Raw genomic sequence first — 227,352 nt, 5'->3', positions numbered from 1 at the left:
CTGCGACTCGGCTCGGTGGCCGACGACGTCGACGCTCTGCGCGCGCTGCTGGAGCGGGCCGCGCGCGAGGCCGACGCGATCGTGCTCTCGGGGGGCGTGAGCGTCGGCGCCTACGACGTCGTGAAAGAGCTGCTCGCGCCGCTGGGCGTGCGCTTCGGCAGCGTGCGCATGCAGCCGGGCAAGCCGCAGGGCTTCGGGCACTGGCTCGACGGCACTCCGCTCTTCGCGCTGCCCGGCAACCCGGTGAGCGCGGCGGTCTCGTTCGAGGTCTTCGTGCGGCCGGCGCTGCGGCGCCTGCAGGGACTCGCCGAGGTGCAGCGCCCGCGGGTCGACGGCACCGCCGAGGTCGGCTGGCGCACGCCGCAGGGCCGCCGGCAGTACATCCCGGTGACCATCGTGCGGGATGCCGCGGGCGCGGTGCGCGTGCGCCCCGCGACCGCGGGCGGCTCGGGTTCGCACCTCGTGGCGAGTCTCGCACTCGCCGACGGCCTCGCGGTCGTCGACGCGGAGGTCGAGGAGGTCTCCCCCGGAGACGTCGTCGAGGTGCTCGACTGGCGGGATCAGCCGCCTACCGCGTGAGCGACGGCTCCGTGTCGGGCCGAGACGCGGGCTCGGGCGCGCGATCGGTGTCTGGCGCATCGGTGTCTGGCGCATCAGCGCGATGCGGCTCGAGCCGCACGACGACCGCCTTCGAGACAGGCGTGTTGCTGCCCTCGGCGACGCTCTCGAGCGGGACGAGAACGTTGGCCTCCGGGAAGTAGGCTGCGGCGCACCCTCTCGCCGTCGGGTAGGCGACCACGCGCCAATCGCTGAGGAAGCCGTGGTCGGCGCCGCGCCACTCGCTCACGATGTCGACTCGCTGGCCGTCCTCGAGGCCGAGCTCGGCGAGGTCGTCGGGGTTCACGAACACGACCCTGCGACCCTTCTTGATGCCCCGGTAGCGGTCGTTGAGCCCGTAGATGGTCGTGTTGAACTGGTCGTGCGAGCGCAGGGTCTGCAGCAGCAGGCGACCGGCGGGCCGCTCGACGGCCTCGAGCGCGTTGACGGTGAGCATGGCGCGCCCCGTCGCGGTCGCGAAGCTGCGGGAGTCGCGCGGGCCGTTGGGCAGCACGAAGCCCTCGGGTCGCCGCGCGCGCGCCGAGTAGTCGTCGAAGCCCGGCACCACGCGGCTGATGCGGTCGCGGATGAGGTCGTAATCGCCCTCGAAGTCGCGCCACGGGATGCTCACGCGGTCGCCGAGCACGGCCTCGGCCATGCGGCACACGATCGCGACCTCCGAGAGCAGGCGCTCGTCGACGGGTTGCACCGCGCCGTAGGAGGCGTGCACGGCGCACACCGTGTCCTCGACCGTCACGAACTGCTCGCCGGAGGCCTGACGGTCGATCTCGGTGCGGCCGAGCGTGGGAAGGATGATCGCCTCGCGCCCCGTGACGACGTGGGAGCGGTTGAGCTTGGTCGAGATCTGCACGGTGAGGTCGGTGCCGCGCATGGCCGCCTCCGCGGCGGCGGTGTCGGAGATCGCGCCGACGAAGTTGCCGCCGAGCGAGACCCACGCGCGAATCTCGCCGCGCCGCATCGCCTGCACGCCGTGCACCGAGTCGACGCCCTCTTCGCGCGGCGGGGCGAAGCCGAACTCCCTCTCGAGCGCGTCGAGGAACCACGCCGGCATCTTCTCCCACACGCCCATCGTGCGGTCGCCCTGCACGTTGCTGTGGCCGCGCACGGGGCACGCTCCCGCGCCGGGCTTGCCCATGTTGCCGCGCAGCAGGAGCAGGTTGACGATCTCGCGGATCGTCGCGACGGCTCTCCTATGCTGCGTGATGCCCATCGCCCAGGTGATGATGACGCGGTCGGCGCGCAGATAGCGCTGCCCGAGCTCGTCGATCTCCTGCGAGGTCAGGCCTGTCGCGGCGAGCACCTCGGCCTCGTCGACCGCGCTCAGGTGGGCGATGGTCTCCTCGACACCGCTCGCGTGCTCGGCGAGGAAGGCGTGGTCGAGCACCGTGCCCGGTGCTGCCGCCTCGGCCTCGAGCACGCGGCGGGAGAGCGCCTGCAGGAGCGCCATGTCGCCGCCCGAGCGGATCTGCAGGTACTGGTCGGCGATGCTCGACCCTCGGCCCACGACGCCGCGCACGGTCTGCGGGTTCTTGTAGCGCTTGAGGCCTGCCTCGACGAGCGGGTTGACGGCGACGACGCTCGCACCGTTGCTCTTCGCCTCCTCGAGGGCGGTGAGCATGCGGGGGTGGTTGGTGCCGGGGTTCTGGCCCATCACGATGATGAGGTCGGCCTGCGCGAAGTCGTCGTAGGCGACCGTGGCCTTGCCGATGCCGAGCGTCTCCGTGAGCGCTGCGCCCGTCGACTCGTGGCACATGTTGGAGCAGTCGGGCAGATTGTTGGTGCCGTAGGCGCGCACGAACAGCTGGTAGAGGAAGGCTGCCTCATTGGATGCACGCCCGCTCGTGTAGAAGGCCGCTTGGTCGGGCGACTCGAGCGAGGCGAGCCGCTCGCCGATGATCGAGAACGCCTCGTCCCAGCTCACCGGGTGGTAGTGGTCGCTGTCGGCGGGCTTGTGCACGGGCTCGACGAGGCGCCCTTGCTGACCGAGCCAGTACTCGTCACGCTCGAGGAGGTCGGTGAGCGAGTTCTCGGCCCAGAAGCTCGACGGCACCGTGAGGGGCGTCGCCTCCCACGTGACCGCCTTCGCGCCGTTCTCGCAGAACTCGGCGGCCTTGCGGTGCGCGGGGTCGGGCCACGCGCAGCTCATGCAGTCGAGGCCCTGCTGCTGGTTGAGCTTCGTGAGGAGCGTGAGCGAGCGCCCCAGCCCCATCTCGGCGAGCGCCGGCCCCATCGCGTGCAGCACGCCGGGGACACCCGCGGCCCACTCCTTCGGCGCGGTCACGACGAGGTCGGGCTCGGGGCTCGCGGGTACGGGGCTGGCTGGGAGGCCTCTGCGGTCGGTCACGGGACGAGTTCCTCCTGAGGGAGCGTGAGCTGAGCATCCGTGATGCGCTCGATGCCCGTGTAGACGACCATCGACTCGCCGCGCAGGAAGCCCACGAGGGTCATGCCGTGCTCCTCGGCGAGCTCGACCGCGAGCGACGACGGCGCCGAGACGGCCGCGAGCATCGGAATGCCCGCCATCGACGCCTTCTGCGTGAGCTCGAAGCTCGCGCGGCCCGAGACCATGAGCACGGTGCCGGTGAGCGGCAGCCGGTCGTTCATGAGTGCCCAGCCGACCACCTTGTCGACGGCGTTGTGCCGCCCGACGTCCTCGCGCAGCACGAGCAGCTCGCCTGTCGCACCGTCGACGAGCGCGGCCGCGTGCAGCCCACCCGTCTTCTCGAACACCGCCTGCTGCTCGCGCAGGCGATCGGGCAGCGTCGTCAGCAGCTGCGCGCTCACGACGAGCGGATCGTCCGCGACGGGGTGCCGCGAGCTCGTGCGCACCGCCTCGATGCTGTCCTTGCCGCACAGCCCGCACGAGCTCGTCGTGAAGAACGTGCGCGCGAGGCTCGGGTCGGGTGCCGGAACCCCGGGAGCGAGCGCGACGTCGAGCACGTTGTACGTGTTGCTCACCTGCCCGGTCGCGCGATCCTCCGCAGTCGCGTCGACACAGTACCGTGCTGCCGAGAACTGCTCGCCGCGCGCGACAACGCCCTCCGAGACGAGGAAGCCGGCAGCGAGCTCGACGTCGCTGCCCGGGGTGCGCATCGTGATGGCGAGGGGCAGGCCGCCGACGCGGATCTCGAGCGGCTCCTCGACGGCGAGCACGTCGGCGCGCTCGCTCGGCGCGTGACCGAGCGTGATCCGCGTGACGCGGCGGCGTTGCGTGATGCGTCCCACCCTCCGATCGTCGCACATGCCGCCCCACTAGCGTGGAGCCGTGATCGTCGACGCTCTCGTGCTCAGCGGCGGCCGGGGTGCGCGACTCGGCGGCGTGGCCAAGGCCGGGTTGCTGGTCGACGGCGCGACGCTCCTCGAGCGCACGGTCGGCGCCCTCGGCGCGGCGCGCTCCCTCGTCATCGTCGGCGACGCTCCCCCGCGGCTGCTCGACGCCCGCGTGAGCGCAGCGCGCGAGCACCCCGCGTACGGCGGCCCGGTCGCGGCGCTCGGTGCCGGCCTCGCGGCCCTGGATGCTCGGCGCGAGCCCGCCGCCGATGCCGTCCTCCTGCTCGCCGTCGACATGCCGCACGTCGCCCCGCTCGTGCCCGAGCTGCTGGCCGTCCTCGCCGCGCTGCCCGCGGCCGAGGCCGTGCTCGCGCTCGACGAGTCGCAGCGCCTGCAGCCGCTCGCGGGCGTCTACCGCACGGTTCCCCTGCGTCGCGTGCTCGCCGAGCTCGAGGCGGGCAGTGGTGACGCGGAGGGCGCACGGCGCGCGGTCGAGCATCGCGCACCGCACCCGCTCGCCTCCCTGCCCCTGCGGGCGATCACCGCGAGGATGGTCGTCGAGACGGTCGCGGCGCCCCCGGGGTCGACGGCCGACGTCGACACGCTCGACGATGCGGCGGCGCTCGGCGTCACCGTGCCCCGCGTGACCGAAGGAGACCGCTCGCCATGACCGACGATCGAGACGCCCTGCTCGCCGACTGGGTGGACGAACTGTGCGCCGCCCTCGGGCTCGAGCAGCCCCCCGCCGACATCGACACCGTGCTCGCGCTCGCCGGACGCGTCGCGCACGGCGTCGTGCGTCCCGCCGCGCCGCTCGCGACCTTCCTCGCCGGGTACGCCGCCGGCCGACGGGCCGGGAGCGAGGATGCTGCGCTCACGCCCGGAACCGGCGCCGGCATCGATCCGGAGCTCGCGACCATCGACCGGTTGCTCGCCGAGCGCGGCGCCGCATCGAACGAGGAGGGTGCCTCGTGACCGTCGAGCTCGCGCTCGACCTTGCGCGCATCATCACGGCCGTCGTGTTCGTGGGCATCGGCATCACCCACTTCGTGCCGAGCGTCGTGCGCACGATGGCCGCGATGGTGCCCGCCGTCTTCCACGGCCGCCCGTTCAGCCCGCGCGGCTGGGTCTGGGTCACGGGCGTCGCGGAGATCGCGGGAGGGATAGGCCTGCTCGTGCCGGTGACGCGGCCCGCGGCGGGCATCCTGCTCGCGGTGTTCCTCGTGTGCGTGTTCCCGGCCAACGCCTACGCGGCGCGCCATCGCGACCGCTTCGGCGTCGTCGCGGTGCCGCTCGTGCCGAGACTGCTCCTGCAGCTCGCGCTCATCGCCCTCGTGCTCTGGGTCGGCCTCGCCTGACTCGCCTAGCCGAGGACGGCATGCGCTACAGAACCACGAGAGTGCCGGTCGCGACGGCGATGAGGCTCAGCCTTGTCGCCGCGATCGCCGCGAGGCTGGCGATGAGCACGAGAGTCAAGCGCGCGAGACTCAGGCGCACCCCGATGACGACCGCGGCCGCGTAGTACACGACGGGCATGGCGACGCCGAGGACGAGCGCCGGCCACGGCACGCTCTCGGCGAGCCCCAGGTCGGTGAGCAGCTCGGGGAGGGCGATGAGGTTGCCGACGGCGTCCCACGTGAACCAGGCGACGACGAGGCCCAGGAGCAGGATGACGCCGAGACGCGCGGCACGGGAGCCGCGGTCGACGGGGGCGGTGCCTGCCGGATCGGTGCGGGGAGGGGTGAGGTCGCGCGCGTCGGTCACGTGAGCACCCCCAGCACGAAGGGCCAGGGCATCAGGACGAGGGAGCCGAGCGCGAGCCACCCAGCGCGTCGACCGACTCGACCGGCCGTGAGCATGACCGCTGCGACGAACCAGAGGGCGCTCGCGATGATCGCGAGGAACTCGGCGAACTGGTACAGCACTTCGAGCACGAGCGTCGGCCCGCTCAGCGGGAGGCCGCTCACGCCGACGATCCACGCGATCGAGTAGGCGAGGTACAGCACGGCACCGACCGCGGTGATGAGCGTCATGGCGAGCGCGCCGCGCGACGGCTCCGGCGATGCCGGCACGCCCCCCTCGCGCTCGCCGACGCCGTCAGAGCCCGCCTCGGCTCCGCCGTGCGACGCCGTGCACTGCGCCTCGACCCAGCTCGGGTCGTCGACGTCGTCCCACCGCAGGGCGGCGTCGTCGTCGGGCGGTGTACGAGGCATGGTCGAGAGCCTAGCGAGGGCCCCTGCGCGGATTCTGCCCGGTGCGCCGGTCAGCTCGGGCCGGCAGGCGGGGTGCTCGCCGTGAACCGCCGCACGAAGTCGGTCGCAGGGTGCGCCGTGAGCTCCGCGAGGGTGCCGCGCTGCACGACGCGCCCGCCCTCGACGACGAGCACCTGCTCGGCGAGCGCCGCGACATCGTCGCGGTCGTGGGCGACGACGACGGTGACGCCGCCGAAGGCGCCCACGTGCGCGGAGAGGTCGGCACGCACCGCGTCGCGCACCTCGACGTCGAGGGCGGCGAGCGGCTCGTCCAGCAGCAGCAGGCGCGGGGCGACCGCGAGAGCGCGTGCGAGCGCGGCCCGCTGCGCCTCTCCCCCCGAGAGACCGCCAGGCCGACGGTGCGCGAGATGCGCGATGCCGAGCCGGTCGAGCCACGAGCGCGCCAGCGACCGTGCGGCGACCCGGGTCTGCCCCCGTTCGCGCGGCCCGAAGGCGACGTTGTCGAGCACGCTCAGGTGCGGAAAGAGCAGCGCGTCCTGGAAGACGACGCCGACCCCGCGGCGCTCGGGCGCGGTGTCGAGCTCGACGCCGTCGATCGACACGGCTCCCCCCTCGAGCTCGATCGCCCCGGCGAGGGCGAGCAGCAGAGTCGACTTGCCCGCGCCGTTCGGCCCGATCACACCGAGCACGCCCCCGGTCGGCACGGCGAACTCCACGTCGAGGGCGAACTCCTCGCGCCGCACGCGCAGCGCGGCCGAGAGCCCGGTCATCGCGCCACCTGCGGCACCCACCGGTCGCGGAACGCGAGCAGCACGACCACCGAGACGGCGATGAGCACGAGGGAGAGCGCGATGGCCGCATCCCGGTCTCCGAGGGCGAGCTCGCCGTAGATCGCCATCGGGAGGGTCTGCGTGATGCCCGGGATGCTCGTGGCGAACGTCACCGTCGCCCCGTACTCGCCCAGCGCCCGGGCGAAGCACAGCGCGGCTCCCGCCGCGATGCCGGGCGCGATGAGCGGCAACGTCACCCGCATGAGACGGCGACTCGGCGTCGACCCGAGGGTCGCGGCGACGAGGTCGAAACGTCGGTCGGCACCGCGGACGGCACCCTCGATCGCGAAGACGAGAAACGGCATGGCGACGAAGGTCTGCGCGAGCACGACGGCGGCGGCGCTCGTCGGCGGCGCGAAGCCGAACCAGTCGGCGAGCGGCTGGGAGACGAGCCCGCCCTCGCCGAGCAGGGCGACGAGCGCGACACCGCCGACGACGGGCGGCAGCACGACGGGCACGGTCACGAAGGATCGCACGATGCGCACGCTCAGCGACGAGCGTCCGCTCGGCGCACCGGCGAGGAGCAGGGCGAGCGGCAGCCCGAGCAGGAGGCTGAGCCCCGTCGCCGCCGCGGCGGTGCCGAGGGAGATGCCGAGGGCGTTCAGCGCGCTCTCGCGCGATACGATCTCGAGAATGCGCGGCCACGGTGCGCGCAGGACGATCGCGAGGAGCGGGCCGACGAGCAGGAGGAGACCCGCGACGGCGAGAACCACGAGGGGGCGCGGAGTGCGCGTGACCGGCGCGAGACTGCTGCGGCTCATCTCCTCCTCCTCTCGGTCATGCCTGCGACAATCTCACCATGCCCGACGCCTCCCGCCACGCGCGCCAGCTCGCTCTGCCCGGCTTCGGCACCGCCGCGCAGGACGCGCTCGCCCGTGCGCGCGTGCTCGTCATCGGCGCGGGAGGGCTCGGCAGCGTGCTGCTGCCGCAGCTCGTCGGCGCGGGGCTCGCGACCGGCCCCGGGGGGCGTCTCGGCATCGTCGACGACGACGTCGTCGAGCTCAGCAACCTGCACCGCCAGCACCTGCACGGCACCGCCGACGTGGGGCGCCCGAAGGTCGACTCCGCCGCGGAGCGCCTGCGCGCTCTCGACCCCGCCGTGACGGTCATGACCCACCGGCAGCGGTTCACGAGCGAGAACGCGCTCGAGCTTCTCGCCGACTACGACCTCCTCGTGGACGGCAGCGACGGCTTCGCCACGCGCTACCTCGCCGCCGATGCCGCCACCCTGCGCGGCATCCCTCTCGTGTGGGGAGCCGTGCTGCAGTACGGCGGGCAGACCGGCGTGTGCCCGGTGGGCGGCCCCGGCTACCGCGACCTCTTCCCCGCTCCTCCCGCGCCCGATGCCGTGCTCGACTGCGCGACGGGCGGCGTGCTGCCCTCCGTGTGCGGAGTCATCGGCGCGATCATGGCGGGCCAGGTCGTCACCCTGCTCACGGGTGTCGGCGATGCGCTCATCGGCCGCGTCACGACCTACGACGCGCGCACTGGCCGCTTTCGCGAGCTGCCCTTCGGCCACGACCCGCAGGCCGCCCCCGTGACCGAGCTCATCGACTACGAACAGTTCTGCGGCACAGCGCCCGCGCCCGCCGCCACGGGCGACTCTGGCCGATCGCTCGAGGTGAGCGCCCGCGAGCTCGCCCAACTTCTCGAGACCGTCTTCGCCGATGGAACCGAACGGGATGCCCGGCCGCTGCTGCTCGACGTGCGCGAGCCGTGGGAGCACGAGCTCACCGCCCTGCCCGGCTCGGCCCTCGTGCCCCTCGGGCAGCTGCCCGCCGCGATCGGTGCCCTCCCCCGCGATCGGGAGACGATCGTCTACTGCCACCACGGCATCCGGTCGCAGGATGCCCTGCGCCAGCTGCTCGCGGCCGGCATCCCTGCTCGCCACCTCGCGGGCGGCATCGACGCCTGGTCGCGCGACGTCGACCCGGCCGTCGCGCGGTACTAGGGAGCGGCTCAGCCGTCGACCTGCACGGTCACGGCGTGGTACCCCTCGGCGCCGTCCGGGGCGACGGGCACGTACTGCGCACGCTGGGTGAAGCCCGAGGCGTCGGTCGCCCGAGCCTCGATGACGTGGGTGCCGCTCGTGGCCTCCCACATCCACACCCACTGCCGCCAGGTGTCGACGGAGATCGCCTCGGCGAGACGCGCCTCGTTCCACGCACCGCCGTCGACGCGCACCTCGACGCGCTCGATACCGGTCTGCTGGGCCCACGCGATGCCCGCGACGGGCACGGTGCCGGCCGAGACGCGGGCGCGCTCGCGCGGCACATCGATGCGGCTGTGCGTCTTGACCGGCCCCAGCGCTGACCACCCGCGCGGCGTCCAGTAGCCCTGCTCGCGGTCGAAGCGCGTCACCCGCAGCTCGACGACCCACTTCGTCGCGGAGACGTAGCCGTAGAGCCCCGGCACGACCATCCGCACGGGGAACCCGTGCTCGAGCGGCAGCGGCTCGCCGTTCATGCCGATCGCGAGCAGGGCATCCCGTTCATCCTGCAGCACCTGCAGGGGCGTGCCCGCCGTCCAGCCGTCCTGGCTGACCGAGAGCACCATGTCGGCCTCCGGTAGCGGGCGGGCCCGTGCGAGAACCTCCCTGATCGGATGCCCAAGCCACAGCGCATTGCCCGTCAGGTCGCCCCCCACGTCGTTGGAGACGCACATGAGCGTGACGTAGCTCTCCTGCAGCGGAAGGGACGACAGCGCGTCCCAGTCGAGCTCGATCTCCTGCTCGACCAGCCCCGTCACGCGCAGCCGCCACTGGCCGGCGTCGATGCGCGGCACCTGCAGGGCGGTGTCGATGCGGTAGAAGTCGCGGTTGGCGGTCACGAGCGGGGTGATGCCGGCCACGTCGAGGCTCGCCCCCGCGGGGATGGGCGCAGCCGCCGTGGCCGGCGCGGGCAGGGTCAGGGCCTCCCGCACGGCGGTGACGGCCGACGTTGCCGAGTTGGCCACGCGCGCCGCAATGCCCGCGATCGCCGCGCCGGCGGCGGTGCCCACGAGGCCGCCGAAGAAGGTGCGCCGGGCGAGCGCCGTCGCGGGCTCGGGCGTCCGGGCGGGGGCGGCGCTGTCGAGGCCAGTGCTGTCGGGGGCAGCGCGCGCCTGGTCGCGCGCTCGCGCCACGAGCCACGCGGCGAGCCGCGCCGAGAGTCGGCGCAGCGCGACCACGCCGACGAGGGTTCCCACGAGTGTGGGCACTGCCCAGAGCGGCGAAGCCTCGGCACGCGTCACGACCGCGACGACCGCGACGGCCCCCACGACGCCGAGCAGTGCGGCACCGGTGGGCGGGCGGCGGCGCTCGAGCATCCCGCTCGCAATCGCGAGGATCGCGACGAGGAGGATGACCATGGTGAGCAGGAAGGCCTTGTTGTCGGTGCCGAACACGGCGATCGTCGCGTCCTTGAGCCACGGCGGCGTCAGGTCGATCACGAGCGAGCCGACGGCAAGAACGGGGCTGCTTGCCGGCGCAAGGAGGAGCGCGACGACCTCGGCCGACGCGAGGGTCGCCGCGGCGGCGACGAGGCCGACTGCGGCGCTCCAGACGAGGGGGCCTCGAGCGCGCGGCAACGACGCGGGAGCGACCGTGCGCGCCGCCGTACCCGTGCTCGCCATGCTCGCCGCCTCTCTGCAGGGTCGCCGTCGTGGTGGGGTCGCCGTCACGCTGCGCGGCCCTGTGCACAGGTTAGGCCGCGAGCCTCCACGTCGCCCCTGGCAGACCTTTCCGAATCCTTACAGGGGCGCGGGCCGGTCATCGGCGCGGCTCGCCTACGTGGGACGATGGAATCGTGACGGATTCCACCGAGGGCCGCGGGCTGAGCCACCTCGACAGCGACGGGCGCGCGCGCATGGTCGACGTGGGTGGCAAGGACGTGACCGCTCGCCGGGCGGTCGCGGCGGCGCGGTACGTGACCCGGCCGGACGTCATCGCCCTCCTGCGCGACGACGGCCTGCCGAAGGCCGACGTGCTCACGACCGCCCGGCTCGCCGGCATCGGGGCGGCGAAGCGCACGAGCGAGCTCATCCCGCTGTGCCACCCGCTGCCGCTCGACGCGGTGAGCATCGACCTCGACCTGACCGACGACGCCGTGCTCATCACCGCTACGGCCTCGACGAGCAGCCGGACGGGCGTCGAGATGGAGGCGCTCACGGCCGCGACGGTCGCGGGGCTCACCCTGCACGACATGATCAAAGCCGTCGACCCCGAGGGCGCCCTCACCGACGTGCGCCTGCTCGAGAAGACCGGCGGCAAGCGCGGTGACTGGCGGCGCCAGGGCGGTGCTGGTGAGGCCAGGGCCGAGTCCGCAGCGCGTGAGCCGCACGCGCAGGGCAGTACCGGGCGTGGCGGCCCCCCTCGCGGCACTGTGCGCCCGGGGACGGCCATCGTGCTCGTCGCCTCCACCCGTGCGGCGGCAGGCACGCGCGCCGACGATACCGGCCCCACGATCGCGCACTGGCTCGCCGACCGCGGGCTCACCATCGACGAGCCCGTCGTCGTCCCCGACGCTGAGATCGGCCCGGCACTCGCGAGCGCGCTCGCAGACTCCCCGGCGCTCATCATCATCACGGGCGGCACGGGAGTGAGTCCGAGCGACCTCACTCCGGAGGCCGTGCGGGCCGTCCTCGACACCGAGCTGCCCGGCATCGCCGAGGCCGTGCGCGAGCGCGGGCGGGCGGCGACCCCGACCGCCGTGCTCAGCCGCGCGGTCGCCGGAATCGCCCGGGGCACCGTCGTCGTCGCCCTCCCGGGCTCCCCCGGGGCGGTGCGCGACGGCCTCGCCGTGCTCGAGGGCAGCCTCGAGCACCTGCTCGCCCAAATCGCGGGTGGTGGCGGGCATGAGTGAAGCCGTGCGGGCGACCGTCAGTGAGGGCACTCTCGACGCAGCTGACCTCGAGTCGTGGGTCGCCACGAGGGCCGACGGTGCCGTCGTGACGTTCCGCGGTGTCGTGCGGGATCACGACCACGGCGTCACCGTGCGGGGGCTCGACTACCGCGCGCACCCTGACGCCGAGAGCATGCTGCGCGCCGCCTGCGCGCGCCTGCACGAGCGCACCGGCCTGCGGGTCGCGGCGGCTCACCGCACCGGTTCCCTCGCCGTCGGCGACGTCGCCCTCGTCGCCGTCGTCGCCTCCCCCCACCGCGCCGAGGCGTTCGCCGCCATCGAGGCGCTCGTGGCGGAGATCAAGGCGAGCGTGCCGATCTGGAAGCGCCAGCACCTCGCCGACGGCTCGACGGAGTGGGTCGGGCTCTAGCTCACGCTCTGTCAGCCCCCCGCGAAGGGCGGCAGCACGTCGACGCGCGCCCCGATCGGCGTCGCGTCATCACGCTGCACGACGCCATCGACGAGGAACGAGCCGTTCTCGAGCACGCGCGCCATCGGCTCGCCGTACCGGACGATGAGGTGCGCGCGCACGGCGCCGACCGTCGTGAGGGTCGCGGACCGCTCGGCGTCGAGCACCTCCTCCTCGCACCCGGCGGCCTCGGCCGCCGCCGCGAAGTAGCGCACGAGCAGCTCAGCCACCGATGGCCCCCATCGTCCGCTCGGGGCGGCGGAACCCGGCCAGGGACATCCCGTGACCGGCTTGCTTGCCCCACATCGCCGCGCGCCACCGCTCGGCGAGCTCGTCGTCGTTCGCACCGCCGCGCAGCAGGCCGCGCAGGTCGGTCTCGTCGTCGCCGAACAGGCACGAGCGCACCGTGCCCTCGGCCGTCAGGCGCGTGCGATCGCACGCCTCGCAGAACGACCGCGTGACGGAGGCGATGATGCCGATCGTGGCGGGGCCGCCGTCGACGAGCCAGGTCTCGGCGGGAGCGTGCGGGTCGTCGCGGTGCGGGTGGCTGAGCGCGAAGCGGGGCGCGAGGGACGCGACGAGCTCCGCCGCGTCGACCATGTTCTCGCGCACCCAGGTCTCGTCGGCGTCGAGCGGCATCTGCTCGATGAAGCGCAGCTCCACCCCGTGCTCGAGCGCCCAGGCCACGAGATCGCCCGCGCCGTCGAGCGTGTCGCGCATGAGCACGGCGTTGATCTTGAGCGGCGTCACGCCCGCCCGGCGAGCCGCCTCGATGCCCCGTAGCACGGCCGGCAGACGGTCGCGGCGCGTGAGGCGCGCGAAGTGGTCGCGGTCGATCGTGTCGAGCGAGATGTTGAGGCGGGTGAGCCCGGCCGCGAGGAGCGCATCGATGCGTCTCTCGAGGCCGATGCCGTTAGTCGTGAGAGACAGGGATGCTCCTGCCGCCACCCGCGCGCTGCGCTCGACGATCTCCACGAGGTCGGGGCGCAGCAGCGGCTCGCCCCCCGTGAAGCGGATGTCGCGCACGCCGAGGTCGTGCACCGCTAGAGCTACGAGCCGCGCGATTTCCTCAGCGCTCAGCAGCTCGTCCCGCGGCACGACCGGCAGCCCCTCGGCCGGCATGCAGTAGGTGCACCGCAGCGAGCACGCACTCGTGAGCGAGATGCGCAGGTCGCGCGCGACGCGACCGAACCGGTCGACGAGGGCCGGCGTGTCGGGGCGCCCCGAGGTGTCGAGCGCGGCGTCGGGTTCCGCGCGGCGCACGCCGGGCATCCCGAGAGCAATCATCGACATGACGTCACCCTAACCGCCGCGACCGAGTACCCCGTTGTCGCTCTCGACCGACCATGCCCGCCCCGTACGATCGAGGAGGAGGTTCCCTCATGCCGTTTCTCACCGCCGCGGGCGAGCCGCTCGACGCGCTGCCGCTCGTGTACCGGCGCGGTCGCGACTTCCAGGTCGCGGAGGACTTCCTCTACCTCAACCCGCGCGACGGCACCAGCACGCTCGTGCGCGCGCACGAGCTCGACCTGCCGCCGCGCGACGGCAACAGCACCGACTTCGCCTCGGTGCCGCCGTTCCTGTGGGGGCTCATCGCCAACTACGGCACGCAGACGCTGCCCGCGATCATGCACGACGCGCTCGTCGGGCAGCTGCTGCGGGAGCCCGAGGAGCAGCGGCTGGGGCTACGGCGCGATGCGGACGAGCTGTTCCGCGTCGCCCTCATCGACAACGGCGTGCATCGCTTGCGAGCGCGGGTGATGTGGGCGGCGGTCGGCCTCGAGAGCTGGGGACGGCACGGTGGAGCGCTCGGGCGCCTGCTCATCGGGCAGGTCGCCGCGGGCGTGCTCGCGATCGTCGCCGCGGTCGCACTGGGCGCATCGGTGTCACCGTGGTGGTTCGGGCTCGCGCTCGCTCCGCTGACCCTCGCCGTGCTCTGGGGGTCCAGGTTCGGTCTCGTCAGTTCGGCGACCTACCTGGCGGCGCTCTACGCCCCGCTCATCCTCGGTGCGTTCCTCGCCTCGCACGTCGAGAACGCGATCGCGATGATCGTGTGGCTCGCGACCGGGTGCAAGGGTCCCCGGCCGCGCGCCGAGCCGACGGTCGCCTGGAAAGAGGAGTACGCGCCCGAGTCGGCGGCCCCGAGGGCGCGCTGACCCGGGCGCGCCCGGTCATGCTGTGGTGCTGCTAGCGCGCAGCGCTGCCGTCCGTGTAGTCCGAGTCCTGCTGCTTCCACGCGAAGAGCGAGCGCAGCTTCTTGCCGGTCGCCTCGATGGGGTGCGCGGCACCCTGGTCGCGAAGCTTCTGGAACTCGACCGCACCGTTGTCCTGGTCGTCGATGAAGCGCTGCGCGAAGGCACCGGACTGGATGTCGGCGAGAACAGCCTTCATGTTCTCCTTGACGTTCGGGTCGATGACGCGCGGGCCGGAGACGTAGTCGCCGTACTCGGCGGTATCGCTGATGCTCCAGCGCTGCTTGGCGATGCCGCCCTCCCACATGAGGTCGACGATGAGCTTGAGCTCGTGCAGCACCTCGAAGTAGGCGATCTCGGGCTGGTAGCCGGCCTCGGTGAGGACTTCGAACCCGTACTGGACGAGCTGCGAGGTGCCGCCGCAGAGCACGGCCTGCTCGCCGAAGAGGTCGGTCTCGGTCTCCTCGGTGAAGGTCGTCTTGATGCCGCCGGCGCGCAGGCCGCCGATGCCCTTGGAGTACGACCACGCGAGGTCCCACGCCGAACCGGTCGCATCCTTCTCGACGGCGACGATGACCGGCACGCCACGGCCTGCCTCGTACTCGCGACGGACGGTGTGGCCGGGGCCCTTGGGTGCGACGAGCACGACGTCGACGCCCTCGGGCGCCTTGATGTAGCCGAAGCGGATGTTGAACCCGTGGCTGAAGAGCAGCGTCTTGCCCTCGGTCAGGTTGTCCTTGACGTCGGCCGCGTAGAGACCGCGCTGGTGCTGGTCGGGGGCGAGGATGACGATGACGTCGCCCCACGCCGCAGCTTCGGCGGGCGTGTGCACGGTGAAGCCGGCCTCTTCCGCCTTGGCGCGGCTCTTGGAGCCCTCCTTGAGGCCGATGCGCACCTCGACGCCCGAGTCGCGCAGGTTGAGCGCGTGGGCGTGGCCCTGCGAGCCGTAGCCGATGACGGCGACCTTCTTGCCCTGGATGAGGCTCAGATCGGCATCCTTGTCGTAGATGACGTCAGTCATGCGTGTGATTCTCCTTGTACTCGGGGTGGATGGGCGGGGCCGACCGGTGGGCCGGCGCTAGTTCTTGAGGACGCGCTCGCTGATGCTCTTCGAGCCTCGACCGATCGCGAGGAGACCCGACTGCGCGATCTCCTTGATGCCGTAGGGCTCGAGAACGCGCAGGAAGGCTTCCACCTTGGGGGTGTCGCCCGTGACTTCGATCACGAGGGAGTCGGGGGCGACGTCGACGACGCGGGCGCGGAAGAGGTTGACGGCCTCGAGCACCTGCGAGCGCGTCGCGTTGTCGACGCGCACCTTGACGAGCATGTGCTCGCGCTCGACCGCCTGCGAGGAGTCGAGCTCGACGATCTTGAGCACGTTGATGAGCTTGTTGAGCTGCTTCGTGATCTGCTCGAGCGGCAGGCCGGAGACCTGCACGACGACGGTGATGCGCGAGAGGCCCTCGACCTCGGTGGTGCCGACGGCGAGTGACGAGATGTTGAACCCGCGGCGCGCGAAGAGCCCGGCGACGCGCGTGAGGAGGCCTGGCTTGTCTTCGACGAGCAGGGAGAGCACGTGGTAGGTCATCGGTCTACTCCTCGTACCAGTCGGGGGCGTGGTCGCGGGCGTACTGCACCTGCGAGTTGCCGACGCCCTGCGGAACCATGGGCCACACCATCGCGTCGCGGCTCACGATGAAGTCGATGACGACGGGGCGGTCGTTGGTCTCCATTGCGAGGCGGATGGCCGGCTCGACCTCCTCGGGCGTCGTGACGCGGATGCCGAGTGCGCCGTAGGCGTCGGCCATCTTCACGAAGTCGGGGATCATGACCGTGTCGTGCCCCGTGTTGAGGTCGGTGAACGAGTGCCGGCCCTCGTAGAAGAGGGTCTGCCACTGACGCACCATGCCGAGCGAGGAGTTGTTGATGATGGCGACCTTGATGGGGATGTTGTTGATCGTGCAGGTCGCGAGCTCCTGATTGGTCATCTGGAAGCAGCCGTCGCCGTCGATGGCCCAGACGAGCCGGTCGGGCTGCGCCACCTTCGCGCCCATGGCGGCGGGCACCGCGTAGCCCATCGTTCCCGCGCCGCCCGAGTTGAGCCACGCGCCGGGGCGCTCGTACTTGACGAACTGGGCCGACCACATCTGGTGCTGACCCACGCCCGCGGCGTAGACGGCCTCGGGGCCGGAGAGCTCCCCGATCTTCTCGATGACCCACTGTGGCGACAGCTGGCCGTCCTCCGGCAGGGTGTAGCCGAGCGGGTACTGCGACTTGAGGGTCTTCAGTCGAGTCCACCAGTCGGCGGTGTCGCTCGGGTGCGCGGCGACCGCCTCGTCGTAGGCGGGCAGGAGGTCGAGCAGCACTTCGCGCACGTCGCCGACGATCGGCACATCGGCGTGGCGGATCTTGCCGATCTCCGCAGGGTCGATGTCGACGTGGATGACCTTGGCGCCGGGAGCGAACTCGCTCACCTTGCCGGTCACGCGGTCGTCGAATCGTGCTCCGAGGGCGATGAGCAGATCGCTCTCCTGGAGTCCCAGCACCGCCGGCACGGTGCCGTGCATGCCGGGCATGCCGAGTTGCTGGGGGTGGCTGTCGGGGAAGGCACCGCGCGCCATGAGGGTCGTGACGACGGGCGCCCCGGTCTTCTCGGCGAACTCGAGCAGCTCGCGGTGCGCACCGGCGCGCACGACGCCGCCGCCGACGTAGAGCACAGGTTTGCGGGCCTCGGCGATGAGCTGCGCGGCGGCCTGGATCTGCTTGCCGTGCGCCTTGGTGACGGGGCGGTACCCGGGCAGGTCGATCTTGGGGGGCCAGATGAACGGCGCGCTCTTCTGCTGGGCATCCTTCGTGACGTCCACGAGCACGGGGCCGGGGCGCCCCGTCGTGGCGATGTGGACCGCCGCGGCGATCACCCCGGGCACGTCCTCGGGCTTGGTCACGAGGAAGGAGTGCTTCGTGATGGGCATCGTGATGCCCGTGATGTCGACCTCCTGGAAGGCGTCCGTGCCCATCGAGGTGGAGAACACCTGGCCGGTGATGGCGAGCATGGGCACGGAGTCCATGTGAGCATCCGCGATCGCCGTCACGAGGTTCGTCGCGCCGGGCCCGGAGGTCGCGATGCAGACGCCGAGCCGGCCGCTTGAGGAGGCGTAGCCCTCGGCCGCGTGACCGGCGCCCTGCTCGTGGCGGACGAGGATGTGCCGGATGGCGGTGGACGCCATGAGCTCGTCGTAGAACGGCATGATGGCACCGCCGGGCAGGCCGAAGACGTCGGTGACGCCGAGACGCTCGAGCGAGGCGAGAATCGCACCAGACCCGGTGAGGATGGGAGGCTCAGCGGCGGCCTTCGCGGACGCCGCCGACGCGGTCTTGCCCGTAGCGGCACGCGCGGGCGGGTTCGGCACGGGAGTCGATTCCGTGGTCATGAAGTTGCACGTCCTTGCAGAGTGTCGGCGATCGTGGGCGGGCGCACCGCGCGCATCACCCGGTGACCGCTCCCTGTGCGGCGGACCGCACGAGCTTGGAGTACTTGGCGAGAACGCCACGGGTGTAACGCGGGGGCAGGGGCGCCCAGTGGGTGCGGCGCGCATCCAGCTCGGCCTCGTCGACCAGTAGGTCGAGTGAGCGAGCAGCGATATCGACCCGTATGAGATCACCATCGCGCACGAAGGCGATGGGACCAGCGTCCACCGCTTCGGGAGCTATGTGGCCGATGCACAGCCCGGTTGTGCCGCCTGAGAATCGACCGTCGGTCAAGAGTAATACATCCTTGCCGAGTCCCGCGCCCTTGATGGCGGCCGTGATGGCGAGCATCTCGCGCATGCCGGGGCCGCCCTTGGGGCCTTCGTAGCGGATGACGACGACATCGCCCGCGGTGATCTCACCGTTGGTGAGGGCGTCCATGGCGGCGCGCTCGCGCTCGAAGACGCGCGCGGGCCCCTCGAAGACGGCGGCGTCGAAGCCCGCGGTCTTGACGACGGCCCCCTCGGGAGCGAGGGAGCCCTTGAGGATCGTGAGGCCGCCGGTCGCGTGGATCGGGTTGTCGAGAGTGCGCAGCACTTCGCCGTCGAGCGGGTCGGGGTCGAGCTCGGCGAGGTTCTCGGCCATCGTCTTGCCGGTGACGGTGAGCGCGTCACCGTGCAGGAGCCCCGCGTCGAGCAGCGCCTTGAGCAGCACCGGCAGTCCGCCCTGCCGGTCGACGTCGTTCATGACGTAGTTGCCGAAGGGCTTGAGGTCGCCGATGTGGGGCACCCTGCTGCCGATGCGGTTGAAGTCGTCGAGGGTGAGCTCGACCTCGGCCTCGTGCGCGATCGCGAGCAGGTGCAGCACGACGTTGGTGGAGCCACCGAGGGCCATCGCGACCGTGATCGCGTTCTCGAAGGCCTCCTTGGTGAGGATCTGCCGCGCCGTGATGCCCTTCTTGAGCAGGTTCACGACGGCCTCGCCGCTGCGGTGGGCGTACATGTCGCGACGGCGATCGTAGGATGCTGGGCTCGCCGACCCCGGAAGGCTCAGGCCGAGCGCCTCAGCGACGGAGGCCATCGTGTTCGCGGTGTACATGCCGCCGCAGGCACCTTCACCGGGGGCGAAGGCGCACTCGATGCGATGAGCGTCCTCTGCCGACATCTTGCCGGCCTTCACGGCGCCGACGGCCTCGAAGGAGTCGATGATCGTGATGGGCTTTTCGGTGCCGTCGCTGAGCTTGACCCAGCCTGGCGCGATCGAGCCGGCGTAGAGGAAGACGCTCGCGAGGTCGAGGCGTGCCGCGGCCATGAGCATGCCGGGGATCGACTTGTCGCAGCCGGCGAGCAGCACCGAGCCGTCGAGGCGCTCCGCCTGCATGACCGTCTCGACGCTGTCGGCGATGACCTCGCGGCTGACGAGGGAGAAGTGCATCCCCTCGTGGCCCATCGAGATGCCGTCGCTCACGCTCACGGTGCCGAACTGGAGGGGGTAGCCGCCTCCAGCGTGCACGCCCTCCTTGGCACCCTGCGCGAGACGACCGAGCGAGAGGTTGCACGGCGTGATCTCGTTCCACGAGCTCGCGATGCCGATCTGCGCCTTGTCCCAGTCGTCATCGCCCATCCCGACGGCGCGCAGCATGCCGCGCGATGTCGTCGCTTCGATGCCGTCGGTGACGACGCGGGAACGGGGCTTGTGATCGACCTCGGTCATGCCCTCGAGTCTAGGACGTGCGGCTGATGCTCGCCGACCTGCGCCCGACTCAGTCCTCGTCGTCGTCGCTCGAGACGATCCTCGAGCGCGAGGCCTCCTCGATGTCCGGCGCGAGCTCGTCGGCGACGAGCCCGTCGGGATCGTAGGCGCCCGTGCGATATCCAGAGCGGCCGACCATGTGGGCCGAGATGGGCGAGGTCAGCATCTGGAAGACGATGACGGGCAGCAGGAGCAGGAGCGCGACCCAGCTGCGGACGCTCAGGGCGAGCGCGATGACGATGAGGATCAGACCGAGGATCTGCGGCTTCGTCGCCGCGTGCAACCGTGCGAGAGCATCCGGAAAGCGGATGAGGCCGACCGCGGCGGCCAGCGAGAGCGCCGCTCCCACGACGAGGAGGACGGCCGAGGAGATGTCGAGGATCGTGTCCCAGGGTTCGAGCTCGACCATCACGGCACGTCCTTCCGCCACGGGCTGCCCTCGGTCTTCGTCACGAAGCGCGCGACCGCAACGGTGCCGAAGATCGCGGTCGCCGCGAGGATGACCATGAGCGGGATCGTGCGCGTGTGGGCGTTGATGACCATCTCCGTCGCGACCACGAGGATGAGCGTCGTGAGCAGTACATCGGAGGCGATCACGCGATCGAGGATCGTCGGGCCCACGATGACGCGGTACATCGAGATGATCGCCGTCGCGGCGAGCAGGGCGGCGGCAACGCCGTACAGGATCTCGAACATCAGCGCACCAGCTCCCACTCCGCCTTCGACCCGATCGCGGCGATGATGAGTCGCTCCATGCTCAGGGTGTGCTGCCGCGCTTCCTCGACATCGTCGGCGTTCGAGGCGCCGAGGACATGCACGTAGAGCACGGCGTGCCGTCGATCGACCTCGATGACGAGAGACCCGGGAACGAGCGAGATCGTGATGGAGGTGAGGGTCATGATGATGTCGGCTCGTGTGCGCAGCTGCACGCGCACGATCGCACTGCGGGTTCGACCCTTCGGGGCGAACGCGAGCGCCGCCACCTGGAAGGACGCGATGAAGAGCTCGCTGAAGAACTGGGCGAGGAAGGCGATCGCCCAGAAGGGGTTGAAACGGCGCGAGAGCTCGACAGGCGGCAGGTAGAAGACGCGCGTGACGAGCAGAGCGACGACGATGCCCGTGAGGATGGTCAGCACGGAGACGGAGCCCCACAGCATCATCCAGAGGAGCACGAGTGCCACGAGCAGCGGTAGCTGCTGCAGGAAGGTGGCGTGGGCGCGCTCCTCCGACATGGTCGGGAGGTCGCCTTCCGCGGTGTCGTTCCGGGATGCGCCGTCGTTGACGGTGTCGTCGATCATGGCTCCACCCCCTGCGGGAACACGATCTGGATGTACTGCTCGGGCCCGTCGAGGTTGTCGGCGGCGCGATCGGCGAGACCGTAGAGCGGCCCGGCGAAGACCGTGAGCGCGATACCGACGACCACCATGAGGACGGTGCTCACGGTCATCAGTCGTGAGGTCGCACGGGTCGCGGCGATCGTCGTCGTGGAGTGCGGGGCCTCCTCGACCGTGCGCAGGAGCCGCGTCTCGTCGCCCTCGACCTCACCCGCCGGGCGCCAGAACGCGAGGTTCCAGACGCGCACGAGGGCGTAGAGGGTGAGGAGCGAGACGAGAGCACCCGCACCGATGAGGACGTAGGCGAGAGCATCCCCCTGCTCAGCAGCGGCCTGGAAGAGCCCCAGCTTGCCGATGAAGCCGGAGAACGGCGGAATGCCGCCGAGGTTGAGAGCGGGCACGAAGAACAGCACGGCGACGAGCGGCGCACTCGCGAGCAGACCTCCGATGCGCGTGATGGAGGTGCTGCCGGCCTCGCGCTCGACCAGGCCCGCCGCGAGGAAGAGCGTGGTCTGGATGACGATGTGGTGGGCGATGTAGTAGATCGCGGCCGCCGTGCCCGCCGCTGTGCCGAGCGCGACACCGAGGATCATGTAGCCGATGTGGCTCACGAGCGTGAAGGAGAGGATGCGCTTGATGTCCGCCTGGGCGACGGCACCGAGCGCGCCCACGACCATCGTGAGCAGTGCCACGACCATGAGCGCCGCATTGAGCTCAGGGCCGGGGAAGATGACAGTCTCGACCCGGATGATCGCGTACACGCCGATCTTCGTGAGCAGACCCGCGAACGCCGCGGTCACGGGCGCGGGAGCGCTCGGATACGAGTCGGGCAACCAGAACGAGAGCGGGAAGACTGCGGCCTTGATGCCGAAGGCGACAAGGAGCATGAGGTGCAGCAGCACCTGGACGTCGGCAGGCAGGTCTTGCATGCGGGCGGCGACCTGCGCAAGGTTCACGGTTCCGAGAGCACCGTAGACCATCGCGATCGAGGCCAGGAAGAGCAGGGACGACAGGAGGCTCACGATGACGTACGTGACGCCGGCGCGGATGCGCGCCTCCGTGCCGCCGAGCGTGATGAGCACGTAGCTCGCGACGAGGAGGATCTCGAAGCCCACGTAGAGGTTGAAGAGGTCGCCGGAGACGAAGGCGACCATGACACCGGTCGTGAGGATGAGATACGTGGGGTTGTAGATCGAGACCGGCGTCTCCTCGTCGCCGTCGGCGATGCCCTGACCGACCGAGAAGAGCAGCACGGCGAGCAGCACCACGGCCGAGACGAGCACCATGACGGCCGACAGGCGATCGACGACGAGGACGATGCCGAACGGCGCGGACCACCCGCCGAGCTCCATGGCGAGCGGGCCGCCGGCGTCGACCGCGACGAGGAGGGCGATGCCGAGGCCGAGCTCGATGACGAGGGCGACGATCGCGACGATGCGCTGCGCCTGGGGCCGGAAGCCGAGCGCGAGCGTGACCGCCGCGCCGAGCAGCGGCACGAGGACGACGAGGGGTACGAGGGCGGTCATACACGACTCCCCTGATCGCCCGTCGGAAACTCGGTGTCCTCGGCGTCCGGCGCGGTCTCCTCGACCGGCATCTCCACAGCACCCTCGCGCAGGGCGACATCGTCGGCGTCGTCGGAGACGTCGTCAGCGTTCGCGAGGCGCCACGAGCGGTAGATGAGGGCGAGGAGGAAGGCGGAGACCGCGAAGGTGATCACGATCGCCGTGAGGATGAGCGCCTGCGGCAGGGGGTCGGTGTAGGCGTCGTCGGCGACGCCCTCCTCGACGATCGGGGCGATGCCCGCCTCCCCCGCCATGATGAGCAGGAGCAGGTTCACGGCGTTGCCCAGCAGGAGGAAGCCCAGCACGACGCGCGTGAGACTGCGCTCGAGCAGCATGTACACCCCTGCGGCGAAGAGCGCACCCATGGTGATGACGAGGATCAGCGAGATGCTCACGAGCGGCCCTCCGTCATCGAGTCGGGCTTCATCGAGTCGGGCTTCACCGAGTCGGGCTTCACCGAGTCGCCGCGGCGGGCGTTCGCCCGGTCAGAGGCGTCGTCGCCCTGGCGGTCGACCTCGGCGCCGAGGCTGCGCAGCACGTCGAGCACGAGCCCGACGACGACGAGGTAGACGCCGATGTCGAAGATCGTCGATGTCACGAAGGAGACCTCGCCCAGAAGCCAGAGCTCTGCCTCCCAGTAGGTCGAGGTGAGGGCATCCGCGCCGAACAGGAGGGGCACGATCGCGGCGCCCGCGGCGATGGCGATTCCCGTGCCGAGCACTGCACCCGCTCCCAGGGGCACGGCAGCGGTGAGCTCGTGCCGACCGCCCGCGAGGTAGCGCGCGACGAGCGCGAGCCCCGCGATGAGTCCGCCCGCGAAGCCGCCGCCTGGCAGATTGTGCCCTGTGAAAAGCACATAGAGCGACAGCACGATGACGGCGTGGAAGATGAGGCGCACGACGACCTCGAGAAGGATCGACCGATGACGCGGGTCGAGCGTCGGTCCAGCGAGGATCCAGGCATTGCGGCGCTCGCCGGGGATCGACTCGACGCGCGACTGCTGCACACGGGCACGCGCACGCTGCCGCATCGTGACACGCTGCGCCCGCGAGGTGGAGTCGACGCGGCCCCGGATGAAGAGCAGGCTAGCGACGCCGGTCGCCGCCGCGATGACGACGGCGAGCTCTCCCATCGTGTCCCACCCGCGGATGTCGACGAGGGCGACGTTGACGATGTTGCTGCCGTGACCATCGACGAAGGCGAGTTCGGGCCAGGCGAGGGAGATGCGCTCGGTCGTGCGCGCGCCGGCCGCGACGAGTGCGATGAGCACCATGACGACGCCCGCGGCGATCGCGATCACGGCGCGCAGCAGTCGATGATGGCTGCCGTGCCGGTCACCGAGCTTGGCCGGGAGACGGCGCAGCACGAGCACGAACGCGATGAGCGTCACGAGCTCGACCAGAATCTGCGTGATCGCGAGGTCGGGTGCGCCCTGCAGCGCGAACAGCGCTGACATCCCGAATCCCGTGACGCCGACCGTGACGAGCGCGGCGAAGCGCTTCTGCACCTGCGTCGCCGCGATCGCGGCCGCGATCATGACGACGGCGATCGCGAGCTGCGCGGGGTAGTCCCACACCCGCACATCGGTGCGCCAGGTCGAGCCCGCGACGAGGCCCGCGGTCGTGACGGCGATGAAGACGAGCAGGATGACGCCGAGATAGAACGAGAGGGAGCCGCGCTGCGTGAGACTCGTGATCCGCGCGGAGACGCGGTCGACGCCCGACATGACGTCCCAGTACGCCTCGCTCGCGCTCAGCCCCGTCGAGAGCCGCTTCTGCACGGCTGCGACCCGAGTGCGAGCGGCGAAGAGGGCGGCACCGAGCACGATCGTGAGCGCCGAGAGACCGAGCGCGGGCTCGAAGCCGTGCCAGAGGGCGAGCGTGTACGGCTTGCCCTCCGGCGCCTCGAACAGGGCGGGATAGCCCGCGAGGGCACGATCGGCGAGACCTGCGAGCGGCCCGAGGGCGAGCGAGGTGACGGCCAGGACGGTGGGCGCGAGCAGGAAGCCGCGGCGCACGTGCTCGAGCGAGGTGACGTCGTCCACGCCGGCCTTGCGCGCGAACGCACCCCAGAAGAAGCGCAGGCTGTAGGCGACCGTGAAGACCGAGCCGAGAACGACCCCGACCACGGCGACGACGGCGATCGGGTCGCCCGACTCGACGCCCACGAGCAACCCGTGAAGCGCGGTCTCCTTGGCGACGAAGCCGAAGAGCGGGGGGACGCCCGACATCGAGGCGAGCGAGAGGGCCGCGATCGTCGCGAGGATCGGCGAGCGTCGACCGAGCCCGGAGAGCTTGCGCAGGTCGCGAGTGCCCGCCTCGTGGTCGATGATGCCCACGATGAGGAAGAGCGCGCCCTTGAACAGGGCGTGGGCGAGCAGCAGGGCGAGAGCCGCGAGCGCCGTGTCGCGCGTGCCGTAGCCCGCGACGATCGTGAGGAAGCCCAGCTGACTCACTGTCCCGTAGGCGAGGAGGAGCTTGAGGTCGGTCTGCTTGAGCGCGATGTAGCCGCCGAGCAGCATCGTCGCGACCCCGAGCCCGACGAGCACTTCACGCCAGCCCGGCATATCGAAGAACGCCGGCGCGAAGCGGGCGATGAGGTAGATGCCGGCCTTGACCATCGCGGCGGCGTGCAGGTACGCGCTCACGGGCGTGGGCGCGGCCATGGCACCGGGCAGCCAGAAGTGCACGGGCACGATCGCAGACTTCGACAGGGCGCCGACGAGCACGAGGAAGACCGCCGTGGTAGTGAGGGCACCCGCGGGCGAGGAGGAGAGGATCACGTCGAGGGAGGACGACCGAGCCTGCACCGAGAGCAGAACGAGGCCCACGAGCATGACGAGCCCGCCCAGGGTTGTCGTGATGAGAGCCTGCAGGGCGGCACCGCGGCTCGCCCTCCGACCGGTGTAGTGGCCGATGAGCAGGTAGGAGAAGACGCTCGTGGCCTCCCAGAACACGAAGAGCAGGTAGACGTCGTTGGCCGTGACGAGACCGTACATCGCCCCCGCGAACGCCAGCAGTACGGCGGCGAAGCGCCCGAGGCCCGGCTCGTCGTCAGCGAAGTACCAGGAGCAGTAGACGAGCACGAGGCTGCCGATGCCCGTGATGACGAGAGCGAGCACCCAGGAGAGCGGATCCATGCTCAGGTCGAGGGTGAGCTGCAGCTGCGCGACCCACGCGAGACGCTCGATCGGATACCCCTCCGGATCGCCGTCGAGGATCGCGGGCGCCTGCAGCAGGGTGTGCACGAAGGCGCCGAAGGAGACGAGTCCTGCGACGAGGAAGACCCGACGGCCGAGGACGCGCACGAGGGCCGGAAGAATGATCGCGGCCACGCCGAACACCGCTAGGACGAGGAGCAAGCGTCCTCCCTCGGTGTCGGTGCGGCACGAACGGGATGAGGCGCCGCATCGAGCGGAGCTGTGGCTCTAGCCTATCGAGCCGAAGCCGAGAGAATCCCGCGACGGCGCACGGCGAGCTCGGCGAGCAGAGCGGCCATGGCGGCAGGGTCGGGAACGCGGTGCTCGGCGACGGTCGCGGCGGCGCCGACCTTGACGCCGAGGTCGCACTCGCCGAGCGTGCTCAGAGCATCCTCATCGGTCACATCGTCTCCCGCGAAGAGCACGGCGTCGACGCCGAGCCGCTCGCGCAGGATGCGCAGCCCGTCGCCCTTGGTCGCGTCGCGCACGGCGAACTCGACGACGTTCTTGCCGTCGCGCACCGTGAGGCCGGTATCGAGAGAGGATGCCCGCTCGCGCGCGTCGCGCTGGAGCGCGGCCGCGGCATCCTGCTCGACAACGCGCGTGTGCACGGCGAACCCCGCTGGCTTGTCCTCGATCCAGGCGCCGTCGACGGCATCCACGAGCGGGGCGAGCGCAGCACGGAGCGCGTCGACGCGCTCACGATCGGCGGCGTCCACCGCGGGTTCGGGTGCGCCGGCGCCGAGCCTCACCTCGAGACCGTGGGAGCCCACGAGCGGAGTCTCGGGCGCCAGCTGGCCGACGTGGGCGAGACTCTCGAGCGATCGCCCGGAGACGAGGGCGACGACGGTCTCGGGCAGCGCGCGGAGGGCCTCGAGCGCGGCCGCCGCCTCGGGGAGCGCGCGCGCCGAGAGCGGGTCGTCGACCTCGGGCGCGAGGGTGCCGTCGAAGTCGAGCGCGACGAGCAGTCGGGGCGCAGCCGCGACGCGATCGAGAGCGGCGTCGAGTGACGGGGCGAACGGGTCAGCGGGCGTCACATCGACCTCGCCGCGTCGGCGCTCTGCCGCAGCGTGGTGAGGAAGGAGTCAGACCACGAAGAGACATCGTTGTCGCGCACGCGCCTGCGGAGAGAGCGCATGCGTGAGGCACGCTCCTTCTTCGGCATGCGCAGCGCCTTCACCATGGACTCCTTGAGCCCGTCGATGTCGTGCGGGTTGATCAGCAGAGCGTTCTTGAGCTCGTCGGCGGCACCGGCGAACTCGCTCAGCAGCAGCACACCATCGTCGTCGTGGCGGCACGCGACGTACTCCTTCGCCACGAGGTTCATGCCGTCGCGCAGCGCGGTGACGAGCATGATGTCGGCGGCGAGGTAGAGCGCGGCCATCTCCTCGCGCGGGTAGCCGTGGTGCAGGTAGGCGATCGCGCTGTGGCTGATCGTCGAGTACGTGCCGTTGAGGCGCCCGACCGTGAGCTCGATCTCGTCGCGCAGCTGCATGTACGCGGCGACGCGTTCGCGGCTGGGGCTCGCGACCTGCACGAGCACGGCGTCGCCGACCTCGATGTCGCCGTCCCGCAGCAGCTCGCCGTACGCCTTCAGACGGTGGCGGATGCCCTTCGTGTAGTCGAGCCGGTCGACGCCGAGCATGATCGTCGTGGGGTTGCCGAGCTCCTCGCGAATCTGCCGCGCGCGCTCGATCGTCTCGGGGCGGCGCGCGAGCTCCTCGAAGCTCGCGACGTCGATGGAGATGGGGAATGCCTTCGCGATCGCGATGCGCTCCGGCCCGCCGTCGGGGCTCGGTACGCGGATGCTCGTGCCCTTCGTCGTCGTCGGCCCGTACAGTCGGCGCACGGCGCGCGTGAAGTTGCCCGCGTCGGCGACGCGCTGGAAGCCGATGAGGTCCGCACCGAGCAGCCCTTCGACGATCTGACGGCGCCACGGCAGCTGCGCGTAGATGCCGTACGGCGGGAAGGGGATGTGGTTGAAGAACCCGATGACGAGGTCGGGGCGCTGCGCCCGCAGCATCGCGGGCACGAGCTGCAGCTGGTAGTCCTGCACCCACACCGTCGCGCCCGGCGCAGCGACCTCCGCCGCTGCATCGGTGAAGCGCTGGTTGACGACCTGGTAGGCCTCCCACCACTCGCGGTGGTAGCTCGGCGCGGCGATCACGTCGTGGTACAGCGGCCACAGCGTGTCGTTGCTGAAGCCCTCGTAGTAGCGCTGCACCTCGAGCGCGCTCAGCGGAACGGGCACGAGATCGATGCCGTCCTCTGTGAACGGCTCGAGCTCGAGGTCGGGCTTCCCGGCCCAGCCGACCCAGGCGCCTTCGGAGGCGCGCATGACGGGTTCGAGCGCGGTGACGAGCCCGCCCGGCGAGCGCCGCCAGTGGGCGGTGCCGTCGGGCTCGACGACGCGATCGACGGGAAGTCGGTTGGAGACGACGATGAAGTCGTTCTGGCTGGAGTCGGTCATGGCGCGCGTGCGTCTCCTCGTGGGGATGCGTCGAAATGGCGGGGGCCGGCGGTCGTCACCGTATCAGCCGAAGGTCAGAGACCTCCCAGAGTCCCGATGGCCGGCGTGCGCGGTTCGCCCGCGCGTCACCGAGAGTTCACGGGTCGCTCCCGCGCCGCCGCCCGGGTCGCGACGTACAGTGACGGTGTGACTCAGATCGGCATGGGTACGACGAGCGTCCTCCCCCGACGCCTGCGCGACGCCTTCCGCCTCGCGGCGGAGGCCGGCTTCGACGGCATCGAGGTCATGATCACGAGCGACCGCGGCACGCACGACCCCTCGCGATTGACCGCTCTCAGCGAAGAATTCGGGATGCCCGTGCTGAGCATCCACGCACCGGTACTGCTCTTCAGCAGCCACGTCTTCGGCCGCAACCCTCTCGTCAAGCTGCGCCGCAGCGTCGAACTGGCCGACGCCCTGGGCGCGACGACCGTCGTCGTGCACCCGCCCTACCGCTGGCAGCGCCGCAGCGCCGCGCTCTTCGTCGAGACCGTGCGGCGGCTCTCCGAGCGGTACGGCATGCGCATCGCGGTGGAGAACATGTTCCCCGTCACGCGAGGCGGCATCGAGCACGACCCCTTCGCCCCCGGCTGGAACCCCGGCGCGCTCGACGTCGACGCGCTCACCCTCGACTTCTCGCACGCGGGCATGAGCGGGCGGTCGGCTGCGGACCTCGCGCACGAGTGGGGCTCGCGCCTGCAGCACGTGCACCTGTGCGATGCGGCGTGCACCGAACCAGGGGGCGCATTGCTCGACGAGCACCTCGTGCCCGGGCGCGGCGCCCAGCCGGTCGCGGAGGTGCTGCAGGGTCTCGCCGACTCGGGGTTCGCTGGCCACATCATCGCCGAGATCAACACGCGCGCGTGCGGTCGCGATGACGAGCAGCGTGTCGCCTGGCTGCGGGAGACGCTCGAGTTCGCCCGCTCTCACACGCGCGTGCTGCACTAGCTCGCTCCCCCGGCCTCCGCACTGCTCACGCCATCGACGGCGCGAACCTCCTCAGCACCGCCCGGCGTCGCGCCCGACCCGCGGCCAGGCGCGCGACGATGAGCGAGATCGCCGTGAGGATCACGAGGCTCACGGCCGCGGAGAGCGCCCGGTCCGCCGAGCCGCCCGCAATGATCGCCGTGAGGCCGTCGGTCGCGTGCGAGAGCGGCAGCACGGCGCTCAGAGCCGGGAAGGGCGCGGCGAGCGCCTCGATGGGGACGACGCCGCCCACGACGATGACCTGCACGGCGAGCGCGAGAAGCGACACGACCAGGCCGCCACGACCCAGCCACTGGGCGAGGGCGACGTGGAGCGCGGTGAAGGCGAGCGCGATGAGCGTCGTCAGGCCGAGGACGGCGGGGGCGAGCGCCCACGAGACTCCCGCGACGGTGTGCGCGAGCAGAGTGACGAGGCCTGCTTGCGCGAGGGAGACCCCGGCGAGCAGCAGCAGTCGGCGCCGCAGCAGGGCTCCCGCCCCGAGCGGAGACCCCACGATCGCGGCACCGCGGGCGGGCAGCGCGAGGGTCACGGCCATGGCCCCGAACCACAGGCCGAGCGGGCCGAGGACGGCGATGATGAGCCCGCCGATCCCCTCGAGCGGATTCGCACGGTTGGTCTCGAGCGCGATGGGCTCGGTGACGGCATCGGGCACGGTCGCGACATCGTCGGGTACGGATGCTGCGCCCTCGTCGAGGCCAGCCGCGAGTTCCTCCGTGCCGGCCGCGAGCTCGCTCGCGCCGGCGGCGAGCTCGGCGTTGCCGGTGGCGAGCTGCGCAGCGCCGTCGGCGAGCGTGTAGGCGCCATCCCTCGACTGGCCGAGCCCGTCGGCGAGCTCGCCGAGCCCAGCCGCGAGGCCTCGGGCTCCCCCGCGCAGCGCGGCGCTCTCGCTCGAGAGAGCTGCGGCACCGCTCGCGCTGTCGCTCACGCCCGCCTGGATGCCGGCGAGCGCCGGAGTGACCTGCGCGCTCGTGCCGATAGCCGTCGCGGCGAGGGTCTGCGCCTCGACGAGCGTCGCCTGCGCCTCTGCGATGGTCTGAGCGCTCGCGCCAGACGTCTGCGCCTCGTCCACGGCCGCTTGGGCCTGCACGACGAGAGAGTTGGCGAGGCTCGACACGTTCGCGACGGCACCGCTGAGCGCGCCGAGCGCGCCTGCGGCCGTGTCGAGCTGGCCGAGCCCGGAGGCCAGGGCGTCCACGCCCTGCGTATACCCGCTGATGCCGGAGGAGAGCGCCGCGGCGCCGTCGGCCGACTCGCGCGCGCCCGCCGTCGCCGAGCCCAGCCCGCTGCCGAGCGCACTCGCGCCGCTCCCGAGGCCGGAGACGCCGTCTCCGATCTCCCGCACGCCACCCGCGATCTCGCGGGAGCCTTCGGCGAGATCGCTCGCGCCACCCGCGGCGGTCTCCAGCGACTCGCCGAGCTCGCCGAGCCCGCCCGCGAGCTCGTCGATGTAGAGGGCGGTGATCTCGGAGCCGAACTGTGCGACGAGGCCGCTGCCGATGGCCTGCATGACCGAGCCGGCCAGGTAGCTGTGGGCGTCGTCGGTCGCGACGCGGATGGACGCCGGCTGGGCATCCGTCTCCGAAATCGTCGTGAGCGACGCGGAGAAGTCGGAGGGGATCGTGACGACGGCGTAGACCTCGCCCGCCTCGAGGGCTCGCGCCGCCTCCTCCTCGCCCGTGGGGGTCCAGTCGAAGCCCACCGAGTCGGGGCCGGTGAGCTCGGTGACCAGCTGACGGCCCGCGAGGAAGAGCTGCTCCTCGCCGTCGGCGCCCACCGTCGTGACCAGTTCGTCGTTGTTGACGATCGCCGCGGGGATGCGGTCGAGCGCCTCGTCGCCGTCGCCGACCGCGGCGAGCGCGAGCCCCACCAGGCTGAGCGGCACGAGCACGGCGCCGACGACCGTCGCGATGCGGCGCCGGGAGCGCCGGGCGGGCTGGGGTGCGGAGCTGTCGGTCATGAGAGGAGGGCCTCCGGGGTTCGGGCGTCGTGGGCGCCGGCGGGCGCGAGGGGGTCGAGCGTGAGCGCTGCGGCGTCCTCGCTCGCAGCGTCGCCCGTGACGAGGCGGGCTGGCTGCGGCTCGGCGAGGGCGACGATGAGGGCGTCGGCGGCGTCGACGGTCGGGCGTGCGAGACCTCCCGCATCGATGAGGTGCACGGTGGAGCCGTGCGATGCGGCGAGGGCGGCGAGGCCGAGCGCACGGCGTTCGGGCGACAGCGACACGAGGGTGTCGTCGAGCTCGACGGTCGCGAGCGGGGCGGCGGCGCCGCCCAGCCGTCGAGCGGTCGCCGTGACTCCCCGCCACCAGCGCTCGATCTCGCGCTGCCCCATGCGCCCGGGGCGTGCCGCACGATGCTCGGTCGCGAGCTCGCGCACCGTGAGGGTCGGGTCGAGACGATGGGGCTCGAGCTCGAGCAGGCTCACGCGCTCGCTCGCGGCACCCGCCTCGGAGGGCAGAAGGGCACCGGCGACGCGCGCGCGTCCGCTCGGTGCGGCGAGATAGCCGGCGAGGGTCGCGAGCACGAGACCGCGCTCGGCAGGTGCCGCATCGACGAGGACCCCCGCACCCGATTCGACCCGCAGGCTGAGGGTCTTCTCCGTGCCGGCGATCTCGAGCCGGTCGGCGACGACCTCGGCGTCTCCTGCCGCGACCGCCCACCGGGCCGTATCGCGATGGTGCCGCAAGCGGGCGCCTTCGACGTCGAGATCGGGCAGCAACCGGTCGAGGAAGCGCGGGAACCACCAGCCCGCGCGACCGAAGAGCGTCATGAGCGCGGGGCCGAGAAGCATGCGCACGACGAACGCGTCGACGGCGATGCCGACGGCGAGTCCGAGGGCGATGGGCTTGATGAGCCCCGCACCCTCGGGCACGAAGGCGGCGAAGACGAAGAACATGATGAGCGCCGCGGCCGTGACAACGCGGGCTCCGGTCGTGAAGCCCTCCTCGATCGCCTCTCGCGGGGTCGCGCCGTGCACGTGCTCTTCGCGCATGCCCGAGACGAGGAAGACCTCGTAGTCCATCGCGAGGCCGAAGAGCACCGCCATGAGGATGATCGGCATGAAGCTCAGGATGGGGCCGGGCTCGGCGTGGAGCAGCTCGGCGCCCCATCCCCATTGGAAGACCGCGACGGTCACGCCGATCGCGCTGCCGACCGTGAGGAGGAAGCCGAGAGCGGCCTTGACGGGCACAAGCACGGAGCGGAAGACGGCCATGAGGAGCACGATCGAGAGGCCGACGACGATGATGCCGAAGGGCACGAGGGCCCCCGTGAGGCGCGTCGAGATGTCGATGCCGACCGCGGTCACGCCCGTCACCGCGAGAGGCGTGCCGTAGTCCTCCTCGACCTGCTGACCGAGCTCGCGCAGCTCGGCGACGAGCGCCTTCGTCTCGGGCGCATCGGGCGCGGTCGTCGGGGCGACGCGGAAGATCGCGAGCTCCAGGCCCGGCGACGGGATGCCCTGGCTCACGCTCGCGACGCCGGGGAGCGCCTCGAGCTCCGCCCCGATGTCCTCCAGGTCGTCGACGATGTCGGTGGTCTGCGTGATGTCGAGGGTCACGAGGAGCGGCCCCGCGGTGCCCGGCCCGAAGGACTCGGCGATGAGGTCGTAGGCGATGCGCTGCGTCGAGCCCTCGGGCTCCTTGCCGCCGTCGGGCAGATTGAGGTCGAGGGAGAACGCGGGGATCGAGATCGTGCCGAGCACGAGTACGACGCCGACGGTCGAGAGGATCGGGCGGCGCATGACGCCGCGCACCCAGCGGCGCCCCATCGTCGGGCGGCTCGCCGCCGTGGGGTGCGAGCGCTTCCAGGCGCGCGAGCCCTCTCGCGGGATGAGCCGATCGCCCGCGAGCCCCATGAACGCCGGGAGCAGCGTTGTCGCTGCGAGCATCGCGACGGTCACCGCGACCGCAGCGCCGATGCCCATGACGGAGAGGAACGGCACGCCGACCACCAGGAGCCCGAGCAGGGCGATGATGACCGTCACGCCCGCGAACACGACGGCACTGCCCGCGGTGCCCACAGCGATGCCGGCCGACTCGAGTGGCCGCTCGCCTCGGGCGAGCTGGGTGCGGTGTCGGGACAGGATGAAGAGCGAGTAGTCGATGCCGACCGCGAGCCCGATCATGAGGGCGAGCAGGGGCGCGGAGCTCGAGACGGGCACGAAGGCCGCCACGCCGAGGATGCCGCCGAGCGAGATGCCGATGCCGATGAGGGCGGCCGCGAGCGGCATGCCTGCGGCGAGGAGCGACCCGAAGGTCACGATGAGGACGGCTCCGGCGACGAGCACGCCGATGACCTCGATGATCGTGATGCCGACCGTGGTGTTCTGGAACACCTGCCCGGCGAACTCGACCCGCACATCGCGCGCATCGGCGGTCGCGGTGATCGCGTCGAGGGTCTCGGTCGAGATCGACTGGGAGGTGCCCTCCAGGCTCGCCTGCACGATCGCGACCGACTCGTCGTCGCTCACCTGGTTGCTCGCGAACTCGTCGAACGGGCCGAGGACGGTCTCGACGCCGGGGATCGACTCGAGGTCGGCCATGAGCGCGTCGATCTCGCCGCGGATGTCGGCGTCCGTCACGAGGGAGTCGTCCTCGGGCGCGACGACGGCCTGCACCGTGGTGCCGGCGGCCTCGGGGAAGAGCTGGTCGAGCTGGTCGAGCGCCTCCTGCGACTCGGTGCCAGGAATCGAGAAGCTCTCGTCGGTCTGGCCGCCGAGGCTGAGGCCCACGCCGAGTGCCGCCGCGAGGGCGATGACCCACACGGTGATGACGAGCGCGGCGCGGCGGAAGGCGAAGCGCCCGAGACGGTAGAGGAGGGTGGCCACGTCAGTCCTTGGGGGTCGAGTCGGCGAGGGAGGCGGGGGCGAGCGAGTGCTCGGAGGGCACGAGCAGTTCGTGCAGGATGACCAGGAGTGCGCCGCGCAGGTCGACGACGTCGATCTCGCCGCTGAGGCCGAGACGCTCGGCGGCCGCGAGCGTGTAGGCGACTCCGCCGAATGCGACGCCGAAGCGCAGCTTCTCCATGGTCGAGCCGCTCGCGAGCCGGAAGAGTTCGGCGACGCGGCGCATGATCTCGGTCGAGCGGTGCATGACGGGAACGTCGTCGAGCGTCGCGCCCTGGTTGATGATGAGGGGCACGACCTCGCGGTGCCGCAGCAGCAGGTCGACGAAGCTCTCGACGAAGTCTGCGTGGTGCAGGCCGCTCGCCGTGTCGATCGAGTCAAGCAGGCGATCGAGGTCGTCGACCGCGGGGCTCACGATGTCGGCGAGCAGGAGCTCCTTCGACGCGAAGTGGTAGAGCACGCTCGCCTTCGACGTGCCGGCGAGATCGGCGATGCGCTGCAGCGAGGTGGCCGCATACCCGGAGGTCGCGAACTCGGCAAGCGCGATCGCGCGCAGTTCGTCATGGAGAGTCACGGCGGCCACGTTAGTTGACCGATCGGTCAGGAACTGACCATTCGGTCAGATGCCAAGGTTGCGCTGGGCGACTTCCCAGCCCCGCGCAACAGCCTGGACACGAACTGGACGCTGGCGGCATCCGCACCGGGTAGGGGCGATAGCGTGGAGCACACACGACGAGGGAAGGTCACCGCATGCGCAAGTACATCCTCAACGGTGCCGTGGTGAGCGCCGTGTTCTCCGCCTGGAATGTCATCTCGACCACTCGGCACGGCCCGCGCGACTGGCGCCTCGCCCTCATGTGGGCCAGTTGGGGCATTAGCGTCGCAATCGCCGTCGGCACCGTGATGGAAGAGAACAAGGCGATCGACGCCCCCGGCATCGACGACTAGAGCGTCGCCAGGCACGAAAAAACCCCGGCAGCTGGCGAGAGCGAACCGGGGTTTTCGTACACCCCCCGGGACTTGAACCCGGAACCCACTGATTAAGAGTCAGTTGCTCTGCCAATTGAGCTAGAGGTGCGTAGGCCTTGACGGCCGAGAGGAAACACTACCACCGCGGCGGGGCGGCCTCCACTCGGGCGGCATTCAGCGAGCATCCGGCCCGCATTCATACACTGAGACCCTCACCGCGGAGCCGACCTGCGCCGCGCATCCCGTTCACGCAAGGAGCCCCCCATGGCCAGCACGCGCCTCGAGGCGGGAACCCCCGCCCCCACCTTCAGCCTCCCCGACAAGGATGGCAACCCCGTCTCGCTCGGCGACTTCGCCGGCCAAAAGGTCGTGCTCTACTTCTACCCCGCGGCCTCGACGCCCGGCTGCACGACGCAGGCGTGCGACTTCCGCGACAACCTCGCCTCGCTCGCGAGCGCCGGCTACCAGGTGCTCGGCGTCTCGAAGGACGAGGGGGATGCCCTGCGGCAGTTCGCCGACGAGCAGAACCTGACCTTCCCGCTCCTGAGCGACCCCGGCCTGGCCGTGCATCACGCCTACGGCACCTACGGCGAGAAGTCGATGTACGGCAAGACCGTGACGGGAGTCATTCGCTCGACCTTCGTGATCGACGAGCAGGGCATGCTCGAGCACGCGCTCTACAACGTCAAGGCGACCGGCCACGTCGCGAGCCTGCGCAAGAAGCTCGGGCTCGACTGAGGTCGCCGCCCGTCAGCCGCGGCGGGAGAGGTGCTCGGTCACGCTCGGCGTGAGCGCGAGAATGATCCCCAGCACCGAGGGGATGATGATCCACGACGCGATGTCGGGCCGCGGCACGAAGCCCTGAAGGCTGCCGACGCCGATCGCGAGCTGCAGGAAGTGGTAGACGAGGATGCTGCCGCGCGTCCACGCCCGGGCCCGCCACACGCCCACCGTCATCGCCACCAGCCACACGACCACGAGCGCGGTGAGGCCGACGAGTGCGAGCGCCGTCACCGGGAAGTCTGCCTGCTGCCCCACGAGCTCGATCGTCAGAGCGACCGTCACGACCGCGAGAAAGACCGCCTCCAGCGCCAGGATGGTGACGAGCAGGATGACGAGAGGTGTCCGCCGGGTGTCCGACACGAGAACCGTCCTATACAAAGCTATTGATTTGACTCAGGCCCTGTGAGAGCCTATATGCGGTTGATCTGACGCCTACAGTGACGTGGGCGGCATCCCTCTCAGTCTCACTCGCCCCAACTTTCGTCGGTGAGTTCACGGATGTAGCGCGTCCCCAACCTCACTCGACGTGCTACGGCAATGCACAAAGGAGCACGTCCCATGGATTGGCGCGACAAAGCAGCCTGCCTCACCGCTGACCCGGAGCTCTTCTTCCCGGTCGGCAACACTGGTCCCGCTGTGGACCAGATCGAGAAGGCCAAGACCGTCTGCGGCCGCTGCTCGGTCACCGAGACCTGCCTGCAGTACGCCCTCGAGACCAACCAGGACTCCGGCGTGTGGGGCGGCCTCAGCGAAGACGAGCGCCGCGCCCTCAAGCGCCGCGCCGCCCGCGCGCGCCGCGCCTCCTGACCGTCTAGCGCTCAGCCCGTCTCGGGCTCAGCCGGCTCCGCCGCTCCACTCGTCGAACGAGTCCCATCCGCCGCGCGCGGAGAAGACCCGACCCCCGACGAGCAGAGCCGGTCCGTCGTCTCCCGCCTCGACGACGCGCCCGATCACCCGGAACCCTCCGGGCAGCGACTGCCCAGGGCCCGTCGCCGGCGGGAACGTCGCGAGCAGCGAGTGGTCCTCCCCGCCCACGATCACGTGCGGCAGACGGGAAGCATCCACCCCCGCCGCCATGCACACGGCGGCCGCGTCGAGGTCGAGGCTCACGCCGCTCGCGCGTGCAATGCGCCGGGCGTCGAGGGCGAGGCCGTCGCTTAGGTCGAGCATCGAGGTGGCTCCCGCGAGCGCGGCGGCAACGCCGTCCGCGATCGGGGGGCGCGGCGTGAGCTGGTCGGCTACGGCGCCGGGATGCTCGGAGCGCAGTCGCGCGGCGGCCCCAGCATCCGGCACCCCCTCGTTGTCGACCGCGTGCTCGAACAGCAGCGCGAGCCCCTCAGCGGCCGAACCCAGTGAGCCGGAGACCGCAACCACGTCTCCCACGCGCGCGCCGTCGCGCCGCACGGGCTCGCGCCCCTCGAGGTCGCCGAACGCGGTCACGGCGATCGTGAGGGTCGGCGAGACGCTCAGGTCTCCCCCGACGACACCGCATCCCGGCGCGAGCTCGGCGCACGCCTCGCGCAGCCCGTCGGCCAGGGCCTCGAGGTCACTCACGGGCGTTTCGGCCGGTGCTGCGAGCGCCACGACGAGTGCCGTCGGTCGCGCGCCCATCGCTGCGACATCGCTGAGGTTCGTCGCCGCAGCCTTGAACCCCAGGTCGTGCAGGCTCGACCAGGCCAGCCGGAAGTCGGGGCCGTGGATCATCATGTCGGTCGTCACCACGTAGCGGCCGTCGGCAGCCGCGAGCACCGCCGCGTCGTCGCCGGGGCCCAGCACGGTCGCCGCGCTCGGCGGCAGGCGCGGGATGATGCGGGCGAGGGCGTCGAGCTCGCCGACGGAACCGAGAGTGTCGGCCCCGCGGCTCGACTCTGCAGCGGCCCGCGTGCCCGCGCCCTCGGGAGGGCTCGACTCGGCTTCGCTCATGCGCTCAACGGTAGCCTGAACGACGATGACTACCCGCTCCCCCCTCCTGGCCCTCGGCGTCGCCACCCTCGCCATCGTGCCCCTCGCCGGCTGCGCTCCGACCGTGCCGCTCGAGGCGGCGCCCGAGGCGAATGCTGTGGCGTGCGCCGAGATCTCGGTGCGGCTGCCGCAGACGATCGGCGAGCTCGACCGCCGCAGCACGAACGCGCAGGCCACTGCCGCCTGGGGCGAGCCCACGGCTGTGATCTACCGGTGCGGGCTGCCCGATCTCGGCCCGAGCGACCTGCCGTGCTTCGACGTCGACGGCGTCGACTGGCTGCTCGACGAGAGCGATGCCCCGCAGTACGTCTTCACGACCTACGGCCGCACGCCCACGACCGAGGTCATCGTCGACATCACCTACATCGCCGGCGCGGACGCGGTGCGCGCCATCAGCGGAGCGGTCGCCGCCACTCCGGCCGAGGCCCGGTGCCTCGCCGCCACCGACGTCTTCGGCGGCGGCAGGGTAGCACCCTCCACCGACTAGCGCCCCGCGCATCCCCGCTCGCCCCGCCCGCCCCGGCACCTCCCTCACCGCACGCACCTCGCTCAGCCGAGCACCCCAGCCACCCCGCGCACCTCGCTCAGCCGCGCAGATTCGCCGCATATCGGGAGCATCACGCACCGCGAGCGCCCATTCGTGCCAGATCTGGCACGAGATAGCGCGCGGGTTTGCGCTCGCGCGCCGCAGTCAACGCCGCAGATTCGCCACATAGTGTCGGAATCTCGGGCGACGAGCGTCCATCTGCGCCAGATCTGGCACCAACGCGGGCGCGCGAGGCGCGCGGGCGCGCGTGCGGCGCCGCTACGCGCGGGGGCCGTCGAGGCCGACGAGCTTGCCGGCGATGCCGCCCGCGGCTCGCAGCGCGGCGCCGCCGCCGAACCCGGCCTGGGGAAACACGACGCGGCGGTCGCGAGCCTCGGTGAGAGCATCCACGAGAACGGTCGCGGCAGGCTGCTGCGGCGCCCACAGGTACAGCGAGAGCGCGCCGGGAATCGTGTTGACCTCGTTGACGTAGAGCTCGCCGCCCGCCTCGTCGAGCAGCAGGTCGACGCGCACGATGCCCGTGAGCCGGGTGACGTCGGCGACGCGCTCGGCGAGTTCGCGCGCCCGCGCGTGCACCGCGTCAGGCACCTCGGCCGGGAACTCGCGGGGAGCGCTCGTGAGGCCAGCATCGGCACCGGCCCCGCCCGCGAGGTACTTCTCGGCATAGCTGTAGAGCGCACTGCCGGCGGGCCCGCGCAGCGGCTTCTCGAGCTGCGTGATCTCGAGGGTCGGGAAGGTGCGGAAGGCGATGTTGAGGTCGACGAGCTCGGGGCGGTACGGCTCGACCACGGCGCCCGTGCGCAAGTGCACGCTGCTGGCCGCGAGAGCGCGGGCCGCCGCCACGTCCTCGGCGATCTCGATGCCGATCGAGGAGCCGCCGAAGCGCGGCTTGACGATGTAGGGGCCCTCGAAGGCGGGCTCGGTGAGCGTCGACACCGCTTCGCGGGGAAGGCTCGGGATGCCCGCGGCCGACATGAGGCCGCCGAACGCGAGCTTGTCCATGCCCACGGCGCCGGCGAACAGCGTGGACCCGGTCGCCGGAATGCCGAGGAGCGAGAACACCGCTGCAGCGCCGCCGCCCTCGCCGACGCCGCCGTGCAGGCACAGCAGGGCCGCCTCGAGGTCGAGTCGCTCGGCGCCGAACGTCTTGCGGCGGTACAGGCCGGGGTCCCCGGAGACGCGCGCCTCGAGCGGCATCGAGTCGCGCGGCGCGCCCTCGAGGTAGTCCTTCGCCTCGGTGCCCGCGGGCACGCGGAACCAGTCCCCCGTCGGCGACCAGTAGATCGGCACGACGTCGTGACCGGCAGCGGTCAGGACGCGTTCTGCCTGGAGACCCGTGAGGATCGAGATCTCATGCTCGGGGCTCGGACCGCCGAAGACGACGGCCCAGGGGGCGGTTCCAGCCATGTGCACCTTAATCAGTGGGTTCTGAGATCACGGATAGTGATCGGGCAAGTCGTTCTCATAGAGGATAACGCCCCGCTCCCCCGCGACCGTGACCGCCTCGGCGACCGCGTGCTCGCGCGAGCGCACGGCGTCCGCCCCGAGCGCCTCCGCCGTCGCCGTGCTCGCGTACCCGGCGAGGAGGGCGGCCCGGTTGGTGCGCGCGACCGCGAACAGTCGCGCTCCGACAGCACCGATCGCGGCACCGAACGCGTGGTTGCGCTCAGCCTGCACGGGGCCGAGCTCGACCATGCCGGGCGTCACGACCACGAGAGGGCCTCCGCGCTCGGCGGCCAGCGCCGCCGCGCTCTCGAGCGCGCGCAGCGACCCGACGGGGTTCGCATTGTAGGTGTCGTCGATCACGAGCGCTCCGCCCGGCGCCTGCTGCACCTCCGCGCGGTGCTGCGAGCCCGGCAGTGCGTCGAGGCGCGATGCGATGACGGGGGCGGGCACACCCGCGGCAAGCGCGATGCCCGACGCGACCGCGACGTTGACCGCGTGGCCCGTGCTCGCGACGGTTACGGGCACCGGGTCGGCACCCCGGCCGAGAGCGATCGTCGCCCCCGCATCGCCCGATGCAGGAGACAGCACGACGTCGGCGTCGGTTCCCGCCACGCAGCTCACCGTGACGACCCGCTTCCCGTTCATGCGGTCGGACGCGGCAAGAGCGGCGAGGCGCGCATCGTCGATCGGCAGCACGACCGTGCGCGCGCGATCGGTGATCGTCGACTTCTCCTGCAGAATCGCCTCCGTCGTGCGCATGCGCTGCAGGTGGCCCTCACCGATGACCGTGATGGCCGCGATGTCTGGTGGGAAGTGCTCGCAGAGCTCCGCGATCTGGCCGGGAGCATCCATGCCCATCTCCGCGACGAACATCTCGGTGCCCGGCACGAGCTTGTCATTCACCGAGCGGGCGAGCCCCAAGCGATTGTTGAAGGATGCTGGGCTCGCGACCGTCGTGAACGTGGCGCTCAGCAGGTGGGCCACGTAGTTCTTCGTGCTCGTCTTGCCGTACGACCCGGTGATCGCCACGACCGTCGGCCGCACCTGGGCGAGCCGCTTCTTCGCCGCGGCCACGTACCGCTGCGATGCGGACTTCTCGATGGGCGCCATGATCGCGAGCGCGAGATCGGTGAGCGGCGCGCTCAGCAGGAGCGTCAGGGCTGGGCCTGCGGGGCCGAGGAGGAGAGTCAGTACCACGCCGACCGCGAGGTGCAGAACTATCCACACTACGAGCAGTCGCTTCACGCGCGACGTGACCGCGAGAGGCTTCGAGGTGCCCCGGAAGCTCAGCCCGAAGGGGAGCAGCCCCAGCAGCACGATGGCAGGGAGCGGCAGCGCCTGCAGGGCGGGAACCGGCACGATGACCGCCACCGCGATCGCCACGAGCACGACGGCCGTCGCGGGGCCGGACCCCGGCTCGCGGCGCAGCCACAGCCAGGCCATGCGCGTCACCGAGCCGGGCACGTAGTGCTCCCGCTGCGCGACGCGCACCCAGCGAGCCGCGATAGGGATCGCCGCGAGCGCCGCGAGCACGCTCGCCGAGACAACGAACGGCACGTACAGGGCGGCTGCCAGGGCGCCGGCCATCAGCCCTGCCCCGCCGTCTCGGCGATGAGCGCGAGAAGCTCCTCGCGCACGGCCAACTCGAGGTCACCCTCGAGCAGGTGGGCACTGCCCGGCACGACGCGGAACGGCGAACCGACGCGCTCGGCAGCCAGCCGCCCAGCCTCCGTCGGCGCCGCCGTGTCGTGCTCGCCCCACACGAAGCGCACGGGCACCGTTCCCGCGGCGAGCTCGTCGAGCTCCTCGTCGTACGTCTCGTTGACGACGCGCACGAGCACGCCGCGCAGCACGCCCTCGGCGGCGCGATAGTCGGCGGATCCGCGCGCGTTGCGCAGGGCATCCATGCGCTCGTCGCTCAGCAGGCCGCGCTGATTCGCCCAACGCGCCACGCGGTAGCCCAGCGGTGGCGCGGTCGGCGCCTGCAGCCTCAGCAGCGGCACGCCCGTGAGGACGAGCCCGCGCACGAGCTCGGGGCGACGAGCGGTCAGCCGTGCTGCGACGCGACCGCCGAAGGAGTGGCCGACGATGATGACCGGCGCGTAGGCGGCGACCGCTTCGGCGACGAGCTCGGCGTAGTCCTCGCTGCCCCACACCTCATCGGGCGCCGGAGCCGGGCCGAAGCCGGGAAGGTGCAGGCACACCGCATCGAGGCCTGAGACGATCGTGCCGAAGTCGGTGCCGTCGCGTGCCCAGCCGTGCAAGGCGACGACCGTCGGAGGGGTCGCCCCGTGCTTCTCGGCGAGGACGCGGCCGCCAGCGAGGGTCGTGATCACGAGAGCCAGCCTACCGAGGCGTCACTCGCCGTGAGGCTCGACGCGGCCTACCGCCTACTCGCCCTGAGGCTCGTCGGAATCCGTGGCGAGGTGCGGGGCGAGCTCGCGCGGGTCGAGGGTTCCTTCGAGCACGCGCGCGACCTGCGCGACGATCGGCATCGAGACGCCCTTGGTCGATGCCAGTTCGAGAATCGGGCCGACGGAGGAGAGACCCTCCGCTGTCTGGTTCATCTGCGCGATCACCTGCGCGAAGGCGTAGCCCTGACCGAGCAGCCGGCCCGCCGTGTTGTTGCGCGAGAGCGGGGATTCGCACGTCGCGATGAGGTCGCCGAGACCCGCGAGCCCCGTCATGGTCTCGGAGCGGCCGCCGAACGCGACCGCGAAGTCGGTGATCTCGACGAGCCCGCGGGTGATGATCGATGCCTTCGTGTTCTCGCCGTAGCCCACGCCGTCGGTGATGCCCACGGCCACGGCGATGAGGTTCTTGAGCACTCCCCCGAACTCGGTGCCGACGACGTCGGTGTTGACGAAGCAGCGGAAGTACTCGTTCGACGCCACCTGCGCGACGGCGACGGCGGTGTCGCGGTGGGCGCTCGAGACGACGGCCGCGGTCGGCTGGCGCTTCGCGATCTCGAGGGCCAGGTTGGGGCCGCTCACGACGGCGATGCGCTCCTCGTCGATGCGCAGCTCGTCGCGGATCACCTCGCTCATGCGCAGCCCGCTGCCCTTCTCGACCCCCTTCATGAGGCTCACGACGGGCACGTCGGCGGGCACGATGTCGCGGATCGAGGCGAGGTTGGCGCGCAAGCTCTGGCTCGGCACCGAGAGGTACACCTGCTCGGCACCCGCGAGCACGTGCTCGAGCGAGTCGTGGCCGCGCAGATTGCCGGGCAGGTTGATGCCGGGCAGGTAACCGCTGTTGCGGTGGGTCTCGGTGATCTCGTGCGCGACCTCGCGCCGGCGTGCCCACATGACGACGTCGGCACCGCCGTCGGCGAGGATCTTCGCGAAAGTCGTGCCCCACGAGCCGGCGCCGAGCACGGCGACGCGCGGCGCATCAGCATCGAGGTTCGGCAGCGGCAATCGCACCGCTTCCGTCAGAGGCGGATGCTCGCGCGCAGCGTCCGCGTCACTCAAAGCGGCCCGTCTCGGCCTGGTTGTTCTTCGCGGGATCCCAGCGCTCCGCCGGCGGCTGCTCGTCGCGCAGGTCGCCGAGCAGATCGGCGATCGCCGTCATCACGCGACGCGTGCCCTCGGCCAGCGTCGCCGAGTCGAGCGGACGCCCCTCGAGGTCGCTCAGGTCGACGGGATCGCCGATCTTGCAGTAGATGGTCTTGCGGGGGAAGAAGCTGATCTTCTTCGAGTAGCGCGCCATGATCTGCTGCGTGCCCCAGTGCGCGGCGGGAATGATCGGCACGCCCGCGGTGAGCGCCATGCGCACCGCGCCGCTCTTGCCCCGCATGGGCCACAGGTCGGGGTCGCGCGTGAGGGTGCCCTCGGGGTAGATGATGATCGCGAGCTCGCGATCGACGAGCTGCTGCGCCGCCTTGAGCGGAGCATCCGACCGCCCTCGCCCTTCACGCTCCACCGGAATCTGGCCGGACCAGCGCAGGATCGCTCCCACGACCGGAATGCGGAAGACGGAGGCTTTCGCAAGAAAGCGCGGAACCCGCCCAAGCTTCCACATGAAGCGGCCCATGATGACGGGGTCGATCTCGCTGTAGTGGTTGGGGGCGAGGATGAAGGCGCCCTGACGGGGAAGCTTGTGGCCGTCGATGACGGGGAACCGCGCCATGAGGGTCAGGAGCGGGAGGCACAGGGCCGCGATCGCGTACCAGAGTGCGGTCTTCTCCCGACGTCGACGGCGCGCGGGGCGGCCGTCGTCGTCGACGGTCGCGGGGGTGGCGTCAGTCACGGGTACAGGCTAGTGCGTGACGAATGCCGGCGCAGGAATGGAGTCGGCCATGACGGTGCGAGCAGCTCAGGAGGGCAGCTCGAAGTCGGCGCCGAGCTGCCGCAGCTTGTCGATGAACAGCTCATAGCCGCGGCTGATGATGCCCACGTTGCTCACCGTCGACGTGCCCTCCGCCGCGAGCGCGGCGATGAGGTGGCTGAAGCCGCCGCGCAGGTCGGGCACACGCACGTCGGCGCCGTGCAACGGGGTCGGCCCCGTGATGACAGCGGCCTGCTCGAGCGGTCGGCGCGGCACGCGGCGCGTGATGGAGGCGAGCCCCGACTGGTGCACGACGATGTTCGCGCCCATCTCGTTGAGAGCCTCCGTGAAGCCGAACCGGTTCTCGTACACCGTCTCGTGCACGACCGACTCGCCCACCGCCTGGGTGAGGGCCACGATGAGCGGCTGCTGCCAGTCCGTCATGAAGCCGGGGTGCACATCCGTCTCGATCATGACGGGCTTGAGCGGTCCTCCAGGGTGCCAGAAGCGGATGCCGTCCTCGAGCACGTCGAATTCGCCGCCGACCTTGCGGTAGACGTTGAGGAAGGTCATGAGCTCTTGCTGCGTGGCACCGCCGACGGTGATGTCGCCGCCCGTCGCCAGTGCCGCCGCCGCCCAGCTCGCGGCCTCGTTGCGGTCGAAGATCGCGGTGTGGTTGTAGCCGCGCAGCGTCTCCACGCCCTCGATGACGATGACGCGGTTGGGCTCGACCGAGATGATCGCGCCCATCTTCTGCAGGATCGCGATGAGGTCCATGATCTCGGGCTCGATCGCGGCGTTCTTGAGCTCGGTCGTGCCTTCCGCCCGCACGGCGGTGAGGAGCACCTGCTCGGTCGCCCCGACGCTCGGGAACGGCAGGTCGATATCGGCGCCGACGAGCTTGTGGGGCGCCGTGAGGTGGATGCCCTGGTACGACTTCTCGACGACCGCCCCGAAGGCGCGAAGGGCGTTGAGGTGGAAGTCGATGGGCCGGTCGCCGATGCGGCAGCCGCCGAGGTCGGGGATGAAGGCCTCGCCGAGCTGGTGCAGGAGGGGGCCGCAGAACAGGATCGGGATGCGGCTCGAGCCGGCGTGCGCGTCGATCTCGGCGAAGTGCGCGCCGACCACGTTGCTCGGGTCGAGCGTGAGCACGCCGGGCGCGGAGGAGTCGATCGCGACCCCGTGCGCCTTGAGCAGCCCGCTCACGACGGCGACGTCGCTGATCTCGGGCACGCCCTTGAGCGTGCTGGGGGTGTCGGCGAGCAGAGAGGCGACCATCGCCTTGGTGACGAGGTTCTTCGCGCCGCGGACCTCCACGCGACCCTTCAACGGCTTGCCGCCGTGGATGGTGATGCTGTCGGAGATGAGGCCGACGCGTGCGGCGGCCTTCTGCGAATCCTGGGTGAGCGAGTTCATGCGCCCTTTCCTGGTGCGTTGTCTCTGCGAACCCGCGTCAGCGAGCGGGCAGAGTCGTCGGCCGCCAGCTTTCACGGCGGGCTTCGAAATCGGTGATCGCCTGCTCGTCGCGCAGCGTGAGCGCGATGTCGTCGAGCCCTTCGAGCAGGCGCCAGCGCGTGTAGTCGTCAATCTCGAACGAGGCAGTGATATTCCCCACCGTCACGGTGCGGGCCTCGAGGTCGACCGTCGCCTCCATGCCGGGGCTCGCCTCGAGCTCGGCCCAGAACTGCTCGACCGTCGCCTCGTCGACCTGGCCGGCGAGCAGCCCCTGCTTGCCGGCGTTGCCGCGGAAGATGTCGGCGAACTTGGGGCTGATCACGGCGGCGAAGCCGAAGTCGCGCAGGGCCCACACGGCGTGCTCGCGGCTCGAGCCGGTGCCGAAGTCGGAGCCCGTGATGAGGATGCGGGCGCCGGCGTACTCGGGGCGGTTGAGGATGAACTGCGGGTCCTTCCGCCACTCGTGGAAGAGCCCGTCGTCGTAGCCGGTCTTCGTGACGCGCTTGAGGAAGACGGCGGGGATGATCTGATCGGTGTCGACGTTGGAGCGCCGCAGGGGCACGGCGACGCCGGTGACGGTCGTGACCTTGTCCACTACGCACTCACCCCCTCGACGCCGGTGTACTCGGTATCGACGGCAATGCCGTCCGCGAGCAGGTCGGCCGGGCTCGAGAGCGTGCCCCGGATGGCCGTGGCTGCCGCGACGAGCGGGCTCACGAGGTGGGTGCGACCGCCCTTGCCCTGCCGACCCTCGAAGTTGCGGTTGCTCGTGGAGGCGCAGCGCTCCCCGGGTGCGAGCTGGTCGGGGTTCATGCCCAGGCACATGGAGCAGCCCGCGAAGCGCCATTCAGCACCGAACTCCTCGACGATCTTGTCGAGCCCTTCGGCCTCCGCTTCGAGACGCACGCGCGCAGAGCCGGGAACGACCATGACGCGAACACCCTCGGCCTTCTTCTGGCCCTTGATGATCGAGGTGAACGCGCGCAGGTCGTCGAGCCGGCTGTTGGTGCAGGAGCCCATGAACACGGCGTCGACGGGAATCTGCTTCATGGGCGTGCCCGCGGCGAGGTCCATGTACTCGAGGGCGCGCTCGGCCGCGGCACGCTCGTTGGCGTCGATGATCGTCGCGGGGTCGGGAACACTCTCGCTCAGCGAGACTCCCTGGCCGGGGTTGGTGCCCCACGTGACGAAGGGCTCGAGCTCGCCCGCGTCGAGGTACACCTCGGCGTCGAACACGGCGTCGTCATCGGTGCGCAACGTGTCCCAGTACTCGACCGCTGCATCCCAGTCGGCTCCTTCCGGAGCGTGCGGGCGGCCCTTGAGGTAGGCGTAGGTCGTCTCGTCGGGGGCGACCATGCCTGCCCGCGCACCCGCCTCGATCGACATGTTGCAGATCGTCATGCGGCCATCCATGGAGAGGGCGCGAATCGCCGAGCCGCGGTATTCGAGCACGTAGCCCTGCCCGCCGCCCGTGCCGATCTTAGCGATGACGGCGAGGATGATGTCTTTCGCCGTCACGCCGGGCTTGAGCTCGCCCTCGACCGTGATCGCCATGGTCTTGAACGGCTTGAGGGGCAGCGTCTGGGTGGCGAGCACGTGCTCGACCTCGCTCGTGCCGATGCCCATGGCGAGGGCGCCGAAAGCACCGTGCGTGGAGGTGTGGCTGTCGCCGCACACGACCGTGATGCCCGGCATCGTGAGGCCCAGCTGCGGGCCGACGACGTGCACAATGCCCTGCTCGACGTCGCCGAGCGAGTGCAGGCGAATCCCGAACTCTTTCGCGTTGGCGCGCAGCGTCTCGATCTGCTTGCGGCTCGTCGGCTCCGCGATGGGCTTGTCGATCGCGAGCGTCGGCGTGTTGTGGTCTTCCGTCGCGATCGTCAGGTCGGGGCGGCGCACAGGACGGCCGGCGAGACGGAGGCCGTCGAAGGCCTGCGGGCTCGTGACCTCGTGCACGAGGTGCAGGTCGATGTAGAGCAGGTCTGGCTCGCCCCTCGCGCCTTCGGCGACGAGGTGGGAGGCCCAGACCTTCTCGGCGAGAGTGCGGGGCCGGTCAGTCGTCGTGCTCACGGAATCGGTCGTCATGGGTGGTCACCCTTCTAGCAGTTCGAATCGAAGCGGCCGCGTCGAGACTCCGCGGCGAGAATGCGACCTGGGGTGATCAGGACTCGCCGCGGCGACGAAGGAGAAGGAACCGCTCGCGCTGCATGGAGCCAGGTTACCACCGGGGGATGCTCGGCTCAGCGCTCGCTGCGAGTCTCGGTGCTCTCGACCTCCGCCGCGGCCGTCGCGGCAGCAGCGACCTCCTTATCGTCGTCGCCGCCGCCACCGATGATCGCGGTCGGCAGGTAGCGGCCCTCGCGGCGGATCTTGAGCAGGCTCAGCACGACCGCCACCGCCATGGCGACGAGGATGACGATGAGCGACGTCCAGGTATCGATCTCGGGCACGGGCACGTGCTCGCCGCCGTTGATGAAGGGCAGCTCGTTCTCGTGGAGGGCGTGCAGCACGAGCTTCACGCCGATGAAGGCGAGGATGAACGCGATGCCGTACTTGAGGTACTCGAGCTTGTCCACGAGGTGCCCGAGCAGGAAGTACAGCTGCCGCAGCCCCATGAGGGCGAAGACGTTCGCCGTGAAGACGATGAACGGGCTCTGAGTGATGCCGAAGATCGCGGGAATCGAGTCGAGGGCGAAGATCACATCGGTCGTGCCGATGGCGATGAGCACGATGAGCAAAGGCGTGAAGAAGACCTTGCCGTCGATGCGCGTGCGCATCTTCATGCCGTCGTACTCGTCCGTGATCGGGATGCGCTTGCGCAGGAACCCGATGAGCTTGCTCTCGCGCTCCTCGTCGTCCTCGCGGCCGCTGAAGGCCTGCTGCGCGGCGGTGACGAGCAGGAACGCTCCGAAGATGTAGAAGACCCAGCTGAAGTTCGCGATGAGCGCTGCTCCGAGCAGGATGAAGATGCCGCGGAACAGCAGCGCCAGGATGATGCCGATCATGAGCACGCGCTGCTGCATGCGCCGAGGAACACTGAACTGCGCCATGATCAGCACGAACACGAACAGGTTGTCGATCGAGAGGCTGTACTCGGTGAGCCAGCCGGCCACGAACTCGCCACCAGCGTCGGCGCCCGCGATGAGGAACATGAGCCCGGCGAAGATGAGCGCGAGCGTCACGTAGAACCCGACCCACAGCCCCGACTCCTTCGGGCTCGGAACGTGCGGCCGCTTGATCACGAGGAGCAGATCGGCGATGAGGATGGCGCTCAGCACCATCAGAGAGCCGATCTCGAACCACACGGGAATGACGACGTCGCTCACGGGAGCCTTTCGATGGGAGGGGTCAGAGGAACTCGACGGTCTCTCCCCCACCGCAGTACGGTGGCGCCGCGCCCGGACCGGACTGCAGAGTCGGGTCGTGATGACGATCGCGGCGAATCGGGATACTCCCCCTCGCGCGTGACAGCCTAGCGACTCTGGGCGCGTGCGCCCGACACGAGCCCCGCGCCCGTGTTATTGCGGCGAGAGGGTGAGAGTCCAGAGCGCGTCGTCCTGCTCGCCGTCGAGGTCGATCGTGGAGTCACCAGCCTCGTACGGCCCGCTCATCGTGGCGATGCCGTCGTTGAACACGATGGAGACCGTGAGAGTCGACCCAGCCACACCCCAGGTGTCGCTCGCATCGTCGTAACTCGCGCCGTTGAAGGTGAACCCGAGCGTGCGATCCTCCTGGAACTCGAGCACCCAGCTGTCTCCGTCCGAGTCCACGCCATCCCAGGTCGTGCCGGCGAGCGCGTCTTCGGCGCTCGCGTTGCCGCCCGCCGCCGGGTCGGCAGAACCCTGGTTGAGGAGGCCGCCGGGAAAGCCGAAGCAGCCGCTCAGGCCGACGACGAGCGCGGCGGTGAGCGACACGAGAGACACACTCCTAAGCATTGTCATGTGCCACACAGTAGACCCCCTGGAACCCCAAAGGAAGAGCGGGTTCGCAGCATCGCGTCGCGGGTTAACTGACGAAACCGCCCGGACGATTCCGGGCGGTCTCAGACACGTGACCCCAGCGGGATTCGAACCCGCGTTACCGCCGTGAGAGGGCGGCGTACTAGGCCGCTATACGATGGGGCCGTCACGCAACCAGTCGAGTATGCCATAGGGCGAACACCCCGACCAAACCGGTGCCGCGACCGCTATGCGAGCACTCGCAGCGAGCCTTCCTGCATGTGGATCTCGACGGGCAGCGGAGCGATGCGCTCCCCGTCGGCGTAGGCGACGACGCCGTCCGCCTCGATGCGCACCTGGCGGGCGCGATGGACGACGACGCGGCTGTCGGTCACGTGGGTTCCGGCGAAGACGCGCGGGTAGATGCGCAGGAACGCGAGCCGCCCGAGGGGCCGCACGAGCACGACGTCGAAGAGCCCGTCGTAGAGCGAGGCGTCGGGGGCGACCTTCATGCCCCCGCCGAAGGAGAGGTTGTTGGCGACGGCGACGAGCAGCGCACGCTCGACGTGCTCGACGCCGTCGAGCGTGAGCCGGTACTCGATCGGGCGCAGCCGTGCGAGCTCCACGAGCAGCGCGATCGTGTACCGGCTGCGGCCGCGCGGCCAGCGCATGCGGTTGGCGCGCTCGTTGACGAGGGCATCGAAGCCGGCCGAGAGGATGCACGCGAACCGCGCCCGGCTGCCGTCGAACGCGATGCGTCCAGCGTCGATGACGCGCGGCGGCCGATGCAGCGCCGCGGCGAGCGCCGTGATCGCCGCCTCGGTGTCCCCGATCGGGATGCTCAGCCCGCGCGCCATGTCATTGCCGGTGCCGCTCGGCACGATCCCGAGCGGAATACGTGTGCCCTCGAGCGCGGTGACGCCGAGGTTCACCATGCCGTCGCCGCCGACGACGACGAGCGCATCGGGCTTGTCGCCGAGCGCCGCGCGCGTCGCGTCGAGCAGTTGCGCGAAGTCAGGCTCGGTGAGGCTTGTCACCTCGTGGCCCAGTCCGCGCAGCGTGGTGACGACGGCCGGCCCGACCTCGCTGCCGCGGCCGAAGGATGCTGCCGGGTTGATGGCGACGACCACGCGACGCGACGACGATGTCATCCGCTGATTATGGCGCGAAACCGCGTCACGATCCGCCCGACGGCTGCTGACGACTCCGCGCGTCAGCCGCGGCGCAGCAGCTGCGCGTTGAGGGCGACGACGATCGTCGACACGCTCATGAGCACGGCGCCGAGCGCGGGCGAGGGCAGGAAGCCGACGCCCGCGAGCACGCCGGCGGCGAGCGGGATGCCGACGACGTTGTAGCCGGCCGCCCACACGAGGTTCTGCTGCATCTTCGCGTACGTGCGGCGGCTGAGCTGAATCGCCTCGTCGACGCCGCGCGGGTCACTCGAGGCGAGCACGATGCCCGCCGACTCGATGGCGACGTCCGTTCCCGCTCCGATCGCGACGCCCACGTCGGCGCGGGCCAGGGCGGGGGCGTCGTTGACGCCGTCGCCGACCATCATGACGCTCGTACCGCCGCGCTGCAGCTCGGCGACGACGTCGGACTTCTGGCCGGGCAGCACTTCGGCGTGCACCTCGTCGATGCCGAGCTCGCGCCCGACCCACTCGGCGACGGGCTGCGAGTCGCCCGTGAGCAGCGCGACCCGCACGCCGCGCTTCTGCAGAGCCGTGACGGCTTCACGCGACTCGGGGCGGATCACGTCGGCGATCGCGAAGAGCGCGAGCACGGTATCCCCCTCGAGAAGATAGACGACCGTCTGGCCTGCCTCGCCCGCCTCGCGGGCCGCCGCGACGAGGGCGCCCGGCACCTCGATGCTCTGCTCGGTGACCCAACGGCCGCTCGCGACCGAGTACTCCGTCTCGCCGACGCGCGCGGTCACGCCCTTGCCGGAGACCGCGGTGAACCGCGCGCTGCGGCGCTTCTTCAGGTCGCGATCGGCGGCCTCGGCGATGATCGCGCGGGCGATGGGATGCTCGCTCTTGGCTTCGACGGCGGCGGCGAGCGCCACAGCCTCGTCCTCGTCGACTCCGTCGGCGACGACGACCGTCTCGACGCCCTGACGGCCCTCGGTGAGGGTGCCCGTCTTGTCGAACAGCACGACGTCGATCGAGCGCGCCGCCTCGAGCGCCGCACGTGAGCGGATGAGCAGCCCGCGCTTGGCGCCGCGGGAGGTGGAGATCTGCGCGACGAGCGGGATGGCGAGACCGAGGGCGTGCGGGCACGCGATGACGAGCACGGTCACGACGCGCGCGAGCACGAAGTCGGGCTCGCCGGGGCGCACGATCACCCACACGATCGCCGTGATGATCGCCGCGGCGAGGGCGAGGTAGAACAGGAGCGCCGCGGCGCGATCGGCGAGCAGCTGCGTGCCCGACTTGGAGCTCTGGGCGTCGGCGACGAGCTTCATGACGCCCGCGAGGGCCGTGTCCTCGCCCGTCTTGGTCACCTCGACGGTGAGAGAGCCGCCCCCGACGACGGAGCCGGCGACGACCGAATCGCCCGTCTGCTTGCCGATCGGCTCGGACTCGCCCGTGAGGAGCGACTCATCGACGTCGCTCTCGCCGTCGACGACCGTGCCATCGGCGGGGATCGCCGACCCGGGGCGCACGATCACACGGTCGCCGACCGCGAGCTCGGAGGCTGCGACCGTGCGGGTGTCGTCGCCGTCGACGAGTTCGGCCTCATCGGGGATGAGGGCGGCGAGCTCACCGAGCGCGTTCTGCGCTCCCATGACAGCCGACATCTCGAGCCAGTGGCCGAGCAGCATGATCGTGATGAGCGTCGCGAGCTCCCACCAGAAGTCCATGCCGTCGAGGCCCAGCGTGACGGCGGCGCTGTAGCCGAAGGCGACGACGATCGCGAGGGAGATGAGGGTCATCATGCCGGGCTGCTTCTGCCGCAGCTCGACCCAGGCGCCGCGGAGGAAGACCCAGCCGCCGTAGAAGAAGAGGAATGCACCGAGCCCCGCGGAGATGAACTCGCTGCCGGGGAACCGCGGCCCGTCGAGGCCGAGGAGACTCTGCAGGCCGGGCGAGAAGACGAGGATCGGGACGGTGAGCGCGAGGCTCAGCCAGAACTTGCGCCGGAACTGCGCAGGGTCGTGACCGGTGTGGTCGCCGTGGGCGCCGTGCCCGTGCGGTGCCTCCCTCGTCGCGACTGCGCCGTCCTGCTCCGCGGCGTCGTGGCCTGCGTGGTCGTGGTGTGCGTGATCGTGCGCCATGGTCACTCCCCCCTGTTGTTCTTGAGCTCGAAGACGGCGAGCAGCTCGGCCATCGCCTTCTCGCGCTCGTCGCCGCCCACGTCGAACATGTCGGTCACGTGCGTGCGCAAGTGGTTCTCGACGAGCAGCTTGTTGAGGCTGCGCAGGCTCTTCTGCACGGCGAGGGACTGCGTGATGATGTCGACGCAGTAGTCCTCGTTCTCGATCATCTTCTCGATGCCGCGCAATTGGCCCTGCAGGATGCGCGAACGGTGCAGGGCTCGCTTCTTGATGTCGTCGATCACGCGGTCGACGATACCCCCCTGGGGTATAGAACGTCAAGGGACTGCGCACGATCGGTGAGTACAGTGTGCCCATGATTCTCACCAACAGTGTGCCCATGATTCTCACCAAGCGCGAGCACGCGTGCCTCGTCGTCGAGCACGAGGGAGCGAGTCTCGTCATCGACCCGGGCAGCTACACAGCCCCCTTCTCCGCCGAACATCTCGCCGCGATCGTCGTCACGCACGAGCACGCCGACCACATCACGCGCGAGCACCTCGACCGATTGCTGGGTGCCGCGGAGGGTGCCGTGCACCTGTTCGCTCCCGCGGGAGTCGCCGCCGCGCATCCCGACTACGACTGGACCGTCGTGGATGCGGGAGATGTGCGCGCAGCCGGGCCTTTCGCGCTCGCCTTCTCGGGCGGTCGGCACGCGACCATCCACCGCAGCATCCCCGTCATCGACAACGTGGGCGTCTTCGTCAACGAGACCCTCTACTATCCCGGCGACTCGTTCACGGTGCCGGAGCGCTCCGTCGACGTGCTCGCGGTGCCCTCGAGCGCGCCGTGGCTCAAGATCGGCGAGGTCATGGACTACGTCGACGCCGTGCGCCCCCGCCGCTCGTTCCCGACTCACGAACGGATCAACTCGGAGATCGGGCAGAAGATGGCCAACGCGCGCATCCAGCACGTGACCGAGCTGCACGGCGGCACCTTCGTGGCCCTCGAGGCCGGAGACTCGCTCGAGCTCGACTAGCGCCCCGGCCTACCAGCCGCGACCGATGCCGAGTGCGGGCAGCCGGTGCAGGCCGAACTCGTGCCTGAGAGCGCTGCGGGCGGCGTACGCGCCGCCGAGGCCGTGAACCCCGGGCCCGGGCGGGGTCGCTGAGGAGCACAGGTAGAGGCCGGGCACGGGCGTTCGCCATGGCTCGGGCGAGAGCGTCGGGCGGGCGATGAGCTGCCGCAGCGTCGCCGCGCCGGCCGCGATGTCGCCGCCGATGTAGTTGGGGTTCTCGATCTCCATCTGGGCGGCCGTGGCGCTCGAGGCGGCGAGGATCAGGTCGCGGAAGCCCGGGGCCCAGCGCTCGATCTGGCGCGTGATCGCCTCCGTCTGGTCCACGGTCGACCCGCTCGGCACGTGCGTGTATGCCCACAGCACGTGGTGCCCGGCGGGTGCCCGCGAGTCGTCGACGATCGACGGCTGCGAGAGCAGCACGTACGGGTCGGCGGAGTGCTGACCGCGCGCGACCGTCGCCTCGGAGGCGGCGATGGCCTGTCGCGTTCCCCCGAGGTGCAGTGTTGGCGTCTTCTCCAGTTCGGGGTCGGCCCAGGGCACGGGGCCGCTCAGCGCGAAGTCGACCTTCGCGATGCCCGGGCCGTATCGGTAGTCGAGCAGCAGGCGCCGGTAGCGATCGGGCAGCGCGTCCCCCGCGAGTCGCTCGAGCGCACGAGGGGTCAGGTCGAGGAGCACGACGTCGGAGGGCGGCAGGTCGGCGAGCGAGGTGATCTCGGCCCCGGCCTCGATCGTGCCGCCGTGGGCGAGCAGGTCGTCGACGAGGGCGTCGGTGATCGCCTGACTGCCGCCCACCGGTATCGGCCAGCCGCCGGCGTGACCGGCGGTCGCGAGCGAGAGGGCCGTGCCGGCCGTGCCGAGCGAGGGCATGGGCTGCACGGAGTGCGCCGCGACACCCGCGAGGAGTGCCGGCGCGGCCTCGCCGCGCCACCGCAGGTCCCAGGCCGCACTGCCCTGCTCGAGGGCGCGCAGCCCGAACAGGGCCGCCGCGATCGGATGGTCGGGCACGCGCACGAGGCTCGAGCCCGTGAACTGCGCAATGTCGGCCGCGCGGTCCACGAGGGGTGCGAAGAACCGCGTCCACGCCGGACCGTCGACCCCGAGGCCGTGAGCGGTGCGCTCGAGGCTGCGGTAGGCGATCGCCGCCGGGCGGCCATCGAGAGGATGCCCGTACGAGCGCTCGGGAGTGCGCAGCTCGACGCGCTTGTCGAGCTGGAAGCGGCGGAAGAAGCCGGAGGAGACCGCGAGGGGGTGCACCGCCGACCCGACGTCGTGCCGGTAGCCGGGCAGTGTCAGCTCGGCCGTGCGCGCCCCGCCGCCCACGTGGGTGGACCGCTCGTAGACCGTGGTCTGGATGCCCGCCCTGGCCAGGATGACGGCGGCCGCGAGCCCGTTCGGGCCCGAGCCGACGATCGACGCGGCATGAGGTGCCATGCCTCGAACCTAGGGCGCGGGCATGCGCTCCGTCGACTCGCTCACAGCGGGCACCCGGCCGCGGCGGGCGCCCGGGGTGAGCACGGTCGCTGCGGCGACCAGTGCCAGCGCGGCGATGGCGCCCCCGATCGACAGAGTGAGAGCATCCGGAGCGATGATCGACTGCCCCCGCAGCGCCTGCATCGTGACGAGACCGACGACGGCGAGGAAGGTGCCAGCACCCGAGAGGACGAGGCCGCGGCGCACCGCGGAATCGCGGAGGAGCGAGAAGCGGCGCGCGCCGACTTCGAGGAGCAGCGCGAGCAGCGGGATCGCCTGAAGCGCGTGCATGCCGATGAAGTGCGGGATGCGCAGATCGCCAGCCACCGTGCTCCAGCCGAGGACGGGCAGACCAGGGCCGCCGTCGGCGACCCCGACAGCATGGGCTCCCGCGATGCCCTGGAAGTCGTTCAGCTGGTCGGCATTCGGCCCCGTCATGAGGAAGGCGAGCCCCATGCCGAGGAGAGAGATCGCGACACCCGAGCGGATCGCAGCGCGCCGTGCAGGGTCGGCGCCCGGATTGCGCCACAGCGCGACCGCGGCGACGAACGTCGCGACCCAGAGTGTGGTGATCGCCGTCGCCATGATCGACCACGCCGTCGTCGTGAGGGGGCTGGAGACGTTGAAGTGACTCGTCATGCCGACCGCGGCGAACCCGACGATGATGACGAGCTCGATCGCGAGGGTGACCGCGATGATCGTGCCCGCCCACCATGCGGCGCGGCGCAAACGCGCGAAGTGACCGATGAGCCACGCCCAGGTGACGGAGTAGATCACGCCCGAGATCGCGAACTTGAACGGCTTCTCCCACACGCTGACGCCGAGCAGCTGCCGGTCGTCGATCGCCCAACCGACGAGGGTCGCGAGCGTGAGCACCCCGAGCGCGGCGGCGAGGACGAGCAGGGGCCGATGCCACCGGCTCGGCGGGAGGTCGAGGCGCCAGTCTCGAGGGTCGAGGACATTGTCGCTGCGGTTCTGGGCGGTGTTCAGCACGAGGGATCCGTTTCGAGAAGGGTGGGCGCGGGCGTGCCCGCAGGGAGGGGGAAGCGGCGGAAGGACTCCGCCTCCTGGGCGATGCGACGCAGCCCCGCGAGGAGCGCGTCACCGAGAACGGTGCCGACGATGACGACGTTGGTCATCTCGTCGCGGTCGGGGACGGATGCCACGGCCGCGAGGTCCGCGCCGGCAACGCGGTCGGCGGCCTCCGCGTAGTCGTCGAGCACGGCGTGCAGACGGTCGTGACCGAGCGCGGAGTAGGTGTCGAGCACGCGGGCCGCCTGCGCGAGCCCGGGGTTGTTGCTGTGCACACTCCAGCCGCGCCGACGACACAGGTCGAGGATGAGCCTGCCGCCCGGGGTGCCGGCGGTGAAAGCGGTGAAGGCCGCCTCCTCGGTCGGGTCGCTCAGAGCGCCGGCCGGTGGCGTGACCGCGCGCTGCGCGACGCCGAACACCGAGCTGAGCGGCATCGCGTCGTCCTCGAGGGCCGCGACGATGTCGCGCGCTCGAGCGACGCTCACGTCCCCGACGTCGATGAGTGCGCGCACGAGGCGCACGCGTTCGACGTGCGTCTCGTCGTAGCGGGCCTGGTTGGGGCTCGTGCGCTCGCCCGCATGCAGGAGCTGCTCGCGCAGGTAGAACTTGAGCGTGGGCACGGTGACACCGGTCGCGGCGCTGAGCTCGGACATCCTCATGACCAGATAGTACCACTATCGATAGTGTCACTGTCTATAGGGCGCGACGCCGTCGCCAGACTGAGCCCCGTTAACGAACTCAGGGCCCGCATCTGCGGGCCCTGCGAGTCACGAGTGGCTGGGGTACCTGGACTCGAACCAAGAACAACTGAACCAGAATCAGCCGTGTTGCCAATTACACCATACCCCACCGGTTCCAGCCGGAGCCGGACCGAGTTGCGAGTTTACCCTACCGCCGGAGTGACGAGATACGACACCTGGCAGAAGCCGGCCCCGAAGCACGTCACCTCGGCGACGACGTCCATGCCCGCCGCCGATCCCGTGTCGGACCTCACGACCTCGGGGCGCCCGGTCTCGCGCGCATCCGAGATCGCCTGCGCGAGATCGCGAGCGGGCGGAGCGGTGAAGCCCAGATCAGGCACGCGCTCACTCACCTCGAGGAAGGCGTTGGTGAAGGTGAGCGAGCCCCGCTCCTCCACGCGCACCGAGGCGAGCTGACCCCCTGCCGTCGTCACCGTGAACTGCGGTGTCGTGAAGAGCGCGCCGTTCGGCTCGCCTTCGGTCGCGATGAGCACGAGTCGGTAGTCGAGACCCGTCGGATGCGGGCCGACCGTGAGGGAGCCGTCCTCGGGCAATCCGAGCTCGGCGGCGTCGACCGGCGGCGAGCTCAGGTCGATGCGCGGGGTTCGCGCGTCATCGATGAAGCGCAGACCCTGCTCGGTGAACACCGACCAGTTGAGGTCGGTCACCTGGTCCTCGCCGGCGGGACCCGGTCCCGCTGCGAGTCGCGGCCCCATGATCGCGGCCACGAGCACCGCGCCGACAATGATGACCAGAAGGATCGCGGCCGGGATCCAGCGCACCCACTCGGGGCGGTGCGGGTTCAGGGTGGCCATGCGTCATTCTCCCACCGCGACTCCCCCTGCTGCGACGAACGCTCGCGCGTCGACACGGTGCCGGATGCCCGGCCGCCGCTCACCGCGCCCCCACTCGTCGACGACTACCGTAGAGGGGTGCCCGACGCGAGACCCCGCCGCCGACGCGTCCTCGTGGTCGCAGCCGCTGCCGCACTGCTCGCGCTCGCGGCGGCCGTGCTGCTCGCCCGCTGGTGGCGGGACACGACGACCGGAGCCGCCTTCCTCACCGACTACCCCGGCACGGTCGCGCCGCCGCCCGGCACCCCCGAGGGATTCCCGGCTTGGCTGAGCTGGACCCACTACCTGAATGCGTTCTTCCTGCTCTTCATCGTGAGCTCGGGCCTGCACATCCGCTCCCGCACGCGACCGATCGCCTTCGTCACGCGGCGCAACCGCGGCCTGCTGCGCACGGCACGAGCGCCTCAGCGGCTCGGCATCCACACCTGGTGGCACCTGGCCGTCGTCGCCCTGTGGGTCGTGACGGGCCTCGTGTACCTCGTGCTGCTGCTCGCGAGCGGGCACTGGGCGCGCCTGCTGCCGACTGAATGGGCAGTCGTACCGAACGCCGTCTCGGCGGGCGTGCAGTATCTCTCGCTCGACTGGCCGGCGCACGACAGCTGGCGCAGCTACAACAGCCTGCAGGTGCTGTTCTACTCCGCGACGGTGTTCGTCGCCGCGCCTCTCGCGCTCCTCACCGGGCTGCGCCTCTCGCCCGTCTGGCCCCGCGGCTGGATGCGCGCCACGGGCCTCCTCGGCGACGTCACCGCTCGGCGCACCCACGCCTGGGTTCTCTGGTACTACCTGGCCTTCACGGTCGTGCACGTCGGTCTCGTGCTGCTCACGGGCATGCGCGAGAACCTCAACGGCATGTACGCGGGCGTCGAGGACTCGGAGAGCTGGCTCGGCTTCGCCGTCTTCGCCGCCTCGACCATCGTCATAGCCGTCGCCTGGGTGCTGCTGCGCCCGCCCGCGCAGGCGTCCATCGCCGAGCGCGTCGCCGACGTGCGCCGCCTCCCCGCCCCACCCGCGTAGCCCTTTCGCGCCAGATCTGGCGCGAAAGGGCGCTCGGCTCTGAGCGCACGCGCCCCTCTGCGCCAGATCTGGCCCACAGTGGGGTCGAGGGGCGTGACGACCCGGGGGAGGAGCTGCTAGAGGGTTGCTCGGAGGGCGCGCAGGCGTGCGAGGGTCGACTCGCGGCCAAGCAGCTCCATCGACTCGAAGAGCGGCGGGCTCACGCGGCGCCCCGACACGGCGACGCGCAACGGCCCGAACGCGAGGCGCGGCTTGAGGCCGAGCCCGTCGACGAGAGCTGCGCGCAGGGCCTCCTCGATGGCCGCGGTCGTGAAGTCGTCGAGCGGCTCGAGCGCCGCAACGCCCGCGTCGAGCACGGCGGCCGCGTCGTCCTTGAGGCTCGCGGCGGCGTCCGGCTCGATCTCGAGCGCGTCGTCGGCGGTGAAGAGGAACGCGACCATGCCGGGCACCTCACCGAGCAGCCCGACGCGCTCCTGCACGAGCGGCGCGGCCGCCGTGAGCAGCTCGCGCTCGGCCGGGCGCGGCACCTCGTTGAAGAGGCCTGCATCGGCGCAGTACGGGATGCTGCGCTCGACGAAGTCGTCGAGACCGAGCATCCTCACGTGGTCGCCGTTGATCGATTCCGCCTTGGCGAGGTCGAAGCGCGCCGGATTGGGGTTGACGTCGGCGATGTCGAACGCGGCGACCATCTCGTCCATCGTGAACACGTCGCGGTCGTGCGTGAGCGACCAGCCGAGCAGCGACAGGTAGTTGAGCAGTCCCTCGCGGATGAAGCCGCGCTCGCGGTGGTGGAACAGGTTCGAGGCGGGGTCGCGCTTGGAGAGCTTCTTGTTGCCCTCCCCCATGACGTACGGCAGGTGGCCGAACTGCGGGATCGCCTGCGCGATGCCGATCTCGATGAGCGCGTGGTACAGCGCGATCTGGCGCGGCGTCGACGACAGCAGGTCCTCCCCGCGCAGCACGTGGGTGATGCCCATGAGCGCGTCGTCGACGGGGTTGACGAAGGTGTACAGCGGGGCTCCGTTGGGGCGCACGACGACGAAGTCGGTGAAGCTGCCGGCGGGGAAGGTGATCTCGCCGCGCACGAGGTCGGTGAAGCTCAGCTCGCTGTCGGGTACGCGCAAGCGCATCGCGGGCTCGCGGCCCTCGGCCCGGTAGGCGGCCTTCTGCTCGTCGGTGAGGTCGCGCTCCGAGTTGTCGTAGCCCATCTTCGGGTCGCGACCGGCGGCGACGTTGCGGGCCTCGATCTCCTCGCCCGTGAGGTAGCTCTCGTACAGGTGGCCCGAGGCGGTGAGCTGCTCGATGATGGCGCGGTAGATGCTCGAGCGCTCCGACTGCCGGTATGGCGCGTGCGGCCCGCCCGTCTCGACGCCCTCGTCCCACTCGATGCCGAGCCAGCGCAGGCCGTCGAGCAGCTGGTGGTAGCTCTCCTCGCTGTCGCGTGCCGCGTCGGTGTCCTCGATGCGGAACACCATCGTGCCGCCCGTGTGGCGCGCGTACGCCCAGTTGAACAGGGCGGTGCGGATGAGCCCGACGTGCGGGGTTCCGGTCGGCGACGGGCAGAAGCGCACGCGAACGTCGGCGCCGGTGGCGGTGGAGAAGGCGGGGCTGGTCACGGGGAGCCAGTCTAGGCGGTGCGGGATGCCCGGCCGTCGATCGACCGCGCGCGAGAGCCCCGGCTCAGCAGCGGTAGAACCCCGCCACGCGCGGCGAGAGCGCGCCGAGACCGCCGAGCAGCACGAGGTCGTCGGGGTTCTGGGCGCGCAGCGCGGAGTGCGCCTGCGACGGCACGCACCCCGGTCGCACGGTGAACAGGGGTGCTCCGAGTGCGCCGGCGGCGGCACCGCCGGAGAGTGCGTCGGCGAAGCCCGTGCCGGTCGCGAGGTACCCGCGCGGGGCATCCGGGAAGTGCGCGGCACCGATCAGCGCCGCCGTCGTGTAGCGGTCAGCGCCCGCGATGCGCGCGACGCCCAGCCCCGCCGCGGAGAGCGACTGCTGGATGCCCGACGAGACGGCGCCCGTACCGCCGACGATCACGACCCGGTCCGTGCCCAGGTGGCGCAGCAGCGCGAGAGTCGCGGAGTCGGCGGACCGGGATGCGCCGGGCACGAGCACGACGGGTGCGTCCACGGAGGCGGCCGCGGGGCCGGCGGCGAGAGCGTCCGCGTACCCGGACCCCGTGGCCAGGTAGACGACGGGCGCGCCCGCGCCACCGTAGGAGTCGAGAGCGAGCCTGCGAGAGGTGTCATACCGGTTCGCACCGGCAACCCGGTCGACGCGCGGAGCCACGCCGCGCAGAGTCGAGATGACGGAGGAGGTCACGACACCGGACCCCCCGGCGACCACGATGCGGTCGGGGTCGAGGCGCCGCAGCTCGCGCAGGATCGCCGACGGCACGGAGGAGCGCGAGACGAGCAGCAGGGGCGCGTCGGCCGCCCCGGCGAGGGCCGCCGCGCTCAGGGCATCCGGGAAGTCGAGACCCGACGCGATGTAGACCGTGTGCGCCCCAGACGGGAAGGTGCGGGAGGAGATCTGGGCCGAGGTCGCGAAGCGGTCGCTGCCCGAGAGGCGGTAGACGTCACCCGGAGGGGTCGGCGGCGCGCTCGAGTATCGGCCGAAGTTCTGCGTGTAATAGAGGCGCCCGGTCGAGCTGACGGCGACGCCGATGCCGATGTCGGTGTGGTTGGCCAGCATGTTGGCGCGGTGGCCGGACGAGCCGGCCCACGCACCCACGACCGCGCCGGGGCTGTAGCCAGCGGCGACATTCTCCGCCGCGCGCGACCACCCGGAGGGGTACAGGAGGTGGAAGCCGGGCCGGTGCGACATGCTGGAGGTGCGCGCCTGCTGCACCGACCAGTCCTGCGCAATGTCGTTGAGGGCCGCGTTGAGGCGCAACGGCGGCAGACCCCGCGTCGCGCGCAGGTCATTCGTCTGCTGGAGGATGAGGGCGCGCTCCGACTCGTAGACACCCGCGGTGGGCAGCAGGCCCGAGGTCGGCGTGATCGTGCGCGCGGCCGGCTCGCGCTCGCGGTGCTCCTCCGGCGCTGGGGACAGCAGGCCCGGTTCGACGGTGTCGACCTCGGCGGCGGTCGCGCTCACGGGGGCGGCCATGAGCACCGCTGACATCACGATGGTGACGACGACACGCACTCTCACGGTTCCCCCCGAACCCGCTGCAGCACCCTCGACTCCCTGGTCAGCCGCCACCAGGTCGCGCGGTGCCGCATCGCGGCCCCCTGCCGCAGCGTGCCCTCAGTCTAGGCGGAGCGATCGAGGAAGCCGAGGGGCCGCGCTACCCCCTGTTCGCGGGGCGAACACCGCGGGGAGACACGAGCAGCGCGGCGAGCACGACGCCGACGAGCGCCATCGTCACGAACGACAGCCCCGAGTAGCCCAGCCCGGCGAGCAACGGGCCCGCGAGCGCCCCGCCGATGGCCCCGCTGCCGCTCATGAGCAGGTCGCTACGCCCCTGGACGATGGGGCGCCGCGCCGGTGCCGCCGACTCGGTGAGCAGTGCGGACCCCGCGACGGTGCTCGCACTCCACCCGAGGCCGAGGAAGATGAGCCCGGCGACGACCCAGCCCTCGCTCTCGGCTCCGATTCCGGTCATGACGAGGCTCGCGAGCAGCATCCCCTGGCCCAGGAGGATCGTCGGGCGTCGGCCGAGGCGGTCGGAGAGGATGCCGAAGAGGGGTGCCAGCGCGTACATGCCCGCGATGTGCAGGCTGATCGTGAAGCCCACGATCACGAGGCTCGCGCCGTGATCGGTGAGGTGCACGGGCGTCATCGCCATGACGGCGACCATCGTCGCGTGACTGAGCGCGATCGACAGGAGAGCGAGCCGCACTCCCGCGCGGTCCTCCGACAGCGCGGCCGGCACGGGGGCTGCGACCCCGGAGCGGGCTGCCTCGGCCGCCGTGGCGCGATCCTGCTCGTCCTGCCAGGCGGCCGCGAGGGCGAGCGGGTCGGGTCGGAGCCCGACGAGGTAGAGCGCGGCCGCCAAGCACTGGGCGAGCACGGTGAAGAGAAAGGGCCCGCTGAGCTCGGGCAGGCCCAACACCGCGCCGAGGCTCTCGCCCGGCCCGATGAGGTTCGGGCCGCTCACCGCGCCGACCGTCGTCGCCCAGACGACGAGGGAGAGGTCGCGCCCGCGCGTGGCGGGAGCCGCGAGATCCGCTGCAGCGAAGCGCGACTGAAGATTGACGGCGGTGCCCGTTCCGATGAGCAGGATGCCCAGCAAGAGCAGCGGGAAGCTGCTGATACCCGCGGAGACCATGGCGAGCACGGCGCCGAGAGCCGCCGTCACGGCGCCCGTCGCGAGCGCGGGTGCGCGGCCCGAGCGCCGGGCGAGCCGCGCGAGCGGCACGGCCGCGAGGGCGGCGCCGAGGGTCGACATCGTGGCGGCCATGCCGCTGAAGGCGGGCGAGCCGGAGATCTGCGCCGCGAGGATCGCGCCGATGGAGAGCGTGGACCCCATGCCCAGGCCGGCGAGCACCTGACCGGCCATGAGCACGCGCCGGGTGCGGCGCTGCGCCGCCGCTACCGTCTCTGCGGTCACCGGCACGGTGGTGGTCATGCCGGGTCGAGCCGATCGTCGCGGTTCTTGGCGGGATTGCTCAGCACGCCGAGCCCTTCGATGTGGATCTCCACCGTCTGGCCGTCCACGAACCCGCCGAGACCGTTGGGGGTGCCGGTCATGATGATGTCGCCGGGCAGGAGGGTCCACGCATCGGTGATGAACGCGATGATGTCGGGGATCGAGTGGATGAAGTCGTTCGTGTTGCCTTTGCGCCGCAGCTCGCCGTCGACGAAGGTCTCGATCTCGAGGTTGGTCGGGTCGAGGTCGGTCTCGATGTACGGTCCGATGGGCGCGAACGTGTCGTACCCCTTGGCGCGCGCCCACTGCCCGTCGGCAAACATGACGTCGCGCGCGGAGACGTCGTTGCCGATCGTGTATCCGAAGACGACGTCTTTCCAGTCCTCGGGCTTGACGCGCTTGGCGATCGCCCCGATGACGATGACGAGCTCGCCCTCGTGCGTGATGCGGCCCTCGACGGGCGGCAGGATGATGGGCTCACCCGGCCCGATCACGGCGGTGTTGGGCTTCATGAAGATGAGGGGCGTCTCGGCCACCTCGTGGCCCATCTCGGCGGCGTGCGCCGCGTAGTTCATGCCGACGCACACGACCTTGGAGCGCGGGATGACCGGTGCGAGGATGCGCGCCTGGGCGAGCGGCACGCGCTCCCCCGTCGTGGCGAACCCGTGATACATGGGGTCCCCCGTGAGCACGACGAGGTGGTTGTCGTCCACGATGCCGAACTGCGGGGCCTCTCCCTCGGTGCTGAAACGCGCGATCTTCACCGCATCAGCCTACTGCCGGGCTTCGCGTGGATTCGAGGTGACGGCATCACTGGCGGGATGCTCGGCTCACGCATTCTGCTTCTTGAGACGCGAGGCGGCGCGGGCGCGCAGCGTCTGGTCGAGCTCGACCTTGCGGATGCGCACCTTCTCGGGGGTCACCTCGACGCACTCGTCCTCCCGGGCGAACTCGAGGCACTCCTCGAGCGTGAGCTGACGGGGCGGGGTGAGTCGCTCGAGCTCTTCCGCCGTGGAGGAGCGGATGTTGTTGAGCTTCTTCTCCTTGGTGATGTTGACGTCCATGTCGTCGGCCCGCGAGTTCTCGCCGACGACCATTCCCTCGTAGACCTCTTCGGTCGGGTTGACGAAGAACGTCATGCGCTCCTGGAGCGTCATCATCGCGTTGCTCGTCACGACACCCGAACGGTCGGCGACGATCGAGCCGTTGTTCCGCGAGACGATCGACCCCGCCCACGGCTCGTAGCCGTGGAAGATCGCGTTCGCGATGCCCGTGCCTCGTGTGGTCGTGAGGAACTCGGTGCGGAAGCCGATGAGCCCGCGGCTCGGCACGAGGAACTCCATGCGCACCCAGCCCGTGCCGTGGTTCGTCATGCCCTCCATGCGGCCGCGGCGCGCGGCGAGCAGCTGCGTGATGGCGCCGAGGTACTCCTCGGGAGCATCGATCGTGAGCTCCTCGAAGGGCTCGTGAAGCTTGCCGTCGACCTGCTTGGTGACGACCTGCGGCTTGCCGACCGTGAGCTCGAAGCCCTCGCGGCGCATGTTCTCGACGAGGATCGCGAGGGCGAGCTCGCCGCGGCCCTGCACCTCCCATGCGTCGGGGCGCCCGATGTCGACGACGCGGATCGACACGTTGCCGATGAGCTCGCGGTCGAGGCGGTCCTTGACCATGCGAGCGGTGAGCTTGTGCCCCTTGACCTTGCCGACGAGCGGGGAGGTGTTGGTACCGATCGTCATCGAGATGGCGGGGTCGTCGACGGTGATCGCCGGGAGGGGGCGGATGTCGTCGGGGTCGGCGATCGTCTCACCGATCGTGATCTCGTCCATGCCTGCGACGGCGACGATGTCGCCCGCGTAGCCGGACTCGGCCGGGTAGCGCTCGAGGGCACGCGTCTTGAGCAGCTCGGTGATGCGAACGTTCGTGTGGCTGCCGTCGTGGCGCACCCACGCGACCGTCTGGCCCTTCTTGAGCGTGCCGTTGAAGATGCGCAGGAGCGCGATGCGGCCGAGGAACGGGCTCGCGTCGAGGTTCGTGACGTGCGCCTGCAGGGGGTGCTCGTCGTCGTAGCTCGGCGCCGGAACGTGCTGCAGGATCGCCTCGAAGAGCGGCTCGAGGTCGTCGTTGTCGGGCAGCTCGCCGTCAGCGGGACGGTTGCGGCTCGCAGCGCCGGCGCGACCCGAGGCGTAGATGACGGGCAGGTCGAGGATGGCGTCGACGTCGAGATCGGGCACCTCGTCCTGCAGGTCGCTCGCGAGCCCCAGGAGCAGGTCGTGCGTCTCCTCCTCGACGGCCTCGATGCGCGCGTCGGGGCGGTCGGTCTTGTTGACGAGCAGGATGACCGGCAGCTTCGCGGCGAGGGCCTTGCGCAGCACGAAGCGGGTCTGCGGCAGCGGACCCTCGCTCGCGTCGACGAGGAGCACGACGCCGTCGACCATGCTCAGGCCGCGCTCGACCTCGCCGCCGAAGTCGGCGTGGCCCGGGGTGTCGATCACGTTGATCGTGATCTCCTGGCCGCCGGCGTGCTTGCCCTTGTAGGTGACCGCGGTGTTCTTGGCGAGAATGGTGATGCCCTTCTCGCGCTCGAGGTCGTTCGAGTCCATCGCCCGATCCTCGAGGTGGGCGTGCGCGGCGAAGGAGTCGGTCTGGCGCAGCATGGCGTCGACGAGGGTGGTCTTGCCGTGGTCGACGTGGGCGACGATCGCCACGTTGCGCAGGTCGGTGCGGGTGGCGAGTGCCATGGTGAATCAGTCCTTGGTTGCTGCGCGCTGCTCTCGACGCTCCCGCTGCGCCACTGGATCGGGCAGGGGAACAGCGGCGATGAGGCGCTGAGTGTAGGGGTCCTGGGGATTGCGCAGAATCTGATCGCGCGAACCCTGCTCCACGAGTCTACCGCGATGCATGACCGCGATACGGTGCGCGAGGATATCGACGACTGCGAGGTCGTGGCTGATGAACAGGCAGGCGAACTGCAGGCGCTGCTGAAGCTCCTGCAGCAGGTCGAGGAAGCGTGCCTGCACCGAGACGTCGAGGGCGCTCGTCGGCTCGTCCGCGACGAGAAGCTCGGGAGTCAGCGCGAGGGCGCGGGCGATGCCGACGCGCTGCCGCTGACCACCGGAGAGCTCGTGCGGGTAGCGGTTGCGGTAGCTGCGGGGCAGCTCGACGGAGTCGAGCAGGTCCTCGACGCGCGTGTTGAGCTCGGAGCCCTTCGCCTCCCCCGCGAGGTAGAGCGGCTCGCCGATGCTCTCGCCGATCGGCATGCGCGGGTTGAGGCTCGACCCGGGGTCCTGGAAGACGATCCCTGCCTTGCGGCGCAGCGGCTTCAGGTCGCGGGCGTTTGCGGTCGAGATGTCGAGGCCCGCCGAGACGAGTCGACCCTGCTTGATGGGCAGCAGGCCGACGGCCGCGCGCCCGAGCGTCGTCTTGCCGGACCCCGACTCGCCCACGAGCCCGACGATCTCGCCGGGGAAGACCTCGAGGTTGATCTCGTCGGCGGCGAGGAAGGCGGGCACTCGACCGCGCTTCGGGTACTCGATCGAGACGCTCTGGAAAGAGAGCGCGGGCTCCGCCGTGCGCGTCGTGCCCGCGCGGGATCCCTCCTCCGTGAGGTTGACGCCCAGGTGCGGGACGGACGCGAGAAGCGACTGCGTGTAGGGGTGCTGCGGCGTCTGGAAGATATCGAGAGCCGTGCCCTGCTCGACTGCCTCGCCGTCCTTCATCACCATGATCGAATCCGCGAGGTCGGCGACGACGCCCATGTCGTGCGTGATGAGCACGATGGCCGAGTCGAGGCGCGTGCGCAGACTGCGCAGCAGTTCGAGGATCTCGGCCTGGACGGTCACGTCGAGCGCGGTGGTCGGCTCGTCGGCGATGAGCAGCACCGGGTCGCACGAGATCGCCTGGGCGATCATGGCACGCTGCCGCTGGCCGCCGGAGAGCTGGTGCGGGTACTTGTGGAACGCCGTGCCCGGGTCGGGCATGTCGACCTTGTCGAGAAGCTCGATCGCCCGCTCCTTCGCTTGCGCGGGGGTGAGGTCGAAGTGGGTGCGCAGCGTCTCGACGATCTGGAAACCGACCGTGTAGACGGGGTTCAGGGCCGTCATGGGCTCCTGGAAGATCACGGCGATCTCGCTGCCGCGCACCTTGCGCAGCTCGTTGGCGCCAAGCCCGGCGAGCTCCCGTCCCAGCAGCTGGATCGAGCCGGTGACCCGCGCGGTGGGCGGCAGAAGGCCGAGGAGCGCCATCGAGCTCGAACTCTTGCCCGAGCCGGACTCACCGACGATCGCGAGCACTTCACCGCGGCGTACCCGGTAGGTGAGTCCGACCGCAGCGGGGTAGTACTCGCCGTCCACCCAGAAGTCGACACCGAGGTCGGCGACCTCGAGAACGGTCTCGACAGCAGTCGAAGCTGTGGGGGTCACGAGTGATCCTTCCGTGCAGTGTGGAGCGGGGAATCTGCGAAGCTGACAGCATGCGCTTTCAGCCCGCGAGCTTCCGCCCGGCGTTCGGTCGCGGCCTCACGGTCGTCGTCATCGCGATCGCCGTGGCCGGCATCGCGGGCTTCGTCACGGTCGGCGATGTGCTCGGTCTCGTGCGCTACGGCTGGTGGTTCGCCGTGCTCGCGGTACTCGCCGTAGCCCTGTTCTGGCTGCCTCGCGTCGACGTCCTCGAGCACGCTGTTCTCGTGCGCAACCCCCTGAGCACGTGGCAGGTTCCGTGGAACGCGATTCAGATCGTCGACACGAAGTACGCGCTCACTCTCACGACCCCTCGAGGCCGCATCGAGGCCTGGGCGGCGCCGGCGTCGGGCCGGTACACGGTCTTCACGCTCAGCCCCGAGGACACGCGGGTGAGCGAATCGGCTCGCGTGGCCGGCGCAATTCGCCCCGGCGACACGCTCTCGAGCCAGAGCGGCGCGGCCGCGAACCACATCCGGCGGCACTGGGAGCAGCTGCGCGACGATGGCATGCTCGACGGGCCGCTCGAGCCGGGCGCGCTGCGGCGCACGTGGCATCCGACGACGATCGTCGTCCTGGCCGCGCTCACGGCCGCGGGCGTGCTCGGCCTCGTGCTCTAGAAGCATCTCGGCACGCATCTACGAGTTCCTCGTCGGGCCGCCGTCGGCGCCCCCGCCCGTGGAGCCCGAGCCGCGATCTGACTCATCGGGGGCATCGGCGTAGAACCCTCGCCCGGCGCCGCCTACGGCCGTGCCGCCCGCCTGCATGCCTGCACCGCGCGACGACACGATCGTCGAGGCACGATTGAGGGTCTCGGTGCGCATCTTGGCGAGCTTGCGCGCGTTCGGCAGTCGCTTCTGCCGAGGGTCGAAAGCGTCGCGCAGACCGTCACCGATGAAGTTGATGCACAGCGCGATCGCGATGATGAAGACACCCGGCCACCAGAACAGCCACGGGCGCGTGGCGAACGCCGCCTGGTTCTGGCTGATGATGACGCCGAGGGAGGTGTCGGGGGCCTGCACCCCGTAGCCCAGGAAGCTCAGGCCCGTCTCGAGCAGAATCGCCGCGGCCATGAGCAGTGTCGTGTTGACGATGATCACGCCGACCGCGTTGGGCAGGATGTGCTTGAAGATGATGCGGCGGTCGCTCGCGCCGGCCACGCGAGCCGCGTCGACGAACTCGCGCTCCCGCAGACTCAGCACCTCCGCGCGCACGAGTCTCGCGAGACCGGTCCAGGTGAAGAGACCGATGATGATCGCGAGCACGAAAGCGCCCAGGCGCCCGAACGCGAGACCCAGAACCGCACCGATGACGATGAGCGGGATGGTGATGATGATGTCGGTGAAGCGCATGAGCACCGAGTCGACCCAGCCGCGGTAGTAGCCGGCGATCGCCCCGATCACCGTGCCGATCGCCGTCGCGATGAGGCCGACGACGATCATGATGACGATCGACTGCTGCGTACCGCGCATGACGACCGCGAAGGTGTCTCGCCCGATCTCGTCCTGCCCGAAGGGATGGTCGCCGAAGCGGATGCCGTCACCGCCCAGGAACTCGGGGATCAGGCTCAGAGTCGGTGCGCCGCCGTTCTGCGGCGTCGGGATCGACGTCCACGTCCACTGCCACCAGCCGGCGGTCTTGATCGTGAGGTCGAAGACCGCGAAGTCGAAGCCGACGGCGCTGAAGGCGAGCACGACGATGATCGCGAGCACCACCATGGAGACGACGGCGCCGCGGTGGCGGAAGAACCGGCGCCGGACGATCTGCCCCTGGCTGAGGCCCTCGACCTCCTTGAGCTCGATCGAGTTCTCGGCATCGGCGACGCCGGAGTTGGCGTCACCCGGCTGAAGGGAGGATGGAGTAGTCATCAGGACACCCGGATTCGCGGATCGAGAGCGGCATAGGCGAGGTCGGCGATGAGGTTGAAGAGGATCGCGAGCCCTCCGACGACGACGAAGAAGGCCATGACGGGGTTCGGGTCGACCTGGTTCAGGCCATTGATGAACAGCTGTCCCATGCCCGTCCAGCCGAACACCGTCTCGGTGATGACGGCACCGCCCACGATGCCGCCGACGTCGAAGGCCACGATCGTGGCGATGGGGATGAGGGCGTTGCGGAAGGCGTGTCGGACCACGACCGTGCGCTCGTTGAGGCCCTTGGCTCGAGCGGTGCGGATGTAGTCCTGGTTCATCACTTCGAGCAGGCTCGAGCGCGAGTAGCGCGTGTAGGTCGCGAACGAGATGAGGATGAGCGCGATCGTCGGCAGCAGGAGGTGCGTGTAGATGTCGACCCCCTCGACCCAGAGCGAGCCCTCGAGCCCGGGAGTGGACGACCCGATGGTCGCGATCGGTCTGCCGCGGATGCGGCCGGAGCTGGCGTAGTCGTCCCACACGATCATGAAGCGGTCGAGCAGGATCGCCAGTGCCGTCACGACGCCCGTGAACGCGGTGATGCGCATGATCGGGCCGCGGTCGTGCCCGCCCATGAGCCGGCCCACGAGCAGGCTGACTCCTACGGTCGCGAGACCCAGGAGGATGAGCATCCACCATTCGGTGATGAAGAACGAGACGTAGTACTGGAACGGGAAGTAGACCGCGAGGCCGATGCCCGCCGTCACGAGCGCCGCGCGCAGTGCCCGACGGTTCTGCAGGCCCGTGATGAGGAGGGTGAAGCCCACCGCGGCGCCGATCGCGGCGATGGACACACCGATGATCGTGAGACCGGGCACCGTGAACCAGTCGACGAGATTCATGATCGCGAGGATCGAGACGGTCGCGCCGACGGCGATCACGAAGGTGGTGATCTTGCGCTTCATGGCGCCCGGGATGATCGACGCCCACAGAAGCCCGGAAGCGGCACTCAGCAGAGCGATGAGCCAGACCGGCAGCTGCGGGTCGTCCTGGAGGAAGTCGTTGAAGCCGATGGCGATGTACTGCTTGAGCAGCACGGCGACCCAGAAGATCGGCAGGGAGAAGAACAGGAACGAGATGAAGGTGACCGTGTAGTCGTACCCGCTGTACTGGCGCAGCGCGGTCGTGATGCCGACGATGAGGCCGAGGATGATGGCGAGGACCGTGGCGATCGTGACGAGCTGCAGGGTCGAGCCGATGGCCTGCTCGAGCATGGCATTGACGTCGCGCCCTTGCACGCTGATGCCGAAGTCGAGTCGCAGAACGCCGAAGAACCAGATGAAGTAGCGCAGCGGAGGCGCGACATCGAGATTGAGGAGTCGCGTTCGCGACTCGATGAGCTGCTCCTTGTTGGGAGCGTTGCTCGTGCGCAGATCTTCGAGCGGATCGCCGGAGAATGCGACGAGGTTGTACATGAGGAACGTCGCTGCAAGCAGGACGAAGACGGAGGCGATGAGTCGCCTGACGACGAACGTGGCCATCGAGAATGGCGCCCTTCTGTGAACGGGGAGTCTCAGCGGGAGGCGCTGGGGCCGCTATCGCGGCCCCAGCGCCCTCTCACTGAGTCGAACTGACGCGAGTCAGTCGGTGAAGAACCTACCGACTAGTTGTTCTCGGTCGGCTCCCAGTCCCAGACGTTCCAGAAGATCGTCGGCGACAGCGGGCCCGGGTTCACGTTCGTCACGCGGTCCGAGAACGCGGTGACGGCCGGGAACTGGAAGATGGTCAGACCGTAGAAGTCGTCCATCAGCAGCTTGTCGATCTCGATCTGGATCTCGATCTGGCGCTCGGGGTCGATCGTGACATCGAGCTCGTCGAGGAGAGCGTCAACCTCGGTGTTGCTGTAGTAGCTGAGGTTGTTGATGCCACCCGTGCGGAACGTCGGCGAGCTGTTGGTCACGCCGAGGCTCGTCGACTGCCACCCGAAGAAGGTCGCGTCGTAGGCGCCCGGCGTACCGAGCAGACCGCCCCACTCGGGGCTGCCGCAGTCCTCGACGACGAAGCCCGCCTCGGTGGCCGAAGCCTGGATGAGGGCGAACTCGTTGACGCGGCGAGGGTTGTTCGACGCGTAGAGGATGCAGACGGCAGGGTCGGTGACGCCGGCCTCGGCGATGAGCGCCTGAGCGCCCTCGATGTCGACCTCGCCGAAGTTGGCCGCCATGCCGTTGTTCTCGACGGTCTCGTCGTAGCCCGGAGCACCCTGGAGGAACAGCTGCGAGTTGCGCACCGTGGCCTCGGGGTTCAGCGGCACGATGAGCGTGTCGACGATCTGCTGGCGCGGCACCGTCTTGAGGAAGGCCTCACGCAGGAGCGGGTCGTCGAACGTGCCGTTCTTCGAGTTCTCGAACGTCAGGTCGATGTGCTCGTAGACACCCTCTTCGCCACCGAGCACGGTCACGCCGTCGAGCGCGTTGAGCGCGTCGGCGACGTCGGCCGTGGCCTGGGGGCTGATGATGTCGACCTCGCCGTTGGCGAGCGCCTGCACAGCCGCGAGCGGGTCGTCGATGAAGCGCACCGTGACCTCCTCGATGGCGGGGAGGTTGTCACCGGTGTAGTTCTCGTTCGCGGTCATCGTGATGAACTGGTCAGCGACGAAGTCCGTGATGAGGTACGGGCCGCTGCCGACGACGAGGTCGGTGTCCTCGGGCATCTCGGAGAAGTTGAAGCCCGAGTTCCAGAAGCTCGAGATCGCTGCGAGCGCCTCGGTGTCCTCGTTCACGACGGCGTCGATGAGCGCCTGCTTGGCCTCAGCGGGGTCCTCGATGCCGAGCGCCTTCTCGGCGACGATGTGCGCCGGCAGGCCCACACCGAAGACGAGCTCCCAGTCGACGAAGAACTCGTCGTAGGTGAGGGTCAGCGTCTTGCCGTCGAACTCGGGGAAGGCGGTGAGGTCGAGGCCGGTGCCGAGCGAGCCGTCGAAGTAGACGACGTCGGTCGGGTAGTCATCGGTGAACTCGCCCGTGTCGGGGTCGGTGAACTCGCCCGGCTCGAAGTCGGGGGTGTTGAGGCGACCGGTGTTCGCAACCCAGGCGAGCAGCATGTCGGCGGCATCGACGGCCACGCCGTCGGACCACTCGGTGTCCTCGTTGATCGTGTACTCGACCGTGAGCGGGTCCTCCGAGATGACCTCGTAGGTGCCGAACGACTCGTCACGCACGAGCGCAGGCTCGTTGTTGTAGTAGTTGAAGCCCGCGTTGGTCATGTAGATGATGTTGGCGTTCGCCGTGGCGTTGCCGAACGAAGTGTCGTCGTTGTACGAGTAGAACGCCTGGTTCCACGCGACCGTGATCGAGCTTCCCTCGACGACCTCGGACTGCGGCGCTGCGCAAGCCGAGAGTACGAGAGCGCTCGCCGCGACCGTGGCCACAGAGGCCCCGATTCTGCTGATTCGCAATTTTCCTCCTGTGCAAGATGGATACGTGCAGCACCGACTTGCGGTCGGCCGCGCACGCGTATTGGATCTGACCCTAGAGAGGCTGAGTCATCGGAGCCAAACTGGCGCGGCATTCGTTACACACCAGTAACGATGTGCGCGGGAAAACGTCGTGGCCAGTGTTTTCATGCGCGAAAGCGCCGTTGAATGCATTTATCTTGCGTTTGATGGCGCATCCTTGATGAATTCGGCGATACCTGCCGACCCGGTGCCCAGTGAGCGAGGAGATGCCCTGGTGGTTTGCGCCAAAGAACAGACCGTTTTGTCCACCCCACGTTGGGGGAAGTCCACAAAGTGCGCGTTCGCGCGCTCGCTCGTCGGCGTGGTTGCCCACGCGAACGCGCCCTCGAACACATGACTGATCAGCCCCGCCCCGTCGGTCTCGAGATCGCGCCGCTCACCGCGGCTCGCGTGCGCCTCGAGATCCTGCTCGTGCTCGGGCTCTCCCTCGGTGCGAGCGCGGTCTACTCGGTCGTCGCGATCACCAACCGGCTCACGCGGGAGGTGCCTCTCTCGCAGCAGACCGCCACGATCAACGCATCCCGAGACGACCGCGAGATCTTCGACCTCGTCTACCAGCTGCTGAGCATCGCCTTCGGGCTCGTGCCCGTCGCCCTCGTCGCATGGTTGCTGTGGAGCGCCGCGCGACCCCACCTCCACCGCCTGGGGCTCGACGGCACGCGGCCCTGGCACGACGTGCGCGACGGGCTGGGGCTCGCCCTCCTCGTGGGCGTGCCCGGGCTCGGGCTCTATCTCGCCGGTCGCGGCCTGGGTCTGACCGTGACGGTCGTGCCCACCGCACTCGACGAGTACTGGTGGACGGTCCCCGTGCTGCTGCTCGCGGCGCTGCGCGCGGGCCTGGTCGAAGAGGTCATCGCCGTCGGGTACCTGTGCGCCCGACTGCGCGACCTGCGCTGGAGCCCCTGGGCGATCATCCTCACGAGCGCCCTGCTGCGCGGCACCTACCACCTCTACCAGGGCTTCGGTGCGTTCGTCGGCAACGTGGCCATGGGCATCCTCTTCGGATGGCTGTACACGCGCACCGGTCGCGTGGCTCCGCTCATCGTCGCCCACACCGCGATCGACGCTGCGGTATTCGTGGGATACCCGGCCTCCGCGGCGGCCTTCCCCGACCTGTTCGGCATCCCCGCCTAGGCGAATGCGTCGTGTCGCGCCGCAGGCGCGCCAGACAAGCACGGTGGGATGCCGGTGGAGGCAATCGCCTCTATGCGAATGCCTCCACCGGCGGACAGGAGCAGACGACGTTGCGGTCACCGTACGCCTGGTCGACGCGGCGCACGGGCGGCCAGTACTTGTCGGCCCGCGTCGCCCCGAACCCCCCGTCGACGGTCGAACCGGCGAGGGTGGCTGGGTAGGCGGCAAGCTCGCGCGAGTACGCGTGCTCCCACTGCCCGACGATGACACTCTCGGCCGTGTGCGGGGCGTTCACGAGGGGGTTGTCGTCGGCGGGCCACTCCCCCGCGGCGACGGCGTCGGCCTCGTGGCGAATGGCGATCATGGCCTGGATGAACCGCTCGAGCTCGGCGAGATCCTCCGACTCGGTCGGCTCGACCATGAGGGTGCCCGCGACGGGGAACGACATGGTCGGCGCGTGGAAGCCGTAGTCGATGAGGCGCTTGGCGACATCGTCGTTCGAGATGCCGGTCGCCTCCTTGAGCGGCCGGAGGTCGAGGATGCACTCGTGCGCGACGAGCCCGTTCTCGCCCGCGTAGAGGACGGGAAAGTGCTCGCGCAGGCGCAGGGCGATGTAGTTCGCGGCGAGGACGGCGGTCGCGGTGGCCTCGGTGAGCCCCTCGGCTCCCATGAGGCGGGCGTAGGCCCACGAGATCGGCAGGATGCTCGCACTGCCGTAGGGAGCGGCGGACACGGGCGCGCCGCGGTGCACGACGGTGCCGACGGTTCCCGTGCGCATGTCGAACGGCGGGTGCGCCTCCATCTGGGCCAGCGGATGCCCGGGCAGGAACTCGGCCAGGTGCGCCTTGGCGGCGACCGGGCCCACGCCGGGACCTCCGCCACCGTGGGGGATGCAGAAGGTCTTGTGCAGGTTCAGGTGGCTCACGTCGCCGCCGATGTCGCCGTAGCGGGCGTAGCCGAGAAGGGCGTTGAGGTTCGCGCCATCGATGTAGACCTGGCCGCCGGCCTCGTGCACGGCGGCGGTGACGTCCATGACACCGTGCTCGTAGACCCCGTGCGTCGAGGGGTAGGTGATCATGAGGGCCGCGAGGTTCTCGCCGTGCTCGGCGATCTTCGCGCGCAGGTCGACCAGGTCGACGTCGCCGGTCTCGGTCGTCGCGATGACGACCACGCGCATGCCGGCGAGGACGGCCGAGGCCGCATTCGTGCCGTGCGCGCTCGAGGGGATGAGGCAGACCGTGCGGTGGTCGTCGCCGCGTGACCGGTGGTAGCCGCGGATGGCGAGCAGGCCGGCGAGCTCGCCCTGGCTGCCGGCGTTGGGCTGCAGCGAGACGGCGTCGTAGCCCGTGAGCTCGGCGAGCCAATCCTCGAGCATGCCGATCATGACGAGCGAGCCCTGCACGTCGTCGACGGGAGCGAAGGGGTGCAGGCCGTTGAACTCGGGCCAGCTCACGGCGGCCATCTCGGTCGCAGCGTTGAGCTTCATGGTGCACGACCCGAGCGGGATCATGCCGCGATCGAGCGCGTAGTCGCGGTCGGCGAGGCGCTTGAGGTAGCGCATCATCGCCGTCTCGCTGCGGTGGGCGTGGAACACCGGGTGCGTCATGAACTCGGATGCCCGGCGCAGGTTCGCGGGAATCGGGCTTTCGAACACCATGGCCCAGTCGGATTCGAGACCGAAGATCGCGACGATCGCCGACCCGATCTGCCCCCCGCCCAGGGTCGTGCCGCGCACGGGCGAGACAGCGGTCGTCTCGTCGAAGCTCAGCCGCACCGTATCGTCGTCGACCTGCCAGAGCAGCACGTCGTGCTCGAGTGCGGCTGCGACGAGCTCGGCGGCGCGGCCCGGCGCGATGACCTCGAGAGTGTCGAAGAACGCGTCGTGCGCGACCTCGTAGCCCGCGCCCTGGAGCTGCGCAGCGATGCTCGCGGCCTGCTGGTGCACGCGCTCGGCGATCCGGTGAAGGCCATCGGGCCCGTGGTAGACGCCGTACATCGACGCCATGACGGCGAGCAGCACTTGCGCCGTGCAGATGTTGCTGGTGGCCTTGTCGCGGCGGATGTGCTGCTCGCGCGTCTGCAGGGTGAGCCGGTAGGCGGGGCGACCATCGGCATCCTTCGAGACGCCGACGAGACGGCCGGGCAGCTGACGCTCGAGGCCTGCGCGCACGGCCAGATAGCCGGCGTGCGGCCCGCCGAAGCCCATGGGGATGCCGAAGCGCTGCGTCGTGCCGACCGCGACGTCGGCGCCGAGCTCGCCGGGTGGGGTCAGAAGCGTGAGAGCGAGCAGGTCGGCCGCCACGACCGCGAGCCCGCCCTGCTCGTGCACCTGGGCGATGACCGCGGACGGATCCCACACGCGACCGGATGCGGCCGGGTACTGCACGAAGACGCCGAACGCCTCGGGCAGGTCGGCCGGGTCGGTCTCGGCGAGCGGCAGGTAGGCCAGGTCGAGCCCGAGCGCCTCCGCACGCCCGTCGAGCACGGCGCGCGTCTGCGCGAAGAGGTCGCTATCGACGAGGAAGAGGTTGGAGGTGCTCTTCGAGGCGCGGCGGGCGAGCAGCATGCCCTCGACGACGGCCGTCGCCTCGTCGAGCATCGAGGCGTTGGCCGTGTGCAGCCCCGTGAGGTCGGCGACCATCGTCTGGAAGTTCAGCAGTGCCTCGAGGCGACCCTGGGAGATCTCCGGCTGGTACGGCGTGTACGCCGTGTACCAACTGGGGTTCTCGAAGACGTTGCGCTGAATCACCGCGGGGGTGACGGTGCCGTAGTAGCCCTGCCCGATGAGCGAGCGGCGCACGGTGTTGTGGTCGGCGATCGCGCGCAGCTCGGCGAGCACCTCCGCCTCCGATGCCGGTTCGGGCAGCGTGCGCAGCGGGCTCGACTGACGGATGGCGGCGGGTACGGCCGCATCCATCATCGATGCGAGATCGGGGTACCCGAGGGCGTCGAGCATGAGCTGGCGGGCGTCGGAGTCGAGGCCGATGTGACGGTCGGCGAAGGCGTGGCTCACGGGTGTCGAGGCTCCCAGGGGTCGAATGCGGAAAGGCGGGTGCGGTGCGCCGGTCAGGCGCTGATGAGGGTGCGGTAGTCGTCGGCGGTCATCAGAGCGGGCGGCTCGCTCACACGAAGCTTGACGAGCCAACCCTCGCCGTACGGATCCGCGTTGATCGTCTCGGGCGCATCGACGACACCCTGATTGGCCTCGACGACCTCGCCGGCGAGCGGGGCATACAGCTCGCCGACCGACTTGGTCGACTCGACCTCGCCGACGATCGCACCTGCGGCGAGCGCCGCACCGACGGCGGGCAGCTCGACGTAGACGACATCGCCGAGGGAGTCGGCCGCGTACTGGGTGATGCCGACCGTCGCGATGTCGCCCTCGAGGCGCACCCACTCGTGCTCGGCGGTGTACTGCAGGTCGTCGGGAACGCTCATGACTCAGTCCTCTTTTCGGTAGAACGGGAGGGGGACGACGGTCGCGGGCACACGCGTGCCGCGCACGTCGACGTCGAGCACGGTGCCCGGCGCGCGGTGGTCGGGGTGCACGAGCGCCATCGCGATCGGGTACCCGAGGGTGGGCGAGAGCGCCCCGCTCGTGACGGCGCCCACGGCGTCCTCGCCGTGCAGAACGGAGTACTCGGCGCGCGGAGCACGCCGGCCTTCGGCGCGCAGGCCCACGAGCACGCGCGCGTCCCCGGCGGGTCCTGCCTCGATCGCCGCCTTGCCGACGAAGCGCGGCTTGTCGACGGCGACAGCGCGCCCGAGGCCCGCCTGCTCAGGAAGGATGTCTCGACTCAGCTCATGGCCGTACAGGGGCATACCCGCCTCGAGTCGCAGGGTGTCGCGCGCCGCGAGACCGCATGGCATGAGGCCGTGCGCCTCGCCCGCGGCGAGGAGTGCGCGCCACAGCGCGACGGCGTCGGACGCATCGACGTACAGCTCGAACCCGTCCTCGCCCGTGTAGCCGGTGCGGGCGACGAAGACCGGGCTGTCGCGCCAGGTCATGCCCATCGCCGCGTAGTACCCGAGCGTGTAGAGCGTGCGGCCCCGCGAGAGCTCGTCGCGGGTAGCGAGCCCCTCGGTCTGGTCGAGGATCGCGCGCGCCGCCGGGCCTTGCACGGCGATGAGCGCGAGCTGCTCGGTGAGGTCGGCGAGCTGCACCTCGAAGTCAGCCTGTCGGGCGAGGAGTGCTTCGACGACAGCGTGCCGGTTGCTCGCATTCGCGACGACGAGGTACTCGGCTTCTGCGCTCGCGTAGACGATGAGGTCGTCGATGATGCCGCCGCTCTCGTCGAGCAGCAGTGAGTACTTCGCCTTGAGCAGCGGCAGTGCCGACAGTCGGCCGGCGAGTGCGACATCGAGGAAGGCGCCGGCGTCAGCCCCGGTGACGGAGATCTCCGCCATGTGCGAGAGGTCGAACAGTCCCGCCGCTGTGCGCACGGCCGCGTGCTCCGCGAGGTCGCTGCTGTAGCGCACGGGCATCTGCCAGCCGGCGAACCCCGTGAAAGTCGCACCGAGTGCTGCATGCTCGTCGTGCAGCGGCGACCTCTGCATCGCCGCGAGGGGGGTGGTGTCTGACACGGAGTTCTCCTGACACGTCGGGTCGGTGGAACTCCCCCTCTGTCATGAGCCTGAGAGTTTCACGCGCCCGAGATGCGCGGGCGGCGCTTTCACCGTGGGCGAGGAGGCGCGGGCGCTCTCCTGCTTTTCAGAGCGGCCTGGTCGAGCGGTACGGATGACCTGAGAGATTGGCGGGGAGGCTTGCTCCTTCGGTGCGCGGCCGTGGTGCTGTGACTCGCGCTCTCCCGCCCGACGGTGACGGCCGAGTGTTCAGTTGAGAGTGATGCTGGGCGCCACTCTACTGCGTGCGATCGCCATCCGGGCCGTCATCGTCGTCGTGTTCGTCGCGGAAGTACCGCACGGCCTGCCAGATGAGCAGCGCGACGACCGTGAGCGCCATGAGCGCGAAGACCGGACCAGCCCAGGCGGCTGTCGCCGCATCGGTCGGGATGGGAAAGGCCGCCTCTGCGTTCATGCGATCAGCCTAGAAGGCCGCGCACCTCACTCGCCCGAGCCGTAGCGGAAGTCGTCGGGGCTCGGGAAGCCGTCGTCCTCGACCTGCAGGGTGAGCATCTCTGCAGCCCCCTCGGTCGCCTCGATGATGCCGCGCAAGAGTTCCTCGGTCGTCGACGAGCGCAGGAGCGTCACCTGGTCGAGCGGCCCCACCGGTGCGATGCCCGCGAGCTGCCAGACGGCCGCGATCGGATCGTCGTCGAGAACGATGTCAGCGGGCCACTGCTGCTCGACGAACTCGCTCGCCTGGGCGATCGTCCTGCGCACGAGTTGCTCGGCCTGCTCGCGCAGGGGCTGCAGGGAGTCCTGCCACTCGAGTTCGGGCAGCTCGCGCACCTCCGCCTGGGGGTGGGGGTCGTCGTCGAGCCACTCGACGATCTCGATGCGGCGCGAACCCTGCGCGACCAGCCCGATGAAGCCCTCGCTGGCCTCGACCTGGGTGATCTGCGCGACGGTTCCGATGGGGAACCGCTGCTCTCCCCCGCCGACCTCCGAGCCTCGCTCGATGAGCACGATGCCGAACTCGGAGGGCTCCTCGTCGAGCACCTTCGAGAGCATCACGATGTAGCGCTCCTCGAAGATGCGCAGTGCGGCGGGCATGGACGGGAACAGCACGCTGCCCAGCGGGAACATCGGCAGTACCGTCATGCCGCCAGGCTTCCACCCCTTCCTGCGGATCTCCCACCAGGGCATACCCCCTGGGGTATTGTTGCGGCATGACCTCCCCCCGCGCCGACCCCCGCCCTCAGCCCGTGATCGGTCAGTGGGTCGAGGGCATCGAGACTCCCGTCGTCAACGAGCGCGCCGTGCGCGGCTCCGCCGGCATCCTCTTCCTCGCCGGCTTCACCGCCTGGCTCATCGGCGTGATGACGGGAGACCTCTCGGCGATGCGCGCGTTCGGCGCCGTCTTCGCGCTCGAAATGTACCTTCGCCTCTTCCTCGGCACGCGGTTCACCCCCACCCTCCTTCTTGGCACGTTGCTCACCCGCCCCCAACGGCCCGAATGGGTCGAGGCGCGCAGCAAGCGGCTTGCCTGGGGACTGGGCTTCGGCATGGCCCTGGCCGGCTGCCTCGCTCTCGGCTGGCTGGGCCTTGCCGCGGTCATCGCCCAGACCGTGTGCGGGGTGTGCCTCGCGCTGCTGTTCGCCGAGGCCGCCTTCGGCTACTGCCTGGGGTGCGAGCTCGCCCGGCGTCTCAGTCGCACTCCGCCCACGCTGTGCTCGGGCGACACGTGCACGTACACGCCTCCGCGCCGCGGTGAGAGCCACCGGGTGGAGTAGCGGGACGTTCGACCCTGCCGATGGGCCGAGCCGCTGACTAGCCTGGCCATGCGCGTAGCCGCGCATCCCTCGATCAACGAGCATCATGCAGATCACCTCGAAGGTCTTCGTCGTCACGGGCGCCGGCAACGGCATCGGGCGCGAGGTCGCCCTCCAGCTCGTCGAGAAGGGGGCGAAGGTCGCCGCCGTCGACCTGAGCGAGGCGGGTCTCGCCGAGACCGTGAAGCTGGCGGGAGCGAAGGGCGATGCGATCTCGACGCACGTCGTCAGCATCACCGATCGGGATGCCGTGCTCGCGCTGCCCGCGGCCGTCACCGCCGCGCACGGCCAGGTCGATGGGCTGCTCAACATCGCCGGCATCATCCAGAAGTTCGTACCGGTCGCCGATCTCGGCTTCGACCAGATCGAGCGCGTCATCGACGTCAACCTGTACGGCACGATCAACACCATCAAGGCCTTCCTGCCCGAGCTTACGCAGCGGCCCGAAGCCGCGATCGTCAACGTTGCGAGCATGGGCGCCTACGCACCCGTGCCCGGCCAGTCGCTCTACGGCGCGACGAAGGCCGCCGTGGCTCAGCTGTCACGCGGACTGCACTCCGAGCTCATGGCGACGAACGTGCAGGTCACCGGAGTCTTCCCGGGAGCGATCGGCACGAACATCGCGGTGAACTCGGCGATCATGACGCCGGAGGAGATGGCGGCGATGAGCGCGGGCGCGGGCGGCAAGGAGCGCAAGACGACCCCCGCGCCCGAGGCGGGGCGGCAGATCGTCGCGGCCGTCGAGAAGGGCAGCTACGAGATCTTCATCGGCTCCGACGCTCGCTTCATGTCGCGCATGGCGCGCCTCTCCCCGAAGCGGGCGGCGGCACTCATCTACTGGCAGATGAAAGACCTGCTCGGGCACTAGGACGCGGCCAGGCCGTTCTCAGAGCTCGTCGGAGAGCGTGGCGAGCCAGGCGCGCATGATTCGTTCGAGTTCGGCGCGATCAGGCTCGGGGACGGCCTCGAGAAGCGTGCGCTCGTTCGCGAGGTGAGCCTCGATCGCCGCATCGATGAGCGTGCGCCCCTCCGCGGTCAGCCCGACCACGCGCGCGCGGCCGTCGCTGGAGACGCGCCGACGGCGCACAAGCCCGCTCCGCTCGAGCCGGTCGACGCGCTTGGTCAGGGCTCCCGCAGTGACCATGGTGCTCGCGGCGAGCTCGCTGGGGCTGCGCTCGCACGCACCTCCCGCTCGACGCAGCGTCGCCAGCACGTCGAACTCGCCCGCAGTGAGACCGTAGGCGCGGAAGACCCGATCAAGCTCCTGGTCGATCGCATCCGTCAGCCGAGCAAGACGGCCGAAGACGCCCTGAGGGGACGGGTCGAGGTCAGGTCGCGCACGACGCCACTCTTCCTGGATGCGTTCGACCCGATCGGCGATGCGGTGTGCGGAGATGTGCGGATCCATGGGGGAATAATACTTTCCTCGGAAGTCTTCTGCTTTCCATGGAAACTAAATGGCTCTGGCTCGCCGTTGCGGCGATCGCGCCGGTCGTGTGGGGGTCCACGTACGTCGTGACCGCCGAGACGATGCCGGCGGATGCGCCGCTCTGGGGCGCCGCCCTTCGTGCATTGCCCGCAGGTCTCGTCCTCCTCGCTCTCTCGCGTCGTTTTCCGCGTGGCGAGTGGTGGTGGCGTTCGATCGTGCTCGGCGTGCTCAACGTCGGTGCGTTCTTCGTGCTCGTCTACGTCGCCGCCCACCTCCTCCCGTCCTCGATCGCCGCGATGCTCATGGCCCTCGCGCCGCTCGTGATCCTCGTGCTCGCCTGGCCGCTCGCCGCCGAGCGGCCAGCGCCCCTGTCGCTCGGCGGTGCTGTGCTGGGCTTTGCGGGCGTAGTGCTGCTCGTGTCGGGGGCGGAGGATCGCGTCGAGCCCTGGGGGATCGCCGCATCGGTCGCCGCCATGCTCATGTCGTCGGTGGGCTTCGTGCTCGCGCGTCGCTGGCGGGATGCCACCCGCGCTCTCGACATGACCGCGTGGCAGCTCACGATCGGCGGACTCTCGCTCACCGCCGTCGCGGCTCTCGTCGAGGGTGCACCACCCGCGCTCGACGCGCAGGGCACTCTAGGCGCCGGATACCTCTCACTCGTGGCCACGGCGCTCGCGTTCGTGACCTGGTTCACCGCACTGAGGCACCTGCCCGCGGGTTCCGTCGGGCTCATCGGCCTCCTGAACCCCGTCGCGGGAGTGGCCCTCGGCGCCGCCGTTGCCGGCGAGAACATCACGCCCGCACAGCTGCTCGGCATGGGTGTGACCCTCGGCGGGGTGCTCCTCGGTCAGCGCTGGTCCCCCCAGCGGTCGCGAAGGAACTAGCCGGCGGCACGACCCCGGCGGTGGTCGGCGGTGTAGCGCTCGAACACCTCCGGCGCGGCCGGGGGATCCGTGCGCCGGCCGCCGAGAAACGCGCCGTGGAGGTACTGCGCCAGGTCGCGCAGGGCCGCGTCGAGCACCGCCCCCGAGTGTCGCACCTCGGCGTCGGGTGAGGCGAGCGCGGCTTCGGCGATGCGCCACGCCGCGTGCAGCGCGGAGGAGAGCGAGGCTCGCTCGTCGAGGTCGCGGAAGTAGTAGGTCTCCGTCGACTGCACGTAGTCCACGCGGGCGACCGCGATCTGCTCGGCGATCGACTCGATGATGACCGCCGCCGCGGTGCGCGGAGTCTGGGCGAGCGACTCGGCGAAGCCTGCCTCCTCGAGCTGCGAGACCCGCAGGGCGAGTGAGCGCCGCCGGGCGAGCGCCCCGTGCAACTGGAGGAACCAGGTTGCGCTCGCCGAGAGCAGCGCGAAGCCGGCGAGCGCCTCGACGGGGGCGAGCACGCGCAGCCACGGCTCGATGGGCACGGTGTCTCCGAAGCCGAGCGTGGTGAGCGTGGCGCCCGAGAAGTAGATCGCCTCCCAGAAGGCGACGAAGCTCGCGGGGTCGATGTCGTGCGAGTAGGCGAACCCCTCCGGAATGTGCGGCGTGTAGATGAGGGCCCATCCGACGACCTGCGTTGCCGCCCAGATCGCGATGACGGTGACGACCGATGCAGGGCCGACGGCGAGTCCCAGGCGGCGGGCCCGCCGTGTGATGCGCCAGGAGAGCGCGAAGATCAGCCGACTGATGGTGCCGCGCCCGCTCGGATTGAGGAGCGTGTGGAAGACGTCGTATGCGCCCGCGAGGACGAGCGCGGTGCCGAGGGCGGAGACGAGCCAGTCCATGCCGCCGAGGGTAGTCGAGTGCGTCAGCCTCCCGGCTGGGACCGTTCATCGCTCGCTTCGCGCGCGGCGAGCCGTTTGCCCCGGTGCAGCCCCGCCTCGTAGGTCGTGACGACGATGAGCGTGAGGGCGATGAGCGGCACCACGAACCACAGCATGACGTCGGTGAAGCCTTCCAGGGCATTGTGCTGGGTGGCCGCGAGCACGAGGTAGGCCGTGTAGGCGATGTAGATCGCCACGAAGAGACCGCCCTCCCAGCGCGCGATGATGAACCCCGTGAACGCGATCGGCAGGAGCGCGATCGCGGTGGCGAGCATGACCGGCAGGTCGAGCGCGATCGCGGCGGCGGGAACGGGGATGCCCTCGCCGAAGATGATCGCCGGCAGACCGAGCACCATGCCGATGTTGAAGATGTTGCTGCCGACGATGTTGCCCACCGCCATGTCGCGCTCACCGCGCCGCACGGCGATGATCGACGTCGCGAGCTCGGGCAGCGAGGTGCCGATCGCGACGACCGTCAGGCCGACGACGAGGCTGCTCACGCCGAGCCCGGTCGCGATGCTCACGGCTCCGGTCACGAGCAGCTGCGAGCCGAGCACGAGAAGCCCGATGCCGACGACGAGCAGCAGGAGCGAGAGCCAGACCGGCGTGGGGCTGCCGGGGGTGGGGATGGGCGCAGTGCCGGCACCCTCCGCCCCCACGCGCACCTCTCGACGCCCGATGAGGATGCTCAGCACCGCGTGCACGACGAGACCTGCGAGCAGCAGCACGCCGTCGAGCAGCCCGATCTGACCGTCGAGGCTCACGGCGACGAGGAGAATCGAGAGGCCCACCATGACGGGGATGTCGAACCGCACGAGCTGACGCTTGATGAGCAGCGGCATCACGAGGGCGGAGAGCCCGAGGATGAGCAGGATGTTGACGATGTTGCTGCCGATGACGTTGCCGACGGCGAGGCCGGGCTCGCCGCTGATGACCGAGCCGACCGTCACGGCCAGCTCGGGTGCCGATGTGGCCGCGGAGACGACGATGAGGCCGACGATGAGCGGCGACATGCCGATGCGGGTCGCGATGCTCGCCGCACCGCGCACGAGCGCCTCACCGCCGACGATGAGGAGCACGAGCCCGCCGATGACAAGGAGGACGTCGAGAATCTGCACCAGCCCAGCCTAGAGTTCGCGCGTGAGCGTGAGCCGGAAGAGTCGCACGACGCGGCCCGACTCGCGCTCGTAGGACCGGTACCCCGGCCACTGGTGCTCGATGCGACGCCAGGCTGCCTCCCGAGCATCCCCCTCGATGAGGGCGGCGCGTACCGCGAACCGCCGCCCGCGCACCGCGATCTCCGCGTCGGGATGGGCGAGCAGGTTGTACGTCCACGCTGGGTGCTTCTCGCGCGCGAAGCTCGTGCCGGCGACGATCGCGCAGCCGTGGCCGTCGGCCGTGTACATGAGGATCGAGTCGCGCGGTTGACCGCTGCGCGCCCCGGTGGTGCGCAGCACGAGCGAGGGCACGAGCAGCCCGCTCAGTTGGACCGAGCTGCCGGTGACGGTCGCGATGGCGCGCTCGATCGGCGGCATGACGCGCGGCGCGAGCCAGCGGAAGGTGCGCGTGCGCGTGATCGGCGCCACGACGGCGCGGACGGTGCGGACGATCGGGTCGCTCATGCCCCCAGTGTGGCGTAGGCGGTGCCGTGCGTGCTCGGCGCTCGAACCCTCAGCCCTGGGTGGGCATGGCCGGCAGGGGTCGCAGGGCGAGGGTCATGACGAGGCTGTCGTAGGCCTTGCCGGGCCACTGGATGACCTCGCGCTCGGCGAAACCCCAGTAGTGGTAGATCTCGACCAGGTCCTCGGCCGGCCGCGCCGTGTCGATTCCGAGGAACGCCGCGCGGCGGCGGATCGCCTCGTCGCGGATCTTCTCGAAGAGCGTGCGGGCATGGCCGTCACCGCGATGGTCGGGATGCACGGCCAACTGGTTGAGCCAGGCGGCGCGCCGCACGTTCGCGACCTCGCTGAGATTGCGCAGCACGCTGCTCGGCGGCATGCTCAGCGTTGCCATGCCGATGAGCTGGCCCTCGAGCTCGAGCACCCACGTGCTGCCCTGGAAGGAACGGCGGCGCGTCGTGGCGACGGTCTGATCGACGCCGGAGAAGTTGAGGCCCCGGTCGGCGAGTTCGGCGTGCGCGAGGTGCAAGAGGCTCGTCATCTCGACGACCTCGTCCCGGTCGGCCTTGCGCAGAATCGGACCGGTCATGCGGCCCTCGGGGAGATCATTCCCCCTAGCCTACCGAGGTCGCTCGCCGGCGGCTCGCGGGCTGCTGAGGTCGAGCCTCTCGTGCAGGTAGTCGCCGAGCGGTCGGAGCGCGCTGTCGGGTGCGGTGGGGATCCACCGGACCAGCACGCCGTCGTCGGTGAGGACGAGCGGGCCGGCCTCGGCGCGCATGGCCGACTCATCGTCGAGCGGGAGGGGGCGGGAGTCGAGCACGACGGTGGTTCCCTCGCGAAAGCCAGCGTCGAGCGCGGTCTGCCGCAGAGCCCGCCGCTCCTGGGCAGACGCGGCCTGATGGCCGGGGAGCACCTGGCGTGTCGCTCGCAGGATCGTACCCGGGTCGAAAGCCCCGCCGTCGACGGTGGCGAGGATCGCACCGAGGAGGAATCCTTCGCCGGCGCGCCGCATCGTCGCGGGTCGCGGGATGATTCCGAGCGCACGACGGAGCGGCACCGTGGTGGCGAGCTGCTCGGGCGGGATGCCGCGGGCGGCGAGCTCGGCGGCGGCCGCGGCGAGCGCCTCTCGGGCGTCGGTGAGCGCGCGCTGTGCATCCACGCCTCTATCGTGCCGGAGGCACCTGGGCGCTGCGCTATCACCTACCCTGCGAGCGGCGCTGTTGTCCACGAGGTCAACAACGGGTTAGCGTGCCAGAGCGGGCCGTTGCGTCGGCACCGCACCGGCGGGAGGAGACGAGGACGCTCATGGACAGGCTCGCTGATCGCACGCTCAGTGCCACGATCGTCACCGACACCGCTCACGACCCGCTGCCGCGCCGAGCCGGGACCATCGTCGTCGGCGGCGGCATCATCGGGGCGAGCATCGCGCTGCACCTTGCCGAGGCCGGGGTCGACGACGTGCTGCTGCTCGAGAGGGCCGTGCTCACGAGCGGCACGACCTGGCACGCCGCAGGGCTCGTCGCGGGAGCGCGCGGGTCGACCGCCATGACGGGGCTCTCGTCCTACGGGCTCGCGTTCTACGCAGACCTGCAGCAGCGCTCGGGGCTCGACGTCTCGTTCGAGCGATGCGGGTCGCTGAGCCTCGCGCGCCACTCGGGTCGCGTCGACGAGCTGGCGTACGCCCGCGACGTCGCCGTGCAGAACGGCATCGAGGCGCGCCTGGTCGACCCCGAGGAGATCGCGAAGCTCTGGCCGATCGCGTCGACCGAAGGCGTGCTGGCGGGCCTGCACTTCGCGAACGACGGGCACGTGAACCCCGGCTACGCCGCGCTCGCCATGGCGAAGCTCGCGCACGAGGCCGGCGTGAGCATCCGCGAGGGCGTCACCGTCACCGCGATTCTGCACGAGCACGGGAGCGCGACGGGCGTCGAGACCGAGCGGGGCACCGTGCTCGCCGACCGCGTCGTCATCGCGGGCGGACTCTGGAGCCGCGACCTCGCCGCCACCGCGGGCGTGCATCTGCCGCTCTATGCGACCGAGCACGTGCACGTGCGCTCCGAGCCGATCGAGGGCGCCGTCGCCTCGCTGCCCGTGCTGCGCGACGTCGACCACAGCTACTACATCCGCCATGAGGCCGGGCGGCTGCTCGTCGGCGCGTTCGAGCCGAACGGCATCCCTCGCGCGGTCGGCGACATCGCCACGACGGGATTCGCGACCTTTCCCGACGACTGGGCGCATTTCTCCCCCGTGCGCACAGCGGCCGAGCGCACGGTGCCCACCCTCGGCCCCGCCGGGTACGACCGCTTCCTCACCGCGCCCGAGAGCTTCACACCAGACACCTCGTTCCTGCTCGGCGAGACGGCCGAGGTCGAGCAGTTGTTCGTCTCGGCGGGACTCAACTCGCAGGGCATCATCTTCGCCCCCGGCATCGGGCGCGAGCTGGCACGCTGGATCGTCGAAGGGTCGCCTCAGTTCGACTCGGCCTCGGTCGACGTGCAGCGCTTCTCACGGCATCAGAGCAACCGCCGCTACCTGCACGCCCGCACCGTCGAGAGCCTCGGCAGGCTCTACGCGATGCACTGGCCGCACCTGCAGTCGGAGACCGCACGGAACGTGCGCCGGACCCCGTTGGACTCCCGGCTCGCCGAGCTCGGTGCGCGCTTCGGCGAGATCAACGGCGGTGAGCGCGCGAACTGGTACGGCGGCCCGACCGCGGCGGAAGGGTACAGCTACGGCAGGCCCGGCTGGTTCGAGCAGGTCGCGGCCGAGCATCGGGCCGCGCGCGAGGGCGTCGCCCTGTTCGATCTGAGCCCCTTCGCGAAGTTCGAGATCGTAGGGGCGGATGCTCTCGCCGTCGTTCAGCACGCCGCGACGAACAACGTCGACGTGGCCGTGGGGCAGGCCGTCTACACGCTATTCCTTAACCGCAACGGTGGCATCGAGCTCGACGGAACCGTCACCCGCCTCGCCCACGACCGGTTGCTGGTCGTGACGCCCTCGACGAGCCACCACAAGTCGCTGTGGCTGCTGCGGCGGGCTGCGCGCGGGCACGCGGCCGTGGTCGTCGACGTGACGGCGGCACTCGCGACGATCGGGGTCATGGGTCCGCTCAGCCGCGATCTGCTCTCGCGCGTGTCGCCGGACGACTGGTCCGATGCCGCGCAGCCCTACACGACGGGACGCGAGGTCGAGGTGGCCGACGGCTTCGCCTACAGCCTGCGCATGAGCTTCGTCGGCGAGCTCGGCTACGAGCTCTACCCGTCGGCCGATCTGGCGCTCAACGTGCTCGACGCGCTGTGGGATGCGGGCCAGCATCTCGGTGTGCGGCTTGCGGGCTATCACGCGCTCGACTCGCTGCGCAGCGAGAAGGGCTACCGGCACCTCGGCCATGACATCGGCGCGACCGACGACCCGTACTCGGCGGGCCTCGGATTCACGGTCGCCCTCGACAAGCCAGGCGGCTTCATGGGGCGCGACGCTGTTGCGGCGCTCGACCCGAAGGCGCCACGGCACCGCACCGTGCATGTGGCGCTCGACGACCCCGAGCCGGTGTTCGTGCACGACGAGACCGTCTTCGCGGACGGTATCGCAGTCGGGCGCATGACGAGCGGCGCCTACGGTCACACGCTCGGCCGTGCGGTGGGCATCGCGGCGATCTCACCAGCGGTCTCGCTCGACGCACCGTTCACGGTCGAGTGCAAGGGCGAGCGCCACCCGGCCACCGTGTCGCGGCGCCCCTTCTACGACGCTCGAGGAGAGCGGTTGCGAGGATGACGGTGGCAGTGGGACTCACGACGAGGAGGATGCGATGAGCACGCACGATGTGATCGTGGTGGGGGCGGGCCTGGCGGGCTTGAGCGCGGCGCGTGACCTTGCTGCCGCGGGGGCCGACGTACTCGTGCTGGAGGCGCGCGCCCGAGCAGGCGGACGGGTCGAGCAGACGACGACGGCGGATGGCCGGCTCGTGCAGCTCGGCGGGGAGGTCGTCGGCGCCTCGCACACCTCCTACCGCGCCCTCGTCGGCGAGCTCGGCCTCACGCTCGGCCCGAGCTTCACCGACATTCCGGGCGAGTCGACGTGGCTCATGAACGATGGGCGGTTCCTCGGCGACGAGATGCCGTGGATGTCGGCGCGCGATCGAGCCCTGTACGAGGAGATCGAGCGGCGCTTCTCGGCGCTCGCGGGCAGCGTCGACCCCGATGACCCGTGGGCGCATCCCGATGCTCGCGCCCTCGACCGGATCTCGGTCGGCGACTGGCTGCGGTCGGAGGGCGCGACGCCCGACGTCGTGCGCGCGATGGAGCTGCGTGCGATGGGCCTCGCCGACGCCTCCGTCGAGCGACGGTCACTGCTCGCCGATCTGCGCAAGGAGGCCTCGGCGGGCGCACTCGGCTTCTACGACTACGAGGCGTGGGAGAGCGAGAAGGTCGTGGAGGGCTCGGCGACGGTCGCGCTCCAGATGGCCGAGCAACTCGGTCACCGGGTGCGGTACTCGAGCCCCGTCGCATCGATCGACGTGGGTGGCGACGGAGTGCGGGTCTCGCTACATAGCGGCGAGCGCTTCCGCGCGGGGGACGTCGTGTGCGCGCTGCCGGCCGGGCCGCTACGGGACCTTCGCATCTCAGGGGTGAGCGCCGAGTACCGGGACTCGCTGCGGCGCCGGGAGCACGCCCCGACGGCGAAGCTCGTGTCCGTCTACGACTCGTCGTTCTGGGAGGCCAACGGCCAGAACGGCACCGGCTACTTCGAGCGGACTCTGCTGGGTGGCACGTGGGTGCAGAACACGGGCATGCTCTCGGCGCTTGTGCCCGTCGACCGGCTGGGGCCGTACCGCGCGCTGCCGGCGGATGCGCGGACGCGCGTGCTGCTGGGCGAGCTCGGCGAGGCGTACGGCCCGGAGGGGGCGTCGCCCGCTGCCGTGTTCGTGCGCGACTGGCACGCCGACACGTGGACGCAGGGCTACATCACCGCGTGGCGGCCCGGCGAGCTCACGGCAGTGGGGCCCCTGCACGGCTCGCACGAGCCGCCGTTCTGGGTGGTCGGCTCGGACCAGTGGGTGTGCGGCTACATGGAGGGCGCGGTGCGCACCGGTCGCGCAGCGGCCCAGCGGCTCATCTCGGGCTGAGCGGCGAACGTCGGCGCGGCGCCGCGGCCCCGCCGACTCGCGCCTCGCGCCTCGCGCCTCAGCCGATGAGGCCGACGACGAGGCCGGCGAGGGTGAGCCCGACGATGTCGCCGCCGACCTCGATCGCCCAGACGCGGAAGCCGTCACCGCCGAAGAGACGGTGCGAGAGCGAGCTCGCGGCGGCGAAGCCGATGCCGAGGAGGAGGCCGGCGAGCGCGCCGCCGAGCAGGCCGACGGGGCCCTGCACCTCGGCGACGAACCACAGCACGCTCGCGAGGGCGACGACCTGCACGAGAGCGCCGACCGCGGTCAGGCCGAAGAGCAGCGCCGGCCCGTGCAGGCCAGGAGGGTTCTCGGGGTCGTGGCCTTTCGCTCGCATCCATGCGGGGTAGAAGGTCTTCGGCCCGAACCAGATCGCGCCCGTGATGAAGTAGACGACGAACCCGGCGAGAACGCCGAGCCAGTTGAGCTCGAGAAGGAACATGCGCTGACGCTAGCGCGCGAGCAGTGCGCGCGTCCATGTTCGATTTCTGGGCGTCATGTGCGGGTGGTGTGTGCGGGTGCGGCGTGCGGGCTGTGTGTCGGCTCTGTGACGGCGCCGGTCGGAATGCCCGTGATCGCCATGTGCCTCTCGCGGCACATGCCTCGCAAGGCACACTCCCCCTCCGTGCGTGTCGGCTCCCACGGCGACATACGCTTGACCCATGGTCGTTCGACGTCTCGTCGCCCGCGTGTTCTGGGCCGTCAGCCGCTGGAAGCTCGTCTCGGAGCCCGCCCCGAATCGCCCCACCGTGCTCATCGGGGCCCCGCACACGTCGAACTGGGATTTCGTCTTCATGCTCGCGATCGCCTGGCGGCTTGACCTGCACTTTCGCTGGCTGGGAAAGAAGAGCCTGTTCCGCGGGTGGCGAGGGCCGATCATGCGTCGCCTCGGCGGCATCCCGGTCGACCGGGATGCTCCGGCTCTCGTCGTGTCGGAAGTGCTCGAGCGCATCTGCTCTGGTGACGTCTTCGGCCTCGTCGTCACCCCCGACGGCACCCGCAAGGGCCACAGTCACTGGAAGTCGGGCTTCTACCGGATCGCCCGCGAAGCCGACCTGCCGGTCACGCTCGGGTACGTCGACCGCACGACCATGACGACGGGCCTCGGCCCGACGATCGAGCTCTCGGGCGATGTGCCGAGCGACATGGACCGCATTCGCGCCTTCTACGCCGACAAGTCGGGGGCCCGACCCGCGCACCGCGTCGAGCCGCGGTTGCGCGAAGAGCTCGCGCCGTGAATCTGTGAGTCGCCGGCCTAGTGACTCTCGCCAACGAGCATGCTGACGACAAGCGCGATCATTAGCTCCTTCTCCTTCGGATCGCTCATCGCGACCATCAGGGTGATGGCGGCGAGAGCGTTGTTGGAGATGCGAGGCGTGTCGCCTCCGCCAGACAACGCGTCGTTTCGCTGAAGGAAGTGAACGAAGAGCGCGGCGGCGCTGCGCTTGTTTCCGTCGGTGAGCGGATGATCCTTGATGACCAGGTAGAGAAGGTTCGCCGCCTTCGACTGCACGGTCGGGTACAGCTCGACTCCCCCGAAACCCTGGTAGATCGTCGCGATGACGCCTCTCAATGCGTCGCCTCGTTCGCCTCCGAAGAGGGTGTCCGCCGGAAATTCAGCGCCGACCTGGTCGATTACTGCACGCGCTTCGTCGTACGACAGCACCCAGGTCGGTAGCGTGCCTGCCGCGTGCTCGATCTCGCCCTCGTCATACGCACGCAGCGCGCGCAGACTTGGCAGGTATCGTTCGACGACTTCGGCGACGCCCGCGACGAGTTCATCGGTGGAGCGAGAGAGCACGTGAACGATGGACCCTAGTTGCTCCAGCCGCCGCGCGTTGAGCGCCACTCCATTGAGCACGTATCGCCGCAGTACCTGTGTTGCCCACCGGCGAAAGTGGACGCCCTCAATTGACTTGACGCGGTAGCCGACCGAGATGACGACATCGAGGTTGTAGTGTGCGACCGCGTAGGTCTTGCCGTCCGCGGCAGTTGTTGCAATTTCTGCAACAACTGCTTCACGATCGAGTTCTCCGTCCCCAAATACGTTGCGAAGGTGTCGTGAGATAGTCGACTTGTCACGACCGAACAGCGAGACGAGTTGTTCAGCTGAGAGCCAGACGGTCTCCGAGTCTGTCTGCACCGCGAGCTCGAAGTCACCGCTCGACGAACGATACAACTCGACACTGTGCGCCGCGTTCATGCAGAACCTCGCTTCGATCGTCTCGATTCAACTGCTAGCCGGATCAGCGTTCGAGCCACCACACAGGTCAGGCTATCCGGCACCACGGACAGACCCGATCGTGTGAACTTTGATTCTTGGAGCGTGAAGGCGGGTCCCAACCTCTGCGCGACTCCATAGTCACTGCAGGGGCACACAACACCAGTTCTCGTGGTTGCGCGATCCGAGTGCCAGGATGGTCGAGTGAGCTTCGTGTTCAGCCTCCTCGGCGACTTCCTGGTCGGGTGGCTCTGGTGGCTCATTCCCGAAGAGGTCGACCGGCGCAACGACCGCAAACGGCTGCTTGCGCGGGAAGTGCGGTGCTCGATCCGTGCACTCGATCGACGCGTGCTGAACATTGGCACTGACTGGAGCGGCGGCGTCGCCACCGTGGAACCCGGCCTGTTGCGCTTCAGCCCGTCGATCGGGATCGTCGGTGATCGCGTCGTGCCCGTGCAGAGCATCCGCTCGGCCCCGTCGCCTAACGCGCTCTCCATCAGTGGCGCGCCACTCGGGGGCGCCTCAGGCGGAATCGGCACCGGCTTCATCATCACCACCACCGGTGGAGAACTGACGGCCACCTTTCCGACGGTGGTTGCCACGGAGGTCGCCGACCTCCTCTCGAGCGCACCCCGCGCGGCAGACGCTGCCGAGAACTGAGCCGTCGCGCCACCTCGGAGGCGGGCTGCTAGCGGAAGAGGGGAGCCTGGCTGATTCCGTACGTGAAGAGTGAGAGCCAGACGATGAAGAAGATCACCTGCACGGTCGTGCCGACGATTCCGACGATCAGGGCGGCTGTGGCGAGCCCCCGACCTCCCTCATGCGTCACGGCGATCTGGCGGCGAGCCATCACGCCGAGCACGATGCCGACGATCGGGAGCATGAAGCTGGCGATGAAGCCGACGAGTGCGAGCGTGTTGGTGCGGGGAGGGTAGGTCGTGGTCACGGCTCATTCTCACACGCCGTCGCGGCGCAGCATCGCGAAGACGTGAGCGCGCTCGCGACTATGCGTCGTCGAGGTCCGACTCCGCTCGAGCCGCGTCGGCGATCTCCTCCTCCGGTCGAGGGGCGATCGTCTCGTCGTCTTCGAGCTCGGGGATGCTCGACTCGTCGGGCGCGGGCACGCGGCCCTCCGAAGAACCCTCATTGTGGGAAGTCATCTCGGCTCCATGTCGTCGATGAACCGGTGGACGGTCTCACGAGCGAGTATCTCGGTGTGATGCTCAGGGACGTTGTTGTGTGAATCGTGTGTGATCTGATGGGCCAGTTCGCGCGCTGCGAGATACTCCCGTGCGCCGGTCAGGTCAGCTGTGAGATTTCGAACAAGTGGCCATCCGGGTCGCGGAAGAACGCCCGAATCTCGCCACCTCGATCAAGAGGTGCGCTCAGAAACTGGGCTCCCCGCGCGCTGAGCATGTCGTATGTGCCCTGACAGTCATCGACCCGAAAGATGAGCTGCGAGCTGACGTGATCAGCATCACCCGGGGCGGCCAACGTGACAGTCGGCTTCTCCGGGCTCGGTCCACCGCCGGTGACGAGCAACAGCCAGTTCCCCAGCAGATCCAGCACCACCGAGGTGCCTCCGTATTCGCCGTAGACGGAGGCACCCAAGACCTTGACGTACCAGTCACGACTGGCGGTCGCATCTTCCACAACCAGCATGTTCGTCATCACTCGGGCCTCGAATTGTTCCATGCCCGCAGGCTACTCCGACGGCCCGACTGCGGACACCTACGCGAACGCTTCGGTCAAGCACCTCGGCCGTTACGCGACCTGGAGCGGCGTGATCGCGGCGATCTGGTCAGCTGCTCGATCCTGCGCGCGATCGAGCTCGTAGTGCGTCTGCAGGTTCAGCCAGAACTCGGCCGACGTGCCGAAGTACTTCGACAGCCGAAGCGCGGTGTCTGCGCTGATTCCGCGCGTGCCATGCACGATCTCGTTGATGCGACGCGGAGGCACACCGATCGCGACGGCGAGGCGGTTCTGGGTAATGCCGAACCCCTTGATGAAGTCCTCCATGAGAACCTCACCCGGATGAATCGGGGGAATGTTGTCAGTGGTAGTCAACGATCTCCACCTCCTCTGGCCCAGCGTCGGTCCATACGAAGCAGATCCGCCACTGGTCGTTGATTCTGATGCTGTGTTGCCCGGCTCGATCGCCTTTCAGCGCCTCAAGTCGGTTGCCGGGTGGGATTCGCAAGTCGTCAAGAACGGTCGCGGCTCCCACTTGGCGAAGCTTTCGCAGCGCCACCGAATGTATCCGCGGATCGATCGACGGCACTCGTTCACGACGCCACAGTCGCTCAGTGTCCTTGTTGCCGAACGACCGGATCACTCAGTCAGTGTATAACGCTTCGCGTCAATAACGCTAGACGTTATAGTGCAACTCGGCGCCTCCAGCGACACATGATGAGTCTCTACAAGCGGACCGCCCTCGCCCCGTGGGGCCGTTAGGACTCACCGTTCTTCACGTCCGGCTCGACAACGGGCTACAAGCCGCGGCGAAGATCGTCCGAGCGCTCGAAGGGGTGACGGGCGCGGTCCCGGAAGTCAGCTACGCCCGTGCGTGTGAGCACGGTCACGACGCCTGGTCTCGCCACCAGGCGTGCACCTTCTCGATGAACGGCAGTTCGGCTTCTGAAGTCGCGGAGTCCAGACCGTACCTATCTCGCAACGCTGTGGCGAACACCGCACTGAGGTCAGCCGGTGACTGCCCCGACTCAAGGCCTTCGCGAAGCGTGCCGACAAGGTCGTCATACTCTTCGTCGTCTTCTGGACGGAAGACTGAATGATAGACGCCGAGCAAGTCGTACTCGAACAGTAGGTTTGCCAGACCCATCGAACGGTCATCGAAGTGCTCTCGAAGACTCATCCTTGACCCCTACACGTTGAAGCGGAACTCGACCACGTCGCCGTCCTGCATGACGTAGTCCTTGCCCTCGATGCGGGCCTTGCCCTTCGCGCGGGCCTCCGCGACCGAGCCGCACGCGACGAGGTCGTCGAAGCCGATGATCTCGGCCTTGATGAAGCCCTTCTCGAAGTCGGTGTGGATGACCCCGGCGGCCTGCGGTGCCTTCCAGCCCTTGCCGATCGTCCAGGCGCGCGACTCCTTCGGGCCCGCCGTGAGGTAGGTCTGCAGGCCGAGCGTGTCGAAGCCGATACGCGCGAGCTGCGAGAGCCCGCTCTCCGTCTGGCCCGTCGACTCCAGCAGCTCCGCCGCGTCGTCCGGGTCGAGCCCGATGAGCTCGCTCTCGATCTTCGCGTCGAGGAACACGGCTTGCGCGGGCGCGACGAGCGCAGCGAGCTCGTCCATGCGGGCTCGGTCGCCGAGCACGCCCTCGTCGACGTTGAACACGTAGATGAACGGCTTCGCGCTCAGCAGGCCGAGCTCGCGGATCGGGGAGGCGTCGAACCCGGCTGCGGAGAGCGTGCGCCCGGCCTCGAGGTGGGCCTTCGCGGCGAGGGCCGCATCCAGGACAGCCGGGTCGAGCTTCTTGCCACGCAGCTCCTTCTCATAGCGAGGAAGGGCCTTCTCGAGCGTCTGCAGGTCGGCGAGCATGAGCTCGGTGTTGATCGTCTCCATGTCGCTCGCCGGGTCGACGCCGCCCGCGACGTGCACGACGTCGCTGTCGGTGAAGGCGCGCACGACCTGCGCGATCGCGTCAGACTCGCGAATGTTCGCCAAGAACTGGTTGCCGAGACCCTCGCCCTCGCTCGCGCCCTTCACGATGCCCGCGATGTCGACGAACGACAGAGTGGCGGGCAGGATGCGCTCGCTGCCGAAGATCTCCGCGAGCACCGTGAGACGCTCGTCGGGCAGCTCGACGACACCCACGTTCGGGTCGATCGTGGCGAACGGGTAGTTCGCCGCGAGCACGTCGTTCTCGGTGAGCGCGTTGAAGAGGGTGGACTTGCCGACGTTGGGCAGGCCGACGATGCCGATAGTGAGAGCCACGGGGGTTCAGCCTACCGGCGACCGCTGAGCCGAGAGCGCCGATCGAGGGCGGGCCTGGAGAGCTGCCCTCGCCGTCGGTAGCATCGAGGGATGCTCGGCCTCCGCCCTCGCGCCGCCACAGCCCTCGCCCTCCTCGCCGGCGCGGGCATCGTGCTCGCGGCAGCCGCCCCCGCTCAGGCGGAGCGACCCGCCGTGCCGACCTCACTCGGCTCGACGCAGCCCATGACGTCGACCGTCTCGCCCGCCGCCGCGACGACCGAGCGCATCAGCGGCGCCGACCGCTACGCGACCTCCGTCGCGGCGAGCGTCGCGACCTTCCCCGGCCCCGACACCCCCGACGTCGTGTACCTCGTCTCGGGCGAGAACTTCCCCGACGCGATCGTCGCCGGGCCCGTCGCGGCGGCCGCCGGCGGGGGCCTGCTGCTCACCGCCTCGCGCAGCCTGCCGCGCGTCGTCGCCGACGAACTACGACGGCTCGACCCCGATCGCATCGTCGTCGTCGGCGGCACGAGCGCGATCTCGTCGTCGGTCGCCAGGGCCGCCGAGGCCATCGCGCCCGTCGAGCGCATCGGCGGCGCCGATCGCTACGCGACCGCTGAGCTGCTCGTGCGCTCCGTCTTCAGCAGTGCCGACACCGTGTTCGTCGCCACGGGCGCGAGCTTCCCCGACGCCCTCGCCGCCGGCCCCGCCGCGGGCTCCGCGGGAGCGCCGGTGCTCATCGTTCGCGGCAACGGCTCTCGTCTCGACCGCGCTGCTCTGCGGCTGCTGCGCGACCTCGGCACGACCTCGGTCGTGCTCGTCGGCGGCACGAGCGTCGTCTCCCGCGGCATCGCATCGCAGCTGAGTTCTGAGCTGGGCTCGAACCAGGTGCAGCGCGCCGCCGGCGCCGACCGTTACGCCACAGCACGCGCGATCTCCGAATCGGCGTTCGGCACGAGCGCGCCCCGCGTGCTCGTCGCCTCCGGCACGAGCTTCGCCGACGCCCTCTCCATCTCCGTGCTCGCGGCCCGCGAGGACCTGCCGCTGTACCTCTCGCTCCCCTACTGCACCCCCAGCTCCGTGCGCAGCGCCCTGGGCTCGAGCGCCATCACGACGCGCACCCTCGTCGGCGGGCCGGGCGCCCTGAGCCCCGGGGTGGAGCGACTCGAGGAGTGCCGAAGCGTGAGCTCAGCATCCTCGCTGTGGGTGCTCGTCAACAAGCGCAACGGCATCCCGACGAGCTACGTGCCGAGCAGTCTGCGTCGCCCCTCCCTTCCCAGCAGCGGCTCCTACGTGCTGCGGTCGGATGCGGCGACGGCCCTCGAGCGCATGTACGCGGGAGTGCGCGCGGCCGGCGCGGGGAGTGTCGGGCTCACGAGCGGCTACCGGCCCGCGTCATCGCAGGCGGCGATCTACAACAACGCCGTCCGCACGCGCGGCCAGACCTACGCCGACCTGTACGTCGCGCGACCGGGCCACAGCGAGCACCAGACGGGTCTCGCCGCCGACCTGTACCCCATCGGGGCGTCGAACTGCAGCTCGTACACGTGCCTCGGCGCGACCAGCCAGGGGCGGTGGCTCGCCGCCAACTCGTGGAAGTACGGCTACATCCTGCGCTACGAGCAGGGCGCCACGGCCGTCACCGGGTACGAGTACGAGTCATGGCACTTCCGCTACGTCGGGGAGACGCTCGCCGCCGACTACGCCGCGAGCGGCCGCCGCACGCTCGAGCAGTTCTACGGCCAGCCTGCCGCGCCGCGCTACTGAGCGCCTAGCGTGGGAGCATGACCGCCGACTCCCCCGCCCCCGCGTTCACCCCGGCGCCCTCCGACCGCACGCGCCCCGAGCTGCGGGGAACCTTCGGCATGGCGGCGAGCACGCACTGGCTCGCCACCGGCACCGCGCAGTCGGTGCTCGAGCGGGGCGGCACCGCCGTCGACGCCGCCGTGGCCGCAGCCTTCGTGCTGCACGTGGTCGAGCCGCACCTCAACGGGCCGGGCGGGGACCTCACCGCGCTCGTGGCGCCCGCGGGCGAGCATCCCTTCGTTCTCGCAGGACAGGGCGCCGCGCCGGCCGCCGCGACCATCGAGCACTACCGCTCGCTGGGGCTCGACGAGATTCCCGGTGCGGGGCCGCTCGCGGCCGCCGTGCCCGGCTCGGTAGTCGCGTGGCTTCACCTGCTCGAGACGCGCGGCACGTGGGAGCTGGACGACGTGCTCGCTCCCGCCCTCGGCTACGCGCGCGACGGGCACCCCGTGCACGAGAGCGTGGTGCGGGTGATCACCGCTGTGGCCCCGCTGTTCGAGGCGCACTGGCCGACCTCCGCTGCGCAGTGGATGCCCGGCGGCAAGATTCCCGAACCCGGCGACATGATCACCAACGAGCCGTGGGCCGCGGTGCTCGCGCGCCTCATGGGTGCGGGCGAGGCGCCCTCGTCGGGTGCCGGCAGCAGCCGCGAGTCGCGCGTGCGCGCCGCGATCGACTGGTGGAACCGGGAGGTCGGCGCCTCGGTCGAGGAGTTCGTGCGCGAGCCCGTGCAGCACTCGCTCGGCGGGGCGCTGCCCGGCGTGGTCACCGCGGCGGATCTCGCCGCCTACGCGCCCGCCGAGGAGGCGCCCGTCGCGCTGACCTTCCGCGGCGTCGAGGTGGTCAAGGCCGGCCCGTGGAGCCAGGGGCCCGTGCTGCTGCAGGCGCTCGCCATCCTCGAGGCGCGCGTCGCGACGCACGGCGACGCAGTGCTCGACCCCTCCACAGCGCTCGGCGTGCACACCATCACCGAGGCTCTCAAGCTCGCCCTCGCCGACCGCGACGCCTGGTACGGCGACCCCGCCCAGACGGACGTGCCACTCGCCGAACTGCTGAGCGCGTCGTACGCCGCCGAGCGCGCCGCGCTGATCGGCGAGACCGCGTCGCGCGAGGTGCGCCCCGGGCACCCCGGCGGCCGCTCGCCGTGGATGCCGCCCGTGCGATCGCCGGGCGACACTGCCGCCACTCCCCTGCCCGGCTCGGGCGAGCCGACGCTCGACCGCGCGGGGCGCCAGCGCGGCGACACGTGCCACCTCGACGTGGTCGACCGGTACGGCACGATGATCTCGGCCACGCCCTCGGGCGGCTGGCTGCAGTCGTCGCCCACGATTCCTGCGCTGGGCTTCTGCCTGGGCACGCGCCTGCAGATGGCGTGGCTCGACGAGGATGCTCCGTCTCGGCTGGAGCCGGGCATCCGGCCGCGCAGCACGCTGTCGCCGACCATGCTCGTGCGCGACGGGCGCGTGATCGAGGCGCTCGGCACGCCGGGCGGAGACCAGCAGGACCAGTGGCAGCTGCTCTACCTGCTGCGCCGACTCGTGGGCGGCTACGAGCCGCAGCAGGCCATCGACGCGCCCATGTTCCACACCGACGCGATGGTCGCGTCGTTCGAGCCGCGCACGGTGCAGCCGGCGTCGCTCACGGTCGAGGCGCGGCTCGGCGATTCGGTCATCGATGAGCTTCGGGGGCGCGGCCACGAGGTGACGGTCATGGGGCCGTGGAGCCTCGGCCGCCTGAGCTGCGTGGGTGTCGACCCCGAGCGCGGCTGGTTCTACGCTGCGGCGAACTCGCGCGGGGCGCAGGGGTACGCCGCCGGGCGCTGAGCGCGGCATCCGGGGTGGTCTGCGCTGCAACTTGAGACGCGGGCACGCGGCCCAGCGGCCTGCCTCGTCAGTCGGAACCATAGGAGGGACGCGTTCTTCCTGTGTGCCTCTCACGGCACATGCCTCGCGAGGCACACTGCCCCGTTGGGCGCTGCGGCCCGAGGGGCGCGGCGTCCCGAAGCACCCACCGTCCGTCCGCAGGGTGGCCAGCCGGGTCTCACCGTCCCGAACGCCCTGCTCGACGCAAACCCGAGGGTCAGCGGGGCGTCGGCACGAGGGTCACGTCGTGCAGCGCGCCGTCGGCGATGCGCGCGGTCATGACCGTGCCGACGGGCTGCCGCCGCCGGTCGGTCGGCGAGCCCGGGTTGAGGAGGCGCACGCCGCCGGGGGTCGTCGAATCCCACGGGATGTGCGAGTGGCCGAAGACGAGCACGTCGGCGGGGGCATCCGAGTCGGGGCCGAAGAGGGCATCGCACCGACGCTCCCGACCGGCGGCGGCACCCGTCTCGTGGGTGACGGCGATACGTACCCCCTCGACCTCGACGCGCGCGACCTCGCCGAGCCGAGCGTGCAGCTCGGCGCCGTCATTGTTTCCTGCGACGCCGACGAGGCGCGCGGCCCTCGACTCGAGCGCGTCGAGCGTCGCGACGTCGACCCAATCGCCCGCGTGGATGACGAGGTCGGCCTCGTCGACGAGGCTCCACACGTGCGGCTGCAGAGCCTTTGCGCGCGCCGGCAGGTGCGTGTCGCTCAGCAGCAGCAGTCTCACGCGAGTGAGGGTACGACCTCGGCGTCGACGATCGGCATGATGTCGCGCGTGATCGACTCGAGGATGCGCGCGTTGAACTCCGGCCCGAGCTGGTTCGGCACCGTCACGAGCAGCGTGTCGGCCGCCTGCACGGCGGCATCCTGCGCGAGCTCCGCGGCGATCACGTCCGGTGCTCCGATGTAGGAGCGGCCGAACCGCGAGCGCGAGCCGTCGAGCATGCCGACCTGGTCGCTCTGCGCGCCCTGCGCCTGAATGCCGAAGTAGTACTGCGTCTCCTCGTCGATGATCGGCAGGATGCTCCGACTCACCGACACCCGCGGCGTACGAGCATGACCGGCCGCCGCCCAGGCCTCGCGGTACATCGCGATCTGCTCCGCCTGCAGCTCGTCGAACGGAACCCCGGTGTCCTCCGTGAGGAGCGTCGAGCTCATGAGGTTCATGCCCTGCTCGGCCGTCCACACCGCGGTCGCGCGCGTGCCCGCGCCCCACCAGATGCGGTCGCTCAGCCCCGGCGCGTGCGGCTGGATCGGCTGCATCGCGGACGTGCCCGTCATGTGCGGGTTCGCGGGCGCGAAGCCCTCCCCCGCGATCGCGCGGCGGAAGACGTCGGTGTGGCGCCGCGCCATGTCGGCATCGGTCTCGCCCTCGGCAGGCTCGAAGCCGAACGCACGCCAGCCGTCGATGACCGTCTCGGGTGACCCGCGGCTGATGCCGAGCTGCAGTCGTCCACTCGCGATGAGGTCGGCCTGCGCCGCGAGCTCAGCCATCGCGAGGGGGTTCTCGTAGCGCAGGTCGATGACGCCCGTGCCGAGCTCGATGCGGCTCGTGCGCGCCCCCGCGGCGGCGAGCAGCGGCCACGGCGAGGCGTGCTGGCGGGCGAAGTGGTGCACGCGGAAGTACGCGCCGTCGACGCCGACCTCCTCGGCGGCGACCGCGAGCTCGATCGCCTGCTGCAGCACTTCAGCGCCCGTGCGCGTGCGCGAGCCGGGGACGTCCTGCCAGTGTCCGAAGGAGAGGAATCCGAGCTTCGTCATGCTGGGGTCAATGCGTCTGCATGCAGAACTATTCCCGGTGCGCGGGGTCGGCCGGAGCATCCGGGTCGAGCGGCTCCGGCAGAACGGGAATGCCGGGCTCGCTCGCCCTGCCCGGCCGCGTCGTCAGGTACACGCCGACTAGCACGACCGCGCCGCCGACGACCTGCCCGATCGTGAGGACGTCGCCGAACGCGAGAGCGATGACCGCCGTGAACACCGGCAGGAGGTTGAGGAACACGCCCGTCTTCGACGCGCCGAGCTGACCTACGGCGATGTTCCAGAACAGGTAGGCGAGGGCGGAGGGGAACACCATGATCCACACGAGCCCCCACCACGCGCCCGCGCTCGGCCCCGCGGCGATGCCGGGCGCGCCGAGCAGCGCGACGACGGGAACGAGCATCACGGCGCTCAACCCCGCCTGCACCGTCGTCGCCGTGATCGGCGGGGTCGACACGCGTCGGCTCGTGATGACGTACGCGGTCCACATGCTGATCGCGCCCAGCATGAGCAGATCGCCGGGCGAGAAGCTGAGCCCCTGATCGAGGCCCTGCCCGGTGAGGATCACGACGAGCACGCCGGCGAAGGACACGACGATGCCCACCACGCCGAGTCGTCGGATGCGCTCGTGCAGCACGATGACCGCCGCGACCGCGATGACCGCCGGGTTGAGCGCCGTGATGACGCTCGCCGTGACGGGCGACGTCGACTCGAGTGCCGAGTAGAGGAAGAGCGTGTACGCGACCATGCCGAGGAAGGCTTGCAGGAGGTGCAGGCGCCACTCGCGCAGGGCATCCCGCCACCGGGGCTTCTCCAGCCACCACGCGACGACGAGCAGAATCGGCAGCGCGCCCACCCAGCGCAGCCACGTCAGCTCGAGCGGCGAGAACTCGGCGACGACCCGGTCGGCGACGACGAAGTTGCTCGCCCAGAACAACTGCGCGAGCACGGCGGGGCTGAAGCGGCGGAGGGCGTTCACGGTCTCAGGCTAGGGCCGACCGGCGCGCCCGGAGCACGCGGTAGGGGGCGCATGCGAGCATCGAGACGTGCCCCTGAACTTCACAGCCATCGACTTCGAGACCGCCAACAACGCCGCGGCCTCCGCGTGCTCGGTGGGGCTCGTCAAGGTGCGCGAGGGCCGCGTCGTCGACAAGACCGGGTGGCTCATCCGCCCGCCGCTCGGCTTCGACCACATGCTCGAGTGGAACACGCGCATCCACGGCATCACCGCCGCCGACATCGTCGACGCGCCGCTGTGGTGCGATCAGGTGGATGCCCTGCTCGACTTCGTGGACGGCGACGTTCTCACCGCCCACAACGCGGGGTTCGACATGGGGGTGCTGCGCGCCGCCTGCGAGGCGAGCCGGCTCGAGACGCCCGACCTGCGATACCTGTGCAGCCTGCGGGTCGCCCGCAAGACCTACCACCTCGACTCGTACAAGCTGCCCGTCGCGGCGATGGCCGCCGGCTTCGAGGACTTCGCCCACCACGACGCGCTCGCCGACGCCGAGGCCTGCGCGGCGATCATCGTGCACGCCGCGAAGCGCCACGACGTCTCCACGATGGAGGACCTCGCGCGCATCACCGGCGGCGGGCTGGGCCTCATCGGGCCTTCCGCCGAAGCAGCAGCAGCCGACCGACGCCCGGCCGTGCTCGGCTAGGCGGAGTCGATCCGGCTCAGACCCGACGGACGGGCGCGGCTCAGCCCTTGCGCACCGAGGCGCTCACGGGCGTCGCGTTCGCGAAGAGGTCGAGCACCGGGCAGTGGGCGTCGACGGTGTCGCGCAGCTGCTCGTAGCGTTCCTGCGACTCGGGACCGGTGATCGTGATCGCGAGGCGCACGTCGCTGAAGCCGGCCCGCACGCCTTCGTCGATGCCGAACAGGCGGCGCGCATCCAGATCGCCTTCCGCGTCGATAGAGATGTCGTCGACCTGGATGCCGAGCGCCTGCGCGTACAGGCGGTAGACGACGACCTGGCACGAGATGAGGGCGCCGAGCGCGAACTCGACGGGGCTCGGTGCGACGTCGTCGCCCGCGAGCGCGGCCGGCTCGTCGACGACGAACGCGTGCTTGCCCGCGCGGATCGTCGTCGCAACCGAGCCCTCGCCGACGCCCGAGACGCGGTAGGTGAGCTGCGCGGAGGTGGCGTCGGCGGCGATGCGGTCGCCCCAGGCGGTGCCCGCCTCGGTGAGGCGCGCGGCCCGCTCGTCGGCGGTGGACGTGGGGACGGAGGGTGCGGTGAGAAGAGTCATGCGGGCGACGCTAGGCGGGATGCCCGGCGCGCGTCGAGGGCGGCCGTCACGCACCGCAACACGGCGTCACGCAGTGACGCGCGGCGTCACACCCCGCAACAAGCGCCAGATCTGGCGCACACGGGCGCGTCGGAGGCGCCGAGCGCCCTTTTGCGCCAGATCTGACGGGAACTGGCGCATCCGGAGGCGGCGAGCGCCTCTTTGCGCCAGATCTGGCAGTGGATGCGACGCTGCGGGTGGAGCCCCGCAGTGGCGGGCGCATCGTGCCCGAAGCTGGGAGGCGGCTCCCGCCGACGGGCTACCGTGGCGCGTGCTCGCGGCCCCCGACTGCCGCGCGCGGAAAGGGGAGCGTGATGTGGTTCGACTCGTGGGGAGACATCGCGCGGGTGCTGCTCGTAGGGAGTGCCGCGTATGCGACGCTCATCGTCGTACTGCGACTGAGTGGCAAGCGCACGCTGAGCCAGCTCAACGCCTTCGACTTCGTCATCACCGTCGCCATCGGCTCGACGCTCGCCACGATCCTGCTGAGCTCCGATGTGTCCTGGTCGGAGGGCCTCGCGGCGCTCGCCCTGCTGGTGGGCCTGCAGTTCGTCGTCGCGCTCGTGTCATCACGGTGGCCGCGCGCCCGGTCGCTCGTCTCGACGAAGCCTGTCGTGCTCGTACGGGACGGCGAACTGCAGCACACGGCGATCGCGCGCAACCGACTCACGGAGACCGAGGTCGAGCAGGCGGTGCGCTCAAGCGGCAGCGCGGACCTCGCGAGCATCGCCGCGGTCGTACTCGAGACCAACGGCACGCTCAGCGTCATCCCGCGCGAGAAGTACGGCGATGGCTCCGCGATGGGAACCATGCGCGAGCGGGACACCGCCGACGAGACCTAGTCGTGTGTCGTGCCCGCGCACGCGCCCGCGCCCGCGCCCAACCCGATCGCCGCCCCAAGCCCGTGCCTCTTGCCCCGAGCCCGTTCATTGTGCTTCCAGAATTGCCCCAGAAAGGCTGAACCGCGGGCGGCGAGCGCCCCTTTGCGCCAGATCTGGCACGAAGGGGCGCTCGCGCGGAGCGGAGCGGCGCGGCGCTCGCGCGGAGCGGAGCGGCGCGGCGCTCGCGCGGAGCGGAGCGGCGCGGCGTTCGCGCGGAGCGGCGCTAGTTCTGCGGGAAGCCCAGGTTGATGCCGCCGTGCGAGGGGTCGAGCCAGCGCGAGGTGATCGCCTTCTCGCGCGTGAAGAACGGGATCGCCTGCGTGCCGTACGCCTTCGCGTCGCCGAAGAGCGAGTTCTTCCAGCCGCCGAACGAGTAGTAGCCGACCGGCACGGGGATGGGCACGTTGATGCCGATCATGCCCACGGTGACCTCGTTCTGGAAGCGCCGCGCGGCTCCGCCGTCGTTGGTGAAGATCGCCGTGCCGTTGCCGTACTGCGAGCCGTTGATGAGGGCGAGCCCCTCCTCGTACGTCTTGACGCGCACGACGGAGAGCACGGGGCCGAAGATCTCGTCGGTGTAGACGCGCGAGGTCGTGGGCACCTTGTCGACGAGGGTCGGGCCGAGCCAGAAGCCGTTCGCGTCGCCGTCGACCTCGATGCCGCGCCCGTCGACGACGATCTCGGCGCCGTCCTCGGCGGCGACGTCGAGGTAGGAGGCGACCTTGTCGCGGTGCTCCTGCGTGATGAGCGGGCCCATGTCGCAGCTGCGCGTGCCGTCGCCGACCTTCAGGCCGCTCATGCGCGAGCGGATCTTGTCGATGAGCTCATCGGCGACGGGCTCGACGGCGACGACGACCGACACGGCCATGCAGCGCTCGCCGGCCGAGCCGAAGCCCGCGTTGACGGCGGAGTCGGCGACGAGGTCGAGGTCGGCGTCGGGCAGCACGAGCATGTGGTTCTTGGCGCCGCCGAGGGCCTGCACGCGCTTGCCGTTCTTGGAGGCGGTCTCGTAGATGTAGCGGGCGATCGGCGTCGACCCGACGAAGGAGATGCTGGCGATCTCGGGATGCTCGAGCAGAGCATCCACGGCCTCCTTGTCGCCGTTCACGACGTTGAGAACGCCGTCCGGCAGACCGCACTCCTTCATGACCTGCGCCATCCACAGCGACGCCGAGGGGTCCTTCTCGGAGGGCTTGAGCACGACCGTGTTACCTGCAGCGATCGCGAGCGGGAAGAACCACAGCGGCACCATGGCGGGAAAGTTGAAGGGGCTGATGATGCCGACGACGCCGAGAGGCTGCTTGAGCGAGTAGACGTCGACGCCGGTGGAGACGTTCTCGCTGTACTCGCCCTTGAGCAGCTGCGGGATCGAGCAGGCGAGCTCGACGATCTCGAGGCCGCGCGCGATCTCGCCGGCCGCGTCGCTGAGCACCTTGCCGTGCTCCTCGGTGAGGATCGCCGCGAGCTCGTCCTTGCGCGCGTTGAGCGCCTCGCGGAAGGCGAACATGATCTGCTGGCGCTTCGCGATCGACGTGCCAGCCCACCCGGGCTGCGCTACTGCGGCGACGGAGACGGCGTGGTCGACGTCGGCGGTCGAGGCGAGGGCGACCTCGCGGGCGACGGCGCCGCGAGCAGGGTTGTAGACCGGCGCGGTGCGCGTAGAGGTGCCGGCGAAGGCCTCGCCGCCGACCCAGTGCTGCACGAGCGAATTCTGGACATCGGTCATGGGGTGCTCCTTCACGCGGACGACGGTGGTCGACCCCAGTCTGCGCTCCCCACGCTCTGCGATCAAGCACCGAAGTCGCACACGCTATCTGCGAAAACGCACAGCACTAGCCACCCGGCATCAGCTCGGCGCGACGCCGGTCAACCTCATCGCGCAGCGCCTCGCGCACGATCGCGACGGCATCCACCGCGGGGCTGTCGGGGCGCGTGGAGAGCGTGAACGGCAGCCGGAAGTCGACCGCGCCGGGCAGCACCGGCACGAGCCCCTCGACGCCCTCGGCCATGAACGCGTGCAGCAGCCCGATGCCCGCCCCGGCGCGCGCCGCCTCGAGTTGCGCGAAGACGCTCGTCGAGCCGAAGCCGAGCCGCATGTCGCCGAGCACGGGGGCGAGGTCGAGTTCGTGCACCGTGAGCAGGGCATCCACGTAGAAGACGAGGTCGTGGCCGGCGAGGTCGGCGGGGTCGCGGATAGGCGGCCGCGCGGCCAGGTACTCGGGCGAGGCGTAGAGGCGCAGCGAGTACTCCGTGAGAAGCTCGGACTGCACGCGCGACCCCGCCGTCGACCCGATCGACACGACGAGATCGAAACCGGAGCCGCGCAAGGAGATCGGCTTCGTGGAGGTCACGAGCTCGACGGCGATTCCGGGATGCTCGGTGCGCACCCGCGCGAGCGCCGCAGCCGCGAACACCGCGCCGAAGCCGTCGGGCGTCGCGACCCGCACGGTGCCGCGCACGACGTCGCTGCCGGACGCCGCCGCGACGACCTGCTCGACGAGCCCCTCGAGGCCCGAGGCGCGCTCGACGACGTCGCGCCCGATCGCGGTGAGCTGCCACCCGTCGGCACCGCGGTCGAGCAGTCGCACGCCGAGCGCCGCCTCGAGGCGGTCGAGCCGCCGCCGCACGGTCGTGTGGTCGACGCCGAGGAGCGCCGCGGCCGACACCATGCGGCCGACGCGCGCGACGGCGACGAGGTAGCGCAGGTCATCGGTGCTCACGTCGAGGGAGCGCGGCGCCTGGGTCATGCCCTCACGATACGACCACGGCCACCGTCTCCTCGGGACGATCGCTGTCGGATGCTCCTGGCACACTGGCTCGTATGGACTTCCTGCTCCCGCTCCTGCTCGGCCTCGTCGTCGGCGCTGTGCTCGGCGTCATCATCGGCCTCCTCCTCTCGCGTCGCGGGGGCGCAGCGGCAGAGCTCGCCGCACTGCGCGAGCAGGCCACCGCTGCGGAGGTGCGCGTCGCCCAGGCGGAGTCGCGCGCGAGCGCCCTCGACGAGCAGCTCGCCCTCGCCCGGCATCGCGACCTCGAGCGGGAGGAGCGCGACAAGCAGGAGAGCCGCGTGCTGCAGGCCCTCGCGCCCGTGCAGGAGTCGCTGCGCACGATGCAGTCGAAGGTCACCGAGCTCGAGGCGCAGCGCAGCCAGCAGCACGGCCAGCTCGCGCAGCAGCTGCGCGCGGCGACCGAGTCGGAGGAGAGGCTGCGCAGCACGGCCGAGTCGCTCGCCTCGGCCCTGCGCTCGAACAGCGTGCGCGGCGTCTGGGGCGAGACGCAGCTGCGCAACGTCGTCGAGGCGGCGGGGCTCATCGAGCGCGTCGACTTCGACGTGCAGTCGCGCATCACCTCCGACGCCGGCGCGGGTCGCCCCGACATGGTCATCCACCTTCCCGGCGGCAAGAACATCGCCGTCGACGCCAAGGTGCCGTTCGAGGCGTACCTGCGCGCGAGCCAGATTCCCGTCACCGCGACGGGTGAGGAGGGCGCGCAGCGCGAGACCCTCATGAAGCAGCACGTGCGGCTCGTGCGCGGCCACATCGACACCCTCGCGAGCAAGGCCTACTGGGCGGGCCTCGAGGCCTCGCCCGAGCTCGTCATCGCCTTCATTCCGAGCGAGTCGCTCGTGTCGTCGGCCATGGAGGCCGACCCGGGCATCATGGACTACGCCTTCAGCAAGCGCGTGGCCCTCGCCTCCCCCGTCACCCTGTGGTCGGTGCTCAAGACCGTCGCGTTCTCCTGGCAGCAGGATGTCCTCACCGCCGATGCGAAGGTGCTCTTCGATCTGAGCCGCGAGCTCTACGGGCGCCTCGCGACGATGGCCGGGCACGTCGAGAAGCTCGGGCGCTCCATCGAGAGCACGATCAAGAACTACAACGGCTTCGTCGGGTCGATGGAGCGCCAGGTCTTCCCCACTGCGCGCAAGCTGCAGCGCCTCGACGAGTCGACCGTGCTCGGCACGCTCGACGCGATCGAGGAGGGGCCGCGCGAGCTCACGGCCATGGAGCTCGTCGCTGAGCTCGAGCAGGGCGAGGCGAGCACGGAGCGCGGCTCCGAAGCGAAGGGGTAGCGCCCCGGCGGGCGCGGTGCCATTCTGAGCGGCAGGGCGGCGATCGCTCCGCCGACACGAGAGGGGAGCATCCGATGCCCGACTACGTCTACGGATTCAGTGGGCTCGCCGTGCCCGACATCGACGCCGCTCGCACCTTCTACCGCGACACCCTCGGGCTCGACGTGACCGACGCGGAGATGGGCCAGCTCTCGCTCACCCTCCCGGGCGGCGGCTGGGTACTCGTGTACCCCAAGCCCGACCACTCCCCCGCCACCTACACGGTGCTGAACCTCGAGGTCTCCGACATCGACGACGCCGTCACCGACCTCATGGCACGCGGTGTCGAGATGACCCGCTACGAGGGTTTCGAGCAGGACGAGCTCGGCATCGCCCGCGGCATCGAGGGCGACTTCGGGCCCGATATCGCATGGTTCACAGACCCGGCGGGCAACATCCTCTCGGTGTTGGAGAATCCCACAAGCACCTAGCCGCAGGGCGACCACTGCTGGCTAGGATGAGCCGCACACACCAACGGCGGTGATCGATCGTCGTTGACCCTACGGCGAAAGATCAACGATGACCGAACGCCCCTGGCTCGCCCACTATCCGGCGGGACTGCTGAAGGTTCTGGTGACTCGTCTTCTTAGGCCGCGGATGCGGCCCGTGTGGTCATAATTGCTTCGAACTCGACCGGCGTCAATCTGCCCAGTACTCGTTGTTGGATCGCCATTCTGAGGGCCGCGACGGCGAGCTCCGAGGTCATCCGGTCAGCGATGGAGTATCCGACGATGCGGTTGGAAAACACATCCTTCATCGCGCACAGATAGACCTTCCCCTCGCTGGTGGGATGCTCGGTGATGTCCGTCAACCACAGCAGGTCAGGCCGATTCGCAGTGAACTCGCGTCGGACGAGGTCGTCGCGCACCGGCGGCCCGACCAGGCGGCTCTTGCCCCGCTTCTTGCGCACGAACGCGCTGGTGATGCCCATCTGGGAGCACAGCCGCCAGACGCGTCGCTCCGAAGCGGTGAAGTCGGCGTCAGCGAGCTCGTCGGCGATGAACCGATACCCGAACGCCGGATCGTCGACGTGGATATCGATCGCAGCGTTGATCAGGTGCGCTTCGTCCCAGTCCCGTTGCGAAACCGGGTCGGCAAGCCACCGGTAATAGGGCTGCTTGGCGATCTTCAACACCCGGCACGTCACCGCGACCGGCACCCTCACGGGAGCGCCGGGCGCGGCCAGCTCGCGGACGAGCGGGTAGATCATTTTGAGATAGCGCCCTGAGACAGATAGGCAGCCGCTCGACGGAGCACCTCGTTCTGAATCGGCCTGACTTTCGTTCCGTTCTTCAAGTAAGGATGGAACACGATGAACAGGAAGTATTCGCCGGAGATGCGTGAGCGGGCGTTGCGGATGCTCGCGGAGACGCGGCCGTCGCACCCCACGATGATGAGCGCCGTCCGCCACGTGGCAGGGCTGCTCGGGATGAGCCCCGAGACGCTGCGGCTGTGGCAACGCCGATACGAGGTCGACGCCGGGGTGACGACCGATGCAGCGGCTGAGATCAAGCGATTGCAGAAGGAGGTCTCGGAGTTGCGAAAGGCGAATGAGATCCTCAAGGCTGCGAGCATCTTTTTCGCGAAGGAGCTCGACCACCCCTCGACGAGATGATCCGGTTCATCAACGAGCATCGGGATCGTTTCGGGGTCGAGCTCATCTGCCAGGTCCTGCGGCCGGCAGTGAGAGGATTCCTGACCTCGCGCGGCTATCGCGCTGCGGCGGGCCGAGCGCCGTCCGCTCGGCAGTTGCGTGATGATCTGCTCGTGCCCGAGGTTGCGCGGCTGCACGCGGAGAACTACGGCGTTTATGGGCGACGGAAGATGCACGCGCTCCTGCGCCGGCAAGGGTGGGGCATCGGTCGCGATCAAACTGAACGGCTCATGCGGCTCGCCGGCGTGCGAGGCGTGAAGCGATCCAAGAAGGTGTTCACGACGAAGTCCGATCCGACGGTGGAGAAGCCGAAGGATCTCGTGCAGCGCCGGTTCACGGCCCCTGGCCCACGCCGTCTCTGGGTCGCCGACGTGACCTACGTTGCGACGTGGTCAGGGTTCGCCTACGTCGCGTTCGTCACCGATGTCTACTCGCGTCGCATCGTCGGCTGGAACGTCGCGTCGACACTGAGATCCGACATCCTGCCGTTGCAGGCGCTCGACATGGCCGCATGGGCCGCCGGTGGTCGACTCGACGGGCTGATCCACCATGCCGATCACAGGTCGAACTACCTCGCCGTGGTCTACACCGACCGGCATCGAAGAACTCGGCGCGAAACCCTCGACGGGGACCGTCGGCGATTCCTTTGATTGTCAGTCTGTTTCTGCCCGATCTCGCGAGGATGGGGTAGTCCTGGCCGTGACGGTCTGACCCATCTCTACGATTGGCCCGCATGGTGCCTTGGCGTTGATCTGTCGACCGTCCGGTCGGGCATGCAGTAACCGCTGCCGCCGGTCGGGCGTGACCTGATAGGAGCCTGGAGCAGTCTCGACAACGCGTCCCCATGACAGTCCTGTCCACCCGCCGACGTCAGCGTGACACCACGCTAACTGGCAAGGAGACAGCACACTATGACCCAGATAGAGCCCGTCCGTTCCGGACACGTCGTCATCGGCGTCGATACCCATAAGCACCTCCACGTCGCGGCGGTGATGGACTCTGTCGGTGGGATCCTCGCGACGCTGACGATCGCGACCGACACCGCCGGGTTCCGACAGATGCTGGAGTGGGCATCGTCTTTCGGGAAGATTGTCGCGTTCGGGATCGAAGGCACCGGCTCCTACGGTGCTGCGCTGACCTCGTTCGTTCGCCGACACGGGCACAAGGTCATCGAGGTCTCACGGCCAGACAGGCGGCTGCGCAGGCTGAACGGCAAGTCCGACACTCTCGACGCAGAGAACGCGGCACGAGCCGTGCTCGCTGGCATCGCGACCGCGATCCCGAAGGCCGCCGACGGGGCCGTCGAGATGATCCGGCAGCTGAAAGTCGCCCATGACACAGCGGTCAAGGACAGGTCAGCGGCGATGATTACGTTGAAGGCGATGCTCGTCCACGCGCCCGAACAACTCCGGGCAGAGACCGCACGCAAGACGCGGAAGATGATCGCGAGGCACTGCGCCGCGCTGCGACCACGCAGCCTCGAGACCCCGGACGACTCGATCCGTCACACGCTGCGCTCGATCGCGAAACGGTGGATCGCGCTCGACGAAGAAGTCCAAGAACTCGTGGCAATGATCGAGCAGCTCGTGATCAAGCGCGCGCCGCACCTGCTGGACGAGTTCGGCATCGGCGTCGATACCGCCGCGGAGATCCTGATCGTCGCCGGCGACAATCCTGAGCGGATCAAGAGCGAAGCCGCGTTCGCGAAACTCGCCGGGATTAGCCCTGTCCCGACCGGCTCGGGAATGACCAGCGGGAAGCACCGGATCAACCACGGCGGGCACCGGCAACTGAACGCCGCGATATACCGGACGGTAATCGTTCGCATGCAACATCACGAGCCAACGAAGGCCTACGTCCTCCGACGCACCGCCGAGGGCAAGAGCAAACGCGACATCATCCGATGCCTCAAGCGCTACGTCATCCGCGAGGTCTACCAGCTCATCAGAGTGAATGGCAGAACCGGAGAAATCACTAGTTGACAAACATAGGAGCATCAACGCCCTCGCTGAGGCCGTGAACGGACTCTACAAGACGGAACTGATCCGTCAGCGCGGGCCGTGGCGAACCGTCGAGCGGTCGAGCTCGCGACCCTCGAATACGTGTGGTGGTGGAACAACGCTCGCCTCCACGGCGAGCTCGACATGCGCACCCCACTTGAGGTCGAGCAGGCGTACTACGCTGACCTCGAATCAGCCCAACCGGCACCCGCCGGACAAGGCTCCCGATAGGAACGAAAGTCAGGCCGATTCAGTACTTCTTCGACTGCCTCACGGCGGAGGGTGTCCGCGAACTCGTCTGCGAGGCGCCCCCGCAATCCCGCGCCGACCTCGTTCACGGGGATGCGGTGGCATTCATTAGCGACGGTGCACCGTGCTGGTCGGAAAATCCGAACCATCGGACGACAAGTGCGTTCGACGACCCTCGCTCGGTAGTCGACGACGGAAATGCCTCAGCGCGACGGCTCCTGGGCTGACAGTTCCGAATGCATCCGTCCGTCGGGTTGCTGTTCAAGCTTGTGCCCTTCGATGTCGAGGTCGGGAAGGATCCGCTGGAGCCAGCGGGGTGCCCACCAGGTCGCCCGACCAAGGATCGCGAACGCCGCGGGGATGAGGGTCATGCGCACCAGGAACGCGTCGATGAGCACACCAATAGCGAGGGTGAAGCCGATCTGGGCGATCATCGTCTCCGGGGAGAAGATGAAGCCGGCGAAGACGGATGCCATGATGATCGCTGCGGCGACCACGACGCGCGAGGTGGCCGAGAACCCGTTGACTATGGCCTGCTGCGGGCTTTCGCCCCGGAGGAAATGGTCGCGCATCGACGAGGACAGGAACACCTGGTAGTCCATCGCCAGTCCGTACAGGATGCCGGTGCCGATAATGGGGATGACCGGCACAAGGGGAGTGCCGGGCTCCACATTGAACAAGCCGCCTAGCCAGCCGTCTTGGAATACCAGAGTCGTCAGGCCCAGGGTCGCCAGGATGGATAGCACGAAGCCGCCGGTAGCGAGTATTGGCAGCAGCACGGAGCGGAAGGCGAACAGCAGGATGATCATCGACAGGATCACGATGATGGCGATATAGATCGGGAAGACCTCAGCCATCTTCTCGGTCATGTCGATCATCACAGCAGTGAGCCCGGTGACTCCCAGCGTTGCGCCGTCGCCGGAACCGTCCACGGCCGTTTCACGCAGCTCGTCCACGAGGTGCGCGGTCCGCTCGTCGCCCGGCCCGGTCTCGGGGATGACCATGAAGGCGACGGTGGCGTTGTCGTCGCTGGTGCCGATCAGCTGGGCTAGCCGCACGCCGTCCGCGTCGGAGATCCGTGTCGTGATCTCTGTGATCTGTTCCTCGTCGAAGTTGGACCCGGCCTCGGCCTCGGCGACCGCAATGAGCGGCCCGTTGAAGCCGGCGCCGAACGAATCGCCGACCGCATCGTAGCTCTGCCGGGCGGATGAGTCCGGGCTCGAGTTGCCGCCGGTGGGCATCCCCAGGGTCATGTTCGTGGCGGGTAGGGCCGCAAGTACGATGATGACCGTGGTGCCCAGGAGCACTAGCCAGCGGCGCTTGACGATGAACCCGGACCATCCGCGTGCGATGCGGTGGTGTTGATCCGCGGTCGCGCCCGTGGCGCGTGCTTTGACGGAGACGACCCTTTCGCCGACAAGGCCGAGGACGGCGGGCAGCAGGGTCAGGGCCACCAGGACGGCGACGGTGACGGTTCCGGCCGCGACGAGGGCCATCGCGGTGAGCATCGAGACGCCCACGGCGGCGAGGCCGACGAGTGCGACGACAACGGTGAGTCCGGCAAACACGACGGACGAGCCTGCGCTGCCAACTGCACGGCCGGTGGCCTCGCGAGCGGTGAGCTGCTGGACCCTGATCAGGTTGCGTTGGCGGTTGACGATGAACAGTGAGTAGTCGATGCCGACCGCAAGCCCGATCATGACGGCGAGGATCGGGGTCATCAGGTTGATCGGCTCGCCAGCAGCGGACGCGATGGCAATTCCCACGCCCACGCCGACGCTGACGATGCCGGTCACCAAGGGCAGGGCGCCTGCCAAGAACGAGCCGAGAACGAGTACCAGCACGACAGCTGCGATCAAGACGCCCACGATCTCGGCGGCGCCCAGCGCGGGCAGCGCGAACTTGAGTGATTCGCCGGGCAGGACGGTCAGGCCGGCCTCTCCGTCGTAGGCCTCGCCGGCCGCGATGATCTTCTCGATGTCAGCGGATCCCATCGACTGCACCTGCTGATCGAGTGCGAACTGGAACAGAGCTGCACTCTTGTCCTCGGAGATCAGCACCTGCGGGATGGGAAGCCCGTCGACGATCAGCGGCGCGAACCCATAGTCGTCGATCTGCTGCTGGATCTGCGCGTCTGCCTGCTGCTGGATCTGCGCCAGGTATGCCGCCTGTTCCGCTGCGGGAAGCGCAGCGGCCTGGGACATGAGGGCTTCGAGCTGCTCGACGAACGGTTGCTGCGCCTCCTCGACGGACCCTACGACGTGCTCTGTGCCGTAGACCGATTCGACCACGTCCATAATCACCTCGACACGCTCCGGCTCGGCAACCGAGCTGCCGTCTTCGGCGGTAAGGATGAAGCTCCCTTGGCCACGCGCCGCGTCGGGCAGCTCATCGGCGAGCGTGTCGAGGACATCCTGGGACGGAGTGCCGTCAATAGACAGGTTCGATGTGAGCTGTACGCCTCCCACCGCAATTACGGCGCCGAGCACCCCCAGGACGAGAGCCCAGGCGCTGATCGCGATCCAAGGTCGATGGAACGAGGAAAGGCCGAGGCGGTAGAGAAGGCTTGACATATGTGAACTCCTGGGTTTGCCGGTGGCAGTTGTGTGTTACCGAGTGTTCGCGAAACCAGAGCGAAGTCTGGCGAACATCACGTTGATGAGCGGATCCATGTTGTGGGCGAGTGTGGGCAGCGCGTCGTCACCGCGCGCCGGGAGGGCGATCTCACCCAAAGTGATTGCGCTGAAGATCCCACAGCAGGCGTTCACCAATAGCAGGGTGTCAAGGTCAGCACCGACGCCGCCAGTGGTCATGCCGAGGGCGCTGAGGAGTGGTCGCATGACCTGGCCATAGGTGGCGAGCAAGTACGGGCGCAGAGCAGGGTGGTCGCGTGCCAAGTCCTGCAACTGTGTCAATCGCTCAACGTTGCCCTGATTCAATTGCGAGCGTATCGCCCGTTCAAGTGCGTCGATGGCCGTCTCGCCCGACTCGACGCGCATACCTTTCAGCACCTGGAGCGCATCGATCACCACTACCGCTGCAACCGCCTCCTCTTTGCAGGAGAAGTGGTTGGCGAACGTTCGCCGGGAGTAACCGGCGGCGGTAGTGACTTCGTCAATCACAAAACCGTCCATCCCACGCTCGACCGCCAGACGGAAACTCGACTCAGCAAGCAGCCGCGAGGTCACCGCACGCTTGTCTTCTCGTAGCCCAGTCATGCCCCAACCGCAAATTGCCCAAAATGCAACATTATTCTATGGGCAACTATGGCTGGATCCACGGAGCGCCTTGCGAGATACCTGGCGCGGGGCGTGAGCAGAGCGAAAGCGCGCCCGGCGTCCGCCAGAGGCGCCCTTCAATGATTACACTTGCGCAAAGTTGCATAACTGCATAGTTTATACCGGTGCAAGAGATCGCTCTGCCGCCGCTTAGGGAGCGGCACCGCGCCGCCACGTGGGCAGCCCTCCGCGAGGCCGCGGCGAACCTAGCCCTGGAACATGGCTTGACCGGTGCAACCATTGACGCAATCTCTGCCCGAGCGGGCGTCTCACCTCGCACCTTCTTCAACTATTTCTCGAGCAAGGAGGAAGCGGTGCTCGGCATCCAGTCGCCAGTCATGCCCGGCGGTGCCATCACCGCCTTCGATGCACGCGATACGGATCTCTTCACTCGCACTGTCCGGCTCTTCGCTGCGGTCTCGTCGACCACCGTTCGCGACCATTCGGATCTTGCGATTCGCCGCGACCTCGTCCAACGCTTCCCCGAACTGCGAGTCCACCTCACCCGGCACGTTGCCCAGGCAGAACACCTCGTCGAAGAACTCCTCGAGGACCGAGTCGCAACCGGGCGTATCAGCCTGGCGGGCGCTCCGGAGGCTCTCCCCGCCTCGCTTCGCGCACTCGTCGTGCTCGCCGGCACGACCATTCGCTTTGCGTTCGAGCGCGGCGGTTCGCTCGGCGGCATCCCATCTGACACCGACCTGGACGCTGCAATCGCACTGTTCCGCACCGTAATGGAAGAAGCAAAGTGACTCACCCAGCTGCATTGGCATCGCCGACCCAGACCGGCACATCCCGCAACATCACGCTCCTCTTTGGTGCGCTTCTTGTCACTATGCTGCTCGCTTCGCTCAGTCAGACTGTGCTGTCCAGCGCGCTCCCGACGATCGTTGGCGAGCTCGACGGCGTGGAGCACATGACCTGGGTCATCACTGCCTACCTGCTTGCGTCCACCATTGTCATGCCTGTCTACGGCAAGGTGAGCGACTCGTTCGGTCGAAGGCCGGTGCTACTCGTCGCCATCGTCTTGTTCGTCATCGGTTCGGTCCTAGGGGCTTTCGCGAGCGACATGGGAGCTCTCATCTTTGCCCGCGTCGTGCAGGGGCTCGGTGGTGGTGGCCTCATGATCCTCAGCCAGGCGGCGATCGCCGATGTCGTCCCTGCGCGGGACCGCGGTCGGTATATGGGCGTTCTCGGCGCGGTCTTCGCCGTGTCCTCCGTCGCCGGCCCGCTTCTTGGCGGTTGGTTTACCGAGGGGCCGGGATGGCGTTGGGCTTTCCTGATCAACATCCCTCTCGGCATCCTGGCCATCGTTGCCACTGCCCTGCTCCTGCGCCTTCCTGCCAAGAACAATCAGGAGCGACCGAAGGTCGACTACCTCGGCATGGCCACGCTAGGAGTTGCCACTACCGCGATCGTCCTCATTGCCACCTGGGGCGGGTCGACTTTCGACTGGAACTCGCCCACAATCATCGGCCTCATTGTCGGCGCGGTAGTGTGCGCGGGCATCTTCGTTCTTGTCGAGACACGTGTCTCCGAACCGGTTATGCCGCTCGCACTTTACCGCGACCGCAACTTCAACTTGACGACAGTCGCCGCCTTGCTCACCAGCATCGCGATGTTCGGTGCAATCGGCTACATGCCGACCTATCTTCAGATGGCCACCGGGGCGACCGCCACGGAGGCGGGGTTCCTGATGATCCCCATGATGGGGGCGTTGCTCGTGACGTCCATCGGCACCGGGCAACTGGTTTCGCGGACGGGAAAGTACAAGCTGCCCCCGATCATCGGCTCGGTGATTCTTGCCGTCGGTATGTGGCTGCTGTCCACGGTGAAAGTGCACACTCCGATCTTTGAGATCTGCGTCGCCCTTGCTGTGATCGGCCTCGGCCTCGGCTCGAGCATGCAGATTCTCACGCTCGTGGTGCAGAACTCCTTCCCGCACCGCATGGTCGGAACCGCGACCGCGTCGAACAACTATTTCCGCCAAGTCGGCGGCAGCCTCGGCTCCGCCGTGGTCGGTTCGGTGTTCGCCGCCCGGCTTACCTCGCTGCTTGCCGAGCGGCTGCCGCAAGCAGGAAGTGGAGGCGGGAGCGGCAACTCACTGACCCCTGCGGCTGTCAGCGACCTGCCTGACGCGCTCCGACTGCCGATCATACTTTCGTACAACGAGGCACTCATGCCGATCTTCATCTTCATGGTCCCCCTCGCCATCGCCGCCGCGATCGTCTTGTGCTTCATCGTCCAGAAGCCGCTCTCCACTCGCATTGAGCAGGAGATCCTCGCCGAGGCGCTCTCGGAGGGACAGCTCATGCCCCCGTACCTGGACGACGACCGGCGCTAGGGCATTGTTCCTATCCGGTCTGGTGCTTGTGGATGCGAGACGGCAAACCGGATTCCAGGTCGAACGCCGCGTTCATGTTTGAGCGGGCATGAACCGAGGCTTCGCGCTGACCAGCGTCGTGGTCGGCCGTGCGGCCGGGCGCGATTCAGCTCAAGAACGCTTTTCAGGACACGTGCGGGGTGGCGATGCTCGTTCCTACGTCGCTCCAGCCAGGTTGCCTATCTCCGCGGGCGTGAAAAACGAACTCTTGACAACCGATCTTTAGTGCCGGTTCGAGCGCACGAGAAAGAGACCATCATGCCCGGTCTTCCTCTTTATCGTCTGCGGCCTCACATCAGGATGGATGTACTCTCCTCAATTCGCTTTCGCCAAACCCTTCAATATTGACGTCTATCCCCTCTTGCAGATCACAACGCGTTTGCGATCACGAGACCGACGAGCACGGCGCTCGCCGCGGGACCACTCGTTGGCGTGGTCGGCAGGATGCCGAGGTCGGCGATGTGCAGACCTTCGATCCCGTGCACGGCACCGCGGCCATTGACGACCGACGTTGAAGGGTCGGTGCCCATGGGCGTCGTGCCGCAACTGTGCAGCGCTGTCGAAAGACGGCCGCGCATCCAATCGTCAAGGGCATCGTCGTCGAGACCACCTTCGAGCGATGGATACTCCGGCCGTACGCCGATCTGTAGGAGTGGCTCACTCGCGAGTAGGGCGGCAGCGAGTCGCGCGGCGACCCGTAAGCGCGCGCGATCGCCAGGGGTGCGAAGATATCTAAAGTCGAGCCGTGGTATCCCGCCACTGTCAAGCAATAGCTGGCCCGGTTGCTCTGTGCGCAGCGCAGAGACCAGCACGCTGAGGCTAGTGTCACCTGTGTCGCTGTCGAGCAGACGACCCATGGGACGCAGCACTGAGAGCACCTCGACGTCACCGGGCACGTCCTCCGCGCTCGTCCCGGGGTCACAACGGCTGGAGCCGTGCACTACCACCCCAAGCGTCGTCTCGGTCGGGTGGTCCAGCACCTCGGTCGGCACTCGAAAACGCAGCTCGAGCTGCGGGTGGTCGTGTAGTTGCGCCCCCACTGGCAGATCCCGCACGACGGTCGCGCCCGCTGCGCGCACCGCGCCCGGTGGGCCGACACCGCTGTGCACGAGTAGCTGTGGAGTGGCGATGGCACCGGCGCACAACACGACGCGGTCAGCCCTGATGGCCTCGACCGCGTCGTCGACGACGATTTCGACACCGGTCGTCTGCCCTCCTCGATTGAAGAGAACGCGCGTCACGGTGCATCCGCCCCGGATGGTGAGCCCTGAAGTTGGGGGCTCTAGCCAGGCGCGCGCCGTGCTCCAGCGCTGCCCGTCGCGAGTGTTTGTGGGCAACGCGCCGACTCCGGGCGGCGGGTCGGGGCTGGCGTTCTGGTCAGGGACAAACGGTAGACCGAGCTCTACTCCAGCGGTGAGCAGTGCGGCGCTGAGCGGATGGTCGAGGGAGCTGCGTGTGATGGGCATCGGGCCCGAGCCGCGATGCCCGTACTCGCGGTCACCTTCAATCTCGGCCCAGAGCGGCAGAGTAGCCGAGGCGCTCCAGCGGTGGTCGGCCGCGACGGCGGCCCAGCTATCAAGGTCGCGACTGCGCGGGCGCCTGAAGTAGGCGCCGTTGATCGCCGTCGAGCCGCCCGCGACGAGCCCGCGCACCACCGTGTGATCGCGACCCGGCGTGAGGGTGCCGCGGTAGCTGACCGCAAGTGGATGCCCGGGGACGGCCGCGGCGAGGCTCGAACCGTCCCGCGTCGAGTGGGGTGCGGGCACTGGGCCGGCCTCGAGCAGCAGCACGCGCTCGCCCCTTTCAGCGAGTCGAGCCGCGAGCGGAGCACCCGAGCCTCCCGCCCCGACCACAATCACATCGGGCGCGCGAGGGGTCATCAGCGCGGGCCGGGCTCGTCGAGCAGCATGAGGTCGCGAGCGGCGAGGAAGCCCTGGTCGAGCAAGTCGCTCAGTGATGCGTCTTCGTGCTTGAGCCATTGCTCGTAGGCGGCGATCGAGACACCGAGACACACCCAGCCAATTGTTTGGGGCAGGAGGCCGCTCGGCGAGGTGTCGAGTCGCTCGGCGACGAAATCGGCGATCACCTGGCGCCACGACTCGTAGCGGATGGTCGAGTGCGCGACGAGGGAGGGCACCGTGAGCAGTAGCGTCATCCGCTCGCGGTGATACTGCAGTTCTTCGGGAGGTGTGCGGTTGAAGACCACGATGGCGATGCGGAGGGTGTCCCTCAACGGGACACTGCGCGGCAGGGAGTCGAGGTGCTCGCGCATGCTTCGCAGCATGTCGTCGAACTGACCCCAGGGCAGGTCGTTCTTCGAGGGGAAGTATCGGAAGAAAGTGCGGCGTCCTATGCCGCAGGCCGCGGCGATCTCATCAACTGTGACCTGATCGAAGCCGCGCTCGATGAACAACCGCAGGCCCGTGTGGCTTATCTCGGCATGCGTTGTGGCGGGATGACGCCCGATGCGCACCACGGGGTTGGCCGCCGCGTCTACGAACTCACTCAACTCTCATCACCTGCCTCTTCCCTTCGGCACTGAGTGCCACTACAGTACTGAGCACTGGGAGAATCCGACACCGATGTCAGAAACCCTACGCGGAGGAGCATGCCATGAGCCACGCCGACAACCGACCTGAGGCCCCGATCGACGAACTTGTCGACGAGGAATCGCTCGTCGAAGAAGTCTCGATCGATGGAATGTGCGGGGTGTATTGAGCCCCTCATGGACTCCATCAGGCTCGACGCCACACTCACAGTTCACCCTCGCGTCTCGATTCGGCCCGAACCCTTCGGTGCCCTGCTGTACCACTTCGGCACCCGACAGCTGAGCTTTCTCAAAGATCGCGTGCTGCTCGATGCCGTAAGGGCCTGCGACGGCACCCGCACTCTGGCTCAGGCTCTCGCCGAGGCTGCCGTGCCCGATGCTCAGGTTGAGCGTTACCGGCGCGCCGTCGCGACGCTAGTGCACTCGACGATGCTCGAGAGCCGACCCGCGAACGAGGTGGCGGCATGACGCTCGTCGCCCCATCGCCAGTACAGACGTCGCCGGTCGCCCCCGCTCGCACCTCGAGCACCCTCATCGGCCACTTCGAGGCCGGTCTGGATGCTCCCATCTGCTTGACCTGGGAGCTCACGTACGCCTGCAACCTCTCCTGCAGCCACTGCCTCTCGAGCTCCGGTCGACGCGACCCGCGCGAGCTCACCACGGAGGAGTGCAAGGCCGTCATCGATGAGTTGCAGCGCATGCAGGTCTTCTACGTCAACATCGGCGGCGGCGAGCCGACCGTGCGCAGCGACTTCTGGGAGCTCGTCGACTACGCCACCGACCACCAGGTGGGCGTGAAGTTCTCCACCAACGGCATCAAGCTCACCCCCGAGATCGCCCAGCGCCTCGCCGCGAGCGACTACGTCGACGTGCAGATCTCCCTCGACGGTGCGACCGCCGAGGTCAACGACCACGTGCGGGGCCCCGGGTCGTACGACACCGCCATGCGCGCGATGCAGAACCTCGCCGACGCGGGCTTCCGCGGCTTCAAGATCTCCGTCGTGTGCACACGGGAGAACATTCCGCAGCTCGACGAGTTCAAGGCCATCGCGGATCGCTTCGACGCGCAGCTGCGGCTGACGCGCCTGCGCCCGAGCGGCCGCGGTGCGGACGTGTGGGACGACCTGCACCCCCTGCCCGAGCAGCAGCGCGAGCTGTACGACTGGCTCGTCGCCCACGGAGAGGGAGTGCTCACGGGCGACTCGTTCTTCCACCTGTCGGCTTTCGGCAGCGCCCTGCCCGGTCTCAACCTGTGCGGTGCCGGCCGCGTGGTGTGCCTCATCGATCCCATCGGCGATGTCTACGCCTGTCCTTTCGCGATCCACGACGAGTTCCTCGCCGGCAGCATCCGCGAGCCGGGCGGCTTCGAGGCGGTGTGGCGGGAGAGCGAGCTCTTCCAGCGGCTGCGCGAGCCGACCGGCGGCGGGGCGTGCGCGAGCTGCTCGTTCTACGACTCGTGCCGCGGCGGCTGCATGGCGGCGAAGTTCTTCACGGGCCTGCCGATCGACGGCCCCGACCCCGAGTGCGTGCGCGGCTTCGGTGAGCAGCTGCTGGCCGAGCGGGCCGAGGATGCTCTGCCGAAGCCCTCGGGCGACCACTCGCACCGCACTTCGCCGCCGCGGCCGCGCGGCGGGGCGGGCCCCGTGCCCCTGACTCTCAGCGTCCGACGACCGGACGCACCCCCGGCGCACGCCTGCGCCGAGAGCCCGCTCGCCGGGTTTTCACCGACGACGACCGCCGCGGGTTGCGCCTGCGGCACCGACCACTAGGAGCCGCCGCACCCGAGACCACGCTCGAACCCAGCACGCTCAGCGCCTCACACACTCGCCTCACCCACGCCCGCTCGCCTGCCGGCGTGGCTCTCAGTCGTACCCGAAAGGACATCTCATGGGAATGCTCGACGGAAAAGTCGCCCTCATCACGGGCGGCTCGCGCGGCCAGGGTCGCGCCCACGCCATCACGTGCGCCAAGGAAGGCGCCGACGTCATCATCATCGACACCCTCGACCAGATCGAGTCGGTCGCCTACCCGATGGCGCAGCAGGCCGACTTCGACGAGACCGTGCGGCAGGTCGAAGATCTCGACCGGCGCATCGTCTCCGTCGTCGGTGACGTGCGCAAGCAGGCCGATCTGGATCGAGCGGTGTCGGAGGGCATCGCGAGTCTCGGCCGCATCGACATCTTGATCGCCAACGCCGGCATCTTCTCGCTCGCCCCCGCCCACGAGCTCACCGATGAGCAGTGGGATGACATGATCGCCGTCAACCTCACGGGGGTCTGGAAGTCGGCGAAGGCCGTGCTGCCGCACATGATGGAGCAGGGCGGCGGATCGATCGTCATCACCTCGTCGATCAACGGCATCGAGCCCGGCGCGAACTACGCGCACTACTGCTCGTCGAAGTTCGGCGTCGTCGGCCTCATGAAGACACTCGCGCTCGAGTACGCGAACCACGGCATCCGCGTGAACTCCGTGCACCCCGGCGCGATCTTGACGCCGATGACGAGCTGGCAAGGCGCCTGGGACATGATGTCGGGCAAACCCGCCGGCGAAGGCACCGAAGACGACATGCTCGAGGCGGGCTACCACTTCCACGCCCTCAAGGGCAACGGCTTCTTGAGCCCTCAGCGCATCGCCGACGCCGCGCTGTACCTCAACTCCGATCTGGCCTCCGCCGTGACGGGCGTCACCCTTCCGGTCGACGCCGGGCACCTGCTCATTCCCGGCGTAAACGCGTCACCGGTGCGCGCTTAGTCGCCCGACACCAGACGTCACCGCGCCGCGCGGTTCGCGGCACACCAAGGTGCGGCAAACCCGCACCCAAACAGAACGGAGAACGCAATGGGGCGTTTAGATGGAAAAGTGGTTTTCATCACGGGTGTCGCCCGGGGGCAGGGTCGCAGTCACGCGATCCGGTTCGCCGAGGAAGGCGCCGACATCATCGGTATCGACGTGCTCGAACCGATTGCCGGGTCTGTGTCCGACCCCACGACGCAGGCCGATATGGAGGAGACTGTCGCCGCGGTCGAAGCTCTCGATCGGCGCATCATCGCGACGAAGGCCGACGTGCGCAGCCTGGAGCAAGTCAAGAAAGCGGTGGATGACGGGGTCGCCGAGCTTGGGCGACTCGATGTCGTCCTGGCGAACGCGGGAGTGTCGACGTTTACGGGGCCGACAGAATCGTTGAGCGAGGAGGCATTCACGGATCTCGTGGATATCAACCTCAACGGCGTCTGGCGCACGTGCGCCGCGGCTATCCCTCATATCAAGACTGGTGAGCGTGGCGGATCGATCATCATGACGAGTTCCGCTGCTGGACTAACGGCCCTGGCAAACCTCGGCCACTATGTCGCGGCGAAACATGGTGTCGTCGGCCTCATGCGAGCGCTCGCTCTCGAGCTGGCCCCTCACAAGATCAGGGTCAATTCCATCCATCCGACAACGGTGGACACTCCCATGGTCAACAACGAGGCCACGTTCAAGCTCTTCCGGCCCGATCTCGACAAGCCCGGCGTTGACGACTTCCTCGAGGCGGCCAAGGTCATGAATGCTCTGCCCGTGGGCTGGGTTCAGTCTGTCGACATCTCGAACGCGATGGTCTGGCTCGCCTCGGACGAAGCGCGCTACGTCACAGGCGTCACGTTGCCCGTCGATGCCGGAATGCTCGTCAAGTAGATTGCGACACCGACGTCGCGGCGCCCCGCACGGCAGAACCTCGCTAGGCGGGGCGCTTTTCACACACAAATCGAAAGCAAGGAGATCATCATGGGACGGTTGGACGGAAAAGTAGTTCTCATCTCGGGCGTCGCTCGCAGTCAAGGCCGCAGCCATGCGCTGCGGTTCGCTGAGGAGGGGGCCGATGTGATCGGCTTCGATGTCTTGGATGAAATCAAAGGCTCGGCATCGGGACCGGCGACGCAGGCCGACATGGACGAGACAGTGAGACAGGTCGAGGCTCTCGACCGGCGCATTATCGCGACCAAGGCCGATGTGCGCGATTGGGCGGGGGTGAAGGCCGCGGTTGACGACGGCGTGGCCCAACTCGGGCGTCTCGACGTCGTCCTCGGCAATGCAGGTGTGTTCACGGCGCCGTCGCTCGCCGAGGACATGGAGGACGACATCTTCATGGACACTCTCAACATCAATGTGGCCGGCGTCTGGCGCACGGCGAAGGCGGCGATCCCCCACCTCAAGAACAACGCGAATGGTGGCTCCATCATCATGACAAGTTCCGTCGCCGGCCTCTCAGGGATTGCCAATTTCGCACACTACGTGGCGTCGAAGCATGCTCTCGTCGGACTGATGCGGACATTGGCGCTTGAGCTTGCACCGAGTCAAATTCGCGTGAACACGGTCCATCCGGGGACGGTCAACACCGTCATGGTGATGAACGATGTCCTCGCCAGAGTATTTCGGCCAGACCTTGAAAACCCGACTGCTGATGATGTCATTGCTGTGGCACAGCAGATGAACCCCATGGGTGCCGACATGCTCGAACCGTACGATATCTCGAATGCGATGGTGTTCCTCGCATCCGACGAGGCGCGTTATATCACGGGCGTGACGTTGCCGGTCGACGCCGGATCGATGGTTCAGTGACCGACGCCTCCACCGTCTCGGCGAGCCGTGACCGGGTCGCCGGGCACCTCGTCGGCCGCGAGCGTGAGATCGAACTCACGCTCGCGGCCGTCGCGGCCGGACGCGACATCGTGCTCGAAGGGCCCCCCGGCACGAGCAAGACGACGATGTTGCGGGCGATCACCGACGAATGGGGCATTCCGCTCATGTTCGTCGAGGGCAACGCCGATCTGACGCCAGCCAAGCTCGTCGGGCACCACAACCCTTCGCGCGTGCTGCGCGAGGACTACTCGCCCGACAACTTCGTGCCGGGCCCGCTTACCGAGGCGATGCAGACGGGCGGGTTCCTCTACATCGAGGAGTTCAACCGCGCCCCCGACGACACCCTCAACACGCTGCTGACGGCGATGGCCGATCGGCGCCTCGCGATACCGCGCGTCGGCATGATCGAGGCGCTGCCAACCTTCCGGGTCATCGCGTCGATGAACCCCTACGACAACGTCGGTACGACAAAGCTGTCGTCGTCGATCACCGACCGTCTCAATCGACTGTCGGTCGACTATCAGGATGCTCCGGCGGAGGAGAGCATCGTGCGATTGCGAGCGAAGCCGACATCCGCGATCGCAGACCGGCTCGTGGGCGATGCGGTCGCGGTCACCCGGGCAACCCGTGAGCATCCGTACATCAGACAGGGTTCGAGCGTGCGCGGCGCGATCGACCTGGTCGCCGTCGCCGAGCAGCTCGCGGGCCTGCGCTCGATCGCAAGCTCCGACCACGAGCGGTACACCGAGCTCGTCTACGACGCCATGGTTGTCGCGCTGTCGGGTCGCATCCACATTGATGAGGCCGTCGACATCACGCCCGAGGCTGTGCTCCGCGAGATTTGGGAAGACCGTTTCGTGCTCGAGCCGGCGATGGCCAAGCCGGGATGAAGAGAACTGCACCTCGATTCGCCCATCCAACGCAAGCGCTCGGGTCAGAGGTCGACGACGGCTGCGCGGCCGCTCTCGCGCACCCCGAAGCAGCTCGACCAGAAGCCGACGGTATTCGAGCCGGGGCAGGGCGGGGCGGGCATGGTGTTCCGCTCGCGGCCGGGAAGCCGACCGGGGCACGCGAAGCAGCGCCCGGGCGGCTCGGCCGAAGGCTTCACCGACGAGGTCGCCGAACTCGTGCCGATCGAGGCGTCGGGCACGCTCGACCCCGCGGTGCGAGCGCTCGCGCGGCAGATCGCCTCGCGTCTCATGATTCCGCGACCGAAGAAAGACTCGCGCTCGCAGCGGGGGTCGGGGGCGTTCGCCAGTGTGCCCTACCGGCGCGGCAGCGACGAGATCGATCTCGACAAGACCATCGAGATGCTCGCCGAGAAGCCGGTGCCCGACGACGAAGACATCATCGTGCGCGAGCGGGTGCGCACGCGCCGGGCACTCGTGCTCGTCGTCGATGTCTCGGGATCGATGAAAGGCGAGCGCATCCGCACCGCGGCCGCGATCGTCGGCGCCCTTGCGGGAGAATTGTCGAACGACGACCTGGCGCTCATCGCATTCTGGTCAGACGCGGCCGTGCTGCAGACCTTTGGCCAGCACCAGAGCTCCGACCGGCTGCTCGACTTGCTGACGAGCATCCCTGCTCGAGGGCTGACGAATGTCGGATTCCCCCTCGAGCTCGCGGCGAAAGAGCTGCGCAAGCGGCCCGCGCAAGACGCCCGGGTGCTGCTGCTCTCCGACTGCGTGCACAACGCAGGGCCCGACCCGCGCCCGATCGCAGCGCGGCTGCCGCGACTCGATGTGGTGTTGGATCTCAGCGGCGAGCACGACCTCGAGCTCGCCCGAGAACTGACCCGAGCCGGACGAGGGGCGATGCAGACCGTGCTCACCCACCGCGATGTCGCGACCGCGCTGACCCGCATCTTCACGACTTGATCACACCCACGATGACTGCAAGGAGAAATCACGATGAGTAGGAACGCCTGGTTCGAGACCGTCGCCGAAGCACAACGTCGCGCCAAGAAGCGACTGCCTGGTCCCGTCTATGCCGCCCTCATCGCCGGCTCGGAGAAAGGCGTCTCTCTCGACGACAACATTGCGGCGTACAGCGAGCTGGGGTTCGCCGCTCGCATTGCCGATCATCACGCGGTGCGCGACCTGTCGACCTCAGTCATGGGCATCGACATCTCTCTGCCCGTCATCATCTCGCCGACCGGCGTGCAGGCGGTGCACCCCGAGGGCGAGGTCGCGGTGGCACGCGCTGCGGCCAACCGCGGAACGATCATGGGCTTGAGCTCGTTCGCGTCGAAGCCGGTCGAAGACGTCGTCGCGGCGAACGCCAACACTCTCTTCCAGGTCTACTGGAGCGGCGAGCGCGACGAGATGATCCACCGCATCGAGCGGGCCAAGGCGGCCGGCGCCAAGGGCCTCATCGCAACGCTCGACTGGTCGTTCTCGAACGGTCGTGACTGGGGCAGTCCGCAGATTCCGGAGCGACTCACGCTCGGCGCCGCCATGAACTTCGCCCCGCACGCGCTGCCGCGCATCCCGTGGTTGTGGTCGTTCGCGAAGACCTTCAAGATTCCCGATCTCAAGGCGCCGAACCTCAAGCCCCGAGCAGGCGGCGAGCCTCCCACGTTCTTCGGGGCGTACGGCGAGTGGATGTCGACCCCGCCTCCGACGTGGGACGACGTGCAATGGTTGCGCGAGCAGTGGGGCGGCCCCTTCATGCTCAAGGGCATCGGCCGCGTCGACGACGCCAAGCGGGCCATCGACATCGGTGCGACGACCATCTCGGTCTCGAACCACGGCGGCAACAACCTCGACACGATTCCGGCGCCGATCCGCATGCTGCCGGGCATTGTCGACGCTGTCGGCGACCAGGTCGAGGTCGTGCTCGACGGCGGCGTTCGGCGCGGCGGCGACGTCGTGAAAGCTGTGGCGCTCGGGGCGAAGGCCGTCATGATTGGGCGCGCCTACCTCTGGGGCCTCGCGGCCAACGGGCAGGCCGGCGTCGAGAACGTGCTCGACATCATGCGCGGCGGCATCGACTCGGCCGTGCTCGGCCTCGGCCGCGGCGCGTTGAGCGAACTCGAGCGCGACGACATCTACGTGCCCGACGATTTCGAACGAGAGCGCTGAGCCGTCGCAGCCGCCCGATACGGTGGCGTCGTGACGCGACTCGATGAGGCGGCCTGGCCGTCGGTGCCGATGGAGCCGCTACTGCTCGTGCCGCTCGGCTCGACCGAACAGCACGGACCGCACCTGCCGTTCTCGGTCGATACCGACATCGCCGCGGCGGTCGCGCGAGAGGCGGCAGAACGGCTCGGCGCTGTCGTCGCGCCCGCGCTCGCCTACGGGTCGAGTGGCGAGCACCAGGGGTTCGCGGGCACGCTTTCGATCGGGCAGGATGCCCTGCGCCTGCTGCTCGTCGAGCTCGTGCGCTCGGCGCGCACGTGGGCGGCACGGGTGGTGCTCATCGCGGGGCACGGCGGCAATGCGCCCGTGCTGTGGGAGGTCGTGCCGACCCTGCGCGCCGAGGGCCATGAAGTCGCGTGGCTCGGGCTGGGGGCACCGAACGGCGACGCGCACGCAGGCCTCACCGAGACTTCGCTCATGCTGCACCTCGATCCAGCTCGCGTCGGCGCGTTCGACAACGTGGTGGGTGCGACTGAGCCGATCAGCGACCTGCTGCCGCACCTGCGTGAGGGCCGACTGCGCGAGGTCACGCCGAACGGCGTGCTCGGCGACCCGCGTGCTGCGACCGCGGCCGAGGGCGAGACACTACTCGCACAGATAGTGAACGAGGTGGTCGTGCGCATCGGGCTCGATCGAGTGGGAGCACACGGCGAGCTGCAGGCTCGATCGTGAAGCTGCCCAACGGCTTCACGGTGCGCCTCAACAGGCGCACGCATGTCGCTGACGGCGGCGCCACCCTTGTCGGCGGTGTGCCGACACGAGTGCTCTACGTGACAGCACTCGCGCGGGCGATGCTGACGGGCGGTCGCCTCGTGGTCACCTCACCCACGACCGCGGCGCTTGCCGAGCGACTGCTCGACGCCGGCATCGCCGACCCGGTGGTCGCTGAGCTGCCCAAGCAGGCTGAGGCAGTGACGGTTGTGGTGCCTGTGCACGATCGGCCCGAAGCGGTCGCGCGGCTGCTCGCCAGTATCCCGAGCGGCATTCCCGTGATAGTAGTGGACGACTGCTCACGGAATCCGAAGGCCGTGCGCGACGTAGCCGATCGCTTCGGTGCGAATCTGATCGCCTTGCCGGAGAACCTCGGGCCTGCCAGCGCCCGAAACGCGGGGCTAGCTGCTGTGACAACGCCATTCGTCGCCTTCATCGACAGCGACATGGTCATCGACGCCGACACGGTTCCACGCCTGCTACGACACTTCGCCGACCCGCGAGTGGGCCTCGTGGCACCGCGTATCGTGGGTCTCGAGCCCGAATCCGGCCCGAACTGGATTACGCGCTACGAGGCAGCGCGATCGTCGCTCGACCTCGGCGCCGAGCCCGCCAACGTGCGCCCGGGCGCGCGAGTGTCGTGGCTGCCCGCCGCCTGTCTCGTGGCGCGCACCGAAGTCATCGGCGCGGGATTTTCCCCCGGTATGCGAGTCGCGGAAGACGTCGATCTCGTGTGGCGGCTCGTCAAGAACGGGTGGCGCGTGCGATACGAGCCCGCGGTCGAAGCTCGGCACGAGCATCGCCGCACCGTGCTCGACTGGCTCGGACGAAAGGCGTTCTACGGCACGGGCGCAGACGACCTCGCGGCCCGCCACGGCGACACCGTCGCGCCCGCGGTCTTCACGCCGTGGACCCTCGTTTTCGTCGGCGCGCTGCTGGCTCAACGACGCTGGTCGCTGCCGATCGCGGCCGGCGCGGCTGCACTGGCAGCAGTGCGCATCGGCTCACGCTTGCGCCCGACCCCCGATCGCGCGCGCATCGCCGTGCGGCTCACGGGCCTGGGGGCGCTCGCCGCGACGGCGCAGACCGCTGAACTGCTCACGCGCCACTGGTGGCCCGTCGCTGCGGTCGGCTCGCTCGTGTCGCGCAGACTGGGGCGGGCGGTGGTCGTGGCTGCGGTCGCCGATGCCGTGTACGAGCATCGGCGCACCGCCACCGGCATGGGGCTGGCCTCCTTCGCGATCGCCCGACGCTTGGACGACCTCGCCTATGGCGCTGGCCTCTGGATTGGTGCCATGCGCGAGCGGTCGAGCCGTGCGTTGCGACCGGTTGTGCGGGTCCGGTCGCGTATTCGCTAGCCGAACCCGGACATGCCTTTGGCAACGATCGTGATTCGGGCTAGCTCAATGGTCTCAGGCGACCGCTCGTCATGTCATGATCACTGCGCACTATCGACCCTCTCCCTATAGACGGAGGCTCACACGTCGTGAGCCTCCACATCTACGTGGAGGAGTGCTTCGATGGCTCGCAGGCGCGGTTCGAATGTCGGTGACATGCAGTTGTCTTTCGACCTGTGGGGGCTCGAAGACCCAATCCCGGACGACGGCGCGCCGGCATCTGCCGGCGATGAGGAGAGGAATGTCGATGAGCGATCAGTTCAGTCCGGACCCGCAGCTGGTGCGGCAGGTGGAGATCGACCTGAACCGTCGAACGGTGTCGGCCGACGACCTGTATCTGAAGCGGATGGGGTTGTTCACGAACGACCGGATGGTGGCGAACAAGATCGCCTACGCGGAGCAGACAGCGGAATACTCCGAACTTGGGTACTGGACCACGAAAGCGGAGCGCAACTACTTTCTGACCGCCAGGCCAACCGCGCTGGAGGCTTTCCAGCTGCTGTATCGGCACGCGAGGAACGCGCCGATCATGCCGAGCCCGATAGCTCTGGAGCTGCTGGAGTACGTGGAGGACTCGGAGCAGATGGACGAGCTGGCGTGGTCCAGCGAGTACCGGTCGCTGACGCTGTTCTGGATGTCGAAGGAGCAGGAGCAGTCGCTGCGGAGGGCGCCGGAGGTGGTGGTGGCGCTTTCGAAGGTGATGGAGCCGGTGGCGAAAGCGCAGGGGCTTTCCTGGCCGATGAATCCGATGCAGTTGCGCGTGCTGTGGCGGATGCTCCGACTGTGCGAGGACGAGCGCGCGTTCAGTTGGGAGTATCTGCAGGACGTGTGCTCCAGCAGCTGGTTCTTGAGTCTCGAGCGCCGACCGAAGAAGAGCGGCGTCTTCTAGCTTGCTGGCCGGGGAGGGGTGCCACCCCGGAACTGTTCGACGAGGACGACGCGCGCTACGCCGACGAGCGCGCACAGCTAAAGGCACTGTGGACCGACGGGGAGTGGGCGGCAGCACGCCGCACGGTGTTGAACGCCCACTACACCTCCCGCGACTTCGCCCACGGCATCTGGGAAGCGCTCGCTGAGAGCGGCGTCACCACCGGTGAGGTGCTGGAGCCTGGAAGCGGCTCGGGCATCTTCATCGGCACCGCCCCTGCCGGCGTGCACATGGTGGGCGTTGAGGTGGACCCGACGACGGCCCGCATCAGCCAGTTGGTCTATCCGCAAGCGCAGATCCGCATCGAGTCGTTCGCCGACACGCAACTGACCGGCGATGGGTTCGACGCAGTGGTCGGCAACGTGCCGTTCTCCAACGCGACCCTGTACGACCCGGCGTACAACATCGAGAAGCTGTCCATGCACAACCACTTCATCATGAAGTCGTTGGCCATGACCAAGCCCGGCGGAATCGTCGCGGTGCTCACCAGCCGGTTCACGCTGGACTCGAAAGACGACGCGGCCCGTCAGCGGATGGCGGAGCTCGGGGAGTTCCTCGGCGCCGTGCGGTTGCCTGCCGGCGCTCACGATGACGTCGCCGGCACCGATGCGGTCACAGACCTGGTGATGTTCCGTCGGCACCTGCCGGGGGAGAATACGCAGTCCCGCACCGACCGGCTGACCTCCTCTGACCGGCTGATCGACGGAAACACCGTCCGCGTGAGCGACTACATCTATGCGAACCCAGCACAGGTTGTTGGCACACTCGCCTCCCGTCAGGGACGGTTCGGATTCGAGCCGACCGTGCCGCCGCCTGACGGTGGCCATGACGCGATCGCCGCTGCGTTCCGTGCGGCGGCGATCGACGTCGCCACCCGTGCGCGCAGGGCGGGCCGTGGATGGGCCGCCGAAGGCCAGATCGTCACTGACAGGCCGCCGGCGCGCATCGCGCAGAAACCCGGCGGTGTGGTCGGAAGTCTGCTGGTTGACGCGATGGGGCAGATCGTCGCCCAAGGCATCAACGGTCGCGTCGAAGTGCGCCTGCCGGCAGCGGTCTCAGGTGAGCTGCGGAAACTGATCGGCCTGCGCGATGCGGCGGTGACGGTGCTGGAAGCAGAGTCACGGTCATCCCACGACGGCGACCTGCTGGCTGAGCTGCGGGCAACGCTGAACACTTCCTACGACGACTACGTGCGCGCGCATGGCCCCATCAACCGGGTCGAGACGCGCGGCACGGGGCAGTTCGACGACGACGGCGAAGAGATCGTCAGGCGGAAATATCCACGGGCGCTGCTGGAGTTGCGCCGCGACCCGCACTTCGCAGTCGTGGCGGCGTTGGAGATCTTCGACGAAGACTCCGGGCGCGCCCGCAAGGCGGACATCTTCACCAAACGTGTCATCGGCTACGTCGACGAGGTGACCCGTGTGGACTCACCGGAAGATGCCGTCGCGGTCAGCATGGACCGTGAAGGGCGCGTCAGCGTACCCCTGGTGGCGGAACTGCTCGGCGTCGACGAAGCGGCCGCGGTCGCCCTGGTGACCCCGTTCACGTTCCCTGACCCGGCGAAACACGGACAGCTGGTGCCGGTCGCCGAATACCTATCGGGCGACGTGCGCGCTCGCGCGCGGTTGGTGCGGGAAGAGCTCGCCGACGACCCGACACTGGTGCGCAACCTGGCCGCGCTCGAGGCGGTGATCCCGCCTGAGCTAGGCCCGGAGGACATTGACGTGAAGCCCAGTGCTTCGTGGGTGCCGGAGAAGACGAGTCACCAGAACCTTCAGCAGTCCCGGCCGATGTCGAGCACGAGCTCGTGCCCCCGCCGTTCCGTACTCTGCCGGAGCTCATCGCGAATGCGGCCGCAGAGTATGCCGATACCGTCGCGTTCACGCAGTGCATGCCCAATGGCATGAACGGCTCGCTCACCTACGCGCAGGTCGAGGCGCTCTCCGACGCCTTCGCCTCATACCTGCGCGAGGATGTGGGCCTGAAGGCGGGCGACCGCGTCGCGGTGCAGATGCCGAACTGCCTGAGCTACCCGGTCGTCGCCTTCGGCATCCTCAAGGCCGGCTGCGTGCTCGTGAACACGAATCCGCTCTACACCGCGAGCGAGATGATCCACCAGTTCTCCGACTCCGGTGCGAAGGCGCTCGTGATCATCGACATGTTCGCTGACCGGTTGCCGGAAGTGGTCGCGCCGACCGACGTCGAGACCGTCGTCACCGTGCGCATCGGCGAGTTCTTCCCGCCCGTCATCGCGGGCGTCATCCGTCTCGTGCAGAAGTGGTGGAACCGCTCCCTGCCGGCCATCACCGTCGAGCACACGGGGCTGCAAGCGGCTCTCGCGTCAGGCCGCGAGCGGCTCGGCAAGGCGGAGAGCTATGTGGCGCATCTCGACGCCGACTCGCTCGCCGCCCTGCAGTACACCGGCGGCGGTACGACGGGCGTCGCGAAGGGCGCGATGCTCAGCCACGGCAACCTCGTCGCCAACACGCTGCAGATGATGCAGCTGCTCAGCACGCACATCCGCCCCGGCAAGGAGGTCGTGCTGACGGCCCTGCCGATGTACCACATCTTCGCCTTCACGGTGAACCTGATCGGCTTCTTCCACGAGGGCGCGCGCAACATTCTCATCCCGTCGCCGCGACCGCCGAGCAACCTCAAGAGAGCCTTCGAGAACTACAAGATCACCTGGACGACGGGCGTGAACACACTGTTCAACGCCCTCCTCAACGAGCGGTGGTTCTCCGAGAACCCGCCGAAGCACCTCGTCGCCTCGGCGGCGGGTGGCATGGCCCTCCACGAGTCGGTCTCCGAGCGGTGGCGGGCCGTCACCGGCACGCCCATCGTGGAGGGCTACGGACTCACCGAGACCTCGCCCGCCCTCACCTTCAACCCGCTCGGTGGGGTGGGCAAGGACGGCACCATCGGCATCCCCGTACCGTCGACCGACATCCGCTGCGTCGGCGAGGACGGCACCGACGTCGGTGTCGGCGAGCCTGGCGAGCTCATCGCCCGAGGGCCACAGGTGACGGCCGGCTACTGGAACCGCCCCGACGACACCGCGAATGCGATGCTCGACGGCTGGTTCCGTACCGGTGACATCGCTCAGATGGACGAGGACGGCTACTTCACGATCGTCGACCGCAAGAAGGACATGGTTCTCGTGAGCGGCTTCAACGTCTACCCGAACGAGGTCGAGGAGCGCATCGCCGCGATGCCGGGAGTGCTCGAAGTCGGTGTGATCGGGCTGCCCGATGAGAAGACCGGCGAATCCGTGCGCGCCTACATCGTCGCCGCAGACAACCCACCCACCGAGGCCGAGGTGATCGCCCACTGCCGGGAGACCCTCGCCGCCTACAAGGTGCCGAAGTCGGTGCGTTTCGTCGAGGAGCTGCCCAAGAGCCCCATCGGCAAGATCCTCCGTCGCGAGTTGCGAGCCATCGGGGTCACCTCCGATACCGCGAGTATCGAGACGCAGGGAAGGGAGCTGTCATGACCGGGGCGTCGCTCATCCACCTGACTCAGACCGTCGTCAACGAGCAGGACGTCGTCACCGAGTTCGAGCAGATCCTGCTCGTCGGCCTCGTGTTCGTCATCATGTTCGGCCTCGGTGCGGGCCTCACGCCGCGAGACTTCCGCTCGGCCCTGCGTCGCCCGTGGGGTCTCATCATCGGCTTCGTCACGCAGTTCGGCATCATGCCGCTCCTGGCCTATGTTCTCGTGATCGCCGTGCTCTTCCAGCTGCCGCGCGAGTACGCCGCTCCCGTCGCCCTCGGGGCGCTGCTCATGGGCTGCGTGCCGGCCGGGACGACGTCGAACATCTTCACGTACTTCTCGAAGGGCAACCTTGCGCTCAGCGTCATCATGACGACCAACTCGACGCTGTGGGCGATCCTCATGACGCCGCTCGTGCTCGCGTTCTACGGCTCGCTCGTCTTCGATGCCGAATCAGACCTGCAGATCCCCATCCTCAACATCGTCGTGACGCTCGCGACGTTGCTCATCCCCGTCGTCGCTGGCATGATCCTGCGCCGCTACAGCGCCAATGTCGGCGCCGTGATGGAACTGCTCGGCGGCTTCTTCGGCCTGTTCTTCATCGTGTTCCTCATGGCCACGTGGGTGCCGCGCAACTGGGCGCTGCTCACCTCCACGCCGTGGCAGACCTACCTCGTGGCGATCGGTCTCGGGCTGTTCGGCATCGCGATCGCCTACGCCATCGCGCGGGCGATCCGCATGCACCCGATGAACGCTCGCACGATCGGGCTCGAGACGGGCATCCAGAACGGCCCGCTCGCGATCGCGATCGTGCTGCTGACCTTCGCGGGCAGCCCCGACATCGGGCTCATCCTCATCGTGCCGGCGCTCTACTCGCTCTTCATCGTCATCGTGTCGACGGTCGTGACGTTCTACTTCCGCCGCGCGAACCTCGCCGAGGAGCAGAAGATCCCGAACCTGCTGTAGCGCGTTCGGCGAGTCTTCAGGAGTCCAGCCACTTCGCGACGAGGTGGTCGGCGATGACGCGGCGCACGGTGCCCGAGCGCGAGCGCAGCACGATCGACTCGGTCGTGATGATCTCGCCCTCGCGGCGCACGCCGCGCACGAGTTCGCCGTCGGTCACGCCCGTCGCGACGAAGAAGGTGTTGTCGCTGCGCACGAGGTCGTTCGCCTCGTAGACGTGGTCGAAGAGAAGACCCGCGGCCTCGCCCTTCTCGCGCTCGTCATCGCTGCCCGGCGCGAGCCTGCCCTGAATGAAGCCGCCGAGCGCCTTGACGGCGCATGCGGTCGCGACACCTTCGGGGCTGCCCCCGGTGCCGATGCACATGTCGATGCGCGAGTCGTGGCGCGCAGCGTTGATGCCGCCGGCCACGTCGCCGTCGAGAATGATGCGCGTGCCCGCACCGGTCGCGCGAATCTCCTCGATGAGCTGCGCGTGCCGCGGGCGGTCGAGAACCGCGATGCGCATGTCGTCGACACGCTTCTTCTTCGCCGCGGCGAGGGCCCGAATGTTCTCCTCGACCGACTGGCGGATATCGAGGACGCCGATGCCCTCGTGGCCCGCGACGATCTTGTCCATGTAGAACACGCTCGAGGCGTCGAGCATCGACCCGCGATCCGCCACGGCGATCATCGAGATGGCGTGCCCGCGGCCCGCGGCCGTGAGGGACGTGCCGTCGATCGGGTCGACGGCGATATCGCACGCGGGGCCCTGCCCGTTGCCGACCTCCTCGCCGTTGAACAGCATGGGGGCGTTGTCCTTCTCGCCCTCGCCGATGACGACCAACCCCGAGAAGTTGACGGTGCCGAGGAACTTGCGCATGGCGTCGACAGCCGCTCCATCGGCGGCGAGCTTGTCGCCCTTGCCGATGAACGGTGCCGAGCGGATCGCGGCCGCCTCGGTCGCGCGCACGAGTTCCATCGCGAGGTTGCGGTCGGGGTGGAGGAACAGCGTTCCGGTCTCAGTGGTCACCACGATGGCGTCCTTTCCGTGGGTCGGCGATGCGTCGAGAAGATGAGGACGCGCCGGGTGGCAGTGCAGCGCGCGACCAGCCTAGCGTCGAGCCTGAACACCCGTCGGGGCGATCAGCCGGTGGCAGCGGGCACGCCCGTGGCTAGACTCGATGCGAAACCACGACACCCCCAGTACCGAGGAGTCTCATGCCCATCGCCACGCCGGACCAGTACGCCGAGATGCTCGACAAGGCCAAGAAGGGCGGCTTCGCCTACCCCGCGATCAACGTCTCGTCGTCGTCGACGATCAACGCCGTGCTGCAGGGCCTGAGCGACGCCGGCTCCGACGGCATCATCCAGGTCACGACCGGAGGCGCCGACTACTTCGCCGGCCAGAGCGTCAAGGCCCGCGCGTCGGGAGCGCTCGCCTTCGCCGCCTTCGCCACCGAGGTCGCCAAGAACTACCCGGTCACCGTGGCCCTCCACACCGATCACTGCCCGAAGGATGCCCTGCCCGGGTTCGTCATGCCGCTCATCGAGGCGAGCGAGGCCGAGGTGAAGGCCGGCCGCAACCCGATCTTCCAGTCGCACATGTGGGACGGCTCGGCGGTGCCTCTCACCGAGAATCTCGAGATCGCGAAAGACCTCCTGCCCCGCATGAAGGCCATCAACGCCATTCTCGAGGTCGAGATCGGCGTCGTCGGCGGCGAGGAGGACGGCGTGCAGCACGAGGGCTCGAACGACGCCTTATACACGACTCTCGGCGACGTCACCGCGGCGGTCGAGGCTCTCGGGCTCGGCGAGCACGGCCGCTACATGGCCGCTCTCACCTTCGGCAACGTGCACGGCGTCTACAAGCCGGGCAACGTCAAGCTGCGCCCCGAGCTGCTCAAGGAGATCCAGGACGGCATCCAGGCGAAGTACGGCACGGATGCTCTGCCTCTCGACCTCGTCTTCCACGGCGGCTCGGGCTCGACCGATGACGAGATCGCCACCGCGGTCGCCAACGGCGTCATCAAGATGAACATCGACACCGACACGCAGTACGCCTTCAGCCGCTCGGTCGCCGACAGCGTGCTCAAGAACTACGACGGCTTCCTCAAGGTCGACGGCGAGATGGGCAACAAGAAGGTCTACGACCCGCGCGCATGGGGCAAGGCGGCGGAGAGCGCGATGGCCGCGCGCGTCGTCGACGCGACCCGTCAGCTGGGCTCAGCGGGTCACTCGGGCAGCTGAGCCTGACGCTGCGCGAGCGGCGGCTTCGGCGACCGCGGGTCAGGCGCGGTCGTAAAGTCGAGCGCGATCGATGACCCGTTGCGCCAGCGGATACCCGTGACGGTCGACTGCAGGCTCACGTAGTAGGGCTCGAGGAACGTCACGCGGCGCCCCTCGGCGAGAGTCGTGAGAATTCTGAGCGCGACCGCGATCGTGCCCTCCGCGGGCGACCGCAACTCGATGCGCGCAGACACGAACCCGGAGGCGGGGTCGTCGAGCAGGGCATCCAGCATCGCGCGCAGAGCCGTACGCTGCGCCACGCCGAGGCGGTCGGCGAGCCGATCAGGGTCGCGCACGCTCAACGGCCTGCCGCGCGCCATGCGCTCGAGCCAGCTGTCGTTCGCCGACGCGAGCAGCTGCTCTCTCAGCCTCGTCGCCACCTCGGCCGCCCTCCCCTGGTCGCGGTCGTCGATCTCGCCGCGCTCGACGACGCCGGCCAGCAGCGCGAGCGCTTCCGCCAGCTGCGCGCTCGTCTGCTCGTCGACCTGCGCGATGAGCAGCTCGGTGCCGTCTGGATCGCCTCCCGCATCGTGGACGGCGGCGGCCGGCCCCTCCGACCACGGGCGCTCCGACCACCGTGTGAGCCGCCTCGTCACGGTGACGATGAACGCGACGGCGCCGGCGGTGCCGAACACGACGGGCGAGACGATCATGCTCGTCGCGGCGAGCGGGGGCCACGCGCTCGCCGCCCCGGCGTCGAGCAATGCGGCGGCACCCAGCGCGGTGATCAGCAGCACGAGCCCCGAGAGCAGCACGCACGGCGGGTCGCTGTACGGTGCCATCGCGAGCAGCAGCAGGGTGCAGACGAAGGGCGCCCACCACAGCTCGAGCACGATCTCGTCGTTGCCGCGGTGCGCGGCGGCCGAGATCAGCATCCCCGCGCTCACGAGCGCGACGGCGACCGCTGCTCGGCCGCCCGACAGCGGCCCCCGTCGGGGTCGGGTCGAGAAGAACAGCGACAGCAGCCCGAGCGTCGCGAGCAGCAGGGCGACGCCCTGCATCAGGAGCGGCGTGCCGCTCTGGCCGCCGACGAGCATGACGATGGCACCGTAGACGAGGGTCACCCCGATGGCCCCGAGCGGCAGGTTCGGCACGGCGAGCCAGCTCAGCGGATCGGCGTCCCACGGCGTGCGATGCTGCCGGGGTGCCGCCGCACGGCCGCTCATGGGGCGTCCTCTCGCAGCGGCGCGGTCAGCATGACCGTCGTGCCGTCCTCGCCCGCCCAGATGCGCACCGAGCCGCCGACATCCTCCACGCGACCCCTGATCGCCGTGCTCAAGCCCAGGCGATCCGCCGGCACCGCGTCAGGGTCGAAGCCGCGACCGTCGTCGACGACGAGGAGAGAGACCACCCCCGCGCGCTCGCCGACGACGAGGTCGGCGTGATCGGAACCGGAGTGGCGCGCCACGTTGTCGAGGGCGGCACGCGCAGCGGCCAGCAGCGCATCGGCGACCCGCGCCTCCACGGTGCGTGCGAGCATCTCAGCCCCGCTCACCTCCACGCGCACTCCCGTCCACTGGAAGTCGTGCGCCAACTCGAGCAGCGCCGAGCCGAACTCGGTTGCGACCGGCCGGGTGGCGGCCGGCTCCCGCACGCTCGACGACCGGATGACGTCGATGTCGGAGACGAACCGCGCGCGGGCGCGATCGCTGAGCGCACCGGGCGATGCCGCGACCACGGCGAGATCGGCGAGGACGGTATCGTGCACGACCGCCGCGGAGCGCAGCTCGAGCGCTCGCTGCCGCTAGGCTCGCTCGAGCGAGGCGAGCGCGTTCTCGAGAGCCGGGGTCGCGAGCTGGGCGCGGCGCTGGGCGAGCGCGAGCATGCCGTAGGCGAGGAACGACACGATGAACAGGAGCAGCGGGCCCCATCCCGGCGCCGCCGAGCCTCCCCCGGCGGCGAGCCCGACGGCGAGGCTGCCATAGGCCACGATGAGACCTGCCATGCTCCACACCATCCCGCTCAGCGCGCTGCCGTGCAGTGCGCCCACGAGCACGAGTGCGGTCGCGGTGCGGTTGAGCGCGAACGGTCCAGGCTCGGCGAACCCGGGGTCCACGGTGAGGCCGAGGGTGATGACCGCGACCGAGCTCACCGCCCCACCGGCGAGGAAGAGGGACGCCGTGAGCAGGGTGGGCCGCCAGAGGAGGACGAGGGCCAGCAGGGAGACCGCGAGGACAGGCGCGATGACGAGCGTCGTGTACCCGCCGTGCCCCCGGGCGGCGAGCAGGTCGGCGATCGTGAGGGCGCCGAACTGCAGGCCGAGCACGACGATGAGACGCTGAGCCGCCGCGAGACCGCGCACGATGGCGGCCGCCGCCACCGGCCTGGGTGTTTCGAAGACGGCCATGCCGCTACCGCTGACCCTCCGCGTCGACGTCGAAGCTCACGACGAGCGACTCCCCGTTGCGCCACTCGATGCGCCTCACGACGGACTTCACGCTCAGATAGTAGGGGGCGAGGACCGTCGTGCGCCGCCCCTCGGGAAGATCGAGCGAGACCGTGACGGCCACGGCCACCGCGTCGTCCCCCGCAGCCGCCAAGCGAAGACGAGCCCCGAAGACACCCGCGTCCGGGTCGGAGAACAGGCCGGTGATGAGAGCTGTGATGGCACTGCGCTGATCGACCGTGATCGTGCCGGCCAGGCGGTGCGGGTCGTCGACGTGCACGGGCCACTCGGCCACGATCGCGCTCAACCACGACTGCGCGTCTCGATCGACGAGCGCCCGCCGCAGCTCGTCGGCGAGCGCCGCGGCACGCCGACGATCTCGGTCGCTCACCTCCTCCGCCGCAGCGATCGACTGCAGGAACGGCTGCATGCGCTGCGACCAGGCGCCCGCCGTGACCCGCTCGAGGATGGCGAGCACGGGCTCCTCCTGCTCATCCTTCACGCGGGCGTCGCCCACCAGGCCGCGCCAGCGCTCGACGTCGGCGATCATGACGCCCGTGAGCACCGACCCCCCGATGATGGCGAAGAGCACGGGGGAGGACGCGGTCAGGGCAGCGGCCACCGGCAGCCGCACGCCCTCTCCCCCCGTCGCGCTCAACGCGCCGAGGATGGTGCACACGGAGAGTCCGATCATGCCGGGCAGGAAGACGCGGCCGGGCACGAACGGGGCGAGAGACATGGCGATGAGCGCTGCGGCGAGGGACGCCCACCACAGTTCTGGCACGACGGCCTCGCCGCGCAGGCCCGCAGCCGAGACGAGCACCCCGAGACCCGTCAGCACGAAGACGGCGATCGACAGCGCCGCACCGAGCCGCCCCCGGTACGGGCGAGACCCGACGTGGATCAGGACACCGGCAGCCACGAGGAGGACGAGGGCGAGCACCTGCGTCGTGATCGAGCCACCGGCCTGCCCGCCCGCCGTGATCGAGACGATGCCGTGGAGCGCGACGACGATCGACACCCAGATCGTCACGAGGGACGACGTGAGCCAGCTGAGCGTGTCGACATCGATCGCCGAGAATCGCCACCACCGTCTCATCGCTCGACCTCGTCCACTGTCGCGACCGGCTCGGCGGGAACCGACAGCAGCACGGTCGTGCCCGTCGACCCCGACCAGACGCGCGCCGAGCCTCCCACGCGCTCGACGCGGCCGACCACCGACTCCCGCAGGCCGAGGCGGTCCGCGGGCACGGTCGCGGGGTCGAACCCCCGACCCCCGTCGACGATCATGACGGTGAGCAGCCCCTCGGCCGACCCCAGTGTGACGTCCGCATGAGTCGTGCCCGAATGCGCGACGACGTTGTCGAGGGCGGCCGCGGTCGCCCCCAGGATCGCCTCGGCCGCGTCATCACCGGGATACCCGAGGGCGGCATCAGCGCCCGCGACGTCCACGCGCATGCCCCGCCAGCGCACGTCGTCGACAATGGCGAGCAGGCGCGCACCGAGGCTCGCGCGCCGCGGATCCGGTGCCGGCGACGTGCCGCGTGGAGACACCGTCGCGGTCGCGACGATGCGAAGATCACGACGGATGCGCTGCCGCAGCCGCGCGTCGAGCTCGGGCGCGCTGCGCGCGACGAGCGTGAGCGCGGCGAGCGCCGTGTCGTGCACGACCGCGGTCGCGGCGCGCTCCCGCACGCGCTGATCCTCGCCGCTGCGGGAGGACTGCGTCAGCGCAGGCAGCTCGGGCAGGCGCTCCCGCCGGCGGCGCCAGCCGATCGCGACCATCGCGTACGCCCCGCAGATGATGCCGGCGTCGGTCACGCGGTCCCAGGAGAGCACGTAGGTCTCCCCGACGAGCGCGGCCCCCGCGGCGAGGGAGACGCTGCCCGCGAGCCACGCGCCCGAGACCCACAGAATGCCGTTCGAGGCGCGCGGTCGGATCGCGCCGATGAAGATGAGGGCGGTCGCGACGGCCTCGATGAGGTAGGCGCTCTGCGACTCGCCCCGCGACAGCGTGAGCATCGCGACCGCCGCATAGACCGTGCCGGCGACGGTGCCGAGCGCGAGCTGCGCCGCCGCGAGCAGCGCCGTCGGTCGCCACGCGAGCGCGAGCGAGCTGACGAGCATGAGGGCGAGGAGCGCCGCGAGCGGTGCGACGCTCGCGAGGTCGCCGCGTCGAGCGCCCACCTCGAGCAGGATGCCACCGGCCAGAAGGATGCTCGCGGGGCCGATGAGGCGCTGCGCAGTCGCCAGCCCGCGCACGAGAGCGCTCGCCGTCACCTCGCGAGGGGGAGGCAGTCGCAGCGCCGAAGCGGTCGCATCGGCGGTGGTCATGGAGCCAGCCCGTCAGGCCCGCGTGCGCCCGCCGAGCGCGCGGTCGTCACGCTTGCCCGACTTGTCGACCCGTAGCTCCTTCGGCAGCGAGAACAGCAGGTCCTCCTCGGCCGTCGTGATCTCCTCCACCTCGCCGTAGCCGGCGTCGGAGAGGTCGGCGAGCACCTGCTGCACGAGCACCTCGGGAACGCTCGCCCCGGAGGTGACGCCGACGGTCGCGACACCCTCGAGCCACTCCTGCCGAATCTCACTCGCGTAGTCGACGCGGTAGGCCGCCCGCGCACCGTACTCGAGCGCCACCTCCACGAGGCGCACGCTGTTGGAGCTGTTCGCCGACCCGACGACGATCACGAGATCGCACTCCGGGGCGACCTTCTTGATCGCGACCTGACGGTTCTGCGTCGCGTAGCAGATGTCGTCACTCGGAGGGTCCTGCAGATGCGGGAACCGCGCGCGCAGACGCCGAACGGTCTCCATCGTCTCGTCGACGCTTAGCGTGGTCTGCGAGAGCCAGATGAGTTCGTCGGCGTCGGGCACCTCGACGGTGTCGGCCTCCTCCGGACTGCCGATGAGGATCGTGCGCTCGGGCGCGTGACCCATCGTGCCCTCGACCTCCTCGTGGCCAGCATGACCGATGAGCAGAATGCGGTAGTCCTGCTTCGAGAAGCGCACCGCTTCGCGATGCACCTTTGTCACGAGCGGGCACGTCGCGTCGATCGCGGCGAGGCCGCGGTCGGCCGCGCCCTGCACGACGGCCGGGCTGACTCCGTGGGCGGAGAAGACGATGTGCGAGCCCGGCGGCACCTCCTCGACCTCGTCGACGAAGATCGCACCGCTCTTCTCGAGCTCGGTCACGACGTGGATGTTGTGCACGATCTGCTTGCGCACGTACACGGGTGCGCCGTACTGCTCGAGCGCCTTCTCGACCGCGATGACCGCCCGGTCGACGCCGGCGCAGTACCCGCGCGGCGCGGCGAGCAGCACCCGCTTGCTGCCCGCGACGGGTTCGTCGGTCAACCGCGCGCGCCGCGCGGGAACGATCGGTGTGCTGACGGGGGCTCCGTTGGTGATGGTGCTCACAGGGCCCAGTCTAGGCGCGGGCCCCTGAAGGTGGACTCCGTGCCCATGTGTCGCCGCCCGCGGCTACCCTGGGGGCGTGACCGATGCCCCCGAGGCTCCCCGCCGCCCGGGAGCCGCACCCGATCCGACGGCGAGCGCCGCCGACGCGCCGTGGCCGGTGGGGCAGCTCTCCTCGAAGCTGAAGGGGTACATCGACCGCCTGGGCACGGTCTGGGTCGAGGGCGAGATCACCCAGTGGGGCGTCTCCGGCGGCAACGTCTACGGCAAGCTCAAAGACCTCGCAGCCGAGGCGACCGTCTCCTTCACCATCTGGTCCTCCGTGCGCGGGAAGCTGCCGGAGGGACTCGGTCAGGGCGATCGGGTCATCGCTCTCGTCAAGGCGAACTGGTGGGTCAAGGGCGGCACCCTGACGATGCAGGTGTTCGAGATGCGACGCGTCGGCCTGGGCGACCTTCTCGAGCGCCTCGAGCAGTTGCGGCGTCAGCTCACGGCCGAAGGGCTCTTCGCCCCCGAGCGCAAGAGGCCCCTGCCCTTCCTCCCGCAGTGCATCGGGCTCGTCACCGCACGCGACAGCGACGCAGAGAAGGACGTGCTGCGGAACGCGCAGCTGCGCTGGCCGTCCGTCTCGTTCCGCGTGCACCACTCCGCCGTGCAGGGCGACCGGGCCGTCGGCGAGCTCGTGGCGGGCATCCGAGCGCTCGATGCCGACCCCGACGTCGACGTCATCATCGTCGCGCGCGGCGGCGGCGACTTCCAGAACCTGCTGCCCTTCAGCGACGAGGCCGTGGTGCGCGCCGCCGCCGACTGCGAGACGCCCCTCGTGAGTGCGATCGGGCATGAGAACGACCGACCGCTGCTGGACGATGTCGCCGACCTTCGCGCCTCGACACCGACCGATGCCGCGAAACGGGTCGTGCCCGATGTCGGCGAGCAGCTCGCGACCGTGCAGCAGGCCCGGTCTCGGCTCATCACCCGGCTCACCTCGATGCTCACGACCGAGATCGAGCGCGTGGCGCAGTTCCGCTCCCGACCGGCGCTCGCGAGTGCGACGTGGATCATCGCCACGCGAGCGGAGGAGCTCACGCGCCTCGTCGCGCGCGGTGCGGAGTTGACGACGCGCCGCCTCGACAGCTCGCTCGACGCCCTCGACGAGCGGCGCCGCCAGCTGCGGGCGCTCTCTCCTCAGCGGACGCTCGATCGCGGCTACGCGATCGTGCAGGACGACGCCGGGCGCGTGGTGAGCAACGCCGCGCGAGCGTCGCTCGACGATGCGCTGCACGTGACTCTCGCCGCGGGCCGCCTGACCGCGACCGTGACGGGCACCGAGCCCTCGCCGAACGACGCCCCATCGCACACTCCCACCCCGAGCGAAGGAAAGCAGACCTAGCATGACTGACGTGACCGACTCCCCCGCCTCCGAGACCTCCCCACCCGAGCGCGCCGAGGTCAGCGGCCTGAGCTACGAGCAGGCGAGAGACGAGCTCGTGCGCGTGGTCTCCGAGCTCGAGCAGGGCGGCGCGACGCTCGAGCAGTCGATCGCCCTGTGGGAGCGCGGCGAGGCGCTCGCGCGACGATGCGAGGAGTGGCTGCTCGGCGCGAAGGCTCGCCTCGACGCTGCTCGCGCCGCCGCCTCCGATGACGGCAGCGCCCCGTGACGTCTGCGGGAGCGGGCAGGGTCGTCGCCGAGCTCGGTCGGCCCGAGACGCCGGAGGAGACCGCGGCACGCGTGGCCGAGTCGCGGCGCCGTCGCCGCGCGAACCAGTCGACGAAGAATCTCGTGCTCTCCCTCGTCGCGTCGCTCGGCATCGTCCTGTTCCTCGTCGTCGTCGTCGTGCGGCAGACACCCACTCCCCCGCCCGTGGACTACCCGTCGACCGCAGCAGATGCCTCCGCCGCGCTCGGCACGGACGTGCTGGCGCCCACCGTCCCCCCGACCTGGTCGGCCAACCGCGCCGACCTCACCGCGAGCGGCGGCGTGCGCGAGTGGTACATCGGCTTCCTCACCGACACCGACGCCTTCATCGCCCTGGTGCAGGGCTTCGAGACGAATCCGACGTGGCTCGATGACCTGCTGCGGGGTGCGTCGGGCGGAGAGCCCGTGGAGATCGCCGGGGTCGAGTGGAACCTCTACGATCGACGTGGGGTCGACGCCGTCGGCAGCCGCCAGTACGCCCTCGTGACCGAGGCCGCCGAGAGCACGATCGTGCTCTACGGCACCGCGTCGGAGAACGAGTTCGCGCTACTGGCTACTGCGATCGCCGCCGACCTTCCTGCCGAGGACGAGACCGAGACCGCACCGTAGTCGCGGCCTCGATCGATCAACGCGAGGTGACCGCATGACTGCAACCCGACGCACCCCCGCCCAGGCCTGGCGCGAGATGGAGCGCGGCAACGCGCGGTTCGTCTCGGGCGAGCCGCAGCATCCGCACCAGGACGTCGAGCGGCGCACCGAGCTCGCCGGCTCGCAGGCCCCTGGCGCGGCCTTGTTCGGCTGCTCGGACTCTCGACTCGCCGCCGAGATCATCTTCGACAAGGGACTCGGCGACCTGTTCGTCGTGCGCAACGCCGGGCAGGTCATCAGTGACAGCGTCGTCGGCTCGCTCGAGTACGCCGTGGCAGTGCTGCGCGTGCCGCTCATCCTCGTGCTCGGGCACGACGAGTGCGGTGCTGTGCGGGCCGCGATGGACTCCGCCCGACCCGGCGCCGAGCCGTTGCCCGTGCACATCCGCGGCATCGTCAACCAGATCCTCCCCGCCGTTCAGCGCGTGCGCATGAGCGCGGGGGCGAGCGCGATCGACCAGCTCGACGCTCTCGAGGTCGGTCGTCAGCACTTGCGCGACACCGTCGGAGCGCTGCTCTCGGCGAGCGAGCTCATCAGCGAGGAGGTCGCCGCCGGTACGCTGGCCATCGTCGGCGCGAACTACAAGCTGCGCGAGGGTCGCGTCGAGCCCGACGTCGTCGTGGGCCAGATCTGACCGAGCTCGACGCACGCCGAGCCGACACCCGGGCATCCTCACCCGCCACCCGCCGACCAGACACCCCACCGCCACGCACAGAAGGACGCACATCGACGTGACCGAGACAGACGACTACCGCATCGAGCACGACACCATGGGCGAGGTGCGCGTGCCACGCGACGCCCTCTACCGGGCCCAGACCCAGCGCGCCGTCGAGAATTTCCCGATCTCCGGCTCGGGGCTCGAGTCGGGGCAGATCATCGCTCTCGCGCAGATCAAGCGCGCCGCCGCTCTCGTGAACGCCGAGCTCGGAATTCTGGATGCTCCGCTCGCGCAGGCCATCGCCGAAGCGGCAGAGCAGATCATCGAGGGGCAGCATCACGATCACTTCCCGGTCGACACCTACCAGACGGGCTCGGGCACGAGCTCGAACATGAACATGAACGAGGTGCTCGCGACCCTCGCGACGCGCATCGCGGGGATGGACGTTCACCCCAACGACCACGTGAACGCCTCCCAGTCGTCCAACGACGTCTTCCCCACCTCGGTGCACGTCGCCGTGACGAGCGCGCTGCTGCACGAGCTCATCCCCGCGCTCGAGCACCTCGCCGTCGCCCTCGAGCAGAAGGCCGAGGTGTGGTCGACCGCAGTCAAGGCCGGACGCACCCACCTCATGGACGCGACGCCGGTCACTCTGGGGCAGGAGTTCGCCGGCTATGCGCGACAGGTGCGCCTCGGCGTCGCGCGCGTGCGCTCCACGATCGAGCGCGTCGCGGAGGTGCCGCTCGGCGGCACGGCGACGGGCACAGGAATCAACACCCCGCTCGGATTCTCGCAGAAGGTCATCGTTGAGCTCGCGAGCTCCACGGGGCTGCCGATCACCGAGGCCCTCGATCACTTCGAAGCGCAGGGCGCCAGGGACGGCCTCGTGGAGGCGAGCGGCGCCCTGCGCGTCATCGCCGTGTCGCTCACCAAGATCTGCAACGACCTGCGGTGGATGGGGTCGGGCCCGAACACCGGCCTCGGGGAGCTGCGCATCCCCGATCTGCAGCCGGGCTCGTCGATCATGCCGGGCAAGGTCAACCCGGTCGTGCCCGAGGCTGTGCTCATGGTGTGCGCGCGCGTCATCGGCAACGACGCGACCGTTGCGTGGGCGGGCGCATCGGGCTCCTTCGAGCTCAACGTCGCGATCCCCGTCATGGGCACGTCGCTGCTCGAGTCGATCCGCCTCCTCGCCAACTCGACGCGGGTGCTCGCCGACAAGACCGTGACCGGTCTCGAGGCGAACCTCGAACGCGCTCGGGCCCTCGCCGAGAGCTCGCCCTCGATCGTGACGCCCCTCAACCGCGTCATCGGCTACGAGGCGGCCGCGAAGGTCGCCAAGCACTCCGTCGCTGAGGGTCTCACCATTCGCGAGGCCGTGATCGACCTCGGATTCGTCGAGCGCGGCGAGGTCACGCTCGAGCAGCTCGACAGCGCTCTCGACGTGCTGCGCATGACGGCGCCGGGCCTCTAACGGAAGTAGTGCGGTCTGCTCACGTAGGTGTCGGAGACGAACATGACGCCCGCTGTGAGGTCGAGCAGTGAGCGCAGACCCTCGATGAGATCGTCCGCCCGGTCATCGGGCACGACCGTGATGATGAGCGTGAGCGCGTCCCGGTCGTTGAACAGTTGCCGGCCCTCGTGAGCGAAGTGGTGCCCGAGACCGGTCACCGCAGGCAGGCTCGTGTAGCCCGTCGCTCCCGCCGCGACGATCTGGCGGCGCACCGCGTCGGCATCGACCGTGCGCGCCACGATCTCGATCTTGGTCATCCTCGTCAGTGCTTCGCGGCTCATGCCGCCTCCTCTCCTGCAGTCCACTCGGCGCCGGGCAGCTGCCACGACTGCCACCCTGCTCGGGTGTACCGCTCCCACTCGCCGACCGTGTCGCCCGGTCGCACGAGGGTCACCCATTCGCCGTGCACGAGATCGTGCACGACGTCGGCGCGCTCGACGATGCGCTCGATGCGCTCGCGCGGCGCGTCGACGACCACGAGCAGCCGCACGGGCTCGTGGTGGAGACCGTCGCGGGTGCCGACCGATTGCCACGGCAGGCCGAGTCGCAGGTCTCCCGACGGCCCGCTGAGCACTCCAGCGCCCGCGACGAGATTGTGCACCGTCTTCGACCCGGCGCCGAACACCTCGGGATCGACGGCGGAGTAGTAGTACTGCGCGTTGATCCAGTGCGCAACGACGAGCGGTGCCGTGAGGATCGTCTCGAGCGCCGTGCCCTCGGCGTCGTGCTCGGGCGCGTACGAGTGCAGGAAGACGCGGCGCTCGAGGTCGGCGCCCGCGGTGAGCGACCGCGGCCCGATGACGATCGCGGCGTTCCGCGCGAGACCCCACTCCGGGTACACCTGAGCCCAGTCCCGCGACCGACGAGCGGCGGCGATGCTCGCCGGCGTGCGCGCAGACGCGCCCGGCAGATCCAGCATCCGTTCGGCGGCGAGGTCGTGCCCCGCTGCCCGAGCGTCTCGCTCGACCTCGGCGGCGGCGTCGCGCCGCACCGGTTCGAGCCGGTGCAGGTCGGCGAGCGTGACCACGTCAGTAGCCGTGTCGTGCTCCCCGGCGAGGAAGACGGTGGCCTCAGGGATGCTGATCCCCCGCTCGCTCAGTCCCACCCGCACCGCCGGCGTGTTCAGCAGCGCGGCGGCAGCCCGCGCATTGGGAGCGCCCCGGTGGCCCCCGCACGCTCCGCAGTCGAGCGCCGTTCGGTAGGCGTTGTTGGTCGTCGACGTGCCGTGGCCGACGAAGACGACGAGAGGCGCGAACGACTCCACCATGCCCATGGTGCGCAGAATCACCTCGGCCGTGTCGAGCTGCGCCTCAGGGGTGAGCGCGCTATCGAGGTCGAGGAGCGTGGGCACGCTCATGGCCGGATCGTCGGGGCGCCCCGCGCGCACTGCTCGCCCGGCCAGCAGGCTGCGCGCGATCGAGCGCGGGCCCAAGAGCCACCCGGTGACCTCGGCCCAGCCGAGCGGGGCGCCGGGAAGGGCGTCGGGCGCCTTGACGCTCGAGCGCAGGGCGCGGCGGAGGGCGAGAGAGCGCACGAACCGAGCGGCGTCGCGCCACGCCCCGGGTGCCGGTCGCTCGGCCACGCGGTAGCGGGGAGTCACCAGCACGGGGCATGCTGCCGCGGGCTCGGTCGCGGCGAGGGGCTCCACGAGCGCGGCGATTCCGAAGAAGCCGGCGAAGCCGGAGGTGGCGTAGGGGCCGCGACGCTCGAGGTGCCGTCGCAGTCCTTCACTGCGGGGGTCGATGCAGAAGACGAGGTGAGCGCGGGGTGCCGAGGCGTCACGGTGACGACCCGAGCATGCGGTGATCTGCTCGAGCACCCGACGATGGGGGGCCGACTCGAAAGCCTCCTGCCAGACGAGCGTGCGCACGGCGCCCGCCTCGTCGCCGTGCCCCGCAGCGGGCATGGGTCGAGGCTCGTCGAGTGCCCATTCGAGTGCTGCGCGCACGGCGAGGAGGTCGACGATGTCCACATCGCCCGCGGTCTCGGCGCGCCATCGCACGTAGGCGGCCCAACCGGGCAGCCGGGCGAGCCCGGCGCGAAAGTGCGCGAGCTGCTCGTCCTCGCTCACGTCGGTGATCTCGAGAACGGTGGCGAGGGCACGATCGGCGACGTCGGGGAGTTCGGCGATGCGACGCCTCGCCTCTCGCGGGAGGGTCGCGTCGTGGAGCGCGAGGGCGCGCCACGCGCCGAAGTATCCGAGCTCGGCGACGGGCACGGGCCACGCCGCGGCATCGGGGGCGAGCGCTGCGCGGCACCATTGGGCGAGTCGCTCGTCGACGGCGCTGATCGGCTGCTGCTCGAGCGGTGGAGGCGGGGCAGCACGGGTGAGGAACCGCGTGACGAGCTGCGCGTCGGTCGCCCCCCGCGGGGACTCGGCGTCGCGGCGACGGATCGCCTGGGCGAGGTCGGCCTCCGCGATGCGACCGGAGTCGAGCAGGTCGCGGTACTGCCCCTCGGAGAGCGCCCCGCGGGCTCCGAGCGCGGGTGCGGCCCGCGTCACCGCACCGGCGAACCCCTCGGAGAGCGAGGGCAGGAGCGGGTTCACTGCGATCGCCGCGTCGAGGCCGTAGTACGGGGCGATCACCGAGGCGGCGATCTCGGCGCGTGCCCGGGCGCGGAGGGCCGCGCGCATGGGTGCGACGATATCGGTCATGACGAGGCTCCTGTCGTGAGCGGGCTGCCGAGGGGGTCGGATGCGGGGATCGCGCGCGCCGTGGATGCTCTGCCCGCGGGACGCGGAGCGCGAGGGTCGCCGAAGCCGAGACCGAAGGCTTGCAGGGCCAGACCCGTCCGGCTCCCCGGGAACCATCGACGCACGACGCCGAGAGCGACGACGAGGAGGAGGGCGAGCACCGCGACGACCACGATGGCGGGCTGCGCCTCGGGCGCAGACTCGGGTGTGATCACCGCCGAGAGCAGCGATGCAGCGAGTGCGTACGCCGCCGCACCGCCCGCGAGCAGGGTGGTCGACGCGGCGGCGAGCGCGGTGCTCGGGGCGAGTCGTGCCGCGCGGGCGCCCGCGGCGGCGAAGGCCGCGCCCACCACGACGAGGAGCAGGAGTTCGGGCACGCCCCGGCCGCCCGGGTACACCGCGACCGCCACGGCCGCGAGTGTCATCACGGGGAGCGCGATGCCCGCGAGGGCCCGGGCCGCGGCGCTGGGGCGGGAGAGCGCGAGGACCGCCGGGGCGCGGCGGTCGTAGGCGCGACGGTCGATGCCGTCGCTCGAGGCGAGGAAGAGCGAGCTCTTGTACAGGCCGTGGGCGACGAGGTGCACGAGCGCGGCGGCGGCGAGGCCGAGGGCGGCGCACAGCAGCATGAAGCCCATCTGCGCGACGGTCGACATGACGAGTCGGCCCTTGACGTCCGTTCTCACGAGCGAGGCCGTCACACCGACGAGGAGGCCGACCGCCGCGAGGAGGCTGAGCGCGAGGGATGCCAGGGCGCTCTCGCCGATGAGGGGCAACTGGGTGATGACGAGGATGCCCCCGCCGTTCACGATGCCGCCGTGCAGAGCGGCACTCACGGGAGTCGGAGCGTAGAGAGAGCCGACGAGCCAGCTCTGCGCGGGCGGCAGGGCACAGCGCAGAACGGCGGCGATCACGAAGAGCAGTGCTGCGGCATCCCCCTCGGCACCGAGCGACATCAGAACGATCGCGGCCCAGAGCGCGACGTCGGCGGCGACGAGCCATACGGCACCGGGAAGGAGTGCGCGCACTCCCCCGCCGAGACCGAGGGCCACAAGCGTCGCGACGGTGGAGGCGCTCCAGGCGAGGCCGAGCATCCAGAGCGGGCCCGCGACGGCGAGCAGTGCCGTCGTCGCGAGCATCGCACCCAACGCCATCGTGAGGGCAGTGCCGTGCCGGTCGCCGCGGAGTGAGCGGTGGGCGAAGGGCACGACGGCTGCGGCGATGCCGACGACGAGGACGAGCAGCACCAGCGCGACGCCGTCGAGTCGCCACAGGCCACCATCGATCGGGGGCATGGGTGCCACCGCGAGCAGTGCGCGAGGGTCGAGGGGGGTACCGGCTGAGAACATGGAGAACCTCCTTGCGCGCATCACAATACACGATTGCTAGTTCGCGTATTGCACAACGTGCATTTCGATGCCGGACGGGGCGCGATGTGGCTCGTACAGTGGTCGCGTGGCCGAGTGGACGTTTCTGACGAATCACACGCACGTGCTCGTGTGCCTCTCCGACGACCCCGATCTGCGCATGCGCGACATTGCCGAGCGCGTCGGCATCACCGAGCGCGGCACGCAGCGCATCGTCGCCGAGCTCGTCAAGGCCGGCTACCTCGTCAAGACGCGCGAGGGCCGACGCAACCGCTACAGCGTCGTCGACGACGAGCCGCTGCGGCACCCCCTCGAGCGCACGCACACGATCGGCGAGCTCCTGCGCGCCGTCGGCGACCGCGCGCGGCAGCGTGGCGAAGCACCGTCAGGATCGCCGGGCGACCAGGGCTGAGCGGAGTCGCGCTCCGACGCGCAGCACAGCTCGAATAGCACGAGAGGGGTGCCCGACAGGACACCCCTCGCCGTGCTGATCAGGTGCGCTCAGGCGAGCTCGTTGCCCTCCAGGAGCTCGGTGACGAGCGCCGCGATGGCGCTGCGCTCGCTGCGCGTGAGGGTGATGTGGCCGAAGAGCGCGTGGCCCTTGAGCGTCTCGATGACGCTCGCGACGCCGTCGTGCCGCCCGACCCTCAGATTGTCCCGCTGGGCGACGTCGTGCGTGAGCACCACCTTCGAGTTCTGCCCGATGCGGCTGAGCACCGTCAGCAGTACGTTGCGCTCGAGCGACTGCGCCTCATCGACGATCACGAACGCGTCGTGGAGCGACCGACCGCGAATGTGCGTGAGCGGCAGCACTTCGAGCAGCCCGCGCTCGATGACCTCGTCGAGCACGTTCTGCGAGACGACCGAGCTGAGCGTGTCGAACGTCGCCTGCGCCCAGGGGTTCATCTTCTCGCCCGCATCGCCCGGCAGGTAGCCGAGCTCCTGCCCCCCGACCGCGTACAGGGGACGGAACACCATGATCTTGCGCTGCTGCTGACGCTCGAGCACCGCCTCGAGACCCGCGCAGAGCGCGAGCGCTGACTTGCCCGTGCCCGCGCGACCGCCGAGGGAGACGATGCCGATCTGGGGGTCCATGAGCAGGTCGATTGCGAGGCGCTGCTCGGCAGAGCGGCCGTGCAGACCGAAGATGTCGCGATCCCCGCGCACGAGGCCCACGACGTCCTCGCCGAGGACGCGCCCGAGGGCCGACCCTCGGTCGGAATGGATGACGAGCGTCGTGTTGACGGGAAGCTCGCGCACCGCCGCGCTCGACACCGTCTCCCGGTCGTAGAGATCGGCCATCTGCTCGGCCGACAGCGTGATCTCGGCCGTGCCGGTCCACCCGCTGTCGACGGCGAGCTCGGCCCGGTACTCCTCGGCCGCGAGACCGACCGACGAGGCCTTGACGCGCAGGGGGAGATCTTTCGAGACGACCGTGACGGCCAGGCCCTCCTGCGCGAGGTTCAGAGCGACCGCGAGAATGCGCGAGTCGTTGTCGCCGAGCTGCAGCCCGCTCGGCAGCACCGACTGGTTCGAGTGGTTGAGCTCGACCCGCAGCGAACCGCCCTCCTCCCCCACCGCGATCGGGAAGTCCAGGCGCTCATGCTGCACCCGCAACTCGTCGAGGTGGCGTAGCGCCTGACGCGCGAAGTACCCGATCTCCGGGTCGTGGCGTTTCGCCTCCAGCTCGGTGATGACGACGACAGGGAGGACGACGGCATGCTCCGCGAACCGGAACATGGCTCTCGGATCGCTGAGGAGGACCGAGGTGTCCAAGACGTAGGTGCGCTGCATCACCTCCGTCGTCGACGCCGTGGTGCGGGATGTCTGGGAGGAGGTTCTCGATGCGGCCACCAGTGCTCCAACCCCGGAAGCGCGGGCGCCCCCGGACTCATCTGACGTGCCGGCCAGGGCTCGCAAGACGAACTTCCGGCCGTCTCGACCAGGCTCGATGCCTGATGAGCGCCACGCTATGCCTCCCGTCGCGCTCGACGCGCAACGACACGCGCGTGTTACGGGTTGGTTCACCCAGGAGAGAGCACGGTGCCTCCCTCAGTGCCGCGTGGCGGCTCGGAAGGTGAGCAGGGCCGTTCGCAGAAGTGCGAGCGTGTCCTCGCTCGTCGACACGTGGGCGCTCAACCGCACGCGCCCCTCTCGACTGGTCGCTGAGATGCCGTGGTTGTGGAGAGCGGCGGCGAGCACGCCGAACTGGTCGGCATCGGGCTCGACGACCACGATGCCTGCCCGCTCCTCGTCCTCCCGCGGGGAGACGACCGCGAGACCTGCCTCGTCGACGAGTTCGAGAATGCGGGCGGTGCGGTCGAGCACCACAGGGGCGATGACCTCGACGCCGACACGGACGACTGCCTCGACAGCCGCAGCGAGTCTCGCCTCGGCACCCGGGTCTGCAGCGCCCACTCTGAAGGCACCCGCATCGTCCTGCGGCGGCAGGATCTCGTGAACGGGCTCCACCGAGCCCTGCGCGAGCCACCCCGACCAGACCGGCGTGAGGCTCTCGCGGGCTCGATCAGAGAGCACCAGATACCCGGTGCCAGGGCCGGCGCGCAACCAGGTCCGGCCTCCGCCCGCGATCACGTCGACCGCCTGCCACGGTGCGTCCACGACCCCCGCGCCCTGCGAGGCGTCGACGATGAGCAGCCGGTCGCCGATGACCTGGCGCACTCCCTCCAGGTCGACGACCTGGCCGGTGCGGTAGTCGACGAGGCTCACGATCACCGCGACCGTGTTCGCCCCCACCTGCTCCTTCACGACTCCCGGCGTCACGCGCTCGTGCTGCGGCACGAGGTCACGCGGCACCAGCACGCCGAGGGCCTCCGCCGCCCGCGCGAGGGCGTAGCCGACGGCGGGGAAATCGCCCGGCGATGCGGAGACGCCACCCGTCAACCCGAACATGACGTGCATGAGCGCCTGCGAGGCACTCGGCTGGAAGACCACCTGATCGGGGCGGAAGCCGAGCATCTCGCCGAGCGCGGCCCGTGCCCGGGCATCCTGCTCAGCGAGTGTCTGGAGCGAGCCGAAGCGCGCGCGCGCGAGAAGTTCGGCGTGCGCGCGCTCCTCGGCCAGGACCGGGTCTCCCACGGGGGCGAGACGGGCGAAGTCGAGGTAGCCGGGGTCTTCGTGGAAGTCGGCGATGAACGCATCGAGAGCTGTCATGAGGGTCTCCAGGTGTGAGACGGCGAGCCTACTGGCCGAAACGGCGCTGGCGGCGGGAGAAGTCGCGCAGAGCACGCAGGAAGTCCACCTCGCGCAGGTCGGGCCCGAGGGCCTCCACGAAGTAGAACTCGCTGTGAGCGCTCTGCCACAGCATGAAATCGCTCAAGCGCTGCTCGCCCGACGTGCGGATCACGAGGTCGGGGTCGGGCTGGCCTCCCGTGTAGAGGTGGTCGGCGATGTTCTCCGGTGTGAGCAGCTCGCCGAGCGCGTCCAGAGTGCCGCCCGCCGAGGCGTGCTCGTGCACGAGCGAGCGCACGGCGTCGGCGATCTCGCGCCTGCCGCCGTAGCCGACGGCGAGATTGATGTGCAGGCCCTTGTGGTCTCGCGTGCTCGCCACGGCGGCGTCCAGCTGAGCCAGGAGCGGGTCCGGGAGGCCGTCGCGGCTGCCCACGTGCTGCACGCGCCAGTCGCGGAACTGCGACAGGGCGCTCGCGAGCTCGCCGATGATGGGGATGAGCTCCCGCAGCTCCTCCGACTCCCGCCCCGTCAGATTGTCGGTCGAGAGCAGGTAGAGCGTGACGACTCCGATGCCCGCGTCGTCGCACCACGTCAGGAACTCGCGAATCTTCTCCGCTCCGGCGCGGTGCCCGTGCGCGCTCGTGCCGCCGGCGCGCAGTCGCGCCCAGCGCCGGTTGCCGTCGAGGATCATCGCGACATGACGAGGGTGCGTGGCATCGGACAACTGATGCCGCAGCCGGCGCATGTAGAGCTGGTAGAGCACGCCGCGCCCGCGGAGACTTCTCCTCGATTGCACAGCCATCACGGTAGTGCACCGTGCTCGCATTGTTCACGGTCTCCAGTCGAAAGGCGCCTGTGAGCTGGGCGGGCTACGATCGCGGCATGACGCCTGCCGCTGAGGAGCCCGTGACCACCGCCGCAGACCGCGTCGACGACGAGCCCGCGGCGGACATCCCGAATGTCCCTCTCCTCGAGGAGTCGATCGAGTACGAGCGGATCGAGCAACGAGAGGAGAAGCCGACCTGGCGCGGCTGGATTCACGCCGGCACGTTCCCGCTGGCCGTCGTCGCCGGCATCGTGCTGCTGATCGTCGCCGACGGTGTCGCCGCCACGTGGTCGAGCGCCGTCTTCATGACCTCGTCGCTCCTGCTTTTTGGCATCTCGGCGACGTACCACCGGTTCCACTGGAGCACGCGCACGCGCATACTGCTCAAGCGCTTCGACCACGCCAACATCTTCCTGCTCATCGCCGGCACCTACACGCCCCTGGCCATCATGGCGCTGCCCCCGGACAAGGGCTACCTGCTGCTCGCGCTCGTCTGGGCGGGTGCTCTGCTGGGCATCGGCTTCCGCGTCTTCTGGATCACCGCGCCTCGCTGGGCGTACGTGCCGCTCTACGTGCTGCTCGGGTGGGCGGCTGTGCTGTACATCGTCGACCTCTTCGCCGCGAGCCCGGCCATGATGACGCTCGTGATCGTCGGAGGGCTCGCCTACACGGCTGGGGCGGTCATCTACGGGCTCAAGCGCCCGAACCCGGTGCCGGGCGTGTTCGGCTTCCACGAGATCTTTCACACCCTGACGGTCGTGGCGTTCCTATGCCACTGGGCGGGGGTCCTCATCGTCGCCCTCGACCCGCCCTACGGCGGCTGAGGCCTGCTCCTCCTCGAGGCGTTCGCGCACCTCTCCGCGATACCGCACGCGGCGCACCCGCCGCGACATGTCGATGATGAGCAGAATCGCACCGACCGCGACGAGGAGCGTGACGACGAAGCCGATGACGCCCGGCGTCACGAGGTTCTCATCGACCTGGATGGGCGGGAGGAGCGGGTCGTCCACAGGGTTCGGCCCGATGCCGGTTCGGTGAACGGTCAGCCAGTGCACGCGTGCTCCTCGAGTCGATCGGCGTGGGATTCACGCCGAGGGGGGAGGGCGCCGAGCGCTCGCCTCTCAGCGGCGCCGACTACCCTGAGAGCCACACTATCGAGCGCATCCGGATGCTCGCCGACCACCCGCACAGGAAACCATGACGACGACCCAGCAGCTCCTCGATGAGCGCTACGGGCGCAGCGCCGGGAGCGAGCGCCGTACTCGCCGCATCCTCATCGCAGGAGCCATCACTCTCGCCGTGGTCCTGACCGCGTGGGTCGTGTGGGGAGGACTATCGGGCACGAGCGCGACGCTCGAGACGCGTGAACTGGGCTATACCGACGTCACCGACACGTCGATCACCGTGCAGTGGGAGGTGACGGCACCACCGGAGACCACTGTGCACTGCGCACTGCAGGCGCTCAACAGCAGCTTCGGCATCGTGGGGTGGACGATCGTCGAGATCCCCGCCTCTCCTAAGCGCACCCGGTCCCTCGCGCAGACCGTGCGAACTTCAGAACCAGCCGTGACGGGTTTGCCGTACCGCTGCTGGCTCCCGTAATATCCTCAGATCACTGCGGCGAGCCGACCCACCGGGTCGGCTCTGTTGCGTCAGGAGGCAGACAAGATGAGCGACACCACCGACACGAAGTGGCTGACCCAGGAGGCCTACGATCGCCTCAACGCCGAGCTCGAGCAGCTCAGCACCGAGGGTCGCGCCGAGATCGCGCGGCGAATCGAGGCTGCCCGAGACGAGGGCGACCTCAAGGAGAACGGCGGCTACCACGCCGCGAAGGACGAGCAGGGCAAGATCGAGGCGAGAATCAGGACGCTCTCGGCCCTGCTGAAGAGCGCGACCGTCAGCGAGGCGCCCCAGTCGAGCGGCGTCGTCGAGCCGGGCACCGTCATCGTGGCGACGATCATGGGCGATGAGGAGAAGTTCTTGCTCGGCAGCCGTGAGATCGTCGGCGACGGCGGAGAGCTCGCCGTCTACAGCGAGCAGAGCCCCCTCGGCTCGGCGATCCTCGGGCTCAAGGTCGGCGACTCGACGAGCTATGAGGCGCCGAGCGGCGCGCAGGTCTCCGTCACGATCGTGAACGTCGAGACCTACACGCCCTAGCGGACCGTGCCGTCTCCTCTGACGGCCCGCCTCACCCGTTCCCGAACAGACGACCGGGGCCGTCAGAGGAGACGGCGCTCGAGAAGTCGACGCGCGGTTCGCACCCCGCAACGCGCGAGCGTTGCGCGCGAACGCCAAACGTCGACGCGCGGCCTCGACCTCCAACGCGCCAGCGTTGCGCGCGCACGCTAAAAGTCGACACGCGGCTCATACCCTGCGTCCCGCAGCGCGCCCAGCACCTGGTCGGCGTGCTCGGGGCCGCGGGTCTCGATGTGCAGCTCGAGCTCGACCTGGCTGATCTGCAGCCCCGTGCCGTGGCGAGTGTGCAGCACTTCGACGACGTTCGCGTTCTGCGAAGCCACGATCTCGCTCGTGCGAGCGAGCTGGCCGGGCCGGTCGGGCAGGGGGATGCGCAGCTTGAGATAGCGCTCCCCCGCCGCGAGACCGTGACTGATGACGCGCTCCATGATGAGCGGGTCGATGTTGCCGCCCGACAGGATGACGACGGTCGTGCCCTGAGCACTCACCTTGCCCTGCATGACCGCGGCGACTCCGACGGCGCCCGCCGGCTCGACGACGAGCTTGGCGCGCTCGAGCAGCACGAGCATGGCCTGGGCGATGTCGTCCTCCTCGACGGTGACGACCTCGTCGACGGCGTCCCGGATGATCGCGAAGTTGAGAGCGCCCGGCCGTGCGACGGCGATGCCGTCGGCGATGGTCGAGCCGATCGTGATGTCGGTCGGCTCGCCCGCGGCGAGCGAGATGGGGTAGGCGGCCGCGTTGGCGGCCTGCACCCCGATGATGCGGATCGTGCGCCCCTCCTCGGCCGCCCGTCGCTTGAGCACGCTCGCGACGCCGCTCGCGAGCCCGCCTCCGCCGATCGGGATGACGACGGTCTCGAGGTCGGGAACCTGCTCGAGCAGCTCGAGCCCGAGCGTGCCCTGACCGGCGACGACGTCGGGGTGGTCGAAGGGCGGGATGTAGACGGCGCCCGTGCGCTCGGCGTACTCGGCGGCGGCCTGAAGCGGCTCCGACACGGAGTGCCCGCGCAGCACGACCTCGGCTCCGTAGTCGCGGGTCGCCTGGAGCTTGGGCAGGGCCACCCCGATCGGCATGAAGATCGTGGCGTGGATGCCCAGCTCGCGCGCGGCGAAGGCCACGCCCTGCGCATGATTGCCGGCACTCGCGGCGACCACTCCGCGCGAGCGCTCCTCCTCGGTCAGCCGCGCCATGCGCGTGTATGCGCCGCGAATCTTGTACGAGCCGGTGCGCTGCAGGTTCTCGCACTTGAGCAGCACGGTCGCGCCGAGGATGTCGCTCAGGTACCGGGAGGTCTCGATGGGCGTCGTCTCCGCGACTCGGCGCACGAGGAGGCGCGCGGCCTCGACGTCGTCGAGCGTGGGGCCGGCCAGCGTCACGGGGGTCGTCATGCTCGCCCTTCTGTCGTGGGGGGATCGTGATCGTGGGGCGCTATGACGTCGGAGAGGCTCGGCCGAGGGTTGGTGCGCCACTGCCCACGAGAAAGGTAGCGGACGACGACGTTGAGCACCGCCACGATGGGCACGGCAAAGAGCGTACCCGGGATGCCTGCGAGGAATCCGCCCGCGGCGACGGCGAGCACGACCGCGAGCGGGTGCACCTTGACCGCGGTGCCCATGACGAGGGGTTGCAGCACGTTGCCCTCGATTTGCTGCACGAGCAGCACGATGCCGAGCATGATGAGCGCGATCACGATGTCGTAGTAGATGAGCGCGACGAAGACGGCGAGCGCTCCGGTGACGACGGCGCCGACGATGGGCACGAACGCTCCGAGGAACACCGCGACCGCGATGGGCAGGGCGAGCGGCAGTTGCAGGATGACCGCACCGAGCCCGATGCCCACCGCGTCGACGAACGCGACGAAGATCTGCACCTTCACGAAGTTGGTGAGGGTCAGCCACCCGGCTCGACCGGCACCGTCGACGGGGGTGCGCGCCCGCCGCGGGAACAGCCCCACGACGAACTGCCAGATGCGGCGCCCGTCGATGAGGAAGAACAGCACGGCGAAGAGCACGAGCACCGAGCCCGTGAGCACCTCGGTGAGCGTGGAGCCGACGGAGAGCGCTCCGCTCACGAGCCAGCCTCCGCCCAGGTCGAGCTGGGCGACCGTGTCGTCGATGACCGTCGCGAGCTCGGCGTCGGAGAGCTCGAAGGTCGCCGACAGCCAGGAGAGGAAGTCGGCGTAGCGCTCGACCGATCGCTCCTCGAGCGAACCGTAGCCGGCCCGCACCTGGGAGACGACGAGCCAGACGAGGCCTCCGACGACCGCGATGAGGGTCAGCATCGCGGTGAGGATCGCGAGCCAGCGGGGAAAGCGGAGGCGCGAGCCCAACCACGATGCGTAGGGGACGAGCAGCGCCGCGAGCAGCACGCCGATGAAGAGCGGGATGACCAGGAGCCGCAACTGGATGATGAGGAAGATGAGGGGCCCGGCGGCGCCCGCGATGGCGAGGAAGCGCCAGGACCACTCGCTCGCGATGCGCACACCCGGGGGGACCGTGGAGACCGCGGGCGCGCTGCTCTGCTCTGCGGAGCGGAACGCGCGGAACATGCGGTCAGTCTACGAGCCCGCGAGGCCCCGTTCGCGGGTCGCTGGTCCTCGATAGCCTTCGCAGGTGGACCGGCTCCGAAGCGATCAGGCTCGGCGGCTCGCCCTCGGGGCGGGCGGCTTCGCCCGCCCGCATCCCGAGACGATCGGCGCGCGCCAGCTGACGGCCGCCCTCGATCGCCTCGCGGTGCTGCAGCTCGACTCGGTGAACGTGTTCGCGCGGTCTCACTACCTGCCGCTCTTCGCGCGACTCGGCTCGTACGACCCCGCACTGCTCGACCGGCTGATCTTCCACGCCCGAGGCCGCTACACCGAGTACTGGGCGCACGAGGCGGCGATCATCCGTCGCGATGATTGGCCGCTGTGGCACTGGAAGCGCGAGGCGCTGCGCGAGAAGGAGAACCGCTCGAACGCGTGGGTGCGCGACAACGCAGCGATGCTCTCCTGGCTGCTCGGCGAGCTCGCCGCGGTGGGACCCATGACCGTGGGCGACGTCGAGCACGAGGCCACCGCGCGACGCGGGCCGTGGTGGGGGTGGAGCGACGTCAAGATCGGGTTGGAGCACCTGTTCGCCGTGGGCGACGTCGTGAGCGGCGGGCGGCGGGGCTTCTCGCGGGTGTACGCCCTGCCCGAGCAGGTGGGCCTCGGCGAACTGCACGCGCAGCGGGTTGCGCGCGACGATGCGCAGCTCGAGCTTGTCCGGCGTAGCGTGCGAGCCCTCGGCGTGGGCACGATCGGCGATATCGCCGACTACCACCGGCTGAAGATCGCTCCGACGAAGGATGCCCTGCGCGCGCTCCTCGACGCGGGCGAGGTCGTACAGGTCGAGGTGGAGGGGTGGGTGCGCGGAGGCCGGCCGCTCCCGGCGTTCATGCCCTCGGGCGCGCGCATCCCGCGCCGCATCGAGTCGACCGCCCTTCTCTCTCCCTTCGACCCGGTCGTGTGGAACCGTGAGCGAGCCCTGCGGATGTTCGGTTTTCCCTACCGCATCGAGATCTACACACCGGCTGCGCACCGCCAGTACGGCTACTACTCGCTGCCCGTGCTCGTCGACGATGCCCTGCTGGGGCGCATCGACCTCAAGAGCGACCGCCAGGCGGGGGTGCTGCGCGTGCAGTCGGCGTGGGCCGAGCCGGGCGTGTCAGCCGGTGCGCTCGCCGAGCGCATCGCCCCGGTGCTGAGACGGGCATCGGCCTGGCAGGGGCTCGGGGAGGTTCTCGTCGCCGATCGGGGCACGGCCGCCGCCGCCGTGCGGGAAGCACTGCGGGGTCGATGACTGCTCGACCGGCTAGAAGCGCGTCGAGTTCTCCATGAGCCGCTTCACCCTGTCGGGGATAGGGGGGTGGGTCTGGAACATGCGGTCGATCACTCCGGGCTTCATCGGGTCGCTGATCCACAAGTGCGCCATCGTCGAGCTCTGCTTGCGCATGGGGCGCGCGTAGTCGCCGAGCTTCTGGAGAGCGCTCGCGAGCGCCTCCGGGTCGCGCGTCGTGAGAGCGCCCGTCGCATCGGCGAGGTACTCCCGCTGCCGGGAGACGGCCGCCTGGATGAGGCTCGCGACGAGCGGCGCCACGATCATCGCGACGAGGCCGAAGATGAGCACGATCGGGTTGCCGTTGTTGCGATTGCCGCCGAAGAAGGCCATGCGCACCAGGATGTCGGCGAGCAGCCCGACCGCGACGACGAGACCGAACACGATCGTCGACACACGGATGTCGTAGTTCTTCACGTGGCCCAGCTCATGCGCCATGACCCCCGTGAGCTCCCGATCGTCCATGAGCTCGAGCAGGCCCGTGGTCGCAGCGACGCTCGCGTGCTCGGGGTCGCGACCCGTCGCGAAGGCGTTCGGCGCAGGATCGTTGACGATGTACACCTTGGGCATCGGCATGCCCTCCGTGATCGCGAGGTTCTCGACGATGCGGTAGAGGCGAGGGTTGTCCCGCTTCTCGATCTGGCGGGCACCCGCCATCGAGAGCGCTTGCGAGCTCGACGCGAAGTACTGGAACAGTACGTACGCTGTCGCGCCGATGAGCGTGCCGATGAAGATCGTCATGCCGCCGCCGTACAGGTAGTCGGCGACAAGGCCGAGACCCCCGATGAGCAGCACGAACACGATGATGATGAACACCGTGTTGCGCTTGTTCGCCGCAATGGCGCGATACACGTGCGGTTACTCCCTGCTCGCGAGCGCGGTGATCAGAACTGCACGCGCGGAGGCTCCGCGATCGCCGCGGCATCCGCCACCTCGAAGAAGTCGCGCTCGGTGAAGCCGAGGCCGCGCACGAAGAGCGTGTTCGGGAACTGCTTGATCTTGACGTTGAGCTCGCGCACCCCACCGTTGTAGAAGCGGCGAGACGCCTGGATCTTGTCCTCCGTGTCGACGAGCTCCCCCTGCAGCTGCAGGAAGTTCTGGCTCGCCTGGAGCTGCGGGTACGCCTCGGCGACCGCGAAGATGCTCTTGAGCGCCTGCTGCATGTGGTTCTCGGCCGCGCTCGCCTCTGCCGGGCCCTGCGCGGTCAGCGTCTCGGCGCGCGCCTTGGTGACGTTCTCGAAGACCTGCTTCTCGTGCGCCGCGTAGCCCTTGACGGCTTCGATGAGATTCGGCAGAAGGTCGGCACGGCGCTTGAGCTGCACCGTGATGTCGCTCCACGCCTCGTCGACGCGCACATTGAGGGTGACGAGCGAGTTGTACGTCGCCCATAGGTAGATGCCCGCGATGACGACGAGAAGGACGATGACGCCGACGATGACCAAGAATTCCATGAGCACAGCATAGAGCGCGCATCCGACCCGCAACAGGCGCCAGGCTTGGCGCCTCCTGTGGAGCCGCCCAGCAGTCACCGGCCCAACACGACATGATGGTCGCGAGGATGGTCCGATGTCGGCGCGCCGGCAGCACCGAGGGCCGTCACCCTCACGAGCGGAGAGGGGGATGAGCATGGGCCGCTCATCGTCGCCCGCTCGCGGGATGCTCAGGGCTGCGATCGTCGTCGCCGCGGCTACCGCACTCGCCGCACTGCCCTCCGTTCCTGCGGCGGCCGCAGCCTCGTTCACCGAGCCGACGAGCGACTTCGTCGGCACCGGGCACGTGGTGCTGCAGGGCACGAAGGAGGCCGAGAGCGCGCTCGAGCTGCGCCGCGCCGGCGCCGGCGTGGTGTGCACGATCACCGCCTCAGCGGCGACGACCTGGCAGTGCCCGTCGATCTCGGTGCCCAACGGCGAGCAGACCTTCACGGGGGTGGAGACCCTCGCCGACGACTCCGTCGAGCCGCTCGAGCCTCTCGTGCTGCGCGTCCTGCGTCCCCCCACGCTCGACGGTTCTGGAGCTCAGATCACGACGACGGGCCGGTTCACGGGTCAGGCTGAGCCCGGGGCGACCATCCAGGTGCAGTCTGACGGGTCCGGAGCTCCGCAGCAGCACTCGTGCCCAGCGGCGGTCGACAGCGGCTTCTGGTCGTGCGTCGTCATCCTCCCCGAAGGCGAGCACGAGGTGCGCGTGAGTCAATCGCTGCCCTCTCTCGGGCCGGAGTACTCGAGCTACTCCCCCGCGACGACGGCGACGATCGACCGCACGCCTCCCGCTGCTCCCCTCATCACGAGCCCTTCGAACGGCGATGCGGTGAGCGGCCCCGCGGTGACCGTCGCGGGCGAGGGAGAACCGGATGCCCGGGTGCAGGTCTTCACGCACGGCGACATCGCGTGCGAGGCCGACGTCGAGCCGACCGGCGAGTGGAGTTGCGCACTCGGCCTCCCCGGCCCCGGAGAGTGGACCCTGCAGGCACTGCAGCGGGATGTCGCCGGCAACTTCAGCAGCGCGAGCGAGCGCGTCGAGATCATCGCCTCCCCCCGCGGCCCCGACGGGGGAGGCGGATCGCCGGGCGGCCCTGCGGTGCCTCCCGCTCCCGCCCCGGAACCCGGTGGCACCGGGTCGCCCGAACCCGAGAGCTCACCGATCCCCAGCCCCACGACGCCCCCCGAGCGGCCGGCCCCCGGCGTGCCGTCGCCCCCGTTCGGCGAGAGCGGAAGCGGCGGTTCACCCGCCACCCACTGGGGCACCGAGACGGGTTTCGGAAACTCGCTGCCCTCCGCCGAGCAGATCATCGAGCGCGGCGGCTGGGCACTCGCCCCGATCGTGGCGCTCGCCTACCTGCTGCTCATCGCGCTCCCCCTGCGCGCGTACGCGACCATCGTCGGGCCACGGCTCGGCACCTCACCCTGGCGGCTCACCGGCCGCAACCGCCAGGACGAGGAGCCCGATGATGAGGAGCAGCAGGGCGAGGAGGGCGGCGAGCGGCCCGTCCTCTCCCCTCTCCTCGTCGTCGTCGCCACCTTCGCGGGTGCCGCGCTCGTCGCCGCGCTCTCCGGAGGCATCACGGCGGAAGTGCGGTACATCAGACTCATGGCTGCCATCGGGCTCGGGCTCGTGCTGCTCAACCTCTTCGCCGTCGTCATCCCCGCGAGGATCGCCGGGCGCGTGCTGCACGCCCCCGCACGCGCGCGACTGCTGCCGGGCATCCTGATCGTCGCCTTCGTCGCCGCGCTCCTCTCGCGCTTCCTCGACCTGCAGCCACCCGTCCTGCTCGGCGTGCTCCTCGCCTGCCTCGCCCTCGAGCCCGCGCGCCTGCGCGCGCGAGGGGGAGTCGCCATCGCTCAGATCGCGGGCGTCGCGACACTCGCCCTGCTCGCGTGGGCAGCGCACACCCTGCTCATGCCGACCGTCGGATTCTGGGAGACCTTCGCCGCCGAGACGATGGCGGCGATCGCCCTCGGCGGGTTCGGGTCGCTCCTGCTGCTCCTGCTGCCCATCGGCGGGCTGCCCGGTCGCGAGCTCTACGCCATCTCGCGAGGCGGCTGGGCCGTCGTCGCCCTCACGAGCGCCTCCGTCACGGGCGCGATCGTCGCCTCGGGCGCGAGCTTCCCGCTGCTCGCCCTCGGCCTCATCGCGCTCGGAATCGCCGCGGTGCTGACCGCGCTCACCGTCTGGGTGCGCTGGGTGGCACCCGCCCTCGACAGCTAATGTGGCGGGCGGGCCCCGGTAGCCCAATTGGCAGAGGCAGGCGACTTAAAATCGCTTCAGTCTGGGTTCGAACCCCAGCCGGGGTACTTCGCACGCGCGCGACCGCATAACCTGCGGTCGCGGGCACTAGCCCTTGGGGCGGGCCGCGAACTCCTGGAAGTATGCCGCGGGCTCCTCGCGCGCCGAGAGGCTCACGTTGTCGCGCCCGAGCACGAAGTTGCCGACCCAGTCGCCCACGACGCGCAGCTTGCGCTCCCACATGGGGATCGCGAGGCCGTGGTAGCCGCGGTGCATGACCCAGGCGGGGAAGCCCGTGACGGCGAACTTGCCCGACTGGAAGGCTCCGTAACCGAGGCCCAGGCCGGCGACGGCGCCGAGGTTCTTGTGCTCGTAGTCCTTCGGGTCCTCACCGCGCAGCACCGCCACGATGTTCTTCGCGAGCTGCTTGCCCTGGCGCACGGCGTGCTGCGCGTTGGGCACGCAGAACCCACCGACTCCGCCGCCCGAGAGGTCGGGCACCGCGGCGACGTCGCCCGCGGTCCACGCGGCGTCGACGATGCCGTTGTCGTCGATCACGCGCAGGTCTGCCTGCGCACGCAGGCGACCGCGCTCGTCGACCGGCAGGTCGGTGCCGCGTAGCACCGGGTTCGCCATGACGCCCGCCGTCCAGATGATGAGGTCCGACTCGAGGCTCTCGCCCGTCGACAGCTCGATGCGGCCGTCGACGGCGCTCGTGAGCTGCGTCTCGAGGTGCACGATCGCGGCACGCTGGGCCAGGTTCTTGAGAACCCAGTGGCTCGTCTTGAGCGACACCTCGGGCATGATGCGGCCCATCGCCTCGATGAGGTGGAAGTGCGTGTCGTCGATCGTCAGCTGCGGGTGGTCCCGCAGCAGGGCGCTCGCGAGGCTGCGCAGCTCGGCGAAGGTCTCGATGCCGGCGAAGCCGCCACCGACCACGACGACGGTGAGCAGCCGATCGCGCTCGGGGCCGGCCGGCAGCAGGGCGGCACGGTGGAAGTTGTCGATGAGGCGGTCGCGCACCGCGACGGCCTCCTCGATCGACTTCATGCCGATGGCCTCATCCGCGACGCCGGGAATGGGGAACGTGCGAGAGACGGAGCCGGCGGTCATGACGACGTGGTCGTAGTCGAGCTCGAAGGGCTCCCCCACCTCGGGCTCGATCGTGGCGGTCTTGCTGGCGTGGTTCACTCCCGACACCTTCGCCGTGATGACGCGGGTGCTCCTGAGGTGGCGCCGGTGCGAGACGACCGCGTGACGCGGCTCGAGGGAGCCCGCCGCGACCTCGGGCAGGAACGGCTGGTAGGTCATGTAGGGCAGCGGGTCGACGAGAACGACCTCGGCCTCACCCTTGCGCAGCCACTTCTCGAGCTTCAGAGCGGTGTAGAAACCGGCGTAGCCTCCACCGACGATGAGAATTCTGGGCACGAGAAAAACACTCCTTGTTTGGGGGAACCCGGTTAATCTACTCCGACGGCGTGCGCCTGGCGAACTGCACGGCGCCTGCGGTGACCGCTCCCACGACGACGAGCAGGAGCCCGAGCAGCAGGCCCACGATCGGCAGCACGGGTGCCGCCGCGGCGATCGCGGGCCGGGCATCCGCGACAGAGTCGTTCGCGAACGAGCCGCGGGCGATCGGTTCGCGCGCCGCGGGAAGGTCGGCTGCGACGGTGTCGGCCTCCGCTCGACGGTGCACGACGACCCACTCGGCGAGGCTGCCGAGCGGGTTGCTCGCGACAGGAGCGACGCTCGCGCCCACGGCCGCGCGCGCGTCGATGAGGCCGTAGCCGTAGAGCGGATCGGGCACGGTGGGCGTCGCGGGGCGGGCGGTGCGCAGAATGCGCTCGATGACGTTCGCGGCATCGAGCTCGGGATGCGCCGCGCGCACGAGCGCCGCGATGCCCGCGACGATCGGCGTGGCCCCGCTCGTGCCCTGCCACAGGGCGTGCCCGCCGCCCGGCACGGCGCCCACGAGCTGCTCGCTCGGAGCCATGACCCCGATCGTGATGCCCTGCGACGAGGCGTTGTCGCTCGCGACGCCCGAACGATCCACTCCGCCGACCGCGAGCACTCCCGGCATCGTCGCCGGCGCTCCCACCGACTCGGTGCCGCTGCCCCGGTTGCCCGCCGCCGCGACGACGACCACGTCGTTCTCCTCGGCGTAGCCGAACGCGTCGTCCCAGCTCTCCGGCCAGCCCAGAGTGTTGCGCGTAAGGGAGAGCGAGATGATGTCGGCGCCGTTGTCGACGGCCCATCGCACCGCGTCCGCGACCTGCGCGTCGGCGCTGCGCTCCCCCGCTCCGAAGGCGAGGGAAATGCTCAGCAGCGAGGCCGCTGGAGCCGCGCCGATGACGCCGTTCGTGGGCCCGCTGCCCCGTCCTGCCGCGAGGGAGGCCACCATGGTGCCGTGCGTGCTGCCCGTTCCGCTGACCGGCCGCGTTCCGTCGTCGGCTCCCCGCCCCGAGACGTCGGTACCCCCGACGACCGCGCCCGCGAGATCGGGATGCGCCGCGTCGACGCCCGAGTCGATGACCGCGATCGTGACACCGGCGCCTCGCGTGATCTGCCACGCCTCGCGAATTCCGTACTCGTCGAGCCAGTACTGGAGGTCTCTGATCGAGTCTGCGCGGGCATCCGGAGCCGGAGCGAGCGCGAGAGCGCCAGCGCCCGCCACGGCGAGCACGGTCAGGCGCGCTAGGAGCCGCGCAGGTCGGGAGTGCACGCGCACACCTCGGGGGTCCAGCCGCACTCTGCGAGGGCGCGGTCGCCGATCGGGTTGACGCCCGGCCCCACGGCCAGGGAATGGCCGACGAGGGCGTGCAGGCACTTGACCCTCGTCGGCATGCCCCCGGCGGAATAGTCGTCGATCTCGGGAACGTCCAGCAGCTGCCCGCGGTCGGCCAGGTACGCCTCGTGAGCGGCGCGGTACTGCGCAGCGACTGCGGAGTCCTCGGCGAGCATCGCCGTGAACTCGGCCATGCGGCCGTCGGCCTCGAGCCGCGAGACGGCCGCCGTCGCCGCGGGGTGGCTCAGGTAGTAGAGGGTCGGGAAGGGTGTTCCGTTCGAGAGCCGCGGCCGGGTCGCGACGACCGTGGGCGCGCCGCACACGCAGCGGGCGGGAATGCCGACGACGTCGCGCGCTGGGCGACCGAGCTGCGCACTCACGAGCGCGACATCGCCTTCGCTGAAGGGTGCGAACGGCGGCCGGCTCACTGCGCCCCCTCGAACGCAGGGGAGACGAGAGAGTCGGCCGGCAGGTCGGTGAGGCCCGCCGTGACGAAGGACGACAGCAGCGCGCGCGTCCAGTCGACGCGCGTCGTCTGAATCTCGTCGCTGATCGGCTGACCGTCATCCGAGGCGGGAGTGAGCCCGTCGTCGATCACGAGATAGCTGATGTCGCCCGGGTACACGTACAGCAGTCGACCTCGCGCTTGCGCCTCGATGTAGGCAGGGTCCTGCCAGCGATCGATCTCGATCTCGAGATCCTCGACCGCCGCCTGCTGCTCGGCGACCGTTCGCTCCAGCTCGGCGATCTCCTGCCGCTGCTCCACGAGGATGCGCAGGGAGGGCGCGAGCACGACGAGCCCCGCGACGATCAGCAGGAAGACGGTAACGGTGAACCCGGAGAGCTGAAGGTTGCGGAACCAGGCGCCCACCCCCAGCGCCTCCGCGGCCGGAGCCGGGGAGGCGCTGCGCGGGGGGCGGGCCACGGCTCCGCCTAGGCGGTGAAGCGCGGGAAGGCCGAGCGACCGGCGTACACGGCGGCCTCGCCCAGCTCCTCCTCGATGCGCAGCAACTGGTTGTACTTCGCGACGCGCTCCGAGCGCGCGGGCGCGCCCGTCTTGATCTGGCCGCAGTTCGTCGCGACCGCGAGGTCGGCGATCGTGGTGTCCTCCGTCTCGCCCGAGCGGTGCGACAGTACGGCCGTGTAGCCGCTGCGCTGGGCGAGGGAGACAGCGTCGAGCGTCTCGGTGAGCGTGCCGATCTGGTTGACCTTCACGAGGAGCGAGTTCGCGGTGCCGTGCGCGATGCCCTTCGCGAGTCGCGTGGGGTTGGTGACGAAGAGGTCATCGCCGACGATCTGCACCTTCGTGCCGACGTCGGTCGTGAGCGAGGCCCAGCCGTCCCAGTCGTCCTCGTCGAGCGGGTCCTCGATCGTGACGAGCGGGTACGCGTTCACGATCTCCGCGTAGAAGGCGGCCATCTCGGCCGCCGTGCGGGTCGAGCCCTCGAAGCTGTAGGCCCCGTCGGAGTAGAACTCGGTCGCCGCAACGTCGAGCCCGAGCGCGATGTCGGTTCCGGGCGTGAAGCCCGCCTTCTCGATCGCCGCGAGCAGGAAGTCGAGCGCGGCCTTCGTGCCGGGAAGGTCGGGGGCGAAGCCGCCCTCGTCGCCGAGACCGGTCGAGAAGCCGCCGGCCTTGAGCTCGCCCTTGAGCGCGTGGTAGGTCTCCGCACCCCAGCGCAGAGCCTCCGTGAAGCTCTCCGCGCCGATCGGCAGGATCATGAACTCCTGCACGTCGACGCCCGTGTCGGCGTGGGAGCCTCCGTTGATGACGTTCATCATCGGCACGGGAAGCACGTGGGCGTTGGGTCCGCCGACGTAGCGGAACAGGGGAAGGTCGGCAGAGTCGGCTGCCGCCTTCGCGACGGCGAGGGAGACGCCGAGGATGGCATTCGCGCCGAGCTTCGACTTGTTGTCGCTGCCGTCGGCGGCCATGAGAGCGGCGTCGATGAGACGCTGGTCGCTCGCGTCGAGGTTCTCCACGGCCGGGCCGAGCACGTCGAGCACGGCATCGACGGCCTTGAGCACGCCCTTGCCGAGGTACCGGCCCTTGTCACCGTCGCGCAGCTCATAAGCCTCGAAGGCGCCCGTCGATGCGCCCGAGGGCACGGCCGCGCGCGAAACCGTCCCGTCGTCGAGCAGAACCTCGACCTCCACAGTCGGGTTGCCTCGCGAGTCGAGGATTTCACGGGCTCCAACGGCCTCGATAGCTGCCACGGGTCAGTCTCCTTCGGTGGTGGTCGAATCTGCGGCTCCGAGCCTACGCCAGTCGAGAAGCGCGGGGTCGGGTGCGGAGTCGTGCGCCACGGGCGCGAAGCGGCGGAAGCCGTCCGCGTCGAGCTGCTCGAGAGCGGCGCGCAGATTCTTGGGCCGCTTCAGCAGACGCACCCGGGCGCCCTCCGCGACGAGGGCGGCCTGCAGGGTCACGATCGTCGCGGGAGCGACATCGCGGTCGTAGACGAGAGCCGCATCCTCTGCGCCCCCCGTCGTGGCGAGCTGCACGAGGTCGATGAGGCGCTCGAAGCCGAGCGAGAAGCCCGTCGCGGGCACCTCGCTGCCGAGGAACCGCCCGATCATGCCGTCGTAGCGGCCTCCGCCGCCCAGCGAGTAGCCGAGCTGCGGGTGCGCGACCTCGAAGATCGGGCCCGTGTAGTAGCCCATGCCGCGCACGAGGAACGGGTCGAACTGCAGCGGAAGCTCGGGCAGTGCCGCGCGCAGTGCGCGCAGATCGTCGAGGGCGGGGCTTCCGTCGAACGCGGGACTCTGCAGCAGGCTCCACGAGTCGTCCTCGTCGGCGGCGAGCGCCTCGAACAGGTCCCGCGCCTGCGTGACGCCGAGGGCGACGAGCTCCTCCACCACCCCGTCGACGCCGAGCTTGTCGAGCTTGTCGATCGTGATGAGCGCCTGCGGCTGCAGAGTCGCCGGCACGCCGTGCCGCGTGAGCCACGCCGTGAGCAGACGGCGGTCGTTGACGCGGATGCTGCAGTCGGGGATGCCGAGGGCGTCGAGCGCCGCCGAGGTCGCCGCGATGAGCTCCACCTCGGCGATGATGCCCGGCTCGCCGATGATGTCGATGTCGCACTGCACGAACTGCCGGTAGCGGCCCTTCTGCGGGCGCTCCGCCCGCCACACCGGCGCCACCTGGATGGCGCGGAACACGGTCGGCAGCTGCCCGCGGTTGCTCGCGTAGAAGCGCGCGAGCGGCACCGTGAGGTCGAACCGCAGCCCGAGGTCGGCGAGGTCGAGCGGCGACTCGGCGGTGCGCAGGTCATCCACGGTGAGACCGCGCCGCATGACCGCGAACGCAAGCTTCTCGTTGTCGCCGCCGAGGCCCGCGTGCAGGCGGTCGGCGTCCTCCATGACGGGAGTCTCGATCTCGTCGAAACCGTGCGCGCGGTACACGCCGCGCACCGTCGCGAGCACGCGCTCGCGCCGGGCCTTGTCGGCGGGCAGGATGTCGCGCATCCCGCGGGGCGGGGTCACCGGGCTGGCCATACGCTCGATTCTGTCACGCAGCCCGGGCGCCTCCGGCGCGCTCAGGCGATGCGGCTGCCCTTCGGCAGGCGACCCGCCGGGGTGCGCGTGCGCGCGATGCCGCCGCCCAGTACGAGTGCTGCGAGCAGGAGGTGCAGCAGCAGGCCGACGAACCAGCTGGGCACCGTGCGCTCAAAGATCTCCTGAGGCGTCTCGTAGTCGTTGAGAAGGTCGAGGTCGCCGGCGAGCGCCGCCGCGCACTCGTCCGTGACCATCTCGAGCTCGGGGGCGAGCTGGGCCGCCCGCACCCCCGTCGCGATGGTGCCGAACAGGTCTTGCGGGTTGCCATTGCTGTCGAACGTGGTCGGCGCGGCATCGGCGAGCACGACGTACGGGTTCGCGGCGAGGATGCCCCACACGTGGTCGAAGCGCGGCACGAGGTATTTGTAGGTCTCGGGCGGAAGGCACTCGACCTGCTCGGGGAATCCTGTCTGCGGATCGAACTCGCCCCCGACGGAGTAGTCGACGCCGATGTAGGTCGAGCGAACCTCTGACTGGAAGGCGAGCCCGCCGAGCGTGAAGGCGATGAGCGTGCCGATGCTCAGCGCGGCGACGGCCAGGTAGGTCGTCACGACCGAGAACAGGGCTCGAGACATGAGTGCGGAGAGACCGACGCCGATCGCGGCGACGACGCCGAGCTCGAGCACGAGCACGCCGAGCGAGGCCAGGAGCGTGTCGAGCCGCACGCCGCCCGCCACAACGGAGAAGACGAGGAACGGCAGGGAGGCGAGCAGGAAGGTGAGCGCCACGGTCCAGGCCGCCACGAACTTGCCGAGCACGATCTGCGGCGCACTCGCGAGCGTCACCTGCGTCGTCGCGAGCGTTCCGGCGTCCCGATCGCCGTTGACCGCGCCCCCGCTGATGGCGGGCGTGACGAGAGTGCCCACGAGCAGCACGAAGAAGATGATGGTCGAGTAGACGCCCGCCGTCTCGGCGTCGCCCCCGAAGGCGGAGATCGAGGCCCACAGCATCGCCGTGACGACGCCCACGAGCACGAAGACGACGATCACGAGGACGATCCAGGCGACCGAGCGGATGCGCTGCCGCAGCTCGAGCAGGATGATCGTGCCGAGTGTGTCCCAGTACCGGGTCATCGCGCCTCCTCCGGCCGCTCGCCGCGCGCCAGGTCGAGGAAGGTGTGCTCGAGGTCGCCCACCGCCGGCCCGAAGGCGCTCACGGCGACTCCCGCGCTCACGAGACGAGCCAGCAGGGCGGCCGCGTCGGCCTCGCTCGCCACGGAGACCAGGGTGCCGAGGTGGTCCTGACCAGCGCTCTCGACGCCCTCGCTCGCGAGCGCTGCCGACAGAGCCGCGGGGTCGACCGCGCGGATGCGCCACTGTCGCGCCCCCGCACGCGAGGACTCGATGCGCTCGGCGCTGGCGGTGACGCCGTGGTCGAGGTACACGGCGGCGTCGGCCATCTCGTCGAGCTCGGCGAGCACGTGGCTGGAGACGAGCACCGCGACGCCCTCCGCAGCGAGCTGCCGCACGAGGACCCTCAGGTCGACGCGCGCCGCCGGGTCCAGGCCCGACGCGGGCTCGTCGAGCAAGAGCACGTCCGGCCGATGCACGAGCGCGCGCGCGAGGCTCAAACGCTGCTTCTGGCCGCGGCTGAGAACGCGCGTCGGCTGATCGGCGAGGGACTCGAGCCCTACGAGCTCGATGAGCTCGCGCGCCCGCTCGCGGGACTGCGCCGGCGTGAGCTCGTACAGCCGCCCCGTCGTCTCGAGCGTCTGCCGCACGCTCAGCGTCGCCCACGAGCCGAGCACGTCGGGCATCCACCCCATGCGCTGGCGCACCGCTCGCGCATCGTGCACGGGGTCGGCTCCGGCGATACGCACGGTTCCCGCATCCGGCGCGAGCAGGGTCGCGAGCACGAGCATGAGCGTGGTCTTGCCGGAGCCGTTGGGGCCGATGAGGGCCGTGACCGACCCGGCGTGCGCGGTGAAGCTCGCGTCGCGCACGGCGTGCACGTCTCCAAAGGAGCGCGCGACCCCGTGTACCTCGATCGCGGCGCCGCTCGAGGCGTGCGAGGGGGTTGCCGTCATGAGCGTCAGTCAACCACTGTGCGAGCCGCTGCCGACTCTGCCGCGCGGATGCGCGACTCGAGATCGCGCACGGCGGCGCGCAGGGCGCGCTCGGCGTCCAGCCCCTGTGCGCGGCCCGCGGCCACGAGGCTCAAGAGCCGGTGCCCCAGTTCGGCCTCGTCGTCGAGACCCGGCTCGCTCTCGTCGACCGCGATGTCGGCGGAGACGCTGTGCGCTCGCCCGAGGACCTTCTCGGCCCGGGCGAGCGCGGGCAGGCCTGCCGGGACGCCGTCGAGCACCGAGGTGCGTGCTGGCTTCTGCTGCCGCTTCCACGTCTCCCAGTTCGCCGCGACGTCGTCCGCTGTGTCGGCGACCACGTCGCCGAAGACGTGCGGGTGGCGGCCGACCATCTTCGCGGTCGTCGCGGCCGCGACATCCTCGATCGTGAACGGATGCTCGGCGCTCGCCGCCGCGATGTCCGCGTGGAACAGCACCTGGTAGAGAACGTCGCCCAGCTCTTCGAGCACGTCCTCGCGCGAGCCGTGCTCGATGGCCTCGATGAGCTCGTGCGACTCCTCGACGAGGTACTGCACGAGGCTCTCGTGCGTCTGCTCAGCGTCCCAGGCGCAGCCGCCGGGAGCCCGCAGGTACTCGAGCACGGCGATGAGTTGGTCCAGCTGCGGGTGCGGTCGCGGGGTCGGGAGCTCGCTCATGCCGCCATCCTCTCAGCCCGCCTCGCTGCCGCGTGCAGGAGACTGGGGGCGTGCTCCCCGACCTCGACTGGCTCACTCGGCTCGCGGCCGCCCTCCTCGCGACCGGCCTGCTCGTGCTGTTCCTCGTGCGCGCCATCCGCAAGGATCGCCGCGAGTACGCGCGCTTCCGCCGCTACCGTTCGACGGTGCGCCGCCAGGCGATGCTGCGGCGCTGGCTCATCGAATCGCTCGCCCTCTTCGGCGGCACCGCCGCTCTCGTGCTCCTCGCGGTGCACCCGTTCGTCGCGCCGCTGCTCGCCGAGACGCAGGCCCTGCCGCCGGTGGCCTGGCTGCGGGATGCTCTGACCGGCGGCCTCGGAGCCGGCCTGCTGCTCGGCGCCGTCGTCGGCGGCACCCTGCTCACCGTGCTCGGCGTGCGCAGCGCCCGCGCCGAGGGCGGCGTCATCATGGTGGGCGACATCGCCTCGCTCCTGCCGCGCAACCGGCCCGAGCTCGGCTGGGGCGCGGCGCTCTCGGTCAACGCAGGGATCGTCGAGGAGGCGCTGTTCCGTCTCGCGCTCCCCGCCCTGCTCGTGATCGTGACGGGCGAGCCGCTCAGCGCCTTCGTGCTCGCCGCTCTCGTCTTCGGCGCGCTGCACGCCTACCAGGGGTGGCTCGGTGTCGTCGCGACGAGCGTCGTTGGCCTGCTCTTCACGACGCTCTACGTCGTGAGCGGCAGCATTCTGCTCGCGATGCTCGTGCACGTGCTGTTCGATCTGCGCACGCTCGTCGTCATCCCGATGGCCGTGTACCGCGTGCACAAGGTGCCGGGCAGCGTGCGGTTCCCCCGCCCTCTCGCCCTCGCTGCCCAGCCGGAGGCCGACGCCTAGTCGCGAGCGGCGGATGCGGCGGGCTCTGCGGCGTAGAGGTTCTCCAGGGTGCGCCCGACCCATTCGATGAGGTCGTCGTCGCTCGCATCCTTCGGCAGCGGAACGGCGACGGCGCGCTGCTGCGCGAAGTACTTCGCCCCCGGGTACATGCGCTGCAGCCGCAGCTGGCGCGAGTCGGGCAGCTCGAGCCCCACGATGCGCAGCATCTGCCCCATGACGACGACGTCGCTGAGCCCCAGACCCTGGGCGAGCCGCCGCAGTCTCGACACCGCGAGCAGGGCGTGCACGGGGGCGGGTGGGTCGCCGTAGCGGTCGGCCAGCTCCTCGAGAACCGCACCGAGAGCATCCTCGTCGCTCGTCGGCGCCGCCGCGGTCGAGAGCTTCTGATAGGCCTCGAGCCGTAGGCGCTCGCTCTCGATGAACTCCTCGGGAATCCGCGCGTCGACGGGCAGTTCGAGTCGCAGCTCCGTCTGCTCGGCAGCCGCGTCGCCGCGGAACGTGCTCACCGCCTCGCCGATCATGCGCAGGTAGAGGTCGAAGCCGACTCCAGCGATGTGGCCGGCCTGCTCGGCCCCGAGCAGGTTGCCGGCGCCGCGGATCTCGAGATCCTTCATGGCGATCTGCATGCCTCCGCCGAGGTCGGTGTGCGCGGCGATCGTCTGCAGGCGGTCGTGCGCGGTCTCGCTGAGCGGCTTCGACTCGTCGTACAGGAAGTATGCGTAGGCGCGCTCGCGCCCGCGGCCGACGCGCCCGCGCAACTGGTGCAGCTGCGAGAGACCGTACTTGTCGGCGCGGTCGATGATGAGCGTATTGGCGTTGGCGACGTCGAGGCCGGTCTCGATGATCGTCGTCGACACGAGCACGTCGAACTTGCGCTCCCAGAAGTCGACCATGACCTGCTCGAGCAGTGACTCGCTCATCTGGCCGTGGGCGACGGCGACGCGCGCATCCGGAACCAGCTCGGCGAGGTGGGAGGCGACCCGCTGGATGCTCGACACGCGGTTGTGCACGTAGAACACCTGCCCCTCGCGCAGCATCTCGCGGTGGATCGCGGCGGCGACCTGCTTGTCGCTGTAGGCGCCCACGTAGGTGAGGATCGGGTGGCGGTCCTCGGGCGGGGTCGCGAGCGTCGACATCTCGCGGATGCCCGTCACCGCCATCTCGAGCGTGCGGGGAATCGGCGTCGCCGACATCGCGAGCACGTCCACGTTGTGCTTGAGCTTCTTGAGCGCGTCCTTGTGCTCGACGCCGAAGCGCTGCTCCTCGTCGATGATCACGAGCCCCAGGTCTTTGAACTGGACGCCCTGGCTGAGGATGCGGTGCGTGCCGATGACGACGTCGACGGTGCCGCGCTCGAGGCCCTCGAGGGTCTCCTTCGCCTCGCGGTCGGACTGGAAGCGGCTGAGCGCGCGCAAGTGCACGGGGAAGCCCGCGAAGCGCTCGGCGAAGGTCTCCATGTGCTGCTTCACGAGCAGCGTCGTCGGCACGATCATGGCCACTTGCTTGCCGCCCTGCACGGCCTTGAACGCCGCGCGCACGGCGACCTCCGTCTTGCCGTAGCCGACGTCACCAGCAAGCAGGCGGTCCATGGGGATCGGCCGCTCCATGTCAGCCTTGACCTCGTCGATCGTCGTGAGCTGATCGGGGGTCTCCGCGAAGGGGAAGGCCTCCTCGAGCTCGCGCTGCCACGGGGTGTCGGGCTCGAAGGCGTGCCCCTTGCTCGACATGCGTGCCGAGTAGAGCTTGACGAGCTCGACGGCGATGTCGCGCACCGCGCGGCGGGCACGGCCCTTCGCGGCGGCCCAATCGCTGCCGCCCATCTTGCTGAGCGTCGGCGCCTCCCCGCCGACGTAGCGGCTGAGCAAGTCGAGCTGGTCGGTGGGCACGTAGAGCTTATCGCCGGGATAGCCGCGCTTGCTCGGCGCGTACTCGAGCAGGAGGAACTCGCGCGTCGTCTTCACCGCGTTGCGGCCGCCCGTGGAGACCTCGCGCGTCGTGAGCTCGACGAAGCGCCCGATGCCGTGCGTGACGTGCACGACGTGGTCGCCCGGCGTGAGCTGCAGCGGGTCGACCTGCGTCTTGCGGCGGCTCGCGAGCTTCTTCGGCTGCCGCGAATCGTAGCCGACGCTGCGACCGTAGAACTCGGTCTCGCTCAGGAGGCCCAAGCGCAGCTCGGGCAGCTCGAAGCCGTGCTCGACGCTGCCCTGCACGAGGTAGACGACGCCGGCCTCGAGCACGTCGGGCAGCTCATCGACCTCGCGCGCGGCGACCTCCTGCTCGGCGAGCACGTCGGCGGCGCGCTCGACGAGACCATGACCGCCTGCGACGACGACCATCGACCAGCCGGCCCGCGCCCGCTCGGCGACGTGGTCGACGGCGCCCGCGCTCGTGCCCGCGAAGCTCGGAGGCTCGGAGGCGTCGATGCGCACAACCTCGGGGTCGTCGGCGTCGAACGCGCTCACCGTGAACCAGGCGCGATCGCCCGCCGCGAGTCGCAGGCCGTTCACGGTGAGGAAGTCGCCGGCGTCGAGGTCGATGGGCGCCTCAGCCCCCGCCGTCGCGGCGTGCCAGGCCGCCGTGAGGAACTCGCGGTTGGTCTCGGCGAGGCTCACGGCGCGCGTCGCGACCCGCTCGGGGCTCAGGACGGCGACGGACGCTGCGGCGGGCAGGTAGTGCGTGAGCGGCACGAGCTCGTCGACGAGGGCGGGCGCGAGGCTCTCCATTCCTTCGACGGGAATCCCCTCGCCGATCTTCTCGAGCAGCTGCTGCAGGCTCGGGAACTCGTGCTGCATCTCGCGCGCGCGCTGGCGCACCGCGTCGGTGAGCAGCAGCTCGCGCGTGGGCGGCAGCTCGACGCTCGCGACCTCGTCCGGCAGCGAGCGCTGGTCGGCGACGGAGAACTCGCGCAGCTGCTCGACCTCGTCGCCGAAGAACTCGACGCGCACCGGGTGCTCGGCGACCGCGGGGAAGACGTCGAGGATGCCGCCGCGCACGGCGAACTCGCCGCGGCGCGTCACCATGTCGACGCGCGTATAGGCCAGATCGACCAGATGGCGCGTGACCTCGGCGAGGTCGTAGCCTCGACCGCCGGCCCTCAGGCGCACGGGCTCGATGTCGGTCAGGCCGGTGGCGAGGGGCTGCAGGGCGGCGCGCACGGACGCGACGACGACCAGGTCGCCGCGCCGGGCATCCTCATCGTGCTCCCATGCCGCGAGCGCCCGCAGCGTGCGGATGCGCCGGCCGACCGTCTCGGCGCTCGGGCTCAGACGCTCGTGCGGCAGAGTCTCCCACGCCGGCAGGTCGAGGATGGTCGTGCCGGGTGCGACGCACGCGAGCGCCTGCTGCACGGCTTCGGCCTCACGGCCGGTCGCCGCGATCACGAGAAGGCACTGCGGGCCGTCACGACGCTCGAGCAGGCCCGCCAGGAGCGGAACGCGCAGGCCTTCGACGACGGAGAAGTCGGTGCTGCGCGCAGCGTGGTCGAGCGCCTTCTCGAGGGTGCGGGCGCGCGACAGGGCAGGGATCAACCGCTCGAGACTCACGTCGGACGAGTCTACGCGGCCACCCTGACGCTCGGCCGGGGGCGGGATGCCCGGCTCAGGCTCGCGGAGCGTGCACGCGCTGCTGGGCAGCGAGCAGACCCTCGTCGACGATGAGCTCGACCGCGTCGGCGGCGTCCGACAGCACGAACGGCAGTCGGGCGCGCTCGGCGGCCGGGAAGTCGCGGAGGACATAGTCGGCCGCCTCCTGGCGACCCGGAGGCCGCCCGACCCCGACGCGCACGCGCACGAACTCCGGGGTGCCGAGCGCCTTGATGACGTCGCGCACGCCGTTCTGGCCGCCGTGCCCGCCGTCGGCCTTCAGCCTGATCGTCTCGAACGGCAGATCGATGTCGTCGTGGATGACGATCGTGCGCTCCGGCGGAATGCCGAAGTAGGCGGCAGCGCTCGAGACGGGGCCGCCCGAGGTGTTCATGTAGCTCAACGGGCGCGCCAGCACGAGCTTGGGCCCGCCGGGCCGCACGCGCCCCTCGGCGAGCATCGTGGTCGTGCGGTGCCGACTGAAGCGCGCGCCGATGCGGTCGGCGAGCTCGTCGAGCACCATCGCGCCTACGTTGTGGCGGTTGCCGGCGTAGCCGGGCCCGGGGTTGCCGAGCCCGGCCACAAGCCAGGTACTGCCGTCTGCCGCGCTCGGCTGCGAGCGCCGCTGCAGGCCGAACATGGTGGCGGGGTGCTCGGCTCGCTAGTCGTCCGACTCGGAGTCGCCGGCCTCGGCCGACGCGTCCTCGGCGGTCTCGCCCTCGGCGGCCTCGCCCTCGGCGGCTTCATCGCCCTCGGCGACCGTCGCGCGCGGCACGGTGATGTTGACCACGAGCGCCTCCGGGTCGGTGATGAGGGTCGTGCCGGAGGGCAGCTCGACGTCGGATGCGTGAATCTGCGCGCCCTCCTCGAGACCCTCGATCGAGACCGTGAACGACTCGGGAATGTGCGTGGCCTCGGCCTCGACGGTGAGCGTGTTGTGGTCGACCATCGCGATCGTGCCGGGGGCGGACTCGCCCTCGAGGTGCACGTACACGTCGACGGTGACCTTCTCGCCCTTGCGCACGACGATCATGTCGATGTGCTCGATGAGCTGGCGCACCGGGTCCTTCTGCACGTCCTTGACGAGCGCGAGCAGCTTCTCGCCCTCGATGTCGAGCGTCACGATGACGTTCGACTTGCGCAGCAGCAGCGCGGTCTCGTGGCCCGGCAGCGCGATGTGGCGCGGCTCGGTGCCGTGGCCGTACACCACGGCGGGGATCTTGTGGGTCGCGCGCAGCTTGCGGGCCGCGCCCTTGCCGAAGGCCGTGCGGTCCTCGGCGATGAGCTTGTTCTGGTCAGCCATGGGTGAATCTCCTTGATCGGTGGGCTCCTGGCCCGGTCTGTGGTGTCGTCTCGAACGCGCGAACGCGTGAGGAAAGACCGTGAATGCCTTGCCCACCGCGTCGATCACGGAGCGTGTAGCACGCTCCCTCGCCGAAGTCCGCCCGTCAGTCTACCCGAGCACGGGGCGGTCGAACACCGCCGCGATCTCCTCGGCGAGAGACTCGACGCTGCGCGCGGCGTCGACCTCGATGACGACTTCGTCATCCTCCGGGTCGTCGAGCGTCGCGAGCTGCGAGTCGAGCAGCTGCTCGGTCATGAAGTGGCCGGTGCGCCCCGCGAGGCGCTCGGAGAGCAGTTCGCGTGTCGCCCGCAGCAGGACGAAGGCCGTGAGCGGAGCATCCTGCCGCAGTCGATCGCGATACGACCGGCGCAGGGCGCTGCACGCCATGATGCAGGGCGCGTCGTCGCGCAGGGATGCGGCGACGGCGTCCAGCCAGGGGGCGCGGTCCTCATCGGTGAGAGGGATGCCCGACCGCATCTTCTCGACGTTAGCCGGGCTGTGCAGGTCGTCGGCATCGAGGAACCGCACGCTCGCGAGCGCGGCCGCCTCGAGGCCCACGGTCGTCTTGCCTGCCCCCGAGACGCCCATGAGGACGAGCGAGAGGGTGCCGCTCAGAGCGCACCCCGGCGAGCATCGCCGACGGGCAGGGGAGCGAGGCGCGTGACCTCGACCGGCTCCGCCAGATGACCGTCGAGTGCGGCGACGAGGGCCGCGACCGGGGCGCCCGCGCCGTGCGCGTCGAGCTCGGCCGCGCTCGACCACTTCTCGAGCATGACGATGCTGCCATCGGGAGCATCGTGGATCGCGTAGAGCTCGCACCCCGGCTCGTCGTGCACGAGCGGGATCGCCTCGCGCAGAGCGTCGAGCACGGCACCGCGGCTCTCGGGCAGCGGGCGGAAGTACGCGGTCACAACGACGGGCTCGGCGGAGGTCATGGGGTCAGGGTACCCGTCGCACCGCAGAATCCTGGGCGCCCGCTCACGGCGCGAGGGACTCGCGAGAGGGGAGGCTCTAGGCTGGGAAGAGCCGTGCGACCGCGTCCCGCACCCCCGTGCATCTCATCCGCCCCACACCCGCAGGAGTTCCCCGTGACCCAGCCCACCGCCAACATCGGAGTCGTCGGACTCGCCGTCATGGGGTCGAACCTGGCCCGCAACCTCGCCAGCCGCGACGGCAACACGGTCGCCGTGTACAACCGCTCCTACGAGAAGACGGAGACTCTCCTCTCCGAGCACCCCGAAGCCGGTTTCGTCGCCACGCAGGACTACGCCGAGTTCGCCGCCGCCCTGCAGAAGCCCCGCACCGCCATCATCATGGTGCAGGCCGGCCGCGGCACAGACGCCGTCATCGACGCGCTCACCGAGGTGTTCGAGCCGGGCGACATCATCGTCGACGGCGGCAACGCTCTCTTCACCGACACGATCCGCCGTGAGAAGGCCGTGCGCGAGACGGGCATCAACTTCGTGGGCGCCGGCATCTCCGGCGGCGAGGAAGGCGCCCTGCTGGGGCCCTCGATCATGCCGGGCGGCTCCGCCGAGGCATGGGTCACGCTCAAGCCCATCCTCGAATCGATCGCGGCCGTGGCCGAGGGCGAGCCCTGCGTCACCCACGTCGGCACCGACGGCGCCGGCCACTTCGTCAAGATGATCCACAACGGCATCGAGTATGCCGACATGCAGCTCATCGCCGAAGGCTACGACCTGCTGCGCCGCGTCGGCGAGCTCGACCCCGCCGAAATCGCCGACATCTTCGCCGAGTGGAACACCGGCGAGCTCGAGAGCTACCTCATCGAGATCACCGCCGAGGTGCTGCGCCAGGTGGATGCCGAGACCGGCAAGCCCCTCGTCGACGTCATCCTCGATCAGGCCGGCGCGAAGGGCACCGGTGCGTGGACCGTCAAGAGCGCCCTCGACCTCGGCGTGCCCGTGAGCGGCATCGCCGAAGCCGTCTTCGCCCGCTCACTCTCCTCCAAGCCCGCGCAGCGCGCCGCCGCCGCCGGCATGCCCTCCGGCGCCGAGGAGTGGCGGGTCACCGACCGGGACGCCTTCATCGAGGACGTTCGGCGCGCGCTCTTCGCCTCCAAGATCGTCGCGTACAGCCAGGGGTTCGACGCCATCGTCGCGGGCGCCGAAGAGTACGGCTGGAGCATCGAGAAGGGCGACATCGCCAAGATCTGGCGGGCCGGCTGCATCATCCGCGCGCGCTTCCTCAACCGCATCACCGACGCCTACGCCGAGCAGCCCGACCTCGTGGCCCTCGTCACGGCACCGTACTTCGCCGACGCCGTCTCGGGTGCGCTTCCGTCGTGGCGACGCGTCGTCGCGGGCGCCGCGCTCGCCGGCATCCCCACCCCCGCCTTCGCCTCCTCGCTCTCCTACTACGACGGCCTGCGCGCCGACCGCCTGCCCGCCGCCCTCGTGCAAGGGCAGCGCGACTTCTTCGGAGCGCACACGTACCAGCGCGTCGACAAGGACGGCACCTTCCACACGCTGTGGAGCGGCGACCGCGCCGAGATCAGCGCCGCCGACACGCACTGAGGACCTTCAGCTGCGGGAGTACTTCGCTCGGGCGAGGGACTGGTCTCCGCTCACGCGACCCACGAACCAGCGGGTGAAGAGGAGCAGGCCGGGCACGAGAAACGCGATGAGAGCGGCGCCCGTCGAGAGCGACACGACGAGCACCGTCGCGAAAGACTCCCCCGCGATCGGCTCTCCCACGCGCAGCGCCCCAGCGGCACCCGTCACGAGAACGCTCGCGGCATAGCCCGCGAGCGTCGTGATCGCCACCGCGGGCGCCACGGTCACGACGCGCGAGGCGGCGTACCAGGCGCCGGCGAGACCCGCGGCCTGCGCGGCGGCGCCCGCGAGCCACTCCGGCTGCGTCCAGAAGTACAGCTGGGGCGCGCCTCCCAGGGCCAGGGAGCCGAGCAGCCCGACGGCTCCCTGCAGGCCCCACACGAGCGCCGCGCTCAGGAACGCCCACACGAGCGTGCGACCAGCGCCCAGCGCCGCCACGGCCCGCCCCGGCGAACCAGCCGCGGGGCCCGTGGGGCCCGTGCGGCGCGCGGGCGGAGCCTCGTCGAGGTCGGACTGCCACTCTGGCTCGTCCGACCCGAGCGGTCGGGGCGCCACGAAAGTCTCGATGCGCACGCCCGCGACGCTCAGCGGCGGGTCCAGCACGAGAGCCTCGCCCCAGAACGTCTCGATCGTGCGACCCGGCAGCGTCGGCGGCGCGGGCGACGTCGCAAAGGCGGTTGCATCGGTCGAGGGGCCCTGCGAGGTGAGCATGGCATCGCGCAGCGACTCCAGCTCGAGCGCGGTGCGCGCCAGCGACAGGCGACTCAGCGACCCCGCACCGGTGTGGCGGGCACGCGCGACAGCGCGCAGAGCGGCCGCCGCCGCGAACCAGCCCGTGGCGTGATCGAGCGCCTGCACAGGAAGGGGCACCGGTGTCTCGGCGGCAGCCTGCAGCATCCCCCGGTGCGCGATGCCCGAGGACATCTGCACGAGGCTGTCGAAGCCGCGCCGCCCTGCCCACGGGCCCGAATACCCGTACGCGTCGATCTGCACCTCCACGAGTCCGGGTCGCACGCGCCGCAGCGTCGCGGCATCGAGCCCCATCGAGTCGAGGGCCCCCGGGCGATAGCCGTGCACGAGAACGTCGGCCTCCGCGAGCAGGGCCAGCAGCTCCGCGCGATCCTCCACGTCGTCGGTGTCGAGGCGCGTGCACCGCTTGCCGAGCGTCATGTCCGGCGCCACCGACGGCTCATTCCAGCTCGGCGGATCCACGCGCAGAACATCGGCCCCCAACAAGGCGAGCACGCGCGTCGCCACAGGCCCGGCGAGCACACGCGTCAAGTCGAGCACCCGCACGCCGGCGAGGGGCCGCTCCGCCACCCCCGCGGGGAGCGGTCGACCCGCCTCGCGCACGTCCACCGCGACGAGAGGCTCCGCGGCCACCGCGATGCCCTGAGGATGCCGCGACCACTGCTCGACGGACCGCATGACCGCGGCGCATCCGCCGGCGATCACGACCTCCGTCTCGAGCACGTCGCCGGTCCACCGCTCGACCGCCGCGGCGACCGCCGCGCGGTCGGCCGGCTCCGGCACTCCGAGCACGCGCAGGGCGACCGCCCGATGGTGGGGAGCGTTCGTGTGCAGTCGGATCCAGCCGTCGGCCGTGCGGTAGTCGCCCGCGATCGCGTCCCACGGCGAGGCAAGCGGCTGAACCGGTCGCACCGCCGCGGAGAACCAGGCGTCAGCGAGAGGTCCGTCGACCACGACCGAGCCGCTCGCCCCCTCCGCATGCGCGGACTCCTCGACGGCAGGATGGCCCGACCCTTCGGCGAGCCTCGCGAGCGCGAGGCCGACCGCGCCGACGGCTTGCGCTGCGAACACGCTGACCGGGTACGCGCCGCCCAGGGTCGGCGTGCCCGTCACGGCGACGGCGGGTGTCTCGGTCATGCGTCCTCCGGGGTTCGACGCGACGGTGCTGCGCCGCCGCGGACGGCGAGCACCCGCACGAGTAGCCCTGCCGCCAGCAGCACGGCCGTGCCGAGCAGCGAGCCCCACGGCAGCGCGGCGACGAGCAGCACGCAGCCGAGCAGGCCCGCCACCGCGACGGCGCGCGGCTGCCAGCGGTACTGCGCCTCCTGACGCAGAGCCGCGAGGTGCGCGATCGCGTAGTAGAGCAGCACCGCCGCACTCGAGGCCGCCACGAGCTGCGCCGGCTCGAGCAGCAGCACGATCACGATCGCGACCGCAGCGATCACCCCCTCCGCGACGACCGGAGCGTGGGTGCGCGGCGACACGTGGGCGAGCACGCCGGGCAGGTCGCGCTCGCGCGCCATCGCGAGCGACGTGCGACTGAGCCCCGCGAGGATCGCCATGAGGGAGCCCAGGCACGCGACACCCGCGAGCACCGCGACGAGCGGGCGCCACGCGGGGTCGAGAAGCTCCGCCAGCGGGGAGGCGCTCGCGGCGATAGCACCAGACGACAGTCGACTCGTGAGCGTGATCGCGATGATCGCGTAGAGGGCGAGGACGACGCCGAGGGCGAGAAGAATCGCGCGCGGCAGCGTGCGCCGAGGATCGCGCACCTCCTCCCCCAGTGTCGCCATGCGCGCGTAGCCCGCGAAGGCGAAGAACAGGAGCGCGGCGGCCTGCACGACGTCGTACGGAGTGGCGAGCGTGAGGTCGAGCTCGGGGCCGCCCGGCTGGGGGGCGGCGAAGGCCGCGACGAGCATCCCGATCAGACCCGTGAGCACGACCGAGACGATGACCAACGACACACGGGCCGTCGTGCGCACTCCCGTCATGTTGAGCGCGGCGAACACGACGATGAGGCCGACGGCGAGCGGCGTACGGGCCTCCGGCCACACGTACGCGGCGGCGACCGACGCGATCGCGGCGGCCGACGCCGTCTTGCCGGTCACGAACAGCCACCCCGCGGTGAAGCCCCACCACGGGCCCACCCAGCGGCGCCCGAACGCGTACGCCCCGCCCGACACCGGGTGCGCCATAGCGAGCTGCGTCGTGCTGAACGCGTTGAGCGTCGCGACGACCGCGGCGACGAGCAGCGCCACGAGCAGACCGCCCGCGCCGGCAGCCGCCGACGCCGGCGCCCACACGAAGAACGCCCCAGCACCGATCATCGACGCGAGCCCGATGCCCACCGCCCCGACGACGCCGAGGCTGCGAACGAGCCCCCCGGGCGACGACGTGGGCACGCTCGGGCTCATGGACGCCAGACTATCGGCGCGCACAGGGTCCGGAGCGGCGGGTGCGAGACTGGAGGAGATGGCCGATGACGAGAACCCCCGCGAGCTCGACGACTGGGAGCCCTACGACGCCTCCGACGACGAGGCGACCACCCCGTGGGAGCGCCGCCGCCGGATCATGCGCATCGTCGCCCTCATCACCATGATCGCCATGGTCGTACCCGGCGCGCTCACATCATGGGCGATCGCGCAGTCCACTGCCGAGAGGTCGTGCCGCATCGCGGTCGACTACTACGCCAACGAGCGCACGCCCTCGCGCGTCGCCTTCGAGCTCGGCTCTCCCGACACGCTCGGCTGGAACTGCTACGCCGTCGCCCCCACCGGGGAGGTGCGCGTCGCGCTGCTCGGGCTCATCCCGGGCCCGCCCCGCCTCGTGCCCACGACACGCGTCTGACGCTCGCGCTCGGCACAGGCCGAGCCGAGTCTGGGCGGTTCAGACCGGCTGACTCACGATGTGGTCTTGCGCTTGAGCCAGCCGAAGATGCCGGTGGCGAGGAAGAGCACGATGCCGACGACGGCGAGCCAGAAGAGGCCCTCGATGACGAAGCCGAGAATCGACAGCACCAGCCAAATGACGAGAAGGATGACGATGAACTGGATCATCTCCGCCACGCTACTCGGCTCTCGGTAACGCGCCCAGGAGGGCGCCCAGGAGATGCACAGGCTCTCGGCGCCGCCGCACGAGTGCGCACTGCGCACTCGCCGCCAGTCCGGGACAGAATGAGCGCATGACCGTCATCGATCGCACCCGACTCACCGAACTCGCCGAGCGCGAGCAGGCCGCCTTCGCCGCGGCACGGCCCCGCTCGCGCGCCGCCTACGAGGGCGCCGAGCACCTCTTCGGACGGGTGCCCATGACCTGGATGAACAAGAAGTCGGGCGCCTTCCCGATCTACCTCGATCGCGCCCAGGGCAATCGCGTGTGGGACATCGACGGGCACGAGTACATCGACTTCGCCCTCGGCGACACCGGCTCGATGGCCGGGCACTCGAACCCCGCCGTCGTCGAGGCCGTCACCCGCCGCATCGACGAGCTCGGCGGCCTCGTGACGATGCTGCCGACGGAGGACGCCGAGTGGGTCGGCGCCGAGCTGTCCCGCCGATTCCGCATGGACCGCTGGTCGTTCTCGCTGACGGCGACGGATGCGAATCGCTGGGCGATTCGACTCGTGCGCGCGATCACCGGAAAGCCGAAGATCCTCTTCCACTCGTACTGCTACCACGGATCGGTCGACGAGTCGCTCGTCGTCGTCGGGCCCGACGGCGAGAGCATGGCGCGCCCCGGCAACGTGGGCGCCCCGGTCGACGTCACGGAGACGTCGCGCGCCGCCGAGTACAACGACCTGCCGGGCCTCGAGCGCGCCCTCGCGCACGGCGACGTCGCCGCGGTGCTCATCGAGCCTGCCCTGACCAACATCGGCATCGTCCTGCCCGAGCCGGGCTACCTCGAAGGCGTGCGCGAGCTGACCCGCCAGTACGACGCGCTGCTCATCATCGATGAGACCCACACGTTCTCGGCCGGGCCCGGTGGCATGACGACGGCGTACAACCTCGAGCCCGACCTGGTCGTCATCGGCAAGTCGATCGGCGGGGGCATCCCGACCGGGGCCTACGGCCTCTCAGCCGAGTTCGCCGAGCGCGCGCTCGCGCGCGACGACCTCGACCTCGTCGACATGGGAGGCGTCGGCGGCACCCTCGCGGGCAACCCGGTCTCGGTCGCGGCGATGCGCGCGACGCTCGAGCACGTGCTGACCGACGAGGCCTTCGCGCACATGATCGACACGGCGACGTACTTCACCGACGGGGTCAACGAGCTGTTCGACCGGTACGAGCTGCCGTGGGCGATCAACCAGCTCGGGGCGCGCGCCGAGTACCGCTTCGCCCGGCCGTACCCGATCAACGGCACGCTCGCGGCCGAGGCCGCCGACGGCGAGCTCGAAGACGTCATCCACCTCTACCTCGCCAACCGCGGCATCATGCTGACGCCGTTCCACAACATGGCGCTCATGGCGCCCATGACGACGCGGGCCGACGTGGATGCTCACCACGAGGTCTTCGAGGCGTGCATCCGAGAGCTGCTCGCGCTGTAGCTGTCTCCGGCGCACGAGTGTGCCACGTAGTGGCAACTGTGCTCGCTGTAGGCGGCACAGTTGCCACCCACGGGCACAGTTGTACCAGGCGGAGGTGCCGCAGCAGGTTAGGCGGCGCCGTCGAACATCGAGGTGACCGACCCGTCGTCGAACACCTCGTGGATGGCGCGCGCGAGCAGAGGCGCGATGGGCAGCACCGTGAGGCGATCCCAGCGCTTGTCGGCCGGCACGGGCAGCGTGTCGGTCACGACGACCTGGTCGATCGACTCATCCTGGAGGATCTCGAAGGCCGGGTCGCTGAAGATCGCGTGAGTCGCGGCGACGACGACGCCCGTGGCGCCCGACTTCTTGAGCGCCTCCGCGGCCTTGACGATCGTGCGACCGGTGTCGATCATGTCGTCGACGAGCAGGCACACTCGGCCCTCCACCTCGCCGACGATCTCGTGCACGGTCACCTGGTTGTGCACCATCGGGTCGCGCCGCTTGTGGATGATCGCGAGTGGAGCATCCAGCTTCTGGCTCCAGATGTCGGCGACGCGCACGCGCCCCATGTCGGGCGAGACGACGGTGAGCGTCGCCGGGTCGAGCTGGGCGCGGAAGTGCTCGAGCAGCACGGGCATCGCGAAGAGGTGGTCGACGGGGCCATCGAAGAAGCCTTGAATCTGAGCGGCGTGGAGGTCGACGCTCATGATGCGGTCGGCGCCGGCGGCCTTGAACAGGTCAGCAACCAGTCGCGCGCTGATGGGCTCGCGACCTCTGCCCTTCTTGTCTTGACGCGAGTAGGGGTAGAAGGGCGCGACGACCGTGATGCGCTTGGCGCTGGCCCGCTTGAGGGCGTCGACCATGACGAGCTGCTCCATGAGCGCCTCGTTGATGGGCTTCGCGTGCGACTGCAGCACGAAGGCGTCGCACCCGCGCACGCTCTCGTCGTAGCGAGCGTAGATCTCGCCGTTGGCGAAGGTGCGGGCGTCGGTGTGCACGACGTCGGTCTGCAGGTATTCGGCGACCTGCGCGGCAAGCTCGGGGTGGGAGCGCCCCGACACGATGACGAGTCTCTTCTGGCCGGTGATCTTGATGCTGGCCACTACTGCCCGCCTTCCGCCGCGATGTGCGACTTGTCGTGTTCTGGTCGCCTACTCGGTGCTCTGGTCCCCGTCGGCGTCGGATGCGGCCGCTGCCGCCTCCGCCGCAGCCGTCCCCGGGCGATTCGCCGCCACCCACCGTGGAACAGTGCGCTGAGGTGCGTGGTTCACCGCGAGGGCGCCGGCCGGAACATCCTTGCGGACCACCGTTCCCGCTCCCGTGTACGCTCCGTCCCCAATCCTAACGGGGGCGACGAACACGTTGTGCGAGCCCGTCCTCACGTGCGCGCCCACCTCGGTGCGGTGCTTGGTCACGCCGTCGTAGTTGGCGGTGATCGTGCCAGCGCCGATGTTGGAGCCCTCCCCCACCGTGGTGTCGCCGATGTAGCTCAAGTGCGGCACTTTGCTGCCGAGCCCGATGACCGCGTTCTTGGTCTCGACGAAGGTGCCGATCTTGCCGTCCGCGGCGAGCCGAGTGCCGGGGCGGAGGTAGGAGAAGGGGCCGACGGATGCGCCCGCTCCGATCACGGCGAGGGTTCCGTCGGTGCGGCTCACCCGCGCGTCCTCGCCCACCTCGCAGTCGGTGAGGGTCGTGTCGGGGCCGACGACGGCGCCGCGCGCGATCGTCGTCGCACCCTTGAGCTGCGTGCCGGGCAGCACCTCGGAGTCCTCCTCGAGGGTGACGGTGCGGTCGATCCACACGCTCGCGGGGTCGCTGATGGTGACGCCGGCGAGCTGCCAGCCGCGCACGATCATCTGGTTGAGGCGCAGGGCCGCGTCGGCGAGCTGCACGCGGTCGTTGATGCCCGCGACGATCCAGCTCTGGCCGGCGGGCAGAGCGGCGACGGGATGCTCGTCGCCGCGCAGCAGCCCGATGACGTCGGTGAGGTACTTTTCCTGGGCCGCGTTGTCGGTCGAGACGAGGGCGAGCTTCTCGCGCAGCGGAACCGTGCGGAAGACATAGGTGCCCGAGTTGATCTCGGTGAGCGCGCGCTCCTCGTCGGTGGCGTCCTTCTGCTCGACGATGCGGTCGAGCGCGCCAGAAGGGTCGCGCACGATGCGGCCGTAGCCGGTGGCGTCGTCGAGCACGGCGCTCAGCACGGTCGCGGCGGCCTCGGCTCCGCGGTGCCGCGCGAGCAGGGAGGCGAGGGTTTCGGCGTCGAGCAACGGAACGTCGCCCGAGACGACGAGCACGTCGCCGTCGAAGTCGTCGGGCAGCGCGGCGAGGCCCGCCTCGACGGCCCGACCCGTGCCGGGAATCTCGTCTTGGTCGGCGATGATCGTGTGGGCATCCAGGTCGGCGATCGCGGCGGCGACCACGTCGCGCTCGTGACGCACGACGGCGACGACGTGCGCGGGGTCGAGGGCACGGGCCGTCGCGAGAACATGGCCGATGAGCGGCACGCCGGCGAGCGGGTGCAGAACCTTCGGGGTGCGCGACTTCATGCGCGTGCCCTGCCCTGCGGCGAGGACGATGACGGCGAGGCGCGAATCGGTCATGGCCCCATTGTGTCAGCGGTCGTCATTGTGTCAGCGGTCGTCGCCCACGGGAGCGGACCTCGAGTACTGTGCCGATTTGTTTCCCCTTCCAGCTTCTTGGAAGTTATTTCGAGAAAACTGAGTTGTTTCTTGATACAGTGAAAACTGTGAAATCTGGAAACAACCCCGGCATCGCTGTTCTCATGAACGTCGTGCCGCCCGCCATGATGCCAGTCGACGGCATCAACCATGTCGAGCTCCGCTACAACGGCACAACGATCCGACTCGATCCAGAATGGATCGGTGAAGGGTTCCCTGCCGACGTTCGAATACTGCTCAATAAGGCGCGCAATCCGGAGCAGCGCGGAACAATGGTCGTCACCGCGCGCCGCATGAGCCCCGGTGCAGTCGAGTTGCTCACTGAGCACCGGCTCTCGTGGGCGGATGCCGCTGGTCACGCAGAGATCACCCCAGATAGCGGCATATACATATCCCGACAGAAGCCGAAACCGATCCCGCGCCGCATGCTGACCGGAATGAACTGGTCACCCAGCGCGAAGCGGGTCGTCGAGTACATCCTCAGCCGTCAGATATCCGCGGTGAGTCCAGCACCCACACCGTGGAGCAGTATTGACCGCATCTCGTTGATCGCTGAAGCAACAGGGATCTCGCCAAGTTCGGTTGCCAAGGTCCTGCTCATGCTCGATAACGAGGGCTACACCTCCAAGTTCGGCCCAGAAAGAGGGCCGACATCGTGGCGAGAGCTTCCGCAGCGGGGGAGGCTGTTGAGCGATTGGGCGGCCTGGTACAAGCGATCCACCCACAGCGAGGAGGGTGCAGAACTTCACGTGCTCTCGCGCGAACCTCGCGATTGGCAACGCTACCTTTCCCAAGGTCTCACAACTACACCGTGGGCAGTCTCCGGCTGGCTTGGTGCCTCTGCACTTGCCCCGTTCACAACATCTGTGCCGGACATGATTGTCTACGTTCCCGACAAGGACTTCGAAAGCTCAATCGAGCGACTAACGCGCCACGACGACATGACGGTCGTCGATCGGGGTGGACGCGTGCATCTTCGCAGCGCACCGCGCTTCACCTTCGAATTCGATCGACACATCGATGGGCTGCCCGTCGCGTCTCCGGTACGGGTCTATGCGGACCTGGTGCGTTCTGGCGGGCGGGCGCTAGAGGCTGCGGAACACCTTCGGGAGATCGCGATTGGCTTCTGACGAGCGAAGTAGTGCCACCCGTCACCGGGCGGAAGAAGTGCTCGTGCGGTTGGCCCTGCTTGCAGGACCTCACGTTTCCGACTTCGTCGTCATCGGCGGGTTGAACCCCGACTTCTTGGCGCCCGACTCGCCATACCCGCACCTGGGAACGACCGACGTGGATTTACTCTTCGAGTTGGGTCTCAGTCTTGAGCGCGATGATCAGGACTTCGAGTGGCTGGATCAGGCTCTCGAGGCTGCGCAGTTCCATCCCAGGTCAGGCGACCACGGGTGGCAATGGAACGGAGTGCTCGGTGACTCCGTAGTAAGGCTCGATCTGCTCAGCGATGTCTACGACCACCCCGGTCAACCGATGGCGCTCCCGGGGGGCGACCAGGGCGAGGGTCCAAAATTTTCGCGGGCCGGCGGCTGCGTTGCACGATCCTATCGAGCGCAACCTCCGGGTTCCGACCGCGATACTTGCAGAGTTGCCGGGAGCGCCGGATGCCGTGCGCTTGAAGTTCGCCAGCTTGGGGGGTTACCTGGCCGCGAAGTCTGCAGCGATGATGTCGCGCGGCGAAGACAAGGACGCGTACGATCTCGCTTTCGTGATCATGTACGCGCCGCGCGGGCCTCGTGCCGCTGCGGCCGCCGTTGCGGAGGTTCGGCTACCTCCGCACGTGGAGCCGGTCAGGGAGATAGTTGTAGAAGCCGTGAGCAAGCTCGCAGACCCGGCGTCCGGCATTGTGGGCGCAGTTGTGCTCCAACTCAACCAGGCCGGTGACGATTCGCCGACGGAGCAACTGCGGGCAGACGTGAGCCAGTCGGCTCAAGCGTTTCTTCGCGGACTAGAGAGTGCCTAGCCAGCCAAAGTTCTCGAGCGTGTCGGCGCCCATTCACGACGTGACTCGACTGACCGTCACTCCGGAGCGATCCTTCGGATCGCTCCGCCCCCAGGACTCGAACCTGGACCTAACAGCTCCAAAGGCTGTCGTGCTGCCATTACACCAAGGCGGAAAGCGCCCCCAGAGAGGGACGGCTCCAGTCTGCCAGAGCGCGCGCGAGCACTCGAAAGGGCGACGCCGAGGCGCGCACCTCGATAATAGAGGGATGACGCAGCCGGACGAGGTCGACCGCATCGTCGACGCGTGGCGCCGCGAGCGCCCCGACCTCGACGTCGAACCGCTGCAGGTGCTCTCGCGCGTGAGCCGCCTCGCGCGCCACCTCGACCGCGCGCGCAAGGCCGCCTTCGCGGCCTCCGAGCTCGAGTCGTGGGAGTTCGACGTGCTCTCCGCTCTGCGTCGCGCGGGTGAACCCTACGAGCTCAGCCCCAAGGCTCTGCTGCAGCAGACGCTCGTCTCGAGCGGCACCATGACCAATCGGGTCGACCGGCTCACCGTGCGCGGGCTCGTCGAGCGTCGCACCGACCCCAACGATGGGCGGAGCATCCGGGTCAGGATGTCGGCGGAGGGGCGCAGCCGCGTCGACCGCGCGATCGGCGTGCTGCTGCAAAGCGAAGCCGAGCTGCTCGAGAGGCTGCCGCGCGCCGATCAGACGCAGCTCGCCGACCTGCTGCGCACGCTCGGTGCAGGCTTCGACGAGATGCCTGCCTGAGCTGTGCCTACGCGCTCGCCATGAGGGGCAGCAGGAACGCGACGATCGTCGCGATCGCCCCGACGGTGGTGAGGATGCCGCCGAGAGTCAGAAGCACTCGCCCGTCGTGCGAGGGGTCGTCGAGGCGCGGCGTGTCCGGGCGCGAGGGGTGCACCCACACAGTGCGGGCATCCCCGACAGCAGGAATCTGACCCGTGAGCGGCGACGTGCTCTCGCGCACCTCGCCCTCCTCCCCGAACCAGCGGATCTTCGCATCGCGGTCGCGCACCGTCGCGACGACAGCTTTCGCCGTCGTGTAGCGGCTCGACCACGCGCGACGGCCGATGCCGATCACGAGGAGCACGAGACCCACGGGGAGGGCGAGCCACGCGAAGACCTCGGCGGCGATCGCGATGGCATCGAGGGGCTCGGTCACCCTCACATCGTAGGGCCAGTCGGGCTCAGGCGGTGGGGACGAGCTCCGCGAGGAGCGCCTGGATGCGGCCCTTGATGTCGTCGCGGATCACGCGCACCGACTCGATGCCCTGCCCGGCAGGATCCTCGAGCTCCCAATCTTCGTAGCGCTTGCCGGGGAAGATCGGGCACGCGTCGCCGCAGCCCATCGTGATGACGACGTCCGAGTCGCGCACGGCCTCCGTCGTGAGCACCTTGGGCGTGTTGTTCGCGATGTCGATGCCCTCCTCCGCCATGGCCTCGACCGCGGTCGGGTTGATCTGATCCTTGGGCTCCGAACCGGCCGTGAGCACCTCGACGCGGTCGCCGGCGAAGTGGCGCAAGTAGCCGGCGGCCATCTGCGAGCGGCCGGCGTTGTGGACGCAGACGAACAGGACGGTGGGGGTGTCGGACACGGGTGCTCCCTCGTGGGTGAGTAGGTGCGCGGGCGGGCCGACCCCGGAGGGGTCGCACCTGATGTATTGATGAACGTCGATGACCAGGATACGCTCGTCGCATCGACCACTGTCAATGGAACAGCCCGACGGTGAACGCACGATGAACGAGGGGATGCCCGCATGACCATACGAGAACTGCTGCCCGTCATCGACGCCACGGCGTGCTGCTCGCCCCTCACGCGCGAGACGATCAGCGCCGACCACGCCGACGACCTCGCCCGTTCGCTCAAGGCCCTCGCCGACCCGGCGCGATTGAGGCTCATCTCGATCGTCGCCGCGAGCGAGGGCGCCGAGGCATGCGTGTGCGACCTCACCGAGCCGCTCGGTCTCAGCCAGCCGACCGTCTCGCACCACCTCAAGGTGCTCGTCGACTCCGGATACCTCGAGCGCGAGAAGCGCGGCACGTGGGCGTACTTCCGGCTCGTGCCCGGCTCGCTCGACTCCGTCGCCCACCTCCTCGCGACGGTCTAAGCCCGTGACCACTCCCCCGCTGCCCCGCCGCCTGCTCGCCGAATACCTCGGCAGCGCTCTGCTCGCCGCGATCGTCATCGGCTCCGGCATCATGGCGACGACCCTCACGCCCGACGTCGGCGTACAGCTGCTCATCAACGCACTCGCGACAGCGATGGGCCTCACGGTGCTCATCCTCGTCTTCGGCCCCGTCGGCGGGGCGCACTTCAACCCCGCCGTGACCCTCGCCATCGCGACCCTGGGCGGAATGCGGTGGCGGGATGCCCCCGCGTACGTCGTCGCGCAGATCGCGGGGTGCGCATCCGGCGCGATTCTCGGCAACGCGATGTTCGCCCTGCCCGCGGTCACGATCAGTACAACCGCACGCGCGACGGGGGCCAACCTGCTCGCCGAGGTCGTCGCCGCAGCGGGACTCGTGCTCGTGATCCTCGCCCTCGTGCGCTCGAACCGGCTCGACTGGGTGGCGCCCGCGGTCGGTGCCTACATCGGCTCGGCGTACTTCTTCACCGCCTCCACGAGCTTCGCGAACCCCGCCATCACGATCGGGCGGATGCTGTCAGACACCTTCGCGGGAATCGCCCCGGCGAGCGCCCCGCCCTTCATCGCCGCGCAACTGCTCGGCGCAGCCATCGCCGTCGGGCTCGCCGTGCTGCTCTACCCGCGCACCGTCATCGTCGTCGCCGAGACGCCGCGCGACCCCGACGAGCCCGGCACGCTCACGGACGCCGCCGCGAAGCACGGCTACCGCGTCGACCTGCAGATGGGCCTCACCCGCTGATCAGCCGCGTCGAGTTGTGCGCTTCTGTCGAACAGGAGTGTCGCGAACCGTCAACTCGACAGAAGCACTCGACTCGACACCTCTCGGCGCGCTAGTGCCCGGCGCCGAGGTGGCCGGCGAGGCGCCCGTGCAGCGCTGACGACTCGTCATTCATGTCGATGATCTCGACGCTCTTGCCGTAGCGCTCGTACTTCGTCGTGATGGCGTCGAGCGAGGCGACCGTCGAGGCGTCCCAGATGTGCGAGCGCGAGAGGTCGATGACGACGTACTCGGGGTCGTCGCGGTAGTGGAACTGCGTCGTGAGGTCGTTGCTCGAGGCGAAGAACAGCTCCCCGTCGACCGTGTACAGCGCCGACTGCGTTCCGTCGAGCGCGTCGACGATGCGCCGCTCCACGGTCGCGAAGTGGGCGACCCGGCGGGCGAAGAGCGCCATGGCGACGACCACACCGAGACCGACCCCGATGGCGAGGTTGTGCGTGACGACGACCGCGACGACCGTCGTGACCATGACGGAGGTCTCGCTCTTCGGAATGCGCCGCAGCGTGCCCAGCTGCACGCTGTGCCAGTCGAACGTCGCGAAGGCCACCATGACCATGACGGCGACGAGCGCAGCCATGGGGATCGCCGCGACGACATCGCCGAGGGCGAGTACCAGGACGAGGAGGAACACGCCGGCGAAGAACGTCGAGAGGCGTGTGCGCGCTCGCGAGACCTTCACGTTGATCATCGTCTGGCCGATCATGGCGCACCCGCCCATGCCGCCGAAGAAGCCGCTGAGCACGTTGGCGATGCCCTGGCCGTACGCCTCACGGGTCTTGCCCGACGGGGTGTCGGTGATGTCGTCGACGAGCTTCGCCGTCAGCAGCGACTCGAGAAGCCCGACGACCGCGAGGGCGATCGCGTATGGCCCGATGATGCCGAGCGTCTCGAGGTTCAGCGGCACGTCCGGCCAGAGCAGCTCGGGCAGGCTCTCGGGCAGGTCGCCCTGGTCGCCCACAGTCGGAACCGTGATCGACATCCACGCGACGAGAACCGTCACGACGACGACCGCGACGAGCGGTGCCGGCACGACAGTCGTGAGGCGGGGCATCCCGATCATGATGAGGAGGCCGACCGCGACGAGCGGGTAGACCTGCCACGGCACATCGAACAGGTAGGGCAGCTGCGCGGTGAAGATGAGGATCGCGAGCGCGTTGACGAAGCCGACCATCACCGAGCGCGGGATGAAGCGCATGATCTTGGCGAAGCCGGTCGCCGCCATGACCACCTGGATGAGCCCGCCGAGAATCACCGTGGCGATGAAGTAGTCGGTGCCGTACTCGCGCGCGACCGGCGCGATCACGAGCGCGATCGCTCCCGTCGCGGCGGTGATCATGGCGGGGCGACCGCCGAGGAAGGCGATCGCGACGGCCATGACGAACGAGGAAAACAGCCCGACGCGCGGGTCGACGCCCGCGATGATCGAGAAGGCGATCGCCTCGGGGATGAGCGCGATCGCGACGACGAGGCCCGCGAGCACCTCGCGCGTGAGGATGCGCGGGCTGCGCAGCGCGCCGAGCGTCTGGGACTGGCGGAACGGAATCTTGGACAGCAGGGACACGGAGGTCACCCTTCGATCGGGCGCGGATCGCGCGCACAGGACATGACAGGAGCGCGTCATCGCGCGGCAGGCAGTCCTGCGGATTCAGCGGCGGCCGCGGCGCACAGGCACAAGCGGCGTCCAGATCGAACCGGGGGTGTGGGAAGGTGACGCAGACTGCGGCGTCGCTCCCAGCCTACACGGAGCGTCGCCAGGCACTCCGGGCAGTGTTCTCTAGGCGAGCAGCTCGCCGAGCTCGAGCCAGCGCGTCTCGACGGTGGCGAGCTGCGACTCGAGCCCGCGCACTTGCTCGTGCAGAGCGCCCATGCCGGCGTAGTCGGCGGGGTCGTGCTCGGCGAGCTGGACGTGCAGCGCGTCGATCTGGCCCTGCAGCTTGGCGATCTTGCGCTCGGCGGCGGCGAGCTCCTTCTCGGCGTTGCGCTTCTCCGCCCCCAACAGGCGAGAGACGGGGGCCGCGGTCGCGGATGCTCCTCCCGCCTCCGTGACGGAGGCCACGGTCGCGCGCCCCGCATCCTGCGATCCCGTGGGCACCGCGGCGGACGCCGCGATGCGCAGATACTCGTCGACCCCACCCGGCAGGTGGCGCAGCCGCCCGTTCAGGATCGCGTACTGGTTGTCGGTGACGCGCTCGAGCAGGTACCGGTCGTGGCTCACGACGACGAGCGTGCCGGGCCACGAGTCGAGCAGGTCCTCGATCGCCGCGAGCATGTCGGTGTCCATGTCGTTGGTGGGCTCGTCCATGATGAGCACGTTGGGCTCGTCGAGCAGGATCAGCAGCAGCTGGAGGCGGCGCTTCTGTCCACCGGAGAGGTCTTTCACGGGGGTGGAGAGCTGGGCCGAGGTGAAGCCCATGCGCTCGAGCAACTGGCCCGGCGTGAGCTCTTTGCCGCCCGTGACGTAGGTCGTGCGCTTCTCGGCGATGACGGCGCTCACACGCTGGTGGGCGACGGCGCTCAGGTCGCCGAGCTGCTGGTCGAGTGTCGCGACGACGACGGTCTTTCCCCGCTTGACGCGGCCGGTGGTGGGCTCGAGCGAGCCGTCGATGAGCTTGAGCAGTGTGGACTTGCCGGCGCCGTTGATGCCGAGGATGCCCGTGCGCTCGCCGGGAGCGATGCGCCACTCGACATCGCGCAGGATCTCGGTGTCGCCGTAGCTCACGCCGACGTCGAGCAGGTCGATGACGTCTTTGCCGAGGCGCGAAGTGGCCATCTGCGCGAGCTCGACGGTGTTGCGCAGCGGCGGCACGTCGGCGATGAGCGCGTTCGCGGCCTCGATGCGGAACTTCGGCTTGGCCGTGCGGGCGGGCGCCCCGCGCCGCAGCCAGGCGAGCTCCTTCTTCATGAGGTTCTGGCGCTTCGACTCCATGGTCGCCGCTTGACGGTCGCGCTCCATGCGCTGCAGCACATAGGCCGCATAGCCGCCCTCGAAAGGCTCCACGATGCGGTCGTGCACCTCCCACGTGTTCTCGCTGATCTCGTCGAGGAACCACCGGTCGTGCGTCACGACGAGCAGGGCGCCCTGCCCGCGCGGCCACCGGCGCTTGAGGTGCTCGGCGAGCCACGCGACGCCGCCGATGTCGAGGTGGTTGGTGGGCTCGTCGAGCACGACGATGTCCCATTCCCGACTGAGAAGGGCGGCGAGGGCGACGCGGCGGCGCTGGCCACCGCTCAGGTCGTCGACCAGGGTGCTGCCGGGGATGTCGGCGATGAGCCCCGCGAGCACGTCGCGCACGTTGGCGTCTCCCGCCCACTCGTGCTCGTCGCGGTCGCCCACGACGGTGTCGATGACCGTGCGACCCGTTCCCAGGTCATCGGTCTGGTCGAGCATCCCGAGGGTCACGCCGCGGCGGCGCGTGACGCGACCGTCGTCGGGCTCCTGGAGGCCGGCGAGGATGCGCAGCAGGGTGGACTTGCCGTCGCCGTTGCGCCCGACCACGCCGATGCGGTCGCCGTCGCCGATGCCCACCGTGACCCCCTCGAGGACGACGCGGGTGGGATATTCGACGCGGAGCTGCTCGGCTCCCAGCAGGTGGGCCATTCGCATCAGCCTAGAGGCAGGCCGCTGGGCGGTCGCGGGGTGCCAGACGGGCGCGCGCCGAGGCGCGGCCGCGGAGGCTCAGCGGCCGGGCGCCCGGGAGAGCTGCTGCGTGAGCGCGTGCGCGTGCTGCAGGAGCGCGCGACCGAGCTCGCGGCGGCGGTCGTCGCGAAACCCCGACTCGATGCCCGTGAGCGAGAGGGCCCACGCGGGGCGGCCGCGCTCGTCGAACACCGCCGCGCCCATGCCCCAGCTTCCCTCGACCAGGAGGCCGGGATTCACCGAGTACCCGGTCGCGCGCGTGCGCTCCAGACGCTCGAGGAGCTGCGCGGTGGCGTGCGAGACTCCCCACTCTCCCTCGAGGCGAGCGCGGTCGAGGTACTCATCGCGCTCCTCCTGGGGCAGGAAGGCGAGGATCGCGAGGCCCGCCGATGCGACGCCGAGGGGGAAGCGGATGCCCTCGTGCAGCACGAACGAGCGGATCGGGAAGCTGCCCTCCTCCCGCAGGAGGCACACCGTCTCGTCACCGCGGCGCGCGGAGAGGAACGCGCTCTCCCCCGTGAGGCGCGCGAGCTCGCGCACGTGCTCGCGCGCGAGCTCGGCGATGTCGTAGCGCTCGGCGGCGATCGAGCCCATGAGGTAGAGCTCGGGGCCCGTGACCCAACCGGCACCATCTCGATCGAGGAAGCCCTCGGTGGCGAGCGCGCTCAGCAGGCGGTGGGCCGTCGGGCGCGTGAGGCGGGTCGCGGCCGCGACGTCGCTCGTCGAGATCGGCGCGGGGGCGTGGGCGCTCACCGCCCGCAGCACCGCACCCACGCGCGCGACGACCTGCGTACCGGTGCGCGGCTCGAGCGGAGCATTCATGTCCACATAATGGACCATCTCCGCCTCGGATTCCACAATGAGTGCAGACGTTGACCGTCCAGCGGGGGCTAGATAGCGTCAGCACTCATCAGAATGTGGTCACCGGTGACCCGCTGAGGAGGAGTCGAGATGGGCAGCAGCAAGGTCAGGAGCTCGGCGGCGGAGGCTCTCGAACCCGTCGTCACCGACGGGCAGACGATCGCGGTCGGAGGATTCGGGCTCAGCGGCAACCCCACCGACCTCATCGAAGCGCTGCGCGACCTGGGCGTGAAAGACCTCACGATCGTGAGCAACAACATGGGTGTCGACGGCGTCGCACTCGGTCTGCTCATCGAGAACCGACAGGTGCGCCGCGTCATCTCCTCCTACGTGGGCGAGAACAGACTCTTCGCCGAGCAGTACCTCTCGGGAGAGCTCGAGGTGGAGTTCGCACCTCAGGGGACGCTCGCCGAGCGCATGCGCGCGGGAGGCGCCGGCATCGGCGGCTTCTACACGCGCACGGGGGTCGGCACGCCCGTCGCCGAGGGCAAGCCGACGCGCGAGCTCGACGGCGTCGAGTACGTGCTCGAGCGCGGCATCGTCGCCGACGTCGCCCTCGTGCGGGGGCACCGCGCCGACCGCGAGGGCAATCTCATCTACCGGAAGACTGCGCGCAACTTCAACCCCCTCGCCGCCATGTGCGGCCGCGTCACCTTCGCCGAGGCGGAGATCATCGAGGAGAACTACCTCGACCCCGACGAGATTCACACCCCCGGCGTCTTCGTGCAGCACGTCGTGCCGGCGAGCGACCGCGAGAAGCCCATCGAGAAGCGCACGACGCGCCCGCGAACGGCGAGCGCAGAGACAGACGGAGGTCGCTGACATGAGCTGGACGCGTGAAGAGATGGCCGCGATCGCGGCACTCGAGCTCGCCGACGGGCAGTACGTGAACCTCGGCATCGGCATCCCGACCCTCGTCGCCAACTTCCTGCCCCCCGGGGTCTCGGTGTCGCTGCAGAGCGAGAACGGGATGCTCGGTATGGGCCCCTTCCCCGTCGAGGGCGAGGAGGACGCCGACCTCATCAACGCCGGCAAGCAGACCGTGACGATTCTGCCCGGCGGATCGTACTTCGACTCGGCGACCTCGTTCGCCATGATTCGCGGCGGGCACGTCGACATCGCCATCCTCGGCGCCCTGCAGGTCTCTGCCCGCGGCGACCTCGCCAACTGGATGATTCCCGGCAAGCTCGTCAAAGGCATGGGCGGCGCGATGGACCTCGTCGCGGGCGTGCCCCGCGTCGTCGTCATCACCGAGCACTGCGCGAAGGACGGCAGCCCGAAGATCGTCGCCGAGTGCGATCTGCCCCTCACGGGCGTCGGCGTCGTGCACCGCATCGTGAGCGATCGCGCGGTGTTCGACGTTACCGACAACGGACTCGTGCTGCGCCGCCTCGCGCCGGGCGAAGAACTCGATGCGCTACGGTCCGACACGGGCGCACCGTTCGCCGTCGAGCTGGAGGAGGCCGCATGAGCACCGTCATCGCGGGGTACGCCCGCACACCCTTCGTGAAGTTCTGCGGGGTCTTCTCCGCCCTCTCCGCGACAGAGCTCGGCGCGCACGCGACGACGGCCGCTCTCGGTCGCGCAGGAGTCTCCCCCGATCAGGTGGACCTCGTGATCGCCGGGCAGGTGCTCCAGGGCGGCGCGGGCCAGAACCCTGCGCGGCAGACAGCCGTCGCGGCGGGCATCCCGCTCACGACCCCCGCCGCCACCCTCAACGTCGTGTGCCTCTCGGGCAGCGAGGCCGTCGCCGCCGGCGCCCGCGCGATCGCCGCCGGCGAGGCGCGCATCGTCGTCGCGGTCGGCCAGGAGTCCATGACGCTCGCGCCGCACGTGCTGCGCGATGCCCGCATGGGGCGCCGCTATGGCGCGATGGAGGTCGTCGACACGCTCGAGCACGACGGTCTGAGCGATGCCTTCGAGCGCACCTCCATGGGCTCGCTCACGGAAGGCCACACGGCCTCCGCGCGCATTTCTCGCGATCGGCAGGACGCCTGGGCGGCGCGCTCCCACGAGCGCCTCGCGACTTCGGTCGGGATGCTCGCCGACGAGATCACGCCCGTGACGCCCTCCGCCAAGGTCGGTGCGATCACCGCAGACGACGGCCTGCGCGCCGACACGACGCCCGAGTCGCTCGCGCGTCTGCGCCCCGCGTTCGCGAGCGAGGGCACCGTCACCGCGGGCAACGCCTCGCAGATCTCCGACGGTGCGGCGGCGCTCGTGCTCGTCGAGGAGTCCTACGCCGCCGAGCTCGGCCTCACCCCGCTCGCGCGCATCGAGGCCGGCGCGCTCGTCGCCGGGCCCGACCTCTCCCTGCTCGAGCAGCCGGCCCGCGCGATCGAGGCGGCTCTCGACCGCGCCGGTCTGCGTGTCGACGAGCTCGCGGGCGTCGAGATCAACGAGGCCTTCGCCTCCGTGGCCGTGCGATCCGCCGACGTGCTCGGGGTCGATGACGAGCTCATCAACCCGCACGGCGGCGCGATCGCGCTCGGCCACCCGATCGGGGCCTCCGGTGCTCGCCTCGTGGGGCACCTCGCCCGCCGACTCCAGGCGCTCGGCGCGGGCTCGCTCGGCGCAGCTGCCCTGTGCGGCGGCGGCGGTCAGGGCTCGGCGATCGTGCTGCGCGCTCTCTGACTCCGCGCCCCTCCCCCACAGGGCAGAATAGGGGGATGCCCGCCGACGAGTCGCACGCCCAGCCCGCCAGCTCCACACCCGCCGACGGGCCGTCGCCTACCGCGAGCTCTGTGCCGGCGGAGGAGCCGATCGAGACCCGACCGATCCGCCGCGTGCTGCCGTGGACTCTCGTGTGGGCGGCGAGCATCATCCTGTTCGACCAGGGCACCAAGTACTGGGCCGAGGCGACGCTCGAGCGCGGCGTCGGTGTTCCCGTCATCGGCGACTGGATCGAGTGGCGGCTCGTCTACAACCCGGGGGCGGCCTTCGGCATCGGCGGCGACTACACCTGGATTCTGGCAATCGTGGCGGCGGTCGCCGTGGTCGGCATCGCCATCTTCGTCGCCCGCATCTCCAGTGTGCCGTGGGCTCTCGCCGGCGGAGCGCTCCTCGGCGGTGCGATCAGCCACCTCGGCGATCGGCTCTTCCGCGAGCCTGGCTTCGCGCGCGGGGAGATCGTCGACTTCATCGACTACTTCGGTTTCTTCGTCGGCAACGTCGCCGACATCGCCCTCGTCGGCGGTGCGATCGCGATCGTGCTGCTGAGCCTGCTCGGCGTCAGCCCGCGACGACCCGTGCCCCGTGAACAGGACCCGTCGCGCGCAGCACCGTCAACCGGGACGCACTGAGCGCAACCTGCAGCTCGAGCGCGGCATCCGCGTCGGCCGCGAGGAAGGCGACTGTCGGGCCGGAGCCCGAGACGATGCCCGCGAGGGCGCCCTGCAGCTCCCCCTGCTCGAGGGTCTGCGCGAGCTCGGGCTGCAGGTGCAGGGCCGGTGCCTGCAGGTCGTTGTAGAGGTACTCGGCGAGCTGGTGCGCGTCGCCCGCGCGCAGTGCCTGCAGCACCTCGACCTCGACGGCGGGCTGCTCGGGAGCAGGAGCGATGTCGCTCGCGTGACGCTCTCGATGCCGGTCGAGCTCTGCGTAGACCTCGGGCGTCGACAGCCCGGAGTCGGCGAGGGCGAGCACCCAGTGGAAGGTGCCCTGTGCGAGCGCGGGCGAGAGGCGGTCGCCCCGGCCCGTGCCGACGGCCGTGCCGCCCATGAGGGCGAAGGGAACGTCGGCGCCGAGCTCGGCGGCGAGAGACTGCAGCTCATCCCGACCGAGCCGGGTGCCCCACAGGTGGTCGCACGCGACGAGGGTCGCCGCCGCGTCGGCAGAGCCGCCCCCCATGCCGCCGGCGATCGGCACGTGCTTCTCGATGTCGAGAGCCACGCCACCGCGGTAGTCCGTCGTGCGGGCGAGCAGGCGCGCCGCGCGGATTGCGAGATTGCTGCCGTCGGTCGGCAGCCCGGCCGTGTCGATGGGGCCGCGGAAGCGCACCGAGAAGTCGTCGGCGTCGCGCGCGAAGACCTCCTCGTAGAGGGAGATCGCCTGATAGGCGGTCGCGACGTCGTGGTAGCCGTCGTCGAGGAGCGAACCGACCTTCATGAAGACATTGATCTTGCCCGGCGCCCGCGCGTGCACGACAGGAGGGGTCGCCGCAGCCGTCATGCCACCACCCTATGCGAGCGGCGTGGGCTCCCGATCCTTTGCGCCCTGGTCCTGCCCGCTGGCGCCCTCTCCACGGATCGTCGTCGCAAGAGGAGCTTCGATGAGGAAGACGAGCACGGCGGCCGCCGCGAGGGCGAGCGGCACGACGGCCAGGAAGATGGGCATGAGCGCATCGTTGTAGGAGGCGACGATCGGCAGGCGCAGCGCCTCCGGCAGTCCCGCCACGAGCTCGGGCGTGAGGGAGCTCACGCCCGGTGCTGCGGCTGCCTCTGCGGGCACTCGGTCTGCGAGTAGCCCCGTGAGTCGCGCCGCGAACACGGCACCCACCACCGCGGTGCCGAGCGTGCCCCCGACCTGCCTGAAGTAGTTCTGCGCGGCCGTGGCCGTGCCCACCTCGCGATGGGCGAAGGTGTTCTGCACGATGAGGGTCATGACCTGCATGCTCGTGCCGAGCCCGACCCCGATGAGCGCCATCCAGGTGCACACGAGCGCGATCGGGGTCTCGAGCCCGACGGTGGAGAGCAGGCCGAGACCGATCGCGAGCACCACCGAGCCGATGATCGGCAGCACCTTGTAGCGCCCCGTGCGCGAGATGGCGATTCCGACCACGATCGAGGTCGTGAGGAAGGTCGCCATCATGGGGATCATCAGCAGCCCGGCCTCGGTCGCGCTCGCACCCGCCGCCATCTGGAAGTACGTGGGCATGTAGCTCATGGCTCCGAACATGGCGACGCTCACGAGCATGCCCGCTGTCGTCGCGAGCACGAAGTTGCGGGACCGGAACAGACGCAGCGGGATGACCGGCTCGGGCGAGCGCCGCTCGACGACGACGAACAGCCCTGCGGCGAGGACGCTGCCCGCTATGAGCGCGACCATCGTCGCCGAGCCCCAGGCGAACTGCGTACCGCCCCACGTGGCGATGAGCACGATGCCCGTCGTCGCGAGCGTGAGCAGAACCATGCCGGGGTAGTCGATGCGGGCGCGAGCTCCCCGCGCAGGCGGCGGCACGGGCAGCAGGATCGCGATCGCGACGACCGCGACGACGCCGAGCGGCACGTTCATCCAGAAGGTCCAGCGCCATCCCGGCCCCTCGGTGAACCAGCCGCCGAGAAGGGGGCCGGCGACCGAGGAGAAGGCGAACACTCCGCCGAGGATTCCCATGTAGCGCCCGCGCTCGCGCGCCGGGACGACGTCGGCGATCGCGGCCTGCGAGAGCACCATGAGCCCTCCACCGCCGAGACCCTGGACGGCCCGAGCGATGATGAGCATCGTCATGTCGTGAGCCAGCCCGCCGAGCACGGAGCCCATGATGAAGAGGATGACAGCCGCGAGCAGGAGGGGTTTGCGCCCGAGGAGGTCACTCACCTTGCCGTAGATGGGCATCGTCACCGTGGCAGCGAGGAGGTACGCCGTGATCACCCAGGAGAGGTGCTCCACGCCATTGAGCTCGCCCACCAGGGTGGGGAGCGCGCTCGAGAGCACCATCTGACTGAGGCTCGCGAGCAGCATGACGACCATGAGGGTGAGGAAGAGGAGTGTGAGGGTGCGGCGGTCGACGCGCTCGTCGACCGGGGCTGCTGGCACGCCCGCGGGGGCCGTCACCGGGCGATCCCGAGGTCGCGGAAGGTCGAGAGTCCTTCGCGGATCTCCTCCGCAAGGAGAGGTGCCACGAGCGCCTCGACAGCGGCGACGTGCGCGTCGAAGGTCGCCCGCAACTCCGGGTGGCGCTGCACGAGGGCCAATCGGCGACCGCCGACGTGCTCGGGCAGAGTCACGGAGGAGAACGCCGCGAAGATGAGTCTCACCGTGCGCTCGAGCAGATCCGCGGGACCGATGCGGAAGGCGTCGACCGCTTCGGCGCTCAGGCTCGGCGTGCGGAACCCGATGATGGCGTCTTCCTTCGTGGCGAAGTAGTTGAAGAACGTGCGGGTGGAGACGCCGGCGCGTGCGGCGACGGCGTCCACCGTCACGGCCGCGGGACCGCCGTCGAGCGCGAGGTCGGCGGCGGCGCGATGCAGGGCATCCCACGTCTCGCGACGATTCTGCTCACGCCTGCTCATTTCTTGCATTCATGCAGTATATGCACAACTGCAAGAATTTCGCTGGCGGCTCCTAGTCCTGCGCGAGCGGGCCGCGCGACTGCTGCGTCACGCTCGGCACCAGGAGTCGGTACACGAAGAGGCCCACGACCTCGATGCCGATGCCGAGCGCGACGACGACGGGTATGAGCTCGAAGCCCTCCTCGAACGCCATCGCGATGGGCAGCACGAGGAGCCCGTTGCGCGCGGCACCGCTGAATGTCAGAGCGCGCACCTGCGAGAGGGTGAGGCCCGCGGCCGTGCCGACGAGGATGCCGACCGGCGTCATGAGGATGAGGTAGACGCCGAACAGCGGCGCGACGGCGACCAGCAGCTCGCTGCGCTCCGCCGTGCGCGGCAGCCAGACCGCTACGACGAGCCCCGCCGCGATGGCGGTTGCCGGCACTGCGAGCGCCGCCCCCTGCCGGCTCGCGCGCTGCAGTCGCGGCGCGCGAGCCGCGAGAAGCTGCAGCAGCGTGACGACCGCCGCAGGAGCGACGATGCCCAGCAGCACAGCGAGAGGGAGACGGGAGAGGTCGAGGCTCAAGAAGCCGTCGCCCGCCGTGAAGAGCACCATGAGAGCCGGGAGGCTCACCGCCTGGATGACGAGCATGAGCGGCGCCGTGGCCAGCAGCGACTCGACCGCCCCGCCCGCGCGACGCACGAAGATGGCGACGATGCCCACGCCGGGTGCGAGCAGCACGAGCAGCAGCCCCAGTTGCAGGTCGGGGTCGCGGAACACGATGCGGCTGAGGATGAGCGCGAGCACAGGCGAGACGACGACGTTGAGCCCGATCACGGCGAGCAGGAAGCGACGGTCCACGACAGCGCGGCCGAGCGAGGCGAGCGGCACCGGCAGCAGCGTGATCGCGATCGCGACGGCGACGACGGTGGCGACCACGGCATCCGGAACCTCCGCGAGGCCGGGCACGAGCACGCCGGCGAGGAAGCCGGCGCCGACACCGGCGAGGATGACCGGCACGGGGTACTCGCCCGGCCAACCCAGGACGGGGCCGACCCCCTCCGGCCGCGCGGTCGTCACGACGGCGACGCCTGCGCGAGCCGCAGGTAGTCGTCGAAGCCGAGCTGCTCACCGCGCGCCGTCGGGTCCAGCCCCGCCGCCTCCAGTGCAGAGGTCGCTGCGGCCGACGAACCGTAGAGCTCGGCGAGCGCCTGCCGCAGCATCTTGCGGCGCTGCCCGAACGCGGCGTCCACGATCTTCCCCAGACGAATGCGGTCGGCCTCCGATCCGGGCGGCGGCGTGCGCGTCATGCCGACGAGCACGCTGTCGACGTTCGGCACCGGCCAGAACACCTGCCGGCTGATGGTGCCCTCGACGCGCCACGGCCCGTACCAGCGCGCCTTGACGCTCGGGCTGCCGTACACCTTCGACCCGGGGGGCGCCGCGATGCGGTGGCCGACCTCGGCCTGCACCATGACGAGAGTGCGGTCGAGGGTCGGCACGGTAGCGAGCAGATGCAGCAGCACGGGTACCGAGATGTTGTACGGCAGGTTCGCGACCAGAGCCGTCGGCGGCGCCGACGAGCCGGCCAGCTCGGTCACGCGCAAGGCCGCCGAGTCGACTCGCATGGCGTCGGCGGTGACGACCGTGAGCGGAGCATCCGGCTGCATCTGCTCCACCGTGCGCGGCAGCTGGGCGGCGAGGCGCGCGTCGATCTCGACGGCGATGACCGGATGCCCGGCCTCGAGCAGCCCGAGGGTCAGCGAGCCGAGCCCGGGGCCCACCTCGAGCACCGTCGCGCCCGCGGGCAGCCCGGCGGCGGCGACGATGCGCCGCACGGTATTGGCGTCGTGCACGAAGTTCTGGCCGAGCCGCTTGGTGGGCTGCACGCCGAGCTGGTCGGCGAGGTCGCGCACCTCCGCAGGGCCGAGCAGTGCGCTCACGGGTGGGTCGTCATGAGCTCGAGGTCACGAGCCCGAGGAGTCGGAGCCCGACGTGCTGGAACCCGAGTGATCGGGCCCGTCCGTCAGATCGGCCGGGTGGCCGGGGATCTCGTCGATGCGGTCCGCCCACGGATCGCCGGGAGAGGTCACCGGCTCGGCGTCCCAGTGGCCGTAGACGAGCTCGGTGTTCGAGCTCAGCTGAGCCGCGAGCATCGAAGGGTCGGTGCCGAGGTGGTCGGCGATCGCGCGCACCGTCCACGGCAGCAGGTACGGACCGTTCGGCCGGCCGCGGTGCGGGTGCGGCGTGAGGAACGGCGCGTCCGTCTCCACGAGCAGCAGCGCTCGAGGCAGAATCTCGAGCGAGTCGCGCAGGTTGCGGGCGTTCTTGAACGTCACCGTGCCGGCGAACGACGCGTACCACCCGCGCTCGGCGAGGATGCTTGCCAACTCGATGTCGCCGCTGAAGCAGTGGAACACCACGCGCTCGGGGGCACCGACGCGCAGAAGCGTCCGCACGACATCGTCGTGCGCGTCGCGGTCGTGGATCTGCAGCGCCAGGTCGTGCTTCTTGGCGAGCTCGATGTGCGCTTCGAAGGAGCGGATCTGGGCGGCGCGTCCACTCTCGGAGTCGGTGCGGAAGTAGTCGAGACCCGTCTCACCGATCGCGACGACGCGGGGCTGCGCGGCCAGCTGGTCGATCTGCGCGAGTGCGGCATCCAGCTCGCCCGCGTCGACGAGAGCAGGTGCCTCGTTGGGGTGCAGCGCGACGGCAGCGAGAACGCGCGGCTCGCGCGCGGCGACCGCGGCAGACCAGCGGCTCGTGACGACGTCGGTGCCCACCTGCACGACGCCGCGCACGCCGACGGCGGATGCTCGATCGAGGTGCTCGCGGTAGTGCAACGGGTTCTCGCCGTCGGCGATCTCCAGGTGCGTGTGGTTGTCGTAGACGGGCACGACGAGCGCCTCGGGGCTCGGCGGGTAGCTCAGGTCGCGGCTGGAATCCTCCATCGCGGCGCGCGTGCGCACGTGCGAGTCGACTGGATCGGTCATGCCTTGCTCCTTCTCTCCCCGTCGCCGGTGCGGCGTCGCTAGACGGCCGCCTCCTGCTCGATGCGGGGGAACAGTCCCTCCATGGGCGACACCACCGCGCCGGCGGGCAGCTGGCCCCACACTCCGACGTCGGGGATGCGCTGGTCGGTGAGCGAGCCGAGGGCGCTCTCGGCGCCCAGTGCCCGCCACAGCTTCTGCGTGGCCTGCGGCGTCACGGGCGACAGCAGCACGGCGAGCGCGCGCAGGCCCTCCGCCGCCGTGTAGAGGATCGTGTGGAGGCGCGCCGTGCGCTCCTCGTCCTTCGCGACCTTCCACGGCTCCTGCTCGGTGAGGTAGCCGTTGAGCTCGTCGACGACCGTCCAGATCGCCGCGAGCGCCTCGTGGATCGCGAAGCGCTCCATGGCACCCTCGGCGCGGGTCACGGCGCTCGCGAGAACCCCGTGGATGCGCTCCTCCGCCTCCGTCACCTCGGTCGCGGCGGGCAGGATGCCATCGCAGTAGCGGCCCACCATCGAGACGACGCGCGAGGCGAGGTTGCCGAAGCCGTTCGCGAGCTCGGCCTGGTAGCGGGCGCTCAGGTCCTCCCAGCTGAACGAGCCGTCCTGACCGAAGTTGATGGCGCGCAGGAAGTAGTAGCGGAAGGCGTCCGACCCGAAGACCTCGGTGATCTGGCTCGGCGCGATGCCCGTGAGCTTCGACTTCGACATCTTCTCGCCGCCCACGAGCAGCCAGCCGTGCGCGAAGACGCGACGCGGCACGGGCAGGTCGGCGGCCATGAGCATGGCCGGCCAGATGACCGAGTGGAACCGGGCGATGTCCTTGCCCACGATGTGGTTGCTCGGCCAGAACCGCTCGAAGGCGGGCGCATCGGCGGTCGGCTCCCAGCCGAGCGCCGAGATGTAGTTCAGCAGCGCGTCGAACCACACGTAGACGACGTGAGTGTCGTCCCACGGCACGCGCACGCCCCAGTCGAAGCTCTGGCGCGAGATCGACAGGTCGTCGAGGCCGCGGCGGACGAACGACACGATCTCGTTGCGCACGCTGTCGGGCTGCAGGAAGTCGGGCTGCGACTCGTACAGGTCGAGCAGACGCTGCTGGAAGTCGCTCATGCGGAAGAAGTAGTTCTTCTCCTTGAGCACCTCGACGGGGCGGCCGTGGATGGGGCACACGAGCTGCCCGTCGAACTCGCCGGCGCCCTCGACGAGGTCGCCCTGCTGCTTGAACTCCTCGCAGCCGACGCAGTAGAAGCCCTCGTACTCGCCGTCGTAGATGAACCCGGTGTCGTAGAGCTTCTGCAGGAATGCCTGCACGACGCTCTCGTGGCGCTCCTCCGTCGTGCGGATGAAGTCGTCGTTCTGGATGTCGATCGTCTTGAGCAGCGGCACCCAGGCCTCGTCGACGAGCTTGTCCGCCCACTCCTTGGGGCTCACCCCGTTCGCGACGGCCGTGCGCAGGATCTTCTGGCCGTGCTCGTCGGTGCCCGTGAGCGACCAGGTGTCGCGGCCGCTCTGCCGGTTCCACCGCGCGAGCACGTCGGCGGCGACTTCCGTGTACGCGTGCCCGATGTGGGGCGCGTCATTGACGTAGAAGATCGGCGTCGAGATGGAGAAGGTGTCAGCGGCGGCCATGATGCCCCCAGTCTATGGGCGGGCTCCTGACTGTGACGGCGGGGCTGGACAGCGCCTGGGCGACGGCCGAGCGGCGGGAGGGACCGCGTCAGGTGCGGCGAGCGGCGAGCGCCGCCTCGTAGAGCTCGCGCTTGCCGAGCCCCGTGGCGTCGGAGACCGCGGCGGCGGCGTCCTTGAGCCGCTCCCCCGCGACGGCGCGCGCGAGCACCTCCTCGACCGCGGTGGGCAGATCGGCATCGCTCTCGCGCGCTCCCTCGACGACGAGCACGATCTCGCCGCGGGCGCCCTCGGCGAACCGCTCGGCGAGCTCGGCCAGCGACCCGCGGGCGACCTCCTCGTAGCGCTTCGTGAGCTCGCGGCAGACGGCGCCGCGGCGCTCGGCGCCGAAGGCGTCCCGAGCGTCGGCGAGCGCCGCGGCGATGCGGTGGGGGGCCTCGAAGAACACGAGGGTGCGCGGCTCCGCGGCGAGGGCGCGCAGCGCGCCGGCGCGGCCCTTGCGCGGCAGGAACCCCTCGAAGGCGAAGCGGTCGGTCGGCAGGCCGCTCAGCACGAGGGCCGTGAGCATCGCGCTCGGGCCGGGCAGCGCCGTGACGCGCACGTCGGCCGCGATGGCCGCCTCGACGAGGATGTAGCCGGGGTCGCTGATGCCGGGCATCCCCGCGTCGGTCAGCACGAGGATGTCGCTCTCGCGCGCCCGCTCCACCAGGTTGGCCGACCGCTCCCGCTCGTTGTGCTCGTGCAGGGCCTCCAGCCGCGGCCGGTTGTCGATGCCGAGCGCGCGCAGCAGGTGCGCGGCCGTGCGGGTGTCCTCCGCGACGACGAGCTCGGCCGACTCGAGCGCCTCGACGAGGCGTCGGCTCGCGTCGCCGAGGTTGCCGATGGGCGTCGCCGCGAGCACGATCATCCGGCCATCCTCCCACCCCGCCCGTAGCATGGGCGCGTGGTCACCCGAGAGCGCCTCCTGCGATTCGGGATGCCCGCCGCGGTGCTCGGCGCCGCCGCCGCCACCCGGCTCATCGCGCTCGACCAGCCCGGCGTGCTCGTCTTCGACGAGACGTACTACGTGAAAGACGCAGCGTCGCTGCTCGAGCTCGGCTACGAGGGCCGCTGGCCGGAGGGCGCCAACGAGCTCTTCGCCGCAGGCACCCCGCCGACGGTGGGCGAGAACGCGGCGTTCGTCGCGCATCCGCCGCTCGGCAAGTGGGTCATCGCGCTCGGGATGCTCGCCCTCGGCCCCGCATCCCCCTACGGCTGGCGGCTCGGCGTCGCGGTCTCGGGCGTGCTCCTCGTCGCCGCCCTCATGCTGCTCGCCCACCTGCTGTGGCGCCAGGTCGCGCTCACGACCCTCGCCGGCGGGCTGCTCGCGATCGACGGCAACGCGATCGTCATGAGCCGGGTCGCCCTGCTCGACGGCGTGCTCGCGCTCGTCGTCGTGCTCGCCGTCATCGCGGTCGTGCTCGATCGGCGGTCGTCGCGCGCAAAGCTAGCCCGGTGGTTGGCCGCGCGTCGTGCCGGGGGCCGGTCGACCGACTGGGGCCCGGCGATGCTCGCACGCCCGTGGCTGCTCGCGGCGGGAGTGCTCTTCGGCCTCGCGGTGTCGGTGAAGTGGAGCGCGCTCTACCTCTTCGCGGCGTTCGCCGTGCTCACCGTCGTCGCGGATGCTCTCGACCGGCGCCGCGCAGGTGTCGCGCTGTGGGCGAGCGGCACGCTGCTGCGTCAGGCACCGCTGAGCGTGCTGCTCACGATCCCCGCCGCCGCGGCCGCGCATCTCGTCACGTGGTGGGGCTGGTTCGCGACGAGCGGCGGCTACGGGCGGTCGCGCACGATCGACGCGGCCGAGCGATGGCCGGGCATCCTGGGCGCTGCTCCGGATGCTCTGCAGAACTGGTGGGCGTACCAGCAGAGTGTCTACGGCTACCACGTCGGGGAGTCGTCGCCGCACCCCTACGAGGCGCCGGCGGCCGGTTGGCCGCTGCTGCTGCGCCCCACGTACATGCACTACCTCGACCGGGGCGACGGCACGGCCGAGGCGCTCACGGGCATTCCGAACCCGCTGCTGTGGTGGGGGTCGGTCGCCGCGGTGGTCGTGATCCTCGTGGGGTGCGGTATCGCGGCGTGGCGCCGTCGGCCCGCGCAGTGGAGAGCGGCCGTGGAGCCCGAGGCACCGCACCCCGGTGCGACCCCGACCGGTGCTGCCGACGCACCTCTGCCGTTCGTCGGCTCGCCCTGGGCGATCGCGGTCGTTCTCACGGGCGTCGCTGCCGGCTACCTGCCGTGGATGCTCTACCCCGAGCGCACGACATTCTTCTTCTACACGATCGTGATCACGCCGTTCCTCGTGCTCGCGCTCGTGAGCGTGCTCGGCGCTGTGCGCGGCCGGCCCTCCGATACTCCGGAGCGCCGCCGCCTCGGGACGGCACTCGTCGTGACCATCGTGACCGTGCTCGTGCTCCTGAGCATGTTCTTCCTGCCCCTGTGGACGGGCACGCCGATTCCGATCGAGTTCCTGCGCATGCACTACTGGCTGCCCAGCTGGATCTAGCGCGGTCGCCGCGTCGCGCCCGGCTTCGCCGAGACCCACACCGCACGAATCGCCCCGACTGTGCTCCTCAGTGGCGTGTGGGTGCGCTCGCGCGGGCACGGATGCCACCGACGGGCACAGTCGTGCAGCGCTGTGGAGCGCCGAGGCCCGGGCGCGGGTTCGACTCGAGGTGCGGGCGCCGCTCGAGGCACGGTTGCGGAGCTCGTGCTCTTCCACCACTTCGGAGTGGACTGACACCCGCTCACTTTTTTCCGAAGTTCTGGAAGGGGATGGAGCAGCTGTTCGCCACTGGCGGGTGACGCCGGTCAGGGCCTCGAGCCAGGCGCCTCGGGCGCCCCGGGTGCCGCAGGCGCAGTAGCGGGAGCGGGGAGCGCGGGCCGACGTCGGTAGACGACGCGGCGGTAGAGCCACTCGGTCGGCCCGGGCTTGTCGACCGCGCCTAGAACCCCCGCGATGATGAGCGTGCCGAGCCACGTGAGCACGGCGATCTGTGTCGCCTCGGCCACCGAGACGACGCCGCCGAGGCCGAGCGTGTACGGCGCGAACAGGATGAGGAACACCACCGACTGGGTCAGGTAGCCGCTGAGCGAGCGCTGTCCGAGCGCCGCGAAGAGGCGCGAGATCGGGCCGCCCGTGCCGGCGCCCCCGACGATGAGGGCGATGAGGGCGACGTATCCGGCACCGCCGATCGCGCCCGTCACCACGTGCAGCATGCTCACGAAGGGCTCCCCCAAGATGCCCGGTTCCCAGACACCCAGCAGCGCGAGCGACATCGGCAGAGCGCCCAGCAGCGACACCGGCACTCCGATGCCGGCCATGAGACCGAGCGCGCGCCGGTGACGCGCCGGCTCCTCGAGCATGCGCCGCCGCGCCGCCCACATACCCAGGATCATCGGCGCCAGTAGGCCGAAACCGCCGAACGGGATCGCGAGAAGGCCCAGGGACCACTCGAGAGCGCGCTGCAGCGTCGCGAGGAGGTAGGAATCCGCACCGGGAGAGGTGAAGACTGTGAGGCCCGCCTCGGCGCCGCCGAACTTGTTCAGCACGCCGGTGAGACCCTCGGCGAAGCCCGTGATCGCGAGCACGCCGAACGAGATCCACCCCACGATCGCGAGCACCTTGCCCGACACCCGGATGAGCAGCACGAGGGCGAGGCCGAGCAGACCGTATGCGCCGAGGATGTCGCCGAAGAAGAGCAGCACTCCGTGCGCGGCGCCGAAGGCGATGAGCCACAGGTTGCGGCTGACCAGGAGGCGCCGCACTCCCCGCCACTCGGTGCCGCGCGCGTGCTCGCGCGAGAGGATCTGCGTGAGGCCGTAGCCGAAGAGCAGCGCGAAGAGCGGGTAGCTGCGGTTGTCGGCGAGCAGTGCGACCGCGGCGTTGACCCAGGGGTCGGCGGGAGCATCCGTCACCGGCTTGAACATGAGGCCGACCTCGCGACCCCACAGCAGGAACGGAACGTTCGCCACGGCGATGCCGAGCAGCACGAGGCCGCGCGCGACGTCGGGGGCGAGGGCACGGTCGCGACGAGAGGTCGGGCGCGTCGCGGGGGCAGGGGTCGGGGGCGCTGTCGACTCGCTCATGCCTTGAGGTTACGAGCGACCATTGCTCAGGCGCCTCCACCCTGCGGCGGATTCCGCGCCCACCGTTCGGGGGACGGACGCGGTGTCAGGGCCATGGACGAGGCGGCGTCGGAGCACAAAACTCATGCCGTGCCGACCGATGGGAACCGGGTGAGCCTGAGGAAAGAGGGAGTGTCGCTACGCGTTACGGCGCGAGTATGCTGTCGGCACCCCAGTACTTCACGCTCCTCTACCCGAAAGTTGCGAGACGTGAGCCCTGCACCCGCCTCGGCGCGCCCTGACGCCCGCCCGCGCACTCGACTCGCGCATGTGGCCCTCACACTCGGTCTTGCCGGCGCACTCGCGCTCGGCGGCGCCGGGGCAGCAACCGCGATCGGCTTCAGCTTCTCGATCAGTGCGGGTCAGGTTCTGCAGTCGGCGAGCGTCAGTGTGAGCGGCACCAAGAGCTCAGACAGCGTGCTCACTGTCGAACTGCGCACGCCCCGAGGGGGCGGCTGGCAGAACGTGACGGCGTCGTGCGGTGGCGCACAGGTGGGCTCTACCTCCTGGAGTTGCTCCCTCGGGGCTTCAGGTGAGCGACCGCTCGGCGATCATCACCTGCGCTTTACAGAGACCAGCGATGCCGGTAGCGCGGTCAGCGCCGGGCACTTCGTGGTCGTTCCTCCCGCGGTGAAGAACGCAAGCGTGACACCGCCCCCAGAGCCAGAGCCAGAGCCCGAACCCGAACCCAAACCTGAACCTGAACCCGATCCCGAGCCTCGACCCGAGCCTCGACCTGAGAACCCTAGACCGTCGACGCCGTCACCGCCGACTGACCGCGAACGCCCCAGTATTCCCTCCCCGCCTGCTCCCTCCACGCCCGCCGAGCCGCCGGTCATAGCACCCGAGGCGACGGCAGGCCCCGGGCTCGAACTGCCGACCGAATCGTTCGCCGAACGCTCCACTCCTGAACGCACGAACGACCCCACCTTGCGAGCGACGAATCGCAACGATCTCGCCACTCCGAGCGCGCTCAGCATGGGCATGATCACGGCCGCTGATGTGTGGCGCGACCCCTTTATCCTCGCCGTCGCCGGAGGCGTCGGCGCGCTCTTCCTGCTCCTCGTCGCCATTCCCGCCGAAATGCTCAACTCGGCACTCGAGCGCAACGCTCACCGCTGGCGCTGGATGTACGCGTGGGCGCTGCCCTTGGCCGCACGTTTGCGCGCCTCCGTCGGCCGCATGCCTCCCTGGGCATCCTCAGCCCCCGTCGTCATCGTGCTCACCAGCATCGCATTCGGCTTCGCCGACCCCGATTTCGGATTCGACCTGACCTCGCTGCGCCTCGTCGCTTCGCTCGCGCTGGGCCTCCTGCTCGTCGTGCACCTGCCGAACAGGATCACCGCCGCACTGCTGGGCCGTCGATGGCACGTCTCGAGCGCGATCATTAGCCAGCCAGGCGCCATCGTGATCGCCGTGTGCGGCGTGCTCGCCTCACGCCTGCTCGACTTCAGTCCCGGCCTCCTCATCGGCCTCGTTTTGGGGCTCGAACTCGCCTCGAATGCGCGCCGCGAAGACCACAAGAGAGCGGTGGCCACACGCATGGTGGTCATGCTCGTCGTGTCGGTGCTGGCATGGGTCGGCTACTCGTGGCTCACGGATGCCGTCTCGCCCTCAGAGCAGAGCGTGCTCTCGCTCTTCCTGTCAGAAACCCTCATCGCCGCGGTGCACGAAGGGCTCACAGGCCTACTCGTCGCGCTGCTTCCCCTTGTCTTCCTCGACGGCAAGGTGCTCTTCGACTCCGACAAGAGACTCTGGGCGGCCCTGGCAGTGCCGACCGCGGTCGCGTTCGCCCTCCTCGTACTTCCGACGTCCGAGGTTCTGGACGACAGCGCACCCCTCCTGCTCTGGGTCACCGTCTTCGTGGGCTTCTGCCTCGTGGTCGCGGCCGTATGGTTTACCTTCCGGCTGCTCGAGCGGCGGGAGAGCCGTGGGGAGGGCGACGCGGAAGACCGTGCCATGACCGTCGATGGGGGCGGCTCGACCTCATCGCGCACGATGGGGTGAGCAGCGCCCGCACCGTGAGGCGTGGCGAAGGTTACGTTGCGTAACGCGGCGGCTCGGCCCTGAGCATCCGCTCGCCTAGCCTGGAGGGATGGCCGACCGCGAATACGGATTCAGGACCCGCGCGATCCACGCGGGCAACGTGCCCGACTCGGCAACCGGCGCCCGCGCCATGCCGATCTACCAGTCGAGCGCGTTCGTCTTCGACTCGACCGAGGACGCCGCCGCGCGCTTCGCCCTGCAGAAGTACGGCAACATCTACTCCCGTCTCGCGAACCCGACCGTCGCGAGCTTCGAAGAGCGCATCGCGAGCCTCGAGGGCGGCCTCGGCGCCGTCGCGACCGCGAGCGGGCTGAGCGCGCAATTCGTCACGTTCGCCTCCCTCGCCGGCGCGGGCGACCACATCGTCGCGTCGTCGACCCTCTACGGTGGCTCGATCACACAGCTCGACGTCACCCTGCGCCGCTTCGGAATCGACACGACCTTCGTCGCGAGCGACGACCCGACCGACTATGCGGCCGCCATCATCCCCGGCCGCACCAAGCTCCTCTTCGCCGAGACCGTCGCCAACCCGAGCGGCGACATCGCCGACATCGCCGGACTCGCCGACGTCGCCCACGCGGCCGACATCCCCCTCGTGATCGACTCGACCATCGCCACGCCCTACCTGTGCCGGCCCATCGACTGGGGCGCCGACATCGTCGTGCACTCGGCCACCAAGTTTCTCGGCGGCCACGGGACGACCCTCGGCGGCGTCGTCGTCGAGTCGGGTCGCTTCGACTGGTCGAACCACACCTTCCCCCTCTTCGAGGAGACCGTGCCGCACTACGGCGGCCTCACCTGGCACGGCAACTTCGGCGAGTACGCGTTCCTCACCCGACTCCGAGCCGAGCAGCTGCGCGACATCGGGCCGGCCCTCGCGCCGCACTCGGCCTTCCTGCTCGCGCAGGGCGTCGAGACGCTGCCGTACCGCATGCAGGCGCACGTCGACAACGCGCGCGCCGTCGCCGAGTGGCTCGACGCCGACGACCGTGTCGAGGCCGTGCACTGGGCAGGTCTACCCTCGCACCGCCATCACGAGCGCGCCGAGCAGTACCTGCCGATCGGGCCTGGCGCCGTCTTCAGCTTCGACGTCGCAGGGGGCCGCGCGGCCGGCCAGAAGGTCATCGAGAACGTGCAACTCGCGAGCCACCTCGCCAACATCGGCGACGCGAAGACGCTCATCATCCACCCCGGCTCCACGACGCACGCGCAGCTCACCGAGCAGCAGCTCGTCGAGGCGGGAATCGGGCCGGGCCTCGTGCGGTTGAGTGTGGGTATCGAGGATGTCGCCGACATCATCGACGACCTCGACCAGGCGCTCGACGCGGCGAAAGGAGCATGAGGATGTCTGACACCGCTGCCTATGAAGCGTCCGGCACCGAGACGGTCACGCTCGCCAACGGGCTCACCTGCGCGATTCCCGCGAGCTCGCCGCTCGCGAAGCTGCTCAAGTCTCAGCGCACCTGGGTGGGGCCGGGCGCGAAGGAGCGGCTGGGCATCCTGCGGAAAGCGAAGAGCATCGCGATCGTCGGCGCCTCGCCCAACCCCGCGCGCTCCTCGTACTTCGTGGGCACCTACCTGCATCAGTCGAGCGACTACCGCGTGTACTTCGTCAACCCCAACGCGAGCGAGATCTTGGGCCAGCCCGCCTACCCTGACCTGGCCTCGCTGCCCGAGGTGCCCGACATCGTCGACGTCTTCCGCAAGGCCAGCGACATTCCCGCAGTCATCGACGATGTGCTCGCCGTCGGCGCCTCCACCGTCTGGGTGCAACTCGGCATCTGGAACGAAGAGGCCGCCGTCTACGGAGAGTCGCAGGGCCTCACCGTCGTCATGGACCGCTGCATCAAGGTCGAGCATGCGCGCTTCCACGGCGGGCTGCACCTCATGGGCTTCGACACCGGGGTGATCAGCTCGCGCCGCCAGGTGCGCTGACCCCTCCTTCCCACTCACCCAGCCGCCCAGGGGTCAGACTGGTCGCATGACCGAGCGCTCCCGCCGAACACGACTGCGCCGCACGATCGCGCTCTCGACCGTCGGCGTGCTCGTTCTCGGCGTCGCGGCGGTCGGCACTCTTGCACTCGCGGCCGGCTGGTTCGACAAGCCTGAGCGGCAGGCCGGCCACGCCCTCGCGAGCGCGACACCCGCGGCACCCGTGGTCGCGGTGCGCGACGCCGAGCTCATCGACCGCCGCACCGGTGACACCCTCGCGCTCCTGGGTGCGAACTGGCCGGGCTTCGAGTACGCGTGCATCCAGGGTCGAGGCCACAACGACGGCGGAGACGTCGATGCGGCCGTCGCCGCCATGACCGAGTGGGGCATGACCGCGGTGCGCATCCCGCTCAATCAGGACTGCTGGTTCGACGACCGTCCAGCGATCGCCTACGCCTCGGGCGTCGAGTACCGGGCGAGCGTGCGCGAGTGGGTGGGGCGCCTCACGCAGGCGGGCCTCGTGGTCGTGCTCGACCTGCACTGGAGCGCCCCAGACGGCATGCCCGCCGACGGCCTGCGGCCGATGCCCGATGCGCGCTCGGTCGAATTCTGGGGCTCGGTCGCGAGCGAGTACCGCAAGCACCGCGGTGTGATCTTCGATGTCTTCAACGAGCCGCACTCCCGCTTCGACGCCACGGCGGGCGCGTGGGCGTTCGAGCTCGACTGGAGGTGCTGGGCCCACGGCGGGTGCGCCGTGCCCGTCGAGAACGACCGCGCTCAGACCCGCAGCGGCGAGACCTACACCGCGGTCGGCATGATCGCTCTCGTCGACGCCGTGCGCTCCGCCGGTGCGACTCAGCCGCTCGTGCTGAGCGGAGTCGACTACGCGAACGACCTGCGCGGCTGGGCCGCGGCGGCGCCCGACGACGACCAGCTCATCGCGAGCGTGCACCTCTACCCCGATCAGCGCTGCGCCGACCGCGCCTGCTGGGCGCGCGAGCTCGAACCGCTCGCCGACCGCGTGCCCGTGCTCGTCGCCGAGTTCGGGCAGAGCGACGGCGGCGACGCGTTCCTGCGCGACGCATACGCGTGGGCGGAGGACCACGCGGTCGGCGCGCTCGCGTGGGCCTGGTGGGACATCACCGACGAGACGTCGCCGGATGCCCGCTTCGCGCTCGTCGACGGCCCCGACTTCGCCCCGCGAGCGCCCTCGGGCACGGCGCTGCGCGAGCTGCTCGGCGGTTGAAGGGCGCACTCACTCCTGAGCCGTCAGCTCGGCGAGCGACGTCACCGGCACGCGGCACACGAAGTCGGTGCACAGGTACGCGGTCGTCCGAGCGCCGAGCGTCGTGCGGTCGTCGAGGAGGGCGAATCCCGCGCTCGCCCACTCGGTCGCCTGCGTGGCCCTGACAGCGAGCGCGAGCGTGCCCGACGTGTCGAGGCCCCTCGCGTGCGCGACGAGCTCATGGGCGTCGTCCCCGGGACTGCTCACGACGACGAGTTGACGGGAGGGCTGGGCGAGCGCGGCGGCGACGCCCAGTGTCGCGCCGAAACCGATCGGACGGGACACCGCGAGCGTCGCGAGGGGTGCCACGAGACTCTCGGCGAGCGAGCGGTAGCGCGGCTCGGCGGTGAGCTGGTGCATCACGAGAGCCGCGCGCGCGAGCGCCGCCGTGCCGCTCGGCGCTGCGCCCTCCTGAGGGTCGTCGACCGAGGCGAGGCCGTGGGCGACGAGCGTCGCGTCGTCGCCTCCGGGCGGGCGCACGAGCGACCCCTGCCCGTCCTGCGGAGTGACGACACACGCGTCGACGAGGTCCCGCGCGACGGATGCCCAGCGGGCTTCCCCCGTCGTGATCGCGAGCTCGAGCAGGCCGACCGCGAGGTCGCCGTAGTCCTCGAGCGTTGCCGCGGCGTCCGAGAGTCGACCGTCGCGGCTCGCACGTGCCAACCGGGCACGCCCGTGCTCGTCATCGGGCAGCCGGTGGGCGGCGAGCAGCCCGCCGGCGAGCTCGACGGCGAGGGCACGGGCCCGCGCGGCCGAACGGGCATCCGCGAGACGTCGCCCGGCGACGGAGAGGCCGCCGATCGCGAGCCCGGTCCAGGCCGTGAGCACCTTGTCGTCGAGCGCAGGAGGGTCGACCCCCGCGCGCTGGGCCGCCGTCAGAGCGTAGTAGCCGCCCTCGCTGCGCTCCCCGCCGAGCACGCTCTCGCTGTCCTGGCCCGAGGCGAGCCCGCCGGGCACGCGCAGCACCGAACCGAAGAAGTCGATGATGCCGGCTGCGGGCTCCTCCAGCCCCGCGCGAGCATACGCCTCGAGCAGCAGAGCGTTGTCGTAGAGCATGCGCTCGTAGTGCGGCTCGCTCCAGTCGCGCCGGGTCGCGTAGCGGAAGAACCCGCCCTCCACGGGATCCCGCAGGGGGCTCACCTCGAGTCGCTCGAGGGTGCGCTGTGCCAGCCCTGCCGCGTCGCGGTCGCCGGTGGAGCCCTGCGCCTGCAGGAAGAGCAGGACGGGAGCGACCGGGAACTTGGGTGCTCCCCCGAACCCGCCGAACTCTCGGTCCTCGTACCCGATGAGTTCGGTCACGGCGTCGCCGAGCTGCTCCACCGTCGGCAGGCTTCCTGCGTCGCGGCGGGTGGCCTCGCGCAGAGCATCCTGCAGCCCTTCCGCGCTCTGCAGCACCTCGTCGCGACGCTCCGTCCACGCCTCGAGGACCGCTTCTGCCACCTGACGGAACGAGGGGATGCCCTGCACGGGCTCGGGAGGCAGATAGGTCGCCGCATAGAACGTGCGGCCCTCGGGCGTCGCGAAGACGGTGAGCGGCCAGCCGAGCTGCTCGCTGAACGCGCCCGCGGCCGCGAGGTAGGCGGCATCGACCTGGGGATGCTCCTCCCGATCGACCTTGATGCTGACGACTCGATCGTTGAGCCACTCGGCGACGGTCGGGTCGCTGAACGTCTCGCGGGCCATCACGTGGCACCAGTGGCACGTGGCGTAGCCGATCGAGATCATGACGGGCACGCCGCGGCGGCGGGCTTCCGCGAAGGCGCCGGCGCCCCACGGCCACCAGTCGACGGGGTTGTCGGCGTGCGACCGCAGGTACGGGCTGACAGCGTTCTCGAGTCGGCGAGCCATGCCCGCCACCCTACGAGCGCCGCCTCCGCGCCCCCTAGAAGTCGGTGTTGTCGGGGTGGGCTCCGACGCGCTGGCCCTTGTCCGCCGCGGCGATCGTCGTCATCTCGTCGGAGCTCAGCTCGAAGTCGAACACGTCGGCGTTCTCGATCATGCGCTCGCGCTTCGTCGTCTTGGGGAAGACGATGAGGCCCTCCTGCAGGTGCCAGCGGATCGCGACCTGCTGCACGCTCTTGCCGTGGGCCGCCGCGATGTCGGCGAGACCGGGCAGTTCGGCGAGCTCGTACTTGCCCTGCCCGAGGGGGCCCCACGACTCGGTGTGGATGCCCCACTGGGCCTGGTGCGCCCGCAGAGCGCGCTGCTGGAACGCGGGGTGCAGCTCGATCTGGTTGACGACCGGCGACACGTCGGAGACGGCGGCAATGTCGTCGAGGTGCTTCTCGAGGAAGTTCGAGACGCCGACCGAGCGGGCCTTGCCCGTCTCGCGCAGCTCCACCATGGACTGCCACGTCTCCACGTGCTTGCCGTACTTCGGCGCCGGCCAGTGGATCAGGTACAGGTCGACGTAGTCGAGGCCGAGCCGCTCGAGGCTCGCGTCGAGCGCGGCGGGCGTCGTGTCGGCGCCCTGGTCGCTGTTCCACAGCTTCGTCGTGATGAACAGCTCCTCGCGCGGGATGCCGCTCTTCGCGATCGCCCGACCCACGCCCTCCTCGTTCTTGTAGACGCGAGCGGTGTCGATGTGGCGGTAGCCGACCTCGAGAGCCTCGCTCACGACGCGCTCAGCCTCGTCGGGATCGACGAGGAACACGCCGAACCCGAGCTGCGGGATCGTCGTGCCGTCGGAGAGGGTCACGTTCGGGGTGGGGATGGCGTCAGTCATCCCCCCATCCTCTCGCACCGCCCGTGGCCGGCACTCAGGATGCGGGAACGTGCCGCTCGTCGGGCCCGGTGTACAGGCTCAGCGGGCGGATGAGCGCGTTCGCGGCGAGCTGCTCGCGCACGTGCGCCGTCCACCCGGTGACGCGCGCGGCGATGAACAAGGGCGTGAAGAGCGCCGTATCGAAGCCCATGAGGTTGTATGCGGGGCCCGAGGGGTAGTCGAGGTTCGGCTTGATGTTCTTCGCCTCCCCCATCGCGGTCTCGAGCGCGTCGTACAGGTCGAGCACCTCGGGCCGCTCGTAGTGCTCGACGAGCGTCGCGAGGGCCGCACGCATCGTCGGCACGCGCGAGTCGCCGTTCTTGTAGACGCGGTGGCCGAAGCCCATGATCTTGCGCTTCTCGGCGAGCGCGGCATCCAGCCATGCTTGCGCGCCGTCGGCCGACCCGATCTCCTCGAAGACGTTCTGCACGGCCTCGTTCGCGCCGCCGTGCAGGGGGCCCTTGAGGGCGCCAATCGCTCCCGTGACCGCCGAGTACACGTCGCTGAGAGTCGACGTGATGACGCGCGCCGTGAAGGTGGAGGCGTTGAAGGAGTGCTCCGCGTACAGGATCATCGACACGTCGAAGGCCTCGACCACGACGAGCTCGGGCACCTCGCCGAAGGTCATGTGCAGGAAGTTCGCCGAGTAGCCGAGGTCGTCGCGCGGCTCCACGAGGTCCTCATCGCGCAGGCGGCGCTGCGCGTAGGCGACGATCGCGGGCAGCTGCGCCCACATCCGGATGCTCCGCTCGAGCGTGAGGTCGGCATCGATCCACGTGGCGTCCGTCGTGAGGGTCTCATCGAGCGCGCCGAGCACGCTCACGGCCGTGCGCACGACATCCATGGGGTGGGCGCTGAGCGGCAGCGCGTCGATCGCGTCCTTCGCGGTCGGGTCGAGGTGCCGCATCGAGCGCTCGAGCGTCTCGAACTCGGCGAGCTGCCGCTCGTCGGGCAGTTCGCCGTGCCACAGCAGGTAGGCGACCTCCTCGGCCGTGCAGCGCTCGGCGAGCTCGTGCACGGGGTACCCGCGGTACAGCAGGGAGTTGGTCTCGGGGTTCACCTTGGAGACGGCGGTCTCGTCGACGACGACGCCCGCGAGCCCCTTCTTGATCTCGGTCTCAGTCATGGGGTCTCCTTGGGTCTAGCGGCCGTTGTAGGTGTAGATGCTCGCGTCGAAGGCGTTGTACGCCTCGTAGTCGAGCAGCTCGTAGAGCCTCCCCCGAGTCTGCATGCTCGGCACCTCCGCGTCGAGGGTGCCGTCGGCGAGCAGGGTGTCGAGCCCGCGCTCGATCGCCCCGAAGGCGATGCGCAGGAGGGAGACGGGGTGGATGACGAGGTTCACGCCGACGTCGTGCAGCTGCTGGTGCGTGAAGAGCTCACTCTTGCCGAACTCGGTCATGTTGGCGAGCAAGGGCAGGTCGACGGCGGCGCGCATGGCGGCGAACTCGTCGAGGCTCACCATCGCCTCGGGGAAGATCGCGTCGGCACCGGCGTCTTGCAGGGCCTTGGCGCGGTCGATCGCGGCGTCGAGACCCTCCACTCCGCGAATGTCGGTGCGGGCCATGATGACGAGGTCGCTGTCGCGCCGCGCGTCGACGGCGGCGCGGATGCGCTTGATGGCCGTGTCGGCGTCGACGACGGCCTTCCCGTCGAGGTGCCCGCAGCGTTTGGGATTGACCTGGTCCTCGAGGTGGAGGCCCGCGATGCCTGCGTCCTCCAACTCGTGGACCGTGCGGGCCACGTTCATGGGCTCGCCGAAGCCCGTGTCGGCGTCGACGAGCGTCGGCAGGTCGCTCATGCGGCTGATCTGGTGGGCGCGCTGAGCGACCTCGGTGAGCGTCGTGAGGCCGATGTCGGGCAGGCCGAGCTCGGCGGCCATGACGGCACCGGAGATGTAGGCGCCGTGGAATCCCTTCTCCTGGATGAGGCGCACGCTCAGCGGCGTGAACGCTCCGGGGAGCACCTGCAGCTCGCCGCTCGCGAGCCCTGCGCGAAAGGCACGGCGGCGCGCGTTCGGCGTCGTGGTGGTGGAGAGCATCAGAAG

The 227,352-nt window shown here is 70.0% G+C and carries 217 protein-coding genes, 5 tRNA genes, 2 pseudogenes and 1 riboswitch (2 of these 225 only partly in view); of the genes and pseudogenes, 81 read left to right on the top strand and 143 right to left on the bottom strand.

Translation table 11 applies throughout. The features are described from left to right. A protein-coding gene (locus IE160_RS03620; protein ID WP_224744553.1) for a molybdopterin molybdotransferase MoeA crosses the window boundary here: on the top strand, positions 1 to 579 show its final stretch. Its footprint begins 672 nt before the window's first position; only the last 579 of its 1,251 coding nucleotides appear in the window; the start codon falls outside the window, past its left edge; its stop codon occupies positions 577 to 579. On the opposite strand, the gene IE160_RS03615 is transcribed toward IE160_RS03620, so the two are convergent. Next, positions 569 to 2,962, bottom strand: a complete 2,394-nt coding sequence (locus tag IE160_RS03615; protein ID WP_224744552.1) for an FdhF/YdeP family oxidoreductase — start codon at positions 2,960 to 2,962, stop codon at positions 569 to 571. The genes IE160_RS03620 and IE160_RS03615 overlap by 11 nt on opposite strands. Then, positions 2,959 to 3,843 carry a formate dehydrogenase accessory sulfurtransferase FdhD gene (gene fdhD / locus IE160_RS03610; RefSeq protein WP_191151684.1) on the bottom strand — a complete coding sequence of 295 codons (885 nt, stop codon included), beginning with the start codon at positions 3,841 to 3,843 and terminating at the stop codon, positions 2,959 to 2,961. The genes IE160_RS03615 and fdhD overlap by 4 nt, the downstream gene beginning before the upstream one ends. Positions 3,844 to 3,883: 40 nt before the next feature. Here fdhD and mobA point away from each other — a divergent pair, with 40 nt between their 5' ends. From mobA to IE160_RS03595, 3 genes are read left to right on the top strand one after another with little or no spacing between them, the layout of a single operon-like run. Next, positions 3,884 to 4,558, top strand: a complete 675-nt coding sequence (gene mobA / locus IE160_RS03605; RefSeq protein ID WP_191151683.1) for a molybdenum cofactor guanylyltransferase — start codon at positions 3,884 to 3,886, stop codon at positions 4,556 to 4,558. Further along, positions 4,555 to 4,863, top strand: coding sequence for a DUF6457 domain-containing protein (locus tag IE160_RS12485; RefSeq protein WP_224744551.1), 309 nt, complete (start codon positions 4,555 to 4,557; stop codon positions 4,861 to 4,863). Before mobA ends, IE160_RS12485 begins: the two co-directional genes overlap by 4 nt. After that, positions 4,860 to 5,246: a DoxX family protein gene (locus IE160_RS03595; protein WP_224744550.1), complete on the top strand. Its 387-nt coding sequence runs from the start codon at positions 4,860 to 4,862 to the stop codon at positions 5,244 to 5,246. Before IE160_RS12485 ends, IE160_RS03595 begins: the two co-directional genes overlap by 4 nt. 25 nt (positions 5,247 to 5,271) lie before the next feature. Here IE160_RS03595 and IE160_RS03590 read toward each other — a convergent pair whose 3' ends face one another. From IE160_RS03590 to IE160_RS03575, 4 genes are read right to left on the bottom strand one after another with little or no spacing between them, the layout of a single operon-like run. Further along, positions 5,272 to 5,652, bottom strand: a complete 381-nt coding sequence (locus tag IE160_RS03590) for a hypothetical protein (RefSeq protein ID WP_179873374.1) — start codon at positions 5,650 to 5,652, stop codon at positions 5,272 to 5,274. Next, on the bottom strand, positions 5,649 to 6,101 hold the full coding sequence (locus IE160_RS03585) for a hypothetical protein (protein WP_191151682.1): 453 nt from the start codon (positions 6,099 to 6,101) through the stop codon (positions 5,649 to 5,651). Before IE160_RS03585 ends, IE160_RS03590 begins: the two co-directional genes overlap by 4 nt. A 50-nt stretch (positions 6,102 to 6,151) precedes the next feature. Continuing rightward, on the bottom strand, positions 6,152 to 6,871 hold the full coding sequence (locus IE160_RS03580) for an ATP-binding cassette domain-containing protein (RefSeq protein ID WP_179873372.1): 720 nt from the start codon (positions 6,869 to 6,871) through the stop codon (positions 6,152 to 6,154). Next, entirely contained in the window at positions 6,868 to 7,692 is an 825-nt protein-coding gene (locus IE160_RS03575) for a molybdate ABC transporter permease subunit (RefSeq protein WP_179873371.1), read from the bottom strand. Before IE160_RS03575 ends, IE160_RS03580 begins: the two co-directional genes overlap by 4 nt. Positions 7,693 to 7,730: 38 nt before the next feature. On the opposite strand from IE160_RS03575, the gene IE160_RS03570 reads away from it, so the two are divergent. Beyond that, entirely contained in the window at positions 7,731 to 8,882 is a 1,152-nt protein-coding gene (locus IE160_RS03570) for a ThiF family adenylyltransferase (RefSeq protein ID WP_191151681.1), read from the top strand. A gap of 8 nt (positions 8,883 to 8,890) precedes the next feature. On the opposite strand, the gene IE160_RS03565 is transcribed toward IE160_RS03570, so the two are convergent. Next, entirely contained in the window at positions 8,891 to 10,543 is a 1,653-nt protein-coding gene (locus IE160_RS03565) for a molybdopterin-dependent oxidoreductase (protein ID WP_179873369.1), read from the bottom strand. A gap of 173 nt (positions 10,544 to 10,716) precedes the next feature. Here IE160_RS03565 and moaCB point away from each other — a divergent pair, with 173 nt between their 5' ends. Further along, entirely contained in the window at positions 10,717 to 11,772 is a 1,056-nt protein-coding gene (gene moaCB, locus IE160_RS03560; RefSeq protein ID WP_224744549.1) for a bifunctional molybdenum cofactor biosynthesis protein MoaC/MoaB, read from the top strand. Beyond that, positions 11,765 to 12,181 carry a molybdenum cofactor biosynthesis protein MoaE gene (locus tag IE160_RS03555; protein WP_179873368.1) on the top strand — a complete coding sequence of 139 codons (417 nt, stop codon included), beginning with the start codon at positions 11,765 to 11,767 and terminating at the stop codon, positions 12,179 to 12,181. Before moaCB ends, IE160_RS03555 begins: the two co-directional genes overlap by 8 nt. Positions 12,182 to 12,192: 11 nt before the next feature. Here the strand turns inward: IE160_RS03555 and IE160_RS03550 are convergent, their stop codons facing one another. Continuing rightward, on the bottom strand, positions 12,193 to 12,450 hold the full coding sequence (locus tag IE160_RS03550; RefSeq protein ID WP_179873367.1) for a MoaD/ThiS family protein: 258 nt from the start codon (positions 12,448 to 12,450) through the stop codon (positions 12,193 to 12,195). Next, positions 12,443 to 13,513, bottom strand: coding sequence for a GTP 3',8-cyclase MoaA (gene moaA, locus IE160_RS03545; RefSeq protein ID WP_191151680.1), 1,071 nt, complete (start codon positions 13,511 to 13,513; stop codon positions 12,443 to 12,445). The genes IE160_RS03550 and moaA overlap by 8 nt, the downstream gene beginning before the upstream one ends. A gap of 89 nt (positions 13,514 to 13,602) precedes the next feature. Between moaA and IE160_RS03540 the strand changes: the two genes are divergently transcribed. After that, positions 13,603 to 14,376, top strand: coding sequence for a DUF1353 domain-containing protein (locus IE160_RS03540; protein ID WP_179873365.1), 774 nt, complete (start codon positions 13,603 to 13,605; stop codon positions 14,374 to 14,376). A gap of 31 nt (positions 14,377 to 14,407) precedes the next feature. Here the strand turns inward: IE160_RS03540 and ilvC are convergent, their stop codons facing one another. The 12 genes from ilvC to IE160_RS03480 form a co-directional block, all read right to left on the bottom strand. After that, positions 14,408 to 15,433, bottom strand: coding sequence for a ketol-acid reductoisomerase (gene ilvC / locus IE160_RS03535; protein WP_191151679.1), 1,026 nt, complete (start codon positions 15,431 to 15,433; stop codon positions 14,408 to 14,410). 57 nt (positions 15,434 to 15,490) lie between these two features. Continuing rightward, positions 15,491 to 16,000, bottom strand: coding sequence for an acetolactate synthase small subunit (ilvN, locus tag IE160_RS03530; protein WP_179873363.1), 510 nt, complete (start codon positions 15,998 to 16,000; stop codon positions 15,491 to 15,493). Between the two features lie 4 nt (positions 16,001 to 16,004). Next, positions 16,005 to 17,843 carry an acetolactate synthase large subunit gene (locus tag IE160_RS03525; protein WP_179873362.1) on the bottom strand — a complete coding sequence of 613 codons (1,839 nt, stop codon included), beginning with the start codon at positions 17,841 to 17,843 and terminating at the stop codon, positions 16,005 to 16,007. Positions 17,844 to 17,898: 55 nt separating this feature from the next. Next, positions 17,899 to 19,593: a dihydroxy-acid dehydratase gene (ilvD, locus tag IE160_RS03520; RefSeq protein ID WP_191151678.1), complete on the bottom strand. Its 1,695-nt coding sequence runs from the start codon at positions 19,591 to 19,593 to the stop codon at positions 17,899 to 17,901. A gap of 49 nt (positions 19,594 to 19,642) precedes the next feature. After that, positions 19,643 to 20,041: a monovalent cation/H(+) antiporter subunit G gene (gene mnhG, locus IE160_RS03515; protein ID WP_191151677.1), complete on the bottom strand. Its 399-nt coding sequence runs from the start codon at positions 20,039 to 20,041 to the stop codon at positions 19,643 to 19,645. After that, positions 20,041 to 20,328, bottom strand: a complete 288-nt coding sequence (locus IE160_RS03510) for an MrpF/PhaF family protein (RefSeq protein WP_191151676.1) — start codon at positions 20,326 to 20,328, stop codon at positions 20,041 to 20,043. Before IE160_RS03510 ends, mnhG begins: the two co-directional genes overlap by 1 nt. Continuing rightward, entirely contained in the window at positions 20,328 to 20,930 is a 603-nt protein-coding gene (locus IE160_RS03505) for a Na+/H+ antiporter subunit E (protein ID WP_191151675.1), read from the bottom strand. The genes IE160_RS03510 and IE160_RS03505 overlap by 1 nt, the downstream gene beginning before the upstream one ends. Next, entirely contained in the window at positions 20,927 to 22,492 is a 1,566-nt protein-coding gene (locus IE160_RS03500) for a Na+/H+ antiporter subunit D (RefSeq protein WP_191151674.1), read from the bottom strand. The genes IE160_RS03505 and IE160_RS03500 overlap by 4 nt, the downstream gene beginning before the upstream one ends. After that, on the bottom strand, positions 22,489 to 22,926 hold the full coding sequence (locus IE160_RS03495) for a Na(+)/H(+) antiporter subunit C (protein WP_191151673.1): 438 nt from the start codon (positions 22,924 to 22,926) through the stop codon (positions 22,489 to 22,491). The genes IE160_RS03500 and IE160_RS03495 overlap by 4 nt, the downstream gene beginning before the upstream one ends. Next, positions 22,923 to 25,892, bottom strand: coding sequence for a Na+/H+ antiporter subunit A (locus IE160_RS03490; RefSeq protein WP_191151672.1), 2,970 nt, complete (start codon positions 25,890 to 25,892; stop codon positions 22,923 to 22,925). The genes IE160_RS03495 and IE160_RS03490 overlap by 4 nt, the downstream gene beginning before the upstream one ends. A 71-nt stretch (positions 25,893 to 25,963) precedes the next feature. Continuing rightward, on the bottom strand, positions 25,964 to 26,767 hold the full coding sequence (otsB, locus tag IE160_RS03485) for a trehalose-phosphatase (protein ID WP_191151671.1): 804 nt from the start codon (positions 26,765 to 26,767) through the stop codon (positions 25,964 to 25,966). Continuing rightward, positions 26,764 to 28,200 (bottom strand): alpha,alpha-trehalose-phosphate synthase (UDP-forming), encoded by a 1,437-nt coding sequence (locus IE160_RS03480; protein WP_191151670.1) that lies wholly within the window; start codon positions 28,198 to 28,200, stop codon positions 26,764 to 26,766. Before IE160_RS03480 ends, otsB begins: the two co-directional genes overlap by 4 nt. A 186-nt stretch (positions 28,201 to 28,386) precedes the next feature. On the opposite strand from IE160_RS03480, the gene IE160_RS03475 reads away from it, so the two are divergent. Beyond that, positions 28,387 to 29,187, top strand: coding sequence for a sugar phosphate isomerase/epimerase family protein (locus IE160_RS03475; RefSeq protein ID WP_191151669.1), 801 nt, complete (start codon positions 28,387 to 28,389; stop codon positions 29,185 to 29,187). A 25-nt stretch (positions 29,188 to 29,212) separates the two neighbouring features. Here IE160_RS03475 and IE160_RS03470 read toward each other — a convergent pair whose 3' ends face one another. The 3 genes from IE160_RS03470 to IE160_RS03460 are packed head-to-tail and all read right to left on the bottom strand — an operon-like array spanning position 29,213 to position 34,642. Then, positions 29,213 to 31,183, bottom strand: coding sequence for a YhgE/Pip family protein (locus tag IE160_RS03470; RefSeq protein ID WP_191151668.1), 1,971 nt, complete (start codon positions 31,181 to 31,183; stop codon positions 29,213 to 29,215). After that, entirely contained in the window at positions 31,180 to 34,050 is a 2,871-nt protein-coding gene (locus IE160_RS03465; protein ID WP_191151667.1) for an MMPL family transporter, read from the bottom strand. Before IE160_RS03465 ends, IE160_RS03470 begins: the two co-directional genes overlap by 4 nt. A gap of 1 nt (position 34,051) precedes the next feature. Then, entirely contained in the window at positions 34,052 to 34,642 is a 591-nt protein-coding gene (locus IE160_RS03460; protein WP_191151666.1) for a TetR/AcrR family transcriptional regulator, read from the bottom strand. Between the two features lie 176 nt (positions 34,643 to 34,818). Between IE160_RS03460 and IE160_RS03455 the strand changes: the two genes are divergently transcribed. Next, positions 34,819 to 35,016 (top strand): hypothetical protein, encoded by a 198-nt coding sequence (locus IE160_RS03455; protein ID WP_152581963.1) that lies wholly within the window; start codon positions 34,819 to 34,821, stop codon positions 35,014 to 35,016. A gap of 57 nt (positions 35,017 to 35,073) precedes the next feature. Here IE160_RS03455 and IE160_RS03450 read toward each other — a convergent pair. Then, positions 35,074 to 35,146: transfer RNA gene (locus tag IE160_RS03450), tRNA-Lys, on the bottom strand. A 155-nt stretch (positions 35,147 to 35,301) separates the two neighbouring features. Between IE160_RS03450 and bcp the strand changes: the two genes are divergently transcribed. Beyond that, positions 35,302 to 35,775: a thioredoxin-dependent thiol peroxidase gene (gene bcp, locus IE160_RS03445; protein ID WP_191151665.1), complete on the top strand. Its 474-nt coding sequence runs from the start codon at positions 35,302 to 35,304 to the stop codon at positions 35,773 to 35,775. 12 nt (positions 35,776 to 35,787) lie between these two features. Here bcp and IE160_RS03440 read toward each other — a convergent pair whose 3' ends face one another. Continuing rightward, positions 35,788 to 36,180: a hypothetical protein gene (locus IE160_RS03440; RefSeq protein ID WP_191151664.1), complete on the bottom strand. Its 393-nt coding sequence runs from the start codon at positions 36,178 to 36,180 to the stop codon at positions 35,788 to 35,790. Between the two features lie 198 nt (positions 36,181 to 36,378). Here IE160_RS03440 and IE160_RS03435 point away from each other — a divergent pair, with 198 nt between their 5' ends. Then, positions 36,379 to 36,627 carry a WhiB family transcriptional regulator gene (locus IE160_RS03435; protein WP_055859575.1) on the top strand — a complete coding sequence of 83 codons (249 nt, stop codon included), beginning with the start codon at positions 36,379 to 36,381 and terminating at the stop codon, positions 36,625 to 36,627. Positions 36,628 to 36,654: 27 nt separating this feature from the next. Here IE160_RS03435 and thiL read toward each other — a convergent pair whose 3' ends face one another. Next, positions 36,655 to 37,743, bottom strand: a complete 1,089-nt coding sequence (thiL, locus tag IE160_RS03430) for a thiamine-phosphate kinase (protein ID WP_191151663.1) — start codon at positions 37,741 to 37,743, stop codon at positions 36,655 to 36,657. Between the two features lie 25 nt (positions 37,744 to 37,768). Between thiL and IE160_RS03425 the strand changes: the two genes are divergently transcribed. Beyond that, the gene (locus IE160_RS03425; RefSeq protein WP_191151662.1) at positions 37,769 to 38,269 is read left to right on the top strand and encodes a DUF3515 family protein; all 501 of its coding nucleotides are present in this window, start codon (positions 37,769 to 37,771) and stop codon (positions 38,267 to 38,269) included. 318 nt (positions 38,270 to 38,587) lie between these two features. Here the strand turns inward: IE160_RS03425 and IE160_RS03420 are convergent, their stop codons facing one another. From IE160_RS03420 to IE160_RS03355, 14 genes are all read right to left on the bottom strand, one after another. Beyond that, a complete protein-coding gene (locus IE160_RS03420) occupies positions 38,588 to 39,736 on the bottom strand; it encodes a D-alanine--D-alanine ligase family protein (protein WP_191151661.1) in 1,149 nt (382 codons plus the stop codon). A gap of 27 nt (positions 39,737 to 39,763) precedes the next feature. Next, positions 39,764 to 41,362, bottom strand: coding sequence for a Mur ligase family protein (locus tag IE160_RS03415; protein ID WP_191151660.1), 1,599 nt, complete (start codon positions 41,360 to 41,362; stop codon positions 39,764 to 39,766). Further along, entirely contained in the window at positions 41,362 to 42,111 is a 750-nt protein-coding gene (locus tag IE160_RS03410; protein ID WP_191151659.1) for an alpha/beta fold hydrolase, read from the bottom strand. Before IE160_RS03410 ends, IE160_RS03415 begins: the two co-directional genes overlap by 1 nt. A gap of 54 nt (positions 42,112 to 42,165) precedes the next feature. Continuing rightward, a complete protein-coding gene (locus IE160_RS03405) occupies positions 42,166 to 43,212 on the bottom strand; it encodes an NAD(P)H-dependent glycerol-3-phosphate dehydrogenase (protein ID WP_502708746.1) in 1,047 nt (348 codons plus the stop codon). 28 nt (positions 43,213 to 43,240) lie between these two features. Beyond that, a complete protein-coding gene (locus IE160_RS03400) occupies positions 43,241 to 44,026 on the bottom strand; it encodes a lysophospholipid acyltransferase family protein (RefSeq protein ID WP_224744548.1) in 786 nt (261 codons plus the stop codon). 66 nt (positions 44,027 to 44,092) lie between these two features. After that, entirely contained in the window at positions 44,093 to 45,460 is a 1,368-nt protein-coding gene (gene murA, locus IE160_RS03395) for a UDP-N-acetylglucosamine 1-carboxyvinyltransferase (RefSeq protein ID WP_191151658.1), read from the bottom strand. Positions 45,461 to 45,497: 37 nt separating this feature from the next. After that, entirely contained in the window at positions 45,498 to 46,094 is a 597-nt protein-coding gene (gene leuD, locus IE160_RS03390; RefSeq protein ID WP_191151657.1) for a 3-isopropylmalate dehydratase small subunit, read from the bottom strand. Continuing rightward, complete coding sequence (gene leuC, locus IE160_RS03385; RefSeq protein ID WP_191151656.1) at positions 46,094 to 47,584, bottom strand: 3-isopropylmalate dehydratase large subunit; 1,491 nt, start codon at positions 47,582 to 47,584, stop codon at positions 46,094 to 46,096. The genes leuD and leuC overlap by 1 nt, the downstream gene beginning before the upstream one ends. 155 nt (positions 47,585 to 47,739) lie before the next feature. Further along, complete coding sequence (locus IE160_RS03380; RefSeq protein WP_191151961.1) at positions 47,740 to 48,780, bottom strand: TerC family protein; 1,041 nt, start codon at positions 48,778 to 48,780, stop codon at positions 47,740 to 47,742. Between the two features lie 237 nt (positions 48,781 to 49,017). Next, positions 49,018 to 49,440: a hypothetical protein gene (locus tag IE160_RS03375; protein WP_191151655.1), complete on the bottom strand. Its 423-nt coding sequence runs from the start codon at positions 49,438 to 49,440 to the stop codon at positions 49,018 to 49,020. A gap of 110 nt (positions 49,441 to 49,550) precedes the next feature. Further along, positions 49,551 to 49,623 (bottom strand) — tRNA-Glu (locus IE160_RS03370). 62 nt (positions 49,624 to 49,685) lie between these two features. Beyond that, positions 49,686 to 50,588 (bottom strand): diacylglycerol kinase family protein, encoded by a 903-nt coding sequence (locus tag IE160_RS03365; RefSeq protein WP_179873348.1) that lies wholly within the window; start codon positions 50,586 to 50,588, stop codon positions 49,686 to 49,688. A 62-nt stretch (positions 50,589 to 50,650) separates the two neighbouring features. Further along, complete coding sequence (locus tag IE160_RS03360; protein ID WP_179873347.1) at positions 50,651 to 52,714, bottom strand: heavy metal translocating P-type ATPase; 2,064 nt, start codon at positions 52,712 to 52,714, stop codon at positions 50,651 to 50,653. A gap of 2 nt (positions 52,715 to 52,716) precedes the next feature. Further along, a complete protein-coding gene (locus IE160_RS03355) occupies positions 52,717 to 52,998 on the bottom strand; it encodes a metal-sensitive transcriptional regulator (RefSeq protein ID WP_179873346.1) in 282 nt (93 codons plus the stop codon). A 95-nt stretch (positions 52,999 to 53,093) separates the two neighbouring features. Here IE160_RS03355 and IE160_RS03350 point away from each other — a divergent pair, with 95 nt between their 5' ends. Then, on the top strand, positions 53,094 to 53,732 hold the full coding sequence (locus IE160_RS03350) for an MBL fold metallo-hydrolase (RefSeq protein WP_191151960.1): 639 nt from the start codon (positions 53,094 to 53,096) through the stop codon (positions 53,730 to 53,732). Between the two features lie 9 nt (positions 53,733 to 53,741). Here IE160_RS03350 and IE160_RS03345 read toward each other — a convergent pair whose 3' ends face one another. From IE160_RS03345 to IE160_RS03325, 5 genes are all read right to left on the bottom strand, one after another. Beyond that, entirely contained in the window at positions 53,742 to 55,202 is a 1,461-nt protein-coding gene (locus IE160_RS03345) for a phytoene desaturase family protein (RefSeq protein WP_191151654.1), read from the bottom strand. A 9-nt stretch (positions 55,203 to 55,211) separates the two neighbouring features. After that, positions 55,212 to 56,234, bottom strand: coding sequence for a hypothetical protein (locus IE160_RS03340; protein WP_191151653.1), 1,023 nt, complete (start codon positions 56,232 to 56,234; stop codon positions 55,212 to 55,214). Then, positions 56,228 to 56,932: a MerR family transcriptional regulator gene (locus tag IE160_RS03335; protein ID WP_224744546.1), complete on the bottom strand. Its 705-nt coding sequence runs from the start codon at positions 56,930 to 56,932 to the stop codon at positions 56,228 to 56,230. The genes IE160_RS03340 and IE160_RS03335 overlap by 7 nt, the downstream gene beginning before the upstream one ends. A gap of 115 nt (positions 56,933 to 57,047) precedes the next feature. Further along, positions 57,048 to 57,122: transfer RNA gene (locus IE160_RS03330), tRNA-Gln, on the bottom strand. Between the two features lie 34 nt (positions 57,123 to 57,156). Continuing rightward, entirely contained in the window at positions 57,157 to 57,828 is a 672-nt protein-coding gene (locus tag IE160_RS03325) for a hypothetical protein (RefSeq protein ID WP_191151652.1), read from the bottom strand. Positions 57,829 to 57,945: 117 nt separating this feature from the next. Here IE160_RS03325 and IE160_RS03320 point away from each other — a divergent pair, with 117 nt between their 5' ends. Further along, complete coding sequence (locus IE160_RS03320; RefSeq protein ID WP_191151651.1) at positions 57,946 to 58,881, top strand: cytochrome b/b6 domain-containing protein; 936 nt, start codon at positions 57,946 to 57,948, stop codon at positions 58,879 to 58,881. Positions 58,882 to 58,997: 116 nt separating this feature from the next. On the opposite strand, the gene gltX is transcribed toward IE160_RS03320, so the two are convergent. The 6 genes from gltX to IE160_RS03290 form a co-directional block, all read right to left on the bottom strand. Next, complete coding sequence (gene gltX, locus IE160_RS03315) at positions 58,998 to 60,497, bottom strand: glutamate--tRNA ligase (protein WP_179873317.1); 1,500 nt, start codon at positions 60,495 to 60,497, stop codon at positions 58,998 to 59,000. A 64-nt stretch (positions 60,498 to 60,561) separates the two neighbouring features. Beyond that, positions 60,562 to 62,037, bottom strand: coding sequence for a cell wall-binding repeat-containing protein (locus IE160_RS03310; RefSeq protein ID WP_191151650.1), 1,476 nt, complete (start codon positions 62,035 to 62,037; stop codon positions 60,562 to 60,564). A 136-nt stretch (positions 62,038 to 62,173) separates the two neighbouring features. Next, on the bottom strand, positions 62,174 to 63,457 hold the full coding sequence (locus IE160_RS03305) for an MFS transporter (RefSeq protein ID WP_191151649.1): 1,284 nt from the start codon (positions 63,455 to 63,457) through the stop codon (positions 62,174 to 62,176). Further along, positions 63,454 to 64,242, bottom strand: a complete 789-nt coding sequence (locus tag IE160_RS03300; protein WP_191151648.1) for a fumarylacetoacetate hydrolase family protein — start codon at positions 64,240 to 64,242, stop codon at positions 63,454 to 63,456. The genes IE160_RS03305 and IE160_RS03300 overlap by 4 nt, the downstream gene beginning before the upstream one ends. A 66-nt stretch (positions 64,243 to 64,308) precedes the next feature. Further along, on the bottom strand, positions 64,309 to 66,216 hold the full coding sequence (typA, locus tag IE160_RS03295; RefSeq protein ID WP_191151647.1) for a translational GTPase TypA: 1,908 nt from the start codon (positions 66,214 to 66,216) through the stop codon (positions 64,309 to 64,311). A 6-nt stretch (positions 66,217 to 66,222) separates the two neighbouring features. Continuing rightward, on the bottom strand, positions 66,223 to 67,896 hold the full coding sequence (locus tag IE160_RS03290) for a dipeptide ABC transporter ATP-binding protein (protein WP_191151646.1): 1,674 nt from the start codon (positions 67,894 to 67,896) through the stop codon (positions 66,223 to 66,225). Positions 67,897 to 67,946: 50 nt separating this feature from the next. On the opposite strand from IE160_RS03290, the gene IE160_RS03285 reads away from it, so the two are divergent. Next, complete coding sequence (locus IE160_RS03285; RefSeq protein ID WP_191151645.1) at positions 67,947 to 68,552, top strand: PH domain-containing protein; 606 nt, start codon at positions 67,947 to 67,949, stop codon at positions 68,550 to 68,552. Positions 68,553 to 68,570: 18 nt separating this feature from the next. Here IE160_RS03285 and IE160_RS03280 read toward each other — a convergent pair whose 3' ends face one another. From IE160_RS03280 to IE160_RS03270, 3 genes are all read right to left on the bottom strand, one after another. Next, positions 68,571 to 69,800: an ABC transporter permease gene (locus IE160_RS03280; RefSeq protein WP_191151644.1), complete on the bottom strand. Its 1,230-nt coding sequence runs from the start codon at positions 69,798 to 69,800 to the stop codon at positions 68,571 to 68,573. Next, a complete protein-coding gene (locus IE160_RS03275; protein WP_191151643.1) occupies positions 69,800 to 71,323 on the bottom strand; it encodes an ABC transporter permease in 1,524 nt (507 codons plus the stop codon). Before IE160_RS03275 ends, IE160_RS03280 begins: the two co-directional genes overlap by 1 nt. Before the next feature lie 122 nt (positions 71,324 to 71,445). After that, complete coding sequence (locus IE160_RS03270; RefSeq protein WP_224744545.1) at positions 71,446 to 73,209, bottom strand: ABC transporter family substrate-binding protein; 1,764 nt, start codon at positions 73,207 to 73,209, stop codon at positions 71,446 to 71,448. 420 nt (positions 73,210 to 73,629) lie between these two features. Here IE160_RS03270 and IE160_RS03265 point away from each other — a divergent pair, with 420 nt between their 5' ends. Beyond that, on the top strand, positions 73,630 to 74,430 hold the full coding sequence (locus IE160_RS03265) for a CPBP family intramembrane glutamic endopeptidase (RefSeq protein ID WP_191151642.1): 801 nt from the start codon (positions 73,630 to 73,632) through the stop codon (positions 74,428 to 74,430). A 70-nt stretch (positions 74,431 to 74,500) separates the two neighbouring features. Here IE160_RS03265 and gcvP read toward each other — a convergent pair whose 3' ends face one another. The 5 genes from gcvP to IE160_RS03240 form a co-directional block, all read right to left on the bottom strand. After that, the gene (gcvP, locus tag IE160_RS03260; protein ID WP_502708745.1) at positions 74,501 to 77,386 is read right to left on the bottom strand and encodes an aminomethyl-transferring glycine dehydrogenase; all 2,886 of its coding nucleotides are present in this window, start codon (positions 77,384 to 77,386) and stop codon (positions 74,501 to 74,503) included. 110 nt (positions 77,387 to 77,496) lie between these two features. Continuing rightward, positions 77,497 to 77,868 carry a glycine cleavage system protein GcvH gene (gcvH, locus tag IE160_RS03255; RefSeq protein ID WP_191151640.1) on the bottom strand — a complete coding sequence of 124 codons (372 nt, stop codon included), beginning with the start codon at positions 77,866 to 77,868 and terminating at the stop codon, positions 77,497 to 77,499. Between the two features lie 3 nt (positions 77,869 to 77,871). Next, positions 77,872 to 78,987: a glycine cleavage system aminomethyltransferase GcvT gene (gene gcvT, locus IE160_RS03250; RefSeq protein ID WP_191151957.1), complete on the bottom strand. Its 1,116-nt coding sequence runs from the start codon at positions 78,985 to 78,987 to the stop codon at positions 77,872 to 77,874. A gap of 163 nt (positions 78,988 to 79,150) precedes the next feature. Further along, positions 79,151 to 79,251: riboswitch (glycine riboswitch) on the bottom strand. A 40-nt stretch (positions 79,252 to 79,291) separates the two neighbouring features. Beyond that, positions 79,292 to 79,468, bottom strand: a complete 177-nt coding sequence (locus tag IE160_RS03245; RefSeq protein ID WP_179873305.1) for a hypothetical protein — start codon at positions 79,466 to 79,468, stop codon at positions 79,292 to 79,294. A 26-nt stretch (positions 79,469 to 79,494) separates the two neighbouring features. Beyond that, positions 79,495 to 80,154 (bottom strand): LON peptidase substrate-binding domain-containing protein, encoded by a 660-nt coding sequence (locus IE160_RS03240; RefSeq protein ID WP_224744544.1) that lies wholly within the window; start codon positions 80,152 to 80,154, stop codon positions 79,495 to 79,497. A gap of 68 nt (positions 80,155 to 80,222) precedes the next feature. On the opposite strand from IE160_RS03240, the gene IE160_RS03235 reads away from it, so the two are divergent. Next, positions 80,223 to 80,786, top strand: coding sequence for a DUF4395 domain-containing protein (locus tag IE160_RS03235; protein WP_191151639.1), 564 nt, complete (start codon positions 80,223 to 80,225; stop codon positions 80,784 to 80,786). 85 nt (positions 80,787 to 80,871) lie between these two features. Continuing rightward, the gene (locus IE160_RS03230; protein ID WP_191151638.1) at positions 80,872 to 81,693 is read left to right on the top strand and encodes an SDR family NAD(P)-dependent oxidoreductase; all 822 of its coding nucleotides are present in this window, start codon (positions 80,872 to 80,874) and stop codon (positions 81,691 to 81,693) included. Positions 81,694 to 81,711: 18 nt separating this feature from the next. Here the strand turns inward: IE160_RS03230 and IE160_RS03225 are convergent, their stop codons facing one another. After that, entirely contained in the window at positions 81,712 to 82,233 is a 522-nt protein-coding gene (locus IE160_RS03225; RefSeq protein WP_191151637.1) for a MarR family winged helix-turn-helix transcriptional regulator, read from the bottom strand. A gap of 38 nt (positions 82,234 to 82,271) precedes the next feature. Here IE160_RS03225 and IE160_RS03220 point away from each other — a divergent pair, with 38 nt between their 5' ends. Then, positions 82,272 to 83,138, top strand: a complete 867-nt coding sequence (locus tag IE160_RS03220; RefSeq protein WP_191151636.1) for an EamA family transporter — start codon at positions 82,272 to 82,274, stop codon at positions 83,136 to 83,138. Here IE160_RS03220 and IE160_RS03215 read toward each other — a convergent pair. From IE160_RS03215 to IE160_RS03195, 5 genes are read right to left on the bottom strand one after another with little or no spacing between them, the layout of a single operon-like run. Then, the gene (locus IE160_RS03215) at positions 83,135 to 84,022 is read right to left on the bottom strand and encodes a potassium channel family protein (protein WP_191151635.1); all 888 of its coding nucleotides are present in this window, start codon (positions 84,020 to 84,022) and stop codon (positions 83,135 to 83,137) included. The two genes, IE160_RS03220 and IE160_RS03215, sit on opposite strands and share 4 nt — an antisense overlap. Before the next feature lie 23 nt (positions 84,023 to 84,045). After that, positions 84,046 to 85,179, bottom strand: coding sequence for a calcium/sodium antiporter (locus IE160_RS03210; RefSeq protein WP_191151634.1), 1,134 nt, complete (start codon positions 85,177 to 85,179; stop codon positions 84,046 to 84,048). A gap of 9 nt (positions 85,180 to 85,188) precedes the next feature. After that, positions 85,189 to 85,683 (bottom strand): nitroreductase family deazaflavin-dependent oxidoreductase, encoded by a 495-nt coding sequence (locus IE160_RS03205; protein ID WP_191151633.1) that lies wholly within the window; start codon positions 85,681 to 85,683, stop codon positions 85,189 to 85,191. A 49-nt stretch (positions 85,684 to 85,732) separates the two neighbouring features. Further along, on the bottom strand, positions 85,733 to 86,269 hold the full coding sequence (locus IE160_RS03200; RefSeq protein ID WP_179873299.1) for a GNAT family N-acetyltransferase: 537 nt from the start codon (positions 86,267 to 86,269) through the stop codon (positions 85,733 to 85,735). Between the two features lie 30 nt (positions 86,270 to 86,299). Further along, the gene (locus IE160_RS03195) at positions 86,300 to 86,839 is read right to left on the bottom strand and encodes a hypothetical protein (protein WP_191151632.1); all 540 of its coding nucleotides are present in this window, start codon (positions 86,837 to 86,839) and stop codon (positions 86,300 to 86,302) included. 146 nt (positions 86,840 to 86,985) lie between these two features. Here IE160_RS03195 and IE160_RS03190 point away from each other — a divergent pair, with 146 nt between their 5' ends. Further along, the gene (locus IE160_RS03190) at positions 86,986 to 89,454 is read left to right on the top strand and encodes a GcvT family protein (RefSeq protein ID WP_191151631.1); all 2,469 of its coding nucleotides are present in this window, start codon (positions 86,986 to 86,988) and stop codon (positions 89,452 to 89,454) included. Between the two features lie 34 nt (positions 89,455 to 89,488). Continuing rightward, entirely contained in the window at positions 89,489 to 90,805 is a 1,317-nt protein-coding gene (locus IE160_RS03185; RefSeq protein WP_191151630.1) for a flavin monoamine oxidase family protein, read from the top strand. 58 nt (positions 90,806 to 90,863) lie between these two features. On the opposite strand, the gene IE160_RS03180 is transcribed toward IE160_RS03185, so the two are convergent. Further along, complete coding sequence (locus IE160_RS03180) at positions 90,864 to 91,289, bottom strand: DUF1761 domain-containing protein (protein WP_191151629.1); 426 nt, start codon at positions 91,287 to 91,289, stop codon at positions 90,864 to 90,866. Between the two features lie 220 nt (positions 91,290 to 91,509). Between IE160_RS03180 and IE160_RS03175 the strand changes: the two genes are divergently transcribed. Next, positions 91,510 to 92,085 carry a 1-acyl-sn-glycerol-3-phosphate acyltransferase gene (locus IE160_RS03175; RefSeq protein WP_191151628.1) on the top strand — a complete coding sequence of 192 codons (576 nt, stop codon included), beginning with the start codon at positions 91,510 to 91,512 and terminating at the stop codon, positions 92,083 to 92,085. Between the two features lie 17 nt (positions 92,086 to 92,102). Here IE160_RS03175 and IE160_RS03170 read toward each other — a convergent pair whose 3' ends face one another. Beyond that, positions 92,103 to 93,050 carry a virulence RhuM family protein/type II toxin-antitoxin system death-on-curing family toxin gene (locus IE160_RS03170; protein WP_179873295.1) on the bottom strand — a complete coding sequence of 316 codons (948 nt, stop codon included), beginning with the start codon at positions 93,048 to 93,050 and terminating at the stop codon, positions 92,103 to 92,105. Between the two features lie 222 nt (positions 93,051 to 93,272). Here IE160_RS03170 and IE160_RS03165 point away from each other — a divergent pair, with 222 nt between their 5' ends. Next, the gene (locus IE160_RS03165; RefSeq protein ID WP_191151627.1) at positions 93,273 to 93,728 is read left to right on the top strand and encodes a hypothetical protein; all 456 of its coding nucleotides are present in this window, start codon (positions 93,273 to 93,275) and stop codon (positions 93,726 to 93,728) included. Positions 93,729 to 93,756: 28 nt separating this feature from the next. Here IE160_RS03165 and IE160_RS03160 read toward each other — a convergent pair whose 3' ends face one another. The 7 genes from IE160_RS03160 to ychF all read right to left on the bottom strand — a co-directional run bounded on the left by IE160_RS03160 (position 93,757) and on the right by ychF (position 97,023). Next, positions 93,757 to 94,014, bottom strand: a complete 258-nt coding sequence (locus IE160_RS03160; protein WP_224744543.1) for a DUF4190 domain-containing protein — start codon at positions 94,012 to 94,014, stop codon at positions 93,757 to 93,759. Between the two features lie 58 nt (positions 94,015 to 94,072). After that, positions 94,073 to 94,228 carry a hypothetical protein gene (locus IE160_RS03155; protein ID WP_191151626.1) on the bottom strand — a complete coding sequence of 52 codons (156 nt, stop codon included), beginning with the start codon at positions 94,226 to 94,228 and terminating at the stop codon, positions 94,073 to 94,075. 139 nt (positions 94,229 to 94,367) lie between these two features. Next, positions 94,368 to 94,763: a VOC family protein gene (locus tag IE160_RS03150; protein ID WP_191151625.1), complete on the bottom strand. Its 396-nt coding sequence runs from the start codon at positions 94,761 to 94,763 to the stop codon at positions 94,368 to 94,370. 69 nt (positions 94,764 to 94,832) lie between these two features. Next, positions 94,833 to 95,135: a HigA family addiction module antitoxin gene (locus IE160_RS03145; protein ID WP_191151624.1), complete on the bottom strand. Its 303-nt coding sequence runs from the start codon at positions 95,133 to 95,135 to the stop codon at positions 94,833 to 94,835. Next, complete coding sequence (locus tag IE160_RS03140) at positions 95,122 to 95,403, bottom strand: type II toxin-antitoxin system RelE/ParE family toxin (protein WP_191151623.1); 282 nt, start codon at positions 95,401 to 95,403, stop codon at positions 95,122 to 95,124. The genes IE160_RS03145 and IE160_RS03140 overlap by 14 nt, the downstream gene beginning before the upstream one ends. 243 nt (positions 95,404 to 95,646) lie before the next feature. Further along, positions 95,647 to 95,940: a hypothetical protein gene (locus tag IE160_RS03135; RefSeq protein WP_191151622.1), complete on the bottom strand. Its 294-nt coding sequence runs from the start codon at positions 95,938 to 95,940 to the stop codon at positions 95,647 to 95,649. A 9-nt stretch (positions 95,941 to 95,949) separates the two neighbouring features. Next, positions 95,950 to 97,023: a redox-regulated ATPase YchF gene (gene ychF / locus IE160_RS03130; RefSeq protein ID WP_191151621.1), complete on the bottom strand. Its 1,074-nt coding sequence runs from the start codon at positions 97,021 to 97,023 to the stop codon at positions 95,950 to 95,952. Between the two features lie 90 nt (positions 97,024 to 97,113). Between ychF and IE160_RS03125 the strand changes: the two genes are divergently transcribed. Together IE160_RS03125 and IE160_RS03120 are read left to right on the top strand one after the other, a co-directional pair. Further along, positions 97,114 to 98,769, top strand: coding sequence for a cell wall-binding repeat-containing protein (locus IE160_RS03125; RefSeq protein ID WP_191151620.1), 1,656 nt, complete (start codon positions 97,114 to 97,116; stop codon positions 98,767 to 98,769). Positions 98,770 to 98,786: 17 nt separating this feature from the next. Then, positions 98,787 to 100,631: a gamma-glutamyltransferase family protein gene (locus IE160_RS03120; RefSeq protein WP_224744542.1), complete on the top strand. Its 1,845-nt coding sequence runs from the start codon at positions 98,787 to 98,789 to the stop codon at positions 100,629 to 100,631. Between the two features lie 256 nt (positions 100,632 to 100,887). Here IE160_RS03120 and IE160_RS03115 read toward each other — a convergent pair whose 3' ends face one another. The 3 genes from IE160_RS03115 to IE160_RS03105 are packed head-to-tail and all read right to left on the bottom strand — an operon-like array spanning position 100,888 to position 103,410. After that, positions 100,888 to 101,400: a metallophosphoesterase family protein gene (locus IE160_RS03115; protein ID WP_191151619.1), complete on the bottom strand. Its 513-nt coding sequence runs from the start codon at positions 101,398 to 101,400 to the stop codon at positions 100,888 to 100,890. After that, positions 101,397 to 102,434, bottom strand: coding sequence for an LLM class flavin-dependent oxidoreductase (locus IE160_RS03110; protein WP_191151618.1), 1,038 nt, complete (start codon positions 102,432 to 102,434; stop codon positions 101,397 to 101,399). The genes IE160_RS03115 and IE160_RS03110 overlap by 4 nt, the downstream gene beginning before the upstream one ends. Before the next feature lie 28 nt (positions 102,435 to 102,462). Beyond that, entirely contained in the window at positions 102,463 to 103,410 is a 948-nt protein-coding gene (locus IE160_RS03105) for a DMT family transporter (RefSeq protein ID WP_191151617.1), read from the bottom strand. A 67-nt stretch (positions 103,411 to 103,477) separates the two neighbouring features. Here IE160_RS03105 and IE160_RS03100 point away from each other — a divergent pair, with 67 nt between their 5' ends. After that, entirely contained in the window at positions 103,478 to 104,092 is a 615-nt protein-coding gene (locus tag IE160_RS03100; RefSeq protein WP_179873288.1) for an exonuclease domain-containing protein, read from the top strand. A 40-nt stretch (positions 104,093 to 104,132) separates the two neighbouring features. On the opposite strand, the gene IE160_RS03095 is transcribed toward IE160_RS03100, so the two are convergent. Beyond that, positions 104,133 to 104,684, bottom strand: coding sequence for an OsmC family protein (locus IE160_RS03095; RefSeq protein WP_179873287.1), 552 nt, complete (start codon positions 104,682 to 104,684; stop codon positions 104,133 to 104,135). Between the two features lie 353 nt (positions 104,685 to 105,037). Here IE160_RS03095 and IE160_RS03090 point away from each other — a divergent pair, with 353 nt between their 5' ends. Continuing rightward, complete coding sequence (locus tag IE160_RS03090; protein ID WP_179873833.1) at positions 105,038 to 105,565, top strand: DUF421 domain-containing protein; 528 nt, start codon at positions 105,038 to 105,040, stop codon at positions 105,563 to 105,565. A 262-nt stretch (positions 105,566 to 105,827) separates the two neighbouring features. Here the strand turns inward: IE160_RS03090 and IE160_RS03085 are convergent, their stop codons facing one another. After that, entirely contained in the window at positions 105,828 to 107,330 is a 1,503-nt protein-coding gene (locus IE160_RS03085; RefSeq protein ID WP_152582025.1) for a CoA-acylating methylmalonate-semialdehyde dehydrogenase, read from the bottom strand. 106 nt (positions 107,331 to 107,436) lie between these two features. Further along, entirely contained in the window at positions 107,437 to 108,351 is a 915-nt protein-coding gene (locus tag IE160_RS03080; protein WP_191151616.1) for a LysR family transcriptional regulator, read from the bottom strand. A gap of 74 nt (positions 108,352 to 108,425) precedes the next feature. On the opposite strand from IE160_RS03080, the gene IE160_RS03075 reads away from it, so the two are divergent. Together IE160_RS03075 and IE160_RS03070 are read left to right on the top strand one after the other, a co-directional pair. Then, positions 108,426 to 109,673: a DNA recombination protein RmuC gene (locus IE160_RS03075; RefSeq protein ID WP_191151615.1), complete on the top strand. Its 1,248-nt coding sequence runs from the start codon at positions 108,426 to 108,428 to the stop codon at positions 109,671 to 109,673. A gap of 74 nt (positions 109,674 to 109,747) precedes the next feature. Next, positions 109,748 to 110,143, top strand: coding sequence for a VOC family protein (locus tag IE160_RS03070; RefSeq protein WP_152582028.1), 396 nt, complete (start codon positions 109,748 to 109,750; stop codon positions 110,141 to 110,143). A gap of 224 nt (positions 110,144 to 110,367) precedes the next feature. Here the strand turns inward: IE160_RS03070 and IE160_RS03065 are convergent. After that, positions 110,368 to 110,975: pseudogene (locus tag IE160_RS03065) on the bottom strand (DDE-type integrase/transposase/recombinase); the annotation flags it as partial. Positions 110,976 to 111,024: 49 nt separating this feature from the next. On the opposite strand from IE160_RS03065, the gene IE160_RS03060 reads away from it, so the two are divergent. From IE160_RS03060 to IE160_RS12480, 4 genes and pseudogenes are all read left to right on the top strand, one after another. Beyond that, positions 111,025 to 111,327 carry a transposase gene (locus IE160_RS03060; protein ID WP_191151614.1) on the top strand — a complete coding sequence of 101 codons (303 nt, stop codon included), beginning with the start codon at positions 111,025 to 111,027 and terminating at the stop codon, positions 111,325 to 111,327. Then, positions 111,324 to 112,016, top strand: coding sequence for an IS3 family transposase (locus IE160_RS03055; RefSeq protein WP_191151613.1), 693 nt, complete (start codon positions 111,324 to 111,326; stop codon positions 112,014 to 112,016). The genes IE160_RS03060 and IE160_RS03055 overlap by 4 nt, the downstream gene beginning before the upstream one ends. 261 nt (positions 112,017 to 112,277) lie before the next feature. Further along, positions 112,278 to 113,348, top strand: coding sequence for an IS110 family RNA-guided transposase (locus IE160_RS03050; protein ID WP_191151612.1), 1,071 nt, complete (start codon positions 112,278 to 112,280; stop codon positions 113,346 to 113,348). A gap of 16 nt (positions 113,349 to 113,364) precedes the next feature. After that, positions 113,365 to 113,597, top strand: a pseudogene (locus IE160_RS12480) (IS3 family transposase); the annotation flags it as partial. A gap of 221 nt (positions 113,598 to 113,818) precedes the next feature. Here the strand turns inward: IE160_RS12480 and IE160_RS03040 are convergent. Then, on the bottom strand, positions 113,819 to 116,188 hold the full coding sequence (locus IE160_RS03040; RefSeq protein ID WP_179873285.1) for an MMPL family transporter: 2,370 nt from the start codon (positions 116,186 to 116,188) through the stop codon (positions 113,819 to 113,821). A 36-nt stretch (positions 116,189 to 116,224) separates the two neighbouring features. Continuing rightward, positions 116,225 to 116,803: a TetR/AcrR family transcriptional regulator gene (locus tag IE160_RS03035; RefSeq protein ID WP_191151611.1), complete on the bottom strand. Its 579-nt coding sequence runs from the start codon at positions 116,801 to 116,803 to the stop codon at positions 116,225 to 116,227. A 215-nt stretch (positions 116,804 to 117,018) separates the two neighbouring features. On the opposite strand from IE160_RS03035, the gene IE160_RS03030 reads away from it, so the two are divergent. Both IE160_RS03030 and IE160_RS03025 read left to right on the top strand, forming a co-directional pair. Then, positions 117,019 to 117,645: a TetR/AcrR family transcriptional regulator gene (locus IE160_RS03030; protein ID WP_179873283.1), complete on the top strand. Its 627-nt coding sequence runs from the start codon at positions 117,019 to 117,021 to the stop codon at positions 117,643 to 117,645. Next, positions 117,642 to 119,237, top strand: coding sequence for an MDR family MFS transporter (locus IE160_RS03025; RefSeq protein WP_191151610.1), 1,596 nt, complete (start codon positions 117,642 to 117,644; stop codon positions 119,235 to 119,237). Before IE160_RS03030 ends, IE160_RS03025 begins: the two co-directional genes overlap by 4 nt. A gap of 407 nt (positions 119,238 to 119,644) precedes the next feature. Here the strand turns inward: IE160_RS03025 and IE160_RS03020 are convergent, their stop codons facing one another. Together IE160_RS03020 and mftR are read right to left on the bottom strand one after the other, a co-directional pair. Beyond that, a complete protein-coding gene (locus IE160_RS03020; RefSeq protein ID WP_165638013.1) occupies positions 119,645 to 121,156 on the bottom strand; it encodes a GMC family oxidoreductase in 1,512 nt (503 codons plus the stop codon). Further along, positions 121,156 to 121,785: a mycofactocin system transcriptional regulator MftR gene (gene mftR, locus IE160_RS03015; RefSeq protein ID WP_152582065.1), complete on the bottom strand. Its 630-nt coding sequence runs from the start codon at positions 121,783 to 121,785 to the stop codon at positions 121,156 to 121,158. Before mftR ends, IE160_RS03020 begins: the two co-directional genes overlap by 1 nt. Positions 121,786 to 121,889: 104 nt before the next feature. On the opposite strand from mftR, the gene mftA reads away from it, so the two are divergent. The 15 genes from mftA to IE160_RS02945 all read left to right on the top strand — a co-directional run bounded on the left by mftA (position 121,890) and on the right by IE160_RS02945 (position 137,078). Then, the gene (gene mftA / locus IE160_RS03010) at positions 121,890 to 121,994 is read left to right on the top strand and encodes a mycofactocin precursor MftA (protein ID WP_152582066.1); all 105 of its coding nucleotides are present in this window, start codon (positions 121,890 to 121,892) and stop codon (positions 121,992 to 121,994) included. A gap of 7 nt (positions 121,995 to 122,001) precedes the next feature. After that, positions 122,002 to 122,292, top strand: a complete 291-nt coding sequence (gene mftB / locus IE160_RS03005; protein ID WP_152582067.1) for a mycofactocin biosynthesis chaperone MftB — start codon at positions 122,002 to 122,004, stop codon at positions 122,290 to 122,292. After that, complete coding sequence (gene mftC / locus IE160_RS03000) at positions 122,289 to 123,593, top strand: mycofactocin radical SAM maturase (RefSeq protein ID WP_179873280.1); 1,305 nt, start codon at positions 122,289 to 122,291, stop codon at positions 123,591 to 123,593. The genes mftB and mftC overlap by 4 nt, the downstream gene beginning before the upstream one ends. Positions 123,594 to 123,711: 118 nt before the next feature. After that, positions 123,712 to 124,575 (top strand): mycofactocin-coupled SDR family oxidoreductase, encoded by an 864-nt coding sequence (locus tag IE160_RS02995; protein WP_152582069.1) that lies wholly within the window; start codon positions 123,712 to 123,714, stop codon positions 124,573 to 124,575. Positions 124,576 to 124,683: 108 nt separating this feature from the next. After that, on the top strand, positions 124,684 to 125,496 hold the full coding sequence (locus IE160_RS02990) for a mycofactocin-coupled SDR family oxidoreductase (RefSeq protein ID WP_284438297.1): 813 nt from the start codon (positions 124,684 to 124,686) through the stop codon (positions 125,494 to 125,496). Positions 125,497 to 125,586: 90 nt separating this feature from the next. Beyond that, positions 125,587 to 126,420 (top strand): mycofactocin-coupled SDR family oxidoreductase, encoded by an 834-nt coding sequence (locus tag IE160_RS02985; protein WP_152582071.1) that lies wholly within the window; start codon positions 125,587 to 125,589, stop codon positions 126,418 to 126,420. Then, positions 126,417 to 127,331, top strand: a complete 915-nt coding sequence (locus IE160_RS02980) for an AAA family ATPase (protein WP_191151609.1) — start codon at positions 126,417 to 126,419, stop codon at positions 127,329 to 127,331. Before IE160_RS02985 ends, IE160_RS02980 begins: the two co-directional genes overlap by 4 nt. Positions 127,332 to 127,472: 141 nt before the next feature. After that, complete coding sequence (locus tag IE160_RS02975) at positions 127,473 to 128,318, top strand: vWA domain-containing protein (protein ID WP_152582072.1); 846 nt, start codon at positions 127,473 to 127,475, stop codon at positions 128,316 to 128,318. 33 nt (positions 128,319 to 128,351) lie between these two features. Then, positions 128,352 to 129,524, top strand: coding sequence for a pre-mycofactocin synthase MftD (mftD, locus tag IE160_RS02970; RefSeq protein ID WP_152582073.1), 1,173 nt, complete (start codon positions 128,352 to 128,354; stop codon positions 129,522 to 129,524). A 30-nt stretch (positions 129,525 to 129,554) separates the two neighbouring features. Then, positions 129,555 to 130,253, top strand: coding sequence for a mycofactocin biosynthesis peptidyl-dipeptidase MftE (mftE, locus tag IE160_RS02965; protein WP_224744541.1), 699 nt, complete (start codon positions 129,555 to 129,557; stop codon positions 130,251 to 130,253). Then, complete coding sequence (gene mftF, locus IE160_RS02960) at positions 130,250 to 131,650, top strand: mycofactocin biosynthesis glycosyltransferase MftF (RefSeq protein ID WP_179873278.1); 1,401 nt, start codon at positions 130,250 to 130,252, stop codon at positions 131,648 to 131,650. Before mftE ends, mftF begins: the two co-directional genes overlap by 4 nt. A gap of 286 nt (positions 131,651 to 131,936) precedes the next feature. Beyond that, complete coding sequence (locus tag IE160_RS02955; RefSeq protein WP_179873277.1) at positions 131,937 to 132,578, top strand: hypothetical protein; 642 nt, start codon at positions 131,937 to 131,939, stop codon at positions 132,576 to 132,578. Continuing rightward, positions 132,518 to 134,527, top strand: coding sequence for a winged helix domain-containing protein (locus IE160_RS12475; RefSeq protein WP_224744540.1), 2,010 nt, complete (start codon positions 132,518 to 132,520; stop codon positions 134,525 to 134,527). The genes IE160_RS02955 and IE160_RS12475 overlap by 61 nt, the downstream gene beginning before the upstream one ends. Beyond that, complete coding sequence (locus IE160_RS02950) at positions 134,512 to 136,113, top strand: AMP-binding protein (protein ID WP_255508229.1); 1,602 nt, start codon at positions 134,512 to 134,514, stop codon at positions 136,111 to 136,113. The genes IE160_RS12475 and IE160_RS02950 overlap by 16 nt, the downstream gene beginning before the upstream one ends. Then, positions 136,110 to 137,078: a bile acid:sodium symporter family protein gene (locus tag IE160_RS02945; RefSeq protein ID WP_191151607.1), complete on the top strand. Its 969-nt coding sequence runs from the start codon at positions 136,110 to 136,112 to the stop codon at positions 137,076 to 137,078. Before IE160_RS02950 ends, IE160_RS02945 begins: the two co-directional genes overlap by 4 nt. A gap of 16 nt (positions 137,079 to 137,094) precedes the next feature. Here IE160_RS02945 and glpX read toward each other — a convergent pair whose 3' ends face one another. Then, a complete protein-coding gene (gene glpX / locus IE160_RS02940; RefSeq protein WP_152582222.1) occupies positions 137,095 to 138,033 on the bottom strand; it encodes a class II fructose-bisphosphatase in 939 nt (312 codons plus the stop codon). Between the two features lie 239 nt (positions 138,034 to 138,272). Here glpX and fbaA point away from each other — a divergent pair, with 239 nt between their 5' ends. Further along, a complete protein-coding gene (gene fbaA, locus IE160_RS02935; protein ID WP_179873274.1) occupies positions 138,273 to 139,301 on the top strand; it encodes a class II fructose-bisphosphate aldolase in 1,029 nt (342 codons plus the stop codon). Here fbaA and IE160_RS02930 read toward each other — a convergent pair. From IE160_RS02930 to IE160_RS02905, 6 genes are read right to left on the bottom strand one after another with little or no spacing between them, the layout of a single operon-like run. Continuing rightward, entirely contained in the window at positions 139,286 to 140,506 is a 1,221-nt protein-coding gene (locus IE160_RS02930) for a hypothetical protein (RefSeq protein ID WP_191151606.1), read from the bottom strand. The genes fbaA and IE160_RS02930 overlap by 16 nt on opposite strands. Continuing rightward, a complete protein-coding gene (locus tag IE160_RS02925; protein ID WP_191151605.1) occupies positions 140,503 to 141,048 on the bottom strand; it encodes an ATP-binding protein in 546 nt (181 codons plus the stop codon). Before IE160_RS02925 ends, IE160_RS02930 begins: the two co-directional genes overlap by 4 nt. A 36-nt stretch (positions 141,049 to 141,084) precedes the next feature. Next, the gene (locus IE160_RS02920; RefSeq protein ID WP_191151604.1) at positions 141,085 to 141,687 is read right to left on the bottom strand and encodes a hypothetical protein; all 603 of its coding nucleotides are present in this window, start codon (positions 141,685 to 141,687) and stop codon (positions 141,085 to 141,087) included. Positions 141,688 to 141,691: 4 nt separating this feature from the next. Then, positions 141,692 to 142,825, bottom strand: coding sequence for a hypothetical protein (locus tag IE160_RS02915; protein ID WP_179873271.1), 1,134 nt, complete (start codon positions 142,823 to 142,825; stop codon positions 141,692 to 141,694). Then, on the bottom strand, positions 142,822 to 144,060 hold the full coding sequence (locus IE160_RS02910; protein WP_179873270.1) for a sensor histidine kinase: 1,239 nt from the start codon (positions 144,058 to 144,060) through the stop codon (positions 142,822 to 142,824). Before IE160_RS02910 ends, IE160_RS02915 begins: the two co-directional genes overlap by 4 nt. A gap of 12 nt (positions 144,061 to 144,072) precedes the next feature. Next, positions 144,073 to 145,140, bottom strand: a complete 1,068-nt coding sequence (locus IE160_RS02905; protein WP_179873269.1) for a 4-hydroxy-3-methylbut-2-enyl diphosphate reductase — start codon at positions 145,138 to 145,140, stop codon at positions 144,073 to 144,075. 76 nt (positions 145,141 to 145,216) lie between these two features. Between IE160_RS02905 and xseA the strand changes: the two genes are divergently transcribed. The 5 genes from xseA (at position 145,217) to IE160_RS02880 (ending at position 149,613) form a co-directional block, all read left to right on the top strand. Then, positions 145,217 to 146,527 carry an exodeoxyribonuclease VII large subunit gene (gene xseA, locus IE160_RS02900; protein ID WP_179873268.1) on the top strand — a complete coding sequence of 437 codons (1,311 nt, stop codon included), beginning with the start codon at positions 145,217 to 145,219 and terminating at the stop codon, positions 146,525 to 146,527. 1 nt (position 146,528) lies between these two features. Continuing rightward, the gene (locus tag IE160_RS02895) at positions 146,529 to 146,795 is read left to right on the top strand and encodes an exodeoxyribonuclease VII small subunit (RefSeq protein ID WP_179873267.1); all 267 of its coding nucleotides are present in this window, start codon (positions 146,529 to 146,531) and stop codon (positions 146,793 to 146,795) included. Further along, a complete protein-coding gene (locus IE160_RS02890; protein WP_191151603.1) occupies positions 146,792 to 147,442 on the top strand; it encodes a DUF4245 domain-containing protein in 651 nt (216 codons plus the stop codon). Before IE160_RS02895 ends, IE160_RS02890 begins: the two co-directional genes overlap by 4 nt. Before the next feature lie 34 nt (positions 147,443 to 147,476). After that, a complete protein-coding gene (locus IE160_RS02885) occupies positions 147,477 to 148,115 on the top strand; it encodes a carbonic anhydrase (RefSeq protein ID WP_179873265.1) in 639 nt (212 codons plus the stop codon). A 97-nt stretch (positions 148,116 to 148,212) separates the two neighbouring features. Next, positions 148,213 to 149,613, top strand: coding sequence for a class II fumarate hydratase (locus IE160_RS02880; protein ID WP_191151602.1), 1,401 nt, complete (start codon positions 148,213 to 148,215; stop codon positions 149,611 to 149,613). On the opposite strand, the gene IE160_RS02875 is transcribed toward IE160_RS02880, so the two are convergent. From IE160_RS02875 to IE160_RS02865, 3 genes are read right to left on the bottom strand one after another with little or no spacing between them, the layout of a single operon-like run. Further along, positions 149,610 to 149,933: a P-II family nitrogen regulator gene (locus IE160_RS02875; protein WP_191151601.1), complete on the bottom strand. Its 324-nt coding sequence runs from the start codon at positions 149,931 to 149,933 to the stop codon at positions 149,610 to 149,612. The two genes, IE160_RS02880 and IE160_RS02875, sit on opposite strands and share 4 nt — an antisense overlap. Beyond that, entirely contained in the window at positions 149,930 to 152,308 is a 2,379-nt protein-coding gene (locus tag IE160_RS02870) for a putative inorganic carbon transporter subunit DabA (protein WP_191151600.1), read from the bottom strand. Before IE160_RS02870 ends, IE160_RS02875 begins: the two co-directional genes overlap by 4 nt. Next, on the bottom strand, positions 152,305 to 153,693 hold the full coding sequence (locus IE160_RS02865; protein ID WP_191151599.1) for a proton-conducting transporter transmembrane domain-containing protein: 1,389 nt from the start codon (positions 153,691 to 153,693) through the stop codon (positions 152,305 to 152,307). The genes IE160_RS02870 and IE160_RS02865 overlap by 4 nt, the downstream gene beginning before the upstream one ends. 106 nt (positions 153,694 to 153,799) lie before the next feature. Between IE160_RS02865 and IE160_RS02860 the strand changes: the two genes are divergently transcribed. Beyond that, the gene (locus IE160_RS02860) at positions 153,800 to 154,123 is read left to right on the top strand and encodes a helix-turn-helix transcriptional regulator (RefSeq protein WP_224744538.1); all 324 of its coding nucleotides are present in this window, start codon (positions 153,800 to 153,802) and stop codon (positions 154,121 to 154,123) included. Positions 154,124 to 154,212: 89 nt separating this feature from the next. Here the strand turns inward: IE160_RS02860 and phoH2 are convergent, their stop codons facing one another. From phoH2 to IE160_RS02845, 3 genes are all read right to left on the bottom strand, one after another. Beyond that, positions 154,213 to 155,505 (bottom strand): RNA 5'-3' helicase PhoH2, encoded by a 1,293-nt coding sequence (gene phoH2 / locus IE160_RS02855; protein WP_179873832.1) that lies wholly within the window; start codon positions 155,503 to 155,505, stop codon positions 154,213 to 154,215. A gap of 258 nt (positions 155,506 to 155,763) precedes the next feature. Next, positions 155,764 to 156,885: an aminotransferase class V-fold PLP-dependent enzyme gene (locus IE160_RS02850; protein ID WP_179873259.1), complete on the bottom strand. Its 1,122-nt coding sequence runs from the start codon at positions 156,883 to 156,885 to the stop codon at positions 155,764 to 155,766. Positions 156,886 to 156,913: 28 nt separating this feature from the next. Continuing rightward, on the bottom strand, positions 156,914 to 157,705 hold the full coding sequence (locus IE160_RS02845; RefSeq protein ID WP_179873258.1) for an isoprenyl transferase: 792 nt from the start codon (positions 157,703 to 157,705) through the stop codon (positions 156,914 to 156,916). 80 nt (positions 157,706 to 157,785) lie between these two features. Between IE160_RS02845 and trhA the strand changes: the two genes are divergently transcribed. Continuing rightward, the gene (trhA, locus tag IE160_RS02840) at positions 157,786 to 158,553 is read left to right on the top strand and encodes a PAQR family membrane homeostasis protein TrhA (protein WP_179873257.1); all 768 of its coding nucleotides are present in this window, start codon (positions 157,786 to 157,788) and stop codon (positions 158,551 to 158,553) included. Here the strand turns inward: trhA and IE160_RS02835 are convergent. Further along, on the bottom strand, positions 158,497 to 158,784 hold the full coding sequence (locus IE160_RS02835) for a hypothetical protein (RefSeq protein ID WP_224744537.1): 288 nt from the start codon (positions 158,782 to 158,784) through the stop codon (positions 158,497 to 158,499). The two genes, trhA and IE160_RS02835, sit on opposite strands and share 57 nt — an antisense overlap. A gap of 142 nt (positions 158,785 to 158,926) precedes the next feature. Here IE160_RS02835 and IE160_RS02830 point away from each other — a divergent pair, with 142 nt between their 5' ends. Together IE160_RS02830 and greA are read left to right on the top strand one after the other, a co-directional pair. Next, positions 158,927 to 159,331 carry a DUF4307 domain-containing protein gene (locus IE160_RS02830; RefSeq protein ID WP_191151598.1) on the top strand — a complete coding sequence of 135 codons (405 nt, stop codon included), beginning with the start codon at positions 158,927 to 158,929 and terminating at the stop codon, positions 159,329 to 159,331. Between the two features lie 66 nt (positions 159,332 to 159,397). Next, the gene (gene greA, locus IE160_RS02825) at positions 159,398 to 159,889 is read left to right on the top strand and encodes a transcription elongation factor GreA (RefSeq protein ID WP_179873255.1); all 492 of its coding nucleotides are present in this window, start codon (positions 159,398 to 159,400) and stop codon (positions 159,887 to 159,889) included. Positions 159,890 to 160,077: 188 nt separating this feature from the next. On the opposite strand, the gene ilvA is transcribed toward greA, so the two are convergent. After that, positions 160,078 to 161,319, bottom strand: a complete 1,242-nt coding sequence (gene ilvA / locus IE160_RS02820; protein ID WP_179873254.1) for a threonine ammonia-lyase — start codon at positions 161,317 to 161,319, stop codon at positions 160,078 to 160,080. Beyond that, positions 161,316 to 162,479 (bottom strand): AI-2E family transporter, encoded by a 1,164-nt coding sequence (locus IE160_RS02815; protein ID WP_191151597.1) that lies wholly within the window; start codon positions 162,477 to 162,479, stop codon positions 161,316 to 161,318. Before IE160_RS02815 ends, ilvA begins: the two co-directional genes overlap by 4 nt. Positions 162,480 to 162,543: 64 nt before the next feature. Here IE160_RS02815 and IE160_RS02810 point away from each other — a divergent pair, with 64 nt between their 5' ends. Continuing rightward, a complete protein-coding gene (locus tag IE160_RS02810) occupies positions 162,544 to 163,752 on the top strand; it encodes a winged helix-turn-helix domain-containing protein (RefSeq protein WP_179873252.1) in 1,209 nt (402 codons plus the stop codon). A gap of 12 nt (positions 163,753 to 163,764) precedes the next feature. Here the strand turns inward: IE160_RS02810 and IE160_RS02805 are convergent, their stop codons facing one another. Both IE160_RS02805 and IE160_RS02800 read right to left on the bottom strand, forming a co-directional pair. After that, entirely contained in the window at positions 163,765 to 164,640 is an 876-nt protein-coding gene (locus IE160_RS02805) for a M48 family metalloprotease (RefSeq protein WP_191151596.1), read from the bottom strand. 32 nt (positions 164,641 to 164,672) lie between these two features. After that, positions 164,673 to 165,239: a LemA family protein gene (locus tag IE160_RS02800; protein ID WP_179873250.1), complete on the bottom strand. Its 567-nt coding sequence runs from the start codon at positions 165,237 to 165,239 to the stop codon at positions 164,673 to 164,675. Positions 165,240 to 165,414: 175 nt separating this feature from the next. On the opposite strand from IE160_RS02800, the gene IE160_RS02795 reads away from it, so the two are divergent. Both IE160_RS02795 and IE160_RS02790 read left to right on the top strand, forming a co-directional pair. Further along, positions 165,415 to 167,493, top strand: a complete 2,079-nt coding sequence (locus IE160_RS02795) for a hypothetical protein (protein WP_179873249.1) — start codon at positions 165,415 to 165,417, stop codon at positions 167,491 to 167,493. Positions 167,494 to 167,505: 12 nt separating this feature from the next. After that, positions 167,506 to 167,579, top strand: a tRNA-Leu gene (locus IE160_RS02790). Positions 167,580 to 167,619: 40 nt separating this feature from the next. Here IE160_RS02790 and IE160_RS02785 read toward each other — a convergent pair. From IE160_RS02785 to IE160_RS02745, 9 genes are read right to left on the bottom strand one after another with little or no spacing between them, the layout of a single operon-like run. Beyond that, a complete protein-coding gene (locus tag IE160_RS02785) occupies positions 167,620 to 168,939 on the bottom strand; it encodes an NAD(P)/FAD-dependent oxidoreductase (protein ID WP_191151595.1) in 1,320 nt (439 codons plus the stop codon). 37 nt (positions 168,940 to 168,976) lie between these two features. Then, a complete protein-coding gene (locus IE160_RS02780; protein WP_224744536.1) occupies positions 168,977 to 170,233 on the bottom strand; it encodes a S8 family serine peptidase in 1,257 nt (418 codons plus the stop codon). Then, a complete protein-coding gene (locus IE160_RS02775; protein WP_179873247.1) occupies positions 170,206 to 170,724 on the bottom strand; it encodes a DUF501 domain-containing protein in 519 nt (172 codons plus the stop codon). Before IE160_RS02775 ends, IE160_RS02780 begins: the two co-directional genes overlap by 28 nt. Further along, positions 170,721 to 171,221: an FtsB family cell division protein gene (locus IE160_RS02770; protein WP_218925626.1), complete on the bottom strand. Its 501-nt coding sequence runs from the start codon at positions 171,219 to 171,221 to the stop codon at positions 170,721 to 170,723. The genes IE160_RS02775 and IE160_RS02770 overlap by 4 nt, the downstream gene beginning before the upstream one ends. A gap of 8 nt (positions 171,222 to 171,229) precedes the next feature. Further along, on the bottom strand, positions 171,230 to 172,510 hold the full coding sequence (gene eno, locus IE160_RS02765) for a phosphopyruvate hydratase (protein WP_191151594.1): 1,281 nt from the start codon (positions 172,508 to 172,510) through the stop codon (positions 171,230 to 171,232). 3 nt (positions 172,511 to 172,513) lie between these two features. Then, positions 172,514 to 173,788 (bottom strand): histidine--tRNA ligase, encoded by a 1,275-nt coding sequence (hisS, locus tag IE160_RS02760; protein WP_191151593.1) that lies wholly within the window; start codon positions 173,786 to 173,788, stop codon positions 172,514 to 172,516. Between the two features lie 41 nt (positions 173,789 to 173,829). Then, on the bottom strand, positions 173,830 to 174,921 hold the full coding sequence (locus IE160_RS02755) for an ABC transporter permease (RefSeq protein WP_191151592.1): 1,092 nt from the start codon (positions 174,919 to 174,921) through the stop codon (positions 173,830 to 173,832). Then, positions 174,918 to 175,874, bottom strand: a complete 957-nt coding sequence (locus tag IE160_RS02750) for an ABC transporter ATP-binding protein (RefSeq protein ID WP_191151591.1) — start codon at positions 175,872 to 175,874, stop codon at positions 174,918 to 174,920. The genes IE160_RS02755 and IE160_RS02750 overlap by 4 nt, the downstream gene beginning before the upstream one ends. A 5-nt stretch (positions 175,875 to 175,879) precedes the next feature. Then, the gene (locus IE160_RS02745; protein WP_191151590.1) at positions 175,880 to 176,566 is read right to left on the bottom strand and encodes a nucleoside triphosphate pyrophosphohydrolase; all 687 of its coding nucleotides are present in this window, start codon (positions 176,564 to 176,566) and stop codon (positions 175,880 to 175,882) included. Positions 176,567 to 176,616: 50 nt separating this feature from the next. On the opposite strand from IE160_RS02745, the gene IE160_RS02740 reads away from it, so the two are divergent. Next, positions 176,617 to 177,435 (top strand): CPBP family intramembrane glutamic endopeptidase, encoded by an 819-nt coding sequence (locus tag IE160_RS02740; RefSeq protein WP_191151589.1) that lies wholly within the window; start codon positions 176,617 to 176,619, stop codon positions 177,433 to 177,435. On the opposite strand, the gene mfd is transcribed toward IE160_RS02740, so the two are convergent. The 5 genes from mfd to IE160_RS02715 all read right to left on the bottom strand — a co-directional run bounded on the left by mfd (position 177,432) and on the right by IE160_RS02715 (position 183,296). Beyond that, the gene (mfd, locus tag IE160_RS02735; RefSeq protein ID WP_191151588.1) at positions 177,432 to 180,977 is read right to left on the bottom strand and encodes a transcription-repair coupling factor; all 3,546 of its coding nucleotides are present in this window, start codon (positions 180,975 to 180,977) and stop codon (positions 177,432 to 177,434) included. The two genes, IE160_RS02740 and mfd, sit on opposite strands and share 4 nt — an antisense overlap. Before the next feature lie 55 nt (positions 180,978 to 181,032). Next, a complete protein-coding gene (pth, locus tag IE160_RS02730) occupies positions 181,033 to 181,656 on the bottom strand; it encodes an aminoacyl-tRNA hydrolase (RefSeq protein ID WP_179873239.1) in 624 nt (207 codons plus the stop codon). Between the two features lie 21 nt (positions 181,657 to 181,677). Then, the gene (locus IE160_RS02725) at positions 181,678 to 182,319 is read right to left on the bottom strand and encodes a 50S ribosomal protein L25/general stress protein Ctc (protein ID WP_179873238.1); all 642 of its coding nucleotides are present in this window, start codon (positions 182,317 to 182,319) and stop codon (positions 181,678 to 181,680) included. Positions 182,320 to 182,469: 150 nt separating this feature from the next. Then, positions 182,470 to 182,949 (bottom strand): gluconokinase, encoded by a 480-nt coding sequence (locus IE160_RS02720; protein WP_191151587.1) that lies wholly within the window; start codon positions 182,947 to 182,949, stop codon positions 182,470 to 182,472. A gap of 23 nt (positions 182,950 to 182,972) precedes the next feature. Then, on the bottom strand, positions 182,973 to 183,296 hold the full coding sequence (locus IE160_RS02715; RefSeq protein WP_179873236.1) for a putative quinol monooxygenase: 324 nt from the start codon (positions 183,294 to 183,296) through the stop codon (positions 182,973 to 182,975). A gap of 198 nt (positions 183,297 to 183,494) precedes the next feature. Here IE160_RS02715 and gnd point away from each other — a divergent pair, with 198 nt between their 5' ends. Then, positions 183,495 to 184,898, top strand: a complete 1,404-nt coding sequence (gene gnd, locus IE160_RS02710; RefSeq protein WP_246299380.1) for an NADP-dependent phosphogluconate dehydrogenase — start codon at positions 183,495 to 183,497, stop codon at positions 184,896 to 184,898. A gap of 6 nt (positions 184,899 to 184,904) precedes the next feature. On the opposite strand, the gene IE160_RS02705 is transcribed toward gnd, so the two are convergent. After that, positions 184,905 to 186,824: a CoA transferase gene (locus IE160_RS02705; RefSeq protein ID WP_191151586.1), complete on the bottom strand. Its 1,920-nt coding sequence runs from the start codon at positions 186,822 to 186,824 to the stop codon at positions 184,905 to 184,907. After that, positions 186,821 to 188,101: an APC family permease gene (locus tag IE160_RS02700; RefSeq protein WP_191151585.1), complete on the bottom strand. Its 1,281-nt coding sequence runs from the start codon at positions 188,099 to 188,101 to the stop codon at positions 186,821 to 186,823. The genes IE160_RS02705 and IE160_RS02700 overlap by 4 nt, the downstream gene beginning before the upstream one ends. Before the next feature lie 58 nt (positions 188,102 to 188,159). Between IE160_RS02700 and IE160_RS02695 the strand changes: the two genes are divergently transcribed. Further along, complete coding sequence (locus tag IE160_RS02695; protein WP_179873232.1) at positions 188,160 to 188,534, top strand: hypothetical protein; 375 nt, start codon at positions 188,160 to 188,162, stop codon at positions 188,532 to 188,534. 53 nt (positions 188,535 to 188,587) lie between these two features. On the opposite strand, the gene IE160_RS02690 is transcribed toward IE160_RS02695, so the two are convergent. Beyond that, positions 188,588 to 188,743 carry a hypothetical protein gene (locus IE160_RS02690; RefSeq protein WP_179873231.1) on the bottom strand — a complete coding sequence of 52 codons (156 nt, stop codon included), beginning with the start codon at positions 188,741 to 188,743 and terminating at the stop codon, positions 188,588 to 188,590. A gap of 125 nt (positions 188,744 to 188,868) precedes the next feature. On the opposite strand from IE160_RS02690, the gene IE160_RS02685 reads away from it, so the two are divergent. Beyond that, a complete protein-coding gene (locus tag IE160_RS02685) occupies positions 188,869 to 190,230 on the top strand; it encodes a transaminase (RefSeq protein ID WP_179873230.1) in 1,362 nt (453 codons plus the stop codon). Between the two features lie 107 nt (positions 190,231 to 190,337). Here IE160_RS02685 and IE160_RS02680 read toward each other — a convergent pair whose 3' ends face one another. Both IE160_RS02680 and glmU read right to left on the bottom strand, forming a co-directional pair. Beyond that, entirely contained in the window at positions 190,338 to 191,315 is a 978-nt protein-coding gene (locus IE160_RS02680) for a ribose-phosphate diphosphokinase (protein ID WP_152582129.1), read from the bottom strand. Between the two features lie 48 nt (positions 191,316 to 191,363). Beyond that, positions 191,364 to 192,812 (bottom strand): bifunctional UDP-N-acetylglucosamine diphosphorylase/glucosamine-1-phosphate N-acetyltransferase GlmU, encoded by a 1,449-nt coding sequence (gene glmU / locus IE160_RS02675; RefSeq protein ID WP_191151584.1) that lies wholly within the window; start codon positions 192,810 to 192,812, stop codon positions 191,364 to 191,366. A 146-nt stretch (positions 192,813 to 192,958) separates the two neighbouring features. Between glmU and IE160_RS02670 the strand changes: the two genes are divergently transcribed. Beyond that, positions 192,959 to 194,020, top strand: coding sequence for a type IV toxin-antitoxin system AbiEi family antitoxin (locus IE160_RS02670; RefSeq protein ID WP_191151583.1), 1,062 nt, complete (start codon positions 192,959 to 192,961; stop codon positions 194,018 to 194,020). Positions 194,021 to 194,944: 924 nt separating this feature from the next. On the opposite strand, the gene IE160_RS02665 is transcribed toward IE160_RS02670, so the two are convergent. Next, a tRNA-Gln gene (locus IE160_RS02665) sits at positions 194,945 to 195,016 on the bottom strand. Positions 195,017 to 195,109: 93 nt separating this feature from the next. On the opposite strand from IE160_RS02665, the gene IE160_RS02660 reads away from it, so the two are divergent. Continuing rightward, entirely contained in the window at positions 195,110 to 195,613 is a 504-nt protein-coding gene (locus tag IE160_RS02660) for a MarR family winged helix-turn-helix transcriptional regulator (RefSeq protein WP_191151582.1), read from the top strand. 7 nt (positions 195,614 to 195,620) lie between these two features. Here the strand turns inward: IE160_RS02660 and IE160_RS02655 are convergent, their stop codons facing one another. Both IE160_RS02655 and IE160_RS02650 read right to left on the bottom strand, forming a co-directional pair. Further along, entirely contained in the window at positions 195,621 to 196,028 is a 408-nt protein-coding gene (locus tag IE160_RS02655; protein ID WP_179873225.1) for a DUF3592 domain-containing protein, read from the bottom strand. 25 nt (positions 196,029 to 196,053) lie between these two features. Further along, a complete protein-coding gene (locus IE160_RS02650) occupies positions 196,054 to 196,461 on the bottom strand; it encodes an arsenate reductase ArsC (protein ID WP_191151581.1) in 408 nt (135 codons plus the stop codon). Positions 196,462 to 196,623: 162 nt separating this feature from the next. Between IE160_RS02650 and IE160_RS02645 the strand changes: the two genes are divergently transcribed. Both IE160_RS02645 and IE160_RS02640 read left to right on the top strand, forming a co-directional pair. Continuing rightward, the gene (locus IE160_RS02645) at positions 196,624 to 196,974 is read left to right on the top strand and encodes an ArsR/SmtB family transcription factor (protein WP_191151580.1); all 351 of its coding nucleotides are present in this window, start codon (positions 196,624 to 196,626) and stop codon (positions 196,972 to 196,974) included. Between the two features lie 4 nt (positions 196,975 to 196,978). Beyond that, entirely contained in the window at positions 196,979 to 197,752 is a 774-nt protein-coding gene (locus IE160_RS02640; RefSeq protein WP_191151579.1) for an MIP/aquaporin family protein, read from the top strand. Positions 197,753 to 197,843: 91 nt separating this feature from the next. Here IE160_RS02640 and IE160_RS02635 read toward each other — a convergent pair whose 3' ends face one another. The 3 genes from IE160_RS02635 to IE160_RS02625 all read right to left on the bottom strand — a co-directional run bounded on the left by IE160_RS02635 (position 197,844) and on the right by IE160_RS02625 (position 202,250). Then, the gene (locus IE160_RS02635; RefSeq protein WP_191151578.1) at positions 197,844 to 199,412 is read right to left on the bottom strand and encodes a SulP family inorganic anion transporter; all 1,569 of its coding nucleotides are present in this window, start codon (positions 199,410 to 199,412) and stop codon (positions 197,844 to 197,846) included. A gap of 153 nt (positions 199,413 to 199,565) precedes the next feature. After that, positions 199,566 to 201,389: an ABC-F family ATP-binding cassette domain-containing protein gene (locus tag IE160_RS02630; protein ID WP_191151577.1), complete on the bottom strand. Its 1,824-nt coding sequence runs from the start codon at positions 201,387 to 201,389 to the stop codon at positions 199,566 to 199,568. A 78-nt stretch (positions 201,390 to 201,467) separates the two neighbouring features. Then, positions 201,468 to 202,250, bottom strand: a complete 783-nt coding sequence (locus IE160_RS02625) for an IclR family transcriptional regulator (protein WP_191151576.1) — start codon at positions 202,248 to 202,250, stop codon at positions 201,468 to 201,470. A 129-nt stretch (positions 202,251 to 202,379) separates the two neighbouring features. Between IE160_RS02625 and IE160_RS02620 the strand changes: the two genes are divergently transcribed. From IE160_RS02620 to IE160_RS02605, 4 genes are read left to right on the top strand one after another with little or no spacing between them, the layout of a single operon-like run. Next, entirely contained in the window at positions 202,380 to 203,111 is a 732-nt protein-coding gene (locus IE160_RS02620) for a CoA transferase subunit A (RefSeq protein ID WP_179873217.1), read from the top strand. Between the two features lies 1 nt (position 203,112). Further along, complete coding sequence (locus IE160_RS02615; protein WP_179873216.1) at positions 203,113 to 203,760, top strand: CoA transferase subunit B; 648 nt, start codon at positions 203,113 to 203,115, stop codon at positions 203,758 to 203,760. Further along, positions 203,757 to 204,923, top strand: coding sequence for an acetyl-CoA C-acyltransferase (locus tag IE160_RS02610; protein ID WP_179873215.1), 1,167 nt, complete (start codon positions 203,757 to 203,759; stop codon positions 204,921 to 204,923). The genes IE160_RS02615 and IE160_RS02610 overlap by 4 nt, the downstream gene beginning before the upstream one ends. 35 nt (positions 204,924 to 204,958) lie before the next feature. Further along, entirely contained in the window at positions 204,959 to 205,591 is a 633-nt protein-coding gene (locus IE160_RS02605) for a signal peptidase II (protein ID WP_179873214.1), read from the top strand. On the opposite strand, the gene IE160_RS02600 is transcribed toward IE160_RS02605, so the two are convergent. From IE160_RS02600 to rsmI, 8 genes are all read right to left on the bottom strand, one after another. Then, positions 205,521 to 206,456: a 4-(cytidine 5'-diphospho)-2-C-methyl-D-erythritol kinase gene (locus IE160_RS02600; protein WP_179873213.1), complete on the bottom strand. Its 936-nt coding sequence runs from the start codon at positions 206,454 to 206,456 to the stop codon at positions 205,521 to 205,523. The two genes, IE160_RS02605 and IE160_RS02600, sit on opposite strands and share 71 nt — an antisense overlap. A gap of 9 nt (positions 206,457 to 206,465) precedes the next feature. Beyond that, the gene (locus IE160_RS02595) at positions 206,466 to 208,058 is read right to left on the bottom strand and encodes an MDR family MFS transporter (protein ID WP_191151575.1); all 1,593 of its coding nucleotides are present in this window, start codon (positions 208,056 to 208,058) and stop codon (positions 206,466 to 206,468) included. Further along, positions 208,055 to 208,516: a TetR family transcriptional regulator gene (locus tag IE160_RS02590; protein ID WP_179873211.1), complete on the bottom strand. Its 462-nt coding sequence runs from the start codon at positions 208,514 to 208,516 to the stop codon at positions 208,055 to 208,057. The genes IE160_RS02595 and IE160_RS02590 overlap by 4 nt, the downstream gene beginning before the upstream one ends. A 52-nt stretch (positions 208,517 to 208,568) precedes the next feature. After that, positions 208,569 to 209,576, bottom strand: coding sequence for a hypothetical protein (locus IE160_RS02585; protein ID WP_179873210.1), 1,008 nt, complete (start codon positions 209,574 to 209,576; stop codon positions 208,569 to 208,571). Then, entirely contained in the window at positions 209,573 to 210,439 is an 867-nt protein-coding gene (gene rsmA / locus IE160_RS02580) for a 16S rRNA (adenine(1518)-N(6)/adenine(1519)-N(6))-dimethyltransferase RsmA (RefSeq protein ID WP_191151574.1), read from the bottom strand. Before rsmA ends, IE160_RS02585 begins: the two co-directional genes overlap by 4 nt. Before the next feature lie 24 nt (positions 210,440 to 210,463). After that, on the bottom strand, positions 210,464 to 211,489 hold the full coding sequence (locus tag IE160_RS02575; RefSeq protein WP_179873208.1) for a TatD family hydrolase: 1,026 nt from the start codon (positions 211,487 to 211,489) through the stop codon (positions 210,464 to 210,466). A gap of 38 nt (positions 211,490 to 211,527) precedes the next feature. Beyond that, positions 211,528 to 213,117 carry a methionine--tRNA ligase gene (gene metG / locus IE160_RS02570; RefSeq protein WP_179873207.1) on the bottom strand — a complete coding sequence of 530 codons (1,590 nt, stop codon included), beginning with the start codon at positions 213,115 to 213,117 and terminating at the stop codon, positions 211,528 to 211,530. 88 nt (positions 213,118 to 213,205) lie between these two features. After that, positions 213,206 to 214,021 (bottom strand): 16S rRNA (cytidine(1402)-2'-O)-methyltransferase, encoded by an 816-nt coding sequence (gene rsmI, locus IE160_RS02565; RefSeq protein WP_179873206.1) that lies wholly within the window; start codon positions 214,019 to 214,021, stop codon positions 213,206 to 213,208. Between the two features lie 36 nt (positions 214,022 to 214,057). On the opposite strand from rsmI, the gene IE160_RS02560 reads away from it, so the two are divergent. Continuing rightward, a complete protein-coding gene (locus tag IE160_RS02560; protein WP_179873205.1) occupies positions 214,058 to 215,659 on the top strand; it encodes a dolichyl-phosphate-mannose--protein mannosyltransferase in 1,602 nt (533 codons plus the stop codon). 305 nt (positions 215,660 to 215,964) lie between these two features. Here IE160_RS02560 and IE160_RS02555 read toward each other — a convergent pair whose 3' ends face one another. Next, a complete protein-coding gene (locus IE160_RS02555) occupies positions 215,965 to 217,242 on the bottom strand; it encodes a DUF418 domain-containing protein (RefSeq protein ID WP_191151573.1) in 1,278 nt (425 codons plus the stop codon). A gap of 1,023 nt (positions 217,243 to 218,265) precedes the next feature. Here IE160_RS02555 and IE160_RS02550 point away from each other — a divergent pair. The 4 genes from IE160_RS02550 (at position 218,266) to IE160_RS02535 (ending at position 222,505) form a co-directional block, all read left to right on the top strand. Next, the gene (locus tag IE160_RS02550) at positions 218,266 to 219,288 is read left to right on the top strand and encodes a hypothetical protein (RefSeq protein WP_191151572.1); all 1,023 of its coding nucleotides are present in this window, start codon (positions 218,266 to 218,268) and stop codon (positions 219,286 to 219,288) included. An 88-nt stretch (positions 219,289 to 219,376) separates the two neighbouring features. Next, positions 219,377 to 220,669, top strand: a complete 1,293-nt coding sequence (locus IE160_RS02545; RefSeq protein WP_191151571.1) for an O-acetylhomoserine aminocarboxypropyltransferase/cysteine synthase family protein — start codon at positions 219,377 to 219,379, stop codon at positions 220,667 to 220,669. Between the two features lie 2 nt (positions 220,670 to 220,671). Further along, positions 220,672 to 221,262 (top strand): CoA-binding protein, encoded by a 591-nt coding sequence (locus IE160_RS02540; protein WP_191151570.1) that lies wholly within the window; start codon positions 220,672 to 220,674, stop codon positions 221,260 to 221,262. 46 nt (positions 221,263 to 221,308) lie between these two features. After that, entirely contained in the window at positions 221,309 to 222,505 is a 1,197-nt protein-coding gene (locus IE160_RS02535) for a cellulase family glycosylhydrolase (protein WP_191151569.1), read from the top strand. Positions 222,506 to 222,514: 9 nt separating this feature from the next. On the opposite strand, the gene IE160_RS02530 is transcribed toward IE160_RS02535, so the two are convergent. The 5 genes in view from IE160_RS02530 to IE160_RS02510 are tightly spaced (at most 34 nt apart) and all read right to left on the bottom strand, a layout consistent with a single transcriptional unit that may run on beyond the window. Then, positions 222,515 to 224,392, bottom strand: coding sequence for a thioredoxin domain-containing protein (locus IE160_RS02530; protein WP_191151568.1), 1,878 nt, complete (start codon positions 224,390 to 224,392; stop codon positions 222,515 to 222,517). A 34-nt stretch (positions 224,393 to 224,426) separates the two neighbouring features. Further along, positions 224,427 to 225,269, bottom strand: a complete 843-nt coding sequence (locus IE160_RS02525; protein ID WP_191151567.1) for an aldo/keto reductase — start codon at positions 225,267 to 225,269, stop codon at positions 224,427 to 224,429. 34 nt (positions 225,270 to 225,303) lie between these two features. Then, positions 225,304 to 226,434, bottom strand: coding sequence for a bifunctional 2-methylcitrate synthase/citrate synthase (locus tag IE160_RS02520; RefSeq protein WP_191151566.1), 1,131 nt, complete (start codon positions 226,432 to 226,434; stop codon positions 225,304 to 225,306). A gap of 15 nt (positions 226,435 to 226,449) precedes the next feature. Further along, positions 226,450 to 227,346, bottom strand: coding sequence for a methylisocitrate lyase (prpB, locus tag IE160_RS02515; protein ID WP_191151565.1), 897 nt, complete (start codon positions 227,344 to 227,346; stop codon positions 226,450 to 226,452). Next, positions 227,346 to 227,352, bottom strand: the 3' end of a protein-coding gene (locus IE160_RS02510) for an MmgE/PrpD family protein (RefSeq protein WP_191151564.1). The gene runs 1,502 nt beyond the window's last position; only the last 7 of its 1,509 coding nucleotides appear in the window; its start codon lies off the right edge, out of view — the gene reads right to left on this strand; the stop codon is at positions 227,346 to 227,348. The genes prpB and IE160_RS02510 overlap by 1 nt, the downstream gene beginning before the upstream one ends.

The organism is Chryseoglobus sp. 28M-23, assembly GCF_014789785.1.
GTDB lineage: Bacteria > Actinomycetota > Actinomycetes > Actinomycetales > Microbacteriaceae > Microcella > Microcella indica.
This window is presented reverse-complemented; position numbering and strand designations above follow the sequence as displayed.

Coding starts and splice junctions, on each gene's coding strand:
- IE160_RS02985 (WP_152582071.1), top strand. CDS start 125,587: ATGGGACGGTTGGACGGAAAAGTAGTTCTCATCTCGGGCGTCGCTCGC.
- IE160_RS02755 (WP_191151592.1), bottom strand. CDS start 174,921: ATGACCCGGTACTGGGACACACTCGGCACGATCATCCTGCTCGAGCTG.
- IE160_RS03090 (WP_179873833.1), top strand. CDS start 105,038: ATGTGGTTCGACTCGTGGGGAGACATCGCGCGGGTGCTGCTCGTAGGG.
- IE160_RS03415 (WP_191151660.1), bottom strand. CDS start 41,362: ATGGCCGGCGCCCTGGCAGCCGCCCTGTACGTGCCGTTCGTTGTCTCG.
- IE160_RS03125 (WP_191151620.1), top strand. CDS start 97,114: ATGCTCGGCCTCCGCCCTCGCGCCGCCACAGCCCTCGCCCTCCTCGCC.
- IE160_RS03120 (WP_224744542.1), top strand. CDS start 98,787: ATGACCGCCGACTCCCCCGCCCCCGCGTTCACCCCGGCGCCCTCCGAC.
- IE160_RS03565 (WP_179873369.1), bottom strand. CDS start 10,543: ATGGCGAGCACGGGTACGGCGGCGCGCACGGTCGCTCCCGCGTCGTTG.
- IE160_RS03380 (WP_191151961.1), bottom strand. CDS start 48,780: ATGGTGCTGAGCGCCATCCTCATCGCCGATCTGCTCCTCGTGATCAAG.
- gcvH (WP_191151640.1), bottom strand. CDS start 77,868: ATGAGCGTTCCCGACGACCTGCAGTACACCGCCGAGCACGAGTGGGTG.
- IE160_RS03500 (WP_191151674.1), bottom strand. CDS start 22,492: ATGACCGCCCTCGTACCCCTCGTCGTCCTCGTGCCGCTGCTCGGCGCG.
- IE160_RS02945 (WP_191151607.1), top strand. CDS start 136,110: ATGACCGGGGCGTCGCTCATCCACCTGACTCAGACCGTCGTCAACGAG.
- IE160_RS03455 (WP_152581963.1), top strand. CDS start 34,819: ATGCGCAAGTACATCCTCAACGGTGCCGTGGTGAGCGCCGTGTTCTCC.
- ilvA (WP_179873254.1), bottom strand. CDS start 161,319: ATGACGACCCCCGTGACGCTGGCCGGCCCCACGCTCGACGACGTCGAG.
- mftD (WP_152582073.1), top strand. CDS start 128,352: ATGAGTAGGAACGCCTGGTTCGAGACCGTCGCCGAAGCACAACGTCGC.
- IE160_RS02540 (WP_191151570.1), top strand. CDS start 220,672: ATGTCTGACACCGCTGCCTATGAAGCGTCCGGCACCGAGACGGTCACG.
- IE160_RS02725 (WP_179873238.1), bottom strand. CDS start 182,319: ATGGCTGACCAGAACAAGCTCATCGCCGAGGACCGCACGGCCTTCGGC.
- leuC (WP_191151656.1), bottom strand. CDS start 47,584: ATGACGACCGATTCCGTGAGCACGACGACTGACCGGCCCCGCACTCTC.
- gcvP (WP_502708745.1), bottom strand. CDS start 77,386: ATGCTCGACGCCCTCGGGTACCCCGATCTCGCATCGATGATGGATGCG.
- IE160_RS03225 (WP_191151637.1), bottom strand. CDS start 82,233: ATGGATCCGCACATCTCCGCACACCGCATCGCCGATCGGGTCGAACGC.
- IE160_RS03150 (WP_191151625.1), bottom strand. CDS start 94,763: ATGGAACAATTCGAGGCCCGAGTGATGACGAACATGCTGGTTGTGGAA.
- pth (WP_179873239.1), bottom strand. CDS start 181,656: ATGTTCGGCCTGCAGCGGCGCTCGCAGCCGAGCGCGGCAGACGGCAGT.
- IE160_RS03155 (WP_191151626.1), bottom strand. CDS start 94,228: ATGACTTCCCACAATGAGGGTTCTTCGGAGGGCCGCGTGCCCGCGCCC.
- IE160_RS03215 (WP_191151635.1), bottom strand. CDS start 84,022: ATGGACTGGCTCGTCTCCGCCCTCGGCACCGCGCTCGTCCTCGCGGGC.
- IE160_RS02950 (WP_255508229.1), top strand. CDS start 134,512: ATGCCCAATGGCATGAACGGCTCGCTCACCTACGCGCAGGTCGAGGCG.
- IE160_RS03245 (WP_179873305.1), bottom strand. CDS start 79,468: ATGAACGCAGAGGCGGCCTTTCCCATCCCGACCGATGCGGCGACAGCC.
- IE160_RS03305 (WP_191151649.1), bottom strand. CDS start 63,457: ATGACCACCACCGTGCCGGTGACCGCAGAGACGGTAGCGGCGGCGCAG.
- IE160_RS02715 (WP_179873236.1), bottom strand. CDS start 183,296: ATGACCTCCGCCGAGCCCGTCGTTGTGACCGCGTACTTCCGCCCGCTG.
- IE160_RS02645 (WP_191151580.1), top strand. CDS start 196,624: ATGACCATACGAGAACTGCTGCCCGTCATCGACGCCACGGCGTGCTGC.
- mnhG (WP_191151677.1), bottom strand. CDS start 20,041: ATGGTCGAGCTCGAACCCTGGGACACGATCCTCGACATCTCCTCGGCC.
- IE160_RS03555 (WP_179873368.1), top strand. CDS start 11,765: ATGAGTGAAGCCGTGCGGGCGACCGTCAGTGAGGGCACTCTCGACGCA.
- IE160_RS03275 (WP_191151643.1), bottom strand. CDS start 71,323: ATGGCCACGTTCGTCGTCAGGCGACTCATCGCCTCCGTCTTCGTCCTG.
- IE160_RS02575 (WP_179873208.1), bottom strand. CDS start 211,489: ATGACCGATCCAGTCGACTCGCACGTGCGCACGCGCGCCGCGATGGAG.
- IE160_RS02800 (WP_179873250.1), bottom strand. CDS start 165,239: ATGGAATTCTTGGTCATCGTCGGCGTCATCGTCCTTCTCGTCGTCATC.
- IE160_RS02915 (WP_179873271.1), bottom strand. CDS start 142,825: ATGAGACGGTGGTGGCGATTCTCGGCGATCGATGTCGACACGCTCAGC.
- IE160_RS02555 (WP_191151573.1), bottom strand. CDS start 217,242: ATGAGCGAGTCGACAGCGCCCCCGACCCCTGCCCCCGCGACGCGCCCG.
- IE160_RS02850 (WP_179873259.1), bottom strand. CDS start 156,885: ATGACAGCTCTCGATGCGTTCATCGCCGACTTCCACGAAGACCCCGGC.
- mftB (WP_152582067.1), top strand. CDS start 122,002: ATGGACTCCATCAGGCTCGACGCCACACTCACAGTTCACCCTCGCGTC.
- IE160_RS03570 (WP_191151681.1), top strand. CDS start 7,731: ATGCCCGACGCCTCCCGCCACGCGCGCCAGCTCGCTCTGCCCGGCTTC.
- IE160_RS02685 (WP_179873230.1), top strand. CDS start 188,869: ATGACCGTCATCGATCGCACCCGACTCACCGAACTCGCCGAGCGCGAG.
- IE160_RS03060 (WP_191151614.1), top strand. CDS start 111,025: ATGAACAGGAAGTATTCGCCGGAGATGCGTGAGCGGGCGTTGCGGATG.
- IE160_RS03180 (WP_191151629.1), bottom strand. CDS start 91,289: ATGTTCCTTCTCGAGCTCAACTGGCTCGGCGTTCTCGCCGGGTTCGTC.
- IE160_RS03170 (WP_179873295.1), bottom strand. CDS start 93,050: ATGAACGCGGCGCACAGTGTCGAGTTGTATCGTTCGTCGAGCGGTGAC.
- IE160_RS03240 (WP_224744544.1), bottom strand. CDS start 80,154: ATGACGGTACTGCCGATGTTCCCGCTGGGCAGCGTGCTGTTCCCGTCC.
- IE160_RS03095 (WP_179873287.1), bottom strand. CDS start 104,684: ATGACTCTTCTCACCGCACCCTCCGTCCCCACGTCCACCGCCGACGAG.
- IE160_RS03040 (WP_179873285.1), bottom strand. CDS start 116,188: ATGTCAAGCCTTCTCTACCGCCTCGGCCTTTCCTCGTTCCATCGACCT.
- IE160_RS03585 (WP_191151682.1), bottom strand. CDS start 6,101: ATGCCTCGTACACCGCCCGACGACGACGCCGCCCTGCGGTGGGACGAC.
- trhA (WP_179873257.1), top strand. CDS start 157,786: ATGACGCCTGCCGCTGAGGAGCCCGTGACCACCGCCGCAGACCGCGTC.
- IE160_RS02885 (WP_179873265.1), top strand. CDS start 147,477: ATGACTGCAACCCGACGCACCCCCGCCCAGGCCTGGCGCGAGATGGAG.
- IE160_RS03020 (WP_165638013.1), bottom strand. CDS start 121,156: ATGACCCCTCGCGCGCCCGATGTGATTGTGGTCGGGGCGGGAGGCTCG.
- IE160_RS03580 (WP_179873372.1), bottom strand. CDS start 6,871: ATGACCGGGCTCTCGGCCGCGCTGCGCGTGCGGCGCGAGGAGTTCGCC.
- prpB (WP_191151565.1), bottom strand. CDS start 227,346: ATGCTCTCCACCACCACGACGCCGAACGCGCGCCGCCGTGCCTTTCGC.
- IE160_RS03230 (WP_191151638.1), top strand. CDS start 80,872: ATGCAGATCACCTCGAAGGTCTTCGTCGTCACGGGCGCCGGCAACGGC.
- IE160_RS02620 (WP_179873217.1), top strand. CDS start 202,380: ATGGGCAGCAGCAAGGTCAGGAGCTCGGCGGCGGAGGCTCTCGAACCC.
- IE160_RS03220 (WP_191151636.1), top strand. CDS start 82,272: ATGGAAACTAAATGGCTCTGGCTCGCCGTTGCGGCGATCGCGCCGGTC.
- IE160_RS02550 (WP_191151572.1), top strand. CDS start 218,266: ATGATCACGGCCGCTGATGTGTGGCGCGACCCCTTTATCCTCGCCGTC.
- IE160_RS02700 (WP_191151585.1), bottom strand. CDS start 188,101: ATGAGCCCGAGCGTGCCCACGTCGTCGCCCGGGGGGCTCGTTCGCAGC.
- IE160_RS02520 (WP_191151566.1), bottom strand. CDS start 226,434: ATGACTGAGACCGAGATCAAGAAGGGGCTCGCGGGCGTCGTCGTCGAC.
- bcp (WP_191151665.1), top strand. CDS start 35,302: ATGGCCAGCACGCGCCTCGAGGCGGGAACCCCCGCCCCCACCTTCAGC.
- IE160_RS03265 (WP_191151642.1), top strand. CDS start 73,630: ATGACTGATCAGCCCCGCCCCGTCGGTCTCGAGATCGCGCCGCTCACC.
- IE160_RS02690 (WP_179873231.1), bottom strand. CDS start 188,743: ATGATCCAGTTCATCGTCATCCTTCTCGTCATTTGGCTGGTGCTGTCG.
- IE160_RS03110 (WP_191151618.1), bottom strand. CDS start 102,434: ATGACGAAGCTCGGATTCCTCTCCTTCGGACACTGGCAGGACGTCCCC.
- IE160_RS03540 (WP_179873365.1), top strand. CDS start 13,603: ATGCCGTTTCTCACCGCCGCGGGCGAGCCGCTCGACGCGCTGCCGCTC.
- IE160_RS02600 (WP_179873213.1), bottom strand. CDS start 206,456: ATGACGGCTGCGGCGACCCCTCCTGTCGTGCACGCGCGGGCGCCGGGC.
- mftC (WP_179873280.1), top strand. CDS start 122,289: ATGACGCTCGTCGCCCCATCGCCAGTACAGACGTCGCCGGTCGCCCCC.
- IE160_RS02615 (WP_179873216.1), top strand. CDS start 203,113: ATGAGCTGGACGCGTGAAGAGATGGCCGCGATCGCGGCACTCGAGCTC.
- IE160_RS03470 (WP_191151668.1), bottom strand. CDS start 31,183: ATGACCGACAGCTCCGCACCCCAGCCCGCCCGGCGCTCCCGGCGCCGC.
- typA (WP_191151647.1), bottom strand. CDS start 66,216: ATGGCACTCGCCACCCGCACCGACCTGCGCAACGTGGCGATCGTCGCC.
- IE160_RS03280 (WP_191151644.1), bottom strand. CDS start 69,800: ATGACTACTCCATCCTCCCTTCAGCCGGGTGACGCCAACTCCGGCGTC.
- murA (WP_191151658.1), bottom strand. CDS start 45,460: ATGAACTCGCTCACCCAGGATTCGCAGAAGGCCGCCGCACGCGTCGGC.
- IE160_RS02720 (WP_191151587.1), bottom strand. CDS start 182,949: ATGGGCGTCTCGGGGGCAGGCAAGACGACCGTGGGCCTCGAGGCGGCC.
- metG (WP_179873207.1), bottom strand. CDS start 213,117: ATGGCCGCCGCTGACACCTTCTCCATCTCGACGCCGATCTTCTACGTC.
- IE160_RS02815 (WP_191151597.1), bottom strand. CDS start 162,479: ATGTTCCGCGCGTTCCGCTCCGCAGAGCAGAGCAGCGCGCCCGCGGTC.
- ilvC (WP_191151679.1), bottom strand. CDS start 15,433: ATGACTGACGTCATCTACGACAAGGATGCCGATCTGAGCCTCATCCAG.
- thiL (WP_191151663.1), bottom strand. CDS start 37,743: ATGAGCGAAGCCGAGTCGAGCCCTCCCGAGGGCGCGGGCACGCGGGCC.
- IE160_RS03055 (WP_191151613.1), top strand. CDS start 111,324: ATGATCCGGTTCATCAACGAGCATCGGGATCGTTTCGGGGTCGAGCTC.
- greA (WP_179873255.1), top strand. CDS start 159,398: ATGAGCGACACCACCGACACGAAGTGGCTGACCCAGGAGGCCTACGAT.
- IE160_RS02705 (WP_191151586.1), bottom strand. CDS start 186,824: ATGACCGAGACACCCGCCGTCGCCGTGACGGGCACGCCGACCCTGGGC.
- IE160_RS03285 (WP_191151645.1), top strand. CDS start 67,947: ATGCGCTTTCAGCCCGCGAGCTTCCGCCCGGCGTTCGGTCGCGGCCTC.
- IE160_RS03480 (WP_191151670.1), bottom strand. CDS start 28,200: ATGACCGACTCCAGCCAGAACGACTTCATCGTCGTCTCCAACCGACTT.
- IE160_RS02875 (WP_191151601.1), bottom strand. CDS start 149,933: ATGAGCCGCGAAGCACTGACGAGGATGACCAAGATCGAGATCGTGGCG.
- IE160_RS02745 (WP_191151590.1), bottom strand. CDS start 176,566: ATGAGCGAGCTCCCGACCCCGCGACCGCACCCGCAGCTGGACCAACTC.
- IE160_RS02535 (WP_191151569.1), top strand. CDS start 221,309: ATGACCGAGCGCTCCCGCCGAACACGACTGCGCCGCACGATCGCGCTC.
- glpX (WP_152582222.1), bottom strand. CDS start 138,033: ATGGAACTCGTGCGCGCGACCGAGGCGGCCGCGATCCGCTCGGCACCG.
- IE160_RS03350 (WP_191151960.1), top strand. CDS start 53,094: ATGATTCTCACCAAGCGCGAGCACGCGTGCCTCGTCGTCGAGCACGAG.
- IE160_RS03175 (WP_191151628.1), top strand. CDS start 91,510: ATGGTCGTTCGACGTCTCGTCGCCCGCGTGTTCTGGGCCGTCAGCCGC.
- IE160_RS02910 (WP_179873270.1), bottom strand. CDS start 144,060: ATGACCACCGCCGATGCGACCGCTTCGGCGCTGCGACTGCCTCCCCCT.
- mftA (WP_152582066.1), top strand. CDS start 121,890: ATGAGCCACGCCGACAACCGACCTGAGGCCCCGATCGACGAACTTGTC.
- IE160_RS03525 (WP_179873362.1), bottom strand. CDS start 17,843: ATGACCACGGAATCGACTCCCGTGCCGAACCCGCCCGCGCGTGCCGCT.
- IE160_RS03135 (WP_191151622.1), bottom strand. CDS start 95,940: ATGAGTCTTCGAGAGCACTTCGATGACCGTTCGATGGGTCTGGCAAAC.
- IE160_RS02610 (WP_179873215.1), top strand. CDS start 203,757: ATGAGCACCGTCATCGCGGGGTACGCCCGCACACCCTTCGTGAAGTTC.
- IE160_RS03335 (WP_224744546.1), bottom strand. CDS start 56,932: ATGAGGATGTCCGAGCTCAGCGCCGCGACCGGTGTCACCGTGCCCACG.
- hisS (WP_191151593.1), bottom strand. CDS start 173,788: ATGGCCAGCCCGGTGACCCCGCCCCGCGGGATGCGCGACATCCTGCCC.
- IE160_RS02605 (WP_179873214.1), top strand. CDS start 204,959: ATGCCCGCCGACGAGTCGCACGCCCAGCCCGCCAGCTCCACACCCGCC.
- IE160_RS03425 (WP_191151662.1), top strand. CDS start 37,769: ATGACTACCCGCTCCCCCCTCCTGGCCCTCGGCGTCGCCACCCTCGCC.
- IE160_RS03510 (WP_191151676.1), bottom strand. CDS start 20,328: ATGTTCGAGATCCTGTACGGCGTTGCCGCCGCCCTGCTCGCCGCGACG.
- IE160_RS02635 (WP_191151578.1), bottom strand. CDS start 199,412: ATGACGCGCTCCTGTCATGTCCTGTGCGCGCGATCCGCGCCCGATCGA.
- IE160_RS02865 (WP_191151599.1), bottom strand. CDS start 153,693: ATGTTCTCAGCCGGTACCCCCCTCGACCCTCGCGCACTGCTCGCGGTG.
- IE160_RS02695 (WP_179873232.1), top strand. CDS start 188,160: ATGGCCGATGACGAGAACCCCCGCGAGCTCGACGACTGGGAGCCCTAC.
- IE160_RS03345 (WP_191151654.1), bottom strand. CDS start 55,202: ATGGCACCTCATGCCGCGTCGATCGTCGGCTCGGGCCCGAACGGGCTC.
- IE160_RS03505 (WP_191151675.1), bottom strand. CDS start 20,930: ATGATCGACGACACCGTCAACGACGGCGCATCCCGGAACGACACCGCG.
- IE160_RS02545 (WP_191151571.1), top strand. CDS start 219,377: ATGGCCGACCGCGAATACGGATTCAGGACCCGCGCGATCCACGCGGGC.
- gnd (WP_246299380.1), top strand. CDS start 183,495: ATGGGGTCGAACCTGGCCCGCAACCTCGCCAGCCGCGACGGCAACACG.
- IE160_RS03185 (WP_191151630.1), top strand. CDS start 89,489: ATGAGCACGCACGATGTGATCGTGGTGGGGGCGGGCCTGGCGGGCTTG.
- IE160_RS03235 (WP_191151639.1), top strand. CDS start 80,223: ATGACCTCCCCCCGCGCCGACCCCCGCCCTCAGCCCGTGATCGGTCAG.
- IE160_RS03075 (WP_191151615.1), top strand. CDS start 108,426: ATGGACTTCCTGCTCCCGCTCCTGCTCGGCCTCGTCGTCGGCGCTGTG.
- IE160_RS02895 (WP_179873267.1), top strand. CDS start 146,529: ATGACTGACGTGACCGACTCCCCCGCCTCCGAGACCTCCCCACCCGAG.
- IE160_RS03420 (WP_191151661.1), bottom strand. CDS start 39,736: ATGGCTGGAACCGCCCCCTGGGCCGTCGTCTTCGGCGGTCCGAGCCCC.
- moaA (WP_191151680.1), bottom strand. CDS start 13,513: ATGTCGATGATTGCTCTCGGGATGCCCGGCGTGCGCCGCGCGGAACCC.
- IE160_RS02930 (WP_191151606.1), bottom strand. CDS start 140,506: ATGAGCGGCCGTGCGGCGGCACCCCGGCAGCATCGCACGCCGTGGGAC.
- fbaA (WP_179873274.1), top strand. CDS start 138,273: ATGCCCATCGCCACGCCGGACCAGTACGCCGAGATGCTCGACAAGGCC.
- IE160_RS02630 (WP_191151577.1), bottom strand. CDS start 201,389: ATGGCCCACCTGCTGGGAGCCGAGCAGCTCCGCGTCGAATATCCCACC.
- phoH2 (WP_179873832.1), bottom strand. CDS start 155,505: ATGCAGCGCACCTACGTCTTGGACACCTCGGTCCTCCTCAGCGATCCG.
- IE160_RS02870 (WP_191151600.1), bottom strand. CDS start 152,308: ATGACCGATATCGTCGCACCCATGCGCGCGGCCCTCCGCGCCCGGGCA.
- IE160_RS02995 (WP_152582069.1), top strand. CDS start 123,712: ATGGGAATGCTCGACGGAAAAGTCGCCCTCATCACGGGCGGCTCGCGC.
- ilvN (WP_179873363.1), bottom strand. CDS start 16,000: ATGACCTACCACGTGCTCTCCCTGCTCGTCGAAGACAAGCCAGGCCTC.
- gcvT (WP_191151957.1), bottom strand. CDS start 78,987: ATGCAGAGGTCGCCGCTGCACGACGAGCATGCAGCACTCGGTGCGACT.
- IE160_RS02975 (WP_152582072.1), top strand. CDS start 127,473: ATGGTGTTCCGCTCGCGGCCGGGAAGCCGACCGGGGCACGCGAAGCAG.
- IE160_RS03575 (WP_179873371.1), bottom strand. CDS start 7,692: ATGAGCCGCAGCAGTCTCGCGCCGGTCACGCGCACTCCGCGCCCCCTC.
- IE160_RS02750 (WP_191151591.1), bottom strand. CDS start 175,874: ATGACGGCAACCCCCTCGCACGCCTCGAGCGGCGCCGCGATCGAGGTA.
- IE160_RS02530 (WP_191151568.1), bottom strand. CDS start 224,392: ATGGCTCGCCGACTCGAGAACGCTGTCAGCCCGTACCTGCGGTCGCAC.
- IE160_RS12485 (WP_224744551.1), top strand. CDS start 4,555: ATGACCGACGATCGAGACGCCCTGCTCGCCGACTGGGTGGACGAACTG.
- IE160_RS02590 (WP_179873211.1), bottom strand. CDS start 208,516: ATGAGCAGGCGTGAGCAGAATCGTCGCGAGACGTGGGATGCCCTGCAT.
- IE160_RS03190 (WP_191151631.1), top strand. CDS start 86,986: ATGGACAGGCTCGCTGATCGCACGCTCAGTGCCACGATCGTCACCGAC.
- IE160_RS02795 (WP_179873249.1), top strand. CDS start 165,415: ATGGGCCGCTCATCGTCGCCCGCTCGCGGGATGCTCAGGGCTGCGATC.
- IE160_RS02845 (WP_179873258.1), bottom strand. CDS start 157,705: ATGGCTGTGCAATCGAGGAGAAGTCTCCGCGGGCGCGGCGTGCTCTAC.
- IE160_RS03200 (WP_179873299.1), bottom strand. CDS start 86,269: ATGACCGGTCCGATTCTGCGCAAGGCCGACCGGGACGAGGTCGTCGAG.
- IE160_RS03375 (WP_191151655.1), bottom strand. CDS start 49,440: ATGACAATGCTTAGGAGTGTGTCTCTCGTGTCGCTCACCGCCGCGCTC.
- IE160_RS03325 (WP_191151652.1), bottom strand. CDS start 57,828: ATGGCCACCCTGAACCCGCACCGCCCCGAGTGGGTGCGCTGGATCCCG.
- IE160_RS03360 (WP_179873347.1), bottom strand. CDS start 52,714: ATGGCGCACGATCACGCACACCACGACCACGCAGGCCACGACGCCGCG.
- IE160_RS02625 (WP_191151576.1), bottom strand. CDS start 202,250: ATGAATGCTCCGCTCGAGCCGCGCACCGGTACGCAGGTCGTCGCGCGC.
- IE160_RS03085 (WP_152582025.1), bottom strand. CDS start 107,330: ATGACCGATGTCCAGAATTCGCTCGTGCAGCACTGGGTCGGCGGCGAG.
- IE160_RS03365 (WP_179873348.1), bottom strand. CDS start 50,588: ATGACATCGTCGTCGCGTCGCGTGGTCGTCGCCATCAACCCGGCAGCA.
- glmU (WP_191151584.1), bottom strand. CDS start 192,812: ATGACCGATTCGCGCCTCGCCGTCATCGTCCTCGCCGCAGGGCAGGGC.
- IE160_RS02830 (WP_191151598.1), top strand. CDS start 158,927: ATGACGACGACCCAGCAGCTCCTCGATGAGCGCTACGGGCGCAGCGCC.
- rsmI (WP_179873206.1), bottom strand. CDS start 214,021: ATGATCGTGCTCGCGGCGACGCCCATCGGCAACCTCGGCGACGCGAGC.
- IE160_RS03070 (WP_152582028.1), top strand. CDS start 109,748: ATGCCCGACTACGTCTACGGATTCAGTGGGCTCGCCGTGCCCGACATC.
- IE160_RS02920 (WP_191151604.1), bottom strand. CDS start 141,687: ATGGCCGTCTTCGAAACACCCAGGCCGGTGGCGGCGGCCGCCATCGTG.
- IE160_RS02955 (WP_179873277.1), top strand. CDS start 131,937: ATGAGCGATCAGTTCAGTCCGGACCCGCAGCTGGTGCGGCAGGTGGAG.
- IE160_RS03050 (WP_191151612.1), top strand. CDS start 112,278: ATGACCCAGATAGAGCCCGTCCGTTCCGGACACGTCGTCATCGGCGTC.
- IE160_RS02525 (WP_191151567.1), bottom strand. CDS start 225,269: ATGACTGACGCCATCCCCACCCCGAACGTGACCCTCTCCGACGGCACG.
- IE160_RS02660 (WP_191151582.1), top strand. CDS start 195,110: ATGACGCAGCCGGACGAGGTCGACCGCATCGTCGACGCGTGGCGCCGC.
- IE160_RS03435 (WP_055859575.1), top strand. CDS start 36,379: ATGGATTGGCGCGACAAAGCAGCCTGCCTCACCGCTGACCCGGAGCTC.
- IE160_RS03080 (WP_191151616.1), bottom strand. CDS start 108,351: ATGACCCAGGCGCCGCGCTCCCTCGACGTGAGCACCGATGACCTGCGC.
- ilvD (WP_191151678.1), bottom strand. CDS start 19,593: ATGACCGAGGTCGATCACAAGCCCCGTTCCCGCGTCGTCACCGACGGC.
- IE160_RS03205 (WP_191151633.1), bottom strand. CDS start 85,683: ATGAGCGACCCGATCGTCCGCACCGTCCGCGCCGTCGTGGCGCCGATC.